A 230,686-nucleotide genomic window follows, 5' to 3' on the forward strand; every position below is an offset into this window, starting at 1 on the left:
TCACCATCTCCTCCAGACCCGGCTCGTAGATGGGCAGCACGCCCTGCTTCAGGTTCTCGATCTTCTTCTCGTCGATGTCGATGCACGTCACGTCGATGCCAACCTCGGCAAAGCACGTGCCCGTCACCAAACCGACGTAGCCCGTGCCAACTACTGCTATTCTCATAGAATCTCTTTCGTTATGGATACAAATTTAGTAATTCTGATGGCAACAGAGGCCTAATGGCATTGCCACATCATATTATATGGTAAAGTATAACAATCTTAGTTTGAAGATCACAGGCAGATAAATCCACTTCAGCATCTGTTTGCCCTGCAAATTTTAGATAAGCTTTCTTTATTAACCATCTTGTAAGCAACAGAAAATTACGATGCTTAGCTACTTATACATCAGTAACAAAATCGGGCTTTGATGTAAGCACCATAGCGGGCAAAGCAAAAGTATCATGAAAACAGGTGTACTCGCTTAGCTGCACCTTATTGAATTGTTAACTTCACTACTCTATAATCTTAGTTCAGTTCTGAAAGGCAACTTTAGTCAAGCATCTTCTTCAGCCTGAAAAAAGTTACGAGACACTAAGTATAATTGTTCGCTAATACTTTACAAGTTTTAGCATTTTAGTAAGTACGTTTACCTGCTAACATAGTTAAGCATTTTATTCTCAAATACTACAAAGCTTTAACTTGTCCGCTTCAGGAAAGTTATTAACCTTAAAATTAGCGCCTTTTGCTTCCCTTAATCCTCTTTTTACCTGTGTTAGCAGTCTGGAATATTTTATACTATTCCTACACCAACTTCTGCTGAACGAATTCAGATATATAATTTATTCTGAAGGGTCCTCTTTTTTGAGTTAAAAAACAACCTCCCTCCTATTTAAAAGTATAGTTAAATAACAATCACCCTAAGCTATGAAACCAGATTGGCTGGATAAAAAGGAGTACCCTTTTAAGTCTAAATATATAGAACTAGAGGCAGGTAAGATGCACTACATAGACGAGGGGGAAGGGCCACCTATCGTCATGATTCATGGGACGCCCTCCTGGTCGTTTATGTACCGCAACCTGATTAAAAAGCTACGCAAGAAGCATCGTTGTATAGCCCTAGATATGATAGGCTTTGGTCTATCAGACAAACCTACAGATTGGAGTTACAAGCCCCGTGCCCATGCTTCAAACTTTGAGCAATTGATGGAGCACTTGCAGCTTAAGGACATTACACTTGTTGTCCACGACTTTGGGGCACCGATTGGATTAGCCTATGCCATAAAGTATCCTGAAAATGTCAGGGGTGTTGTCATGCTAAATTCCTGGACTTGGTCACTGTCAAAGCACCAGACATTCTCTAAGGCCAGCAAATATCTTGTGGGTCCACTAGGCAAATTTCTGCACTCCAAGCTCAACGTATCTACTAATACACTTATACATGAGTTGTTTAAAGAGGAGGACGACCTACCTGAGTCAATAAAGGAGCATTATATAAAAGCCCTTGGCAACCCAGATGAGCGCGTACGTAACCTTGCCTGTGCCCGTGAGCTTATAGGAGCCAGTAAATGGTATGATGAGCTTTGGAAGGAACGCAGGAAGATTCAGGATATACCAACGCTAATACTTTGGGGTGAGCGTGATAAGCTGATTAAGATAGAGGCGCTGCAGCGCTGGAAGAAGTTCTTCCACGAATGCTATGTTATTCCGTTTGAAGACGGCGGACACTTCCTACAGGAAGAAAATGCTGAGGAGATAGCCCAATACATCAGCAACTTTATCAAAGAAGAACAGAAGAAAAATGAACTAGTAAATAGCTAACCTTTTAAAACCTAAAACACTAAAATAATTAGAATGAGAACAGATATGCCAGAGAACGAAACTGATTTTGGAGCAAACGCAACAAACAGAGATAACTCATCACAAGATGAATTACACGCTATGAGAACCCCACAAAAGAACAACCAAACAGGAAACACCCAAGGAGAGGCTCCATTAAATGAGTCGCACATGAACTTGATGCAGTCGTGGCACAACCTGCGCGGCTTGGATAATAAGCTGGCACAGACCAAATATTCAGACTTGGCGGAAGGTCAAAAGACAATTAAAGGGCGCCGCAATATATGAAACCACATACTCGCTTTCTTAGGCATCACTTTCTTAAGTATATAAAACAGGCGCAGCTTTTATAAACTGCGCCTGTTGTTTTTAGAAGATCTTCCCCGGATTTAATATACCGCGAGGATCAAATAATTCCTTGATACCCCTCATCAAGCGCAGCTGAACCTCATTTAAGGCGATATTGATGTATTGTCGTTGCACCAAGCCAATACCATGCTCCCCAGAGATGGTGCCGCCTAACTCTACGCACAATTTAAATATCTCTTTTATACCTTCAGGCAACTTGTTCTGCCAGTCCTCATCACTCATATCACCTTTTATGATATTAACATGAAGGTTGCCGTCACCAGCGTGTCCATAGCATACTGACTTAAAGTTATACCTCGCACCTATTTCCTTCACACCTTTTAGTAGCCTTGGCAGCTCTGCGCGCGGCACTACAGTGTCCTCCTCTTTATAAACAGAGTTACCTTTAACAGCATGGGCCACATTACGGCGCAGTAACCAGAGGTCGTTTTTCTGCTTTTCGGTATCCGCTACTAATATGTCGCCTACATCAAATGTTTCGAGCACTTCATACACGCGCTCAGCATCCTTAAACAGAAGATCCATATCATTGCCATCCAGCTCTATCAGCAGATGAGCCTTGATGTCTTCTGGCAAGCTCAGGTCCAGGCTCAGGTAGCGGGTAGCCCATACAATGGCCTCACGCTCCATAAACTCCAGAGCTGACGGTACAATACCAGCCACAAATATTCTTGAAACAGCGGCGCAGGCCTCTTCCTCGCTGCGGAAAGGTACCAGCATTACCAGGTTCTGCGGAGGATAAGGTATAAGCTTAAATACAATCTTAGTGATAACGCCTAGTGTACCCTCACTGCCAACCATTAGCTGCGTAAGGTTGTAGCCTGTAGCATTTTTAAGAACGTTCGCCCCCGTCCAGGTAATTTCACCGGTTGGCAGCACTACCTCCAGGTTTAGAACATAGTCTTTAGTTACACCATACTTCACTGCCCTCGGTCCACCACTACTCTCGCTTAGGTTCCCTCCCAAAAAGCAGCTACCACGGCTGGATGGATCTGGTGGATAAAACAAACCTCGTTCAATTACAGCCTCCTGAAATACCTGTGTAATTACACCTGGCTCAACTGTAGCCTGCAGGTTACGCTCATCGATTTCAATGATCTGGTTCAGGCGCTCAGTAGAAAGTATAACGCCTTTGTGTATAGCCAGTGCGCCACCACTTAATCCCGTTCCAGCACCGCGAGGTGTTATCGGTATAAAATTTTCGTGGCAGTACTGCATAATACGACTGATTTCGGCAGCGTTAGCAGGTTTGAGCACTACTTCCGGCTCGTAGCGCAAATCCTCTGTTTCGTCGTGGGTATAACGCAGCATTTCTTCTGCAGCTGCAGGCAGCACCACATACTCAGGGCCAACTATAGCCGATAGTGCTGTGATAGCTTCAGGTGTGATTGGGTTAAATTTCATTTTAAAAAAGCTGGACTTATCCTTAAATTAGCCAGTGATTATATATTCTAATACTAGCATCGCTAAAATACACTTTGAAAACACTTTTTACTACTTCTGCCCTTTTTATCTTTTTTTTGCTGGTGATGGTTTCGTGTCAGTCATCTCAGCCAGTGTTCAGCAAACGTGGTGAAGAGTATCAGTCTGCCCGAGAGATTGCAGCCGCTAAACGTGCTGCTAAAAAGTCTGGGCGACGAGGCGAAACGAACAGAGGCATTGCCGGCACCTCCAAAGACCGCACCAGCCGTACCCGTGTATCCAACCGCAGTCGTAACCTAGATAAAGATGTAGCCACAGTTATTCAGGCTGCACGTTCTTATACAGGTGTACCTTACCGCTGGGGCGGCACCACCCGTGTTGGTATGGATTGCTCCGGATTACTTTGCACCTCTTTTCAAAGTATAGATGTAGCACTGCCCCGTACTTCGGAGGAACAAAGCCGCTACGGTTCTGAAGTTAAACCTAAAGACCTGCGTGAAGGTGACCTGGTGTTTTTTGGGGAGAGTAAGCGGAATATTACACACGTAGGTATGGTAACAGAAGTGATAGGCCCTAACGAAGTGCGCTTTATACATGCCTCCACCTCCCTGGGTGTTATTGAGAATAACCTCTATGCTGAGCATTATCAGAAGATCTTTATCAAAGCAGTCCGCCCACCTGTTTTCTAAGGAAATTATGAAGTTATATCCCCCTATAAGTATATAACTATTATAATTTTATACAATAAATTAACGCTAAACAATACAAAAGACACGTACTTAATAGCTAAACGAAATAATTGTTGTTCAATTAGTTATTAAGTATTATGAGATCTTTTTACAGGTTACTTTTCCTGTGCCTATGCTGTGTACTTCCAATACAACTTTTATGGGCGCAGGGTACTACTACAGCTGCTATGAATGGGGTGGTGCAAGATCAAAGCGGTGTGGCACTACCAGGGGCAACCGTTATTGCAACACATACCCCCACCAACACAGAATACATAGCCAATACAAATACCGAAGGCCGCTATAATTTCCAGAACATGCGCGTGGGCGGGCCTTATACTGTCAGGACTTCCTACATTGGATATCAGGACCAGCTAGTTCAGAATATAAACCTTGCCCTCGGGCAAAATTACCGCCTAGACCTGACGCTTGCAGAAAGCACCACAACACTCGGAGAGGTACAGGTTACTGCAAACCAGGATAAGGTTATCAATTCCGACAGAACAGGTGCTTCCACCAACGTATCGACAGAGCAGATACAGTCCTTGCCAACTATTTCCAGAAGCCTGAACGACTTTACCCGCATTACGCCACAGGCTTCAACTGCGGGCCAAGGTATCTCCTTTGCAGGTCAGAATAACCGCTTCAATAACTTCTCTATTGATGGTACAGTTAATAATGACGTGTTTGGGCTATCAGCTTCCGGCACAAACGGAGGGCAAACCGGCGTACAACCTATCTCGCTGGATGCCATCGAAGCCATACAAGTAGTTATTGCTCCTTTCGATGTTCGCCAAAGTGGATTCACAGGTGGGGGCATTAATGCTATTACCAGAAGTGGCTCTAACAGATTTACTGGGTCGGCTTATTACTTCTGGAACAATGAGCGACTGGTAGGTAAAAGCCCGGATGAAGAAAGAACACGTTTACCGGAGTACACCGACTATCAGGCAGGTTTCAGAGTTGGTGGCCCCATACTTAAAGATAAGCTTTTCTTTTTCGTGAATGGCGAAAGAACCAACAGGACAGCTCCCCTTCTATTCGAGCCGGGTACACCTGGCTCGAACATTACAGTGGAAGAAGCCAACAGAGTGCTAACAGTAGCTAACCGCCTTGGCTATGACCCTGGCAATTTTAGAAGCATAGAGGACGAAACCAAAAGTAATAAGATCTTCGCCCGACTGGACTGGAACATTACCAACAACCACCAACTTACACTGCGCCACAGTTACGTTCACGCAGAAAACAGAGACAACAGCCGAAGCCCTAATGCCCTCCGGTTCTCCAACAACGCAGAGTATTTTCCAAGCACCACCAATTCTAGTGTGCTGCAACTCAGAAGCCAGTTTGGCAGCAAGTATGCAAACGAAGCCATTATTGGTTATACCCGCGTACGTGACGATAGGGACATTATAGGCGATCCTTTTCCTAACGTGACACTGAGACTGTCTGGTGGCAGAACGATTACTTTGGGTAGTGAGCCTTTCTCAGGACAAAACCAGCTTGACCAGGATGTACTCACCATCACGGATAACTTTAACATCTTTGCCGGTAAGCACACTTTCACACTTGGTACGCATAACGAGTTCTATAAGACATTCAACTTGTTTATCCGCCAGGAGTTCGGTGCATACGAGTATAACTCAATTGAGGCGTTTGAGGCAGTTGGAACACCTAACGAGGAGGCTCCTTCTGCTTTCTTCAGAAACTACTCCAGAACCGATGTTCGTGAGCAAGGTGCGGAGTTCTCCGCCTTTCAGTTAGGCTTTTATGCCCAAGACGAGTATGCCGCTCTTAATAACCTCAAGATCACACTGGGCCTGAGACTCGACATCCCAACGTTTAATGACGACCCAGTTCCCAACCAAGAGTTTAACCAGGCTTTTGCAGATCGTGGCTTAGCTACCAATAAAACACCTGGTGCGCAGTTTATGCTGTCGCCAAGGCTTGGTGTTAACTGGGATGTGTTTGACAACGGCAATACGCAGGTTCGCGGTGGTGTTGGCGTGTTTACTGGCCGTGCTCCATTTGTATGGATATCTAACCAGTACACCAACACGGGCCAACTATTAGGCGGACTTTCTCTCACACCGGGTAACCCAGCGCTAGAGGATATCAGGTTCAGTCCTGATCCAGCATCCCAGCCTACAGCCACCAGTGTTGGTTTATCGGACGGAACTGCAGAGATAAACATCACAGATCCTGACTTCAAATTCCCTCAGCTGTTTCGTGTAAACGCTGCTGTTGACCAACGCCTTCCGGGCAATGTTATCGCCACACTGGAAGGTTTGTACTCTAAGAACCTGAACAATATCTTTTACCAGAACCTGAACCTGGAGCAAAGCGGCACCTTAACAGGAGCCGATAACCGTCCTGTATTCAGAAGGATACCTGGCAATAACTTTCAGGATATTATATACCTTACCAACACCAGCGAGGGATACGCATATAGCATAACCGGACAACTTCAGAAAACATATGAAATGGGTCTGTCTGGCTCTGTGGCCTATACTTACGCTCGTGCTAAAGACGTTAACCCTGGTAATTCCAGCCAGGCTCGCTCCAACTGGATTAACGTTAACCAGGTAAACGGCCTCAATAATGTGGAGGCGGCATTTGCTGATAACGATATCCGCTCCAGGGTGGTGGCTGGTGTAACATATGAGATAAGCTACCTCAACTTTGCATCTACAACCATCTCGGCTTTTTATAACGGCCAGTCAGGTTTGCCGCTCTCCTACATCTACAACGGCGACGTTAATAGTGATGCAGGCAGAACCAATGACCTGATCTATATTCCTCGGGATGCATCTGAAATTAACCTCGTACCTATTACTGACCGTACCGGTGCGGTAGTGCCTGGTTCTCTAACACCAGAAGAGCAGTGGGAGGCGCTAGATGCTTTCATTTCTAGTAATGATTACCTGAGCGACAGAAGAGGACAGTATGCAGAACGCAACGGTGACCGCTTGCCTTGGACAAACCAAATAGACCTTCGCATCATCCAGGAGTTTAAGCTTGACCAAGCAGACAACGCTCATCGACTGCAGCTCACTTTTGACGTCTTTAACTTCACAAACCTGCTCAATAAAGATTGGGGAAGGCAGTACCAGGCAAATTTTAATGCCTTTCAACTTATAGACTTTGTTGGGTACGAGTCAGGCACCAACACTCCTCGCTTTAACTACACCGGCAGAGGATTAACCGATGGCAACCCATACTTTGTAGACGACTTCCAATCCAGATGGAGAGGCCAGCTAGGCGTGAGGTACATATTTAACTAAATAGCAAACCTGTAAAAACAAAAGAGCCTCCCGGGTTACCGGGAGGCTCTTTTGTTTTTACAGGTTTGCTATTGTTACTCAGCAAGCTGATAGTTACCAGACTCGTTCAGCTCCAATGTAATACTTGTTGTACCAGTTGCACCAGAGTAGAAAACATAAGTAACGTTAAACTTCTGACCTACCTCTGCATCTGGGAATTTAGCTTTTAGAAGAGTACCAAGTGCTTTAACAATAGCCTCAGAGCTCCACATAGAAGTATCGAAGTTGCGGTATCTTTTTAAGCTAGCTACTGCAGCCGCGTCAGCAACATTCGGATGCTCATCAGCAATCCAGGTATAATCAGCAGAAAGCAGAGTATACTGAATTCTCAAGTCTGGAACCCAAGTATTGCCTTCTTTAGCAAACTGCACAGTAGCCTCTTCTGTCGCAACCTGTGCCCAGCCGTTTCCATTATAGCGCATTGCCATAACTCTCTGCACTAATCCAGTGCTGCTGCTGTAGTACTTGTAAAGTACATAGTGAATGTCTCCTACCTGATCAGCACCTTTAGCATTTTCACCAAGGAACCGGTTAAAGTAATAAGGCAGGTTATCAGTATCATAAGAACTGAAGTTTCTTCTTGTGTTACCGTCAGGGTTCATACCTACAGTAGCATAATCCTCCTCAGTCACTTCATACACTTTGTTCCACTCACCGTTCACGTAAATGAACGGGCTTGTTACTGTTTGTCTAGATGAGTATGCGCTAGAGTTATACCAAGTATAAGTCAGATACATCACCTCGTTCTCCTCACGTTTCGGGAACGTAGTGTTCAAAAACGTGATCATGTCATCTGTTGTGTCGAAGTTTTTGTAGGTAAAACCAGCCGCTACGTACTCATCTTCAGTTACTGTATGCTCTGATACCTCAGTTACAGTAAAATTATTTGAAGGAAAGTGAGAATAGTTAAATGTTACCGTTACTGCAGTTCCTACCTCCAGATGGGGATACTTTGAATTTAGGATAGTTGGCACAGTTTCATATGCCTCCTCCTGAGATGCAAATTGCTGGTTGTTGATCTTAGCAATCTTGTAATCTGCATCGGTCAGGGTTATAGCAAATGCTCTGTCAGATGGCTTTACCTGCGCATCCAGCTCCTCGTAAACATCTTCCATCGGATCACAGGCAGTAAACGTGAGAGCCAATGAGCAGATTATATAAAAAACCTTTTTCATCTATCTAGATAAGTTATTTCTTAGAAGTTAATTTTTAGACCTGTTGTCCAAGTTCTGCCAACACCGTAGAATACATAAGAGTTAGCAGCAGTGCTCAAGCCAGTTTCCATATCGAAAGTAGCAGAGGCATCAGAGATGTACTCAGTGTCGAACACATTGTTCACATTAGCATACAATGAAGTATTGATACCGGCAATTTTGAACTTGAACGAAGCGTTCAGGTCAAGCAGCGAGTAGCTAGGTACTTCCCACACTTTTCTATCTGGTGTAGTAAGTGTAGTTGGGTCGAAGTATGCGTACAGGTCAGTGTAGTAGTTGTAGTCAGCACCAATCTTGAACTCATCGGTCAGGTTGTAGCTCAGGCCGAAAGCAGCTGTTGTCTGTGCAGCGTCACCCACTTTAACATCTTTCATGTAGATAGGTCCGATAGTACGAGATGCAGTGCGGTCTTCGCTGAATACTGTGATAGCATCCAGGTTGCTCTGCCATGTCCAGTCACCTACAGACACCATACCTGTCAGGTTCAACTTGTTAGTTGGACGGTAAGTGAAGTCTAACTCAACACCTTGGTGAAGAGCATCTACACCCAAAAGGTTAGCAAAATATACTTCGCCAGTTGCAGGCACATTGTAAGCTCTTGTGAAAGATCTGTCATTCCAAGCTGTTCTGTACAGGTTGATGTTAGCAGAAAGCACTGAGCTTCTGTAACCGTAACCAAGCTCGTAGCTCAGGATCTTCTCGTTATTAGCGTCTTTGTTGATTACGTTCTGGTTGTTCAGGAAAACTGAGTTGAAGAACGGAGCTTTCTCGAAGTAACCAATGTTCGCGAACACGTTGTGGTTGTCTGTCAGGTTGTAGTTAGCACCACCTTTAGTTTGGTAACCGAAGAAGTGCTGGAAGTCAGTCTCCTGGTTTCCTTCTTCATACAGGAAGTAATCGATACGCTTGTAAGAAGTGTTAGAAGCAGCAAGGGAAACGAAAGCAGAAAGCGGACCATCAGTGTATTCACCTTGCAGGAAGCCACCCTCCCAAAGAACAACACCATCGTTATTGTAGCTGATTTTGTCACCTACACGAGCTTTGTTATTTGGATTGTTAACATTTGAGTTATCCAACACATAGTCAGCGCCAAGCAGGTCAGTTACCTCTGTAAAGTGTCTGCCCTCATAGTGACGCAGGTCAATACCACCTAACAAGTTAACTTTATCGTTCAGGCTCTTCTGGTAAGTAGAAAGAATACCATACCAAGTGTGGTCGTTTCTAGAAGCCCTCAGGTAAGAAAGCGCACGGCCATCTGGAGAGTTTACGTTAGCATCAACAGCTGCATCAAGGTCATATGGAGAGTATTTGTCACCTGTTCTTGTGAAAGTACCTGTATAAGCACCACCACCACCTGAACCGATAGAAGCGTAAACAGCAGTAGAAAGGAATGAAGTCTCGTCAATTGTCCAGTAGTGGTTCAAAGAGAACTGTGGTTTGTGGTAGAAGTTGTCTTCTACGTTTACTACTTTGCCATCTCTCACGCCCCAGTCAGCATTCCATCTTCTACCTTGAGGAGCATTTCTGTACTCTTCAATAGAAGCGCGGTTCTGACGCTGACCGTGCCACTGTGGAGCACCAAAGCCAGTTAAAGAGATAGTGTGCTTCTCGTTGATCAGTTTAGAAGCATTGAAGAAGTAGTTGTAAGCCTCAAACTCCAGCCCTTCAGCCCAGCCGTTACCTTCTGTTTTAGAAGCAGCTACCGAGAAAGCCCAGCCGTTTTCGTCCAGACCAGTTGAGTAAGAGATACCAGTCTTCAGGTAACCATTGTTACCAAATCCCTGGAAAAGGCTTCCACCTTTTACAGCATCAGTAGTTCTTGTGATAATGTTGATAGTACCACCGATAGAAGGTACAGCCACTTTAGAAGCACCAAGACCACGCTGAACCTGCATAGACTTAGTTACATCAGTTAAGCCAGCCCAGTTAGACCAGTACACGTTACCATTTTCCATGTCGTTCACCGGAACACCGTTGATCATTACGGCAACGTTAACAGAGTTAAAACCACGCAGGTTGATTCTAGAGTCACCGAAACCACCACCTTGCTTAGTAGCGTACACACCTGGTGTAGACTTCAGGAGCTCAGGGAATTCCTGGTTAGAAGCTTTCTCTGTGATGATCTCGCTCGTGATAGTTGACATTGCAACCGGAGTCTCTCTGTCAATCGCGTAGCTGTTTGCAGTAATAAGAACTTCGTTGATAGAAGTTGTATTAGACTCCATCAGGATAGTACCCAGGTTCTTGGTACCATTCAGGCTTCCGATAGAAACCTCTTTCTGAATGTAGCCAACGTAGTTCACTAAGATAGCGTTAGCATTTGCATCCTCTACCTTAAGAGAAAAGGTACCATCCAAAGCAGTAGGCGCTGCTTTCTCGGTACCTTTCAACAAGACTGTTGCTCCTGGCAGAGGCTCTTTTGTGGTGGCGTCCACCACCTTACCTGTAACGGTGCCTTGCGCAAACAAGTCTTTGGGTGTCAAGCTGGTTAAAAAAACCAGAATAACAAGACTTAGTAAATTGTACTTCATCTTTAGATTGTTAAGAATTGGTTGGTTGATTAATTCGGGTGCGAAATTACAACCGCAATTGTGTTATTTTCAACTAAAAAGATTAAAAAAATGTAAAAACCTTTTCATAAATTTTACCTTGGCATAATATTGGAATAAAGGAGCAACTTTGCTTATAAATAATTTCTAATTATTTGCAAACGTGAATTTTAGGAGAGCAAGCACTCACTCTAGCATCTACTGTTATCAAGGTTATACAATATTCCACGATCTCCCAAGTCATCCTATGTTAGCATATTTAAATTGTATGCTCCTACTATAGTTGCAGAGCAAATATTTGATATTCATTTTCAGGATTTTTTTAGGTGATATTTTGCATCTTAAATTTTTCTCCTATTTTTGTGACCACAATACGGGGGATTAGCTCAGCTGGCTAGAGCGCTTGCATGGCATGCAAGAGGTCATCGGTTCGACTCCGATATTCTCCACTAAAGGCAACCACTACGGTTGCCTTTATTTTTTGCCCTGACCGGGAGTATTTCAATTCATCCCACCCTTCTCACAAAGAAACAGGGCCAAATTAGCTACTCAGCAAAATTATCATCACCCGCTTCCTAAGTATAGGCTATGTTTCACGGTCTTCCACCTGCACTTGCAGAACCGCCCTATTTTAGTGCCGTACCTTTTAAGGTTGTTTCATCTAAAAAGAAGGTAGCTATGGCTTTTAATTTTGAGGATAAGCAGAAGGATGCGATTAACCTGCTAAAAAAAGTCGCAGAGGAAATGGGCACAGACGATCTTAACAAAGCAGGACGTGTGTTCAGGGCAGTGTTGCAGGCTATTCGCGATAGGTTGCCTGTAAACGATGCAGTACACTTTGCTGCACAGCTGCCTACTATTTGGAAAGGCATTTACTACGACCAGTACGACCCAGCTAAAGTACCTGTAAAAATACGCAGCCAGCAGGAGTGGATAAACTTTATCCGGAGCAAGAATGCTTTTGCTGCCAATAACGACTTTATAAGAGACTGTGATATTGTAGAGTCGTTTCAGGCGGTGTTCAAGGCACTACACCATTGTATATCTGCGGGAGAACTACAGAAGGTAAAAGATGCCATGCACCATGAAATACAAGAGTTGCTAGAAGTATAAAGCCAGAGGAAAAACATATAAAAGGCGCAGTTTCCGTAGTATAGCGGAAATTGTGCCTTTTACTTTTACATCACTATGAAAAAACTCACAGTCACCCTTTTTACCTTACTTAGCCTTAGTGCCTGCAGGCAACAGGATTCAGAGCTTACTTCTGCTTCCACCACCAAAACACCTATAGTACAAGCCTCAGCAGACAGCACAGCAACGCCACAAGTAGCCACTTGCCAGGTAAATGCTCCCTTACTTCCTGCTCCGGATCAACCCAATGCCGATTCTGAGCTGGCAGCTTACCTTCAGAAACTACAGCAGGCAGTAAAAGCACACAGCACAGGAGAGCTAAAGGAGCTCCTATCTCCAGACATTAGAACAGGTTTTGATGGAAGTGGAGGCTGGAGCAGCTTTACGAAGCAATGGAACCCCGAGGATGCGCACTCCGAAGTATGGCTATTACTCGAGCATATGACTCGTCTCGGTGGTGACTATCCTGTAGAGAATAACCAGGACTTATATGCTCTACCTTATGTATATAGCAGCTGGCCAGACTCACTCGATGCCTTTACGCATATAGCCGTTACAAACCCAAGCACTATACTGCGTCAGGAGCCTGCGGCCAACGCTCCAGCAGCCTGTACCTTAAGCCAGGTTATACTTAAGGCGGATCCCAACAAGTCTTACCCTTTAGACAAACAGCAGAAAGAGTGGTGGCATGTGCAGACAGCAGATGGTGAACTACAAGGCTACCTCTATCACACTGATGTGTACAGTCCAGTAGGTTACCGCGCCATCTTCAGTAAAAATAAGCAGGGCCAGTGGCAAATGACTGCTCTTGTAGCTGGCGATTAAACAAAACAGGCTCCTGCCATACTTTGGCAGGAGCCTGTTTATACTTGTTCCAGACGTAAGCTTACACGAACAGTCCTTCTACAGACAGGTAGCGCTCGCCAGTATCGTAGCAGAAAGTCAATACTTTTGATCCTTCCGGTATTTCTTCTTCAATTTTTTTGCCTACAGCCGCCAAAGATGCGCCTGATGATACACCTATGAATATTCCTTCTTCGCGGGCAGCACGACGTGCGTAATCAAACGCTTCATCCTGCTGTACCTGTACTACACCATCAAGCAGAGACGTATCTAATATCTTAGGAACGAAACCGGCACCGATACCCTGCAATGGGTGTGGCCCTGGTTCGCCACCGCTCAATACTGGTGAGGCGGCAGGCTCCACAGCGTATACTTTCAGGTTAGGGAATTTATCTTTCAACACTTTGGCAACACCTGTAATGTGTCCACCTGTACCAACACCTGTAATCAGGTAATCAATTCCGTCAGGAAAATCCTCCAGAATCTCCTGGGCAGTAGTATCTATGTGGATCTGCGTGTTAGCCTCGTTATCAAACTGCATAGGCATCCAGGCACTGTCGTTCTCCTGCACAATTTCCTGTGCACGCTCAATAGCGCCTTTCATACCTTTCTCGCGCGGTGTCAGCTCCAACTTGGCACCATACGCTGCCATCAGGCGGCGGCGCTCAACCGACATAGACTCAGGCATGACCAGTATCAGCTGGTAACCTTTAACAGCAGCTACCATAGCCAATCCGACACCTGTATTACCAGAAGTTGGCTCCACAATTACACTATCTTCCTTCAGTAAGCCCTTACGCTCAGCATCCTCGATCATAGCCAGTGCTATGCGGTCTTTTATACTTCCGCCAGGGTTGCTTCGCTCCTGCTTCATCCATACTTCCACATTTTTTTTATAAAGTCTGTTGATGCGCACGTGCGGTGTGCCCCCAATGGATTCGAGTATTGTGTTGGCTTTCATTCTTTATTTATGATTTATCAGATGGAAAAATTTATAACACTAGCTGGGTCTGCTGCGCGGCGAACATCTATCTGCGGACGATGGTACACCCGTGAGTATGGTGGTACGCTCTCGGTTAGCCACACATTGCCCCCAATTATACTGTGTGCACCCACCACCGTGTTGCCTCCAAGTATGGTGGCACCGGCATATATAACCACATGGTGTTCAATAGTTGGATGGCGCTTTATGTTAGCCATGGCTTTGTCTACACTTAGTGCTCCAAGCGTAACGCCTTGATAAACTTTTACATAGTTACCTATCACGCAGGTCTCCCCTATCACTATACCAGTGCCGTGGTCTATGCAGAAATGGGTGCCGATCTGAGCCCCCGGGTGTATGTCAATGCCGGTACGGGCATGCGCATACTCTGTTAGTACGCGTGGTAACAAGGGCACACGCAACTGGTAAAAGACATGAGCCATACGGTAAATTGCCACCGCCTTAAAGCCAGGATAGGTACGGACTACCTCCTCACTCCCTTGGGCAGCAGGATCTCCGGCGGCTATTGCCTCAGCGTCCATCAACAATAGCTCATGTATGTGTGGCAGCTCCTGCATTACTCGCTCTGCAACCTCCTCTGCAGGCATAGGCAACTCATGCTCTATACTTGTCAGGATGCGCATCATGTTTACCTTTAAGCCTTTGGCATACTCCTCTAACTCCTGCACCGATTCAAAGCGTACATCAGCAAGCGGCGGAAAGAGCAGCTGCAGTACGCCCTCCACCAATTGGCACATAGCCGAAGCCGGTACCAGGTGCATCGCCTTTTGATGGCTTACAAATAAGTTGTTTAAAAACTGCCTGTTCATGTTGTCTCTAAAAACGTATGCCGCAAGATGGTGTTTTAACCTCAACAAAAAAAGGGGCTGTTTGTTAACAAAAATCTAATTATAGTAAGTATACAATAAAAAAAGGAGCCTTATATAGCTCCTCTTTAATTTTGTTTCTGCAGGTTAGTTTATTCACGGCAAAATTCGATCACATCTATAGCACCACCACCACTGCGAGCACTTTCTTTGCCAAACACTACGCGCAGCTTCACCACGCCAGGGGTATCTACACGAAGTCTGGTTGCGCCATAGGCACCTGTTACTGGCAGCTGCATGGTTTTGATCACGTTATCGTCTGCATCAAGCAATTCCAGTTTAGAGTCACTCTCCTCTTCTGTAATATCTAATACATGGATGCCTTTCAGATTAATGCTACCCATAGCCGAAAAGTCCATTTCAATGCGGCATCCTTTGTTATAAAGGCTGGCAAACTGGTTATTGCCACGGCCTACTGTTAAGACCTTACCCATAGGGCGGATAGCAGCCGGGCTTGGCGTTCTGAAATGTTGGTTTTTCCGGTCTGGAGCACCTGTATCAAACAGCAATGCAGTATTTTGCCTGAAATACTTGCCTTTTGCCATACGCTGCTGCGCCGAAATGCGCACAGGTGTGTTATCGCTGTAAACAGTTGTTACAGCTCCAAAACTAGATTCTGTTGGATTATACTCATCAAATTCTATTATTTCACAGCTTGTAGGGTCCGTTCCAAAGTTCTTGCTCTGGGAGGCTGCAAAAGGATCTACTCCCACTTCTTCAGTTTTGTCACAGCCCATTAACACAACACCAAATACACAGTAAACTAAGGCTTTAAAAGTAAATTTTTTCATACTACACAATACTAATGATAAGAAATACTAAAAACAGTCCTATTCCACTGCCCTTACAGAGCTGGCTAAACAGTAACCAACAAAAGCTGATTGAGTAGAAATATACTAGAACTGGGATTTTGAGTATGTACGACCCTTATTCGGAAACAGATGAAAAATTGTGCAATTTTTTACAGTTTGAACATTAAATAAAAATTGAGTTTATTCTATATTAAGAGATTCAACCGCAAGTGACGTTGAATAAAGGTGAGGCAAACAGGAAAGTGTAACTTTAGGCATAACTTAAAGATAGACGGTAGCCTCAATAAAAAAGGGACGCCTGTCAGGCGTCCCTTTTTTATTGAGGCTATTTTTCACTACTCATCGCAGTGGCCAGGGCCTATAATGCCGTTGTTGTACTTGTCTAGAACTGTACCAAGAGATGTAAATTTCTCATGCAGTTCTTTGTTCTTAGTCAGCTGATCCGGACCGTACTGGCCAAAAAGCTCAGTTGCTTCATTGTATGCATCCAGCGCTTCTCCGCTCATACCTGCACCGGCAGCCATATTAAGTGTAGCGGCAACATACTGATGCGCAAGAATGAAATAAGCATTGCCTCTAGGCTGCTCCGTTAGGATGCTATAGAAGGTATAGCCAGAAGAGAAGAACGATTCGTTATAGTAGTTATTCCAAGTGTTGTCGTACTTCTTCTGATTTTTGCTGTTGGCATGTGTTTTCCAGTATCCTTGTGTGCGTGTGCAGCCACCAGTAGCTGGCGGTGTGGTAGGAGTTACTTCTGTACAGAACACAATATTATCAATAGCTCCTGAACCTACATTACCCTCACCATCTAACACCAAAATCAATTTCTCAACATTTTTGGTGCCTTTAAGATCTACTGTTTGGATGCTTCCTTCCTCTTCGTAAGGTGTTAGCGGAAAATCAACTGTACCACCGCCTGCTAATACCAAACGCACAAATGATTTATCCTCTAGCGGAGTCGCATCTACGTCTACCACATCAATAGATTGCAAGGTAACAACACCTTCAATGCCTCTAAAGTCCAGTTCCATTGTTGCACCCCATGCATTGTCATTAGGTCCGGCAATTCTGATAGAAGATCCTGTACCGGTAGGGTCATAAGTACCATCTGGGTTATCTGCAATATCCTGTGCCGTGAACTCATTTGCAATCAGCATTTTACCTAGTGCTTTTGCTTTGCCCAGGTCATGACCGTCATCGCCTGTTGGGTTGTTGGCGTCATAAATTCTAGCAACGTTTACATCTGAGTAAACTCCGTCTATACTTCTCTTGGTGTTTTTAACACGCACAGTACCAAAAGGAGTTGTTAAGTGGTCGATAAAAGGAAGGTCTTCAGGGTTTGCAGCAGAATACTCTTCAAAGTTGATAGAGTAGCAGTTGTCGGCTAGCAGGTTTTTACTTAATTCTGAAGAAAAGTCAGGGTTTACTTCTTCGGCTTTTTCACAGCCCATCATCATAGCAGCAGCCAGGCCACAGCCTAGCACATTCCAATAAAAGTTCTTTTTCATAGCAAACTTTAGGGTTTAAAAAATTTCACACATTGCCCCACAGCCCTTATATCAGCGGCCTGATCAGCAATAAACACCCATACTTGATTTGTGCAAAAAAAGATACCCTCAAATAGGCTAGCCTATATAGACGCAACTATAATAGAAAAAACAAGTACAATAACGTTTATAGCAAAAAGGAAGCATCCCGCTACCACTATTGCACTCTTTTGCTTTAACTGCACTATAAAGCAAAAAGACTAAGGCTTTTAGGCACCACTATTGTGCTATTAAACACTTACAGATCCGGAGTAAAAAAATTATTTTTTTCAGCTTTACGGACCACAAAAATCAGGTAGAGAAAAGCCAGTAAAGACAGCACTGCCGCTGACCAGAATACCATTGTAAAATTTCTATTTTGATTTCCGTAAAGCCAGCCAGACCCTAGGGCACCCAAGCCGATACCAACCTCCAAAGCAATATACATCGTAGCCATGGCCCTACCCCGATGCTCGTGGTGGCTAAGATCTATTGTCCAGGCGTAGATAGTAGGCGAATTCATGCCTGTGGCAATTCCAAACAGCACCCCGGCAAGCAGCAGCCCCGTAACCGATGATACCGCCCCTATCACCAACATTGACAAAGTCAGCAAACCGGTGCTCACGTAAAGCACCGCTACACGGCCATACTTGTCTGATGCACGACCTGCCAAAAACCGGATTGCCAACGAGGAAAGTGTGAATGAGGTAAAGAAAAGTCCTTTGTTTTCTATGCCTAGGTATTCGCTAAAGTCCGGGATAATGGTGAGAATAGTGCCGAAGCTAAAGGATGTCAGCAGCATGACAAGCGAAGGAGCCAGTACTCGCGGTTCCAACACCTCCCTACGTGATATACGCAGCAGGCCAAGCCGAAACTTCTCCGGATTTTGAACCGTCTCCTGCATATGCCAGATCACAGCCACCGAGAGAAATGCAGCAGCTGACGAGGTGTAAAACATTACATCCACAGGGAGCTCGCTGGCAATCAAGCCACCTAGTGCCGGCCCTGCAGCCATTCCTAAACTTCCGGAAAGCCCAAGCAAGCCCATAGCCTCTCCCCGCCGCTCCACTGGTACCAGGTCGGCTACGTAGGCCGATTTTCCTGTTGGCGTAAAGCCGGTAGAAAAGCCATGTATAAAACGAAGCAGCAGAAACGCTGCCACTGTACCTACCAAGGGATAAAGAAAGCCCGCCACCACACATACCAAACTTCCTATTACCATTACCGGCACACGGCCCACCTTATCGGCCAGCTTGCCGCTAAATGGTCTTGAGAGCCCTGCCGTTAATGTAAAAAGTGAGATGATAAGGCCTTTGTATTCCTCTCCGCCCAGGCTGGTCAGGTAATTGGGCAGCTCCGGAATAATCATATTGAAGCTGGAGAAGAAAAGGAAAGAACTCAGGCAAAGCAACCCAAACTGCAATCCGTATACCCGCTCTTTCTGTTCTGCCATAGTCTTTACTTAAGACCGCAATTTGGCAAAGGATTCTTTTTTATGCTAACTGCAAGATCAGGAAGTACTTGTGATGGCATAGCTGTGGCTTTTACAGCACATAAACATAACGGTGGTAATTAAAGGACCACCTTCAGCTATTTACCAGGTTTATACTTGCAGCGCGGGCTCTGTTGGGGAAGGCTTTACACCATTAATCATGATCCCTTTTTCAAAGGCAGCCAAGTGTATACTTCGCGATACATGGCGGGCAATAGCAGGTTGTTGTATGTGGCCGAGGCGCAATTTCAAAGTGTCCCCTTCTCTTAATTCAAAGCTGATGAGATGCTCTGTTACGTGCAGCTCCTTTACTGCCTGCCAGTACACTACTGTTTCGGCTCCGAATAAAGTTAGCCTGTAAGCTATACGTTCAGGCGTCATGGAGAAAAAAGCATCTTTAAAACGCAATACATCTGTTCCGAAGGCGATACAAACTATCCCCAGCAGCAGCATTACTCCACTAGCCACAGCCCAGCTTTCTCTAAAAATTTCCAGCCACAGAAACTCCCTCAGTAAAGAATAACCGCCTCCGAAGAATAAGAACAAGCCAATAAATAGCACAGACCTTTTGGTAGACCGTAGTTGCTTGCTCGGGTACAGATTTACATACATATGTTTTGCCTTCGGATTTTAGTGTAGTTCGAGGTTTTTAAGCTGCGCCATTTGCTGTACCTGCTCCTTTACCTGTTGCAGCACCACATCATTCTGTATGTGCTCCAGGCTTACCTCATATACTTCTTCGTTCTTAAGCACAAAGATAATCTTAAACAGTTCAAGTTTTACAGTATCCACTTCTTCCCAATCAAACTCGTGCTCGGGTTGCATAAAGCGGGTGCGGTACCGAACCCCAGTAGGGCTAAGCGTAAGGTGGCGGCGATACTGCGGCCTGTGGTCCAGCCAAAGAGTGAAGAAAAAGTATACCGGGCCCAGAAGACTTAACAGGAAAACAACCACAAGCTCTGTAGCAAAAACTTTGAAGGTAACCAGGTACAAGAGCAGGCTTAGCTGTAGCAACATGGCAATGCCAGCCAGCATCATCATCCGCCGGTCTGCTTTTGGCTTTAGGGCATAAGCTCCTTCAAAAAGTCTGATGCTGATCTCCTCCATTTAGAGCCTGAATATGATTTACATCTAAAAATATAAAACTCAAATCATATTTCAAAGCACCCCGGCCTGCTGCTTTTCAGTGCATTTTAGTAACTTGAGGCTTCTTTACAACAGTACTCATGAAACTACACTACACTTGGTTGCTAGCCCTTGGCACGCTTGCCTCCTGCCAATACCTGCCCCTGCAGCGCAGCACTAACGCTGTAGAGCCTTCTAACAATAAGTTTGGAGATGTTACGCTGCAGAAGATCTATACTTTGCAAGACGAGCGTAACACCAGTGCACTGCTACCTTACCTGAGTAACCCACATACCCCTTACCGCCAGCAGGCTGCACTTGCCTTTGCCTCTGTACAGGACACGACAGCACTACCTGTGTTACAAACACTGCTTGCAGACTCTGTAGCAGCTGTGCGCGAGGCTAGTGCCTACGCCTTAGGGCAGATTGGGCACAGCCGCGCCGAAGCAGGGATGATCCAACGTCTGGCCAATGAGCAGAACCCTGAAGTGCAGGCACAGCTACTGGAAGCCCTGGGTAAAACAGGAACGGCCAGAGCTGCCGATTACCTGGCCAGCTACACGACAACAAATCCAACTGCACAGGCTGGGCAGGCTTGGGGTCTGTACCGCTTGGGCCTGAGGCAACAGCAAAACCAGCAGGTAGTACAGAAAGCTGTAAACTTTTTGGCAGCCAACAATATCTATGAAGTACGCCTGGCGGCTTCAAACTTTTTGGCCAGAACACCAAAGCTTGACCTGACACAGTACCGACAGCAGTTGTTAAACGCTGCTACTTCTGATAAGGCACCCGAAGTACGTATGGCCACAGCACAGGCTTTGGCTAAAGTACGCGCTATAGATAAAGCATCATTTCTGTCTAACATTGCCCAGAGCGACCCTGATTACCGGGTGCGTCTGAGTGCAGTGCGCTCCATGGGAGGCTTAGAGTTTCAGGAGATAAAAACTGCTGTCCTAGCCGCTTTGCAGGACCAAAACATCAACACGGCTGTGGCTACCTCAGAGTTTCTTCTCAGTAATAATGCCGGTGTACCAGCCCAAACGCTGCTGGGTGTGCTTCCGAACCTGCTCGATGCGCGCGTGCGAAGCAATGTTATCTGGGTTATCCTGAAAAACAGCCAGGTGCAGAACCGTCTTTACCTCAACCCGCGATACAAACAACAATACCACAACGCCAGAACGCCTTACGATAAGGCGCACCTGTTAAAAGCGCTTTCAGGCGACTTTAACAACCATGAGTTTATTGCAGAACAGGTGTTCCTGGCAGAGGAGCCCATTATTGCTACCACCGGCATGGAGGCCCTGATCCTGATGCGCCAGCAGCCAGATTTCCCAAGAAGGCTGGAGGCGTCTTTTGCCGATATCTTTAAGCATGCCGTTGGCTCCGGCGATGTAGCTCTGGTAGGCATGGCAGCTGCTGCTATACGTGATCCGAAGCTCAACCTGCGAAGCCAGTACAGCAACTTTGAGTTTCTAACCCAGGCACAGCAGAAATTGCAACTGCCCCGCGATATGGAAACCAACATTGAGCTACAGAAAACAATTGACTACCTGAACGGCAGGCGGGAGAGCGAAGGGCCGAAGAACCCGTATACCCACCCGATAGATTGGGAACTGGTAAAAACCATACATACCAACCAGCAGGTATTGCTACGAACTGAAAAAGGAAGTATAACCCTGCAGCTGTTTGTAGAAGATGCTCCAGGCTCTGTTGCCAACTTTGTGGAGCTGACTAAACAGGGATTCTTTAACAACCTGTACTTCCATAGAGTTGTACCTAACTTTGTGGCCCAGGGTGGCGACAAGCGTGGCGATGGCTGGGGCAGCTCAGACTATTCCATCCGCTCCGAATTTGCTCCGCTACACTACTACGAGGGCTATGTGGGCATGGCCTCTGCCGGAAAAGACACAGAAAGCAACCAGTGGTTTATTACCCACTCGCCTACTCCACACCTAGATGGCCGCTATACTATCTTTGCTAAAGTAATAGACGGCATGGACGTGGTACATCGCTTGGAGGTAGGTGATAAAATTGTGGATGTTGAAGTACTGGGATTACTGCCAACTGTAACCAGCGCCACCAAGTAACATTGACCCAATGAAAGAACAATGGCCTGATGAGCTGCCTGTAGCACAGGTGCGGATAGCCCGACCTACTGATAAATTACAGGAAGTGGAGCGGTTTTATTGCGAAGGTGTTGGCTTGAGAAAGCTCGGCAGCTTTGAAGATCACAACGGCTACGATGGTATCATGATAGGCTTGCCTGGTTTTCCGTACCACCTGGAGTTTACACAGCATGAACAAGGTAGCCCCTGCCCTGCTCCATCAAAAGACAACCTGCTGGTGCTTTACATACAAGACAAGCAACGCATCAGCCAAGTGGTGCAACGTCTGGCTCAGATGGGTTTTCCGAAGGTAGAACCCGAAAACCCTTACTGGAAAGCAAAAGCAGCGGTAACAGTTGCAGACCCAGACGGCTGGCGACTTGTGCTGATGCCAACAGCAGGTATAAGCTAAAAAGAAAGGCTGCTCTGTTAGAGCAGCCTTGTATATTTGATGGCAATCGTTCTCTTTTCAATGAGAACTACATACAGCTACAGATTAAGAGCAACGTGCAATATTTAAGTCTGCAGGAGCTGTCAATTGAGACCACTTGCAGATTAGCTCTTTAAACTCATTTTGTAGTGTACGGCTGCGGTCTTTTGCATACCAGCCATGTAGCTTCTCTACAAACTCTGTGTAAGGTACATTAGCATCCTTCATTTCCTGGAACAATTGCTGAGCAGGCTCTGGTCTTGGCCCCCAGGTACCAAGTACTTCCAACGTGTTTGCATCCAGCGCAATAAGCTTAGGTATAGAACGTCCACCATTGGTCAGGTATGCATCCATAACATCAGGGTTCTCATCACGAAGCAGCAGTTTTACATCAATAAGAGGTGAGGCGTCGGCAATTTTTACAATTGCTGGCAAACTTTGGGCTGCATCACCACACCAGGCTTCTGTCAGTACTACCCAAATCATTTTTGTCTGCACGCTTAAAAGCACCTTAATGAGGTCGTCTTCCAGCACAGTTTTCTCTACTCGACGCATACGGTGCATGTTCATTCGGGTATACTCCACCATTGCATCAGAGTGGTTAGTGCCAGTGGTCTTGTTCTCGGCCAATAGCTTGTCTATCATGTCGCGGTACTGAACGTACGAGATAGCTTGCGAAAGATGCTCGGGAGTTATAACTGAGGTTGCCATTGCTGTATCTACCATATTATTCGGGTCTATCATAAATATTTTATTAACTATATATTTTACAAATCTCTAGCTGATATAGTTCCGCTGAAACGATGATGTGCTGTATTCTGCGCCAAGCCAAGAGATAGTTTTGCGCAATATGTCAAGCGGTTTGCAGCATCTGTCAAGAACGAAACATACTCTGTACCATACCTTTGCCGTATAACAATAAAATTAGGCAAGCATGGCTACGAACACCTTCAGATTTTTAGTACTCGGCGGAACAGGCAGCATCGGGTACGCCTTTACCCAAGAACTATTGCAGCACCAGGAGCAGGCAACGCTACTGGTACGTAACAAGCAGAAGGCACAAAAGTTATTTGGGCAGCAGCCAACGTTACAGCTAATAGAAGGAGATGCACAAGACGGTGAACTGCTGAAGCGCTTAGGAGCAGAAGCAACGCACATCTTCCATGGGGTTAATTACCCTTACGAGAAGTGGCAAAATAATATGGAGCGTGTAACGCAAAACGTTATTGAGGCCGCAGCCATAAACAAATCTACCATTTTTTTCCCAGGAAACATATACAATTTTGGATTAATTGATGTCATCACAGAACTAACACCCCCTAAACCTAGCACGAAGAAAGGAGCCATACGGGTAAGACTGGAGCAAATGCTACGGCAGGCTGCAGAGCAGGGCAAGTGCCGTGTGATAAACCTGCGCATGCCTGATTTTTGGGGTCCAAATGTAATGAATGAAGGTATAGCGCCTGTTTTTAAAGGAGCCTTAGAGGGCAAAGCTATGCCTTGGCTCTATAGAAACGATATTCCCCACCAGTTGGTGTACACACCTGATGCCGCCAAAGCCTTCTATGAGCTGGCAAAGCTACAGCCCCAGGAGCCTTATGTAGAATATAACTATGCCGGGGAGGTAGTCCCGAGTATAAAACAATGGCAGGCACAAGTTGCCGAGGTAGCAGGTACCGAGGCCAAGTATAAGCTCTATCCGGGATGGCTTTTTAAGGCAATGGGACTGTTCTCTCCGGGCATGCGCGAAATCAGTGAGATGGGATATCTGTGGAAGAATACGATCCTGCTGAACGATGATAAACTCCGCCAGGCCCTGCCCAACTTAGAGCACACGCCAATGCAGCAGGCGATAGCAGAAACGCTGGAATGGCATAGGAGAAGTTGGAGAGTTGGAGAGTTACGAAGTGAAGTATAAAGCGAAGCTATAGCCTCATGACATAAGCCCCTGCTTACTTCTCAAAATATTCTAATTTCCTAGCCTTTTAACTTCAACACTTTCTAGTGTGCTTTTTTCGCCTGCAGTAACGGCTATTGGCAAGAAGTTTTGCTTAGGTGGCAGTGGGCAGGTAGCATAGCCGGTAAAGGCGCAAGGCGGGGTGTAAGCCTTATTAAAGTCTATCACTGTTTTGCCACTGGCATCGGGCTTAGGCATGTATAAGTAACGGCCAGAACCGTAAGTTTCGGTGCCATTGGTTTGGTCGGCGAAGATGATGAACAGCTCCTTGCCCTCTTCCAGAGCATCTAAACGGTATTGCTGCCCATTGAGCGTAAACACCACAGCTCCCGGCGAAGGCTCCTGCGAAGTTTGCCCCAGCACATTTATAATAGCGATCTGCTTTGGCAGCGGATTTTGCTCTAGCCTTGCTTCCAACCGCCACTCAGCCTGTACTGGGTATCGTTCGATGCCCTCAAACGTCTTACGTGCTTCGCTCTCTGCATCCCACAGCCTTACAGCATACTTATCTCCGCGCTTGATCACAACCCACTTCAAAGCTCCATGGCGCATCTCAGGAGCGTGCTCCATAGCAGAAGTATGTACTACAACCTCCTTTTGCACTTGCTTACCATCCAGCGTAATATCAGCACCTGTGTTTACCTGCAACTTCACTTCGCCTCCATCAAGAACAAAACGACCAGCCTGTGCAGTAACTTTCCCCTCAGGAAACACGATGCTGTTACCTGCTGCACTACCGAACGTGTTCTCGCCCGGCTCCAGCCAATACAACCCTACCAGAGCAAGCCAGCTATCTTCTTTCTGCAGGTTTTCTAATCGCTCTGCATGCCATTGGCTTATACTTGCCACATATGCTGAATCGACCTCAAAGGCTGAGGTTACAGCCTGGGTTTCTGCTTCATCCTTAGTCTGGGTTTGAGAGCAGGAAGTAAGTATGATTCCGGTTAGTGCGGCAGTGATAAAAAGAGATTTCATTATGAGATATGGAAATACAGAAGGCAAAGGTACGTTCAATTTACCAGCAAAGTATACAATCGCAATTTTGATAGGGAGGAGTCATTTTTCAAAGCTCCTGGTTTAGGCCACTGCCATACGCTGCCGGTAAGCAGCCGGAGGCATGCCGGTCCACCTCTTAAAGGAGCGTGAAAATACGCTTGGTTCTGCAAAGCCTAGCAGGTAAGCAATATCTGTTATTGTTTGCTGGTTATCTTGCAGGTGCTTTATGGCTATTTCTTTCCGAACCTCATCCAGCAGTGCCTGGTAAGTAACGCCTTCTTCTTTTAATCTGCTTTGCAGACTGCGCACGCTCATAGCCAAGCTCCTCGACACCAGGTTTATACTTGGCTCCTCTCCTTTTAGCAGTTGGGCAATCTCGCGCTGTACCCGCTCCCGTACCGTCTTTGGTTCCCGCAGCCGTTGCAGATACTCTTCAGCATACTTCTCAAACAACTGGTTTAGCTCTGGGTTAGCTGTTACTATGGGCAACTCCAGGTAAGAAGCATCAAACACTAAGCCACTGCTTTTAGCATCAAAAATCAGCTCAGCTCCTGAAAACACCCGCTCATGCTCCTTTATACTGGCGGGGCGTGGATAAGCGAATAGCACCTGATTAAACAAAACTGGCTGCCCCACGAGTGCCGAAAAGGCATTTTTATAAATAACCAGCTCCGAATCCAGTGCATTTCGCGGGTTCTCCAGCACCGGACTTACCACTTGCAGCTTTATAAAAGCCTGCTGCCCCTGTACCTCCAGGCTCGTCTGGATAGCTCCGCATACAATATCCTGATACTTGCACAGCTTCAGCAGCGACTCGTGCAGCGTAGCAGCATTCATCATCACGTATGCGATTGTACCCATGGAAGTGGGATTAATGATTTCGGCCACATGCAACGCCAGATCAGGATCACTTGTGGCGGCTATAGCGGCATCCCAAAGGTCCTGCACCATTGCTACCGAGATACGGGCATTTACATCCTGCACCACCTGCATATCGAGCCCCACCTGCTGGCAAATAGCCCCCACATCCTGCCCTTGTTGGCGCAGCACATGCAAAAGCAGCCCCACCGACGGTGCACTAAGAGAATGAGCTTCCTGTGTCATCAGATACAAGTATGGTTTCTGTATTTTTGACATTCCCACCGCTAAAGCAGGTTGGATTCCTGGGCTACCTGGCTACTGCGACCCTATATCTCCCAAGCTGAAACGGTCTGCCCGACCGCCTTCTTTCTTATATTTCTAGCTGCTGACGCATCCCGGTGCAGGGCATGTTTGCTGCAGCAAAGGTAACAGCCGGCAAGTGCAGGCGGTAGAACATAGGGTAAGACCGAACCCAGCAAAAGTGAAGGGATGCTGCACCACATCCAGAGCGTCTTTGCCCACATCGGCGCCCAGGTTCTGACAGAGTAAATTCTTCATAGCTGAAAGGGGCTTAAGTGGACAAAAAACATTCATCTTCCGGGCCTACACTCACTCATGCCTGCGGATGGGGCAGCCGCTAGGTACTGTCCAGGCTTTTAAGAAGAAGAGAAAGGGAAGGGCTTGCTTGGGGGCGACATCATCAAAGTGTCTAGTGCAAGGGCTTTCTCCTTCCCTTTCTGTTAGCTTACGTTTAAGAGCCTGATAAAATTGCACATACGCTTATACTGCCAAAGATATGAGTGCCAGGGCTTTCTTTGGCATTTAATCGTAAATGTAAGAAAGAGCTTAAACAGATGCAGCTATAGTTTGGTAAAGTATAATTTTATATTTTAGAAATCAGATGGATAACACAGCAGATTTTGAGCTTTTAGTTGGCAAGGAAGTAACGCAGGCTTTTGCGCTGCATGACCTGGAGTATGGTTGGCTACAAAGGGTAATATTCCAGGTAGACGGCATGCAACTGCTTGTTTCGGTAAACCCAGACACCGACGAAATAGCCGCTTTTATACTTCCTGAGATAGATTTTTTAGCACTAGAGCAACAGTTCAGCTTTACACAGATCTCAAACCAGCGCAAAAGGATCAGCCGGATTTGGCGCATGACCAACCAGCTTGGCTACGAAGACGGACTGCAACTGGAGTTCGATGATATGGAGGGAACAAATGTGCAGCTGCTCGCGGAGGCCTCGCAGTTAAAGTTTACGATTTTTCGAAGATATACATGGTAGTCAGTCTAAAAGCTAACGCTACTCATTAGAACAAACAACACTCCCCTTATGATAAAATCTTCTGTAAAGACGGCACTTCTGTGCCTTCTGCTCCTGGTTAGCGGCGTATCGCTAGCTCAAAAAGCTTCTAAACTAAGCCTGGTAAGCGTAAAAGGAAACCAATTTGTAACGGAAGACGGAAAAGTGATCGTGTTCCGGGGACTAGACACAAGCGACCCTGATAAACTGCACCGCGAGGGGCGCTGGAACAAAGCATATTTTGAGGCCATGAAAAGTTGGGGAGCTAACCTTGTAAGGTTTCCGGTGCACCCGGATGCCTGGCGCAGACAAGGCAAGGACAACTACATGAAGCTGCTGGACCAGGGCGTGCAGTGGGCCAATGAGTTGGGAATGTATGTTAACATAGACTGGCACAGTATCGGCAACCTATGTTCGGAAATGTACCAGAGCGAGGGCTACGAAACTACACGAAAAGAGACTTTCGAGTTCTGGCGCACCATGTCCAGCCACTACAAAGACAACACTACTGTAGCCTTCTTTGAGCTTTTTAACGAGCCTACGGTGATGGGTGGCCAGATAGGCACTTGCAGCTGGGAAGACTGGAAGAAGCTGAATGAAGAGATGATCACAATTGTAAGGGCTAACGGCTCAAAAGCAATACCGCTGGTAGCTGGCTTTAACTGGGCCTACGACCTTACTCCTATAGCCACTGCCCCCATAAATGCTGAAGGCATAGCGTACGTAAGCCACCCTTACCCTATGAAGCGGGAAAAGCCGTGGGAGCCAAAATGGACCGCAGATTGGGGCTTTGCAGCTAAGAAGTACCCCATCATGCTATCAGAGATCGGTTTCTGTGGCCCTGACGAAAAGGGAGCCCACGTACCGGTAATCAGCGACGAGTCTTATGGTGAGGCTATAACCAAGTATGCAGATGACAATGGTATTTCCTACTCTGTTTGGGTATTTGACCCGCAGTGGTCGCCTATGCTGATAAGTGACTGGAATTTTACGCCTACCCGCCAAGGCCGGTTCTTTAAAAAGGCTCTGCAGAAGTATAAGCACTAAGTGAAGTAAAAAGGCCCCTCCACAAAAATATGGCGGGGCCTTTCTTTTAAAACATTCTGCCTGCCTAAATAGGAGGCTTCTTTACCAGTACTTATGTCGATTGCTGTAAGCTTGCAACAGCACAAGTTCCTAACATCATAACTTGGAAAAGCAATTATACTGTAAAATAAGTCTCTAGCTCGCGTAGCGTGTTCTCGTTTGTTTGCATGTCCTGCACCAGTTGGCCTTTCTCCAGGATCATGATGCGCTCGCACACTTCAATCACATGGCTCAGGTCGTGGCTGGAAATGAGCATAGTCATGCGTTTCTGCTCTCGCAGGTGACGCAGCAGGTTCTTCAAACGGATTTGCGAGCTAGGGTCCAGGTTGGCGAAAGGCTCGTCCAGAATCAGCAGCTCAGGGTTAGAGAGTGCGGCAGCGGCAACCCCGATCTTCTTCTGGTTACCCTTGGAGAAGTCGCGGATGTACTTGCGCTGTTTCAGGATCTCATCATTGAACAAGTCCATGAAAGGCAGCAAGCGCTCTGTTAAGTCACCGTCAGACAAACCGTGCAGATCACCTATAAACTTAAAGTACTCCTCAGCGGTCAGGTAATCGATCAGGAAACCTTCATCCAGATGTGATCCTGTATATTCTTTCCACTCCTCGGTTTGCGCCACATTAACGCCTTTAGAGTATACTTCACCTTTGCTCGGGCGTATCAGGTCCAGGATCATTCGGAAGAGCGTCGTTTTGCCCGCACCGTTGTTGCCTACCAGTCCTACCGCCTCACCTGCCGCAATTGTCAGCTCCGGTATATTTACCACAACTTTGCCGCTGTACGCTTTCTCAATGTTTTTTACCTCTATCATATGTTTCTTGCTCAATGATGATGCTTATTTTATACTTCTAATCATGCCGGAATCCGCTAGCTAACTTATACTTGTGCTGTACAAACCGATTCGCAGTCCACTGCAGTAGCTGCCTTTGAAAAGAGAAGCCTATCAAGCCAATGAGGCCTATGGCTGCAACACCCATGTACGGTACATCCAGTAACCCAAAGGGTAGGTAAATCAGAATAGGCAAAATCATGACTGGCAGCATCATAATGTATACAGATGCACCTACGCCCTGCCAGTTAAAGGCCGAGCTTTTACTTAAGTCGAGGCGGCTGGTGTTGTAAACTGAGAAAAAGAAAAGTATAAACACGTTCACCCCAATATTGAACAGGAAAGCGGCTGTGTTGATGAGGATAATTTTATACCCGAAGAACCCGTAAGGAAGTGTAACCAGGTATGCCAGTGTAGCAACCGGCACAAAAATCCAGAACTTAGCAGCGTAAAACTGGTAAGGTGAAATACGCCGTGTAAGTATGGCATCGAAGTGGCCGCTCTGCCAGCTCGGTATAAACTGACCGTAGCTGAACATGGACATGCCCGTCATCATGATGCCCACAAAGATAAGTCCGACAAAGCCTTCCATGTACCTCTCGCCCCTGTAAAACAAGAAGCCATAAAGCAGGAAAATAACGGACATAGTAACAAGCGATTTTGAGCGCTTGTGTCGCCAGATAAGCTTCAGCTCCAGTTCTACCAGCTTCCCAAGCTCCCCAAAGCGACTCAGGAAGACAATTCCTTTACCCTCTACTTGTATGTTTTGCCGCACTGTCAGCTCCTCTGGGTACGTGTGTGCCTTCAGGTAATAGTAGTTTAGCAGGTAAGCTGCTGCTAGCAGCAGCATTGGCACTACTACCAGCCAGGGCTGTTGCAGTATGGTACCAAACACAGCTTTTGATACAGCAACCAGCGAAAAGACACCAAAGTAATCCAGCCCCACCAGACCAGCCACAATTATTCCGAACAGTAAAGTAAGTACAGGCTTGGTGCTAAGCTGCCGCTTAAAATAAATCAGCAGAAAGTTGTTGAAGCATGTGAGTCCCATCAGAGATATCAACCAGGCAGTAGCCGCCCCTGGGTTATAAAAAGGTATCACCGCCGTCACCATAAAAGGCACAAAAACCAGCAGACAGATAAAGTTAAACATACTCGGCACTGACTTTAGCAGCACAAAGTGTATTAGCTTAGCCTTTCTGACAGGCAAATGCAGGTATGGCTGTACTGACAATACGGGTAACTCCTGCATCAGGAAGCGTAAGAACAGGTCGATGAGGAAGTAGAACAACAACGCTCCATTAAAAACAGCAACAGGCGATTGCCCTGGAAACAACTCAGCCAGTACTTTATGCAAGGTAAATCCTAAAATCAGGAAAATGCCGCCGAAATAGAGAATCAGCAAGCCCATGATAATGTTAAGCGCCAGGCTCTTTTGAAAGACCGAGGAGCGGTACCTTGATTTCCACTGGTGGTTGAGTAGGGTCAGAAGCATAAGGATGGGGTCAGAATATATCGTTTTCTAAATATGCTTAGAAATATCCAATAGTTCAACTATTTCCCTGATGCTTTAGACAAACCTAATAGAATTTTATACTTGCTATAATATGCTCTCGATGAACATTATTTAAGGTTAGACTCACCCCTGCTCCGCTTGACTTTCCACTCCTTCCCCTACCTCCAAAAGCAGGGGAAGGAGTTTTACTGTAGCTGCTTCTTCTACAGTATAAGCCCTGTGCTTAGAGCTATTCAGGCGAACCCAGCCCTACCCCTCCGAGGAGGGGAATTTTCGTGAACGATAAACATCCCCCTGCCTTCAAAGGGGGAGTAATTTCAAGCTCCGTCAGCAGTGGCTACTTGACCTGATCCCAGTCCTTGGATTGTGAGCGCCTTGTGAAATCCGGTGCCGCGTGAGCAGCAGCGCCCTGGCGCAGGAGGGAACGCAGCGCGATGCCCTTATCGACGGCCCCTACCCCCAGGACGAGGCCCCGCGGCCTTGAGCGCAGAAAGTGTACAATGGAATGAGCTGGTTGTGAAGCTTGAGGATGAGCAGAGACTATATAGGATAGCTTTTATCGAATGGCGGCAAGCAGCGGCTAAAGTATAAGCACGAGCTGCAAGCTCACGCCCAATGTCATTCAGTTAAGGAATTTAATCTTATGTGCATTGCTTTTTCTTTCATGAGAAAGAGCAGATTATTTGTCGCGTAAGGGGGTTTTAATGGTAAATGCGGTGGAGCCAAGTATAAAAGCAGGTCGCAAGACTTCACCAGGAAGCGTGTACTACCTTTTAAGCTATTGGCGGTTTTGATGGCTCTACAAAAGCCGGGCTCTGGAGATAGGAGAGTTCTTCAAGGAGCCTGCCCAACCGAAGGTGAGCTTAAGCCTGGGTGCTTGCACGCAGGCCAGGCAGAAGCCTTCACCGACCTTACTCCACACCTTCAACCTGGCGTTTTACACAGATAATGATGAAAGGGCAGGGCTGTTAAAGTGTATGCGCATCCTGGCCGCAGACGGCTCCACGCTGGACCTGCCCTTTAGCTCGGGGTTGGCAGCAGCCTACGGCACCCACAGCAACCACCTGTTACATCACGGTGATGCATGATCTGCCTAACGGTATGGTCATAGACGGGGTGCTGCAACCTTTTGCCCAGGGAGAGCCTTCTGCCGCCTTAAAGCACCTGAGCTGGGCGGGTGATTTGTTGGTCTATGACCGCAACTATGCTTCATTTGAGGTGGTCTGTGAGCACCAACAGTGTAACATGCATGTGCTCATGCGCCTGAGGTCGTCTTTCAGCCAGCAGGTAAAGACCTTTGCCCAATCAGCCGAAGATGATGCAGTGGTAGCCATCAGGCCGGGGGAGAATATGCCCGTCAAAGATAAAGCCTATGGCAGGAACACCGCCGTACAGGTTCGGCTGGTGAAGTCTGGGCTGGATAACGGGCAGGTGGCCCTGCTGCTTACCACACCTCCGGGTAAAGAGGAGTTTCCTGTAGAATGCTTAAAGCAGGTCTATGCGCTGCGCCGGGGAGTAGAGACCGCTTACGATGTGTGCTCAGGGGGGAGTGCTTCTCTGGCTTTAGCCAGGCAGCCACTGCGCAGGCCTTCTACATAAGTTTGTTTTTGATGAACATGCAGGCCTTGCTGGCAGATGAGCTGCAACAAGAGCCGAAAGACCGCTACAGCCACAGCAAGCTGGCCTACAGGATCAACCCGGCAACTGCCGTAGGGCATCTGAAGAAAAATGTAGTAGCCTTACGCACTTCGGATTCGCCGCAGCAAATACTGCCAGAACTCAAGGAAAGTTTTCTACAGCATGTAGAGCCAGTAAGGCCAGGCAGAAAATACCCACGCCAGAAAGATAAGTACCGCCACCGAAAGACCCCGGTCTTGATGAAAAACAGAAAGAACGTACTATAAAACCCTTAACTTAATGACATTGAGCGCGCACTAGCGAAGGTTGGTTACGGAAGCTTGGCTCTGTGGGCCAGCCGAGTTACAAACTCAACATCATAAAAGAACACAAACCTGAAAACTAACGCTAGCAACAGGTCATTATCAGCAATCAAGATTACTTCACCGGGTCATACCCACTCCCGCCCCAAGGGTGGCAACGGCCGATCCGTTTCAACGCCATCCAGCCCCCTTTGAAAGGCCCATACTTATTCACGGCATCTACGGCGTATTGTGAGCAGGTGGGGGTATAGCGGCAGGCGGCAGGCGTTAGTGGTGAAATCATGTGTTGATACACCCACACCAGTGCCAGTACCAGCTTTTTAAGTATCCAGATCATGGTCTAGTTTTTGCGGCAGTAGCCACGTTTTAACGGCAAAAGGCGGCAACTTTTGCTAAATTTGCCTCAGTTTAACTAATCTAAACAAATTTCCATGTTAAAAAGAATCCTTTCACTCTTACTTTTAGTCTCGCTGAGCGTGCCGTTCGCGGCCAAGGCGGATGAAGGTATGTGGCTGCCGATGCTTATAAAGCGTCTGAATTATACAGACATGCAGAAGCAGGGACTCCAGCTTACAGCTGAAGAAATTTACTCTGTTAACAACTCAAGCCTGAAGGATGCCATCGTACAGTTTGGTGGTTTCTGTACAGGTGAATTCATCTCACCTGAAGGCCTGCTTTTAACCAATCATCACTGCGGTTACGGGCAGATTCAGTCGCATTCTACGACTGAGCATGACTACCTGACCGACGGCTTCTGGGCTACATCTAAAGACCAGGAGTTGCCAAACGAAGGCCTCTTTGTAGATATCCTGCACTACATGGACGACGTGACCGGCAAAGTGCTGGAAGGCATAGACAACAACATGCCGGAAGAGCAGCGTGCCCAACTGATTGCGCAGCGTACACAGGCATTGGCTAAAGAAGCCTCTGAGAACGGCAAGTACGTAACCTATGTACGCGACTTCTTCAATGGCAATGAGTTCTACCTGTTTGTGTACAACCGCTACAGCGACGTGCGCCTTGTAGGTGCTCCGCCTTCATCTATCGGTAAGTTTGGTGGCGACACCGACAACTGGATGTGGCCTCGCCACACTGGTGACTTCTCTATGTTCCGTGTGTACATGGCTCCAGACGGTTCACCAGCTAGCTACAGCAAAGAGAACGTACCTTACAAGCCTGCACACCACCTGCCAATCAACATCGGCGATAAAGAACCTGGCGATTTCGCCATGGTATTTGGTTTCCCGGGCCGTACGAAGCGTTTCATGACATCGCATGGCCTGAAACTGGAAGTTAACCAGCTGAACAAGTCACGTATTAAACTGCGCGAGAAGAAGCTAAACCTTTGGAAAGAAGACATGGATAAAGATCCGGCTACGCGCATTAAGTATGCCTCTAAGTATGCCTCTACTTCCAACTACTACAAGTACTCTATCGGCCAGAACGAAGGTATTAAGCGTATGCGTACCATCGAGGGCAAGATTGTGGACGAGGATAAATTCCAAGCTTGGGCTAATGCCGACGCTCAGCGTAAAGCTACTTATGGCAATGTGCTAAGCGATATTGCAGACGCCTATGCTACTATAGAGAAATATAATCTGGGTGCTGTATACCTGAACGAGGCTGTACTGGGTACTGAGTCGCTGCTGATGGCTTACCGCCTGACGCCAGTGTACAACGCGCTGAAGTCTGGCAACAAAGCTGCCGCTCAGAAAGCAGCTGAAGATGTACAGCCACGCGTGGACGCCTTCTTTAAGGACTACTACATGCCAGCTGATAAGAAAGTGTTTGCTGCGCTGATGAAGTACTACTACGAAGACATCGCCAAAGACCAGCAGCCAGAAGCTTTCAAGAACATGGTGAGGAAATTCAACGGCAACTTTGAAAAGCTTGCTGACCATGTTTACAGCAACTCAATTGTAGTAAACGAGCAAAAACTGAATAGCTTCCTGAAGAACCCAACTCAGAAGGCACTGGACAATGACCCGGCTTTCCAGATCGTGAATTCCATCATTGATAACTACAGAAACAACATTGCTCCAAAACTTGCTGAAAGCGAGGCGAAATTGGCAAAAGCTAACCGTCTGTATGTAGCTGGTCTGCGCTTGATGAACCCAGACAAAGTATACTATCCTGATGCAAATTCAACTATCCGCCTGAGCTACGGTAGTGTTAAGGACTATAGCCCACAGGATGGTGTGCTGTATAACTACTACACTACTTTGGATGGTGTGATGGCCAAAGAAGACCCAAACAATGAGGAGTTTGTGGTCCCAGCAAAACTGAAGCAACTGTATGAGACCAAAGATTATGGCCGTTATGCAAACTCTAAAGGTGAACTGGTTACTGACTTTATTACCGACAACGATATTACAGGTGGTAACTCTGGCTCTCCGGTAATCAACGGTAAAGGTGAGTTGATCGGTCTGGCCTTTGATGGTAACTGGGAAGCCATGACAGGTGACTTAGTATATGACCCGGACTACAAGCGTTGCATCAACATGGACTCTCGTTACCTGCTGTTCCTTATCGACAAGTTTGCAGGTGCCACAAACCTGATCCATGAAATGACCATTGTGGATGGCAATAGCCCAGGCGCTGGCGATGCTGCCAAAGCCGAAGCAAGCACACCACAGGCAGAACTTCTGAATGCCGCCGTAGAAGAAGCACAACAGAACCTAAAGCAAGGCAAAAACGAGTTCAAGATCAATAAAAAGAAAGGTGACGTGAAGCTAAAACTTCAGATAAAAGACTAAGCATCTGTTTCCTTAAAGTATAAAAACGGCGCTGGGGTATCCTCAGCGCCGTTTTTATTAAATGAATGACAGAAGCACTGACTGCCAACCTGCCTAGACTGGAAGCTCCCTCGGCATTGCTACGGGTTAAATAGAAGAAACAGACCCTCCATCCACACGCAGGTTAGTGCCTGTAATAAATGAAGCCTGATCTGAAGCTAAAAATGCTACCGCTGCACCTACCTCCTCGATAGTACCAGCACGTTTCAGCACCAGGTCAGGGCGCTTCTGCTCCAGAAAATCTTTCTCGGCTTGTTCTTTAGTAATACCGGCTTTCTCAGCCTGCCCCTGTAGCATCTGGTCTACCAGCGGTGTGGTAATAAATGCCGGCGACACCGTGTTTACCAATATTCCATGCTCCCCCAGCTCCTTCGATAATCCTTTGCTGAAGTTGATGATAGCAGCTTTGGTCATGTCGTAAGGCAGCATGTCGGGGTAAGGTTGCAGGCCATTCTCAGAGGAGATATTGATAATGCGTCCCCACTTCTTACTTCTCATAGCTGGCAATACCGCCTTAGTTAAACGCACCATCGACACAACATTCAGGTCATAAAGCTGCTCGTACACTTCAACTTCTACCTCGTCGAAAGTGCCGGTTTTACCTATACCGCCAGCATTGTTAACCAAAATGTTTACCTCGCCAACCTGCTCCAGGGTCTGCTGTACAAGCCGCTCTACATCCTGCTGGTTTGTTACATCAGCGGTTATCGCTACTACCCTGGCACCAGTTTTATCAGCTATTTCTGAGGCAGTCTGCTCCAGCTCCTGCTGGTTTCTGGCACAGATAACCACATTGGCTCCGGCAGCTGCCAACGCTTCTGCTATACCTTTGCCTATACCTTTACTGCCGCCAGTTACCAGCGCCACTTTCTCATTCAAATCGATTTCCATAGTCTGTTTTTACCTTTTGTTTTTCTTCCTATACAAAGTATTTTAGAAGCAAAAGGTTATAACAGAAGCAGGGTAAGTTACCAGAAGTCAGGCTGCTCTGTTGTACTGTTCGTTAAAACCCGGCAGTCATCCGGAAAGATGTACATCCCTACTCTTACCCCAAGATCTTCCCGGTTGATGAACAGACTACCTTTCACCACAGCAGATGCCCCGAAAAAACCTAGCACCCTCTCATCCGGGTTGTTTACATTTGTAATGTTACCAACAATAGTAGCTGGTGGCGGATCCTGTATACTTCCACCGTTCTCTATCTGTGCTTTTAGAATGCGCCAGTAATCATAAGCAGCCTCTGAAATGGAGGTTTGCCTTACCTCTATATGATATTTGGTACCAAAAGCCTGCTCCGTTACCGGAATCTGCGTCACCACATGCCTGTTGATCTTGCCACCGTTAATAAGCCGGTCGTCCTGCACATTTACCCTGTTGGTGGAATTGGTAACCCAGCATACCTCGCAACAGTCCTTTGGCATCGGCACCCGTATTCCTCTAACTTTTTCTGAATAATCCCAAGGCTGTGTACTTACCCTGAAAGTGCCTTGCCACTGCCACAGGTAATAGTTCTTCTCCTGGGCCGGGTCCTGTGCATCTGCCAAAACATCTACCATGTATATCGTTTCCTCCACGTCTTCCTCATTTAAAACCTGCTGTGGCCGCACTGCAAAGTATAAGCTGTCTATCTGGGGCACCGGCAGCAGCGTTTCCGGTGACGAAGTATACTGCTTTCCGTCTCTTGTCTGGATGCTCAAAGTATAAGTGTGTCCAACCTGCCCCTGCATACCACCTGCACTCGTCTGGTATACTCCGGGTGCTGTTTCGGTAAAAGTTTCCTGGTTCCCCTGGTTATCCGATATCACGACTGTAGCGCCAGGCTCTGCAGCACTCCAGCTATCTGCAAAGGAATCGTAGGGTTTGCTTCTGCTTAGCAGCACGGTGTAAGGTCCGGGTTCATTTGTAATCACTCCATCAACCACCAGTTGTTCTGCACTGGCACCTATATTTAGATCCAGAGGGTCTATACAGCTGCTTATCAAAAGCAATACTGCCATTAAAGCGATGTGGAGAAGCTTCTTCATAGTGGCTTAGCGGAATCTAAAGTCATAGGAAATAGAAGGCAGTGGTATGCCGACTACAGCTAACTGATAAGCTCTTGGCGGAGCCCCGTGTACTTGTTTAAAGAATACCGAGTAAGGATTTTTGCGCCCGTACACATTGTAGATAGAGAAGTTCCAGGTGCTCTCCCACCTCCTATTCTTAGACTTATTTGGCAGCAGGGACAAGGACAGGTCCAGGCGATGATAATCCGGGATGCGGTATTGATTGCGGTCTCCGAAGTTTGGCACAATGTAGTCGCCAATTACATAGTGCGATACTGGTGCCGTAACAGGCCTGCCGGTGCTGTAAGTAAAGTTGGATGAAAGTATCCAACGTTTGCTCAGCTCATAGCTGCTGACAAGGTTAAATGTGTGTGGCTTATCGTAACTGGCGGGGTAATATTCGCCTCTATTTACAGTTTCTTCTTCAGTGGCTCCCTGTATAGAGATTTCTGTTCGGGCGTAGGTGTAATTTAGCCAGCCCGTTAGTTTTCCTTCTGTTTTGCTTACACTCGTTTCCACTCCATAAGCCCTGCCTTTACCTGATAATAAGTCGGCTTCAATGGTCTTGTTTAAGTATAAGTTGGCGCCGTTTTTATAGTCCAGTATGTTTTCTATCTGCTTATAATATGCTTCCACGGAGGTTTCAATCAAGCTTTGCCTAAAGTTGCGGAAGTAGCCTATGCTGAGTTGGTCGCCAATTTGGGGTCTGACGTAGGTGTTACTGCTTTTCCAGAAGTCTGTAGGCGATACAGCTGTAGTGTTAGAGATAAGGTGAACGTATTGCCTGTGGCGGTTGTAGCCCAGCTTTACAGCACTTCGCTCGTTAAGCATGTAGTTGATTGAGACACGCGGCTCCGCCCCATGATAACTCTCTATTATCTCCCCACCACTATAGCTTAGTGTATCGGTTATAGTACGCTCTTTTTTGGGTATACCCGCCTGATACTGGAATACACGCCCTGCACCATAGTTAGCGTAATAGGAGTACCGAAGACCATACATAAACGATAGCCTGGGCGAGAGTTTTACTTCATCATTCCAGTAAACGGCACCTTCCAAAGCATACTCCTGCTGCAACTGTACTGGCAAGGCCTCCGAATCGGTTGACGTAGGTTTTAGTTCGCCTTGTTGAAAAGCATAGTTCATCGCCATGGCACCAAAGTTTATCTGATGCTTGCCAGCGGCTAGTGAAAAAGCAGCATCTATACTTTTTAGGCTGATACCATTGCTGTACTCAGAGGCATTGCCTAACTCCTCCGACTCTACCTTGAAAGTATAACCTGTTACTACGCCTGTGATATCTAAAAAGAAGCTGCTGTTGAAGAGGTGCGTGTACTTAAGAGTAGCAGCATTAGTGGTCCAGTTGTAGAGCGTGTCTCCAGAGAACCCGAATCTGTCACTGCTTCTGTACCCGGAGAGCGTTAGTTTGTCTTTTTCGCTGAATGTGTGGCTTATCTTTGCTGAGAGGTCATAAAAAGAAGCCTGGCTATTGCGTATGTTTGCATCCGGCATTTTGCGCAGTAGCCAATCAGAATAAGAGCTTCTGCCAGCAACCAGGAAAGAAGTCTTGCCTTTTACGATTGGTCCTTCCACTGCTAACCTGGCAGATATAAGGCCAAACCCACCACTTAGCGCAAAGTCCTCTACACTTCCCTCCCGCTGCCTCACATCCAGCACAGATGAAATGCGCCCGCCATACTGTGCCGGTATCCCACCACGGTAAAGTGTCACATCCTCTACTGCATCCGGGTTAAACACAGAGAAGAATCCAAACAAGTGAGAGGTGTTGAAGATGGGCGCATTATCCAGTAGCACCAGGTTCTGATCTATACTTCCGCCCCGTACATTGAAGCCCGTGGCTGCTTCACCCACAGAACTAACACCAGGAAGCAGCTTAATACTTTTCACCACATCCACCTCCCCTAAAAAGGCAGGTACTGTTTTGATTGTATTTATACTTAGGCTTGCCATGCCGCTTTGCACACTTCTGATGTTATCGTGCGCAGGCTTTTGCCCCACTACGCCCACCTCCGATAGCTGGTACGCAGCACGCACGAGTTGCACATTCAGCGTAACATTCCCACTCCCGCTAAACCTGATAGTTGCCTTCTCAAAACCTAAAGAAGTTATTGTGAGTGTGTTGTCTCCGGCTGGCACAGATAGCTTGAAGAAACCGTTTTGGTCTGTAGAGGTGCCTGTGTTGCCTCTTGCTGCTTGCACAGCGGCTCCAACAACAGCTTCTCCCGTCTGGCTATCGCGCACAGTGCCACTTACAGTAGCTTCTCTACTTTGAGCAGGCAAAGCCACTACTAACTCAGGCATATTTGCTGCAGTAGTGGCAGCGTCACTAGCATAGGACGACAAGGGCTCACAAAGCACAGTGAAAGCAAGTGTAAGTTTGAGCACAAGCAGCCCCATATAGGTCGTTTTTACCTGTTAAACTTCGTGTTCTGAAATAGAAAAAAGGTAAGAGGTATTCTGGAACTAGTTCAAAAGGACTTTATAGTAAGAGAGACAGTTGCACTGTCTCTCTTACTAATAGATATCACATGCCTAAGATGCTGCTTATTCAAATCCGGTACTTCTGTGGCCGTACACGTGGTAGATTGTGCCAAAAGGTTCTTCGTCATCACTAAATGATACCCTGAAGTAGATACTGTCTCGCATGATGTTATTTACCTCCACAGCATTTAGAAATACTTGCCCATCCGTAACGGTAACCTGTGAGTTGTAGGACATATTCTCCAGGTTCTCTCCTCCAAATGTCAGGTTGTTGATGTTGATAGGAGTTCTAACCTTAAAATCCCAGAAGTGGCCTTCGTCGTCTATCCATACTTCGGTAGGCACATTCGCAGCCGTGTTATAAATCAACACTTCTGTATGCTCCACCAAAGGCTCAAACTGACCAGGGGCTGTTTCTATGCTGAAGGTTACAGACCAGTCGCCTGAGATGGGGTACGTGGCAGTATATGCAATCTCCTCTTCATCATCGTCATCGCAGGAGGTTAAAAATCCAAGAGACAAGAACAAGGTCAGTAGTAAAGTATATTTCAGTTTCATATGCTTCTTATATTAGAATTGAATTGAACATTTTGACTATTGCCGTTCCCATTGTCTGCGATTGTCTACTATACCATAGTTTGGCAATGTAACCAGTAGTACTAATACTCCTCCATCGAGAGTACCAGTACCTTCTACCGGCCCAAAACCACTCAGTGCTGAACCAGGCAACGTGATGTCAGTACCATTGGTCGTGATAAGGTAAGAAGGTATAAGGCTAGGACCCCAAACATTTGACATGCGGTAGAAACCTGGTGCTAGTTTGGTAACAGTTGCTGTTACACCACTTCTAACATAGGAGCCAGAAATATTTACCCCTTCCTGCTCAGGCTCAGGCAGCACAGCCACTGTACGGGTAACAGATCCTGAGAAATTGTCAGAGTTAGTGGCACTGTAGGTGATATCATACACACCTGGCGTGCTGGTATCTACCTCCCCTGAGGTTGTAACAGGTATTTCCTGGCCTCCTTCTGTAGCTATTACACCGGGCTCGTTATATGTTTCTCCCTGTACTACAGACATGTACCTGTCTCCAGTCATTTCAAACTCAGGATAGGTGGTTACAAAGGAAATGTTAGCCGTTTCATCATCTTTCTCGCAACCAAGCAAAAAGATCGAAGCTAAGGACAGCAAGACTGTAATGAAGGTTCTATTTTCAGTTTTCATCTTTCAATAATTAAAAGTTTTACATTAGTCCTTCACATCCCACCATACAGGCACACTGATTTCTACTAACCCCGGATAGTTCTGATTTCGGATGGCCTCAGTGTTAGGATACACCAGGCGTTTTGGAATAAGGTCAGTACCAAGAGTAGAAGCAGCTGAGGGCTCAATAAAGCTCGGATAGCCTGTTCGTCTCACCTCAGTCCAGGCTTCAAAGCCTTGCACACCGTTAAAGGACAACCATTTTTGGGTAATGATTTGTTCTACCTGCTCTTCTACAGAACCACCTGTAGGATAAGCAACTGCTTCTTGTTGTAGCAGTTGGTCTACCTGCGACACATCTTCCCCTAGGTAGTCAAAAGAGGCTCTAATACCCTGTGCATAGAGCTCGCTGGCATCGCCGCCTGCGGCACCTGTCCAACCTCTTGCTACTGCCTCGGCCTGTAAGAAGTAGCTTTCGGCTGCTGAAATAAAAGGCACTGCTGTGGCAGGACTTGCAACTGCAGGACCTGGCTTCGATACGGTGTTTGATTGGTTACCGGTTCTTTCAGGGGTACATTCTACCCCTTGATCTACACCTACAAAGCTACCTGCGTTGGGGCCTGTTTGTGCCGGAGCATAAAATTGATCTATGCGTGGATCACCAGTCTCTTGCAGATAATTCAGAGCTGTGTTGCTCGCTACCACGTCTACCCCACCTCTAAACACCACCTGTGTCTGGTAGAATGGGTTACGGTTCTGTGTCTGGTCTGCAAACTCCACATCGCCTGTTTCACCCATTTGCAGGAACTGGGCACCACTTGCATACATCTCCTGAATGCCACTCTGAGCTACCTCTGGCCTAACATATGCCTGGCGAAGGTAAATCCTGAGCTTAAGTGTATTGGCAAACCTGCGCCACAGATCCAAGTCTCCTCCATAAACCAGGTCAGAAGCTCCAATATCGGTACTGCCGCCTTCATCTATTAAAGCCAGCGCTGTATTCAATTGATCTATCAGGCCATCATAAATTTCCTCCTGCGGTTGGTATTCTGGATTGGCGTTTTCCAGGCCGGCCAGAGAAGCAGTATAAGGCACATCACCCCAGGCATCTGTAATCACCTGCATCGTGTATACCTGCATTATTTCACCAATTGCCTGAGCTCCAAGATCTCCTTCTTCCGCTGCCTGCTGAGATACAAACAGGAAGTCGTTTAACGCGCCAGCATATAACTCGCCCCAAACCCGTGCATCATAGTCGGATGAGGTAATTTGGTAGAGTTCCAGGTCGCAGTATTGGTTAGCGGCTCCAGCTTGGGTCCAGTGTTGGGCAAAGAAGTTACCCATAAACTGGAACTGGTTTCCCAGCACGTAAGCTAGTTCCCCCTGCCCCGCCGGAAGTGTCAGCTCAGGCGTGGAGGTTGGAGGGTTGTTGGGGTCAACGTTAATATCGAGGTAGTCTTCGCAAGCTGTAGAGCCGAGAGAGAAGGCAAGTAGTACAGCAAGAGCTTTTATATATGTTCTTTTCATGGTTTTCTCGTCTTCGGTTTCTAGAAAGTAACTCTTAGGTTGGCACCCCAGGAGCGGGTGCTAGGGTAGCTGCTGAACTCATAGCCCTGAAGGTTGCCATTACCGAAACTATTCACTTCCGGATCTATATAAGTATTCTCATCCGGCGTCCACAGTATCAGGTTTCGACCAGAGAGGCCAACCTCAATGTTGCCAAAGAAGGTTCGCTCTACTAAAGAGGCTGGCAGCCTGTAAGAAACACTAACTTCTCTCAGCTTGGTAAAAGAGGCATCTATTATGTTGGTACCCTCAGGCAAGTTGCCCCAGTATTCGTACAGGTTAGTATTGGTAAGAGGAGTAGTATTTTCTACATACTCATCGCTTGTACCTACCTGCACTACAGAGTTCGGAATAATGTAGGGCTGGCGATCGTTGAAGAGCGTTTCAGGGGCAGTACCGGCAAAACGCTGTGTACCCCTTGTTCTGGAGTAGAGTTTGCCACCCTGCCTTGTATCAAACACAATTGACATACGTAGCCCTTTGTACCGGAAGGTATTCACTAAGCCGCCCTGCCAGTCTGGCTGTATACTACCCTGGTAAGTCTGTTCAGTAGAAAGGCGTGGACGACCAGTAGAAGCGTTCACCACGATACGACCTTGTGGGTCGCGCAGGTAATCTTCTGCCAGGAAGGTTCCATATGGCCTACCTTCTGAGATGACCAATGCCGCTGATGACAAACCACCTAATGAAATCTCATTATCACCAGCCACATCCTCTACCATGTTCTCATTCTTAGTAAAGTTCACACTAATGTCCCAGCTGAAGTCGTTTGTTTCTATTGGCACACCGCCTACCAATAGCTCAATACCTTCGTTTCTGATGGTGGCTGCATTCAGGAAGGCAGACCCGAAGCCAGTCGCAAAAGAGAGCGGCACGTTGATAATCTGGTCTGTTGACTTAGAGTTGTAATAAGCTGCGTCCAGGCGCAAACGCTCATTAAAGAATCGCATATCAGCACCTACCTCCCAGGAGCTAGTATTTTCTGGCGCCAGGTTAGCGTTGCCAATTACGTTGCTTACCTCAAAGCCTGGCAAACCTGCAAAAGGGAAGTTCAAATCCGTACCCGCAAAGCCATCGCTAATGTTACCTGACACAAACACAGAACGTGTGCTGTATGGCAATGCATCGTTACCTACGTTAGCGTAGTTAGCTCTGAATTTGGCGAAGTTGATAGGAGTGTTTTCTGCCAAGCCAAAAGCCTCTGCGGCATCAAAGGCAACGTTAACAGATGGGTAAAAGAAGCTGTTATCCCCTATAGGCAGCGTAGATGACCAGTCGTTACGTCCAGTGACCTCTAACCATAGAAAGTTTCTAAAGCCAACCTTAGCCGAACCGTATACACCTACCAGCCTTCTCTTATCGCGGAAGCTTGTAGTAAGCGGTGTACCAATGATGTTGCTTAGTGAGCGGAACTCATTATTAGCTAAGGCGTCGGCGGTGGCAGTAAGGTCGTCGTTTTCTCTTTGGTTGATGTTGTTACCAAGTAACACATCCAGCGTCAGCACTTCAGACAGGTCTCTGTTATAAGAGACAATGAGGTCTGAATTTATTTCCCTGTAGTAGATCTGCCGCTCAGAATACATACCATTGTCGTTGTTAGAGGCATTTTGTCCTTCCACATTCCGAATAGCCATAAACTGTTTGCGCCGATCTGTGTAAAAGTCTGTACCGATGCGGTAAGTTACATTGAGCCCCTCCATAATGTCATAGCCCAGGGTAATGTTACCAAACAGACGGTCAACATCATTCTCGTACGTCTGATTTCGGAGTGACCAATAAGGATTTATAGTATAAGGTGAGTAGAAGCCAGCCTCATCGTTGAAAGGGTTATCCAAATCCTCTAGCTCTCGCACCGGAATATCACGCGGCGTTTGGATGATCTGGTTGAATACAGAGTTACCTTGTCCTGTTAAGGCAAAGTCGCCGCCCGACTTAGTATAAGTCATGGACACTGTAGAATTAAACTTGTTCACCAGCTTGGTTGTACCCTTTATAGCAAGCGAATTGCGGCTGTACTCAGTGGTAGGCACAACGCCTTCCTGCTGCGTATTGGAGTAAGACGCGTAATAGGTAGCATTTTCGGCCGCACCAGACAGCGATACAGTATTTGTCCAGTTATAACCATAGTCGAAGAACTCCTTAATATTGTCTTCCAGGGCAACATAAGGCTTCACGCGCTGCTGATTGTCTATTATCTGGCCCCATGGCAACACTTCACCAGTAAATATTGGTCCCCAGCTAGTGTTCTCCAGCAAGTCTGGTTCTCCAAAAAAACCCTGGCCGTAGCGGTTCTGCAGCTCTGGGTAGCGCAGAATGTCTTCAACCGTATAAGAGGTTAGATAAGTAATTTCAGCCTTCTTGGTAGCTCCTTTACCTGACTTAGTGGTGATCATGATAACCCCGTTGGCAGCACGAGCACCATAAAGAGCTGCCGCCGCTGGGCCTTTCAAGATGTTGATAGACTCTATATCGTCAGGGTTGATGTCGTTGGCACGGTTACCCACGTCCACCCCGGCGTTCAGGTTATCCCCGGTTCCGCTGCTGCTGTTGTCTACCGGAATACCATCTATCACAAATAATGCTTGGTTGCTTTGCGAGATGGACTTTGCACCCCGGATAACCACACGGGTTGAGGAACCTGGACCACCACCCTGGCTTTGGATGTTTACGCCGGCAACTTTACCTTGAAGCGCATTGGCAACGCTACGCTCGCGACCCTGTGTAATCTGTTCTGATCCCACCTGCTGAGTGGCATAGCCGAGGGTTCTTTCTTCCTCCTCACGGCCCAATGCGGTTACTACTACTTCCTGTAGTTGCTCTGCATCAAAGCCCAAGGCCACATCTATAGTTGAGGCGTTTCCTACTGCTCTCTGCACCTCGGCATAACCAAGGAACCGAAACACCAGTGTGTTTGAGTTTGCGGGCACATTGATAGTATACTCACCATTAGCACCAGTTGTAGTGCCAACGGTAGTTCCCCGTACAATTACTGCCACACCAGGTAAAGGCTGTCCAGTCTCCTGGTCTGTTACCCGGCCCGATACTGTTCTGGCTCCTTGTGAATAACCTAACACTGGCAAGAGCAGCGCCAGCATCAGGCTAAGTAGTAGAACCTTTTTCATAAGCACGTTATTAGCTGTTAAACAAAATGTTATAGCTTAATATTACGTGCTTAAACCCCTGTCACTCTATGCAAATAATACAATTTTACAATAAATCACTACCAACACGCAGAAAACCGATGTTAACACACAGAATTCTTTAGCCAACAGAAAATCGTAATATTCATAATGTTTATATTATACACCTATCACTTCAGGAACACCTCCCGTAAACATAACTATCAATTCAATAGCTATATAGTTCAATATTTCAGCGTTTAAACATATCGTAATCGCTTAAAACCTAGTGTGAGGAGCGAAGTTATGAGGCACAATTTTACTCTTATACTTTTGGTAACATTAGCTGTGTGGCGGCAGCCAGTACAAGCTCAACAACTGTGCAACTTTGGAGTACGTGCCGCAGGTATAGCAAATACTTCTGTTACACTGCCGGATGTGTGGGCTTTGGGTAACAGCACAGCGGGCATAGCCAGGCTAGAGCACCCTACTGCGGGAGTGTATGCGGAGAACAGATTCGGAGAGGCTGCCTTTACTACTGTAGCTTTAAAGTTTGTGTACCCAACACAGAATTATGGCACCTATGGTCTGAGCCTGAGCAGGTTCGGGGATGCCCTTTTTAGCCAGCAGCACGCAGGACTAGGAGTAGCTCCTAAGCTAGGGCAGTTTAGCTTAGGAGCCAAGGCAGATGTATGGCAAGTTTCTGTGCAGGAGTATGGGAGCCAGAAGGCTGTGGCACTTTCAGCAGGAGTACAGGGCGAGGTTATTCCTGACTTATACTTTGGCGCGTTTGCATTTAACCTTAATCAGGCCCAGCTAGCCTCCTTCGAAGATGAAAGCAGGTTTGTCTCCCCCCTTCAAAGCTATTGATAGCTGCCGAAACAGAGAAAAACATAGATTATGATGCCGACTTTAAGGCTGGAGCCGAATATGCATTGTTAGCTAACAAATTTATACTTCGCTCAGGCTTTAGCACCTTAACCAGCAGCCTTACATTTGGGGCAGGCTTTAGGGAAGTGGATTATGCCTTCGGGTCTACTACACCCACAGGCAACAGCCATCACCTCTCCCTAGCTTATGCCTTTGGGAATTTACAGCCGCGGAAGTAAAAGCTCTGCTGTTGCCCTGCCAGAGACGCGCTTGATGAATGGCTCAACACGTAAGCCCCTGCACCACCAGCGACAACAACAGACCAGCCAAAAGAAAGCCAACGGCCTCCGGTTGTTTTACTGATGTAGGCAAAGAACGTAGTGGTAACAAGTATAGCCGAAAGGGCTCCATATGATAGGTTTTGTTCAACCTTGAAGTGTGATTTAAGTATGAAAATATCTACAAGAAGATATCTTACCTGATTGTGTGGTACGAAGGTTTCTCCTGACTTGGTGCGTATTACTATGTGTGCTGCCCTTGCAGGCGCAGGACTATCCCCGCCAGAATATTGACCTTGATCTACTTGTGCAGGAGCTTTTTGCTGAGCAGGATGATGAGAGCATTAGCTATGAAGATTTTTACGAAACAGGCGACACTTCCTGTGAAAGCGGCATCCAGCAAGATAACATTACTTTTCACAGCATTGGGTTGGTTCTTGCAAAGGAGCGCATGAGGCTTTCACTTCAGCTCCCAACAGCTGCCCATCATGGCCCAGCTCCAGATGACAGCACTCCAGGAACAGCTGCTTTAGTTTTTCCCGCCCTCGCTGTACCCTTGATTTGGCCCCTGAGTAAGAGATATTCAGCCTCTCAGCTATTTCCTTCTGACTTACCCCTTCTAGCTCACTCAATCGTAAAGCTTCGGCATACTCTGCAGGCAACAGGTTAATCAGTGGTTCTACCAGTGCCTCTACCTCCTGCCTGTTTCGCTCTGTTAGTTCATCAGCCTCGGCCAGGTCGGCTTCAGGACTTAAGCTTTCTCTACGGGCACTTTCCCTGAAAAAGTCATACACTGTGTTGCGCGTGATCTGATACAGCCAAGCCTTTAGGTTGTGCACTCCTTGTAGTTGCTCACAATTTTTGTAGAGCTTCAGGTAAAGCTGTTGCAATATGTCATCCGCTGTTTCTTTATCCTGCACCCGCTTCATTATAAAGCCTCGAAGCTGTGCTTCATAATCCAGAAAAGCAGGTGCCACAGCAGCACAGCTGTCTTTAACTAAACCGTTGTCTTTATTAATGCAGCAATTATCCATAGCGCGTTTTTTTAGAAGTAAATATAGGTCAGCAGCAGGTAAGTTGTATACCTGCTGCTGACACCTTTCTTTCACTGGTTCTATTCTGTACTAAATGGCACTGGCGGTTTACAGACAGCATGCTGTGGCTGGCTCTCCATATACTGTAGACTCCCCGAAAGTATAAAATGCCTCCCAGTCTACTCCCTGTGGGTCTGTTATCCAGGACTTCTCTGACTTTGCATAGCAACAGGTACATTTACCTTCCTCCCGGATAGTACCTTTGGCTTCTTTCAGACGGCCGTATACTTCCTTCAACTCTTCTTCGCTTTCGCTCTGTATCCCTAAGTGCTCTATACCGGCATTTTCGGGGTGCAGCGAAATAGCAAAGTTAACCCGCGGATCCTCGAGCATCCACTTGGCATAATCATCCTTAAGTACGGTTGGCTCTGCACCAAACAGTGCTGTATAAAAAGCAGTAGATTCCTGCAGGTTTGTTACTCTTACATTTACGTGAAATCTTTTCATGGCTCTATCTTTTAAGTGTTTTTAGTTCTGATTACACCTTGATGACGGAGCGACTATTAAAAAGACGCAGCTCTTTGAAAAAATTTACAAAGAGCTGCGTTACAGTAAATCTAGCTGTTTACCCAGACATAGCCAGGCAGCAACCTTACTGCACATTCTTCACAAACACGATTTGCTCTGAATCTGATTTAATGATGCTGTTGTAGAATTCTATTAGTTGCGCGTACGTCTCTGGAGCAAAACGGCCTTTGTTCATTTTCATGCGCCGCATGTACGTTACATGCTGGCCATCTACTTTTACAGAGGCTGAGTATTCGCCAAAAACAGACTTGTGCTGCACCGCACCCGGCAAATACTCTACTGAGTATCCGGCCGGCATTTCTATCTCTACTGTGTCCACATCCAGGTAAGCCATCACGCGCACCACCTCAGTCAGGCGTTTCTCACTTTGGTTAGGTACATGACTCCATCTGCTCATCAGGTTTGGAGTAAGGAACATGCGCTTGCCACTTAGTGTAGCACATTGCCGCAGGCTTAGTTCCAGGCTTTCTGTTACGCTTGGCAGACGGTCTTTTTGTTGTGTAAAGCTATACTTGCTGATCTCAAAAGGAGGAGCCGTTGTATTCTCATAGAGCCACTTGCGCTGGTCTTCTGGCTTTTTGCTGTTCATAACCTGGTCGCGTGTTTCCTGCTGAATGCCTGTGTAGCGGGTGCTAACTGTGGCCAGTCCACTGCCTTTTTCATCCAGCTTTACTTTTATACTTCTGTTCTGCTGGTTATCAGTTGCTTCGTAGGAAGTTGTTTTTACCAGCTTGCCTCCTTCTGGGGTAATAAGCAAAGCATGACGATCTCCCGTAAAGCTGCCATTGTAACCTGCCGCCTCAGTTTGGCTGGTGCACTCCAGCCACAGGGTATCCTGAGGCATCGGCACGCAAAGTATAACATGGTTAAACTGGCTGCTCGGGAATTCAGTCTTAATGTCTGGTGTACCTTCTCCGGCATTTATCAGGGCGTAGTAAGACTCAACTCCTACGGCCTCCAACATGGCCTGCGTATAGTTGGACAAGGCTTTACAGTCGCCATAGCCCTTGCTGTCTACAAAGCTCGCCTCAAAAGGCTGCCAGCTACCAATGCCCAACTGGATAGACACATAACGTGTCTTACCCTGCATGTAGTCATATACCAATCGTACCTTCTCTTCTGTGGTTTTGGCATTAGCAGTTAGCTGTTTTAGCTTAGCCACAGTTTCTGCAGGCAGCTTGTTACGGTCTTTATTCAGTTTGTTAATCCAGAGGCCAAAGTCTTTCCATGTTTCCATGCTACCCTTGTAGCCATCCACCTCAAACTCGTTAGGAGCAGTTAGTACCATTGGCACCAGCTCTCTAAAGCTCGGGCCGTATGGCTCGCGTGTTACCGGCTTTAGATTACTCACCTCCCACTGGTACACCTCGTGTGTGGCGTTGCTACTGATTTGCGCCTTCCTGGGCACGTTACTTTCAAGATACCGAAGCTTTGAGCCTAACGGCACCTGCACCTGCAGGCTTGCCTTCTCCACCGAAAGGCTTTCCTCGCTCTGCGGGTACCAGCGCGGATAGAACATCGTATTCGACTGTGTTACCTCGTACTCAAACTCTACTGTGTAAGGGTAAACATTGTAGTCTAGGCTGGCAATCTTAACGCGGCTGTCCTCATACACGGAGATGCTGCTGATTGCACTCACGTCCTTAATATCGCTGCTCTTGAGCTTCTTTATTTTTTTACCAAACCGGTCATAGGAGGTGCCGTTGATGCTGGTTACCTTACTCATCTTATTGTTGTAAGGCACATAGAGCGTGGCATGGTCATCCCCGTTTTCATTTAGGATGGTGATGGTAGTCTTAAAACGCGTGGTACCGCTGTTGATGGAGTTGACGATAAATGTCGTTTCCTCGCTGCGAATAACTGCATTAGCTCCTTTGCTTAGTTCCCCTAAAGAGACCTCACCTGCAGCAACCAGCTGCGGAGCCAGCAATAGCCAGCTCAACAGTCCACAGAGCCATTTATACTTCCTGTTTATACTTAGCATAACCGATCATCAATAAAACTTGTGAGAAAGCTGACAGACAAACTGCTGATGTAGCACAATGCCACAGCTGCGCTTACCTGCCAGCTATACTTTTACTTAATTAGCTGCTACTTTTTTTAACACTATCTGCTCGGCATGCTTTGCTATGATCTGGTTGTAAAACTCCTTCAGGAAAGCATACTCAGGTGCGTAGAAAACGGGCTTGTTAATGTTCACCTTGCTCATGACCTGTAGTGTATTGCCTTGCTGTTGTACCATGTACATAAAGCGGCCACCGTTTTCAGGAAGGTTTACAGCCACACTTTTCGGAGCCTCCTCAATTTCGTAGCCTTCCGGTATGGTAAAGTTGCAGATGTAGGTTTCATCTATCGGAGTGCCAAAGTCTACTGGGTACAGACGCTCAGTTAGCTTAAATGGATTCTCCTTTTCACCACGACCTAGCATTGGGTTCAGGTAAATGATATCATTGGAACGACCGCTGCCACTCACGCTGATGTTGTAAGTTATATCTAAAGGAGTATTAAGGTCGTTCAGGTTCTTTACCTCAGGCTTAGTGAGCCTAAAGTCTCCTACCTCCTTTGCCAAACGCTCTGTATACTTGCTCTCGCCTTCTTCCAGAATAGTTCTGCGCAGGCTAATAGCTCCGTATCCTCCAGCTGACTCACGACCTGTACCTACAATTTCGCCTTGGCTATTCATTGTAAGGTTAGCGCTGAAAAGCTTTGTGTAGTTTACTTTTGGTGCCAGACTTACCCAACGATATTCTCCTTTCTTGATCAGGCGGCCCTCTCCGTTCAGGCAGCGACCTGGCAACGTTCCTATAGGAACCAACGGGTCAGTGGCATCCAAGAGGTATTCACTATCACCAAGTTTTACCGAGGCAATCACATAGTTAAACTTCGTTACCATAGGTGCCATGGATGTATTGATACGACCATTGTCGCGCGTACTTACTATTACAGGTGCGGCATCGAAACCTGCTTCTAAAAGCATAGATGTTAACAGCAGGTTGATGTCTCCTGCGTTGCCGGCACGCTGCTCCCATGCCTTACGGATGGTGCTGCTCGCATACATCCCGTTCTTGCCGTTCCACTTCATGCGATTTTTAACCAAATTAAAAATGGCGGCTAACTGCTCCTGCTGGTCTTTATGCTTGCCCTGAATTGCAGCCAATTCGTTCTTAAAGAAGTTACTGCGGTTCAGCTGTACTCCAAACTTGTCTTCTGTCAGCAGGTCGCTTGTTACCTTCTCCCAATCGCCAGTCATGGTGCGGGGAGCTTGACCTGGAAACTGCACGCGCTGCAGCTCAAACTCTATTTTAGACTGATAATCGCGTAGGCTAGTGATATACTTTTCCTCTTTCAGAGCTGGCACGTCCTTCATGACCCAAACATAGGAGTTGTTCTGCATGTCTGGAGAGGCAGAGGCAGAACCGGAGGCTGCCTCTTTTTGGTTCTCGCTTTTATACAGTGCCTGGTAGCCCTGCATCTGAAACTTATAGTCGAAATATTCAGGTATGCGGGCACGGTACTCACTCCATACTACTGGAATGCTGTGCTGAAACTCCCAATCGCGAAGGGTGTAAATAAAGTCAGATGTAACAGTGTAGCTTATGTCTATTACAGAGCCCTCCTTTACGTTAGGCATTGTAAACTTTTTGGCAAACCAATACTCAGACGTTTGCTCCTCAAAAACACTATTATTTTCCAGCTTGTCTCGCTGCACCTTGTTGTCATCCAGATTAAAAGTATAACCTTTGATTGATGACACACGCTCTTTGCCTGACCCTCGCTGGTAAAACGGTACTACCACATCAGCCCAATCGTAACCTGATTTTTTAAAGATCTTGATGCGTATCTGTCGCTCAAATACAACCTTTAGCTCTCCCATATACTCAAACCGGGAAAAGCCATAGTCGGATAGTATAACGGCGGCGGCAGAGGTGTCTTTATCATACACGCTCATTCTAAGTTCTTCGTCGGACACTTTCCCGAACTTGACAGCCTGCGCCTTTGCATACTGTGTAAACCCTGCCAGCATTACAGCCAGCACGAATAGTTTGGTAAAATTTGCTTTCATAGGCAATTGTTGAGATTGAATAACTGTTTTGTCTATTGTAATTATAACAAGCTTACTTGCACTTATAAAGTAAACTATATTTCACTATATAGATCAAATATTATTCAATAAATAACAACAATTTCCACCTAGGTTCTTATAGTGATAACATATGCAGTACTACACTTATTTAGCTAACATCATTGATTATATACTGTATTGTGCTATTTAACCTACAAATGCATTACCTATAAATAAACCTATCTTTCTTTTAGCTGGGACTCATTTTTGCACTGCCTCTGCGGGCATCAGCTGTTTTGAACTTGAGAAAGGTGCAGAAATCAGCAAGTTTTGTGGTAGATGCTTGGAAGAAGCTAATGATGCTGTTGAAGAAGCTGCCTTTATGCTTCAACTCTATGTTTAGTAGAAGTAGTATTCGAAACAGCTGTCAGGGAAATGCTGCTATGGAAGGAGGGAACTGAAAGGAGAAGAAGCGTTAGTGTAACAAAAAAGCAGAGCGGCAGCCAGGGTGAATGGAAGCTGCCGCTCTGCCTTGTGTTACAGATACTGTGTGAAGTTCTTTTTGTCTGACCAAAATTCCCGGCAGGCTTCACGCTGCTCTTCTATAAATTTGGAATTCTTTTTCAGGTCTTTCCAGTTGCCATAGCCTAGGCGTTCGCACATTCTAAAGAAGCTGTCGCCTTGGTTCTTTTGCCCTTTTACCTGAACGAGCGAGCTCAAGAGCGGGCGACCTTCTCGGTATTCTCTCTCCGAGATCTCGTCAATCACCTCTGCTAGCATAGACTTTTCGTGTGGGTTTTCCAGATTGAGTCCTAGCTCGGCTTCGTAGATGAGGTTCTGAAAAGACATCAGATGTGCTCTACCGCGAGCTACTTGAATGAGTTTCTTTCGTACGCGTGAATTCATGTGTGCAAAATATAGGGGTTATACAGCCCATACGCTGAACTGGGGAAATGGCTCAGAGTTTGCCGCTGCACTACTTGTAAAATGATATATATACCTATAAACGTATAGAAACGAAAAAAGGTTGCATATCAAGTACAATTCGCGCCTTGACTAAATCCAATAATAGACTAACGCCGCTGGCAACTAATTATTTTAATTGCCGGGGCTGTTTTTCAGAAAGATACTTCCAATAACGTTTGGGAATGTGCCGCAGGTGCAGCTTGGGATTTTTGCGCTCGGGAATGTTGACGTTGTCAAAGTAAACTTGCCATAGTTGCTGGTACTTATCTTCCTCCTCGTGCATTGTCTCCGCTGCAGGTGAAACCCGGCGCTGGTTTACTGGCAATTCCAGATGTACCAGGGATACCTGATGTAGGTCATAAAATGCGCCATAGCGGCGCAAGGTATCATAAATTGCCCAACGTTGATCGGCATAACGCTTTTCGAAGTGGTGCACAATGAGCGGCAGCACATTAAAGTCTGGAGAAATGGTAGCAAAGTATAGCTCATCGGCCGTTTTCTGAAACCGAACAAATGCCTCCATACGATGTTTCTCACGGTGAACCTGCTTTGCTGCCTGCGTTACCTGTAACACACAGGGTGCAGCGTAATTTCCTTCTACATTCTCTGCAGAACTGAAAACGAGCTTAATGTAATCGAAAATAACTTGCTCAAACCCCGGCTGCTCCCATAAATAGGTATGATAGAGCGCCTGTTGCGCCCCTACACTTAGTTTCTTCTGAAGCCCTTGCCACACACGGTTCGCTTTTTCCTCATCTGTTAAAACAGGTATAGTCTGGCCAAACATACTTGGCTGTGCCAGGTGCTCCTGCTCTATACTGGTGGGCCAGGCTTTACGTTCGAAGGCCTCAAAAACCACCGTCAGAAGTCCTTCGAAAGAGCCGTCATAGGTATAGAGATGCATACTATATCAGAGAGTATAAGCTGTGTTACTTGCTCCCCTTGCGGTTCTTCTCTGCTGCTTCGGCTTTCATGCGCGCCGACAGGTTTTGCAGCTGCGGCACCAGCATGTTTAGTTTGCAGTATAAAGACACGCGGGCTACTTTCTGGTTGTTTCTCATTACTAATACTTTTTTAGGTTGGATTAATTTGGAAGTATAACTTGGTTTAGATGATTTCCTTTTTCTTTCTATCATGCTTCTTCCTCCCCTTCTTTCCTTATCCCACCTGCCGAAACAGGTCAAGCTGCTGTGTGAGCAAAGCACTGCGAACAGAGCCCTCACCAAATAATATTTTCCTGCGAATTAACTCCGAATCAAAATCCTGCCGCTGCAGGCTCTTTGTTTGGCAGGTGATAAAATACTTTGCACGTTTTAGTACTACACCCATCTGGCGCAAGTGCTCAAAGTTCAAAGACGTAAATCTTCTGGCCGATACAATTTTCTGAGCACTTTTTACCCCAATGCCTGGCACGCGCAGTATCATTTCATAATCGGCAGTATTTAGCTCTACCGGAAATATGTGCCTGTTGCGCAAGGCCCAGCCAAGCTTGGGGTCTATCTCCAGATCAAGGTGCGGGTGCTGCTCGTCTACTATCTCTTTTGCATCGAAGCCATAAAAGCGCATCAGCCAATCGGCCTGATAAATGCGGTTTTCACGGATAATAGGTGGTGCAGCAATAATAGGCAGACGCTCATCGCTGCTGATCGGCACATATCCTGAATAATACACTCGCTTAAGGCTATAGTCCTGATAAAGCTGGTTGGAGAGTTGCAAAATCTGGTGATCGTTCTCAGCTGAGGCACCTACTATCAGTTGCGTGCTCTGCCCTGCCGGTGCAAAGTCTGGAGCAGACTTAAAGAGTTTCTTCTCTTCCTTAGCCTGCACTAACTGCCGCTTAATACTACTCATTGGGTCCAGTACCTCTTTGTAGTTCTTCTCAGGTGCCAGCTGTTGCAGGCTCATCTCTGATGGCAGCTCAATATTAACACTTAACCTATCGGCATACAGGCCTGCTTCTTTTATCAGCTCCTCGCTGGCTCCCGGTATAGCCTTAAGATGGATATACCCATTAAACTTATGCTCCTGGCGCAGTTTCTTTGCTACTCGTACCAACCGCTCCATAGTATAGTCAGCGTTCTTGAAAATACCTGAACTCAGGAAAAGCCCTTCGATGTAATTGCGCCGGTAGAAGTTGATCGTGAGGTCTACCACCTCCTGCACAGTAAAGGCTGCACGCTTTACATCATTGCTCCTTCTGGTTACACAATAGGCACAGTCATAAATGCAGTGGTTAGTCAACAGAATCTTCAACAGCGAAACGCAGCGGCCGTCTTCTGTGTAGCTGTGGCAGATGCCCATCCCCTCAGCGTTACCCAATCCTTTGTTCTCGTTTTTGCGTTTTCCACCGCTTGAAGAGCATGAAACATCGTATTTGGCAGCATCTGCTAAAATACTTAGTTTATCTATCAACTTGCTTTCCATTATGCTGGCCCCCTGTACGTTTAATGCCTTAAAGATACAACCTCAATTTTAGCAAAGCCAACATATTTAGCATTTTTTTATCCACATGTTTGTCTATAGCTGTTAATAAACTAATGAAATTAGCAACAGCCATAATCATCAGCTTTGGCTTAGCCTTTACAGGCTCTATTGCTATTTTTATGGTTTGAACTAGCCATAACTGCTTGTAGAAGCGTTATATTAGGAGGCTAAACAGAAGCCTGTTTTCTGCGCTATTATACCTATGCCTTACTTGCACCCTAAAAGAACACGACTGCCGCTGGCATGCCTGCTGTGCATGCTGCTGCTTTGCGTGGGTGTTTGCCAGGCACAGGTACAGCAGCCTGATTCCGTTCAGGCCGACACTGTACGCCAATCCCTCAACGACCGACTCATTCAGAACTTGAAGCAGATGTCGGAACGGAAAACCATTATGGGCAAACTGCTGAGAGCCCTGCTGGACTTTGACAGAAACGAAGAGGAAGTATATGGCATGGATGCGGAGCTGATCCGGAAGGAGTATGAGCAGCACAACTTTAAAGTTGTACGGCGTATCGATATACTGACCCTGGATCCTTTTGGCTACTCCATTAACGACACGTCCCGGGTACCAAGTAACTTCTTTGAGAAAGCAGGAAATTCGCTGCACGTGAGAACAGGAAGAGGACAGGTTCGAAACAAACTGCTCTTCCGAAAAATGGAGCCTCTCGAGCCTCTTGCCCTGATTGAATCCGAGCGTCTCTTGCGCCAGACCAGGTACATAATCGACGCGCGCATCATTGTGAATGAGGAAACCACAACCAATGATAGCGTGGATGTCTTTGTAATTACCAGAGACATCTTCAGTTTAGGCGGTTCTGGCTCTTACTCCCCCTCGTCTGGCAGAGGGCGTGTAACACTGCGCGAACTAAATTTTCTGGGGCAGGGCCATCAGATAGAAGGAAGCTACAGATTTAACCTAAACCGGCCACGCCCATGGGAAGTGGCCGGCTATTATACCGTTGAAAACATTGGCCGAAGCTACATCTCAGCCGATGTGGCTTATGTAGACAAGAATTATTATAAGGAGAAGAGTGTATTCCTGAGCCGCGACTTCTTCTCCTTGAACACCAAGTATGCTGGTGCTGTGGGTGCCAGTTGGATTGATGAACGCATCCTCTTACCTTCCGCTCCTGAAGATACTGCCGCCCGCTTTGGTAATGTAGGCTATGCCCAACAGGATGTTTGGCTGGGCCGTGCCATCAAGTTCAAAAGTTACAACCTGGGCTACGAAACACGCGGTAGAGTTATACTTGGCGCCCGCGTTATAAATACCAACTACACCACCATCCCTACTGAAAACTTCCAGAGCAATGCGCTTATACTGGGCAGCATGGGTTATAGCACACGAAAGTACTACAAAGACCGCTACATCTTCGGTTTCGGCAGAACTGAAGACATTCCGGTAGGAACGCTGTTCTCAGTAACGGGCGGCTACCAGGACGGCACAAAATGGGACCGACGGTACTTTGGCACTTCTCTCGCTTTTGCCAGGTACGGCACCAACTTCGGCTATCTGTATAGCAGGGTGGGTTATGGCAGCTTTCTCAGAGACGACCGCTGGGAACAGGGTGTGCTGGATGTAGAAGCTATGTACTTCACCAAACTCGCGGAATGGGGCAACTGGAAACTCCGTCACTACCTGCTTGGGCGCAGTACCTTGGGTATAAACCGTTACCCGGAAGAGCTGCTTTCCATCAACAATGAAAGTGGCGTAAGGGGCTTCCGCTCTGACCTGGTACGTGGCACGCGTCGCGCCTCTTTTAACTACGAGGCCAACCTTTATACCCCGCTTTCGCTATTGGGCTTTAGGTTAGCCACTTTCCTGTATGCAGACTTAGCTTGGCTCTCCACCGGAAATCAGAGTTCGCCCTTCAAAGAAAAGCCATACCGCAGCTACGGTATTGGGTTTAGGCTACGCAATGAGTTTTTATCATTCAGCACCATACAGGTTACCCTGGGCTATTACCCACAGTTGCCACCAAATAGCAGCATGCAGGGCTTCAGACTTTACGAGTCTTCAGCACCTTTCTATAACTTCCGACACTTCCAGTTCGACCGCCCTGGTGTAGCGGAATTCTACTAGCTCAGGCTCTGATAACAGCTATAATATCATTCCAGGCTCAGCACCACCGGACTTACCTCCTAGTAAGCACTGCAGCTGCTAAAGCACAAATGCGCAGCTCCTCACGTACGTTAATAACAAAAGCTTTTGCCCCTGTTCAGGCACCTCTAACTGCTTAATTACTATACTTATGGCAAAATATATAGGCGTTCCCTTTTTATCTATTGTTATAACTTTCAGGCTCGGTCGCTTTTTAGTAGATTTGTAAAGGGAGTGCTATCTCTGCACTTTTTTACTTCTAAGCATAATACATTCATGGTTGATTTAGGCAATTACAACGAGCTGGAAATAGCTCGTGAAGTGGACTTTGGCGTTTACCTTACTTCTGATGACGGAGATATTCTGTTACCTGGCAAGTACTTGCCAGAAGGCGCAAAAGTAGGTGACAAACTACGCGTTTTTGTGTACCGTGACTCTGAAGACCGCATCATTGCCACTACCCTGGAGCCATATGCTACTGTGGGTGAATTTGCCTGCCTTACCTGTACCGATGTAACTCCTTTTGGCGCTTTCCTGGACTGGGGGCTTGAGAAAGATCTACTGGTGCCACTTAACAACCAGAAGGACAAAATGCAGGTAGGGCGCAAGTACTGCGTATACATATACCTGGACGACTCCTCAGACCGTGTAGTGGCTACTACCAAACTGGGCAAGTACCTGTACAACCAAGACATCAAGCTGAACGAAGGCGACGAGGTACAACTGCTCGTGGCCGGTTTCACCGACATCGGGGTTAAGGTCATCATCAACAGCGAATACATGGGTATCCTCTACAAAAACGAGGTATTCCAGGACCTTCGCATCGGTGACAAGGCTACCGGTTATATTAAGCTCATCCGCCCGGACAACAAGATAGATGTAACGCTACGAAAGCCAGGTGTAAATCAGAAAGAGGAAAAGGACGAGGCAGCCGATAAGATTATGCGCCTGCTGCAGCAAGGCAGCGGTTGGCTTCCCCTCTCCGATGGCAGCACCCCTGAAGATATTTACCAGACGCTGGGCATGAGTAAAAAAACGTTTAAACGCGCCATTGGCGGCTTATATAAAGCTGGTAAGATAACTATTGAGCCAGACAGCATCAGGCTGAGGAAAAGCTAATACCTGCCCCTCCGCCGCACCCTTATTACACGCTACTATACAACACTGACGATCTCACTTTAAAACACCTCTCGCCCTGACAAGGCGAGGCTTTGACGTATGCTTACTAGACTTATACCTTTTGCGCTTGCATTTGGTCTGTGCATTGGAGGAGCACAGGCCAGCGGCCACAACGAAGACACCGAATCAGAGAAAAACAAACGCAGCAAAACCATGAAGGTGATGCGTACCCAGGCTGCGCCCGTACTAGACGGGCACCTGGAGCCGGAGGTATGGGAACAGGTTCAGCCTGCCCGCAACTTCTATCGCTACGATCCTCTCAATGGCAAGCCTTCTTCGCAACAAACGGAGGTGTATATGCTCTATGATGACGATGCTGTGTACATAGGGGCCATGCTACATGATACAGCACCTGACTCTGTGCTTACCCAATTGGGGCAGCGCGACTCCGGTGAAAATAACTCCGATATGTTTGGTGTGTACCTCGACACCTATAACGACAAGCAAAACGCTTTTGCTTTTCTTATATCTGCTGCTGGGGTGCAAACTGATATCAAGTATTCCCAGGGGAGTGAAGACTGGAACTGGGATGCTGTATGGGAAAGCAGCGTGCGCACCCATGAGGGCGGCTGGACTGTGGAGTTGCGCATTCCTTACGGAGCCATTCGTTTTCCAAAAGCAGAGGTGCAAACCTGGGGCGTTAACTACATGCGCGTCATCCGCCGCTCCCGCGAAAAATCATACTGGAGCCACGTCGACAACTCTGTAAGCGGCCTGATAAACCAGGCCGGCCGTGCAATAGGTATTGAAGGTGTACAATCGCCGGTTAGGCTGCAGTTTATGCCTTATGTATCAGGCTATGTGAACCACTTCGCGAACAAAAACGGTGAGTCTGATGCCAAAGACCTAACCCACTCCATTAATGGTGGCATGGATGTGAAGTATGGCATCAACGATGCATTTACCCTGGATGTAACACTGATACCTGATTTTGGCCAGACGCAGTCAGACAACCAGATATTGAACCTGGGGCCTTTTGAAGTAAAGTATAGCGAGAACCGCCAGTTCTTCACCGAAGGCACGGAGCTATTTAATAAAGCAGGACTTTTTTATTCACGCCGAATAGGAGCAAGACCTGTGGGCTATGGCAAAGTGAAAGAGCAGCTAGTTGAGGGTGAAGACATCATCAGCAACCCGGTGGAAACACAACTGCTTAACGCAGCTAAAGTATCCGGCAGAACGCGCCGTGGCTTAGGAATAGGTCTTTTCAACGCTTTCACCGGCAACACTTACGCCACTGTGCAGGACTCTACCACGGGCACGACCCGGGAGGTGCTTTCCGACCCATTTACGAACTATAACGTGTTTGTGCTGGATCAAACCCTGCCGCGCAACTCTTATGTTACCTTCACCAACACGAACGTTACCCGCGCCAGTGGCTTCTATGATGCCAACGTGACGGGCTTGCGCATGCGCTTTGCTGATAAGTATAACATGTTTGCCCTAACCAGTGGCGGCAACCTAAGCCAGCTCTACGGCAAAGAAGATGATGGCAGTACCACACTTGGGCATCAGTATTTTGTAAACCTGAGCAAAATCAGTGGCAACTTTCGGTTTGGCTTAAACCACAATGTGGAGTCTAACACATATGATATTAACGACCTAGGCTTTATCAGCAACAACAACGAGATTAGCAGTAGCGCCAGTGTAAGTTATAATTTTTACCAGCCAGTCTGGAAGTTCCTGTCGTGGAACAATAGCTTCAGCGTAAGCCACAGTATGCTGTATGAGCCAAATAAATTCATTGCCATGGATTTTAACGCCAGCACCAGCGTACGTTTCCGCAACTTCACCAGCGTCTGGCTAAATGCCAGCTTGCGCCCCTCCGACAGGCACGATTACTTTGAGGCACGCACATTCCCGCAGGTGTTTGTACGCCCACCAGCTTTTAGCTCAAACCTTGGCGTTAGTACAGATTACCGTAAGCGCCTTGCCTTAGATGCCTCTTCAAGTTACTGGCGCTCCCGCCGCTACGACCAGGACAGCTGGGGATTCAACTTCACTCCCCGTTTCCGGGTTAATGATAAATTCTCCATCGCAAACGGCAACAGCTTAAACCTGGAGAAGCGCAATATTGGGTACGCCAATAAGTACACAGATGCTCAGCAGCAAACACGCATCCTTTTCGGCGATCGCACCCTAACCACGGTTAGTACCACCGTAAGCAGTGCCTATATATTTAACGAGCGCTCAGGGCTTACTCTTAACATGCGTCATTACTGGTCCAGAGCGGCTTACCAGGAGTTCTATGAACTAACGAAAAAGGGGCTGCTGCAACCAACCACTGCAGAGCAGGAAACATATACATCTGAAATTAATGACATCAACTACAACACCTTTACACTTGACTTGGTGTATAGCTGGCGTTTTGCACCGGGTAGCGAGCTGCGTGTGGTGTGGAAGAATTTTATTGAAGATCAGGGCGGTAAGATCGAAAACCGATACTTCGATAATATGTCTAACACATTTGCAGTGCCGCAAAACAATAATTTCTCTGTTAAACTGCTATACTTCATAGACTATATATCGCTCAGGAACGTATTTTCTGCATAAGAAGAAAACTTATGCAGAAAGTAAGAACCGCATTGATAGCTGGAGCTAGTGGGCTAGTGGGTGGTCACCTGATCAGCCTGCTGCTAAAGAGCGAACGCTATAGCCAGATTATTTCCGTTGGCCGCCACGAATTACCTCTGATACACCCTAAACTGGACCAACAAATAGTCAACTTTGATAAGATAAAGGATTACGCAGCTGATATGGTGGCAGATGATGTTTTCTGTTGCCTAGGCACCACCATAAAAAAAGCTGGCTCTAAGGAAAACTTCTATAAAGTAGATCATACTTATGTAACCCAACTGGCCGAAACCACTGCCCGCAAAGGAGCTATACAGTTCCTGGTGGTTTCAGCTATGGGTGCAGACCCTGCCTCATTTGTTTTCTATAATAAGGTGAAAGGCGAGATGGAGCGTGACGTGCAGCAGCAGCCGTTCAACTCGATCCATATATTCAGGCCCTCCCTGTTGCTGGGAGAACGCGATGAAAAGCGCACAGGAGAAGACTTGGCGGGTAAGCTAATGAAGCCCTTGAGCGGACTGATGGTTGGACCGTTGGAGAAGTATAAACCTGTAGAAGCAGAAGCAGTGGCAAAAGCCATGCTTGCCGCTGCAAAGCAAGAAACACCAGGCAAACACATACATCCCTCAGATGAAATAGCCCGCACAGCTACTCAACTATAGCTCCTGCAGCCGCGTAAGGTGCTTTTCAGGCAATAAAACAAATATGGCTCCACAACCACTCAAACAAATTTTCCCGAAAGCTTTGCATTATGACCCTGAATGGGTGCGCCGACACTCTATGGGCGAGAATGTGCTTTTCAATCTTGAGAGCCTAACAAAATCCCTTGACCTGAAGCCAGGGATGCGTGTGTTGGATCTTGGTTGTGGTAAAGCAATCAGTTCTATCTTTCTGGCAAAGGAGTTTGGTGTAACGGTATATGCTGTAGACGAGGCTGTATCTGCCAGCGATAATTACCAGCGCATTTGCAAGGAAGGCTGTGAAGAAAAAGTGATACCGCTTGAAGCCGATGCCCGCGCATTGCCTTTTGCCGAGGAATACTTTGATGCCGTGGTGGTAGTGGATTCTTATACTTACTTTGGCACCGACGAAAAGTACCTGCCTTACATTGCCCGGTTCATCAAACCAGAGGGTCACATTGCTATAGTAGATGTGTGCTTTACCCAAGAGGTGGAGTCGCTGGATCAAGTACCCGATTTTCTTCAGGAGGATTACCAGAGGTACTGGTACTTTATACATACAATAGACTGGTGGCGCAAGCTATGGGAGAAAACTGGGCTGTTAGAAATTGAGGCTGCCACAGAGCTTGCAGAGGCTGCCCTGGTACGGAAACACTATGTAAAGGACTTCGAAAAGTCTGGCGATGCTGATCCGTTTGCCAAAGCACTACAGCTTGATGAGCAGAACTTTATCTCTTTCTTTAAGTTGATCGGCCGCCGAACCAAGAAAACGGCTTACCTACAGGACTACAAAGAGGAGAGTAAAAAATAGCCCCCTCCTATACAAAAACAGTTTCACACTCCGTTAGAAGTTGTAATTTCGCAATAGCTATGGCACTTGTCTTTGCTACATCATCTAAAAATAATTCAACTCTTAGCAAACAATGAGAATTTTAACTAAACTGACTTTTGCGCTGGCACTACTGTTTTTTGCTGCCGTTGGTGCACAGGCTCAAAGTGGTTACTCCACCGGAATAGGTCTGAGAGGAGGTGCCGCATCTGGTTTAACTGTAAAGCACTTCATCAAGAGTGATGCTGCCATCGAGGGTATCCTGAGCACTAGCTTCAAGTACAGAGGTACTGTTATTACGGTGCTTTATGAGAAACATGCGCAGGCATTCAACACCAGCGGACTGCAGTGGTACTACGGTTTAGGTGGCCACATTGGCTTCTGGAACGGCCACGACTACTACGACCGCGGCCATAAGCACTACCACGATGATGTAATAGGCGTAGGTATTGACGGTATACTCGGCCTGGAGTACTACATCCGCGATATTCCGTTCACCATCGGTGCTGATATCAAGCCATACCTGAACATCCCGCGCGGAGGTGGTTTCTGGGATACTGCCCTGCACGTACGCTACGTGTTTTAGTAGATAGAGACATAAAAAAGAGGCCCTGCTATACTTTAGCAGGGCCTCTTTTTTATGTCTCTACAAGATTCATCAGCTAGAACGCTATATGCAGCAACGCATCGCCTTGATTTACAACCGGCATATTGTTTAATCCTACCACAAAACCAGTCGCTGGGGCATTCAGGCGTACTTCCATTTCCCCATACGGATCTGTAATGCTGCCAACTTGCTGGTTCTTTTTCACCTGCTCTCCTATTTTAATGGAGGTGCGCCAAAGACCAGCATTTTTGGCACGCAGCCATATATCCTTCATACAAACTTCTGTAGGCTCAGACGGATCGGTAAAATTCGTCATCATCCCCAGGTGGTGCAGCACACGGCAAGTACCTTCTATGCCTATCTTTATTCCCTTTTCATCAAAACGCAGGCTCTCCCCTGTTTCATAAACAAGTATAGGCTTGCCCAATTTGCCCGCTTCTTTGCGCAACGAGCCCTGGCGGTAAGGAGCATTCATGATGAAAGGCGGGGCAAAGGCTTTGGCTAGCTCTTCATTTTTGTGCTCGCTCAACACACAACGAATTTGTGGATAATTGGCGCGGCTGGATCCACCGGTATGAAAGTCCAGGCCGTAGTCTACGTATGGCATTACTTCCTTCATGAAGCGATGTGCCACACGGCTGGCAAGTGAACCATCGCGGTTGCCCGGGAAGCTGCGGTTTACGTCTTTGCCATCCGGCACTTCCCGCGAAAAGTTCAGGAAACCATAGATATTAAGTACAGGCACTGCAATGATGGTACCCTTCAGCGGGTAGAGCATCTTTTTAGACAGCATGCGCCGGATGATCTCTGTTCCGTTCACTTCGTCGCCATGCATGCCGGCCATCAGCAATACCACTGGGCCATCATGCACAGAGCGGAAAACATAAACGGGTATCTCAATCACGGTACCGCTTGGCAGCTTGCTTATTACAAGCTTGGTGAGCACCTTCTCGCCACGGTCTATACTTCTACCGTTGATTACTATAGTCTCTGGCATGCTATTCCTTTACGCTTTTTTTGCTGCGCTTTATAGCCAGCCCCTCTACATACTCTATAATTTTACTGGCAATATCTTTTTGGGTGGCCTTCTCAATGCCCTCCAGTCCCGGAGAGGAGTTTACCTCCAGAATGAGTGGTCCACGCTTCGACTGTAGCATGTCTACGCCAGCTACTCCCAGCCCCAACGATTTAGCCGCCAGCAGAGCGGCAGCTTTCTCTTGGCGGCTAAGCTTGATCAACATAGCCTTACCTCCACGGTGCAGGTTTGAGCGGAACTCGCCCTCTTTACCTTGCCGTTTCATGGCACCTACTACCTCTCCGTTCACAACAAATGCACGAATATCGGCACCTCCTGCCTCTGAAATAAACTCCTGCACAATAATACGCGCCTTCAGGTTATGGAAGGCTTCTATTACCGACTCAGCAGCTTTGCGTGTTTCGGCTAACACCACACCAAGTCCCTGTGTGCCTTCTAACAGCTTAATCACAAGCGGTGCGCCGCCTACTTCTTTTACTAGTTCTGACGTTTCCTTAGAGTAGTTTGTGAAGGCAGTCTTCGGCATACCCAGTCCGGCACGGCCCAGTATCTGCAGAGACCGCAGCTTATCTCGTGAACGTACAATAGCCTGCGAGTCTACGGCACTCTTTACCTTCATCATCTCGAACTGCCGTACCACTGCCGTACCATAGAAGGTAACCGAAGCTCCGATGCGCGGAATAACGGCATCAATATCAGTCAGGCGCTCCCCTTTGTACAGAATGTGTGGGTCTCCCTGTTCAATCACCAGGTCGCAACGCAAGTGATCGAGCACAACGGCCTCATGCCCCCGCTGTTCTGCTGCCTCCACCAAGCGGCGGGTAGAGTACAATTTAGGGTTGCGGGAGAGAATGGCTATTTTCATACGTAATCTTATTTCTGTTTTTGTTTGATCTTATACTTGTGCGCCAGGTTCTTTTTGGCTACATCCACTATAAAACGTCCTTTTAGAAGCGTTCGCCCGATAAGTACAGGGTACTTCATATCAGAGCGGTCAGATAGGGAGAACTCTGCCTCAATCTCCTCATCAAAAATCTTAATCCTGGTACGGATAACATAGCGCTCCTGCTTCTCTCCTATCGAACTTTTAATCTCGCGGAGGTTGTATTCGGCAAAAGTCAGCTTTTTGTGGTTGTATTGTAGGTGCGATGGGTCCAGCAGGTCCAGGCAAATCACCTTGGTGCCATCTGGCCGTACCTCCTCGTGTATATCGGAGCAATGAATGGCCGAGGTATAGGCACCAGTGTCTACTTTGGCTTCGATCTCCTCTATATCCAGCTCAGGAAAGGACACCAATTCACGCCGCCCGATCAGCAGCTTTTCAGGCTTAGGTTTATGAAGTTTTTCTTCTCTCATCTGCGGCTAAAGATAGTGCGTCAACCAGGATTTCCGCACTTCCCATCATGGATTTGAAAAAGTACAAAACAGCCGGTTTGGTTTACTCCTGCTCAGCTGTTTTATACTTTGATTTTGTGCCAGAGCAGGTGTCAAAAAGCCCTCTTCCAGCAATGCGATATGTTAATCAATGAAATCACATCTAATCAGGCTCCCTTCTCTTGCTCAGCTTAACTGTTATTTACTTTACATAAGTAATACGGTAGATGGCGTTGTTCTTATCATCCGATACCAACAGAGAACCGTCGCGCATTACCAGCACATCAACAGGGCGCCCCCAGTCATCCTGCCCTTCTAGCCAGCCTTCGGCGAACGGCTTATAATCGGTTACGTTGCCGCTGCCGTCTGTAGAAGCCAGCATCAGGCGGTAACCGATTTTCTGAGAGCGGTTCCAGGAGCCATGCTCCGCTATGAAAATCTGGTTCTTGTATTCCTGAGGGAACATGTTACCTGTATAAAACTTCATACCCAAGGAAGCACCGTGCGGGCTGAGCTTTCGCACTGGAGCCACAAAGTCGTTGCAGTTACCTTGGTTGCCAAACTCAGGATCTGAGATTTCTCCGGCATGGCAAAACGGATACCCAAAGTGCTGTCCCTTTTCAGTAGCGCGGTTCAGTTCATCTGGCGGCATGTTATCACCTAGCATGTCGCGGCCGTTATCGGTAAAGTATAGGTTCTTAGACTCAGGATGCCAGTCGAAACCTACGGTGTTTCTAACCCCTTCCGCATAAATCTCAAGACCAGAGCCGTCTGCATTCATACGCGTGATGGTAGCGTAAATTGGCTTTTCTGATTTACAGATATTACAAGGTGCACCAACCGGCACGTAAAGCTTATCATCCGGACCGAAGGCAATATACTTCCAGCCATGGTGCGCGTCGCTCGGGAACTGGTCGTTTACTACCTCGAACTTAGCCTTGTCGCGGAAAGTCTGTAAAATGTTCGGGAACTTGAGTACACGGTTGATCTCTGCCACATACAGGTCGCCGTTGTGGTAAGCTACACCATTTGGTGAGTTTAGCCCTGAGGCAATTTCTACAACTTCGTCTGCCTTGCCATCTCTGTTCTCATCCACAACTGCAAAAACCTTATCGTTGCTGCGCGTACCCACAAACAACACGCCTGTCTCGCTCATGGCCATAGAACGGGCATTCTCTACATCCTGCGCATAATAGTCTATGCGGAAGCCCTCTGGCAGTTTAATGCGCTGCAGACTTTCGTCAATAGGGCCGGAAGGTAGACCTATACTGAAATCTTCATCTGTGGCTTGTTCTGTTTCGGTAGGTCCTGTTTTAGCAGTGTCGTTTGTAGAGTTGTCGGAGCTGCATCCCACGCTGATAGTAGTCAGGGCAAATCCCAGACACAGCAGGCGTAGTGTTCTTTTCATATGGTGTTAGTTTGGTTTGAAGAAACAAATTAAACAGATACTGAGCTTATCTGTACTATAAAGTCGGCAATTCATACGTAACGTATACTCCTGCAGAGGCACAAAGTTCAGGCTCCTTGCACTGCAAGTCGTGCGTCTACAAGTTCTCCCTAAACAGAAGAGGAATAAAAATGTTACCTCTGCGATATTGCCTCACAGAATTGAAAGGTGTTGAATCAGTAGTGACCTGTAGAGCGCTTTCTGTGTAGCAGATTTGCTACTTCCTGCAACAAGTATGAGTGACCGGTTTTTAGTAGCACCAGCTTTCCTTTCTCCAGAGCATCCACAAATACGGCTACCCGCTTAGGAGAAATCACCTCGTCATACTCACCCAAGAACATGGTAACCGAAACATGATGCTGGTTCAGTTGCTTTACGATTTTACGGATGTCAAAATTCAGATCACGAAAACCTACCCAACTGCGGTATACCCGCAGGCGTTTCGGCATGCTGTCCATCTGGTAGTGTGCAAAGCGGAGCAGGCTCTTGTGCACCAGGTTATACTTATGTAACATGCGGAGCATTCTGAAGAACGGCTCAGGCCTTAACACTGTGTGCTTGAAGAGCTGCTGCAGCCAGCCGGGGTATGTGGCAATGTTGTACCAAAAGCTTGTCTTGATACCGTCCGGAGCAATAAGGAACAACTCCTGAATACGCTGTGGCATATACTCCACCAGCGTAAGTGCAAACTTTCCGCCCATGCTAAAAGCCATCAGCGAAAATTGGCTTATGCCCTGCTTCTCCAAGAAGTGTTCTATAAAAGCTGAGAGAAACTCTTTGGTGAGCGGCATATTGCGCTTGTGCAGCTCGCTGCGCCCATGGAAGAACAAATCGAAAGCGTATATCGTGTAATCTGCCCCTAAAGCCCTCTCCATCGATAAATAGTAGCTACTGCTCTGCCCATATCCATGGAAGGCGAGCATAACACGGCTCCCGTGCCCAATAACGCGGTAGTGCAGCTTCGACTTATCCTGGATAATGTAAGGCACAGAAGTTAGAGAGTTAAAAGGTTAGAAAGTTGTGAAGTAATGAGCAAGTAATGATTAGAACAAGGCTTCCGTTGCACCTTCTAACTTTTCAAATCTCTAACTTCCAAATTTTTCACAGTTTCGACACACCGCCAGACACAACAAATTTCATGACCTCAGAGCTTGGCAGGTTAATGTAGGTAACATTGCGCTTGGGCACTAAAAACAGCTCTCCGGAAAAATTGTAGGAGTGCGGGAAGTATACTGCCACCTTATCCTCCACGTTTAGTTGAAGTAGCGTTTCCTGCGTTACAAAACCCAGTTTATGGTTTTCTGAGTCTTCCGTCATCTTCACCATCACGGGCTTGTTAAACTTTTGATTGTCGCCCACAAAGGCATCAAAAAGATCTTTAATGCTTGAGTAGATAATGCTGATGAGCGGCACCTTGTGTAACAGACTTTCCATGACCACCAAAAATGGCCTTACGAAGAACGATGATCCTATAAAACCGACTACTGTTAAAAGAATCACCATCAGCAGGATACCTAGCCCAGGTATACCCAGATCAAAAATACTGTTCAACCAGTCAATGATTCCTACCACTATAAACACAGTGATAGCAATAGGGGCGATGATAAGAAGGCCGTTTAAAAAGTAACGAAACAGGGTTTTCATGATGTTATAAGCAATAAAAAAGGCTTTGCCGAAGCAAAGCCTAAATTAGCAAAATGCTTTATAGTATATAGCTAATATTTACACTTGCTCTGCCTCGAAGGCGGTTATACTTGCAGCTACCTGCTCCATCAGCCACATAGGCGTAGAGGTAGCTCCACAAATACCCACGCTACCTACTTCAGCAAACCACTCGCGCTGCAGTTCCTCCTCGTTTTCTACAAAGTAGCTGTTGGGGTTGTGCTGCTTACATACGCTATAAAGCGCTTTTCCGTTGGAGCTTTTCTTACCGCTCACGAAAACAATTACATCATGTTCTGTTGAGAACTTTGCCAGCTGCGGCTCCCGGTTCGATACCTGGCGGCAAATGCTATCATTGGCATCAAAATCAGGCACTGCTTTGCTATCCTGATTTGCCTGCTGCAGGCGCTCCTCTATCAATGCTTTGATGTGGTAGAAGCCCTTGGTGCTTTTGGTTGTCTGGCTAAAGAGTGTCACCGGTCGCGTGAAATCAATCTTCTCCAGGTCTTCCTCCGTGGTAACAATAATTGCCTCATCGCGTGTTTGGCCGGCCAGACCAATAACTTCGGCATGTCCCACCTGGCCATAAATTACCACCTGTGCCCCACCGGCTTTACCTGCATCAAACGCATGCTTTACACGGTTTTGCAGCTTTAACACTACCGGGCAGGAAGCATCGATCAGCTCAATATTATTTTCGAGTGCAAGCTTATAGGTTTCTGGCGGCTCGCCGTGCGCACGAATAAGCACCTTGCAATCGCGTAGTTCTTTAAGTTGTTCCCTGTCAATAATGCGAAGTCCTTTCTCATAAAGGCGCTTCACCTCCATACTGTTGTGCACAATGTCACCGAGGCAGTAAAGCTCCTCGCATGTTTCCATTTCGTCCTCGGCCATTTGTATGGCGAACTCTACACCAAAACAGTAGCCGGAGTTTTTATCTATGGTTACGTTCATTTCTTTCGCGTCAGTTCTGTTGTTGCGCTGCGTATTCGTTTCTGAGCAGTTCGGCCGTTACACGTTCAATAACAAACTCAACTTGCTCGTCTATAGTCATGTGCGATGTATCCAGAAGATGAGCGTCCTCTGCCTGGCGCAATGGGCTTTCAGCTCTTGTTGAGTCTATCAGGTCACGCTTTAGCAGGTTCTTCTTTATCTCATCATAATTAACCAACTGCTGCTTCTCCAACAGCTCATCCTGGCGGCGCTTTGTACGGGTATCTACATCGGCAGTCATGAATATCTTTACCTCTGCATCAGGAAAAACGGCTGTACCAATATCGCGTCCATCCATTACAACACCGCGCTTGCGGCCCATCTTCTGCTGCTGGGAAACCATGGCCCGCCTTACCTCTGCAATTACACTTACCTCGCTAACCTTATCCGAGATGTACATCTTACGGATTTCATCTTCAACATTCAGGCCATTCAGGTAAATTTCGTTACGCTTTTTCTTCGGGTTGTAGTGAAACTCAATATCGATATTATGAAGCGCCTCCTTTATCTCCTTTGGGTTAGTAAGCGATATGTGGTGTTCCAGAAAATATAATGTAACCGCCCGGTACATAGCTCCAGTATCAATATAAGCATAGCCTAATTCTGCGGCTACAAGTTTAGCCGTGGTGCTTTTACCGCATGAGGAATAACCATCGAGTGCGATCACTATTTTTTTCATAACAGGGAGATTAAAAACAGGAAATTAATTGGAGTCGCAAGGGCAAGGAAGATTGCCGCTCTTGCTTTTCTTCAGGTATTTAGCCGTCTTTTTCTGCTGGGGAGTTTTACCAGAGCAGCCGGATAATGTACCGGTGGCCAGGAAGCCTGCCAATATGAAGTATGAAATTAACTTTCTCAAAGCGACTGAATTTAATGCAAATATAAGGTAATTTGCTGGTTTAAGCCCACCAATAGCGGGCGATTTTATGTACTAACATTTATAGACAATGCATACAGATCATACTGTTTCCGGGCATATCATTGATATACATAACCAGGAGATTTACCAGGGCACTGTTCATGTGACAAACGGCCGCATTTCTAAAATAGTTCGTGAAGCCACAGACAGCACCAACTACATTTTACCGGGTTTTGTAGATGCCCATGTGCACGTAGAAAGCTCTATGCTCGTACCTTGCGAGTTTGCCCGCCTTGCTGTTCCACATGGCACTGTAGCCACTGTGTCGGACCCCCACGAGATAGGCAACGTACTAGGAATCAAAGGAGTGGAGTACATGGTAGATAACGGCAAAAAGGTGCCTTTCAAGTTTTACTTTGGAGCTCCCTCCTGCGTTCCGGCCACACCTTTCGAAACGGCTGGCGCTGAGATAACGGCTGCAGATATTGAGAAATTATTTCAGAGGGACGAGATAAAATACCTTGCTGAGATGATGAACTGGCCTGGCGTACTCAATCGTGATCCTGAGGTAATGGAAAAGGTAGAGCTGGCCCAAAAGTATGACAAAGCTGTAGATGGCCATGCTCCGGGCTTGATGGGCGAACAGGCGAAGCTGTACGCTTCTGCCGGTATCACCACCGACCACGAGTGCTTTACCGCCGAAGAGGCGCTGGATAAGCTGGCAGTGGGAATGAAGATCCTGATACGAGAGGGCAGTGCAGCCAAGAACTTCGAGGCGCTAATTCCGCTGCTGCCTGAATACTACCAGCACATCATGTTCTGCTCTGACGATAAACACCCGGATAACCTGGTGGAGGGGCATATTAACCTGTTAGTCAAAAGGGCACTAGCCAAAGGTCATGATTTGTTCCACGTGCTACAGGCAGCTTGTGTTAACCCGGTAGAGCATTATAAGCTGGAAGTAGGCCTACTGCGCGAAGGCGATGCCGCAGACTTTATACTTATCGATAACCCCGAAGCATTTAATGTGCTGGCAACTTACATTGATGGGGAGCTGGTGGCAGAGAAAGGGCATTCTAACATTGCCTTCACTCCGAGCGAAGAGATCAACAACTTCGACACGGATGTAAAGGAGGCCGAGCAGTTCAAAGTACCTGCTGCGGATGCCAATAAAATACGCGTAATCGAGACGTACGACGGGCAGCTCATCACCAAAGAGGTATGGGCTACGCCCCGTGTGGGGAACGGTTTTATACTTTCGGATGTGGCGCAGGACGTGCTGAAGATAACTGTAGTAAATCGCTACCAAAATACTCCTCCGGCCGTAGCCTTTATCAAAAATGTAGGTTTAAAAGAAGGCGCGATTGCTTCTTCGGTAGGCCATGACTCGCACAACATTATTGCCGTGGGCGTGGATGATGAAAGTATAGCACGCGCTGTGAACCTGATCATCGGGGCCAAGGGCGGTGTGGCTGCCGTAGGAGTGGGTAAAGAGCAGTTGCTTCCGTTGCCAGTGGCAGGCATTATGTCTGCAGAGGATGGTTATAAGGTAGCAGAGGCATACAAAGCCATAGACCGTATGAGTAAAGAAATGGGCAGTAAGCTAGAGTCGCCGTTCATGACACTCTCCTTTATGGCACTGCTTGTTATCCCATCGCTTAAGCTCAGCGATAAAGGATTGTTTAATGGAGATACTTTCCAGTTTGTGCCTGTGGCAGAAAAAGTATAATAAGGTCACTGGTGCTGTGCTGACTCTTTTCAAAGCCTCTTCACCCTCAGTATAAAAAGAGAGCGGGCGCTACTTAGGTAGCGCCCGCTCTCTTTTTATACTTTATACTTTGCTAAGCTTCTTTCTGGTCTTCCTGAAAATGCTTTTCCAGGAGCGCATTCATTTTCTCAGCCGTTAGCGGCTTGGTAATGTAGTCCGCATTATATCTTTTGGAGTTAGCTGTATCCTGTGGGTGCGTTGAGGTTGTAAGCACCACCATCACAATGTTCTTGCGGAAATCATTGTTCAGGCGCTCATACAGGTCCAGCATCTCAAAGCCATCCATTACAGGCATGTTGATGTCCAAAAAGATCAGCTCTGGCTGGAAATAGTCGCTACTCTCTGTTTCGTAGTTCTTATTACTAACATTATACAGGTAGTCGAAGGCCTGTTTCCCATTTACAAAAGTACGGATGTGATTTGTAACCTCCATTCTCTCCAGCAAGCGCTGGTTCAGAAAGTTAGTTGTATCATCATCATCAATAAGCAGAATACCTGAAAGTTTTCTCATCATTATACACGTCACTCGTAAGCTAAGAGGCGAAACGTCTGCTTTAGCTGTTCTGCAAAAGTATGCAAACTTCTGATAATCTGAATAACTAATGCAATTCAATTTACCAGAAAGCTTCCCACACCTCCCCCTTCTCCTCTCTTTAGGCACTCGATGGGGCGGCTCAGGCAGCGTTAGCCCTGTCAACCGGCAAGCTTATACCTCATGCTTTATACTAATTTAAATCTCTGATGTTACTTGCAGCACAAAAAAGAAAAGCCCGATACTATACCGGGCTTTCTATATGCCTTGTTACAACATTAGTCTATGTAGCCTTGTTGGCGCATCCACTCATCATTATAGATCTTGCCAAGGTAGCGGGTGCCATGGTCTGGAAGTAGCACTACCATCACATCACCTTCCTTTAGGTGCTCTTTGGCGTACTCTAAGGCACCGTATACTGCCGATCCGCTCGACCAGCCTACAAACAGGCCTTCCTCGCGTGCCAGTCGGCGTGTCATCACAGCGCCATCCTTATCTGTTACTTTGATGAAAGTATCAATCGTATCGAAGTTTACATTCTTTGGCAGAATATCTTCACCTATACCTTCTGTAGCGTAGGCATAGATTTCATTTTCGTCGAACTCGCCAGTTTCTTTGTACTTCTTAAACACAGAGCCATAGGTATCGATACCTACTGTTACGATGTTTGAGTTCTGCTCTTTCAGATACTTTGAGGTACCTGAAATAGTACCGCCAGTACCCACACCTGCTGCCCAGTGCGTAATTGTACCATTTGTCTGATCCCAGATCTCAGGGCCTGTGGTCTCGTAATGGGCTGCCGTGTTCGACGTGTTATCGTACTGGTTCGGATAGAAGGAATTTGGAATTTCCTCATTCAGTCGCTTTGCTACAGAGTAGTAAGAATCTGGATGATCAGGAGCCACGTTGGTAGGGCAAACCACCACTTCAGCACCCATCGCACGCAATACATCTATCTTCTCTTTGCTCTGCTTATCTGCAAGCGTAAAGATACATTTGTAACCTTTGGCTATAGCCGCCAGTGCAAGTCCCATACCTGTATTGCCTGATGTACCTTCTATGATGGTTCCACCTGGCTTCAGAAGGCCTGCTTTCTCAGCATCTTCTACCATTTTGATGGCCATACGGTCTTTTACAGAGTTGCCTGGGTTAGCATACTCCACCTTGGCTAACACGGTGCCTTTTATGCCCTCCGTTACTTTGTTGAGTTTTACTAAAGGTGTGTTACCGATTGCCTCGGTAATATGGTTCAGATACGTCATCTGTTCTGTGTTTTTAATTCCGGTACAAATGTAAAAAAAATAAGTCATACCAATGCCCTTACAGGAACATTGGTGGGCAGCGGGAAACAGTATTGAGAAGTGTGCGTTTATGTAACCTGCCCCGCCTCCGTGCCCCCTTACTAACCATAGCAAACGGTCTCAGGTTCCGGCGCGTAGGCAAATATTAGCGGCAACTATTTTTTGCACAGGCCACAAAAAAGCCTATTTTTGCACAACCTTATAGTAGTACCGTCTATACACAACCTAAATAAGATACACATGAGTGTTTTAGTAAATAAAGATTCGAAAGTGATTGTGCAGGGCTTCACAGGCTCGGAAGGTTCTTTCCACGCATCACAGATGATTGAGTACGGCACAAACGTAGTTGGTGGTGTTACTCCAGGCAAAGGTGGCTCTAACCACCTGGAGCTTCCGGTTTTCAACACAGTTGAGGATGCTGTTAAAAGAACTGGAGCCGATGTATCTATCATTTTCGTTCCGCCAGCTTTCGCCGCTGACGCTATTATGGAGGCTGCAGCAGCTGGTATCAAAGTTATTGTGTGCATTACAGAGGGTATCCCTGTAAAAGACATGGTGGCTGCTAAAAACTACCTGCAAGGTAAAGATGTAACCCTGATCGGCCCTAACTGCCCAGGTGTTATCACGCCAGGTGAGGCAAAAGTTGGTATCATGCCAGGTTTCGTGTTCAAGCCAGGTCGTATCGGTATCGTGTCTAAGTCTGGTACCCTAACGTATGAGGCTGCTGACCAAATCGTGAAGGCTGGTCTTGGTATCTCTACCGCTATCGGTATCGGTGGTGACCCAATCATTGGTACACCTACCAAAGATGCTGTTGAGCTTCTGATGAACGACCCAGAAACTGACGCGATCGTGATGATCGGTGAGATTGGCGGTAACTATGAGGCAATGGCTTCTAAGTATATTCGTGAGACAGGCAACAAGAAGCCTGTTGTTGGTTTCATCGCAGGCCAGACAGCCCCTCCAGGTCGCCGCATGGGCCACGCTGGTGCTATTGTTGGTGGCGCAGAGGATACTGCAGCTGCTAAAATGAAGATCATGCGCGAGAACGGCATCCACGTAGTAGAATCTCCTGCTGAGATTGGTGATGCTATGGTAAAAGCTTTGCAAGAGGCTGGTATCAACGCCTAAGTCACATAAGCTTATAAAAAAGAAAAGGCTGCTCTTAAAAGAGCAGCCTTTTCTTTTTTATATATACTGGATTTTATACTTCCATCCCACTATTGCCTGTTCACAAGCTGATCCATCACCCAGGCTGTACGAGCAGCAGAAATCCCTGTGCCCGGGCATTCGCCTACTCCTCTTAACTCATCGACTATAGTTTGAATAAAAGGCTGCTGCACATGCATCGGTGGCGATAGTAAAAACTCCTGTACTCCCGCTGCAGTCTCTAGCCGTACAGGCACATCTTTGGCAAAGGTCGCGAAGGTTATGCGCCCGGCACTTCCAACAATTTCTATGGTATCCGTATGCTGCTGCTTGGCAACGCTAAAGCACCAGATTCCACTACCCATCACTCCTCTTTCAAAGGTAAACTGCCCTGTTACAAGGTCCTCCGCCTCATACAGGCCTGCCTGATTAGCTCCCTGCCCCGAGGCAGACGATATAGGCCCTAATATGTAATCCAGGATATCGAGTTGGTGTGGAGCCAGATCATGAAACAGGCCACCACCAGAGATTTCAGGCCTGACACGCCAAGGCAATCCATTTTCGTACAAGTGTGGCTGCAGCGCCTGGTATAGCCTAATGTTCACCAAACGAACCTCACCTATAGCGCCGCTCTCTACCAACTCTTTAACTTTCAGGAATGCTGGTTGGCTCCTGCGGTAGTAGGCAACATACAGTGGCACGTTAGCCTTCCCACATGCTGTTATCATCTCCTGGCACTGCGCATAATTTAGCGCCATCGGCTTCTCCACGTACACCGGCTTACCTGCAGCAGCTACCTGTAAAGTATAAGCAGCATGAGAGTCTGGAGGAGTAGCGATATAGACAACATCCACTTCAGGGTCATGAATAAGTGCCTCTGCATCGTCATACCATTTTGGCACTCCATGTCTCCGGGCATAGTCTTGTGCCTTGGCTCCATCACGACGCATTACAGCCACTAACTCTGAATGGTCGATTTTACTGAACGCAGGACCACTTTTCACTTCGGTTACGTCTCCGCAGCCAATTATCCCCCAACGTACTTTTTGCATATGTACAGGTGTTAAAGACTCTATGATTTATTCTTGAGCAGCCTTCCTAGCAAGAGCTGAGATCCCTTCATCAGAAGGTCTTCACCTCTACTACCTTCTCTCTTTTCCTTTCTCGGATGGCTGCCGGTATGCAGGCTACAATCTCTTCTTTCAGTGCCTCGATAAGCTTTTTCTTTAGGAAGCTTCGGTGTACCACCAGGCTCACTTCACGTAGGGGCTGAGGTTCTTCAAAAGGATGCACCAGTTTCTGCTTTTCCTCTGGTATCTCTAACACCGATAGCTCTGGTAGCAGAGTCAGGCCATGCTGCGTTTCCACAATGCGCTTCAGGGTTTCCAGGGAGCCGCTTCTGTAATCAAGGTGTCCACCACTGTCGGAGCTACCACCGCGGTTACAGATATTCAGCACCTGGCTTCTAAAGCAATGCCCTTCATTTAATACCCACAAGTCATCCAGGTCCAGCTGATTTGCTGCAATAAAAGGCTGCTGCGCCAGGGCATGCTTCGGATTGATGTATGCAACGAAAGCCTCATAGAAGAGCGGAACCTCCTTTATGCTTTTATTTGCCAAGGGTGTCACCAGCAGACCAACGTCCAGTAATTCGTGGTTTAACTTCTCTACAATCTCGTCGGTTAACAGCTCCTGCACCACCACCCGTACTTGTGGGTGCTTCTCCAGAAAGCTCGTGATGAACAGTGGCATCAGGTAAGGAGCCAAAGTAGGTATAACACCAATGCGAAGCTCTCCGCTCAACTCCTGCTTCTGGTTTTGAATCAACTCCTGAATCTTCTTGCTTTCGGCCAGCACTACTCGTGCCTGTGCAATGATTTCCTTTCCTAGCTCAGTTGGCCGCACTGGTACGCGGCTTCGATCAAAAACCTGTACTCCCAGTTCTTCTTCCAGCTTTTGCAGCTGCATACTTAGAGTTGGCTGCGTTACAAAGCAATGTTCTGCTGCGGTAGCAAAATGACGATAAGTGTCAACTGCTACCAAGTATTCTAACTGTACAAGAGTCATCGAAATAATGGCAAAGTGTTAATATAATTACTGCACCTAGAGAGGCTGCTTGTTAACCAAAGATACATTATAAACCACACTTATCAAACCATAGATACAATCGATTTGATATATATAGCTTTTATCTGGACATTTGTATCAACAACAAAGCACAACAACAAGATAAAACTACAAATGGAAAAACTATCAAATATAGGTTTACAGAAAGAAGACAGTAGAAAAGTGGCAGATAAACTCAACGAACTGCTGGCAAATTATCACCTGTATTATCAAAACTTACGTGGGTTTCACTGGAATATTAAAGGTGTATACTTCTTCCAGCTCCACGACAAATATGAAGAGCTGTATGATGTAGCGCTTACACGCATAGACGCGATTGCGGAACGCATCCTTACTATTGGGCAACAGCCACTGCATACGTTTTCAGACTACCTGCGCGTGTCAAGTATAAAAGAGGCCGCTAACCTGAGCGATGGGAAAGAAACAGTAGCAGCAACGCATCAGAACCTAAGCACGCTGCTAGACCTGGAGCGCGAGATATTAAAACTTGCAGCCGAAACAGGCGACGAGGGCACAGTAAGCCTCATCAGTGAGGACATCCATGAAAATGAGAAGACTCTTTGGATGCTGAATGCTTTCTTGAGTTAATTATTTGCTAAAGGCAGTGAGTATCTGCTTGAAAGTATAGCTCTGCCTTTACAGCCGGTAAAACATACTTGAAGTCAAATCTTCACGCGCTTTTGCGCACTGTACATATATATTTTTATTTAGACTGAGTATGGCGCGGCAGCTAAAATTATCTCCTGTTGTTTAGCTGCCCGCTGCCATACTTAGCTTTTAGTTTTGAATCCAACTAAACTTAAAAGATACCTTCTAAAACTGGCTTCTGCTTTGCAGCAGCCAGATATCTATAAAAGCCGACTGTCACTTTAGTAGGCTTTCAAGATCACAAACAAGTAATTATATAGCTAAGTGTTTTAAAGCACCTGCAGTTTCTGTAGGTGTTTTTTCTTTTACGGGCACCTGCATCACTCCTGAGCTATAGCTGCCAAACGGGTAAAACAAAACCGCCTGCCACAAATGCAGCAGGCGGTTCAACCTTATTTAATATCAAATACTAAAACTTACTTAGCGTAGCTGATGGCGCGCATCTCGCGGATAACCGTGATCTTGATCTGGCCAGGATACTGCATCTCTTTCTCGATCTTCTGAGAGATGTCGAAAGACAGCTGTGCAGCCTTTTCATCAGTTACATTGTCGGCATCTACCATTACGCGTAGCTCGCGGCCAGCTTGAATAGCGTAGCACTGATTTACACCTTCAAAAGAAACGGCAGCTTCCTCCAGTTCTTTCAGACGCTTGATGTACGACTCCATGATCTCACGACGAGCACCTGGTCTTGAACCAGAGATGGCGTCACAGGCTTGCACTAGTGGAGAGACCATCGCGGTCATTTCAATCTCATCGTGGTGCGCACCTATGGCGTTACAAACGTCTGGATGCTCTTTATACTTCTTGGCCAGTTCCATACCGATAATAGCGTGTGGTAGCTCTGGCTCATCTGGCGTTACTTTACCAATATCGTGCAACAGACCGGCACGTTTCGCATGCTTCACATTAAGGCCAAGCTCGGCAGCCATGGTAGCGCAAAGGTTTGCCACTTCACGTGAGTGCTGCAGTAAGTTCTGACCATAAGACGAACGGAAGCGCATACGGCCTACCATCTTGATCAGCTCTGGGTGCAAACCGTGGATTCCAAGGTCGATGGCAGTACGCTCACCGATCTCCACAATCTCCTCTTCAATGTTCTTGCGGGTTTTAGTAACCACCTCCTCAATACGGGCAGGGTGGATACGACCGTCGGCCACTAGGCGGTGCAGCGACAGACGTGCAATTTCACGACGAACCGGATCGAATCCAGAAATGATGATTGCTTCAGGGGTGTCGTCTACGATAATCTCAACTCCTGTTGCTGCCTCCAGTGCACGGATATTACGTCCTTCACGGCCAATGATCTTACCTTTGATATCGTCGCTCTCGATGTTGAATACCGATACGCAGTTCTCAATGGCATGCTCAGCGGCAGTACGCTGAATGGTTTCGATAACGATTTTCTTGGCTTCTTTAGTAGCAGTAAGCTTAGCCTGTGCCACTATATCTTTGATGTGCGAAGAAGCGTGTGACTGTGCCTCATTTTTCAGGGCCTCTACCAGTTGCTCACGGGCTTCAGAAGCAGTAAGGCCAGCAATCTTCTCAAGTTGGCTCACTACCTCCTCGTGCTGCTGCTCTACCTCCTCCTTGCGCTTTTTCAGCTGCTCATGCTGTGCATGCAGGTGATTTTTCTCCTTCTCCAGTTCTGCGTGCAGCTGCTCTTTCTCTTTGTGCAGGTCAGCCTCCAGGCGCTTAGCCTGTTCCATCTGCTTAGACACATGCTGCTCACGCTGCTTTACTTTGTTCTCGTTCTGGATGATGATGTTCTTCTTTTTGCTCATCTCCTCCTCGAACTCGGCTTTCATTTTAAGGTATTTTTCCTTTGCCTCCAGAATGCGGTCTTTCTTTATGGCTTCGGCATTGATTTCTGCCTCACGAATGATGCTCTTGGCCTTCTGGCGAGCCTCTTCTTCCTGCTGCTTATAAAGTTTCTGCAGCAGGGAGCGCCCTATGTATACGCCCACTCCGAGCGCCACAAGAGCTGTTAATACAATGTAAAGGATATCGGGCATAACTATAAGCGTTTATGGTTTTAAACACATATAGCAAGTGCCTGCAAAGAGAACAGGGTATGGCTTCTAGCCCAAAACGAAGTATAAAAAGAGGCCTGAAAGGGCCTCCGCTTTACTTATTCACTGATGATAAGAGATCATCCAGAAGGTTGAGTTGCTGGTCTACCTGGGATACATGCGAGGAATGCTCATCCTCCAGCTTCATCTTCTCTGCCATGGTCTCAAATGCTACCATTGCCAACAGATCCTGCTTATCCTGTATGCCAAATTGATCCTTGTAAAAGCGCAGGCGCTCGTTGAGAATCTTTCCGACTGCTCTTATTCTTTCCTCTTCCTCTTCCTTCACCCGCATCGGATACTCGCGTTCCGCGATGCGAATCTTTATCGATAATTCACTCATCCGTTGCGTAGGTTATAGTCTGGCTTACCTGCCTTTCTGAGCCCCTTAGGATCTCATACTTAGTCTTGTAGGTAAGCAATACACTTATCAATTTCTCTAATGTATTCGTTTAGCTTGAGCTTTAACTCTGTCGAATTTGCAGTGTTTCCTGCTATCGTGTCTACAATTTTAACAATATTCTCCTGATTTTGAAAATTTTTTATCTGCTGTTCTTTTTCTTCCAGCAGCCCCTCCAGATGCTTAGCTTGCTCCTGTGCACGCACGAGCCGTTGCTGCACCTCTGTATGGCGCTGGATCAGTTTTCGCAGCTTATCTTCAATATGCTGGAGTTGTTGTACTTGCTTTTCCTTGGGCATAACACTATTTGCGGATAAAAGCTCCCAGTTGCTTCTCAAATTGTTGCATCAGGCGGTTCATGGTGCTGTCGATCACCTTATCAGTCAGGGTTTGCTGCTTGTCCTGCAGGGTAAAGCTAAGAGCATAGGCTTTCTTGCCTGCCTCAATCTTATCTCCCTCATACACGTCAAACACGTTAACATCCTGCAACAGCTTACGCTCCACCTTAAAGGCTACCTTCTTCACTTCATCGAAGGTCACATGCTTGTCCAGCACCAGCGACAGGTCGCGGCGCACCTCAGGGAACTTAGGCAGTTCCTCTGCTACCAGTTTGTCTTTATACTTCTTCAGCAGGTAATCCCAGTTAAGCTCTGCGTACCATACCTGCTCCTTTACTTCCATAAAGCGGGTAACGCCTGCATCCAGCACACCTAACTCTGCCACCACGGTACCGTTTTTCACATAAGCAATGCCCTGGCGCATGTATGGGTTTTCAGCCAATTTCTGCACCTCAAAGTCTCCGGCATTCAGCTTACGGAGCACATTCTGCACCACACCAGCCAAATCGTGGAAGGCAGTTTTTACATTTGGCTGTTTCCAGCTTTCTGCTGTCACGTTGCCTGTCATGTATAGCGACAGGCGGCGGCTTTCTTGGTAATCACCCTCCTGCTGCTCGTATACTTTGCCCAGCTCAAACAGCTTCAGGTCGCGCTGACGACGGTTTATGTTGCGGCGCAGCACCTCCAAGCCTGAAAAAACCATGCTCTTACGCATTACATCCAGATCTTCGGAGTTGTAGTTTACCACCTTCACCAGATTTGCTGCCTCTGCCTCACCGGCATACTGGTAATAGTTGGAGTTTGTGATAGAGTTGGTGATGATCTCGTGGAATCCGTTAGCTGCAATGTAGCTCGTGATTGTCTCGGTCACATCCTCTGCGTATGGGTTCGGGAACTTAGCCAAGTATGTTGTAGCTAGGTTCTCGCTCATTTCGATGTTGTTGAAGCCGTAGATGCGCAGAATTTCCTCTACCACATCGGCTTCGCGTGTTACGTCTACCTTGAACGGCGGTACCGACAGCGAAAGGTGTGTCTCCGTTTCACCAGTCACCTCAATACCCAGGTCGGTAAGTATGGTTTTAATTCGCTCGGCACCAATGTGCTGCCCAATTAAAGTATGAGCACGTTCTACGCTCAGTTCAATCTGTCGATTTTCTATTGGTTTCGGATAAACATCTACAATCTCAGAACTTACCACGCCGCCTGCTACCTCCTGCATCAGCAGGGCAGCACGCTTCAGAGCCGTAATCACTATATCCGGATCCGTACCGCGCTCGAAGCGGAAAGAAGCATCGGTTTTTAGGCCATGCGCCATCCCTGTGCGGCGTATAGAGTCTGGTGAGAAGTATGCACTCTCTATGAAGATGCTGGTTGTCTCGTCTGTAACGCCAGACTCCTCTCCACCAAATACACCACCAATGGCCATCGGCTCATCAGCATTACAGATCATCAGGTCTGTGGCATTTAATTTGCGCTCCACACCATCCAGAGTCTTGAAAGTAGTACCTGCTTCAACAGTTTTCACCACAATCTTATCGCCTGCAATTTTATCTGCATCGAAAGCATGCAGTGGCTGACCTAACTCGTGCAGCACGTAGTTGGTAACATCCACCACGTTATTTATCGGCGAGAGGCCAATAGCGCGCAGACGCTTCTGTAACCATTCCGGCGATGGGCCTACTTTCAGGCCTGTAACGGTAAGGCCAGCATAGCGAGGGCAAGCGTCTGTATCTTCTACCTCCACTGCAATAGGGCGGGAAGTGTTATCTACTTTGAAAGCCGCTATGGCAGGCAACTCTACTTTTGTATCCAACAGCGCCTGCAGATCGCGGGCTACACCGTAATGCGAAGCAGCATCGGCACGGTTTGGTGTCAGACCTATCTCGAATACCTTATCGGAGCCCAAGCCGAAGAACTCGGCTGCAGGCGTCCCATTTGGCAGCTCAGTGTCCAGCACCATAATGCCCGCATGCGACTGACCAATACCGATTTCATCCTCGGCACAGATCATACCTTCTGAAACAGCACCGCGTATTTTAGACTTCTTGATCTTGAATGGCTCTCCTTCAGCTGGGTATAGCGTGCTATTTACAGTAGCTACCACTACTTTCTGGCCAGCTGCCACATTTGGCGCACCGCACACAATTTGGCTCGGTTCTCCGTTACCAATATCCACAGTCGTAATGCGCAGGCGATCAGCGTCAGGGTGTGACTCGCAGGTAAGTACCTCGCCAATCACAATGCCTTCCAAGCCTCCTTGTACCACATCAAAAGTATGAATACCCTCTACTTCTAATCCGGCACCAGTAAGCAGTGCACCTATTTCTTCAGCAGTTTTATCTGTATGTATGAGTTGTTTCAGCCAGTCGAATGAAATCAGCATGTTATTTTCTGTTGGGGTTAATCTCAAATCCCGTTTCGGGAGTCAATCTTCTTCAAAATTAAGGATAATTCTGTTATGGGGAGAAATCAGACAAAAGATAAAAGGGCTGCCGAAAAGCGTATAGTCTTTTTATCCTTTAATCATAAAACTCCTTTGCCAAGCTTCTAGTGTGCTCCCTCATAATTTTTCTCCCCTGCCGGGATTGCTATGCTCAAGCGGTTATTTTTTGGGGGCACAGGGCACACATAATCTGGATTATAGGCACAAAAGGGGCTATAGGCACGGTTAAAGTCCAGCACTACCTTTTTGTCCCCCTCCTCAAAAGGAACGTCCAGAAAGCGCCCACCACCGTAGGTCTCAAAGCCATTGGTTTTGTCGGTAAACGGAACAAATAGCTGGTCTTTCTCTCCAGTCAGCTTTTTGTACAGCATCAGCTTAAGCTGCTCACCTTCCAGTTCGAAACTTGCTGTGCCGTAGCGCAGGTAAGGTTCATAGCTGCCATTTGTCAGGGGCATAAGCAGGGTATCCTGCTGCGCTAGCTTCTCAACGCTTGCATTCACACGGTAATCCAGGTTAGGCTCGTAGTATACCAGGTTTTTGAAGGCACGGCGCCCGGCATCATCAAAAGGACTGTTGGCACGGCTCCTGAACGAAAGGTCTTTTTCCTCACGCTCCTTCAGCAAGGGCTGTATGTAGTTATCGTCGTTAAAAAGGGCGTCCTGCATAAAGTAGAAAACTACCAAGGCCAGGCCCGCCAGTATAACAAGTCTCAGCGGTCGTTGCATAACACTCTATGGCTAGTATTTTGTGCAAAGGTCGTAAATTTTGGGCAGGAAAGTAGCAGCACTGCTATGTACTTTGGCAGAAGTATACCTCAGGTGTTGCACTTTAGGCGTAGATTGTATAACTAGTACACATGTTCCTTGTTTCCTGCTGCCATGGAAACTTTTATAAGATAAGTCCATGTTAGTACATCTAATTTAAACACTCATCCCTCATGAAGATTGCCTCATATACTTTAGTTATAGCTTCGGCGCTGCTATTTGCCGCATGTTCTGAAGACCAGAAGAACGAAACCACAACTACATCCGCTACTGTACCTGCAGCTAATGTAAACCAGGCACAGCCTGCACAAACTCCAGGTAAAGCAGTTGCGCTTAACCCGCCACATGGTGAACCAGGACATAACTGCGCTATTCCGGTAGGTGCACCTTTGGATGGTCCGCCTCTGCCAAGACTGGTTAAACCTAACCTTTCACCTGTGCCATCGCAAACACCTCCCGGCATGAACCCTCCTCACGGACAGCCAGGTCATGATTGCGCTATTCCGGTAGGTGCTCCACTGGGTAAAAAATAATTGTTAAGAAATACAGCAAGAGCATGCTTTTTAACGAGGCATGCTCTTGCTGTATTTCTCATACCCTTTCACAGGCTGCAGCATCTGTGGCTCGTGTGACTGTAGAATTACCTTCACACCTCTCCCCCTTCACTTTTAAGAGGGATCTATTCATACACACCTTCCAAGCTCCTCACCTGCTAGACACTGAAATCTTCAGCTAGGCAGTAAGCCTAAAATCACCTCACGCAATTAAGTCGTTAACTAATTAAATACTAACGTTTTACTACCTCACCTATCACTTTACCCATTTTTCGATCCTTGCTAAAGGGATCTCACTGATGCGCAAAGTAGAGCGTGTAGTAAATATTTAACTTTGCAAAGATATTTTAGAATCATCTGCATTTTTTTATTAGTCGTATGCTCCTATACATATTCAACGAGCTATGGCACAATCTCAGGAACTTTATCAGGAGCTGATTTCACAACTAGATCAGCTGCACCAGGATGCTATAACGCTGGAAGAAAAGTTTGCTCCAGCTATACAGGCAGTACACCCTAAATTCAGGAAGAGCGCAAAGAACCTGCTTCATTACCTGGCCCTACGCCAACACGACATACGGGACTTACAAGAGCAGTTAGCACATTTGGGACTTTCCTCCCTAGGCCGTTCAGAAGGCCACGTGCTGGCAAGCCTGCAGGCAGTACGCAGACAGCTTTGCCATATGGCTGAGTGCCCAATCTCCCCTAAACAACTGGCGGTGTCCTTCTTCGAAAACCGGGAACTACTGGCATCGCACACAGAAGAACTGCTCGGCTCTAAGCCAGAACACCGCACTACCCGCATTATGGTTACTTTGCCTTCAGAGGCTGCTGACCAGTATGAGCTGCTGCCACGCCTACTCAAAGCTGGGATGAACTGTGCCCGTATCAATTGTGCACATGATGATGAGAAAGCATGGCTGAAGATGATTGACAACATCCACAGGGCAGAAAAAGAAACAGGCATTCCGTGCAAAATACTTATGGACCTGATGGGGCCCAAGCTGCGTACAGGCCCGCTCAAAGAAGGGCCAAAACTAGTGGTGATACATCCGTCTCAGGACAGCTTGGGCCAGACTACTGAGGCTGCTAAAGTATGGTTGGCTCCGTCTGACGTTCCTCCCCCCAAAGATGCAGATGCCTGGTTACCCTTACAAGAAGTATGGCTAGCCCAGTTGCAAGAGGGAGACATGCTATACTTTACCGACACCCGCCGCCGCAAACGCTCCCTTACTGTTGTTAGAAAAGAACAAGGAGGCCTGTTGGCACACCTGCTCAAAACCTCCTACATCACCACTGGCACTGAACTGCGCCTAAAGGGCAAGCACACTACTGAGAAAACAACCAAAGTTGGAGAGCTGAAAGCACTTGAACTGCCCATAACATTAAAAAAGAACAGCTTTCTGGTTCTAACGCGGGAGCCTATTCCTGGGGAGCCTGCCATTTATGATGATCACGGGCATGTGATAGAGCATGCACATATTTCCTGCACTCTCCCTGAGGCTTTTACTCAAACTAAGGTTGGGCAACCTATACTTTTTAACGATGGCAAAATTGAGGGGGTACTGGAAGAGGTAACACCAGACAGGCTTCTTGTAAAAATTACCTATGCCAGCGACACTGGAAGCAGATTGCGGGCAGACCAAGGCATCAACCTTCCGGAAAGTAAAATCCATATAACGGGGCTAACAGAGAAAGACCGTCAGGACCTGAAATTCATAGCCAAGCATGCCGATATAGTAAACCTGTCTTTCGTGAACCATGCCGATACTGTAGAGGCACTGCACCAGGAGCTAAAAGAGCTGCATGCTACAGACCTAGGCATCATGCTGAAGATAGAGACACAGGAAGGTTTCCGTAACCTGCCGCACCTTCTCCTGACAGTTATGAAAAGCTACCCCGCTAGTATCATGATTGCCCGTGGCGACCTGGCCGTGGAGTGTGGCTGGCAACGGCTGGCCGAAGTACAGGAGGAAATACTGTGGCTTTGTGAGGCGGCGCATATACCTGTAGTATGGGCTACGCAGGTACTTGAAACACTGGCTAAGAAAGGACGACCATCAAGGGCCGAGATAACCGACGCAGCCATGGCGCAGCGTGCCGATTGTGTGATGCTCAATAAGGGGCCTCATGTGGTGCAGGCTATCGAAATGCTACACGACATCCTGGTACGTATGCAGGCGCATCAGCATAAAAAAACTTCCATGCTGCGTAGCCTTCATATATCAGACCTCGCAAACCTTATACAAGCTTAACAGCATCAACTTCAACATTTTACAATATTCTTTTCTCAAGACAAAAGTCAACTTATTACTGTACTTTATAATTTCTTTTTTATACCTTTCTCCTGATTAAGTACCAAACCCTCTATGCGGGATGCTATAGATCGCATACATAAAACGTAACATACTATGGAAAACACTAAGAAAATCCTTTTCCTGACAGGCGACTTTGCCGAGGATTATGAAACCATGGTTCCCTTTCAGATGCTTCTGATGGTAGGCTATGAGGTACATGCTGTGTGCCCCGATAAAAAGAGAGGCGAAACCATCAAAACAGCTATTCATGACTTTGAGGGTGACCAGACTTATAGCGAAAAGCCGGGCCACAACTTTACATTGAACTACACTTTTTCAGAGGTGAACCCTGAAGAATATGCCGGTTTGGTAATTGCCGGAGGCCGTGCCCCTGAATACCTCCGCCTGCACCAGGGTGTAATAGACCTTACCCGCCACTTTGCCGAGACTAACAAGCCTATAGCCGCAGTTTGCCACGGTATTCAGATTCTTACAGCTGCACGCGTGGTAGAAGGCCGGCGCCTAACTGCTTACCCTGCCGTAGCGCCTGAAGTAGAATTAGCAGGAGGTACTTATGTTTCTGTAGAGCCTACCGAGGCGGTGGTAGACGGTAATTTAGTTACCTCGCCAGCATGGCCTGGGCACCCTAAATTCATCAGAGCCTTTCTGGATGTGATGGGGGTGAAAATAGACCTTAACGCAACATCTGCTGTAGCCTCTGCGGTTTGAGACCAGTAGTAACCATACTTTAACGCTATACAAGCTGCAGTGTAAAAACAGCAGCTTGTATAGCGCTTTTGTTTTACTAAAACTGTTGCCTGATGATAGATAGAACCATCGAAAAGATGCTTTACAAAATTGCCGCACTCCTGGCGATAGTAGGCATTGTACTTCGTATGCTACAACCGTCAGATAACTACCAGGGCCTTTACCTTATATTGGCAGGCCATATATTGGGTGTGATTGGTATATTGATATACATGAAGCGGACCAATGACATGGAGCAGGAGCAGAGAAATGCACAGGAGCCTGTGCAGCAACTAGAGAAAAAATAACCCATGAAAACATACTTAGTGGTGGCTCTTCTTAGCCTGACTTTCAGTGCACAGGCACAGCAGTTAAACGAGCAAAAGAAAGTAACAGTCCGGCTAAACTGTGCGCCACCTACAGCTAAATCTCAAGCTTTGGTACTGGTTAACGAGCAAGAGGCATCCCCGAACGCTATAATCCTGAACCCAAACGATATCGAAAGTATAAATGTGCTGAAAGGTTCGGAAGTACCAGAGCAATTGGCGGATAAAGGGAAACACGGCGTGATCATGATGGAGTTGAAGCAGGAACTGCCACTAGCCCGGCTGGAGGAAGTATACAAAGCTTTCAACATATCTAAAGAGGAGCAAAACCTAACCCTTGCCATCAACGGCACACATGTTAAAGACACATCGTTGCTGCTGGCCGACCTGCGCCAAATAGAAAAAGTAGAGGTTGCGGATTTTGACACCTCCCGTTCTCAGTGGAGCTTTAAGGAGCAGTACTTAAACATCATCACGAAGCCCCAGCACTAACACCCTCGGTTATCCTGCGTATCTTGCAGCCTGAACTATACTTTATACTTCTATCATGGACGGCAGAAAACGCGCTAACATCAAACCCGGCACTCACGTTAACATCGTACAGAAGCAAGACCAACGCACCGGTGAGCTTACCGAAGGCTACGTGCAGGACATTCTCACCAACTCTCCCACACACCCTCACGGTATTAAAGTAAGGCTAGAAACTGGTGAGGTTGGACGAGTTCAAGAGATTCTGCCGGAAGACTGATGCTTGATTAGAGAGTTGTAAGGTTAAAAATTTAGAAAATTACTTTTTTGCCATAGATGACTTTCTAATACTGGTTAGCAATGCCGTAAGCGATGCAGCCTCCTGTTTCAAGCTTACGAGTAGTTCTGCTTTTACAATTCCTGATTCTTCCAGCATTTCCAGCCAATATTGCGACTCATCAGCTTCCTCCAATACGGTTCCGATTTTGGCAGAAAATTCTGCAGCAGATCTTGCACGGCAAGCAGCTCTTTAATTAGCTGCAACAGAGGTAGCGGATCCCAGCAACTGCTTTCCTAAAATTTGAGCATCCGGCCTATTAGGCAACGCCCGAAACAGCCTCACTACTCTGACACTGAATGCTTTTGTTCGCATCTTAAACTCTTCTGCAAAAGCATAATTACTCTTCCTCTCCTCACCCATCAGACTAACTTTTTTAATTTCTAACTTCCCAACTTTATAACTCTACAAGATTCCTTCATCTGCAAAGCTATAGTAGTCGTTGTCGGTAAAGATGATGTGATAGAGGACGGGCAGGTCTAAAAATTGGCCAGCTTCCTTCATTTTCTTCGTGAGGGCAATGTCGGCGGCACTGGGTTTGATATTGCCGCTTGGATGGTTGTGCACCACGATGACAGAACTTGCCAACTGCTCCAGTGCTTTTTTGAAGATGATCTTTGGGTCGGCCACCGTACCGGCCACGCCTCCAGAACTGATATTCTCCTTCTTCATCACCACGTTAGCCTGGTTTAGCAGTATAACCCAGAATTCTTCATGCGGCAAATCCAGCAGCTGTGGCTTAGTGTAGTTGTATATATCAGAGGAACAGGTAATGCGGGTTTTAGCGGCTACTGTAGTCTCTTTACGGCGGCGGCCTAACTTGAGAGCACTAACAATAGTAATAGCCTTAGCCTCTGCTATGCCTTTGTGTTTTATCAGGTCTTTTACCGTAAGCTTAGCCAACTCATTCAGGTGATTCCCAATGGCGGCAAGTATCCGTTTCGCTACGTCTACGGCGGTTAACTTGGGGGTGCCAGACCCTATCAGAATAGCGATAAGCTCAGCGTCTGACAAAGCGGCTTTACCTTTTAGCAAAAGCTTTTCGCGCGGACGATTTTCCTCTGCCCATGTTTTGCTGTTGAGCGGCTGCATGTATGGCAGTGTGGCAGGAGCTTCTTCTTCTTTCACTTACGGTACAAAATTTGATAATAAAGAGAATGCATGTGGATTCTCTTTCGACTTGAAATAGTTCAACCTGCAGATGCTTTTTTTTGCACATTTTATACTCTGAATGAAATAGCCGCGGCAGTATAAAACAATACTGAAACCGGACGGTTTAACACCAATATGCAACGTATGTTATCTTTTGGAATCATCCTCCTACTGCTGTTTATAGTAGACCTGTACGTTTTTCAGGCTATCAAAACAGTAACTCAGAACCTGAATACTACAGCTCAAAAAGTCATTTACTTTATACATTGGGCTATTTTTGCCATAACAGCTAGCACCTTTACGCTTGCCTCTGCCACACGTGGAACTCCGCCAGATGCTTTTAAGACATACCTGGTTAGTACATTATTCATCATTTTTGCCTCCAAGCTAATAATAGTGGTTTTCCTGCTGCTGGACGATGTGCTGCGGTTAAGTAAAATTGTGCTAAACTCAGCTAACGGCGATGAGAAATTTGACCCTTCGCGGCACAAGTTTTTGAACCAAATGGGGCTTGTAGTAGCTGCTATTCCGTTCTCAGCCTTTATTTATGGTATGGTAAAGGGTGCTTACGATTACCGTGTAAAACGTGTAACGCTGCGTTTCCCGAACCTTCCTAGCGCCTTTGATGGCTATAAGATGCTCCAGATATCGGATCTGCACACGGGCAGCTTTAATTCTACTGAGCCATTGCAGGAAGCTGTGCGCATCATCAATAAGCAGGAAGCTGATCTGGTATTCTTTACCGGCGACCTGGTGAATAATGTGGCAACTGAACTAAGGGAGCACCTCGACACGCTTGGTGGCATCCGTGCCAAAAAGGCGGTGTACTCCGTGCTAGGCAATCATGATTATGGTGACTATGTGAATTGGCCAAGCCAGGAGGCGAAGCGTGAAAACCTGCAGACCCTGATCGATAGCCACCGCCAAATGGGTTGGGACATCCTCCTAAATGAGAACCGTATCATTGAAAAAGATGGCGAACAGATTGCTGTACTTGGTGTCGAGAACTGGGGCAATAAGAGAGGTTTTCCTCAGTACGGTCGCCTTAACCAAGCCTACCAGGGTACAGAGAAGATACCGTTTAAAGTACTCCTCTCTCACGACCCATCGCACTGGGATGGTGAGATCAACAAGAAGTATGAAGATATTGACCTGACACTTTCAGGCCATACCCACGGCATGCAGTTTGGGGTAAACATACCTGGCTGGAAATGGAGTCCAGTTCAGTACGTATACGAGCAGTGGGCTGGACTTTACAAGAAAGGTCGCCAGCACTTGTATGTGAACACTGGCCTCGGCTTTCTAGGCTATCCTGGCCGCGTAGGCTTTTTGCCAGAAATTACCGTTTTTGAGTTGAAGAAAGCTTAAGCAATAAGCGTAAGTTAAGAGAAAGCGCCGGCCTGAAAAGCCGGCGCTTTTTGCTTCAGCAATGCCTACAGCTCCCCTTCCTGAACATTACATCCTATGGCAGCGTACTAAGTCCTAGCAGATTTGCACCTTCGCAGCTTCCCAATAGGGCAGCTTAAAACTAACATATCGAGAAACTATGAGTAAAAAGTTTTTTCCAGTAGCCGCCATCGCCCTTCTGTTTTTTGCCACCTCCTGCGGTGAGGATTCAAAGGGAACCTCTACAGAGGTAGTAAACTCAAATCAGGACGAATTGGTAAACCCTAGGCACATTCGTGGCTACGGCAACAGAGAACCAGGCACACGTGGCCCGGCAGATCCGCCACCATATCAATATTACGCTTTCAGCACAAGATCGCTGCCAGCAAGTGCGCGCCAGGAACTTGAAGGTAGAGTGGCGGTGGAAATGGTGACAACCTACTACCTTGAAGGTAGCCAGCTAAGCGACTTGGCAAGACAGTATAATGCTACTTCTAACAGTGCTACAGAAAAACCAGAAGATACTGATGTAGGCACTGACGGCAGCGGTACTGGCAACAGCAGCGGCGGTAGTGGATCGGCCAACGGCCGAGAGAGCGGAGCTGACCAAAACTAGATGATCCATTCAAACAAAATTATACTTCACAGAAGCCTGCAGCACGTACAGCTGCAGGCTTCTGTCTTTTAGACATATAGTAATTATTTAGTAGTTTTACTTAATCTGCCCCAATGCCTGAGGCTGGCATACTATTTGGCAGGTTTTGGCGTATTAGAGTTGATTGCCGCAGTACGATAACAATCTAGATGTACAAACACCCACTGTTTTATTTACTAACACTGATACTTTTGGTATACAGTATGCCCTCTCTAGCTCAGAGGAATATCCGGATTAGCGGTACTGTGCTTCAGCCTGACCGTACAACCCCCATACCCGGTGCTACCATTGTAAAAGTTAATACCAACATGGGTGTTGTGTCAGATGAGCAGGGTAAATTCCTGATCGACGTAGCGCAAACTGATACTCTGATGATACGGGCACTTGGCTTTAAGCCGCTCCTCTACCTGCCCAAAGCCTTACCAGTGTCTGAGTTACGGGTAAATATAGTGCTGCAGGAAGACAGCGTGATGTTGGGTGAGGTAGAAGTTACCAGCCGACCGTCCAAAGAAATGATTGACCGTGCTTTGCGCAACATGAAGCGGGAGCAAACCAGCCAGACCAAGAATCCTAATTATTTACCTGGCTTCGAACCTGAACCGCCTGCTCCAGCAGCTCCGCCAACCATACTCAATCCTTTTGGCTTAATGTATGACCTCTTCTCAAGCGAAGGCAAACAGAAACGCCAGCTACAAGAGTACCTGGAAAAGCAAGAGGCTGAGCGAAGAAGAAAGGAACAAGATGATTACAACCGTTTCTTCAAAGACAATACCGGCTATCAGTAAAGCAGCCAAATATTGTCCTGCTGCGTAGGTTAAGGTATAACAAGACCTGAAACTATGAAAATTGGATACCCGTGTGTAAACGTAGCGCTAGATTGTAGTTCTTCCCGTACTTTTCGATTGGCTTCCTATTCCGAAGAGCGGCTTATTGAGACGGTAGAGCAGAACCTTATTTGTTTGCGTCGCATACTGGAGTACAATGTGCAGCACGGCTTGATGTTCTTCCGCCTCACCTCCGATCTTGTACCTTTTGCCTCACATGAGATTAATAAGTATAACTGGCAAGAGCACTTTAAAATGACCCTGCGACGGCTAGGTAGCTACATCAAGAACAATAACATGCGTATTTCGATGCACCCCGACCAATTTGTGGTGCTAAACTCACCCAACGAGCAGACGGTGCGCAACAGCATTGCCGAGCTTGTCTACCAATGCAGCATACTGGACCTTATGGGTTTGGACACTACTGCTAAGCTGCAAATTCATGGTGGTGGAGCCTATGGAGACAAACCTGCGGCCATACAGCGCTTTGCCGAAGTATACCATACGATGTTACCTGACGCCGTAAAGGCACGCCTCTGTGTAGAAAACGACGACCGCACCTATACTTTGCAGGACTGCCTGCAACTGCATGAGCTGACCGGCATGCCCATTATATTCGATAACCTGCACCATGAATGCGTAAATAACGGCGAGCCTATGCGCGAGGCAGTACAAATGGCCGCCACCACCTGGGACCTGGAGAAAGATGGAATCCTGATGATGGATTACAGCGCACAGGCACCGAATGAACGCCGCGGCAAGCACATTCAAAGTATAGAGGAACAGCTCTTCCACGACTTCCTGGTAGAAACAGAAGGGCTCGACATGGACATCATGCTGGAGATTAAGGACAAGGAAGAGAGTGCGCTAAAGGCACTCGAGGTAGCTAAAAGCTTAGGTCGCCTGCAACTGGTTTAGCGTTCCAGAGAAATACTCCTAGAAAGTTATTTTGTAAAGCTGTTGCAGGCTTAAAAGTACGAAGCCACAAAGTGATATAACCACTCTCCGATCTGCCACAGCAGCCACACTAAGAACACCAGCATCAGCACCAAGCCTATCAATACCCCCACAATAAGTCCTTTTCCGCTGCCCTGATATTTACCTTCTTCATAATGGCGACGCAGCAGGCGCACATTGCGCTCATTGGCCTTGAAAGCAAAGTCGAAGATGTTACCTAAGATAGGAATACTGCCAATAATCACATCCAAACCTACGTTCAGCATCATCAGAGCTACCAGTTTACCACTCGCTCCGTGCCGTACCATTGTCAGGATGAGAACGGCCGATACACCAAACGAGGCAAGGTCGCCGGCAAAAGGAAGCAGGCCCAGGATTGGGTCCAAGCCAAAGCGATAATTTGTTCCAGGCAACCGGAACTGGTTGTCCATCAGGTAAGCAATATGATCTACCCACTTAAGCTTTTCAGAGGTAGGGGTACGAGTGTAGCGGGTATTTTCTGTTGCCATAAGCGCTTATACGCAGAGCATGTGGCAAAGGTACAGCTCTGCTATGGCACCATTGGGTAACGCTGCTGCCACTTAGCTCTGCGCTGTTTTTTGGCTGCGGCAATATGGTATTTTTTGGTTCGCTTGCTCTTTTTAAACGCCTTCTTGCTAACTCCCTTCTTTGAAAAAAGAGACTTCAGTCCTGGACCACCTAGTGCGGCGGCTTCGGCTGGTACACTGTACATGGCACTACCAATTAGTATGGATAGCGCAACAGCAAATATTCTTACCATACGGTTATAATCTTTAGGCCCTCCTTCGCCCGGGCAGCCTTTCGCTTTATAACGTTGTGTCGTGTAAGAATAGTTTAAATATTTAGCGCAAAAGGAGTTATAAGAAAGCCTCTGCTATTCTTATAACTCCTTTTGCGCTAAGTAAAAGCAATGGGGTTAGTGTTTTCCCTTTTTGCCTTTACCATGTTGCCCTTTTGCCACCACTGTGCCTTTGCCCTTGTGTTTAGTGTGGCCCGGGTTAGTAGTGCGCGGATGGTGAGGATTGTTTGGATTTTTGTACCATCCTTTGTGCAATCCGTTATCTTTTCGGCTACCGTTAGTGATAACAATCACTTTACCATTCTTATCTGTTTTCTTTCTGGAGATAACGCAGGAAGATAACATTACCACAGCCATTAGCACCCACAGTGCCTTTACCAAAGTATACTTCATTGGATTTGGATATTATAATGATGAAAGCCATAGCCTGTATGGCGGATGCGAATATACAGCTATACTTTTAGGAAACCACACACCAGAATACAATCATCCTCTAGACAGCTTCATAGCTCACTGTAGTACTAGCACTTATCTTATCCTGAGTTCAAGAGACATACAGAAGAGCTACTACCTTTTTAAATATCTATTATCTGCTGTAACCTCAATTGAAGAATTTACAGAGGACTTGCCTTTGTACACCACCAAGTCGAATACTGCATCAAAAAAGCTCTTATATAAGAATATTACAAATCACTCTTTATGTCTACAACAACTTAAGCAGGTTGTTTACGAACACAGGTATAGTTAAAAATAGAAGTCGAAACAATAAAAGATAAATAATATGGTGCAAAATGCTGCCTATAATATACCCGGACATTTCAACCCTGACAATTTGCAGGTAACATTCCGCAACAAAAGTGATTATGAAATGAGGCTGGCTTACTGGCTGTTTAGCATGATGGGCAAACCGGCCCTTGTGAAGGCTGGAGGTTTAGCTACTACCTGGGCCTTACGAATAGGACTACCGGTAAAAGGTCTTATCCGAAACACAGTGTACAGGCATTTTTGCGGTGGCGAAACAGTACACGAAGCAAAAGAAGTAGTGCAAAAGCTCTCCAGTGCATGCGTGCAAACAGTGCTGGACTATGCGGCCGAGGCTCAGGACACGGAAGATGGCTTTGATGCTGTGCACGATGAGGTGCTTCGCAACATACAACTTGCCCGCAGTACAGAAGGCCTCTCCTGCATTAGCGTGAAATTAACCGGTATCGGGCACAACGCCATTTTAGAGAAGCTGCACCAAGGGCAAAAGTTAAGTTCTGATGAGAGGAAAGCCTTTACACAAACAGCGGTTCGCTTAGATAACATTTGCAAGGCTGCGGCTGAAGCAGGTGTTACTGTATACATTGATGCTGAAGAAAGCTGGCTGCAGCGCCCTATAGATGAGCTGGCCGAAGAAATGATGCGTAGGTACAACAAGCAACGCGCAGTAGTTTTTAACACCCTCCAGATGTACCGCACTGACCGTGTTGCCTACTTGAAAAGTTGCCTAAAGCATTTTAAAAAAGAACCCGTGACACTAGGCATCAAGATAGTGCGAGGCGCCTACATAGAAAAAGAGCAACAGCGAGCCAGAGAGCAAGGCTACCCTAGTCCTGTTTTCACAAAAAAAGAAGATACTGATAGGAGCTTTAACAAAGCCATAGACCTATGCCTGGAGAACCTGCACCGCTTAGAGCTTTGTGCTGCTACCCACAACGAGAAAAGCATCAAATACCTTACAGAGCGAATACAGCAAGATTCGATTAGTGACCACAAGCAGCGTATACACTTCTCGCAACTATATGGGATGAGCGACAACCTGACATTCAACTTGGCAGATGCGGGCTATAACACTTCGAAATACCTGCCTTACGGAGAAGTGGCTACGGCCATGCCTTACCTGCTTCGTCGAGCAGAAGAGAATACCTCCATTGCTGGTCAGATGGGCCGAGAGTTGGCACTATTGCAAATGGAGATGCACAGACGTAACTTATGATCATACTTAAGTAAAAAGAGCCGGAGCTGTACAGCTCCGGCTCTTTTTGTGTTCTACTCTTAATTTGCGTCATGCTCATAAGGCAGGTTCGATGAATGTGTCTTTGAAAAAGGAACCGTCTGTGGAATATAGTCTTCCGGTGATCCTGGTTTGCTGTAGTCGTAAGGCCATCTGTACACTACAGGCAGCGGACCTGGCCAGTTGCCATGTCCTGGCAGCACCGGTGTAGTCCACTCCAGCGTATTAGAATGCCATGGATTTGGTGAAGACCTGCGACCAAAGAAGATGCTGTAAATAAAGTTGAACAGGAAGATAAATTGAGCGGAGAATCCCAGAACAGCGGCAATACTGATAAAACTGTTCAGGTCTGCAAATATATTGAACGTCTCATAGCCTGTCCAGGCATAATATCTTCTTGGGAAACCAGCAATACCAATGTAGTGCATTGGCATGAAAATCAAGTATACAGATAGGAAAGTCAGCCAGAAGTGAACATAACCTAATTTTTCATCCATCATACGTCCGAACATCTTCGGGAACCAGTGGTACACACCAGCAAACATGCCGAAGAACGCTGCAGCCCCCATCACCAGGTGGAAGTGCGCCACCACGAAGTAAGTATCGTGTAACTGGATGTCTAGAGAAGAGTTACCAAGTATAATACCTGTCAGACCTCCAGAGATAAATAGCGACACGAAGCCGATGGCAAACATCATGGCAGATGTAAACCGGATGTTCCCGCGCCAGAGCGTGGCCAGCCAGTTAAACACTTTCACTGCCGATGGCACCGCAATAATCAGCGTCAGGAACATGAATACAGACCCCAGGAACGGGTTCATACCCGTTACGAACATGTGGTGTGCCCATACTACAAATGACAGCACCGAGATACCTATCAACGAGCCGATCATGGCGCGGTAACCGAAGATAGGCTTCCTGGCATTAGTAGAAATTACCTCCGAAGTTATACCGAAAGATGGCATGATCACGATGTATACCTCTGGGTGACCCAGGAACCAGAACAAGTGCTGGAACAGAATTGGGCTACCACCAGTATTGGCCAGTGCCTGTCCGGCAATATAGATGTCAGACAGGAAGAAGCTTGTACCAAAGCTACGGTCAAAGATCAGCAACAACGCTGCCGAGAAAAGTACAGGAAAAGCCAGTAGGCCCAGGATTGCTGTCAGGAAGAAGGCCCAGATCGTAAGCGGCAGCTTAGACATGGACATGCCATGTGTGCGCAGGTTAATTACAGTTGTTATATAATTTACCCCTCCCAGCAACTGCGAAACGATGAACAGGGCCATCGAGATCAACCACATAGTCATACCAGCTGCTGAGCCTTGTATCGCCTCAGGAAGGGCACTCAGTGGCGGATATACCGTCCAGCCACCTGCGGCAGGGCCTGTCTCCAGAAAGAGGGAGGTGAACATTACAACACTTGCCAGGAAGAACACCCAGAAAGAAAGCATGTTCATAAAACCGGAAGCCATATCACGGGCACCAATCTGCAGCGGAATCAGGAAGTTACTGAAGGTACCGCTTAGCCCTGCCGTCAACACAAAGAAAATCATGATGGTACCATGCATGGTAACCAGCGCAAGGTAGAACTCAGGGTTAAGCTTTCCATTCTCTATCCAATCACCTAAAATAGGCTCCAGAAAAGTAAAGGTAGCCTCAGGCCAGCCTAACTGCATCCGGAAAAGGATAGACAATAAGCCTCCCACAAAAGCCCAAAAAATACCCATGAACAGGTACTGCTTGGCAATTACCTTGTGGTCCTGACTGAAGATGTACTTTTCGATAAAATTCTGATCGTGATGATGATCATGCTCGTCATGAACATGATGCACCCCGGTGGTGATATCAGTACTGGCCATAGGCTGATAATATTATATAATACAAAAGTTTTCCACCTACTATAGCGTAGCACGGTGCGGGTTTGCTACTAAACCATACATACTCCGAAACCGGCACAAAAGATGTAATTTTCGATGTTAAAATTTCAGTACCAGGTGATTACAACCTTACATAGCCTGAGCTCATAAGTATACTCAAGCACTTTTTACGCCTGCAAATAAATCTTACCAGTCTTAGGTAAGTAATGAGGGTAAAGCAGCTCTTTAGCCCCTGTAAATAACAAATCCGCACGCCCAACTCTAAGGTCAGGCATGCGGATTTAAAGTTTATAAGTTTAGTAGTTGTGGATAGGTGAGGTAAAATCTACTCCTAGCTGCAACCCTAATGCTCTACCAGAAAATAATGTACATAGCTGCCAGCACAAACACAATGGCTGTTGCCGCAACGTTGAAGATACCATCCGTTCTGAAAAGCCCCTTCTCTATCTGTACAGTGCTATCAGGATATTTACCCTTGCTGTTTTCCCACAACGTGTAGCCAACTACCAGTGTAGACAGCAGCAGGAACACAAGTCCCATTTGGTCCAGGAACGGCATTTCCGGGAAAGAAAGGTCGATGATGATACTAAATGGCACAGACGCGATAGCGGCAGCAAGAGCGGCGTTAGAGGTAGTTCTCTTCCAGAACAGACCGAACAGGAACAGTACCACAATACCCGGGCTTACATAGCCAGTGTACTTCTGAATAAACTGGAACACCTGCTCCTCTCCACCCAGTAGTGGCTCAGCCACCAGCACAGCAACGATGATAGCAAACAAGCTCACCAGTCGGCCAGTTAGTACCATCTGATTTTCTGTAGCATCTTTCTTCAGGTGTGCTTTGTAGATGTCCATCGTGAAGATGGTAGCTGTAGAGTTCATCATAGAGCTCAGCGAGGACAAGGCAGCAGCAATCAGAGCAGCAAAAGCCAGACCTTTCATACCTGTAGGCACCAGGTTACCAAGCAACCAAGGATAAGCCTCGTCATATCTGCTGATGTCTGCATTAAGTGCAAAGGCTGCTATACCAGGTATAACTACTACTAACGGAATCAACAGTTTCAGGAAGGCTGCAAACACAAGACCCCACTGCACCTCTTTTACACTTTTAGCAGCCAGCGCACGCTGTACAATGTACTGGTTAAAGCCCCAGTAGCTGATGTTGGCTATCCAAAGACCACCTACCAGTACGCTTATGCCCGGCAAATCTTTGTAGAATGGATTGTCTTCAGACAGAATCATGTCGAATTTCTCCGGCGCCTGCTCAAACAACATTCCCATACCTTGGACAGGACCAGCCCCGCCACTCACAGCATCCAGCGCAAGGTAAGTCGTTACCAAGCCACCCATGATCAGGAATATTACCTGGATAACGTCTGTCCAGGCAACAGCCTTAAGACCACCGTAAATGGAGTAAGATACCGCTACCACTGCAAGGCCAATAGTGGCATAAGTAGTGCTAATGCCCAGCACCACGCTCAGTGCCAGTGCAGACAAGTATAGCACCGACGTCAGGTTTACGAAGATGTACAGCATGATCCAGAAAATGGCCAAACTGGTACGAATACGGTCATCGTAACGCAGCTTCAGGAACTGAGGCATCGTGAAGATCCCCTCCTTGATATAGATCGGGAGAAAATACTTGGCCACTAAAATAAGCGTGGCTGCCGCCATAAACTCGTAGCTCGCAATACCAAGGCCTATTGCGAAGCCGGAGCCCGACATACCGATAAACTGCTCTGCCGAAATGTTGGAGGCAATAAGCGATGCACCAATAGCCCACCACGGCAATGATTTACTGGCAAGGAAGTAATCGGTGGAGTTCTTAGTATGTCCCTTTTTCTCGCGGGATACCCAGATACCAACAACGATTATGAGTAGGCAGTAGCCTATAAAGACAATAAAGTCGAGTGTAGAAAAATTCATCGAATCTTAGTTTTAGCTAACTAATATATGAGATTAGATCTAAATATTTAAAATATGATATTGATTTTATCAAACTTATCATTTACTTAACCGGCATAATAAGCCAGAAGCCTCCTTACTAGCTTTTGTTGGCAGTAAAGAGGCTTTCATTGGCATATCTAGCCTATCAGGTTTTTGAGCATAGTAGCGGCAGATTCCGGCGTTATGTCGCGCTGCGGATTTGCCATCATTTCATACCCTACCATAAATTTCTTAACAGAAGCGGAACGCAACAGTGGTGGGTAGAAGTGCATATGAAAGTGCCAGCCCGGGTAGTCCTGTCCGTCTGTCGGGCTTTGGTGTATACCTGAAGAGTACGGGAACGACACTCCAAACACACGGTCATAAGCTGCAGTCACATTTTTAATGATCTGGCTGAAGGCAGTTTTCTCCTCATCGCCCATCTGACCGATATGCTGATAATGACGCTTGCTGATAAGGATGGTTTCGAAAGGCCAGACAGCCCAGAAAGGCACCACTGCCGCAAAATGCTCGTTTTCCACTACTACCCGCTCACGCTCCTTAAGCTCCAGGTCCAGGTAATCCTGCAGAAGGCTACGCTGGTATTTCTCAAAGTATAAGCTTTGTTGCGTTGTTTCCTTGGCAGGTTCAACAGGTACAGTGCTCTGTGCCCAAATCTGTCCGTGCGGGTGCGGGTTGCTGCAGCCCATTACACTTCCCTTGTTCTCGAAAATCTGCACGTAGTTGATAAAGTCACGGCGGCCCAGTTCCTCATACTCCCGCTGCCATAGGTCTACCACCTTGCGAATATCGCCCACTTCCATGTCTGCCAACGTGAGGTCGTGGCGGGGAGAGAAGCAGATTACCCTGCAAATGCCGCGCTCACTTTCAGCCCTGATCAGTTCGCCTTTAACAAAGGCTCCTTCTGGTGCTCCTTCCTGCAGGGCTCCAAAGTCGTTATCAAACACATAGGTGGATTCGTATGCCGGGTTCTGCTCACCGTTAGCCCTGGTATTTGTAGGACACAGGTAGCAGCCAGGATCGTAGTCAGGACGGTTGTCACGGCTTACTTCCTCCTGCTGCCCCTGCCATGGGCGCTTGGCTCGGTGCGGTGACACTAACACCCACTCTCCTGTTAAGGGATTGTACCTTCTGTGCGGATGTTCAGCTAAATCAAAATTTGACATTCGTATTCGTTATTCTTTAAGTTTTGCCTGTGCAGGCACTTATGCATTAATTGTATGGCCGCTCTCTGCCAGACTGCTTCCGTTTACGATTTCAGCAATATAGGTTTTGAGGGAAATACCGAACTGCTGCTGATAAGCCTCCTCCATCTGCTTTATAAACGTATCCAGCGCATCCAGTTTAACGATGTTGATAGTACAGCCACCGAAGCCCCCTCCCATCATGCGTGCACCTAATACAGCATCCATCTCCCTGGCCTGGTCAACCAGGAAGTCCAGTTCTGGGCAGCTTACCTCGTAGTTGTGTTGCAAGCCACGGTGCGATGCGTACATCTTCTCGCCAAAGGTCTGCATGTCACCTTTTTCCAGTGCCCGACAAGCTTCCTCCACGCGGTTATTCTCATTCACCACGTAAATACAGCGCTTGTATACTATAGGGTCAAACTCCTCCTGGTGCTGCTCCAGCATCGCCACTTTCACATCGCGAAGGCTTTTCACCTCAGGGTAATGTTTCTGCAACAGGGCTACACCTGCCTCGCACTCCTGGCGGCGGGTATTGTACTCCGACGAGGCCAGGTTATGCTTTACCTGCGTGTCGCACAGCACAATGCGGTAGTCGGCCATATCGAGGTGGTAATAGGCATAGTCAAGCGTGCGACAGTCCAGTTTGACAGCATGGTTCTGCTTACCAAACATACTTGCAAACTGGTCCATGATGCCACACTTTACACCAGCATACTCGTGCTCGGCTATCTGCGCCATCTTCACCATATCAAATTTAGCTATATCGTATCCGAAGATGTGATTCAGCGCATAAGCCAGGCCACACTCCACCGCAGCCGACGAAGATAAACCTGCCCCGATCGGAATATTGCCACCGTATACTAAGTCAAACCCTTTTACTTCGTAATTAGCTTTTTGCAGTTGCGCTATTACACCCAACAGGTAGTTGGCCCAGCTTTTGTCGGAGCGCTGTACCTGGCTCAGTTCAAACTCTGCCTCCTGCTGTAGATCATAAGCATAGGCTCTAAAGGTGTTGGTGTTATTCGGCGCCACAGCAAAGTATATTTCTTTGTTAATGGCGGCTGGAAGCACAAAGCCATCGTTGTAGTCTGTATGCTCACCTATCAGGTTTACCCTTCCCGGAGATCTTACCACCACTGGTTTCTGTTGGTAGCGGGTCTCGAATGTATTTATAATCTCTTGTAACATTTTATGTATTTGTTCCTCCCTCTGTAGTGGAGTGTATGGCTATTATTATCTGTTAATTTTGATCTTATTTATTCACTCCAACAGCCTCTAAAGTATAAATTCCGGCCTCCAGTCCCTTGGCTTTTGCTTGTATTCTGATGGTTCCTGCTTGTTTACCTGCTTTTACAAGTATGGCTGCTATACCTGCTTCTGCTTTCACCGTTTTGGCTCCTACAATCTCAGCATCACCTTCAACAGTGAAAGTTACAGGTGTAGTAGCATCAGGCACAAGAGTACCGCTTGCATCGGTAACGTTAGCATACACAAACACCACATCGTTTACACCAGCCTGCAATTTCTTGCCGCTGTAGTCTGCCCATAGCTCTAGCTTCGCCTGCTTCTCAGGCGTCCGCCGCTCTGCCTGTGCCACTTTCTTGTTGTCTACATAAGCGATGGCTATTAGGCTACCAGGTGAGTATTGAGGAACATTGAAAGTAAAAGGAGGATGGTTCAGATGTGTAGAATTAGCATCCTTACCCGGCCTTTGACGGGCAATTACCTTTCCGTTTAGCTGTAGTTCTACTTCCTGGGCATTGCTGTACACTTTCACGGTGGTGGCAGCAGGGTCGTTCCAGTAGTCGGCAATAAATACCATAGGCTTGTGGAAAGTAGCCTGCGCATCTAAATCTGGACCTGCCTGGCTTCGGTAGAAGTAGTATGCAAATTTCGGAAGTCGCACGATATCCATAATGCCAGATGCCTCAATATCGTCTGCATAACCACGTTTGTAGTCAAACATCAGCCAATTGGCGTCTCCTACCGCTGGCCCTTGTAGGTTGCTGTTGTGTGCCTCCTGATAGTTCAGCGCCTGCTGTAGTAGTCGCTTCTGTCCAAAGCCACGCAGCTGCCTGGAGGTTCTCTCCTCCTCCTTCAGGTTGGCAAACTCTTTTTGGTTGAAGCCGGCGTTCTGCGCATAATATTCCCAATCGCCATATTCTGCTATAAACAGCGGCTTGTCTTTGCTGTACTTGTTCCAGTAATCAGGAGCCTTTCCATGTTGGCGGGCAGGTATGAACACATCATACACCTCGTCTAGCCAGCCGCAAGTGTACACGTTGTTAAATGGCAGCTCCTCATGCACAGCCTTATGCGCACGCTGCATAAATTCTGCCGTCATGCCTGACTCATTCAGCGAGGCTTCCCACAGCACTACAGAAGTATAGTTTCTGTCGCGGCGCACCATATCGCGCACATCCTGTATTACGTTATCCTGAAACTCCTCATCCCCAAAAAACTGCCAGCCCGGTATGGCATCCATTACCAACAGGCCCAGCTCGTCGCAAGCCCTCATGAAAGCAGGCGACTGTGGGTAGTGCGATAAGCGCACAAAGTTGAAGCCTGCTTCTTTTATTTTCCAGGCATCGCGGTAGTTGGCGTTGTCAGAGAGGGCATAGCCGATGTAAGGATACTCCTGATGGCGGTTAGTGCCGCGCAAAAACAGCTTTTGGCCGTTCAGGTAAAAGCCGTCTTTAGCAAAGCGGAAGGTTTTCACACCGGTTCTGATGCTTTGCTTATCAATCACCTGCCCGTCCTGCAGTAGCTCTACAACCAACGTATAAAGGTATGGCTCATCTGGTGACCACAGCTTTGGGTTGGAGATATTTATATTTTGCTTGAATGTCCCATACTCTCCCGGTTGCACAGTAACAGCCTCAGAAAGGGCCTCCCCTACTTTGTTTCCGCTGCTGTCTGCCAGAGAAACTCTTACCTGCGCCTCACGCTGTTTAGCATGGTCATTCTTTACTTCTGTCTGCACCTGTAGCGTAGCGGCTTGCTTGCTCACATTCTCGTAACGCAGCAGCACACCTCCACCTGCCACACGGTTAGCCGCTACAGCATCAGAAATATGCAGCTTATCCTTTGTAATGAGGAATACATTACGGTAGATGCCGCTGTAGTAGTTAAAGTCGAGGTCGGCGAGTGGTTTGCCTGGGGCTATCTTGGGGTTATCCTCATTATTCAGCTTCACCAGCACCTCGTTCTGCTCGCCATACTTTGCCTGGTCTGAGATATTCACATAGAAAGGCAGATAACCTCCCAGGTGCCGGAAAATGTGCTTGCCGTTCAGGTACACATCTGCCACTTGCATAGCCGCCTCAACTTTAAGGGCGATGTGCTTTCCCTTATCAGCTGCCGGTACGCCGAATGACTTGCGGTAAAAGGCTGTTCCCTGCCACTGTTGCTCTGTCTTTTCGATAGGCTCTAAACGTGCTGTGTGTGGCAGCGACACTTGCTCCCAAGCAAGTCCTTGTGGCTGGCTAGAAAAAACAGCGACGGAATCCACATCCCGCACAAATTCCCAGCCCTCGTTAAAGTTTTGAACTGATTCGGTACTAGTGGCACGCTCTCCTGAGTTGCCCTCCATTGTAGTTGTACAGCTTGTGCTAAGTAAGATGCAGCACAAAGGCAAAAGAATAAATTGTAAGAAGCTTTGATTGTATTTATTGCGTATCACAGTGTTAGTTTTTATCTGTAACCTTTGATATACAGCTAGAGCCCACGGTAGCCATTCGTACTGCCGTACTTTTAAACTCTAGAGAAATCCTAATAACAGTAAATGTAGCAAATATTTTACTTAGCTAGCTGTACGACAACTTTTGTGAATAAAGACCTTTGCGATATACTTTATCTGCTAAATTAATTGCTACCATACGAATATAAAGTAGCTCTGGCCGGAAGATGTTTAGGCTTGATATTCGACAAGAGTTGCAACATCATGTTAATAAGCCTGTTGTGAAGAATTAGCTATTTTAAAGAAAGATGCATCGTGCCAATGTAGCTAAGAAGCATCCAGATTATTACTTCAAGGTCTCTTCATACTGAACACTGTTCTCAGCAAAAGTAAAAGCCCCGGCCAAGTATACTTGGCCGGGGCTTTTACTTTTGCGTTTGTCGCTTAAGCTTCTGATGGCTCAACCATCGCATCGATAGTCTCGATAGAGCCGTCTGGGTTATGCTTTAGCTCTGTTACCTTCACGCTTCTAAGGTGTGTCTTGCCTCCGGAAAGGGAGCTGTCGTGGTAGAACAAGTACCATTTACCGTTATGCTCCACAATGGAGTGGTGGTTTGTCCAGCCAAGCACCGGCTTCAGGATTACACCCTGGTAAGTGAACGGTCCCAGTGGGTTATCGCCGGTGGCGTACGCAATGTTATGGGTATCACCGGTAGAATAAGAGAAGTAATACTTGCCGTTATACTTGTGCACCCAGGCTGCTTCAAAGAATCTTCTGTCGTTGTCTTTGGCTAATAGAGGCTGGCCGTTTTTGTCCAGTATCTGCACGTCTTTTACTTCGCCTTCGAAGCTCTTCATGTCAGCACTCAGTTTCGCCACCTTAGGCATAAGGGCTGGCTGATCATCAGCCGGATATTCATCGTTCGGGTTATACTTGCCCGTGCTCCAGCGCTGCAACTGGCCACCCCATATACCGCCGAAGTACATGTAGTAATCTCCACTGTCATCCTTGAAAACGGCTGGGTCTATACTATAGCTGCCTGCAATTGGCTCCGGCTCCGCCTTGAAAGGACCGGTAGGCGAAGTGCTGGTGGCTACACCAATGCGGAATATATCCTGCTTATCCTTGGCCGGGAAGTAAAAGTAGTACGTGCCATCTTTGTAGGCAGCATCGGGTGCCCACATTTGTCTGCTAGCCCATGGCACATCCTTCACGTGCAGCGCCACATCGTGCACCGTCACTTTACCACCTACACTGTCCATCGACAGCACGTGGTAGTCTTCCATGGCAAAGTGAGAGCCATCGTCTTTCTCAGGCACGCCTGCATCAATGTCGTGCGACGGGTAAACATAGATCTTACCGTTGAACACATGTGCAGAAGGGTCTGCCGTGTACATGTCTGTTACCAATGGCTCCGATGAAACAGAAGCCTGTTGTGCCACGGGTGCCTCAGTGTCTGCCTGATTCTCGGTGCTGGTGCTCTGGCAACCACTTGCTAAGACTGACGCAGCAAGAAAGGCCATTGCTGAATGCTTAAGGTGAGTTTTTGCAATCATGTTTGGTTTAGTTGTTTATCTTATTGTTTATACCCGATGTTAGACTATTTCATTGTGGTAGATGTGCTTTTGTAGATATCATCGTTCCCCTCGTAGTCGAACCACTCAAACTCAGCTTTAGAGGCAGACGGCTTACCCTGTGAGGTAGCGTACATACCAAGCGTGACACCCACAAAACCACCGGCCACACGTGTGCTCAGGTACGTGCCATCCACATCAGCCTTTAACAGCTTCCAGTCCCCTTCATTTGTGGTGTAGTAAAAGCTATACTTCCCACCGTCAAATGCAATCTTTAACTGCAAAGGCTTTTTGCTTTCCTTTCTGCTTAGTGTTTCCTCAGCAAGTACAGCGTTATCTGCCTTCCTTAACTGCACAACCTGTTTCCCTTTCGAAATCGTTTTTCCTAAAGTATAATAGTTCTTCTCTCCCTGAAAAGCAACAATTCCGGCAATTTCATTTTTGGAGGCTGGGTTAAATTTCATTCGGGTACTGGCACTACCTTCTAAGTGTTGTTGCCTTCTGGCTATGTAAGAAGGATTGCCTTTACCTGAAAGTTCTTCCGGGCGCACCTCCATACTGAGGCTTCCGGTTGGCTGACTTAGGCTATACCAGTTACTTCGCGGGGTGCGCAGCATCATCCAGTACATCGGCAATTCGCTTGCTGTAAAGTCTTCCCTATACCTGAAGTTGCCGTTCAACGGAAAATCGCTCAGTTTTGCTTCAGGCAGGTTTGGGCGGGTATAGCTGTACTGTACTTCCTCGTGTTTGGCATTAATGATGGGCCAGCCGTCTTTCCAGGTAACTGGTGCCAGAAAGGTTTCGCGGCCAATGTTGTAATGATCCTCCGTGTCGTACGGGCGCGTAGCCAGGAAGATAGACCACCACTCGCCGTTTTGTGTCTGTACCAGGTCGGCGTGGCCGGTGGCAGACACAGGATTAGGACGGTCGTTTGGCAAATGGCGTTGCGTAAGTATAGGGTTGTTCTCGTAAGGGATGTATGGCCCGGTTACGTTCTGGCTGCGCAAAATTACCTCCGAGTGGTTCACGCTTGTTCCACCCTCAGCTGCCATCAGGTAATAATAGCCGTTTACTTTGTAGATGTGGGGGCCTTCTATCCAGACAGGCTTTTTGGAGATATCCACGCCTCCGTTCACCAGTATTGTAGGTTCGCTTACCGTCCTCAGGTTTTTGTAGTCAAACTCCTGTATTCGGATTGTGCGGTGGCCGTCGTAAAGCGGCTTGTTGTCCGGTGCATCGCTGTTGTAGAGGATATAGGCTTTGCCGCCCTCATCAAAGAACAAGGAGGGGTCGATGCCGCTTACCTCCGGCAGCCACACCGGGTCAGACCAGGGGCCAGCCGGGTTAGTGGCCGTTACCACAAAATTACCGCCTTTGTCTACCAGCGTGGTGACCATGTAAAAGGTGCCATCGTGGTAGGCAATAGCCGGGGCGAAGATACCCCTGGAGACGCCTAAGCCTTCTACATCTAACTGTTCCGGCCGGTTTAGTATGTTACCGATCTGCTGCCAGTTTACCAGGTCTTTGCTGTGGAAGATCGGCACGCCCGGGTAGTAAGAGAAGGTGGAGGTGATCAGGTAATAATCGTCTCCTGCCCTGCAGATACTTGGGTCGGGGTAAAAGCCTGGCAGAACGGGGTTTATAATTTTCTCCTGCGCCTGCACAGCCAGTGTACTAAACAACAATCCGGCTGCCAGGCAGCATTTTTTCAGAATGCTTTTATACTTGCTTATACTTGTCATACCTTTATTGATGGGTGATCAATTCACTGCCGTTGCCGATTCCTTACGATAGCTTTGTGGCGGGCCAAGGTAGCTTGGTTTAGCGCCCTCTGTCTCCACTATGATCTTCTGAATCACTACACCTGGGTCCACCATCCATACTTTCAGCACATGGTTACCAGGCTTCTCTACCTTGTGCTTCGACTGCGTTACGATGATGTTGTTGGCCACCCACTCGTCCCAGGATTGGGTGGTGTTATCTTTATGGATGTTCACGATCTGCGGCTCGGCATCGTCGATGGAAAAGGCATAACGCAGGCCTTCCGAGTCGTTATAATTGAGGGTTGGTGACACAAGCACCTGCACATTCACTTCTCCGCTATTGATCAGGTGCATGTCGTACTCCAGGCGTGGGCTGTTGGCGCCTGGCTTCTGGCTTGGTGCCGTAACCGGGAAAGATGTTACAGCCGAAGCAGTACGACCTAAGTCTGGTATCACGCTCCATACTTTGCCATCTGCCTCCTCGGAGCGGCTATAGTTGTGCGCCTCCATAGACACATAGCCATTACTTTCTACAAAGCCTTTCAAGTTTTCTGCCTGAAGTGAGGCTGGGTTATTCACCACAGCTTGTACCACTACGCGTTTGCCATTCGGCCCGGTGATGGTAACAGGCACACGCTGTTTGCCTGTTGGTGCGCTTTTCCAGTCCACGCTCACCCACAGGCGCTGCTGGTCTTCTACTTTGCCCTCTTTTTTATCTACCTGCAGCCAAGGCGCACCAGTTTGTATCTGGTAGCTGAACGGAGTTTGTCCACGGTTGAATATCTCGATATAAAATGCTTTCTCTCCGTAAGGTGTCAACTCTGGTAGCACAGCCTCTTCTTTTGCTGCAGGCCACCATTTTTCAGAACCCTCAACGGCTACTCCCATATCGGCACCGGCAGGCAGTTTGATTTCATTTACCTCCGGCATCACGTCTTTCTCCGGCTGCTGCCAATACGTATAACTGATGTGCGTCTGGTCCATCATGTGGCTCCACTTGCCGCCAGCAATGTCCTCGTTATAGATTCTGGACAGCTCCTGGTCCGTAGCAAAAAGTTCTCTGCCTTTCTCTGCCATTGCGTTTGTCAGGGCTCGACCTTGTTTGGCGTAGAGGTGGTTTTTGGCAACTGTAAAGTATAGCTCATTCAGGTTGGCAGAGGCTTTAACCGGGTGCAGTACCAGCTGGAAGAAAGCATCTTTATACTTTGCTGGAATAGTTTTATACAGCTGCTCCGCCTTCTCGGCAAGTTGGTTATAATCTGCCACCACTCTTTCAAACTCACGGTAATTGCTCAGGCTGTAGGTCTCCGGTGACAAAAGTTCTGGTTTACGACGCGAGTTATACTTAGCATACTTGGCCAGCATCTCGGCAATAGCAGGTGCATACTCTTCAGTAAACTGCTGCGCCGCCCACAGCTGTGTATACTCGTCCAGTCGCTCGGCTGGCCATTTCTCCGGGTTCCAGGCATAGGCCAGAAAGAACTCTGTCGGAAACTCCATTGGCTTGATGTCGCCCACGTTCACGATCCAGATTCTGGTGGCATTGTGCTCATAGGCCAGGTGCATCTGCTCCCAGATGCGTGGCAGCGGGTTAGTATTTATCCATTTGTAGTTTCTTGGACCACCCACATAATCGTAATGGTAGTAGATACCGTAGCCACCGCTATGCTGCTTCTCTCCCACCTTTGGCAGCTTACGAATGTTGCCCCAGTTGTCATCAGCCAGCAAGAGTGTTACATCATCTGGCACGCGCATGCCTTTGTCGTAGTAATCCTGCACTTCCTTGTATAGCGCCCAAATCTGCGGTGTTTCAGAAGCTGGCTTGCCCGTTACATCTGCAATAATCTTGCGCTGATCATCCACGATCCGCTCCAAAAGGGCAATGTTACTTTCCTCGCTCATCGGCTCATCGCCATCGCCACGCATACCTATCGTCACGATGCTTTCGTTGTCGCCCATACGTTCTATGCCTTTGCGCCAGAACTCCTGCAGGTTCTCTTTATTGGTCTGGTAGTTCCAGGGGCCTTTGCCGTAACGGCTCCACTCCACGTGGGCACGCATCAGTGGCTCGTGGTGTGATGTCCCGATCACCACGCCGTACTCATCTGCTAACCCCGGACTCTTCGGGTCATCATCGTAAATAGATCTGCCCCACATGGCTGGCCACAGGTAATTGCCTTTCATGCGCAGGATCAGCTCAAACACATGTACATAGAACTTGGAGTTAAAGCCACCAAACTTCTCTGTAGCCCAACCTGCCAGCGCTGGTGCTTCATCATTAATAAAGATGCCTCTATACTTTACCGCTGGCTCTCCGGCTGTGTGGCGGCCGGGTTGCACATACAGGTTTTGTTTTTGCTTCACCGGCACATCAGCCCACCAATACCATGGCGTCACGCCAATCTGCGCCGACACATCGTAAATACCGTAGATAGTGCCGCGCTTGTCGCTGCCAACAATTACCAGTGCCTCATCTACGCCGCGTATAGGCTTCTCTACCACCTGCACCAGGTAGGTTTCCCATTTACCAGCCACACCCGACACATCCAGCTTCTTGTCTTTCACCAGCTTGTCTATCACCGGACTTTTACCGAGCGTACCGATCAGTACCAACTGCTTTGCCTTCGGAGCTTTCTTGTTTACCGTAAGCTGCGGCTCTGTATTGGTTACGCGGTTAATATCTGCCTGCAAGTCCTTTGCTGCCCGTATCACGCCGGCAAAGTCTTCCCTACTCACATACAAGGGAGCCGACTTACCTGCCGCCGATAAGGCAAAGCTTCCGTTTGTTCTGGAGGAGGTGATGTAGGCCGTATCTACTACCGTGGCCCAGGCAGGTTGGCCCGCAAGTATAAGCAGTGCTGCCAAAGCATAAGCTACCTGAGGTAACAGGCGCAGGCCAGGTATTTGCAACGTGAAGTTTAGAAAGAAATGCTTCATGGTGTTTTAAGTTAAGGCAGCACTAGCTGCCATTTACATACTTTCAGACTTGTTTTACTGTACTTGTACCTGCTCTTCTTTCGGAGCGAGGAAATGCATCAGCACCCACGCCAGCACATAGGCCAAACCACATATCGTAAAGATGATGTTGTAGCCTGCCGTTAGATTACCGAGGTTGGTATAGTAATCCAGAACAGCACCGATAAACAGCGGGAACAAAGCACCACCCACCGAGCCAGCCAAACCACCAATGCCTACCACTGAGCTCACAGCGCGTTTCGGGAACATATCAGACACAGTCGTAAAGATGTTAGCGCTCCAGGCCTGGTGCGCAGCAGCAGCCAGGCTGATCAGGCCAACAGCTACCCACATATCGGAAGTATAGCGTGCCAGCATAATCGGCACTACCAGCAGCGCAATGATGAGCATGGCTGTCTTGCGCGCCTTGAAAACTGGCATTCCTTGGCGAATCAAGTAGGAAGACAGGTAACCGCCACCAATGCTACCCACCGTGGTGGCGGTGTAGACAATAGTTAGTGGCAGGCCTAGGCTGCTCAGGTTCAGCTCGAAGGTGGAACTGAAGTAAGAAGGCAGCCAGAACAGGAAAAAATACCAGATAGGGTCGGTAAAGAATTTACCGACGATGAACACCCAGGTTTGGCGGATAAACAGAAGTCTACCCCACTTTATAGGCTTTTCGCTTCCTGCGGCCAAAACCTCTTCGTTGTCGCTATGGATGTAATCATACTCCCCTTTACCCAGCCGCTTTTGCTTCGAGGGGATTTCATAAAAGATAAGCCAGAGCACCAGCCACACAAATCCTACTGCTCCTGTTATGATAAAAGCCTCTTCCCAGCCATAGGCAGCCACAATTAAAGGCACCAGCAAAGGAGCTGCAATAGCACCTACGTTTGCGCCACTGTTAAACAGACCGGTTGCCAGTGCTCTTTCTTTTTTAGGAAACCACTCTGCCACAGTTTTTATCGCCGCAGGAAAGTTACCAGACTCTCCTACACCAAGAGCCACACGTGCCACGCCGAAGCCGAAAGTTGACTTTGCTATGGCATGTGCCATGGCGCCCAGGCTCCATACTACAATGGAGACCGAATAGCCCATTTTAGTCCCTATTCTGTCTATGATCCGCCCGAAAACAACCATACCCAATGCATAGGAAGCTGTAAAGGCCGTAACAATGGCGGCATAGTCGCTTTCCGTCCAGCTGAACTGTTGCTCCAGCACAGGCTTTAAAATACCCATCACCTGCCGGTCGAGGTAGTTAATGGTAGTGGCAGCAAACACAAGGGCGCAGACGGTCCAGCGGTAAGAACCGATCTTTACCTTTTCTGTGACGGGCTGTTTTGTAAGCGGTGAGTTCATAGCGGGTGGGATTACGTTGGATTAAATTCTAGTTAAGAGGGAAGTAGCTCTTGGCGTTATAATAGCAGATATCCTGTACCATTTTGCCTATCCAAGGAATGTCGGCAGGCAGTAGACCCTGCTCCACGTCATTGCCAAACATGTTGCACACCAGCCTTCTGAAATACTCGTGGCGGGAGTATGAAAGGAAGCTGCGCGAGTCTGTAAGCATGCCGATAAAGCAGCTGATAAGCCCCATGTTTGAGAGTGCATCCATCTGCGCCTTCATGCCGTCCAGCTGATCAAGGAACCACCAGGCTGAGCCGAACTGCATCTTGCCCTTGATGCCGCTTTGCTGAAAGTTTCCTATCATGGTGGCGAAGGCAGCGTTATCAGCCGGGTTCAGGTTGTAGATGACTGTTTTGGCCAGCTTTTTTTCGCCCTCCAGTTGGTTGAAGAAGGCCGACATGGCGGCTATCTGGGTATAATCGCCGATAGAATCATAGCCGGTGTCGGGCCCGTTTACTTTTAACATGCGGGCGTTATTATTGCGAATAGCCCCCAAGTGAAATTGCTGTACCCAACCTTTCTCGTTGTACATTCTGCACAGCTCCAGAAGTATAAATCCTGCGAACTCCTCCTGATAAGCATCTGCCTCTGTGTCATTCCCAGCTAGTACAGCTGCAAAAGCCTTCTCCAGGTTCCCGCTGTACACGCCTACCCATGGCAGGTTAGACAAACCATGATCGGAAATGCGGCAGCCGTTGCTATGGAAATAATCTATCCGCTGCTGCAACGCCTCCAGCAGAGAGTCTATACGTGTAATCTCCACCTGGCTCACCTCTGCAAGCTGCTGCAAGTAGGTTCTAAAGCTATCCCCACCACTCAGTTTCAAGGCCTTATCCGGGCGGAAAGAAGGCAGCACTTTGATTTTGAAAGACGAGTTAGCTAGCTGCTGGTGGAAGTATAAATTATCCGTCGGGTCATCCGTAGTGCCTACCATTTCCACATTAAAATGCTCCAGTAGCCCCTGCGGCGTATACTCCGGCTGCTGCAGTAAAGAACTGCAGTGTTCGTAAACTTCCAGCGCGTTTTCTCCTGTCAGCAGTTCGGTAACACCAAACGGATTCTTCAACTCCATCTGCGCCCAGTGGTAGAGCGGATTGCGCATAGTATATGGCACAGCCTCTGCCCACTTCAAGAACTTCTCCTCGTCTGTTGCATCGCCGGTAATATACTTCTCGTCGATACCCAGGGTGCGGAGCGCGCGCCACTTGTAATGGTCGCCGGCCAACCAGATGCTGGTCATGTTTTCAAAATTCCTGTTCTCTGCCATCTGCTGCGGTGACAAATGGCAGTGGTAATCTATAATCGGGAGCCCCTTTGCATAATCGTGGTACAGCTGCCGGGCAGTATCCGTCTGTAGCAGAAAGTCCTCGTTCAGGAAACTATTACCCGTTTGCGGCTTCAACTCCCTTTTAGAGGTTTGTAACATTGTATCGTGGGTCATGTACTTCTTCGTTAAAAATTGATCTCGCTACGCCCATTTCCAGCCCCCTTAACTCTGCCAGACCGCGCAACCTGCCAATGGCCGAGTAGCCTGGGTTGGTTGTTTTCACTAAGTCGTCGAGCATCTGGTGCCCGTGGTCCGGACGGAATGGGATTGACTGTTCACGCTTCTGATTGATGGCGATCAGCTCGCGCATCACACCATACATGTCCACATCACCGGCCAGATGGTCAGACTCATAGAAGTTGCCTTGTTCGTCTTTCAGCACGTTGCGCAGGTGCGCGAAGTATACCCTGTGCCCCACCTCTTTTAATATTTCAACTGGGTTGTTGTGACTTCCTGCGCCCAAAGAGCCTGTGCAGAAACAGATACCATTGGCCGGACGGTCTACTCTGTTAATGATATAAAGCAGGTCCTCTTTGGAGCTGGCAATGCGGGGCAGGCCAAGAATAGGGAATGGCGGGTCGTCAGGATGAATAGTCATATTGATGCCCGTTTCCTCGCACACATCCATGATAGACTCAAGAAAATATGCCAAGTTCTCACGCAAACCTGCATGCCCGATGTTTTTGTAGATGTCTATACTTTGCAGCAACTGCTCGATCGTCACACTGCCCTCGGTAGGCACACCCATCAGGATGATTTCGTTTAGTGCCTGCAACTGCTCTTCAGAGAAGCTGTTGTATCGCTTTTCGGCCTCGCTAACTACACTTTGTCCATAGTCCTGCGCAGCGCCTTCACGTTTAAGTATGAATATGTCGAACACAGCCAGGTCGGCCCAGTTGAAGTACAGTGCCTTGGCACCATTCCATAACTCGTAGGCTACATTGGTGCGCGTCCAGTCGAGTACAGGCATAAAGTTATAGCATACTATGTCAATGCCGCAGGCAGCCAGGTTGCGCAGTGTTTGCCGGTAATTTTCCAGGTACTTTTCGCAGTCGGCACTACGGGTTTTGATGGCCTCGTGTACCGGCACACTCTCCACTACCACCCACTTCAGGCCAGCGGCTTCAATAATATCTTTGCGCTCCTGTATTTCTTCCAGGGGCCATACTTCTCCGTGCGGTATGTGGTGCAAGGCACTTACTACTCCGGTGGCTCCGGCCTGTTTCACATCCTGTAACGACACCGGGTCATTCGGACCGTACCATCTCCAGCTCTGTATCAATGACATATATCTTCTGTTGTTTCGTCTAAACTTTATTAAACAGCCCTATTATGTACAATAGTGCTTATAACTCTCGTGTAACTGTTGCTTCAAACGGGGAGGCCGGCAAGCCTTCTTTGTTATAGAGGTTGGCTCCCTCAGGATTATCTGCCCAGGCGTATCTTATAAATACAGGGTCTGCTACTCTGTCGCTCCATACCACTACCCTGTCCCCTTGTATGTCGGCATTTGCCCAAACAAACTTTTTATCCTTTCCGGCAATAGCAAAATGTTTCAGGGGCCTGTTGTCTGAGGTAGCGAGGCCGCTGCCTGTATTGGCAAAGGTTAGCACCAGCTTATTACCCTGCGCCTGTACAGACTGTAGAAGAGGCCCGGAGGCAACTACTTTTTTATCATTGTAAGCCAGCTTTCTTGCCTGCAGCGCAAGGCGCTCTCCTACTGTTTTTTTATCCAGGGGATGGATGTCGTTCCACTCTCCCGCGTCTATCGTTACTGCCATACCTGTGCTTGGCACCGCCAAAGTCTCTAGTTGTGCCTGCCTTAGCGCAGCCCAATTGCTTTTTTCAGGAGTGCTTTTAGGCTCCATAAAGTTGGCCAGCTGCACAAAAATGAAAGGGAAATCCCCCTGCTTCCACTGTTTTCTCCAGTCAGAGATCAACTTGCTCATCAAAGCAGTGTATTCCGCCGGGTTCTTGATATTGGATTCACCCTGATACCAGATCACACCTTTTATGCGGTAATCTGTAAGAGGTGCAACCATGGCATTATAAAGGCCAACCGGCTTCCACCTGACAAAGGTCTGCCCAGGCGTTGGCTCCATTTGTGCGCCCAATTTGTACTTCCACTCCCCTTTCAGGTCGATGGACTGGTCGCCGACAAGCAGCTCGTAAGGCTTATCCAGTACAAAGCCGCCTCTGCCTCCATTACTGGTCACCCTCACGGCAATCGTGTTTTTACCTTCTTTCAGGACATCCTCAGAAAACATGTAGCGCCGCGGAGGGTACTGGTAAGTTGTGTTCCCTACTTTTTTACCGTTGATGTATACCTCGTCCGCATCCACAATCCTGCCCAGCAGCAGCTTTGCAGGCTTTCCTGCCATGGACTTGGGCACGTTGATTTCTTTCCTGAACCACACTACCCCATTCACATTTCCTAGTGCCTCATCAGCCCAGTAGCCTGGCAAGGTCATTTGGCTCCAGTCTTCATCATCAAAGTCAGCTTCTGCCCATCCTTGCTTCAGCCCAACGTCATTCTGGTTCAGTTTGCTGTACCATTGATTGCTTAAAGCCTTGTCTTTGGTTTCAATGCTGTCGATCAGAGCATCATTTTTGAACTGCTGCGCTTGCTTATAGTAGCCAGGAAACTCTTTAAGTGCCTCTTCGCTTATCCATGCCTCAGCGGGTGACCCTCCAAGGGCTGAGTTGATCAGACCGACAGGAACCTTGTACTGTGCGTACAGGTCTTTTGCAAAGAAGTAAGCGACTGCCGAAAACTTAAGGATGTTCTCCGGTGTGGCTGGCTGCCAGCTCCCACTCTCCACATCAGCGTTTGGCTTCTTGAAGTTATACTTGTCCGGAACCTCAAAATGCCTGATGTTTGGGTTGTTGGTTTGGGCAATAATATCTGCATATTTATCCTGCACCCGCTCCATGGTAAGTTCCATGTTCGATTGGCCAGAGCATACCCAGACGTCACCAAACAGGATATCTTTTACCACTACCTCGTTGCTTGCCTTAAAAGCCATTTGGTAAGGCCCGCCGGCTTTTTGAGGGGGAAGGGTAATGTGCCATTTTCCATCTTTGCCTGCAGTTGCGTTGTACTTCTTTTTTTGGAAGGTTAAGGAGACTTTTTCTCCAGGAGAGGCCCAGCCCCACACCTTGGCTTCTGCATCTCTTTGCAACACCATACCATCGCTTATCAGGCGCGGCAACTTCACCTGGCTGTAGGTGGCTACACTTATACACAGTAACAGGTGAAGAAGTAAAGCTCTTTTCAATAAAGCTGATATCATAAAGGGTATTGTTTACTAGCTCATGTAAAAGCATATGATCGACCGGCAAGGCCCCGGCCGACCACATACATACCTATTCACTCACTTTACATTCTTGTTGTTTCGCGGGCAAGGCTTCTCTTTGAAGCCGTCACCATCATAGTAATTTACTAATATTGTTCTAAAGCTCCAGCACTATTTTAGCAAGTGCACTCAAGAATACCTCTCGCTCCGTCTGGCTTCAGGTATTTGAGGCACTTGCTCTTCATTTTGATTTTTCTAATCACGGATTTGCTCAGGTAAGCTTTCTTTTTTGAAGAATTAAAGACCGGCTGCCCAATAGGAGCAACCAATCCTTTAATCTGCATTCTTTAGTTATATCCTGGATTTTGGTAGTTACTAACATCACCCTCCATCGCATCAAGCTGACCTATCGGAATAGGGCGCAGGTAGTGGTGTGGCTCAATAGTGCGCTGCACCGTTTGAGGCGTGTGGTCTCCGTAAGCCATACCCGCGATTTCGTAAGTAGAAGCAAGTTCTGCCCACTTCTGCGTGCGCACCAGGTCAAACCAGCGGTAACCCTCGCCATAATACTCACGTGAGCGCTCTGCCAAAATATAGTTGATGTCTATCGTTGCCGGAGTGGCTGCAACCATCTCCTCGCTACGGTCTTCCACTTTGGCAGTGTTCCCGTTGTTATCCCAGCGCCACTTACCAGCGCGTTCCCGGATAACATTGATCAATTCTCTGGCACTCTGCCCACCTTGTGTATTTGCACCCTTCACTGCTGCTTCGGCCGCTATAAAGTATAGCTCCGAGAACTTAGCAATATTGAATGGCCGGGTGCTGGCGGCGTTTGGCTGCCCCAGGCCATCTCCATTATCGGTGCGGTGCGGGCCAAGTTTCCAAAGACCCGGGTATACAATTCTGCTTATGCCGCGAGGGGCTATCACAAAGTCAGATCTGCCAGGCAACTCTCCTGCTCCGATATTGCTTTTACCTGGTCCGTTAGGGTAATTAACAGGTGTAGCTGGCTGCTCATCCAGGAAAGTAAGTATAGGTTCGCCAGGTCTAACTGGTAAGCTGTTTGCGTTATAAACAACATCAGCATTAACACCTCCCTTAGGCCAGTTGCCACGGTAAACGGTTGTAAAGGTGCCATCGTAGCGGGAGTCATTAGTTTTGTCGGCAAAGGTGTTGGTGATAACGCCTATTGTTGGGGCCATACGTGTCCATGGGCGACCCAGGTGCTGTTCTGCTTCACGTTGTACAGAGCTTATCACGTTAGACCAGTTTGGATCCGTGGCGCTTCTGATGTTTGTGTAGTTCCATGTCATCATCCAACCGGCAAAGTTTTCAGGCGCGTTTCCATTGCTCCAGGTAAGGCTGGCTCCGTTGTAAAACTCGCTTGTCTCGGTATGGTCGGCGTACAGCAGAATTTCGCTGTTGCGGTCGTTTGAACCCAGGTTTACATCATAGAAAGTCTCCTGTAAACCGAAAGGTCCCGGATTATTAATCGCTGTAGTAGCCACATCATAAGCCTGCTGGAAGTACCACTGAGCCTCATGACCATCAGGGTCAACTCGAGGCGTTTCCGGGTATGTAGGAATGTTGTTTGGGTTCTCAAGCCACCAACCATAAGTCAAATAAGCTTTTGCCAGGTAAAGGCGCGCCAGCGTTTTAGTTGCACCGCCGGTTACACGAGGGTTATCAGGCAGTTGCTCGACCGCTGTCAGCAGGTCTGGGAAAATGGCTTTGGTATAGACCTCAGGCACCGTGTTGCGAACTGAAAACCTCACAGGGTTCGTGTTGAACTTCAGCTCACCTGCTCCCAGATCCAGAGGTACTCCACCGAACGTCTGAACCAGCAGAAAATAATCAAACGCACGGAAGAACCTGGCCTCGGCAATGAGCGCGTCCGGAATAGTGCCTACTTCGGCAGCATTTTCTATGATACCGCTAGCAGTATTGATGTTAGGGAAGGCCGCTCCCCACAGTACGTCTGCACGGCTGCTGGACGAGTTGATTTCCCCCTGCCCCGATAGGTCCATGACAAGAAAGTTCTGGTCTGCACTCTGAGCATATGTTACCTCATCAGTACCGGTTTGTGTGGCATTATAGTAATAGGCTTGCCCATATATGTAGCGCAGGTGGGCGTACATGGATGTCAACCCGCCATATACACCTTTCTCGGTTCTGAAAAAGCCAGGTTCATAAATACTACGCGGCTGCTCTTCCAGAATATCTTCGCAGGACCCCAGGAACAGCGACATAACCAGAGCTGCTCCCATGAAGTATTTTCTATTATTACGTTTCATTGTTTTCTCCTTATTAGAATGTGACATTGAGACCAACCAAGTAGTTGCGTGTTGCAGGCGCGTTAGTACCAAGCGTCAGAAGTCGCCTCTGGTAAGCAGTGGTTACTGCCGCGTTTTCGTCGCCATAGGAGTTGGTTTCAGGGTCCATACCTGATTCTTTGTGGTAAGGCGAGAACATCACGAATGGATTCTGCGCCGTAACGTAAAGTCTTAGATTGCCTATACCGGCGTTCTTCAGCCAATTGCTGCTGTCAAAGTTATAGCCAAGCGTGATCGTGCGTACTTTCAGGTATGAAGCATCGAAGTAGCCCAGCGTGCTGCCATACTTCGGGTTGTCGCCACTGGCCATGCCGCCAGGTTTTGGATACTTGGCGTCGGTGTTCTCCGGTGTCCAATAGTCCACCTTCACGTTGTTGCGGCGTCCGCTCAACATGTTAAGGTAGCCTGACGCTGAATAGAGAGTACTGATAAGGATACCGCCGCTCTGGAAGGCTCCTACAGCTGTCAGGTCAAATCCTTTATAAGCTACACGGGTGTTAAAGCCTCCCTGGAAATCAGGATTCACATTCATGATCTGACGGTCTTCAGGCCCAATTGCCCTTACAGGTGTTCCATCAGCATTGTAGTCACCAGTATATCTTACTTTGATCATACCTGGGTTTCCGCCTGGCTCCAGGATATCCAGGAACGGATCTTCCTCTTGCCATAGTCCTACCTTTTCATAGTCGTAGATAACATTGATTGGTTGGCCTACAAACCACCAGTTAGATTCATCCCTTTCCTGTCCCGAGGCAAGTGCCACCAGTTTGTTGCGGTTACCATACAGGTTTACACCGGCTTCCCATGTCCAGCCATTGAGGTTGTCCAGAATCACCCCGTTTAGCGAAAGCTCCAGGCCCTTGTTCTGGGTCTCCCCAATATTGGCCACATAGCTGCCCACACCCGCTGTAGGAGGCAGACCAACTCTAAGTAGAATATTGTTTGTGTTGGTTACATAATACTCGATGGTACCTGACAGACGGTTATTCAGGATGGCGAAGTCCAGACCGTAGTTCCATGTCTCAGAAAACTCCCAGCCTAAACCGGAGTTAGGCAGCTCGGTTACATACACCCCTGTTTCATACGTGTCAGGGCCAAAGTTGTAAGGTCTGGTGCCAAGGCGCCCAAGGGTAGCGTAAGGATTGATTGCTTGGTTAGAAGTTTGACCGTAGCCAGCACGAAGTTTCAGCATGTCTACAAGGCCCACATTCTCCATAAAGGACTCTCTTGCTATGTTCCAACCAGCCGATATAGCAGGATAAGTATGCCATTTGTGTCCCGGCGCCAGTCTTGAGGAACCATCCGAACGCACAGTAGCGCTTAGCATATAGCGGTCGTCATAAGCGTACATCACGCGCCCCATCCACGACATCAGGCCGCTCTGCCAATAGTCTTGCTCATTTGGATTAATTGTGATTTCTCCGGCAGCCTGCCCCAGGTTATAGAACTGGAAGGCATCAGCAGGAATATTTCTTGCTGAAATGCGCGAACTGTTGAATCGTGATTGTGAGGCAGAGTATAACGCTACGGCATTTATATTGTGCTTGTCAGCAAAAGTGCGGTCGTAGGTCAGCAGGTTCTCAATTGTCCAGTCGGTAGTGTGTGCGTTGCTGATAGAGGCAGTTGAAGGAGTTGTTGGGTTGGCGTTGTTTATCCCCTCTCCTGTGTAGCTACCACCGTGGCTCTGGCGATAATTAAGGCCGAGGTTAGCACGATATTTCAGTCCCTCCACTCCTGGAATTTTCACTTCGCCATACAGGGTATTGTAAGTTCCAAACGCTCTGGTTTCACTGAGCCATCTATCGCTAATATCCTTTAATATGTCTCTTGAGTAGAGCCACTGTTCATCTAACGGCATTCTGATGGTTCTCTTCCAGGTGCCATCCTCGTTATACGGACTCGCAATAGGCGACATGCTGAGAATATTATACAGCCCCACATTCGAGCCCTCTGTAACGTTGTAGTTGTTGTAGGTGGTAAAGCCAAGACGAACATACTTTCCTACCCCTTGGTCTAGACCGCCACGCATGGAGTATCGCTTGTACTGCTGTGTAGGAATCACGCCTTCATCTTCGAAGTAACCTGCACTGAAGTTGTAGCGGCCATCCTCAGTACCACCTGAAACGCCTACGTCATGGCTCGTTACCATGCCGGTTCTGTACAATAGGTCTTGCCAGTCAGTGTTTATATCATCAGATTCATCCAGTGCGTTTGTGTACTGACCAGCTGCCTGACGCAGTGCAACAAACTCAGGACCGCTCATCATAGGGTATTTCGCAAAAATGTCTTTTACGCCATAAAAACTGTTATAGCTCACCTGTGCCTTTTGCCCTACTTGTCCTGTTTTGGTTGTCACCAATATAACGCCGTTAGCACCGCGCGAGCCGTAAATGGCAGTTGCAGAGGCATCTTTCAGGATATCAATACTCTTGATGTCGTTAGGGTTGATATCGGAGATAGATCCGGCAAAGGGAATACCATCCAGCACCACCAGCGGATCGTTGCTGGCATTCAGAGAGCGCGTACCGCGTATACGGATTTGTGTTGCCGCACCGGGCTGTGATGAAGTTTGCGCAAACTCCACCCCTGGCAGACGTCCTTGCAAAGCCTGAGTTATGTTACCCGCTGGCACCTCACGCAACGCGTCACCACCGATGGAAGCTACCGAGCCCGTCACAGCTTCTTCCCGCTGCACCCCATAACCTACTACTACTACTTCTTCAAGGGCTTTGGCATCTGCCCCCATCTGCACATTAATAGTAGAACGGTTATTTACCGGTACTTCCTGCGCAGTGTAACCAATGTAGGTAAACACAAGCGTGCCGTTTCCATTAGGCAGGTTAATCGTGTAGTTTCCCTGTGCGTCTGTAGGCGCGGCAGTGTTTGTTCCTTTCAAGAGCACGGTTACACCAGGTAGCCCTACTCCGGCCTTCGCGTCTGTAACGCGCCCTGAAACACTAAAGGAACCAGTTTGAGCAACAGCCGATATACTTGCCGCCAGATAGGCTATAAGCACAGCTGTCAGTATGATGACCCGCGGTACCCGTATCCGCCAAGCCAGCATCTTAAGATTGTGTGTGAGATCACTTTTCATAAGTGCTAAGGTTTTAGGTTTTATATGCTTTAAGGGGTGTATTAATTTTAATTCCAGATTCAGTTTTGTTCAGCAACTTACATGCTCTCAACTTCTTGCTACCACCTACCTCAGCCACACCAGAAGTGCCGCTCAGCTTTAAAACACTTTTTCTTATCACCCTATTTATCAGGTAGCTAAGCTAGTATAGAAGTGAGTAATTCCTCATTCATAAAGTAAACTTGAGACTTATTTACGTAAATTGCAACCGATTGCAGAAACAAATCAGAAAAAATTTTTTCCTGCGCCTTCTCCTTAGTACTAAAAATGAGGCACACTATACCGTTAAAACACAATCCATTCTATTAAATAATAAAAAAAGAGCAGCCCTAACGCTATATTGAGGAGTGAAATCTAACTAGAAATAACAAAAATAGGTGATTGAGTACTCAGGATATATTTAAACCAAAATCAAATAAAGCAGTAAATACACTTTTAAAATTGCAACCGATTTCATTACTTTGTTTTAGACAGGTTTGCAAGATATTGTGCTATGGACAAGGAAATCACCATATATGACATAGCTAGGAAGCTTTCTATCTCACCTACCACGGTAAGTAGAGGATTGAATAATCACCCGGCAGTTAACAAGAATACAAAGCAGAAAATATTTGATGCTGCAAATCAGATGGGCTACCGCTCTAACACTTTCGCGAGCAAACTCAGGAAGCAGCGCACCAATACGATAGGAGTAATTGTGCCGCGCCTGGACAGCAGCTTCCAGTCTTCTGTGATGGCCGGCATGGAGAAAGTGGCCAACGAGGCCGGCTACAACCTGATCATCAGTCAATCTCTGGAAACAGCAGATAAAGAGGTGGCCAATGCCAGAACTATGTTTGAAAACAGAGTAGATGGGCTTTTGGTGTCGTTGGCGTACGACACTGAGAACATAGACCACTTCGAGCCATTCTTTAGCAAGGGCATTCCGCTACTGTTCTATGACAGGGTACCGGAAAACAAGAAGTGCACCAGCATTGTGATCAACAACATACAGGCAGCGCACAACGCAACATCTCACCTGATAGAACAAGGCTGTAAGAGGATAGTCCACATCAGTGGCAACCTGAAGATAAATGTTTACAAAGACAGGCTAAAAGGGTATAAGTACGCTTTAATGGATGCCAATATTCCCATTAAAGAAGACTATATCATAGAAACAAGCCTGAGTGAACAAGCAGGTATAGATGCGGCAAAACAAATACTGCAGATGAACCCACGCCCTGACGGCATTTTTGTGGCTAACGACAATTGCGCGGTAACCTGCATTAAAACGCTTAAGCAGGAAGGTGTGCGCATACCAGACGACATAGCTATAGTGGGCTTCAACAACGACTCCATTACCAGAGTAATCGACCCTAACCTCACCTCTATCGACTATCCTGGCTATGAAATGGGTGAAATAGCTGTAAGAAGCCTGATCAATTATTTGGATGGTGTATCTGATGTAAGTATAACGAATACAATTACCCTCGACTCTGAACTGGTAGTAAGAGAGTCTTCACTAAGAAAGGTAAACCAGCCAACCGTGCTTAGCAAGGGTTAAAAAGTATAAGTGGCCTGCACCACACGAGCAGCCTTCGATAATCTTCAAAACTGTAATTATGCGTCTTATGAAAAAGATATGCACTGTTTTTGTGCTTCTGATGATTCTTTTGGGTAGTCATGCATTTGCTGAAGATGGTTACAGGCTATGGCAGCGGTATGAGCAGGTGCAGGATGCATCTAAACTGCAGGCATACAGGAAAGCAGCTGGTGAAATAATTATACAAGGCAACTCCCCTACCCTCAAGGTTGCTCAACAGGAGCTGGAAATGGGACTCAACGGCCTGCTAGGCCAGGCTGTACCGACAACGCAGCAACCAACACAGCAAAACATACTGGTAGCGGGCACACCTTCCACCTCTGCTCTTATAAAGGAGTTAAACCTATCAGATAAATTAAAAGCTGCTGGGGATGAAGGTTACCTGCTCCTGACTACTACAAAAAACGGCAGGAACTATACCGTAATAGCCGCCAACACAGATATTGGCGTGCTGTATGGCAGCTTTCATCTTCTGAGACTCCTGCAAACGGAACAGGACATCGCTAAGCTTTCGCTAACAAGCACTCCTAAAATCAAGCACCGCGTACTAAACCATTGGGACAACCTCGACAGAACAGTAGAGCGCGGATATTCTGGCTTTTCGCTTTGGAACTGGCACCTCCTGCCAGATTATATAGACCAGCGCTACATCGACTATGCCCGCGCAAATGCCTCCATCGGTATAAACGGCACGGTACTAACCAATGTAAATGCCAATGCACTTGTACTAACCCCGGACTACCTGAAAAAAGTAGCAGCACTGGCCGACGCTTTCCGACCTTACGGTTTGAAAGTATACCTGACTGCACGCTTCAGCGCTCCAATAGAAATAGGTGGATTAAAAACAGCTGACCCCTTGGATCCGCAGGTACAGGCCTGGTGGAAGCAAAAATCAGATGAAATCTACGGCTACGTACCTGACTTTGGAGGCTTTCTGGTAAAGGCAAACTCTGAGGGACAGCCAGGGCCACAGAACTACGGCCGCAACCATGCTGATGGGGCCAACATGCTGGCTGACGCTGTGGCTGCACATGGCGGCATCGTAATGTGGCGCGCCTTTGTGTACGACGACAAGGAACCAGATGACCGCGCCAAGCAGGCTTACAATGAGTTTAAACCACTAGATGGGCAGTTCCGAGACAATGTGCTGGTACAGGTAAAGAACGGCCCAATCGATTTTCAGCCACGCGAGCCTTTCCACCCGATGTTTGGAGCCATGCCTAAAACACCACTGATGATGGAGTTCCAGATTACGCAGGAGTATCTGGGCCAGGGCACTACCTTGGCTTACCTCTCTCCTATGTACAAAGAAACACTGGAGTCAGACACATACGCCAAGGGCAAAGGCTCTACGGTAGCTAAAGACATAGATGGCACCTTGTACAAACACACACTAACAGGTATAGCCGGGGTGGCGAACATAGGCACCGACCGCAACTGGACCGGCCATCAGTTTGGTCAGGCAAACTGGTACACGTTTGGGCGCCTTGCCTGGGACCATACGCTGTCATCAGAAGAGATTGCAGAGGAATGGCTAAGAATGACTTTTACCAACAACAGCCAATTTATAGCCCCAGTGAAAAGTATGATGTTAGGCTCCCATGAGACCATCGTCAACTACATGACTCCGCTTGGGCTGCACCATATCATGGGCTGGAGCCACCACTATGGTCCGGGTCCCTGGATCAAGGACAAGCACCGCGCCGACTGGACCTCCGTTTACTACCACCGTGCCGATGAGAAAGGCATAGGCTTCGACCGCACCAAAACCGGAAGTAATGCCGTGAGCCAGTACTTCCCTCCTGTTGCCAAGCAGTTCGCAAACCTGAAGACAGTGCCGGAGAAATACCTGCTATGGTTCCACCACGTGGATTGGGACTACAAGGTAAATTCTGGCAGAACCCTTTGGAATGAGCTATGCTACAGGTACAGCAGCGGCGTAGACGGAGTACGCCAGATGCAGCAGACTTGGGACAAGGTTCAGGGGCAGGTTGATGAGGAGCGTTTTCAGCATGTGAAAACCTTCCTGGCCATACAGGAAAAGGAAGCAAAATGGTGGCGCGATGCGTGTCTGCTATACTTCCAGACATTCTCCAAACGACCAATACCGCAGGATTTAGAAAAGCCAGCACATACGTTAGAGCACTACATGAGCCTGGACCCAAAGTTTGTTCCCGGCATATAGATACTTAATGCACTCATATGAACTCAGATTCCAACACAGCAACTAAGACGGCCATTGTAACTGGTGGAGCATCAGGACTTGGCTATGCCATAGCTCAGAAATTTGTTGAAGAAAACATCCGCACCATCATTATCGCCAGGAACGAGCAAAAACTGCAGGAGGCCAAAGGAAAATTTGGCAACCTGTGCTCCTACATTGTTTTCGACCTGACAAACCTTCCACAAATACCAGAATTAGTGACTGGAATTGTAGAAGAGTATGGCAAAATTGATATCTTAGTGAATAACGCAGGCATTAATTTAAAGAAGCCTTTCACAGAAGTAACAGACGAAGACTTTCAAAAAATCATGCTTACGAACGTTACTGCTGTATTTGCTCTAAGCCGCGAAGTAGTGAAAACAATGCTACCACACGGGAACGGGGCCATTGTAAATATTAGCTCCATGGCTGCCCAGTATGGTATCCCGAAGGTTATTGCCTATTCAGCGTCCAAAACAGCGATAGAAGGCATGACAAGAGCCATGGCTGTAGAACTATCGCCACTTGGCATCAGGGTAAACTGTATAGCACCGGGCTTCATCGCTACCGATATGTCTGCCAAAGCATTGGATAATGACCCGGAGCGCAAGAACAAGGTGTTATCCCGCACTCCAATGGGTAAACTAGGAACTCCGGCCGATATAGCTGAGGCAGTATACTATTATGCCTCTGAAGGGGCTAAGTATGTTACAGGTACAGTACTGCCTGTAGACGGAGGAAATTCAATCGGCTTTTAATCACTTATGCAGCTCCAGCGCTGATAAGCGGGGGCAAGTGAATTAAGCAAGTTAAAATGTAGCGTAATAAATGAATAATCATGTAGTGCAGGCATCTCACCATTGATTAACTCCTGCCCAGTCATTACATTTAGTAACTGAAAAATGAAATCATATAAGGTATTACTCGCTTCCTTTCTTGCACTTGCTTCTGTGCTAGCCTCTTGCACAGATTCACAGCAAGGCACCTCAGAAACTGCAACGGCAGAGCAGACTGCTGCAGACTCGTCTACAGCCCTGAAAGATGTCTTTCAGCAGGATTTCTATGTTGGGGCCGCACTTAACTTTCAGCAGGCTAGCGGCAAAGACAGTGGCGCTACTGCTGTCATCGCAAAGCACTTCAATACCATCAGCCCGGAGAACCTTCTGAAATGGGGTCCGGTACACCCTGAGCCCGACAAGTATAACTTTGGCCCTGCTGATGACTACGTTAAGCTGGGGCAGCAGCACGATATGTTTGTGGTAGGCCATACACTGGTTTGGCACAACCAGACGCCCGACTGGGTTTTTGAAGTCGGGAAAGACAATCCAGCCAGCAAAGAAGTACTGCTACAGCGCATGGAGGACCACATCAGTACAGTAGCCGGCCGGTACAAAGGCAAGATACATGGCTGGGATGTGGTAAACGAGGCCCTGAACGACGACGGCACATTACGGGAGTCTAAATGGCTAAAGATAGCTGGCGAGGAGTACCTGGAACGGGCTTACAGATTGGCTCAGCAAGTAGACCCGGAAGCTGAGCTATACTATAATGACTACAACATGTGGAAGCCAGCCAAGCGCGACGGTGCTATCCGATTGGTGCGCAATCTGCAGGAAAAAGGTGTGAAAGTGGATGGCATAGGTATGCAGGGCCACTGGGGCTTAGAGAACCCAAGCATTGAGCAGATAGAGGAAAGTATAGTGGCCTTTTCTAAGTTGGGTAAAGTCATGATTACAGAACTGGACATTGACGTATTGCCAAACCCAAGCAACCGCAACGGAGCCGACATCGACGCTACCTTCGACTTCGACGAGAAGTATAACGTGTACACCGAGGGGCTTCCAGACTCAGTACAGCAGAAACTGACGAAGCGTTATGCCGATATTTTTGCCTTATTCTACAAGCATCGCGACAAAATCAGCCGTGTTACCTTCTGGGGTGTTACAGATGCTAATTCCTGGCTAAACGACTGGCCGATTAAAGGCCGCACCAGCTATCCGCTTTTGTTCGATCGCAATTACCAGCCTAAGCCTGCGCTTGAAGCGGTGCTTAATTCTAAACCGAAAACTTCATCTACCCAATAATATTATATGCTCTTATTAGGTATAGACGTAGGAACGTCTTCCATTAAAGTATCCGTAGTTGATGCCCAAACACAGGAGTGTCTTGCCTCAGCTCAATATCCTGACGAGGAGTCTGACATCATCTCTCCTAAACCAGGTTGGGCAGAGCAATCGCCTGAGATGTGGTGGGAACATGCCAAGGCAGCTATAGTTAAGGCCAACGCCACCGGTAAGTATAACCCAAAAGACATTGGTGCCATAGGTATTGCTTACCAGATGCACGGACTTGTGGTGGTGGATAAAGTACAGCAGACACTCCGCAACTCCATTATCTGGTGCGATAGCCGTGCTGTGGAAATCGGCAACAAGGCTTTTAAAACCATTGGCGAAGAGAAAAGCCTGTCACGCCTGCTCAATTCACCAGGCAACTTCACAGCTTCTAAGCTCTCGTGGGTAAAGGCTAATGAGCCAGAGCTATACTACAACATCGATAAAATCATGCTGCCTGGCGATTTTGTGGCCATGAAGCTAACCGGCAGTATCACGACTAGTGTTTCCGCACTGTCAGAGGGTGTGTTCTGGGATTTCCAGGACGACCAATTGTCGCAGGATGTACTGCAGTATTATAAGTTCGAGAAGTCGCTCTTCCCGGAGATCAACCCGGTGTTCTCAGAACATGGCACCGTTAAGAAAGACGTAGCCGATGAATTGAGCCTGAAAGAAGGCATTCCGGTTACCTATAAATCTGGCGACCAGCCAAACAACGCGCTCTCGCTAAACGTGCTGAAGCCTGGTGAGGTGGCTGCCACAGCTGGCACATCCGGAGTGATTTATGGCGTAAGCGATAAGCTGATCTATGACCCACAGTCGCGCGTGAACACGTTTGCCCACGTAAATTATGGTGAGCAGCAAAAACGATTAGGTGTACTCCTTTGCATCAACGGCACCGGCAGTCTTAACCGCTGGATCAAAACCATTGCTGGCACTGGCATCGGCTACTCCGAAATGAACGACATGGCCGCTAAGGTTAGTATAGGTAGCAATGGTCTGCGTGTGATTCCTTTTGGCAACGGCGCTGAGCGCATGTTAAATAACAAGATCGTTGGAACGCACTTCCACAACATCGACCTGAACCTGCACAGCAAAGCTCATATGTTTAGAGCAACACAGGAGGGTATTGCATTTGCCTTCCGTTACGGCCTGGACATTATGCGCGAGAGCGGCATGAACCCAAGCATTATCCGGGCTGGCAAGGCAAACCTGTTCCTAAGCAACACCTTTACAGAAGCCTTTGTAAACGCTACGCATGTACCTGTAGAGCTCTACCAGAACGATGGTAGCGTGGGTGCTGCCATTGGCGCAGGTATAGGTGTAAAGGCCTTTAAATCCGAGGAAGAAGCCTTCACGAACAGCAAAAAGCTACAGGTAATAGAGCCTAAATCCATCGACAAGTATGAGCCGGTTTACCAGGAATGGAAAGAACTGCTTGAACAACACTTACAACAAAAATAACCTTAACCAAAATAGATAAACTGTTTAACCTTATGGCAAATAACACACTAACACAAACCGAGTATTTTAAAGGTATCGATCAAATTAAGTATGAAGGGCCGGAGTCAGACAACCCACTAGCGTACCGTTGGTATGATGAAAACCGCGTGGTTGCTGGCAAAACCCTGAAAGACCACCTGCGCTTTGCAGTAGCTTACTGGCACTCTTTTAATGCTGATGGCTCTGATCCATTTGGTGGCCCAACGCTTAAATTCGCCTGGAATGAGAAAGCTGATCCTATCGAAAGAGCTAAAGATAAAATGGATGCGGCTTTCGAATTCATTACTAAAATCGGCATGCCATACTACTGCTTCCACGATGTGGACGTGGTTGACTTTACCAACGATGTAGCTGAAAACGAAAGACGTATGCAGACCATGGTGGAGTATGCCCAGCAGAAGCAGAAAGAAACAGGCGTTAAGCTGCTTTGGGGTACTGCCAACGTGTTCTCGCACAGCCGCTACATGAACGGCGCCTCTACTAACCCAGACTTCCATGTGCTGACACATGCTGCTGCTCAGGTAAAAGGCGCTTTGGATGCTACTATTGCTCTAAACGGTGAGAACTACGTATTCTGGGGTGGCCGTGAGGGTTATATGACCCTGCTGAACACGAACATGAAGCGCGAGCAGGAGCACTTCGCTAAGTTCCTGCACACTGCAAAAGACTACGCCCGCAAGCAAGGCTTCAAAGGCACCTTCTTTATCGAGCCAAAGCCAATGGAGCCTACTAAGCACCAGTACGATTACGATGCAGCTACTGTAATCGGCTTCCTGCGTCAGTATGACCTGCTGGATGACTTCAAGCTGAACATTGAGGTAAACCATGCTACCCTGGCTGGCCATACTTTCCAGCACGAACTACAGGTAGCTGCCGATGCTGGTTTATTAGGATCTATCGATGCGAACCGTGGTGACTACCAGAACGGCTGGGATACTGACCAGTTCCCGAACAACATCAACGAGCTGACAGAAGCAATGCTGGTGTTCCTGGAGGCTGGCGGTGTACAAGGCGGCGGAATTAACTTCGACGCTAAGATCAGAAGAAACTCTACCGACCCTGCCGACCTGTTCTACGCACACATCGGTGGTGCCGACATCTTTGCCAGAGCCCTGATCACAGCAGACAACATCCTACAAAACTCTGACTACAGAAAGATCCGCGAAGAGCGTTACGCCTCTTTCGACAGTGGTAAAGGCAAAGACTTTGAGGAAGGCAAACTGAGCCTGGAAGACCTGCGCAACTATGCCGCAGAAAACGGTGAGCCAGAAGTAAGAAGCGGACGCCAGGAGTACCTGGAGAACCTGATTAACCGCTATATCTAATAGCGAACAATACCTTTAACCCTTTATCCTGTAAATCATGATTAAGAACGAACAAGCAACGGCGGGGCAAAACCTTCCCTACATCGCCGGGATCACGTTGATTGCCACATTGGGAGGGTTACTTTTCGGGTACGACACGGCCGTTATATCTGGCGCAGAAAGATCTGTACAGAATTATCTGATAGACAGCCAGGGTCTTAGTACCTGGGTACACGGAGCCACCATCTCCAGCGCCTTGATCGGGTGTATTATAGGTGGTGCTATTTCAGGAATGTTTGCATCAGGAATTGGCCGTAAGAAAACTCTTATCGTTGCCGCGACACTGTTTTTCCTGTCCGCCTTGGGTTCTGGTTACCCTGAGTTCTTGTTCTTTGACGGAGAAGAGCCTAGCATGGGCTTGCTCTACATGTTCAACTTTTACAGGGTAATAGGTGGTATAGGGGTAGGTTTGGCATCCGCCGTTTGCCCGGTATACATCGGAGAGATTGCCCCGGCAAACCTGCGTGGCCGACTGGTATCACTTAACCAGTTTGCCATCATCTTTGGTATGCTGGTGGTATACTTCGTTAACTGGGGTATTGCCAGTGGGCAACCGATTGAGTGGATAAACGAAGTGGGCTGGAGAAGAATGTTCCTCTCGGAGGCCATCCCAGCAGGCTTGTTCGGTATTCTGTTGTTCTTCGTACCTGAAACGCCACGCTACTTAAGTATGGCTGGCAGAGACGAAGAAGCGATGAAGATTCTGACGAAGGTAAACGGACCTGAAACTGCCAGAAAGATACTCGCTGACATCAAGAATACTGTTGAGCACCACTCAGGCAAGCTATTCTCTTATGGTGCCACTGTAATTGTAATCGGTATCCTGCTGTCTGTTTTCCAGCAGTTTGTGGGTATTAACGTGGCACTTTACTATGCACCAAGAATTTTTGAAAGTATGGGTGCCGGTAAAGACGCCTCTATGCTGCAGACAGTGGTGATGGGTATAGTGAACGTGATCTTTACAGTAGTTGCTATACTTACAGTAGATAAGTGGGGAAGAAAGCCACTGTTGATGGTTGGCTCTATTGGTATGGCCATTGGTATGTTTGCCATCGCAGGTCTCTCCTACTACGAAGTTATTGGCATCAGCACACTGGTGTTCATCATCATCTACACTGCCTCTTTCATGATGTCATGGGGTCCTATCTGCTGGGTACTGATCTCAGAGATATTCCCTAACAAGATTAGAGGTAAGGCCGTAGCCGTAGCCGTAGCAGCGCAGTGGGCAGCCAACTACTTCATCTCTTCTACTTACCCATCTATGATGGAGTTCAGCGGTGCCTTTACTTATGGCTTCTATGGTGTGATGAGTGCACTATCGTTCCTGTTTGTATGGAAAATGGTGCCTGAAACCAAAGGTAAGTCACTCGAGGAAATGGAAGCCCTTTGGACAGGAAAGTCAGGAGTTGTGGCAGAAGATAAGGCCATGCTTGCCGGCAGGTCCAAAGTATAAAATAGACGGTTTCTGAATTTAGAAGTAAGTTCAGAAGCCGTCTTGCATTTCTTAAGTCAGTGGGAGTTTGTAAGTAATTCGAAGCAACTCAGCTTCGCAGCTTACAGGCTCCCACTGTTTTTGTTTTACCTATACGGAGCCGGCTTATACAGCTTTTCATAAAGAGCATGCTCGGGCAAAAAGAAAAAGCCCTGAAGAGCAGAAACTTTTCAGGGCTTTTAGCTAACCTATAAATAGAGAAACACTAACAATTCTTTCAAGGCAAAGAGCTTGTACTTTAGATTAGACGCTCTTTGCTGATTTTGCCCTACAGGTTTCCTTTCTTCATCTCGCTCACGGCGTAATCTACAGCGCGTGCGGTAAGCGCCATATATGTCAGGGAAGGGTTCTGTGTGGCTGTAGAAGTCATACACGCTCCGTCTGTTACGAAAACATTCTTGCAGGCGTGCAGCTGGTTATACTTGTTGAGCAGCGAAGTCTTAGGATCATGTCCCATTCTTACGCCTCCCATCTCATGTATGTCCAGGCCTGGAGCCTGCTTCGAGTCTGTCGTTCGGATATTGGTAAAGCCTGCCTTAGTGAACATCTCTGTCATCTGCTCCAGGTAATCTTTCACCATCTTCTCATCATTGTCGTCGTAGCCTATCGAGATGTTGAGCAGTGGCATTCCCCAGGCATCTTTCTGGTCCTTGCTCAGGCTTACCTGGCTCTCTTCCTTCGGTATGGTTTCACCCATCATGTGAGAGCCTACCCTCCAGTTTGTCAGGCCTGGATTAAGAAGCTGCTGCTTCAGATCAGCCCCAAACCCAGAACGGTCTTCTGTGTTATACCTGCCAGCACTAAAACCAGCCGCATATCCACGCAGGAAGTCTGTTTCCTGCTTGTGTAGGTTCCTGAAACGAGGAATATAACCTCCTCCGGCTGGGTTGCGGCCATCGGTGGCATACTCCATCAGCCCATCGTATTCTGCCGATATACGCGCCCTGTAGTTATGGAAAGCGACATACTTGCCTAGCAGTCCATTGTCGTTGCCCAGCCCGTTCGGGAACCTGGAGGAAGTGGAGTTAAGCAGGATGTGGTTTGTATTAAGGGCAGCCGCATTCACGAATATGATGTTGGCATAGTACTCAGTCACCTCTTTGGTGTTTGCATCGATCACGCGCACGCCGCTTGCCTTGCCCGCCTTCTCGTCATAGATAACCGACTCCACTACGGAGAACGGCAGCAGTGTCAGGTTGCCTGTGCGTTCCGCCCACGGAAGCGTAGACGAGTTGCTGCTGAAGTACCCTCCAAACGGGCAGCCTCGCTGGCAAAGGGTACGGTTCTGGCACTGCGCCCTGCCTTGGTCCAGGTGTATCTGGTTAGGCTTGGAAAGATGTGCGCAGCGCGCACTGATCACGTGCCTGTTGCCGTACTGCTTTTGCAGTTGCTGTTTAAAGTAGTCTTCCACGCTGTTAAGCGGGAAAGCCGGCAGGAAGTCTCCATCAGGCAGTTCAGCAAGGCCGTCGCTGTTGCCGGAGATGCCTGCAAACCTCTCTACATACGTATACCAGGGCGCAAGGTCTTTATAACGTATAGGCCAGTCTACAGCAAAACCATCCCGGGCAGGCCCTTCAAAGTCAAGCTCGCTCCAGCGCTGCGTCTGCCGCGCCCACAACAGCGATTTGCCTCCTACTTGATAGCCGCGTATCCAGTCAAAAGGCTTCTCCTGCACGTAAGGGTGCTCTGAGTCCTTTACAAAGAAGTGCATGGCATCTTCACGGAAAGCATAGCAACGGCTCACCACCGGCTCCTTCTTCCTGATCTCCAGCGGCACCTCTCCCCTGTGCTCAAACTCGTAGGGCATTTTGTTAGTGGTAGGATAGTCACGGTTGTGCTTCACATCCCGCCCCCTCTCCAGCACCAGGGTCTTCAGGCCTTTTTCGGTTAGCTCTTTGGCTGCCCAGCCTCCGCTAATGCCAGAGCCAATAACAATAGCGTCGTAAGTACGCTGCTTTACACTGTCTATGTTTAGGTTCGCCATGGCTTAGCTGATTTGTGCTTTGTTAACAGGGAAATAAGCGTTGTACCTTCCTGGTACCAACTCGTAAATCCGTAGCTTGGTCATTACAAGCTCGGAGTTAAGGTATCCTTTTATTGTCTGGTTTTTAAGGATTTCATAAAAAGCAAGCACCTCTTCAGGAGCATTTTTGGCGTTAACGGCCGCAATCACCTCATTCTTTTGTTTTGAACTTAAGTCAACAAAAGAATTGCCCGTTTGCTTTTTAGTCAACTCCTCAAACGCATCCATACCTTTCATAAAAGACTGCTGCTCTTCTGCCTCATAGCAGTCGTCCAGCATCTTGAGCGCAAACAGGTGCAGTCCCATCTCCTTGGCCCCTGGAGTATCGGTGGCAGGTATAATGGTGTCCACCACCTCTGCCAATAGCTTCTCCTGCTCTTCTGAAACACTCAGGTGCTGCAGGCTGATGGAGGCCTTTGCCTCTTCCATCATGCACGAGGGAAGCAACATGGCTCCACCCGTAAACAGCAGCAAGCCTTTAACAACGGAACGCCTATTCATATATCTCATTTTTTGATTATACTTTGTCTGTAACACAGCATGCTTCTGGAGACGTCAGCACCTCTTTATACTTAGGAGCTCTGTACCCTACTCCTAATACTATTAGCTATGTTAAGGGAACGTGAAAGCAATCTACAAAATCACACACAACTCCTCAACACATCATGATATAAATATAAGCAGATTTATCAAATATCATACTTGCGATCAATACTTACAGTGATTACTTACTGCAATTTATCTTTGATGACCACTCCCTAAGGCACCTCAAAACAAGCTCCTCATTATCAAAACTATACCCTCGCCTAATTACAATAGCGCATAAACCCCAGTCTCTCTCCTGGGCTAGTAACCTGTTGTCATCTGATCCTAAACAAAAAGCTTAGAGACGAGTAGCAGCAACAGCATAGCTTGCTCTTCTACATATTCACCTCCAACAACTTTAATCTATTTAATTGTTCAAACATTAAATATAATTTTTTAATAACACAAATTATTTTGCGAAAAGCTTGCTTGTATTTTTATATTTGATAATATTTATGTGATTGAGCACTCAGTTTAAACGCCTATGTAGCATCTATACTTCAGAATCCAAATCTCTTTCCTGCAAGCAATATTCTGGCGTTCAGAAACATACCACTCTTTTCATGCCTGGCAAGAGCAGAGTGTGCCTGCACTTTAAGCAGAGTATTTAAAACATCTCACCTTAACCAATTTTATATGAAACAGAGATACACAAGTACATGGAGACTCCCTCAGGATAACCATGCTAAAACTCCGTTCCGGAAAAAGCAATTGGCTGCAATACTTGCAGCAGCATGCTTTTTTCATGGTTCTGCCGAAGCTACTACCATTGTTGATGCTACTTCATTCACCCTAAATAATGCATGGGTGCAGGGCACAGAAGTAAGAGGAAGGGTAATAGGAGATGCAGGGGAAGCTATACCTGGTGCAACCGTTGTTGTAAAAGGTACTACTGTGGGTACTGCCACTGATGCTAATGGTAATTTCACTATCAATGTGCCTGCTGGTGGCAGCACACTTGTTGTATCCTTTATAGGCTATAAGACACAAGAGGTGCCCATCAACGGCCGCGCAACAATAGATGTATCCTTAGCCACTGATGCACAAGCCCTGCAAGAAGTTGTGGTAACAGGTTATGCAACACAAGAGAAAAAGGACTTAACCGGTGCTGTGGCTGTTGTAGATGTGTCTGAAATGACCAAACAGCCGGAAGCACAGGTTTCAAGCATGCTACAAGGTAGAGCGGCTGGTGTTACGGTGTTAGGTTCAGGACAGCCGGGCCAGGCACAGCAGGTAAGAATCCGAGGTTTCAACACCTTCGGTAATAACAGCCCTCTTTATGTAGTTGATGGAGTTCCTACGCAGAACATTAACGACCTGAACCCTAACGACGTGGAGTCGATGCAGGTACTGAAAGATGCAGGCTCTGCTTCGATTTACGGTTCTCGTGCAGCTAATGGTGTGGTCATCATTACAACCAGAAGAGGTAAAGACAAAGTAACAGTGCAGTACGACGGTTACTATGGTACACAGCGCCCTCAGAATGACAATCCATGGAACCTGGCCAATCCGCAGGAGATGGCTCAACTGAACTGGATGGTGGCAAAGAACAGTAACCCGAACGAGCCTATCTCACATCCATTGTACGGATCAGGCGCAACTCCAACGCTGCCAGATTACCTGGTGGCAGGCAATAGCACAGGCCTGATGGAGGGAGACCCAAGAGTAGACCCAAGCCTTTACAACGTGAACCCATTCTATACAGGAGGTAGCGGGGAGCTTGGTTCTTTCTACAGAATAGTTAGAGCCAATAAAGAAGGTACAGATTGGTTTAATGAGATCTTTCAGCCTGCCCCTATCACCAGCCATAACCTGGCTGTAAGTGGCGGCGGCGACATGGGTAACTTCTACTTCTCAGCTAACTATTTTGACCAGCAAGGCGCGCTGATGAATACTTACTTCAAGAGATTTACAGTACGTGCTAACAGCACCTACAACATCTCCAAAAATGTAAGAATCGGCGAAAACCTGGCTTACTCCGTTATCGACAACCCGCGCATCAACGGCAACGAGTCTGCTATCAACATGGCGTACCGCCAGCAGACCATCATTCCCGTGTATGATATTATGGGCAACTTCGCCGGATCTTATGGTAGCGGCCTGGGAAACGCCAGAAATCCTGTGGCACAGCTCGACAGGATCAGGAATAACAATGTGCTCAATAACCGCCTTTTTGGTAATGTGTTCGCCGAAGTAGACTTCCTGGACAGCTTTACAGCCCGCACCATTTTTGGTGGCGAGATGTATAATAACACCTTCAGGTCTTTTACTTTCCCGGAATACGAAAACGCGGAAAACAACACCTTCAACCAGTTTAACCAGTCTGCCAGCAATGGCTACAACTGGACTTGGACCAATACCCTTACTTTCAAAAGAAGCTTCAACGATGTGCATGACCTGACGGTAGTGGCCGGATCAGAAGCTTACAATAACTTCTGGAATGAAGTAGGTGGTACAACGCAAGGGTATTTCTCTTTTGATCCGAACTTCACTACGCTAGGAACAGGTTCCGGTACCCGAACTAACTTCAGCAACAGAAGCGAAGATGCCTTGTTCTCCCTAATCGGTAGAATTGACTATAACCTGTTAGATAAGTACCTGCTGGGCTTTGTAATTCGTCGTGACGGTTCTTCCCGTTTCGGAGCAAACAACCGCTATGGTACCTTCCCTGCGGTAAGTGCTGGCTGGAGAATTTCTCAGGAGCCCTTCATGCAGAACTTCACATGGATTGCTGACATGAAAATTCGTGGTGGCTACGGTGTGATGGGTAACCAGCTGAACGTGTCTCCGGCTAACGCCTTTACTACCTTTGGTGCAGACAGGGTTCTATCTTACTATGATATTGCCGGCACCAACAACTCAACTGTAGAAGGTTTCAGACAGTCGCGCATTGGTAATCCTGATGCTAAATGGGAAACCATCATCAACAGCAATATAGGTTTTGATGCAACCCTACTGAACGGTAGAATTGATGTAACCTTAGACTATTATAGCAAAGAAATCAAAGACCTGCTGTTCGACCCAGAGCTTCCTGGTACTGCCGGTGGTGCAACTCGCCCATTCGTAAACATTGCCAGAATGCAGAACAAAGGCTTTGATGCCGCTGTAACAGGCCACATAGATGTTTCATCAGACCTGAGATTTGACATTACAGGTACCCTGACAACCTATAACAACAAGATTCTGAAGATCTCTAACGGCGCTCAGAACTTTGATCTGGAGTCACGCCGCTTTAACGGTAGCAACATTATCCGTAACCAGGTGGGTTCTGCTATGAGCTCCTTTTTCGGATACCAGATAGCTGGATTCTGGGATGACGAGTCAGAGATTAACGACGCCAACGAATTGGCCAGAACCTCTACAGGTGACCCTAACGCTGTTTACCAAGCCGACGTTGCTATAGGTCGTTTCCGTTATGCCGACGTTAATGGCGACGGCATCATCACGCCTGATGACAGAACAGTTTTAGGTAGCCCGAACCCAGACTTTACCTACGGTCTGAACATTGCCGCGACTTACAAGAACTTCGACTTTACCATGTTCTTGTATGGCTCACAAGGCAATGAGATTTGGAACCAGGTAAAATGGTGGACAGACTTCTACCCTAACTTCCTAGGAGCGAAGAGTAAAACAGCCGTACATGATTCATGGACACCAGAGAACCGCAATGCAACTGCGCCTATCCAGGAAGCTGACGGCTCCTTCAGCACAACCAACGTACCAAACTCTTATTACGTGGAGAACGGCTCTTACTTGAGAGCTAAAAACGTGCAGCTAGGTTACACCTTGCCTAAGAGCCTGCTAAACAATTATGGTATAGGTAGTCTGAGAGTGTATGTGCAGGCGGCTAACCTGTTCACTATCACTAAATACTCTGGCATCGACCCTGAGATTACTGGTTACGATGCAAACGGTAACGTGACAACCACGGCTTTCGGTATCGACGAGGGTAACTACCCTAACATGCGCCAGTACCTGCTTGGTCTAAATGTTTCTTTCTAATCAATTAAATTTAACTACCTGAGATATGAAAAGCTCTAAGATAATATTGATGGCTGCAGCAATAGCTGGTTCTATGCAGCTACTCAGTTCCTGCGGCGATGACTTTCTTGAAAAACCAGCCATAGGTGCTTTAAGTGAAGACATTATTGCCAACGAGGCCGGTGTGGAGAAAATGCTAATTGGTGCCTATGCGGCTCTAGACGGGCAGGGTAACGGTCAGGCAATTGTAGGCGGCGGCCAATGGGAAGCAGCCCCAACCAACTGGATCTATGGCAGTGTGGCCGGAGGCGAAGCACATAAAGGTAGCTCTGGTGCAGACCAACCGGCTATCAACTCCATTGCAAACTTCATCTCCGACCCAAGCAACGGTTTCTTTAACACCAAGTGGAAAGCCTTGTACGAGGGTGTTTCCCGCACAAATGCTGTACTAAGGCTGCTGGAGCAGGCAAAGGATATATCTGATGCCAACAGACAGCGCATAGAGGGTGAGGCACGTTTCCTGCGCGGGCACTACTACTTTGAGTTAAAGAAGATGTTTAACATGGTGCCTTGGATTGATGAAACAACAACTGACTTCAACCAGCCAAACAACCAGGACATTTGGCCAAAGATAGAGGCTGACCTGCAGTTTGCCATGGACAACCTGCCAAACACGCAAGCACAGGTAGGCCGCGCAAACAAGTGGGCTGCAGCAGCATATTTGGGTAAGGCTTATCTGTACCAGCACAAGTATTCTGAGGCTAAGAACATCTTTGACCAGGTGATCAATTCAGGAGTTACTTCCAATGGTCTGAAGTATGGCCTGATGGATAAGTTTAAAGATAACTTCGATGCAGCCACAGAGAACAACAAGGAATCTGTGTTTGCGATACAGATGGTGGCTAACGATGGTACAGGTACTATTGCCAATGGTAACCAGGGCGAGATGCTGAACTACCCGTACAACAGCCCTTTTCGTTGCTGCGGCTTTTTCCAGCCAACTATAGACCTGGCAAACTCCTTCCGTACCAACGCCCAAGGTTTGCCGTACCTGGACAACTACAACGCCACACCATTGAAGCATGACCAAGGCGTTTCATCTAGCGAAGCTTTTACACCAGACACACAGCCTGTAGATCCTCGCTTGGATTGGACTGTAGGTCGCCGTGGCATACCTTTCCTGGATTGGGGCGCACACCCTGGTCAGGCTTGGATTCGTGAGCAAACCACTGCCGGACCATACTCTTCTAAGAAGCATATTTACTGGCAGGAAACACAGGATACTTATGCTGACCAAAGCTCTTGGGCTCCAGGCTCTGCCATAAACGTTGTTCTTATCCGCTACGCAGATGTTCTGCTGATGGCAGCCGAGGCCGAAGCACAGCTAGGAAACCTGTCGCAAGCACAGGAATACGTTAACATGGTACGCGCCAGAGCTGCCCTACCAGAGAACAAAGTGTACCAGTACGCTAACCCGAATGACCCACTGGCTGGCTTCTCGAGTAATCCGGCGGCAAACTACAATGTGTCTGTTTACCCAGACGGTTACTTTGCAGGCTTAGGAAAAGAAGGTACTTTAGAGGCTATCTACTTTGAGCGTAAGCTGGAGTTGGCTCTGGAAGGCCATCGCTTCTTTGACTTAGTTCGCTGGGGCAAAGCTGCTGAAGAGTTGAATGCATATTTTAACTATGAGGGAGCCATTCTGCCAGATGTGAGAGGAGCAAACTTTGTGACTGGAACACACGAGTACTATCCTATTCCGCAAAGACAAATTGACCTTCAGACTTCAGGTGGTGTATCAACCCTTACACAAAACCCAGGTTACTAGAACCTAATTACCCCACTATAAAGCAGGCCCAATGGGCCTGCTTTATAGTTTTATAGTGCACTGCTTCCGCTAAAGTATATCCTTTTGGCTGTCACTTTATACTGTCTTCCCCTTCAGTTCTTGATTAATAAAACGGGAACAAGCAAAGGAGCTGAAAGAATAAAATCCACCCTGCATGAAGACAGGATGGCTTTTTCATATGAAAACTCACAGAAGTTGTGATGAGCTGTGCCTTTAACTAAGTGCTCTATCCAAGTGTACATAACCACCATCTACATACACTAGCTGCCCGGTAGTATGGCTGGATTTGTTGGATAGTAGAAAGGCCACCGTGTTAGCAATCTCCCTGGTAGTAGTCATACGTTGCTCCAGCGGAATTTTCTCAGTGATGGCCTTAAGCTTTTGCTCCGGATCGTTAAAGGTGCTTATCCACGATTCATATAGCGACGTCCAGGCTTCAGCTACGATAACGGCATTTACCCTGATGCTGTAAGGCAGCAACTCTACAGCCCACTCTCGCGTGAGGGCGTTGCGTGCACCGTTGGAGGCGGCATAAGCCGAGGTTCCTCCCTGCCCTGTATCGGCTGTTTTGGAGCCTATGTTTACAATAGCTCCCTTCGATTTCTTAAGTGCCGGCAGGGCATGGTGTGCCATCAGGTAATAATGCACCACATTTTTATGAAGCGAGGCCATAAATGCTTCGTAGCTGCCATTTTCTAAGCCTACTCCATCATTAACGCCGGCGTTATTAACCAGTCCATCTACTCTGCCATACTTTTGCAGCACTGCCTGCACAGCCCGCTCACAAGCAGCAGGATCCGTCAGCTCAGCTACCACCTCAAAAGCCTGCCCTCCGGCAGACTCCAGTTTTGCCACTACTTTTTGGTTGTCTTCCTTGTTTCTGCCAATAATCACAGGTATGGCGCCTTCGGCAGAGAGAACACTTACAATGCCTTCTCCAATGCCTTTGGCGCCACCTGTAACTACAATCACCTTATCTTTCAGTTCTAAATCCATTTATACTGTGCCTTATTTCAGGTTGTAAAATTTGGCTGCATTGCCTCCAAAGAAAGCGGCCTGTTCCTCCTTCGAAAAGTCGGAAAAGTAATCCTCCACAATACCCAGCATCTCTGTATAGCTTGCTGCCACAAGGCATACCGGCCAATCTGAACCATAGAGGATGCGGCTGGTGCCAAAGGTTTCCACAATCGTGTCGAGGTAAGGCTTGAAATCTTCTTTCTTCCAGTTCTGCCAATTAGCTTCGGTTACCATGCCAGACACTTTGCAGTACACGTTTTCGTGCGCAGCAAAACTCCTCATACTTTCCCGCCATTCGGCTATACTTTGGTTCTTTATGTCCGGCTTTGCCAGGTGGTCGATCACAAAAGGCTGGTCCGGAAAAGCAGCCGCAAGTTCCTTTGAGTAATCTAGTTGTTCAGGGTAAATGAGCACATCATACGTATAACCGTACTTGGCAAGTTTGCTTACACCCCGCATAAACTCCGGACGCAACATAATGGCTTTATCTGGATTCCCCTGAAGCACATAACGAAATCCTTTCAGCTTTTCAAACTGCTTGTAATAAGCGAGCCTTTCCTCAATATCCTCTGCCAGGAAGTCCACCCAGCCAACTACACCCTTTACAAACTCATGCTCTTGCGCCTGCTCCAGCAGAAAAATATTTTCCTCTTCTGGCTGAGCCGATTGCACTAATACACAGCCATCAAATCGGTGCTGCCGAAGCAGGGGCTCCAAATCCTGTGGCATGAAATCCCGCTGGATAACCGCCATTTCATCGGTTATCCAGCTATCGCGCCAAGGGTTATACTTCCAGAAGTGCTGGTGTGCATCAATTCTGAGCATAGGCCCTCACCGTTTGTTTTGATGAACCCAAGCCCTCGATGCCTAGCTCCACTACATCGCCCTCTTTCAGGTACACCTGTGGGTTCATACCCAGGCCAACACCGGCAGGTGTGCCTGTGGTGATCATATCACCCGGTAAAAGTGTCATAAACTGGCTTAGGTAAGAGATCAGGAATGGGATCTTGAAGATAAGATTGGCTGTTGTGCCATCCTGCATCGATTTTCCGTTCACTGTAAGCCACAGGCGCAGGTTATTCACATCTCCCAGTTCATCCGAAGTAGCCAGGAAAGGGCCTACCGGGGCAAACGTATCGTTGCTTTTGCCTTTTACCCATTGTCCTCCGCGCTCCAGCTGAAAGGCTCGCTCACTGTAGTCGTTGTGCAGGGTATACCCAGCTACGTAATCCAGCGCATCCTCCTCAGACACATAACTTGCCTTCTTGCCAATCACCACAGCTAGCTCCACTTCCCAATCCAGCTTTTCTGAATTTCTCGGGATGATTACATCATCGTTAGGGCCACAAAGCGCTGAGGTGGCCTTGAAGAAAATGATCGGCTCCTGCGGTACAGCAGCATTTGTTTCTTTGGCGTGATCGGCGTAGTTCAAACCTATGCAGACAATCTTGGACGGACGCGCAATAGGAGATCCAAGACGTACACCGTCAGATACCTGTGGCATACTGCCCTCGTTCTGCTGCACATATGCCTTTAGCCGCTCAAGGCCATTGTTCTGGAAGAACTGTTCATTGTAGTCCTCCCCGAAGGCAGACACATCGTACTTTACATTATTTAAAATTACGCCGGCTTTCTCCTGGCCCGGCTCACCAAATCTGAATAATTTCATTTTAAAGTATAGCTTGTAAGTATGTAGCTGCACCGAAAGATGCTTGTTCTACTTGTTATTCCGTACATCTTTTTCCAAGAAGAGAAACTAACAGAGTTCCTTAAGACCAGATTATACTAGTTGTTAAGCCTGATAAACCCACCATCTATTGGATAGTCACAACCGGTAATAAAGCCTGCCTCATCAGAACACAGAAAGAGAGCCAGGGCCGCTACTTCCTCTGGTTTAGCCATGCGCCCGATGGGCTGCGTTTTGGAAAGCTTTTCGAACATTTCCTCCTCCTTTCCCGGATAATTTTTAGCGATAAAACCATCCACAAAAGGCGTATGTACACGCGCTGGCGACACACTGTTGCAACGGATGTTAGCTCCCAGGTAATCTTTAGCCACCGACATGGTCATGGCATGTATGGCTCCTTTGCTCATAGTATAAGCAAATCTGTCTGGAATCCCCACATGCGATGCGATAGACGCCAGGTTAAGTATAGCCCCACTTCCATTTTGCTTCATACCTGCTACCGCAGCCTGCAGACAGTTATAGGCTCCCTTCACGTTTACCTGGTAGATTCTATCCATGTCCTCCTCTGAAGTCTTCTCCAGGTTTCCCACATGTGCTATGCCTGCATTGTTGATCAATATATCTAATGCTCCTATAGCTTCAAAAACTTCTTTTACCTGCCCCTGCTTGCTCACATCGCAGGTGTGGCTATAGGCGCGGCCTCCTTCAGCCTCTATCTCGGTGAGTGTCTGTGCTGCCGCATCTTTTTGCAGCTCTATTATATGCACCTCGGCCCCCTGCCGGGCAAAAACAATGGAAATAGCCTTGCCGATGCCGCTTCCGCCGCCAGTAACTACAGCTTTTTTTCCGGTTAGCTTAAACATGTTCTTTGGTTATGATTTGATCGTTATTTATTGCAGTTGATTTGAGTAAGCTCAGGGCATGCCTTATTAAAATAAATAAAGTCACTGTGCCAGCTACAGGGAAACGCCTCTTTTCCAGAAGATGAAATCATCCTGTCCCAGCTCCATTGCTTTGGTGTCATACTCTCCGCTGGCTAGCCCTATTATATATTCCAGGTATTCCTCGCCCAGCTCTTCAATGGTCTTGTCACCGCTGATAACAGCACCGGCGTTAAGGTCTATAATGTCCGGCAGGCGATTAGCTAGAGAAGTGTTAGTGGCAACTTTCACAACCGGGGAGACAGGGTTACCTGTAGGGGTGCCCAGGCCGGTTGTAAACAGCTGCACATTACAGCCTGCCCCGGCCATGGCGGTAGTGCTTTCCACATCATTACCAGGTGTGCAAAGCAGGGTTAAACCACGCTTACGCACATATTGTCCATAGCCCAGTACGTCGGTTACAGGAGAGGTGCCTCCTTTTTTAGCTGCACCCGCAGACTTAATGGCATCCGTTATTAGGCCGTCCCGGATGTTACCCGGGGAAGGATTCATATCAAAGCCAGAACCCACTGCTTCTGCACGAGCGGCATACTCCCGCATCAATCTTACAAAACGGTCGGCGGTTTCCTCGTCAACGCAGCGGTTAATCAGCTCCTGCTCTACACCACAAAGCTCTGGAAACTCACTTAGTACCACTTTGCCGCCTAAAGCCGCTACTAAATCGGCTGTGTAGCCCACCGCAGGGTTTGCTGAGATGCCCGAGAAACCATCAGAGCCTCCGCACTCCACTCCTATTACCAATTTATCCAGCGTGGCGGGTTTTCTCTCGCAGTGGTTAGCCTCGGCTATACCTATAAAAGTCTGCAAAATCGCCTCCGACAGCATCAGGGATTCAGAGGCAGCTTGCTGCTGTTCAAAAATCAAAAGTGGCTTTGAGAAATCAGGATCCCGTTCCTTTATTTTTTCCTGCAGTATGGCTACCTGCGCATGCTGGCACCCAAGGCTTAGCACAGTGATGCCAGCCACGTTAGGATTAACGCAATAGCCAGCCAGTAGCGCACAAAGGTTATCTGCATCTTCGCGGGTGCCTCCGCAACCGCCATCATGCACAATAAACTTAACCCCATCTACATTTGGAAAGAGGCGATGCTGTGCAGCAGACTCAGAGGGTTTGTTTGGTTTATACTCCCGCAGGTCTTTGCCCTGCCGGTATAAGTCAGCCAGCTCTCGCACCTGCGCCTGGTACTTGTCTGGTGAAGCATAGCCTAGCTCCTTCAGGAAAGCATTCTTAAGCGTTTCAATGTTTCTGTTTTCGCAGAATACCAGGGGCAGAACCAACCAATAGTTGCGTGTTCCTACCTGCCCATCTGCCCGGTGGTAGCCCATAAAGGTGCGATCCTTCCATTTGCTTACCTCCGGCGCCTGCCACTCATACTGTCCTGTCCGCTGGGCAAAATCCTGCGCTGCGTGTTTCAGGTTTTCGGTAGTTAGAAGGCTACCGGCAGGCAAGGCACAGGTGGTTTTACCCACTAACACCCCATACATATACACCTCCGCCCCGGGCGCAAAGTCTGCCGCCGTAAATTTGTGTTTGGCCTGTACGGTCTCCCGCAAAGGAAACTCCTGTCCGTTAAAGTATATGCCTGTACCCGCTTCCTGATCCTGAAGGGCAACCAGTACATTATCTTTCGGGTGAATCTGCAGGTAGGATTGTTTGGTTGTTATCATGGGTGTTGATTGTCTAGGATAAATACGTGCATTCTTTTTGGGCCATGAGCTCCTATTACCAGCGATTGCTCTATATCGGCTGTTCTGGATGGCCCCGCAATAAAGGTCCCATAGCCTGTGGCCGCTATGTTCAGCCTGTCATATGCCTCATGCATAGTGCCTACAATATCCTGTTGCCGCACTACCAAGGCCAGATGTTCACAAATGAAGGGCAGAACACGTGCCGGCACAGACTCCTCTGTTACCCAGATTGCACCGTTCTCTGCTACGCCCATTTGCCCCTCTACTACCGCTAGCTCTAAATTGGCTAAGTGATGTCCTTCCGCAATTGCTTCCCTTACCTCTAAACCGAAACCGACACCATCAACTGTGTTCAGTATTCGCTCAGGAGAAACAAAGTTGTCTTTCAAATAAGCTCCTATGCCAGCCATATCCGGCACTCCAACTACTATACTTCCTGCCGCCTCAGCACTCTGCCTAAACAAGGCAGCCCATTGCTCTGAAGGCGGAGTAAAAAAGGCTACAGCTTCTGGAAGAGGCACCTGAGGCGGCTTGTTGGCTTTTACTCGTGATAATATTTTTTCCCGGCTGCTCATTTTTCACTTCTGTTCTTTAGGTACCAGTCCCTGAAACTCTCTTTAGGCGGCTGTGGCATTTCCCGCTGCTTAGCCCAAGGGTTCAAGGCCTTGTTATTCGCTAGTCCAGGCATCATGCGCATCATCAGGCGGCCAGACTTTCCAGCTACTCTATACAGCCTCGGGTTAGAGAGCACATTCGCCATAACCTTCATACCCTGTGCTTTTGATTTCGGCACGTGCCCCTCCTGCACCAGCACCTGCCGCCACTGGTACAGTTGGTTGTGTATATCAATTTTTACAGGGCATACATTGGTACAGGAACCGCAAAGAGTGGAGGCAAAAGGCAGGTCTGCGTTCTTCCTCATATCTGCATTAGGAGCTAATATGGCTCCGATAGGCCCGGCAATTGTGTTATGGTAGCTGTGCCCTCCGCTTCTGCGGTACACAGGGCAGGTGTTAATGCAGGCACCGCAGCGGATACACTTTAGGGAGTTGTAAAAGTGTGGCCTCCCAAGTTGGGTGCTGCGCCCATTGTCCACTAACACGAGGTGCATTTCCTGCCCAGCACGCGGCTTGTGAAAATGGCTGGAATATGTAGTGATAGGCTGGCCGGTGGCACTACGGGCCAGCAAGCGCAGGAACACACCGAGGTGCTCTGCCTTTGGAATTATCTTTTCGATACCCATACAGGCAATATGTACCTTTGCCAGGTGCACGCCCATGTCGGCATTGCCTTCGTTAGTGCATACTACCAATCCACCGGTTTCAGCGATGGCAAAGTTCACACCTGTTATAGCAAGATCGGCTGTAAGAAACTTCTCGCGTAGGTGCTGCCGTGCCGACTCTGTAAGGTAGGCTGGATCAGAGGCTCCTTTTTCTGTACCCAGGTGCTGGTGAAAGATCTCTCCTACTTCTTCTTTTCTCTTATGGATGCTTGGCAGCACAATGTGGCTTGGCGGTTCTTTAGCTAGCTGCACAATACGCTCCCCAAGATCTGTGTCTACTACATCTATGCCATTCGAGGTTAAGAAGTCGTTCAAGTGGCATTCCTCAGTCAGCATAGATTTGCTCTTGACCAGCTTCTGAACGCCATGCTTTTGAATGATATCTAGAACAATTCGGTTATGCTCTGCCCCATCAGCCGCCCAATGCACTTTTATGCCGTTTTCCAGTGCTTTCTTTTCAAACTGAATTAAATAGTCATCTAAGTTGGCCAGCACATTCTGCTTTATTTGGGAGGCGGCATTACGGAGCTGCTCCCAATCTGGTATTTGCCTGGCGGTTACATCGCGTTTTTGCCGAATAAACCACAAAGCCTGATCATGCCAGTTGGCACGCTCCTGGTCCAGGAGAAACTTTGCAGAGGCTGCTGCATGGTCGGGGGTGGTAGTGTTACGGTTACTCATAGCTACTGTTTAATATCTCGGCCATGTGTATCACTTTTACCGGGCTATTCTTCCGACGCAGAATTCCCTCCAGGTGCATCAGGCAAGACACATCGCCACCGGTTATATACTCGGCTCCGTTCAGCTGATGATCTGCCACACGGTCTTGTCCCATCTTAACCGAAACAGCCTCTTCTGACACACAGAAGGTGCCACCGAAGCCGCAGCATTCATCCTTCCTGTTTAGCTCCACCAATTCAATATCCTTTACCAAACGCAGGAGATAACCGGGCTTTGAAAAATCTTCAGCTACGAGCTCGGACATCTGCGCTAGATGAAGCCCTCGCTGGCCGTGGCAGCTAATATGAAAACCTACTTTATGAGGAAAGCGAGCCTCTAGCTCCGTTACCTGTAACACATCGGTCAGGAACTCGCTAAGCTCAAATATGTTGTTGCGGATATGTGTGGCAGCAGCCTCATTTCCCGCTGCGTATAAGTGCTCCTTCACGTGCAGCACACAGCTACCAGAGGGCGAAACAATATAATCGTAACCAGAGAAGTTCCTTGTAAACAAGGCATCACACCCTTTAGCAAGCGATGCAAACCCAGAATTGGCCATAGGCTGGCCGCAGCAAGTCTGCTGTAGCGGATACGCCACTTCTACACCCAACTTCTCTAACAGCTGCAAAGTTGCTATTGCCACCTGTGGGTAAAACTGATCGATGTAACAGGGAATAAACAGTCCTACTTTCATAAAGCAAATATCTTCTTCATTTGTTGCCACTTTTCTCCTTCCTTAGTACCTGGCAGGGCCTTTTGGTATTTCCACATAAGGTTTTCCCACTCCTGTACCTTAGGATTAGCGGCATCCATACTTTCTTTTTGCTCAAAGCTGAACTCCTCACTTACCTCCATCACCATAAACAAGCGATTCTCCCACCTGTAGATTTCCATCTGTTCCACGCCAGCTTCTTGTATACTTTTCTTTATTTCTGGCCAGACCTCTTTATGGTACTCCTCATACTCCGCTATCAGAGTGGGGTCATCTTTTAAATCTAGCGCAAAACAGAACTTGGGCATACTATGACTTATGTAAAAGTTATGAATGAACAATTTGGGCAGGCTCCTCCGGCAACGCTTCAACTCCTCCTCTTGGCCTATCGCCTCCCAGCTTTTCTGCCGCAAGCGCATAGCAGGCTACCACCACAAAGCATATCATCGGCACGTAAAATGCCATGCCTATGTCCTGCGTCAGGTCAGAAAAATAGCCTTGCACTGATGTCAGCACGGCTCCTCCCAGTATCGCCATTATCAGTCCTGATCCACCAATTTTTGTGTCTTCGCCCAAGCCCTTTATTCCCAGGCCATAGATAGTAGGGAACATCAACGACATACAACCAGATATACCTATTAAAGCATACACTCCTATTAAGCCGCTTCCGTAAATGGCTACAAGTGTTAGGCCTGCGGCTGCTACGGCAGTAAAGAATAGCAGCGTTGCCGGTTTGATGTATTTCATCAGGGCTGTGAACGCAAACCTGCTCACCATAAACAGTATCAGAGAAGCCATGTAGTAGTTGGAAGCTTCGTCCTCATTAACCTGTAGCTCTAGCATAACATAGCGGATCGTAAAAGACCACACGCCAATTTGTGCCCCCACATAAAAGAACTGAGCCACCACCGCCCAAACGTAATGCGGCGTCTTGGCCAGCCTCCTGAAAGTAGGGAGCAAGTCGAGCTTAGATCCGGCATCTGAGGCTTTGGGCATTTTAGTAAAGGCTATCACTCCCCAGAGAAGCACAAGGAAAAGAGCCACCCCTACGTAAGGTCCCATTACGGCCGTAAGCTCCTCTGACTGCACAGCGGTAAGTTCTGCAGGCGTCATTTGGGATCGTTCCTGGGCAGTTAACTGGCTTAGTTGGGATAGGATAAACACCTTACTCAACAACACGCCTGAGATGGAGCCTATGGGATTGAATGACTGCGCAAGGTTTAACCGCCGGGTGCCAGACTCTTCCGGTCCCATGGCTACTATATAAGGGTTCGCTGCCGTTTCTAATATGGAAAGACCACCTGCCAGCACATACAACGCCACCAGGAAATAACCATAAGACAGTGTAAGGCTGGCTGGGTAAAACAGAAATGCTCCCAGTATAAACAACCCTAACCCCACAAGTATGCCCGTTTTGTAGGTGTACTTCTTTATAAGTATAGCTGCAGGCAGCGCAAGGCAAAAGTACGCTCCGTAAAAAGCCATCTGAATCCAGGATGTCTGAAAATCAGACATACTCATTATTCTTTTGAAGGCAGCCAGTAAGGTATCGGTCATGTTGTTGGCCAGCCCCCACAGAAAGAAGAGACTTGTGACTAGGACGAAGGGCCAAACGTTGCCCGATCTAAGAAGGGAGGCTTTTCTTGTGGCTTTATCCATGGCCGTGATTATCTATAGGGTTGGCTGTTTATATATAGAGTCCTGATCAAGCAAAGAAGAGCTCCACCTGTCTAGGAACAGCAAGGAGAGCCCCATCAATGAATGGCAGGATACTTATACAAAGAAAGAAAAATAAAGTCTGCTAAATTTCAAGTGATTGCCCAATTATTAAGCTATTTTAGCATAAGCAAGAAATGAGACGATATATCAATGCCAAAAAAGCACTAATTAGCCCAGTATGTTGCATATTTATTGTCTGAAGTGTAAGCAACCACCTATCTCCCCTGAAGCAACTCTTGAAGCTGTATGAAGCCACTGCTGCTAAAAATATCGACAAACCCGCTGCAATCCTTCAGCATCAGGCAGGATAAGGTTCCTTACATAAACAACAGGTGGCATTATCACCCTGAGGTAGAGCTGATCCATATCGAAAAAGGAGAAGGTATGCAGTTTGTAGGCGACAGTGTGAAGCGGTTCACCTCCGGTGACGTGCTACTTATCGGATCAAACCTGTCCCACTACTGGCGTTTTGACGATGCATATTTCGAAGATGATCCTAAAGTGAGGGCTGATGTAAGGGTAGCACACTTTTGTGAGGAGTTTTGGGGCAGTACCTTTCTCAGCTTACCTGAAAACAAGCTTATCAAGAGTACTCTGGAAAAGGCCCGGCTGGGAATGCAGATAACAGGAAAGACTCGCCAGGCCGTGAGCCTGTTGCTTGAGCAAAGCCTGCATGTTGAAGGAGCCAAAAGAATTATCCTGCTCCTCGAGACACTTGATCTTATTTCCCAAAGCCCTGATACACATATCCTGTCGTCTATAGGCTTCAAACAAAACCATGAGAAAGTGGAAGAGGAACGGATCAACAAAATCTATGATTACTCCTTAGCCAACTTTAAAAATAAGATAGAGCTCCACGAAATCTCTGCGGTAGCGCACCTAAGCCCCAACTCTTTCTGCCGTTATTTCAAGTCAAAGACCAGAAAGACGTACACTCAATTTCTTACAGAAATCAAGATAGGGCATGCATGTAAGTTGATCATGGACAACAGACTCGACATGAAGCAAATATGTTTTGAAAGCGGCTTTAACAACTTGACCAGCTTTCACAAATCTTTCAAGGGTATCACGGGTAAAACGCCCCTGCTGTATCAGAAAGAATTCTTTAACAGGAAATAACAGAGGTTGAAGGGCAACGAAGCAATCAACTTTGAAATAAATGCAGGTTTGCAGTCATACGTGGGCTTGGGTAACATTAGAAGAAGGAACGTCTTCAAGCACTGTTCCTGCAGGACTTAGACTGCTAGGTAAGGCTTCATTGATATGATGAAGGCAAGTATAAAAGAGAGTTAATCAGGTACAAGAAGTGCCTGTATACATATTCAGTCACCATAAAACAATATGATATGCGTCTAAAAACTAAGATTGCAGCCCTTGCCTCCTCAGCACTTGTGGCATCAGGGCTACTGCTTAGCACAGCAGCCCCCGCCCTTGCACAGGCTGGCAACTCTCAGCAGCAAGCTGTTTCCATCATCCCCAAGCCCGTAAAGCTAACACAGCAAAACGGCAGCTTCGCTCTCGGCAAGGAAACCCGCATTTTTGTTGATCCTAAGAACGATGAGCTTAGACAAATCGGGGAGTACCTGGCCAGGAACATCAAGGATATGACTGGTGTGCAGCCGACAGTGGAACAGAAAGCGCCCGAGAAAAACAGCAGCAACTATCTGCATCTGACACTTAGTGCACCAACTGACACACTGGGTACAGAGGGCTATACTTTAGATGTTAACTCAGACAAAATCGTACTTGCCGCCAACCAGCCGAACGGCGTTTTCCTGGGCACACAGACCATTCGCCAGTTGTTGCCAGCGCAACCAACCACAGCACCTGTTACTATTCCAGCGGTAAGTATAGCAGACAAGCCTCGTTACGAATGGCGCGGCATGCACCTGGATGTAGCCCGTCACTTCTTCCCTGTGGAGTTCGTGAAGCAGTACATCGACTACCTGGCCATGCACAAGATGAATACCTTCCACTGGCACCTGACCGAAGACCAAGGCTGGCGCATCGAGATCAAGAAATACCCGGAGCTGACAAAAGTTGGCGCCTGGCGCGACGGTACACTAATAGGACATAACAACGATAAGCCGCATAAATTCACCAACGAGCGCTACGGCGGTTACTATACGCAGGAGGAGATTAAGGAAGTTGTAAAGTATGCGCAGGAACGTTACATCAATGTGGTTCCGGAAATAGAGATGCCGGGACATGCTGTGGCGGCACTCACTACATACCCTGCGCTTTCGTGCACGGGTGGTCCTTTTTCTGTAGAGAAAAGGTGGGGCGTTTTTGACGATATCTTCTGCGCCGGCAATGAGCAGACCTTCACCTTCCTGGAGGACGTGATGACTGAGGTACTGGCCCTGTTCCCGAGCAAGATCGTACACATTGGAGGAGACGAAGCCCCTAAAACCCGTTGGAAAGAGTGCCCTAAGTGCCAGAAGCGCATTGCCGACGAAGGACTGAAAGATGAGCACGAACTGCAGAGCTACTTTATACAGCGCATGGAGAAATTCCTGAACGCCAAAGGCAGAACCATCATTGGCTGGGATGAAATTCTAGAAGGTGGCCTGGCTCCAAATGCATACGTAATGTCGTGGAGAGGCACCGAAGGAGGTATAGCCGCCGCTAAGCAGCACCACTACGTGGTAATGTCGCCCGGATCTCATGTATACTTCGACCACTACCAAGGAGACCCAAGTCTGGAGCCTATTGCCATTGGAGGTCTAACTACACTGGAGAGAGTATATTCCTTTGAGCCAACTCCGGCAGAGCTGTCTGCAGAAGAAAAGAAGTATATACTTGGTGCCCAAGCCAACGTGTGGACAGAGTATATCCCTACCACTGAGCACGTGGAGTATATGATCATGCCGCGTATGTCTGCCTTATCAGAAGTTCTTTGGACGCCAGCCGCCAAGAAAGACTGGGATGATTTCCAGACACGCATGCAGCAGCAATATAAGCGCTTCGACCACATGGGCGTGAACTACGCGCGCAGTACCTATAATGTGAATCAGGATATCGCAGTAGACCCGACGCAGAGCGTAGCCACTGTAACGCTGGCTACAGCAGCCAAGGGGCCAAAAGTATTCTATACGCTGGATGGTTCTGAGCCAACAACATCATCACAGGCTTATACTTCGCCATTCCAACTGTCACAATCAGCCACCATCAAAGCTGCTTCTTTTGATGAGAACGGGAATCAGTTAGGCAAAGTGACCTCGAAAGAACTTAAGCTGCATAAAGCCTTTGCACACACCATAGAGCTTAAAAATGCTCCTCATAAGCAGTATACAGCAGCTGGGCCATTAACGTTGGTAGATGGCCAATTGGCCAGCAATAGCTTCACTAACGGACAGTGGCTGGGCTTCCTGGGCACTGACATGGAGGCTGTGATAGACTTAAAAGAGAAAAGGCCAATCAGCAGCATCACCAGCTCTTACCTGCAAACCAAGAACAGTGGTATACACCTGCCAACCCAAGTAGAGTTTGCAATTTCTAAGAATGGTAAAAAGTATAAAACAGTGAAAGTAGTAACTGAGCTTCCTGACAAGCCTGGTGTTTACAAGGAGGTGCTAACAGCGGAGGTACCAAACAAAAAAGCCCGCTACATTAAAGTTACTGCTAAGAATTCTAAACCGGGTACTGAGCAGGAAAAGAACAGAGCCTGGCTTTTTGCTGACGAGATCATTGTTGAGTAACAGTTAATACTTGTGGGCAGGCCTCAACTTTTGTAGTTTGGGGCCTGCTTACTTTAGTCCCGAAAATAATAAATCGCACTATCAGAATCTTACCCTTTATTTAAAGACACTAAGCTTATGCACCTGAAAGCTTTATCTAAGCTCAAAGCAACTCTTGCGGTACTGGCATGCTTCACTGCTGCCTGCACCACAACCAATCAGCAGGATAGCAACCCTGCCACAACCTCTCTTACCAAGTATGTTGACCCTTACATTGGATCCAGTTTTCACGGCCACGTTTTTGTAGGCGCTAACGTTCCTTTCGGGGCTGTACAATTGGGGCCAACCAACATGAGCCAGGGATGGGACTGGTGCTCCGGCTACCATTACTCCGACTCCACCATTATTGGTTTCTCCCACACCCACCTGAGCGGCACTGGTATCGGCGACCTGGGTGATATCTCCGTGATGCCTGTTACGGGGCAGGTACAGTTGGTAAAAGGAAGTGTAAAAAACCCGGAAAGCGGCTATTACTCGCTATTCTCGCATGATGATGAGACAGTGAAACCTGGTTATTATGCTGTTAAGCTAAAACGTTATAGCATAGGTGCAGAGCTTACTGCTACAGAGCGTGTGGGCTTCCATCAGTATACTTTCCCAAAGTCTGAAGAGGCCAGTATTATCATCGACTTAAAAGAAGGCATTGGTTGGGACTCACCTGTAGAAACGTTTATTGAGCAGCTGAATGACAGCACCCTTGCCGGCTATCGCTTCTCCAAGGGCTGGGCCAACGATCAACGGGTATATTTTACTGCAGTGTTCTCTAAACCGATTGATAAGTTTGAAAGCTTTCAGGTAGCTGATACAGCTGCCTCCTCCCCTGTTCCTGCTTCAAAAGGAAGAATGATAAAAGGTGTGGCGCATTTCAAAACTCAGGAAGGTGAAAAGGTAAAACTGAAGGTAGGTATCTCACCGGTGAGTGCGGAGAATGCTTTGGCTAACATTCAGGCAGAGGTCCCAGATTGGAACTTCGAAAAAGTAGTAGCCGATGCAGATGCAGCCTGGAACCGGGAGCTACAAAAAGTACGCATTCAACCATTAGATTCCGTACAGCTTCGTACTTTCTACACTGCACTGTATCATACACTTATTGCGCCATCCATCTTTAACGACCACAACGGCGACTACCGCGGAACAGACAAGAAAGTGTATAGAAATGCTGACTTCACGAACCTTACCACCTTCTCGCTCTGGGACACTTACCGTGCAGCGCACCCGCTCTTTACTATTACACAGGCTGATCGCGTGAACGACATGATCAACTCCATGCTAGCTATCTATCAACAGCAGGGTAAACTACCTGTGTGGCACCTGATGGGTAACGAGACCAACACCATGCCTGGCTACAGCGGCGTAACGGTGGTAGCTGATGCCGTTCTGAAAGGGTTTGACGGCTTTGATCATGAATTGGCTTTTGAGGCCATGAAAGCGACTGCTATGGGTAATGAGTTTGGTCTGAACTATGTTAAAGAGTTGGGCTTTATTCCTGCCGAAGAGGAAGTAGAGAGTGTAGCCAAGGGTCTAGAGTACGCCATTGCCGATTGGGGCATTGCACAGGTGGCCAAGAAGCTGGGCAAGGAGGAAGACTACCAGTACTTCAGCAAGCGTGCCAAATACTATGAGAACTACTTCGACAAGCAAACCCACTTTATGCGTGGAAGAGTGTCTAAAACCGAATGGCGCACACCTTTTGATCCGTTTAAATCTGCGCACCGTAAGGATGATTATGCAGAAGGCAACTCCTGGCAGTATACTTGGCTGGTGCCGCAAGATGTAGAAGGACTGATCAGCCTGATGGGAGGCGAAGAAGCCTTCGTGCAGAAACTGGACTCTCTGTTTACGGTGAAAGGTGACATGGGCGAGGAGGCCTCAAATGACATCACAGGCTTAATTGGCCAGTACGCGCACGGCAACGAGCCAAGCCACCACATCTCATACATGTATGCTTACGCCGGACAGCCTTGGAAAACGGCAGACAAAGTGCGCTTCATCGTAAAAAACATGTACACTGATAAACCAGATGGATTGATCGGCAACGAAGATGTTGGTCAGATGTCAGCCTGGTATATTTTCTCTACACTTGGCTTCTACCCACAGAACCCTGCTAATGGCGCCTATGTTTTTGGAAGCCCTGCTGTAAAGCAAGCTACACTTTCCCTGCCAAACGGAAATGTGCTAGAAGTAGAAGCTCAAGGTAACAGCTCCGAGAACAGGTATATCCAGAGTATTACACTTAATGGTGAGCCTTATACTAAATCATACATCCTGCACAAAGATTTGATTAAGGGTGGTAAGCTTGTTTTCAAGATGGGCAATACCCCTAGCCCAACATGGGGTGTAGCCAAAGAAGACAGACCACGCTCAGAGCCAATGCACTAAACATACTTTGAAATAACAAAAAAGCTCCCTGACCTACTGTCAGGGAGCTTTTTTGTTTCCGGTTTTCCACCTTATCGTCTTACCTACCGCAGCTATTTTATACAGAGACTGTGTTGAGGGTGCAACGATATACTCTCTTGATATAAACTGCAGTTATGACAGCATGGAGGAATCTTATTATTGCTGCAAGACAACATGCTTTATATTTTTCCTGTCATAGGTATACGTAATGTGCACAAGGCCATCTCTTGTTTGCAAGACAGCCGGGTAGCTGAATTCTTCTTTATCACCATTCTCCAGCACAGCTACATCTCTCCATTTTTTTCCATTAGTAGAGACTGCCACATGTAGTTTGCTGCGCCCGTTAAACCAGTCCTGTCCGGGAACATCCGGGTTGTAGACGATCAACTGAGTACCGTCTTTTAATGTAACCGCATCAGTACCAGAATTGGGATTCAATAACTTTGTTTTGGTAAGCTTCCCCCAACTATTCCCTCCATCTGATGACCAGGCCTGAATAACATTCCCCTGCTTGCTTCTGCACAGAATCTGCAGGCGGTTTTTGGGGTAAAATAAAATACTAGGCTGTATAACATCAAACTCTGAATTTGTGTCAACAGGAATATACTGCCAGGTCTGACCTCCATCGCTGGACTTTTCTATGTGTACTTTCCAGCGCTCTGTGCTTTCTTCCACACTTGAGGGAGATAAAATAGTACCGTCTGCTAGTTGTACAGGCTTATTTTTTATCGGGCCAAGTATACCATCGGGTAGCTTTTGGGCTTCTGACCATGTCATACCCTCATCATCCGAGGTTTTCACCATTCCCCACCACTCTCTGGGATTAGGGCCAACCTTGTAGAACAGAAATACTTTGCCCTCCTTTTCCTGAAACAAAACAGGATTCCAGGTTGGGTATCGCAGCGAGTCATTGATGATGCCGTTAGCCACATTTACAGGTTCTGACACACCATTATCATCTATCGTACTTAGCCATATGTCTACATCTGGATTACTTTCAGCTGAACCTCCAAAACAGGACACTAAAAGCCTTCCCCCTGAGATCTCCACCATTGTGGAGGCATGGCATTGCTTGAAGGGCGCATTATTAAAGACAAGCTCCTCCTTTACCTTTGTCCAGCCTGACTGAGCCTGTGAGCTATAGGCAAGGAAAAGGAAGGAAATAAGCGCCATAAAATGTTTGTTCATCATACCCTATGGTTATCGTAATGTTCAATCTGTATCTAACGCTACACAGTAGCTGAAGCCCGTTTTAAAGCAATCAGCACCTTGTCAGTCACCTCTCCGAACAAGGATATGCCTCCAGCTCCGTTTTGTAGGGCATACTCCATACCTTGCTGCAATTCCTCGTTGCTTTTAAAGTCAGGCAGAAACAGGCCTGCATAAAGCGGGAATTTGCCGTTCAGAAAGTGTATACCCTCCGCTACGGCATCACCAATCCACTCTACATTCTCCTTATAAAAGCCGTGGTAGATCATAGGGCAGACACTGTTAAGGTTCCAGTTGGTCCAGTCCTGCCGCACAATACGGCGCGCAACTTCCGGGGTAGGGAAAACAGCGGCAGTGATAGGCTTCCTCTTCTCTTTGGCCACCTCCGCCAAATGGTTTACGATGTTGTTTACCGCATGATAACGATACAGTCGCCACGATAGGCTGGCCTCCGGGTACTCCAGTTCCTTAATGTCTTTACCTCGCCAGGCTCTGAACTTAGAGCGGCAAACTTCACAGTAACAGTAGTCATACTCCGGCAGCTCTTTGGTTTGCTCTATGTTATAGTTCTCCCAAAGGTTTACGGGTAGTATTACATCGCAAAAGCGCACATAGTCCAGGTGGATGCCGTCGATGTAGTCTTTGCTTAGGATGTTGCGCACATCATCGGCCAAATACTGCTTTACTTCGTCGCGAGACGGACAGAGCCAGCGGTAATAATTTACATAGGGCGGCTTATCGGCGCATGACTCGCCCTTACGGTTTTGGGCATACCACTCAGGGTGCTTTTGCAGGAGCTCCTGTTCTCCCCGGTTCATGGTCCACATCCAACGGTGCGCCTCCAGCTTATTGGCCTTGGCGGTTCTGTAGTGTTTCTCACTGTCGGCTTCGAAGAAGATCCCACGGATACCTGCCTCGTAGAAGCGCTTATACTGCTGCTGCAGGTCAGCTTCTTTGTCGGCTACGTTCGGTCTTATCCATACCCAATGCTTAAGCTGTTTCTTTTTTGCTGCTGGTACTGCAAGATCAGCAAACGCAGGCGCTGGAATGCTTGCTGCCAGACCAGCCAAGGCACCAGCCTTAAGAAAGGTTCTTCTTGATTTCATTTTAAGCCTTTTATTGTGTGTACAAAACCATTTTCGTTGATGCTCCATACTTTGCCATCCGGCCCCTGTATAGCCGCCAGAAATTGCAGTGTGCCTGCCTCCAAACTCAGCTGGTTTTCCTGCCCTTCTACCGTTACTTTGCTGCCTTTTAACCCCAGCTCCTTTAGCGATTTGCTGTACTTGCCATACTTGTTAAAGTGCTCCTTCTGCCGATAGTAAATCAGCCACAAGTACTGCTTCTGCTTTTCAGCGTAGGGCATGGCAAACGTAACTGTTGACTCGGAGGTTGGTTTGCGGCTAAAGTATAAATAGCCCCACCTCTCCGGGTAGTGCATGTTGATCACACCCTGCGGAGACCACACCCAGTTGTGCTCCGGCAACGGTTTTCCGTCTGCGCCTTTGCGCTTCACGTACTTGCCGTCCACAATATCCACATCCCACTGCACCCTCGAGAAGTTGATTCGCCACAAGGTTCCCTCATCTGGCACCAAAGCATTATTACCAACAGTCACAGACCTGAAAGGAATAGCCATTTCCACTGTCCAACCCTTATCGGTATCGCCAGGGTTGTTTAGCGTACCTTGCACCTGCACAGCCGACTTAAGCCCATGCAGATCCCAGGCTATCAGAGCGCCGCTGTTGTTGCGATAGGGCTTTGTCAAGAACAGGTCAAAAATTGTGTTGAGTGCGTTTACCTCTACCTCAAAGTACTGGTGCGTATCATTATCCGGGTCGATAAACACCTCAAAGTCGTTGTCGAAGAAGATCACCTCATCGTGATTGGTAAGCGTAGCCCACACGTGCGGCTCTTTCAGTTCGGCAGCTATGTAGAGGTACTCATTGTCCCAAGCCATTTTTACTTGCGTAGGATAAGCAGGCTTTGGTTTCTTATCGCCTTCAATATCAACAAACAGGTCTGTCCAAAGCGCCTGCTGCCAGACCTCTTCATCAAGATTCCCGTCTATGTCTGGAGCCTGCTCTGCGAAATAGGTTACGTAATGTTTCGGTTCCGAAAACAGGTGCTCCAACCCTGCAAAGGGGTCCGACTGACTGCTGCCTTTCTGGCGAGGATAGGTTGGCCCGTCACCTTGTATGTTAATTGCGTGCGCATTAACCGACAAAAGGTAAGCTAAGCATAGGGCTGTACAAAAACGGATCATGATCAGATATCACAGCTGCCCTACATCTCCTTTGAACCGGAAAAGGCAGCTTGTTAACAGGATGATTTATATAGCTTTCACCTCTATATTGAGGCTAGCCATGAACTTATAAACTGAGAATTTGCGCCTTTCAAGCAGGAAAATTCAACCTCCAGATTTTTAGTAACTGCTATGGTACTGCCTGCTCATGCTTCAGCCAACTAGCTGGCACTTCCTGTGGCTGCCTGCCGTCTTTGCTATACATAAGTTTTAGCGTATAACCACCGCCACCTTCTATAAAATCCAGCTCGATTGGCTGCAATCCTTTTGCAAGGGCTACCTGCCCGCTCTTCTCAATGGCTGAGTGAAGTCCGTCGTTATCTACCACCAAGCGGTCAGCAATGCGCAATACACCACCATCATCACAGATAAAAAAGAAACTGTAAATACCTGTTTCCGGAACATCTAGAAAACCTCTGAACTGTACACCAAAGCTTGGCGCTTCTGCCTCCTGCGGCACTTGCACACTTTCTACCACTGTACTACCAGTTGGCTTAGCCTTTGCCATACCAGCTGTACTCTTGAAGTATTCTTTGTAATAGATGCTTTGCAGGCCAGGTTTCGTAACTGAAGATTCCACAGGCTTGGCGTACTCCTGCCTTTTGTACAAGAGCGTATAGGTTTCGCCTTTCAGACCCTCCTTTGTGAAGGCAGCTAATTTAACAGTAATCGGCTCTGTGATAGTGAGCGGCTTGTCTAGCACTGAAGAAGACACATCCGGTTGGCTGCCGTCTGTCGTGTAACGGATAATAAGATTGTCCAGCGGTTTCAGAGGGTCCAATGTGGTTTTATCTGTGAAAACGTTGATATCCACAAAGCCTTCCAGGTCAGGCAGACGATAGTGCACACCCAGTGCGTCGAGGCGTTTGTAGTGGCTCTTCAGGCGCTGCAGGTAGGATTCATAGTTACGCTGCTTTGACCACACTACCTCGGCCAACGCTGTCATGCGGGGCATGTACATGTATTCGGCTCTGTTCTCAGAAGGGATATACTCGGTCCAGATGTTGGCCTGCGCCCCAAGTATGGCCTTGGCCTCTTTGGCACTCAGTCCCTCTGGTACCACGTCTAAATGGTAAACATTGTAAATCGAGTTCTTATCTGGCAGCGCATCAAAGTAAAGTGTAGCGTTGGGAGTCATGATCACCTGATTACCATTTCTGGCTGCTTTTAAAGGTGCATCAGGCACCCAGCTGCGCCAGAACATTACGGTTGCATTTGAATTGATACCGCCATCCAGCATTTCATCCCACCCGATCAGCTTCTTGCCCTTAGACTGGAAGAAATCTTGCATCCGGTGAATAAAATAACTTTGCAACTCTTCCACATCCTTCAGCCCTTCACGCTTCATCAGCTCCTGGCAGCCGGTAGAGTTGGCCCAGGTTGTCTTTTCCACCTCATCAGCGCCCAGGTGTATGTATTGGCTCGGGAACAAATCAATAATCTCGCTGAACACATTCTCAGCAAACTCATAGGTACTCTCGTTACAAGGGCAGATAGGTACAGAGAAGGTTTTACCCCAGCCAGCCTCTCCACAAGTAAGAAACGGGTAAGCATCGATTGCAGCCTTCATGTGCCCTGGCATATCTATCTCCGGGATAATCTCTACATGGCGAGCAGAGGCATAGGCGATGATGTCCCGCATCTCTTCCTGCGTATAAAAACCGCCGTACATAGTTTGCCCGTTTCTCTGCACAATGTGTCGCTCATCCAGCGCAAAATCAGGATTTTCTTTTGATTTGGCTATCGCTACAGAATCGTGGTTGTTGAAGGTACGCCATGCCCCCTCTTCGGTCAGCTTCGGGTACTTTTTTATTTCGATACGCCAGCCCTGGTCATCGGTCAGGTGCAGGTGAAGCTTGTTAAACTTGTAAAGCGCCAGTAGATCGATGAACTTCTTTAGATAATCTGTCGTGAAGAAGTGTCGCGATACATCCAGGTGCATGCCACGCCAGCTATAGGTCGGCTCATCCTGAATCTGTACGGCTGGGAGTACAAGCTGTGACTGAGCAGTGCTTTGTTCTATACTTGCAGGCAATAACTGCCGTAGCGTTTGCACCGCCCGGAACATCCCGGCAGGCTCCTTTGCAGCTAATATTACCTGCTTTGGTGTTATGCTCAGGTGGTATCCTTCAGCAGCATCAATGTTTGCATCATACTTCAAAAGTATAGTATTGGCAGCACCTTTCTTTGCCTGCTTCAGAGGCTTACCCAGGCTGCCGGAAAGAAGATACTGTAGCTGCTCCGCCTCATTTTTGAAAAGGCCGCTCTCTTTAGGTAGTACAATCCTTGTTTTCTGATCGATCAAGAAGCTTCCCTCCTGCGGTTTCAGAGAACTTGGATAAGGGACCAGGGCATATTTCTGGTCAGCTGACTGAGCATGTGACAAAGCTGGTGTCGCTAGAAATACAATGGCAACAAGTATAGCGTAGAGGTAGGATTTAAGCATTGTTATCATGTTTGTTAGAAATTACCTCCTGATGAGGTAGCACTCTTCAATTCTTTTTACTGATGACAGCCTTGATGTTTAGCATTGGAAGTAGCCACAGGCTAAGCGCTTGCTCCAGCCTGTGCCTCCCGGAAGTCTGATTCTTAAGAATATTCATTTGTTAATTCTTCCAGCATTGCCCTCACCTGCGACTCATCTGCCAGAAGCTGCTCAAACTCAGAAAGAACTCTGGTGCTAGACATAGGAGGATAATCTTTACGGAAAATCATGTCGCTCTCCACTGACTTACGCACTGAGGCGTGCACCTCACTAACTCCGGTTTTGGCAACCAGCTCCTGCACATTGGCAGGGGTAACACCACCACCAGGCATGATGATCAATTTACCTGCAGCTCTTTCGTTTAACTTCCGGATCAGCTCTGCCCCCTGCAATGCTGTTTCCTGCTGGCCAGAAGTAAGCAAACGGTGTACTCCTATCTGCATAAGATCATCCAGAGCCTTGATAGGGTCAGCACACAGGTCAAAAGCTCTGTGAAAGGTTATGCTCATCGTTCCCGCATGCGCTATCAGCTCCTCCGTTCTGGCTGTATCTATACCTCCATACTTAGTCAGCATACCCATCACCACACCATCCACACCCAACTCACGGCACCTCTCAACGTCCCGGATCATTACCTCAAACTCAGCATCGGAATATAGAAAGTCTCCCCTGCGTGGGCGAATAAGTACGTGCAGTCCTATACTTATACTTTTGCGGACTACCTCAATCATGCCAGCACTTGGCGTGGTGCCGCCGCCAGCCAGGTAATCGCACAACTCCACCCGTTGTGCTCCTCCCTGTTCGGCAGCGATAGCAGAGGCTACAGAGTCTATACAGATTTCAAGCGCTGGCTCAAACTTAAAACTTGCTCTTTCCATCTATCAGATTTGTACCCGACTTATCCTGCACGGCATAGTTAAAGCCCTTATGGATGCAATAGCCGCCATATTCCCCGTTTTTGTTCAATGCAATAAAACCTACCTGCAAATCTTTTACATCTTTCTGCTTTGAAATAATACGCTCTACAGCCAGGCGACAAGCATCTTCAGGAGAGTTACCCTGGCGCATGAGCTCTACTACCAGGTGGCTACCCACCATGCGGATAACAGCTTCGCCCAGACCAGTGGCAGTGGCAGCACCAACTTCGTTGTCTACAAACAAACCTGCCCCGATAATAGGAGAATCACCCACACGACCGTGCATCTTGTAGGAAGCACCGCTTGTTGTGCAGGCACCGGCCAGATCTCCGTTAGCGTCCAGCGCCAGCATGCCGATAGTATCGTGGTTTTCGATGTTGATGACTGGTTTATACTTTGACTCTTTAAGCCAGTTCTTCCAATCTTTCTCTGAGGCAGGCGTAAGCAGGTTTTCTTTCTTGAAGCCTTTTGATAAAGCAAATTTCAAGGCTCCATCCCCAACCAGCATCACATGCGGCGTGTCTTCCATTACCTTACGGGCTACCGATATCGGGTGCTTGATATGCTGTAAAAAGGCAACAGCACCACAGTTACTGTCCTTGTCCATGATACAGGCATCCAATGTTACTTTACCCTCTCTGTCGGGGTAGCCACCGTAACCTACAGTGCGCACATTGGGATCTCCCTCCGGCACTCTAACACCAGCCTCTACCGCATCCAAGGCAGTACCTTTGTTAGAAAGTACTTTCCAGGCCGCCTCGTTGGCAGCAATGCCGTGGTCCCAAGTGGAGATTACAACAGGCTTATTGTCCTTTGCCGTTTTCAGAGATCCACCAAAGGCACTTGCGAACTGAAACCCTCCGCTTAAAAAGGTCGCGCTTAGGGCAGATATTTTTATGAATTTACGTCTTGTACTCATTATGAATGATTGGAGTGTACTTGGTGATTATGTGAACAGATGGACGTTAGAAGGGCCTGCTTCATCCTGACTTTACAGAGAAGAAGCAGGCCATCAATAAAATTATACTTGTGCTTTTAGCAGGTGCGGACGCTCAGCGTGGAGCTTGAGGATAAGTTCTCCAAACAAAGTGTTTACCCAAGCAAACCATTTCCTGGTGAAGTTGGTCGGGTCATCCTTATGGAAAGATTCGTGCATGAAACCTGTGCCGCCATGCGTATTTTTAAGCATATGCAGGCACTCTTTGATTTCTTCGTCAGACTGGCTCGTCATAGCCTGCATAATGATACTCATAGGCCAGATCAGATCACGACCAGTATGAGGACCGCCTATACCTTGCGCGGCTGAGCCCTTAAAGAACCATGGGTTGTCCTGGCTCAACACAAAGCTGCGGGTGTTTTGATAAATAGGATCATCTACCGGGCAGCAATCCAGGTATGGCAAAGACAACAAGCTTGGAATATTGGCATCATCCATAAATAGCTTGTTACCAAAACCGTCTACCTCAAATGGATTGATTTTGCCGTAGTTTAGATGTTCGGCTACGGCATACTCTTGCAATGCCTTTTCTACCTCATCGGCCAGGGCAGTACACTCGGCAGCAAAAGTTTTATTCTTTTTGATCTGCTGGCTCATCTCGGCCAGTTGGCGGAGCGAAGTAACAGCAAAGAAGTTTGAAGGAACCAGGAACAGGAAGATGGTAGCATCATCGGATGGGCGGAAGGTGGAGCAGATAAGCCCTACCGGTTTAACCGGGTTACCATATCCAGAGCCAGCTACTGTATCTGTTTGCCAACCAGTTACGCGCTGAAACTTATAAGGTCCTAAACCATCCTTGCGCTGCTGCTCTTTAAATGTTTTCACCACCAGCCTCATGGCTTTCTCCCAGTCTGCATTGAAAGGGTCCGTATCGCCGGAAACCTTCCAGTAGTGATACCCCAACCTGATTGCGTAGCAGAGCGAATCTATTTCCCACTTGCGCTCGTGTATGCCGGGCTGCATTTGTGTAAGGTCTTTTGCCCATTCCCCTTCCTTTGTAGGGTCATCATAGAAAGCGTTGGCATAAGGATCTTTGATGATGTAACTCGTCTGCCTGTTAACTACACCCGCCACTAAGCGCTGCAGCGGCTTATCCTTGTCCATCAGCGCCAGGTATGGCCACACCTGCGCGGAGCTATCGCGCAACCACATAGCATCTATATCGCCAGTGATTACATAGGTATCTGGACGGCCATTTTTTTCCTGGTAGGCAACAGTGGTATCAAGCGTGCTAGGCAGGCAGTTCTCGAAAATCCAGGCCAGTTCTTTGTCGGCAATGTCTTTCTTTACCTCCTTAATCTTTTTTTCTACCGCTTTGCTGGTAAAGTTGCGCTCCGATATAGCCGGGCGCTGGCTCGCAAACTTTTCTTTCTGAGCAAAGGACATAAACGAAAAGCCAGTAGCGGCAATACCGGCTGTCGCAATGGCACCGGTCTTAACAAAATCTCTTCTTGTAGGCATATGCTTTTAAATCTGTAGATCAGGGTATGATCTATAAATATAGTAATCCATTTATACTAAGCCCAGGCAAGCTCCTTTTAAAAGCCTACCAAATAGTTTTCCCTCTGCTCTTGCTATAGGGTTCTGCTGGCTACTTATACTTCGTTCACCGCAGTTCACAAGCAAGAGGAGTTACCTGCTGCAAGATCAGTACTTCTTATTTTGATGTTTTCAAAGACAGGGGCTGAACGGCTTTGTTGATTTTGAACTTCTCTTCTAATCTGATATCATCAGATGATGCGCCCACCATCACATCAAAATCTCCAGGCTCGACTATCCATTGCATTTTGGTGTCCAGCAGCATCATGTCTTCTGCATTAAGCTCAAATGCCACTGTTTTCTGCTCACCCGCTTTCAAATGGACTCGCTGGAATTTCTTCAGCTGTTTTGCTGGTGTAACCGTAGCGCTCACCTTGTCGCGCAGGTATAGCTGCACCACTTCATCACCATCACGGGAACTAGTATTCTTTATCTGCAGCTGCACCTTCACCTGAACATCTCCCTGATTCTCCGACGGGCTCACCTGTAGGTTGCTGTACGCAAACTTTGAATAGCTTAAGCCATAACCAAAGCTGTAGAGAGGTTGAGCATCTGTTTCCACATAATCGTGCTTTGCAGGTCGTTTAGCGTTATAATATACAGGCAACTGCCCCACGTGCTTAGGCACTGAGATAGGCAAGCGTCCGGCAGGGTTATAATCACCGAACAGCACATCCGCAACGGCATTACCACCTTCCTGGCCCGGGTACCAGGCATCCAGTATGGCAGGCACATTTTCCGACATCCAGTTCAGGTTAAGCGGACGGCCTTTGATCAGCACAACTACCACAGGTGTTCCTGTTTTAACCACTTCCTGCAGTAACTCCATTTGCTTACCAAGCAGATCAAGCGTAGCACGGTCGAAGCCCTCACCGCTTTCCATATCGCTTATCTCCTGCCCTCCTTCGTTAGCTGATACTGTGGCAGCACCTGTGCTCTGGTATTCCGTTTTGAAGTCACGTGCACTAGAGCCACCGAGCACTACAACTGCAACCTCAGCCTTGCGGGCTGCCTCTACGGCCTCAGCTATGTTGGCAGTAGTGGTATCACGAATGGCGCTCCCTTTTACATAGGTAACTTTTGTCTTTCCAGAGACCTTTGCTTTGATGCCTTCCAGCACTGTTACAATGTTACTTTCTGGCTGAGGCGCTGTGTAATCGCCAAGTTGGTTATAGATGTTATCTGCATTGGGCCCTATAACGGCAATGCTCTTCAGGCTTTTATTCAGCGGAAGCAAATCCTTCTCATTCTTCAGCAGCACAATCGACTCTTTCGCTACCTGGCGTGCCAGCTGCACATGGGCATCATTTTTCACAACTTTTGCTGCCTTTTTAGGATCTACATAAGGGTTTTCAAACAAGCCCATCTCAAACTTCAGGCGCAGCACCCGGCTCACGGCCCTGTCGAGTACATCTGTAGATACCAAACCAGCTTTTACTGCCTCCAGTAAATTTTTATCATACCCATAGCCACTTAAATCGGCATCCAGACCTGCATTAATGGCTAATGCAGCAGCATCGGCTGGTGTAGCAGCCACATGATGGCTACCTACCAGGCCTGAGATACTACCCAGGTCAGAAACGGTAAAACCATTGAAGCCCCATTCATTCCGAAGCAGGTCTGTTAACAGGTACTCATTCGAGGAACAGGGTACGCCATCAATAGAATTGTAAGCAGTCATCACAGAGAGAGCACCAGCCTTAACAGCAGCACGGAAAGGAGGCAGGTAACTCTGATGCAGCTCACGGTAACCTGTGCTGATGCTGCCACCATTATGGCCACCCTCCGGCACACCATAGGCTGTGAAATGTTTCAGAGTAGATATGATGTTGGCGCCGCTCTTCAGGTTATCCCCCTGAAAGCCCTTCACCATGGCTACCCCCATTTGGCTGTTGAGCACAGGGTCCTCGCCATATGTTTCCTCTACCCTCGACCAACGCGGCTCCCGCGCCAGGTCTAATACTGGTCCATATCCTATATGCGCCCCTTGCGCACGAGCCTCTGTGGCAATGGCCGATGCCATGCGTTGTACCAGGGCAGGGTTCCAGGTGCTGCCTTGTCCAATGGAGGTAGGGAAAACGGTGGTTCCTATTGCCATGTGTCCGTGCGGGCATTCCTCCGCCAATAGCAAGGGTATACCTAACCTGGTATTCTCCACCACATACTTTTGAAGCGCATTGGTAGCCTCAGCGGCTAGGGCAGGATTCAAACCTGTCGTCAGTGTCTTTTTCGTCCAAGGGTCCGCCCGAAGGGTTGCCCAAAGCAAACCGATATGCCGCTCATCAACCGCTTTCTTAAATGCTTCACTGGCTGTTACTTTCTTGCCCTGCTTTTCATACATCTCCCATCCTAGCAGCTTAGACAACTGCCCCACTTTCTCTTCCAATGTCATGCGCCCCAGTAAGTCTTTTACCCGGTCTTCTGTAGGCGCTTTGCTGTTTTTGTAAAGGGGTTTTTCCTTTTGCGCAAAAGCTGAAGTGGCACAAATCAGGCTTAACCCAATAATAAAATACTTGATCATGTTCTGTTATTATAAAAGTTCTGCAGAGCAACTACCTCTTCAGATTCGTATTATCTTCTCAACTTGTCTCCTGTTCTTTCTTCCATTTCAGGCATTGAGACTGAGACGGTAGCTTACAGCAGCTCCTCCAGTATAGGCTTATCTGTGGTCTTGAGCTCTTTTTGCTGTACCTCATTGAGCTGCTCCAGCACTACTACCTCATTTTTGCCTTTTCTGAGCCAGCAACCAGGTAGGTAAAGCGTTTGCTGCGGACCAACTTTCCAGTAGCGGCCTAAGTTGTGCCCGTTTACAAACACAATCCCTTTGCCCCACCCACGCATATCCAGAAACACATCCCCTGTTTGCTTCAGGTCAAATGAGCCTGAGTATAGTGTTGGCTTCCCTTCTTTATACTTCGCTGTATACTTGGCCAGGTCTGGCACTTTGTCGAAGGGCAGCTTATACATGCTCCAGCTACCAGTTATTTCAAAGTCATTGATCATTACAGGAGAGATGATGCCTTTTGTGTTATGCACAATCTCTGCCCCGTAATTGATACGCCCCATGTTCTCCACCAGGAGCTCCAGCGTGCCATTGAACGGAATCTGGATATCCATCTCGTATTTATTTTCCTGGCGGTTGAGCTCGCCTACCTTCCTGCCGTTCACATAAACAGTGGCAAAGTCGCGGAGGCCTTTTACCTGCAGCTTTCCTTGTACCGGCTGGTTAAAGCGCTTGCTGTACAGCACATAGCCGTAACCTTGGTTCAGGTCTTCGAAGGAGAGAGGAGTATCGTTAGTGACGGGTTTTATATCCTTTTTAAGATCGAACAAATCTACTGCTTTGCCTAACTGAATGGCGGGAATAGTGATCACCGGCACCTGCTCCGGCACTTCCGGAATTCTATACTTCACATGCTTTTTCATCAGCTCCCGGATGGCCATATACTTTGGAGTTGCCCAACCGGCCTCGCTTATAGGTGCATCGTAGTCGTAGCTGGTAATATCCGGCTGGATATCATGCTCCTCATTATAGTTGGCCCCGGATGTAAACCCAAAATTGGTACCGCCATGTACCATGTAGAAGTTAAAATGGACGTTGTTTTTCAGGTATGTTTCTGTCTGCTTTTCTATCTGATCGGCCCCGATCCGGGTGAAGGGCTCAGCCCAATGGTCCAGCCAGCCAGGGTAAAATTCAGCCACCATGTAAGGCCCTTTGCCTCCGTTGTAGCTATCTACGGCTTTCTTAAGGTTAGTTATGTTGCCTTCCCCGTTAGCTGTTGGCAAAGCTCCTGCTATAGCCCCTCCCTCAAACAGCCAAGTACCGTCTGAGGTAAAGAATGGGCCTTCGAAACCTGCCTCTACCAGCATCTTTTTGATAGCGGCATTATACTTCCGGTGCTCTTCCAGTGGAATATCCTCTCGTTGCGACACATAGGACCCAAACTCATTCTCCACCTGTGTCATGATAATTGGACCTCCTTTACTTACCTGCAGGTCTTTTACCTGCTCAGCAAGTTTGTTGATGTACACCTTACAAGAGTCCAGAAAAGGCTGGTTATTGGCACGGATTACCAGTTCCTTGTTCTTCTGCAACCACCACGGGTAGCCTCCAAAGTCCCACTCAGCACAGGCATAAGGCCCTGGACGAAGAATAACGAAAAGGCCTTCCTCTTGAGCTGTTTTGATATACTCCGCTAAGTTTTTGTTTCCGGTCTTGAAGTCCCACACACCAGGGGCTGTATTATGATAGTTCCAGAACACATAGGTGGCTACAGTATTGAGTCCCATAGCCTTCATCATCTTCAGGCGATGGCGCCAATATTCCTTCGGAATACGGGCATAGTGCATCTCGCCGGAGTGGATCTGCGTTGCTTTGCCATTGTAAAAAAACTGCCCGTCTTTTATTTCAAACGTGTGCTTCTTCTGGGCATCTGCTGGCATTGTAAATAGTAACAAAGCAAATGTAACTGCCAGCAAGAATCTTGATCTAAGTTGTAGCATAAGTGCGCTAATTCTGATATGTACCTAGGCTGTTGATGAGGTAAAACGTCTGAGAATTTGTTTCTTACCTGCCTATAGGTTTATCAATAGACTTCAACATTTGAAATTACCGGGCTCGCCTTTGCATCAGTAATATTGATGCGGACTCTATCGGTGCTTACAGGTCTGTCGAACTTCACAATGCGCTTATAACCAATAGTTGTCGCATCAGCCATAGGTTTCCAGCCGTTGTCCTGCCACACATCAACCGAAAACGCCTTAACCCGCTGCCCCAGTTTTATATACTCCTGCAAGAGCACATACTTTACAGGCTGTACTTTGCCTAAATCAACCTCGAGAGTACCTGAGGTTGTTTCGTCGTTAGTAGCCCAGTATGTCTCCTTGTCACCATCCGTTACATTAGCTGCAGCATAGGCTTTTGCATTTCCACGGAAGGAGTCGGATTTAGCTTTTGCGTTTGCAGCCAGATTTGTCTTAAACTCCTCGTCCAAGAGTTTCTTCCACCCCTGCAGTGCTTTTACATCATGCTCATGAATCAAGCCACGCTTGTCTGGTGGCACGTTCAGGAGTAGCGTTGAGCCACGTCCAACGGAAGTGAGGTAAATTTCAAAAAGCTTTTCAGGAGATTTTACAAGTGAGTCTTCTTTGGCATGATAGAACCAGCCTGGACGGATGGAAACATCCACCTCAGCCGGAATCCATTTATCACCGTCTTCAGCACCAGTGTTCAGCAGCTCTTCGATTCCGGCTTTGCCAGCATAGAGCGTATCATTGCTGATGGTGTTCCAGTTCGTTTTGCTTACAAAGCCTTTCTCATTTCCAACCCAGCGGATATCAGGGCCGGCATCACTGAAGAACAGAACTTTCGGGCTTGGCTGTAGCTGCTCTACCATGCGTAACGTAGTAGGCCAGTCGTAGTAAGTGGCACGATCTATTTTTCGCGTTTCACGTGCTCCACCATAATAACCGTCTCCACCGTTTGCCCCGTCGAACCACATCTCGAAAACTGGCCCATAGGTTGTAAAGATCTCTTTCAACTGATTCCTGTAGTATTCCACATAAGATGGCTGCCCATAATCGGCGCGGTTCCTGTCCCAAGGAGAGAGGTAGACGCCAAACTTTAACCCATACTTTCTGCAGGCATCCGCCACCTCTTTCACCACATCGCCTTGCCCGTTTTTGTAGGGACTGTTTTCAACAGAGTGGTCCGTATACTTGCTAGGCCATAAGGCAAAGCCATCATGATGCTTGCAGGTAAGGATCACCCCTTTAAAGCCGGCATCTTTTAGCGTACGCACCCACTGCTCTGCATCCAGGTGGGTAGGGTTAAAAATGGCTGGGCTTTCGTCGCCATAGCCCCACTCCAGATCTGTAAAAGTGTTAGTCGTGAAATGAATAAAAGCATTCATCTCCATTTCGTGCCAAGCCAACTGTGCCTCTGTAGGAATTGGCAGCACAGGTTTTGGAGGGGCAACTTGTGCCTCTGATGTGGTAGTCTGGCTAGTTGAACAGGAAAAAAAGACACTGGCAAGTGCGGCTGTCACTAGTAAGCTGTATTTCTTCATCGTTAGCTCTTCTGAGATTTAAGAAATGATACAGTAGTGCTTTGCTCTATTGTGCTGCAGTAAAAGAGAAAGCCAAAGCTGGATAGGCACCAGGTGATTTAGACAGGGACCTCGGCAAGTATACTTTTACCTTGTCTCCTTCCTTTACCCACTTTACAGTTTTGCCATCTTGTACAAGCTTTATTTTGCTTCCTTTCTTCGGAGCATTGCCAGTCCACTCCAGAACGGCAGGCACAGGCTTATCTTCCGGTAGGCAGGTAATGGCATAGCGCGTTCCTTTTTTTCCTTGTGTAAAGAAAGTACTGCCATCCTGATACTGCTTTGTTGTGCGGGTGTTATAAATAGCTTCTCCATTTTTATCCAACCATTTTCCTATCTCAGCCAAGCGCACAGTCGCCTCCTCAGGCAAAGTGCCATCTGGCTTAGGCCCTACACCCAACAGCAGGTTACCTCCTTTTGCCACTACCTCAACTAATGTATGGATGACTGCAGTAGGAGTTTTGTAGTTATCGTTCGGCACATACCCCCAGTTATTAGCCAGCGTTAAGCAGCTTTCCCATGGGTTTTCCAGCTTGGTCTCTGGAACGCGTCGCTCCGGCGTCTGGTAATTTTCATAAGGTCCATGCACTGTGCGGTCTACTATCAATAACCCCGGCTGCGCCTTACGTGCCATAGAGGCAATGGCTGGCATGTCTACTTCCTGGCTAAACTCAGGTATGGGCGCTCCCCACGAGCGCACCTCATCATTAACCGTCTCCAGTGGTCTTACCCAGCCTCCGTCAAGCCACAGGATATCCATGGCTCCGTAGTTGTTCATCAACTCACCAATTTGGTTATAGGTAAACTGCTTGTACTGGTTCCACCTCCAAGGGTGTTTGCGGATGTCATAGTTTACGTTTCGGTTTGGCGTGGCGTACTTGGGCCACCAGAAGTACTCAGAGTGCCAGTCTGGCTTGGAGAAGTATGCCCCGATCATGAGCCCTTCGTTACGGAAGGCATTAAACACATGCTTGGCCACGTCCGCACGCGGGTTGCTCCCGAAAGGCCCGTTGGTTATTTTAAAGTCCGTCTCCTGCGTATCGAACATGTTAAAGCCATCATGGTGCTTAGTAGTAAACACCAGGTAGCGCATACCGGCTTTCTTAGCCACGCTTGCCCACTGCTCCGGGTTAAAGTTTACAGGATTAAAGTCTTTGCTCAGCCCCCAATACCACTTTTTGTAGTCTTCGTAGGCAATGGTACTGTCTCGCTCAATCCAATCCTCTGAACACAGCTGCCAGGACTCAATGATGCCCGGTACAGCATATAGTCCCCAGTGGATAATGATACCGAATTTCTGGTCGCGCCACTTCTCCAGCTTCTGCTGTACTAAAGGGTCGCTGGGAGCTTCATACTCAGATGACTGATGGTGCACCCCTTGTTCTTGGGCTACGGCTGGCACAGCTAAACCAGAGCATAGGAGCGATGCAACAAGAAAACCTTTAGCTGAGGTACGCTTTAAGAAACTGTTAAACATGTGGTAAAAGACGTTATGTAATAGCGTATTATGATTGTTATGATCTATAGCCCTGAAGGCTACAATAAGCACTTGCACTTCTCATGAATCTGGAATAAGCAACCCTGTTACTGCTTAACCTGCTGCCCTTTTTCTAGGCTCCAGTCGTTTCCGTAGAATCCAGCTGCTTTTACTCCTCCTAATCCTTTTTTCAGCATATCCAGTGTAAACACCATGTAATCTGGGAAACCGCTGCCTCCCGCAAAATACTGGTTTGCATCAGCTGCCTGCATACCTTTCAGTCCTGTTCCGGTAATTACCGCTACAGAGGCTACTTCGCTGTCAGGACGTGGCCACATGAAGTATGCTCCAAGATCATCTCCTTTGTATACTTTGTCACCAACTTTTAAACTTCCACGCTGTGCCTGTATAGGGCTTTTACCCAACAGTCCTTTCCAGGCCCTGTTGGAGGTGGCGTTCCCGTAAAGTATAACACCTCTGTCTGCGAAGGCAGCTGGCTTAAAATCTTTATCCGCAACTATGTCTACAGCACCATTTCCTCTGTAGTACCATACCTCGGCATCATAACGTGCCTTGTTATAAGACCACTCGTTTTCTTCTTTGCTTCCCGCTGTGCTGTACACAAACACCATCCGGTGGTTGAAGGGCTCTTTGAAAGTACCATTGCGACCTGCCCCCTTTTGGGTATCCAGTGCCGGCTTTTTACCGAGCTTCCAGCTGCTATCGCCCTTGTACAAGTATACTGTTTCTCCTTCTGCCTTTACCTCATAAGAAAGAGGAGCTTGATTATCAAGCGAGATAGAGATCTTGTCACCTTTCTGAAAATCATTCAAGGCTATACTTAGAATCCCGATGTTTTCTGTTTTACCAGCAATGGCCTTTGATTTTTTATTCCGATCAAGCTGTACCCTGCTATACTTTAGCGCCTCTTGCTGCTGCATCACCGATACCCAGTGATAGGTCGACGAGATGGCAGGGTTCGCAGTGCTAAAGTTGATTTTGTTTACAGCACTATCCTCCGGTATGGTGTGCCATCTAAAGTAGTCAAAAATTGGTTTCCAATCCACACTTTCATTACCAAACCAATGAGAGCCACCCGGATACTCATAATAACTGAAGTCTTTATGAAACGAGGCCAGCACCGCTCTCATCTGCCTGGCATAATCTACAGACACTACTTTGTCGCTATCACCGTGGTGAATGTAAACGCCGCCGGCTCCGTAATTCTGCGCTAGTTCAAGTACATTACTAGGGTTACTTGCCTGTAGCAACAGGCTCTCCATTGCTGTTTTACCAGCTTCCGGAATCTTCCCATCCGCTGAGCCATAGGCAGACAAGGTAGGGTAACCAGCGCACGGCGCTATGGCCGCCCACTTACCCGGGTATGTAGCTCCTAAGTACCAGGTACCATGCCCGCCCATGGAGTGGCCAGTCAGGTAAATGTGCTTCGGGTCAGGGTTGAATTTCTTTTTGGCAAGCTCAAACACCTCCAGGGCATCTAGTCGCCCCCAGTCCTCCCAGTTAAAGCCGCGCGGACGGCGGTTTGTAGGGGTTACCACCACTCCCCAATCTTTAGGTTGATAGGCTCTGGCCTGGCCGATGGCTTCCACACCGGCACCATGTACCGACAGGAACAAGGCGGGAGATGTATTGCTTTTCGTTTGGCTTTGTGGCGCCACCCCAAAATACTGAACGCTTCCGTCTATATCACTTACAAAGGTGCTACTATAATGCTCATGCGGCTCTACGGCCCCTATCTTTACCTCTTGGGCATCGAGCACTTTGCCTTTTTGCAGCAAACTGATGTGAGCTGTGTACTCCCCTTTTGCCTGCACACTACCTGGATCGATCCGGAAGCCAACTTTACGAATAGTCATTGCCGGAACGGTCGGCACAGCAGTTATAAGCTCTTTGCCCCGCAACTGACTCTTAAACTGAAGGTTTGTTAAAGGCTTATTTGATGTGTTTATCACGACTACAGCTCCCCAAAGCGGTTGCTGTTGAGTGCCTACTATAATGCTAGGCAAAGTAGGATCTTCTTTGTTGATCAGTACGGGTTTAGCTGGAACATCCAGTTTTGCTGAAATGCCAGCCCAGGCCGAAAACCTGGACCCTCTTATAATTAGTTCGTTTGTTCCTTTTTTTAGTTGTACAGGCAGTTGCAGCCATCCATCGCTATAGATGTCGCCCGTACGAGGCTGACCATTGAAGTACAGCATACTGTGCCCTGAGACATGTAGTAGGGCTGCTTGCTCCCGGTCTGATTGATAGGTAAGGTATAAATATCCATTAGCCAGTGCTCTGCCTTTGAATTCATTGGCACTATCTGCACTAATGGCACGCCAGGCGGCACTACGACCATCTTCGCCTGTAAAAACCACCTGCCCTTCCACAGGCCTTTTCAAGCTATTGTTGTAAAGTTGATACGCCAGTTGGTCTGTATAAAGAGCCTCCCTTCCGTACTGATGACAATCCTCCACCAACAGGCCCTTAGTAAACTGATAAGCATTTTGCCCCTTGGCATGCGCACAAAAGACTAAAAGTAGTAAGGCTAATAAGTACTTGCTGTTTCTCATTGTGTTCCGTTTAGCTATGCTGAATTGACACCCTTCCAGGTAAAAGAGGAGAAGAAGCCATGGTAAAATGAAAGAGGTTGCTAGGCGTCTTGTCTAACAACCTCTTTCCATAAGTTCACTTTATCTTACATCCCAGAAAATCTTTCCGGTACGTACATCTTTGCCCTGCACAGCTTGATAGTTTTCTTTGTTGTAAGCCATTTCGCTGCTAGGGTAAACCAGTCGTGTAGGTGGCGCTTCGTAACCAGCTAAAGTTGCCGGAACAAAAGTAAGTTGCGGATATCCGGTTCTTCTGTATTCTGACCAGCTCTGCACAGACTGCAGGAAACCGAAGTGCACCCACTTCTGAGTCCAGATCTTCGCTAACTTCTCCTCTTGAGAACCTGCGTAGGCTACAGCAGGGTTTTCAATGAAAGCATTTACTTCTTCACTAGTAGGAGGAGTTTCTTTCTGTCTTGAGCTAGAGCTTGTGTTGTGGAGGTTATAGTAAAAATCCACCGACTGCTTCAGAGCTGTTTCATAGGCTTGCTCCGGATCTCCTCCACCCCAACGCTCAAATGCTTCTGCCTTCAGGAAGTTAACTTCAGCGGCTGTTATAACTATGCCTGGCAGGTTGCCATTGAAAAGGAAAGTAGCTGAATCAAGAATAGCATACTCTTCTCTCCTCTGGGTTTGCTCCTCAGCACCGAAGCTCATTGGCATTGCTCTGAACTCTGCATTCTGCTGGAACGTACCTGACACGTTTCTTCCGTACTTGTCAAAAAGGACTTCTATACGAGGGTCGTTAGCTGGCTTTAGAACGTTCTCCAGCATATACTCAGGAGCAGAGTGGCTATTGATTTCCGTTAAAGCATTGTTTAGGTTATCAATGTAGTTCGTGAGTGGTGCAAGCAGAATGTTATACTGCGACTCGTCTACCAGTGGGTATTGCCCAGGATTACCCAGCATTTCGGTAACTTCTTCTCTAGCAGCCGCCTCATTTACAAAAGAGGTACGCATAAGCAGGCGCAGGCGCAAAGAGTTAGCATAGCGCTCCCACTTATCAATATTACCGCTTAGCAGGATATCCTGCTTTTGGAAGGATGCTGTTGACTGTGCGTTTGCAAAGAAGGCTGATGCTTCCTCCAGGCCAGTTAAAATGGCACTGTACACCTCTTCCGCACTATCAAACTTAGGTCGTGTTACGGCACCCGTTAAGTTCAGGCTACCTGCTTCACTAAAAGGGATGTCGCCCCACATGTCTACCATTTTAGACGCCTCATCCAGCATCACAACCTTGGCAGCCTGTACAAACACCTCAGCAGATGCTTTCTCATTCTCAGGCAGGGCAGCATACGCCGCCTCTATGGCTCTGTAGTGCGCCATGGCTCCACCTCCATCTCCTCCGGGTCTGTAAAAGTCATCCCAGCGGTTCTGGATGTATCCAGGGTTTTGCTGATACATGGTGCTAGAGTTCTGGAAAGACAGAGACTGTGTGTAAACACCTGGCTGCATGGCAATAAAGGTACGAACGTCCCAGTAGGAAGGGCGCACACGGTTATTGTCCAGCATTTCAGTAAAGAAACCTCCTATAGATGCCTGAGTAGTTTCCTCCGGGTTGTAAAAGTTATCCTCCAACTCATCTTTACATGCAGTTAAGCTTGTGAAGGCAGTTGTAATACTAACTATATAAATAAATATCCTTTTCATGATTCTGTTTATTAAGTGTTAAGTCGCCTACCAGTAATTAAAAGCTAGCATTGATTTGGATACCGTAGCTTCGGGTGGCAGCGCTAGACCCTTCGTCTATACCTTGTCTGTACCACTGTGTACCAATCGGCGCCTCAGGGTCAAGGTTTTCAAGAGTTCTCCAGAAGTAGAAGAGGTTTCTACCAACAAGAGATACACGAAGGTTCTGCAGCTTAAACTTCTGGGCGAAAGCCTTCGGAATGTTGTAGCCTAACACGAGTTCTCGCATCTTAACATAGCTGTTATCATACACAGAACCTTTAGCGTTCCAGGCATCAGCTCCCCAGTAGAAGGTATTAATGTAATAAGTAGCGGCATCTACAACTGTGGTGTTTGGAGCACCCTCAGGTGTTACGCCATCCAGTAAAACACCGTCGTGGTATACAGTGCCACCATTTGGTGCGGTAGCATCGTGGCTTGGCAGGAGCACCTTGTTATTATCTGCATCTATGTAGTATGGCAGACCTCCGTTTTCTGCATCGCGGTACTGCATCGTGTTTTCAAACATACCTGCACCGTAAGCATACTTCAGAGGCGTAGATACAATTTGTCCACCTAAGCGGTAATCCACCAGGAAATCAAGGGAGAAGTTTTTGTAGGATAAAGTATTAGAGATACCTCCAACTACTTTTGGAAGTATGTTACCGGCTTTCTCATAACGTGTTTTGTCGATAACGTACAAACCATTCGAGCCTATGATATGGTTACCATTCGCATCTGTTGCACGAGGGAATACAAAAATATCACCTATTGTCTCGCCAACTTTAGCAACTACACGCACAGCACTCTGCTCTGCATCATAGAACACAAGCTCCTCAAGCCCTTCATTCAGGCTATGTACTTTACTTCTGTTCAAGGCAAAGTTAAAGCGGGTAACCCAGTTGATAGCGCCAGATACAGGATTAGCATCCAAAGCAAGCTCCCAACCGTAGCTACGAATCTCTCCGATGTTCGAGATTCTTGAGCTGGCGCCAGTACTTGTAGGCAATGATAAAGGAAGAATCTGGTTCTCTACTCTGTTATTATAGTATGAAAGGTCTAAACCAATCTTGCCATCCAGAATTCTTGTTTCCAAACCGAACTCCGCCTCATACTTGTTCTCTGCTTTAAGGCTCTCGTTACCATAAAACGATTTAGCACTTAAAGATGGAACCGGACCATTTATCGTCTGTAGCGGGGTCTGGCTATAGGTAATATTTGCCTGGTAGTATGGCGGCGCATTACCTACCACACCATAAGAGGCCCTTATTTTACCATAGCTTAGGAATGTTGGTAGCGTAAATGCATCTGTAAATACAAAGCCTGCATTTACAGAAGGATAGAAGTAATTGTTATTTGCTGCAGGCAGTGTAGAAGTATACTCTTGTCTTCCTGTTCCTTCCACATACAAGAAGTCTTTGTAGTTAAGGCTCAAGGTACCTAGGTAGGCATACTTAGTAACTTCAGCACGAGAGGCAGATGTAGTTGGTAAGTTGAATGAGTTATTCAAGCTGAACCAGTTGGCTGTGGTTAATCCATCTCTGGTACCAGAAGACTGGTCGCGGTAATTCTCCCTTCTACCCTGGAAACCACCGTTCACGGTAAACTCTAAGCTTTCACTTAAGTTGTTAGTGTAAGAAAGCAAGGCATCTCCATAAAAAGTAGAATAGCGTCCTTTAGATGTTCCAAAATATCCTGTGCTGTTGTTTTGGTTAAACGCAATTGGATACTCGTTAAACTGTCTGCTTTCTATAGCTCTACTAGTAAAGTCATTTCCTACACGACCTCTAAAATTGAGTCCCTTACCGATATCATAGTTAAGCGTTGCACTTGTAATCAGGCGGTCCTCATATTCCTCTTCCCTGTTTCTCAGCTGATTCCATAAGAAGTTTAGCACCTCTGGTCTGATGTTGTAAGCAAGCGCCTCTTCTGGGTTACGATCACGCTGATTTGGTAACACGTACTTATATCCATCAGAAGTCTGGTATTTGTTTAACCAAACAGACATGTCTTCGGAGCGACCAAGAAAGCCATCATAAGAAGCTGTCAGACGGTTAATCTGCATCGGGCGATTTTTGATGTAGTTGTTTACATAGTTTGCAACAACGTCAGCTGTCACACGATCATTTATCTTGAGTGTGCTGTTCAGGTTAAAAGTATTACGGTTCATCTTGCCGCCTCTCTGCACACCTTCATAATCGTTACGGGTGTAAGACAGTCGGTAAGATATTTTATCAGTTTGGTTAGAGAGTGCAGCATTTATAATAGAGCTATACCCTGTCTGGTAAAAGTCTTTGTAGTTATCTGGCTGTGCAGAGTATGCTCTTGTAGTTCCATCCCACCAAGGGACCATTTGTCCTTCCATTTTAGGGCCGAATTGTGCCCAGGAACGGAAGTTAGGTCGTACGCTCTCTGCTACTCCGTCACCATCAGTATCTACTGGAATCCAGCCTTCTTCTGTAGCTCCAACTGAGAGGTTGGTGGCTCTGTCGTAGCCAGGCCCATAGGTGTTCTGGTATTTAGGAGTGAAGGCTACGTTCTCAAGGCTATAGGTGTAGTTTACATCAACTCCTAAACCTTCTCTCTGAGAACCCTTTTTAGTTGTGATTACGATTACTCCGCTAGCTGCATCAGAACCATAAAGCGCTGTAGCACTGGCTCCTTTCAACACTGTTAATGTCTCAATATCAGCAGGGTTAATATCTAAAATACCATTGCCTCTAATTCTCTGATCATCCCAGTAACCTCCATTATTAGCACCCGATGCACCTCTTTCATTATTGTTTCGGATAAGCACACCATCCACTACGTAAAGTGGCTGATTATTAAACGAAAGAGAGTTTATGCCACGAATCTGCACATTAACCCCACTTGTAGCACCACCTGGCGCAGTCGTGATTTTAACACCTGCTGCTTTACCATACAGTGCAGAAGCGAAGTTGGTGTTACCTGCCTGCGTAATTTCCTGTGCACTTACTGTACTGGTAGCATATCCCAATGCTCTTTGTTCTTTTGCTATACCTAAGGCGGTCACTACAACTTCGCCCAAGGCTTTTGCATCTTCGGCCAAAGTAACATTTACTGTTTCACGCCCTCCAATAGGTACCTCTTTTGTTGCGTAGCCGATAAAGGAAAAAACAAGTGTGCCATCGCTGGATGGAACCTGGAGTGAATAACTGCCATCGACACTAGTGGCAGTACCGGTTGAAGAGCCCTTCAGTAGCACAGTCACACCCGGTAGGGGCTGCTGGCTTCCATCGGTTACCCTTCCTTTAATTAACTGCTGTGCCCATGCCGTATGGCCACAGAGGGCAAGCATGACACCAAGTAAAATAGAACTGTACTTGTTCCTCATTGTTTTAGTAGAGTTAGGTGAAACGAAGTAAGATGTAAGCTATTATATATAAACTACTTGTAAGAAATACTCAAAGTAACACCCACACTCATTACACATGCTAAAAGCCAAGCAAGGCAATTGTCCGGTTGGGCAATAATCTTCCCCACAACAGTATCCTTTAGAACTCTAACCCCTCTATCAATGCAGCCTCTGGCATCACAGCAGATTAGTAATCAGATAGTAAGCGTGCAGCAACGGTCACTCACACGGCCTAACTTCGCAATAACCTGTACTTGTATTAATATGCTCTTGACAATAAGACGATCAATACAAGCTTTAATCAACTGTTAAGCAGTTATTAAGGATGTGTAAACTCTCCACCAAGATAGGAGCATTACAAAACAAAAACAAGTGAAATAAAGAAATGTGTGCGCACACACTTATGTTGCTTAAGCCACAAACTTCCTTTATATTAGTCTAACAAGCAGCAAGCAGACTTAAACCAAGGTTTTCTACCTTCTCTTTGAATGGATAAAAAGAAAATAAGAATAAAAGACATTGCACAGCTAGCCGGCGTCTCGGTAGGCACAGTAGATAGAGTGCTCCACAGGCGGGGAAAAGTATCAGATGAGGCACTACAAAAGGTCTTGGCTACTCTCCATGAAATAGACTATAAACCCAACCTGATTGCCCGAACACTAGGATCCAGAAAGGCCAATCGAATTGCAGTACTTACACCAGATCCGACACTAGACGAGTACTGGCATCAATCTTTTTTAGGAACGAACCTGGCGCTAGAAGAATGGGCACAGTATGATTTCGAGATTAAGACGTTCCCTTTTGACCTTTATGATAAAAGTTCCTTCAGGAGTGCGGCACAGGCCGCCTGTGATGCAGAACCAGACGGAGTCATCATTGCTCCTATCTTCTATCAGGAAGCCCTTCCTTTTTTCAAACATCTTGATACAAATGATATCCCGTACATCCTTATCAATACTAACATACCAGAGGCACAGCCTCTAAGCTTTATTGGTCAGAACCTGTATGAAAGCGGGAAAGTGGGAGCAGAACTTTTGCATTTGCGCCAAAAATGTACAGGTACGTTTGCGCTACTTCATATTAGCGAAGACAGCAATAACTCCCTTCACCTTCTGGAAAAGGAAAAAGGCTTTATTGACTACTTCCGTGAAGCAGACCTTGATGTTAGTATTAAGGTAATGAACCTTATCAACAAGGAGGAAGCTTCTGTGAAAAAGGAACTCTTAGATTTGATTTACACCCCACAGCTCAATGGGATTTTTGTGTCTACCTCAAAAGCTTGCTCTTATGTAGCTTCGTTACTTGTAGAGCACGGAAAGCAACATGTAAGGCTTGTTGGGTATGACTTGCTGGAGGAGAACATAAACTACATAAAATCTGGGGCTATAGACTTTCTTATCAATCAAAATCCCAAGCGTCAAACGTTTCTAGGCATAAGCCATTTAGCAAATTACCTGCTATTAAAGAAAGAGCCACCACAAAAAGACCTCTTCCCGCTAGAGATCATCACAAAGCACAACCTAAAGTCGTACTTAGAATCTGGAATCCGTTAAACGGTAATGATGCTTGTACTAAGCTTTTGCCATCACGATTAAGTTAAGAGGAAGGAATAAAGAAGTATAGAAAACAAAACCCGAAACAATATTGCTTCGGGCTTTCGTGTGATCTAAATCAAAATGAAGGTAATCTTTTCTTATGCGCGTTATGCATCTGAACAGAGAAACTGTTTCAGCTAACGCTCATGCTATTTTCTAATACATCTGGATTAACACAACAGGCTACAGCTCTCTTATCCAAATATTACGGAAGCTGATAGGCTCACTTGGGTCGCCATGTGACTGTAGCTTGATCGGGGCAGGGCCGTGCTTTTTATAAGACGGTTTACCAATGTACTGTGTAGGCCCCAACAGCTCCACGTTATTCTGCACAAGTACACCATTGAACAGAACCGTTACCCGCGCAGGAGTTTTTACTGTACCATCAGCCTCGAAAGTAGGAGCCTTCCAGAAAATATCGTAGCTCTGCCATTCACCCGGCTTTTTGGCAGGGTTTGCCAGCGGAACAAACTGCTTGTATATACTTCCCGCCATCCCGTTCACATAAGTTTTGTTGTTGTAGGAATCCAGCACCTGCAGCTCATACCCTGCATCGCCTTTTCCTGTAGAGGCCAGAAACACACCACTGTTACCTCTGGACTGTCCTTCAAGGTTAATGTTTGCAGGGATGCGCCATTCTATGTGTAACTGGTAATCTGTAAAAGCTTTCTTGGTTTCGATGTTTCCGGTTTTCTTGTTTACCGTCAGCACGCCGTCAGCCACCGTCCACTGTGCTGGTTTTGTCCTGTCATCGGCCATCACCCATTGGTCAAGGTTTTTTCCGTCAAACAGAACGATAGCATCTGCCGGTGCCTCTATGCGCACCTCCCCTGGCTTTACAAGCTTAGGTACTGGCTCCCAAACCTCTGTATCTTCTGGCTTAGCTTTCTGCTGTGCCTGCACCGCAAAGAAACTACCGGCTAACAGGGTGGTAAGTAAGGCTTTCTTTATCATGTTAGTGTTTATCAGCTTTATGTTTTGTGATGGAGAGTATACTAGGGCTATGTCAATTCAATCTCTTATGCACTGACATTATACCGTATGCATTCTTTCAGCTCTTTTTCTGTGTAAGCCAGGTTATGTTGCTTCAGTACTTCCTCAGGAACTCCGTTCCACTGGTTCGGACGATTTCCTTGGTAGCCCAGGTCCTTAACGCCCATTTCGGAAGTGAAGAAGCCAGTTGCTGTAAGGTTGCGCATCAGGTTAAAGAAGGCAACACCCTTCTTCATTTCAGGCTTTGCCTTTTCAGGATAAGCAATGGCATCCACCATTTCTAGCTGCTGCTTTTCGCTGGCCTCTCTGAACGGCTTGTTGTACCGGTTCATGCACTGTATATCCAACCACTTTAATCCGCTGCGCATAGGAGTTTGATGCTCTGGCTTGTCCTTCACAATAAACTCGATAAAGTCAGGCACACCGGCATCGGATGCATTGCCACTCACTTCATCTTCCGGGATTATGATGTTTGCCAAAAGTGTTACAGTAGCCATCTCCTCCTTGGAAAAAAAGGTTTTGGATTTAACCTCCTCCAGGCGCGCGATCTCCTCAGGCATCATCCCTTTAGGGGATTCTGGCGACTCTATAACTTCAACAAGCTGTTCATCTGTTTTGCTATTGCAAGAGTCTAAGAGCAGTACTGAGGAAACTGTACCTAACACAATAGCTTTAAAGGATTCTCTTCTGTCCATTTTGTATGACTTTAACTAAAGAGTGAGACTAGAGATTTTGCTTCTTCATTTCATCAACTATGTACTCAGACGCTCGCATAGACAGCGCCATGATAGTCCAGGTGATGTTCTTGTCGCCTTGCGATACGAACTGGCCACCGTCCACGCAGAATACATTTTTGCAATCGTGCGCCTGGCTCCACTTGTTCAGAGCTGATTTCTTAGGGTCATTCCCCATTCGTACGGTACCAGCTTCATGGATAATTTTACCAGGAGCTAACAGCCCCCAGTTATTGTGCGGCCCCGCATCACCACCCGAGGTAATAATGGCTCCCATTTCATGCATGATCTCTTTGAAAGTCTCATTCATGTGCTTGGCCTGGTTTATCTCATAATCCGAGTATTTTACATTGAACCGCAGCACAGGTATACCATACTTATCAACCACATTAGGGTCTATCTCGCAGTAGTTGCTTTCAAAAGCGATGGCTTCTCCGCGCCCAGCCATACCTATACTGGCACCATACATAAATCGGTAGTCTTCTTTCAGAGACTTACCATAGCCACCTGCCTCCTGAGTCTTACCATGCATTTGCAGTTTGCCGTTCACGTTTTCTATACCCCAACCAAAGCCATAAGCCGGTTGTTGCATACCTCCCCAGTACTCTATATGATAACCTCTTGGGAAGTCAAGTTTCTTGTTGTCCAGCCACCAAGGAGTGTACACGTGCATTCCTCCAACGCCATCTTCATTGTAGCGCTTGCGGCCCATAAGTTGTGGCAGTACACCACTAACAGAAGCACCAGTTGAGTCGTGCAGGTATTTACCAACTACATCACTTGAGTTTGCCAAACCATTCGGGTGGCGCTGAGACACTGAGTTAAGTAAAAGACGGGCACTTTCGCAGGCACTTGCTGCCAGTATAACTACACGTCCATCAATCTGATAGTCTAGCATGTCCAATGTATCCACATAAGATACACCTGTTGCCAACCCCTCAGAGTTTGTTATCACTTCACGCGCCATTGCGTGTGGAATTACATCCAGGTTGCCGGTAGCAATGGCTGGTTTTATAAGGCAGGATGATGAGGAGAAGTCTGCATAGGCTTTACAGCTACGCCCGCACTGAGCGCAGTAAAAACACTGCCCTCTCTCATCGTTGATTTTTTGTGTAAGTACAGAAAGCCGTGAGGGTATAACAGGAACACCAATACCCGTAGCCGCTTTCTTGATCATGAGTTCATGCAGACGGGGCAATGGCGGCGGCAGGAAAATTCCATCCGGTTCATCTTCCAAGCCTTCGTTGGTACCAAAGATACCTATCAGCCTGTCTACCTTATCATAGAATGGTTTTACGTCTTCATAGCCGATAGGCCAATCTTCGCCCAATCCATCTATACTTTTATGCTTAAAGTCTTTGGGCCCAAAACGGAGCGATATTCTACCCCAATGGTTTGTTCTTCCTCCCAACATGCGGGCTCTGAACCAATCCCACTCCGTTCCTTCGGCCTTTGTGTAAGGTTCGCCATCTATGTCCCATCCCCAATAGCAACCATCAAAGTCGCCGAATGGCCTGAATTTGGTACCAGCTCCTCTTCTTGGAGAGTCCCATGGGTTCTTTAATTGTGCTGAGTCAGTAGCAGGGTCATACATGGGACCTGCCTCAAGCATGCATACTTTTAAGCCGGCATTAGCTAAAACATAAGCCGCCATGCCACCTCCGGCTCCAGAGCCGACTATTACAGCATCATATTTTTTTGCTTGTTTTTTAACTTGGAAATCATCCATAGGAAGAAGGTTTGTACTAAGGGTGAAGAAGCATAAAGAGGCAGTTCTTACCTTCAGGGGCTCTGCTAAGATTTTATAACCTTAGAGGATGTTCTGTATCTCCGAACACCCCCTAAGGTTAATAGAGTTAAAAGGTGGCTTTTAAAGCCTGTTCAATTCTGGATTACATTTGTCTCAGTCATAATTTGACTGATTTGGAAGAATTAATAGCCTGGGTTCTGTGCTCCTAAGCTTGGGTTTCTCTGTCTTTCAGCCTCAGGGATTGGGAACAGCAGGTGCTTCTCCTCAAACACTTTGCCCCAGTTATTAGCGTGGCCAACCAGGTCTACAAAGTCTATTTCTCCTCGGTTGTTAGCTGATGTCTCAGGATACTTTCTGGTTCTGATCATATCAAACCACAGTCTGAACTCAAACACCAGTTCTCTGTATCGCTCCTCCCATACTTCCTCTACAAACTCATCTGGAGACATAGCGGCTAGTTCATTTCTGATCTGCTCTGGGTCCTGCTTCCAATAGGCTCTGCTTTTAACCTGTGCCAAGTAGTTTACCGCATCGGCAGTAACACCCTGAGATCTTGCTTTTGCCTCAGCCGCAATCAACAGAACATCTGAATAGCTATACATAACCACATCTTTTCCAGAGCTGGCAGTTTCAAACATCGCCTCGTCATCGTGCCAAAAGTATGGAGAAGGCTCAAACGTTTCTACTTCTCCGTTCTCTAAGGTCAGGGTAGTATGGTAATACTGCTTCTCCTGAACTCTCAGGTCATTCTCAGGATCGTAGCCCCACAAAAACTGATTAACAGGCTGGTAAGCACCATTTGTCAAAGCGTAGGCTACATGCTGCGCCATTGAAACAGGGTATGACCACTGCGGATAAGAGTTATCAGCTATACCTACTGCGTACTCATGGAAGAAAACATACTCATTAGCTGATGCATCTCCCTGGCGAAGCTTATTGTAGGCACTGTTTTGTGGCACCACGTTTCCGCTAGCATCTCTGCCGTGCGTTGTAAGGCTATAGGCACCACTGTTTATAACTAGTTCCGCCATAGCTGCAGCATCAGCATATCTGTCTTCCTGCAGAGGATATCCGCTCATGGTCAGGTATACATCAGCCAGTAAAGTGGCTGCAGCACCTCTTGTTACACGGTTTCCATTGTTTGCCATAGAGACCTCAGCAAGACCTCCTTCGTTAACTGCAAACTTCAGATCCTCTTCGATCAAGTTGTAAACCTCTTTAACTGAGTTTTTTTCGACATAGAGGTTGTCAAGCGACTCGTAAGGTTCTGTTACAACAGGCACTTCGCCGAACATGCGTACCAAATAGAAGTAAGCATAACCTCTGAAGAACCTGGCCTCGGCAGAAAGACGGTTCTTTTCTGCATCAGTTAAGCCCGGCGTTGTCGGGATGTTCTTGATAGCATTGTTTGCTCTGGAGATGCCTCTGTAAAGGTCATCCCAAATACCTCCCAGATAACCATTCAGGTTGTTGCCGTTTAGAGTTAACTGCTGAGCGTGCTGTACGTGCACCTCCTGCCCTTTATACTCGTTGTCGAAGAAGCCTGACATGTAGTTGCCTATGATGGCTTCCGCACCACCGTATACACCTCCATCGAATAGCTGAGGCACCCCGTTTCTATACAAAGAGTTTACAGCGTTATAGGCGTGAGCTGGCAATGTAAAATTCTGGTTGGCACTCAATTCGTCCCTAGGTACCTCCTCCAGGAAGTCTTCGCAGGAAAAGCAAGTGAGTCCTGCTAACAATATGAATATTCTAAACCTTTTCATTTCTCTATCTCTTTAAATCATTTAGAATTTTACATTCAATCCTAATGTGTAAGTTCTTGGTCTAGGATACTGGAAGAAGAAGATATTCTGCCCCCACTGGTCTCCACCCCAAGAGGTAGCTTCCGGATCATATCCCTGGAAATCATCTGAATGAATAACAAAGGCATTCTGAACACTAGCATACACACGCAGCGCCTTTAGATTCAGCGATGGCAGGAATGTGTTGTCAAAGTTGTACCCAAGTGAAATCAGGTTACCTCTGATATAAGAACCATCTGCTACCCAACGGCTGTCGATCTCACTGTTCTGTCCAGCATAAGCCTGGTTTCTGATTTCCTGAACCATAGTGTTTTGGTTTTCAGGCGTCCAACCTTCTGTCAGGATAGTGCGCAGACCGTTCGCGATACCAGACCTGTCTTCAGTAGAGTGGTAGAACTGCTGTAAGATGTCAACCCCGGACACAAACTGCAGGTCAACTGCCAAGTCAAAGCTCTTATAGCGGAAGTTGTTAATAAAGCTACCTGACCAGTCAGGAAGGCCTTTACCCAGGATGGACTTCTCAGTTGCACGCTTTGCTTCGCCTGGTACTGCACCAACTCTTGCTGCTTCTTCGGCTTCATCAGTTCCCCAAACACCAAGGCGCTCATAACCCCAGAAGGAGGCAACTGACTCACCTACACGCAGAATTGTCTGGCTACCGGATACCCACCATGGTCCTGGCTCGATGTCCTCGTCATTCTCTCCTAGCTTCTCAATTCTGTTCTTGTTGTAGTTGAAGTTAAGGGTAGAGGTCCAGCTGAAGTTATTGTTCTCAATATTGGTTGTAGTAATGAGTGCCTCTATACCTCTGTTAGACACCGAACCGATATTGTCTCTCACAGACGCAAAGCCTGTTGTATGCGGAATAGGTCTGTCTAGCAACAGGTCAGTTGTCAGCTTGTAGTAGTAGTCAAACTCTACTCCTACTCTGTGGTTGAACAGACGCGTGTTGAAACCTATGTCGAACTGCTTTGTTCTTTCCCATTTCAGGTTAGGGTTTGGCATTCTGTTCTGGAAACTCGCTGTTTGCCTGTTTCCGCCAATCAGTACTGTACCAGAAGACACTGTAGCTAAAGACTGATAGGTAGGAATTTCTGTGTTACCTGTCACACCATAGCTTGTTCTTAGTTTGAACTCATTAAGAGCGCCAACATTCTGCAGGAAAGGTTCATTAGAAATTACCCAACCTAAGCCAACAGATGGGAAGAAGCCGTACTTATTATTCTCTCCAAAACGGGATGAACCATCAACCCTACCTGTTAAAGTAAGCAGGTATTTGTCTTTGTAAGTATAGCCTCCGCGTACGAAGTAAGAGTTCATAGACCATTTATCGTAGTCAGACTGAGGTGCTCCTGGCTGGCTGGCAGATTGAATTTGGTTATACTTAAAGAAGTCGTCAGCAAATCCTCTGGCTTCTACAGAAGTAGATTGATAAGTACGTTCCTGCCAGCTTAAACCTAGCACAGAGTTTATTCTATGATCCCCTATCTCTTTATTGTAAGACAAGAAAGTTTCTTCCTGCCAATAGTTAACCTTCTGGTCTGCCAAGTATGCTCTGCCCAGCGGAGAAGAAATGTTCAGCAGGTCAGTTGGGTAATATTCCCTGAAGTTACGGTCATGTCTGTCAAAACCGAATTGCGTTCTAAGGTCAAGTCCAGGCAGCAGGTGGAACGTCAGGTAAGTATTACCAAAGAGCTGTGTTCTGTCTCTCAGGCGCTCCTGCGTTTCCAGTACATGCACTGGGTTAGCCATACCTTCTAGGTTGTAGGCATCACTTATCAAGCTGCTATTGCTCCAGGTACCATCCGGGAATTTTACCGGGAAGATCGGAGGCATCTCAATCATAGTTCGTCGCGGCATTTGATGTCCGCCACCTTCTTCAGCTTCGTTTTCCTTTGTATGGTTAACCAACAGGTTTACACCAAAAGAGAACCACTTTTTAGGATTTGCATCATAGGCAATTTTGCCGTTTACTCTTTCTAACCAGCTGTTCAGCATGATACCTTCCATTTTAGAATAATTCAGGAAAGTACCGAAAGAGGATTTATCAGCTCTTGTTTGGAAAGAAAGCTGGTGGTTATGCGATACAGCGGTGCGGGTTGCTTCGTCCTGCCAATCAGTGTCGTATAACGGGTTACCGCTAGCATCAAAAAGTCGTGGATCGTTTTTAGTGAACACAGGATTAGCGTCCGGTCTATACTTCGGCGTGTTTGCCATACCTGTTTCCACCACCTGTAACCACTCTTCAGCATTCAGCAGGTCCATTTTCTTTCGAATCTGCCCAACGCTTACAAAGCCATCGTAGCCTACCACTACACCATCTGTCAGAGCTCCTCTGCGTGTTGTAACCAGGATAACCCCGTTAGCGCCGCGTGCTCCATAGATAGCAGTGGAGGAAGCATCCTTTAGCACTTCCATGCTTTCGATGTCATTAGGGTTCAGGAACTGTATGTCTTCCATCACCACACCATCAACAACATATAGCGGGCTGGAAGAAGCATTCAAGGTTCCGACACCTCTGATAACTACGCGTGGGCTGCTGGTAGGGGAACCAGAGTTCAGTTTTACGTTTACACCCGCTACTCTACCCTGTAAGCCTTGAAGCGCGTTATTAACCGGGGCTTTTAAGAGTTCCTCAGAACTAACCACCCCCACAGAGCCAGTTACATCTGATTTTCTTTGTGTACCATATCCTACCACTACAACCTCATCAAGTGCTTTGGTATCGGCAGCCATGGTTACGTTAATTTCGCTCTGCCCATTAATAGCAACTTCTTTCGTGGTAAAACCTATGTAAGAAAATACCAGGGTACCATTTCGATGCTCATCAGGTACATTCAAGTTAAAGTTACCGTCTGCGTTAGTGGAGGCACCGATACTTGTTCCTTTTACAATAACGGTTACACCTGGTAAAGGCGTACCGTTCTCGTCTCTTACAGTACCTCTTACCGCAATGTCGAACTTTGAAACAAAGTCTGCGCCTGCCCCTTTTTCTGAGACGAGGGCCGAAGGGAATACATTCAACTGAGTCTTCTCAGCTGCATAGCCTTGTGTGACGGAGATACCTGCACACATTGTAACGGAGAGGATGCCAGCGCAGAGCCTTTGCCCCTTTCCTCTTACATAGCTACCATTAAACAAACCTGTAAAGTGGTGTTTCATAGGAATCAATTTTCTTTAAAAGACAAAAACTTACGTTTACTAAATCGTTTTAGCAACACTATGAAGTCATATATTCGCTTTCACCTCAATGCTAAATTCAAAATTGCTGTGGTGTCGGCTTATAGTTACTCAAATGCTCATCCCTGATACTAAATTCCAAGGGAACACAGAAGTGATTAATCAGATAAAAAAATTAAATATACCTATCAAACACCTTGCTGAAAGGTTTTAGCCTATCATTTTATGATGTTTCTAAGCTTTGTTTGGTTTAAATTACCAAATTTAATTTTGAATTCAAATATAAGGAGGACTTTTTTATAAAAAAAGTAAGTAGTCAATCATGTATTAAATCTTCTATATACGAAAAGCCAGAACTTAGGTTTAATAGTCTAGGAAGATTTATCAGGAAAAGTGTTAGCAGGCTGTGTTATAGACGTAAACAGGAAACAAAACCTAGCATGAAGCTGGTATCAGCCATATTGACTGCTACAATATTGATTGTAGCTCTCCTTTTACAACTATAGTTTAGGAATGACCAATAGGAAAAGCTTATTTAACTCTAAGTTTAGGAACTCCCTCCTTTGTTATCTTAACAGGCTTGATCCGACCTTCTGAGTCAAACTCCATTTTATCAATGCAGGTGACTCTATGGTTCGCATCCGTTTCTTCCAATGGTCTTCTGTGGTACACGATAAACCACTGATCTTTTTCAGTGTTATGAATAACAGAGTGATGCCCGGCCCCTGTTGCGACCTCAGGGTCTTGCTTCAGTATGGTGTCTACTCGTTTGAACGGCCCAAGAGGTGAGTCACTGATAGCATAAGCTACACGATAATGCGGGCCTCCCCACCCGCCTTCAGACCACATGAAATAATACTTGCCGTCTTTACGGAACATGAATGGCCCTTCGACATATCCTTCTGGAGTGATTTCCTTAAAAGTAGTCCCATCCTCAAAAGGTATGAAACCTGTAAAACCGCTGTTTAGCTTTGCAATGTTACAGTGCTTCCACCCTCCATAAATTAGATAATATTGGCCGTCTTTATCTTTGAAAACAAATTGATCAATGGGTTGCGCACCATTATGAAACTGCCCAATAAGTGGCTTCCCAATGTGGTCTTTGAAAGGTCCGGCAGGATTATCGGCCACAGCCACTCCTATACCACCCAACTCGTTATTACTCTGTATGTCGTTGGCTCCGAAGAACAAGTAGTACTTCTTGTCCTTCTCAATTATAGATGGGGCCCACATGGCTTTATGCGCCCACTTTACACTAGCAGTATCTACAATTCTGCTATGCTTGATCCAGTTCACCAGGTCCGGTGAAGAGAATGCATCCATAAAAACCTGCTCCTCATATGGCGCAGAGTAAGTAGGATACACCCAATATTTATCTCCAAAAATAATTCCCTCCGGGTCGGCGTACCACCCCGGGAAGATCGGATTACCTGAAGTCTTGCGGCTAGCTTCTTTTACAGAAGCCGCTGCACTTCGTTCTTTCTTATTCTGCGCATAAACCTGCAGATAAGTGCTAAACAATAGGCAAAGGACAAACAGTAATCTCATATTTTCTAAAGTTATAGTGGCCGTATCTTTATGTTCTTGAACCACACCTTGTCGCCATGATCCTGCAGGGCAATGTGCCCGCTCTTATAGCGCCCGTAGTCTGGCATGCTGATGAATTTGCTCTCCTGCACCATGCGCTCCCACTCAGGCGACCAAAGCGTGTAGGCTACTACCTTTTTACCATTCAGGTACTGCTCCACGTTCCCATCCTTCACCACCAAACGCACCGTGTTATACTCTCCTGCAGGTTTTACAGCAGGCTCTGATAGTGGGTGCAGGTCATAATTTGATCCGGCTTTGCGATTCCCATTTTTGCCTTGCTTGGCATCCGGGTGCCTTTCATCGTCGATAATCTGCATCTCCGGCCCTGTCTGAAAAGTGTAGTTAAACTTAGGATCTTCCGATACATTGAAGAAGATACCACTGTTGCCACCTTCTGATATCTTCCAGTCCAGCATCAGCTCGAAGTTCTGGTACTCATTTTTCGTCACAATGTCTCCGCCGCCCTTACCAACAAGTGCGATCGCTCCATCTTCTATTTGCCACGCAGCCGGCACATCGTCCTTTTTGAACCCACGCCAGTGCTCCATACTTTCCCCATCAAACAGCAGTACCCAGCCCTCTGACTTCTCATTTCTTGTTAGAGAATTATCAACTTTAGCAGCTTTGCCACCTGTTGCAGTAGCACATGCATAGGTACAAAACGCTACCGCAGCAACTAGTAGCAATGTGTATGTTTTTCTCATAGATATCATGACTTAGAAGAAGGTTAAAGACAAACGGTTGTAAAGGTTGAAGAAACAAATGGCAGGTCATATAAATCGATCCTTCCACAAAAAGTATAGCGTATGCAGCTCTTCCATTGGAGAGCTGCATACGCTATTGATGTTAGCTAAATCGCATTACAGGCAATTATTTAGAAGAGGCACTGCCATTAGGCGCCAGCGAGTTGATCCATCTGGCAATTTTCAGGGCATCTTCTTTAGAAACCTGTGGCATAGGTGGCATTTCCGTCGCATAATCAGGCCAGTTCTTTGGCTCTGGTTTATGGATTAGCTCCACAATTCTTTCCGGAGTATAGCCGCGCTTGGCGATATCTACATAAGCCGGTCCTACCTGCCGCTTTTCAGTATTGTGGCAGGCCAGACAGGTATGTTTTGCAAGCAGTCCTTTAACCTCATCAAAGGTTGGGGCAGCAGCCTTGGCTGTAGCTTTAGCAGGTGCTTTTTTAGCAGCAGCGGTTGTTTTAGAAGGTGCCGCTTTCTTGGTCGTTTTACCCGCAGTAGCTTTTGCTCTGGTTGCAGCAGACCCTTTAGTGCTTAGTTCGCTAAGTGCCAGCTTCTGCCCATCTGGTATACTATTTAAAGTATAGTAAGCAGTTGGATGAACCAGCGAATGGTAGTTCTCACGCTCTCTTACACCGGTTAGGGTGATATTGTGGATATAATAGCGGCGCAGATTATCTACCACAAGGCGAGCTTTCATGCCATCTTCTGACACTTTTACTCCTTTTATCACATTCTCCTCTGTGTTTACAGGAGGGCTACCATATACTGGATGGTATTTATAGATGAAGCTTGACACGGAGTAAGAAGAAACATCTTCCGCTGACTTCTTATCTACAGGCTTGGTGAATTCTATCTCAAAGCCATCAGGCATGGCACGTACCGCTCTCATCTCGAAAGGTACCTTATTGTTCCAAACCAGGCGCTGCAGGCCTTGGTTTGCATCACCTGCCGAACCCCAGCCGCGGTTTGTCTCCCCTACAAACAGGGATCCGTCTTTAGCCCAGGCTAAGCGAAGCACGCCCGACTGAAATCCTGTTTTGAAAAGGAAAGAGGCTCCTTGGTACTCACCATTTACTTTCTCCAGAAACACCCTCGAGATAAGGCTCATACCCTGGTCTCCAACCAGTATCTGGCCGCCAAAGGGACCAAAATTATCTTCCGGTATTTTGATTGGCTCAGAGTTCGAAACACCCAGGATGCCGTGTGGAAGCCAAACTGCAGGTGTACGTAAGCCTGGCAATTCGTCTTTTACTTCAAATACAGTTTTGAACTCCTCATCTACCACGTTTTCTGGTTTGATGTAGCGCCCGTTCTCATCCTTAACCCGGCGCTGGTCAACGTGCGCATAGAGTTGCTCCGCCTTGAGCTTTACAGGTGAGTTTGGCATATCTGCCCAGCGAAGGCCGGCAGGATGGCCTGTAAATGCACCTTTCGGCACATGCCACAGACCACCTGAACCTATCCAATCACCTTGATTGTCTGTATAAAACAGTTCTCCGTCTATAATGCCTAGTCCAGCTGGTGAACGCATACCTGTAGCCCATGGCTCCAGCTTGCCGTCTTCGCTGATCTTGATTGTCCAGCCGCGCCAAGGTACACGGCTTTCACCACGCCACCATTCCTCATCACCGAAGGCTACGTTACCTGTTACAAAGAAATCGCCTTCTGCTGTTAGCTTAGGACCAAAGCTATATTCATGGTAGTGTCCTGAAAGAGGCCATGCAAACACAGTCTGGAACTTGTCAGCCTTACCATCCTGGTCGGTATCAACTAGCTTAGTTAGTTCTCCACGTTGCGCTGCGTAAAGCGCTCCGTCCTTATAGGCCAGGCCAAGAATCTCGTGGAGCCCGGAAGCAAACTTGCGGAAGTAAGGCCGCTGGCTTGTGGGGTTCTCTACAATGTATACATCCCCACGGCGAGTTGAGATACCCAAGTCGCCTGAAGGAAGTACTGTCAAGCCTCCCACCTCTAACAAGGCACCCTCCGGTGAGCTTACTCCCATTATCCTGAAGTAATCTTCTTCCCGGGGCGACTCCTGTGCCAGAACCGAAGTACTTATCCCCGTAAAAGTTGCAGCGGCCAGCAGGAAATTTAGCGCAGCATGCTTATATGATTTTCTATTTGTATGTTTCATGAGAAGAATAATCTGATGTTAGAAAATGATAGAATAGCTTAGCTTACCACGCATCGGCACAATCAGCTCTTTCTGACCGTTGGAGTCCCGCACAACAGGCTTCTGCCCACCGGCATCGTCTAATCTAATGTAATATGACTTTCCATCCACCACATACATGTCTTTCGATACAGCTTCAATGCTCTTACCTTCTGCCAAACGGGCATATAGGTTATCTCCAGGGTTTTGCACCGTCAGTTCACGACGAATTCCTTTGCCCTCATCCGCAACTCTGATGGCATCCTGTACGGTTGAGCCGTAAACACGGTAGCTGAAGGTTGGCTGATCTGCCTTATCTAAATCATATCCTACCGGGCGGAAACCGGTACCTGCCGTATCTGCCACCCAAGCTGCCTGCGGAGAGGCAAGTTTAGCTAAAGTGAAGGCTGGCTGCCCCAGGTGCTGCACAGCTCCAACCGGGCGTGATGATCCGTCGCCCCTGCTGTACCACATTGGTGTGGCATCCAGAAAACCTCCTCGCCACACCTGTACCATGTTACCGTTGTCCATGTCATAAGTATAGTGTACCTGCTCAGGGCTTCCCACATTTACGGCGTGTACTACTCGGGTATTCCTTTTCCCATCTTTGTTAGGGAAAGGCAGGTCCATAAAGCTGCGGAGAATAGTATTTACAGGTGCATCTACCAGGATAGGTCCTTGTGAATCATTATTACCTCCACTAGCAGGATCTCCAATCAGGTACTCACGAATACCAGGACCTACTACGGCGATACCAATTGCTGGCCTTCCCCATTCCACAATCTTCGAGTAAACCAATTCGAATGGCATGTCACCTGCAGGAAGGTTAACAGTACCTTTTCTGTCTCTCCCTTCTATAGGCACCACTACCTTATTGTTGATTCGCATCAAACCATTGCCACCGCTGGCATTCAGGTTAAAGGTATACTCACCTGGCTCTTTTACCCGAAGCGTGCCCGTATAGCGAACCAGGAAATCGTTTCGGAGAGGGCTAATATCTGAAGTAAGCGCTACTGATGTTCCTTCAGCCTCTGGCGGAATGTTGTCGTACTGCGGCTCGGCTTCAAACTTTCCTTTGTATACCTGGTATTTCAGGTTAACCAGCTCTGGGCGTGGCTTACCATAATTAGTTATCTTGATGTCGCGGAATGCTACGGCACCGTGGTCTCCCTGCAGGCGCAGTGGGCCTGCAGCCACTTCATTGCTTCCCATAGCGCCACGCGTCGGTCCGAAAAGCTCTACGTTCTCGTGTATCGTTACACCATTTAGCTCCGCACGCAGGATTTTGGCGTTCTCTATTTTCTTGCCGCTGGCGTCAAAACGAGGTGCCTGGAAAGAGATTTTCAGGTGCTGCCATAGGCCAGGAGCACGGCTTACATTTTGGCGGGGAGCATAGCCCTGGTAGCCCTTTTGCCCGTTCGGGCGGCTCTCGTCCCAACGCTCATACACGGCTCCGTTATTAGCTGAGGTAGGTTTCTTAACGCCCCAGCTATCCTCTAGCTGTATCTCATAACGCCCCTGCAAGTATATGCCAGAGTTTGAACCCTTGGCCATCATGTAGTACAGCTCCAGGTCAATATCCCCATGCTCAAAGTTGGTAATCAGGTCGATTCCCTTCTTCTTTTTGCTGGGTGCATTTACCAGTATACCAGTTCCTTCCTCCACGTTTAACACGTTGTCTTTGTCTAGTCTGGCTGTTACATCACCGGCAACCTGCCAGCTCTTTCCCGGATTCTGGAAAGAGGATAAGTTGTCGAGGGGTATTGCTGCGGTCTGAGGTGCTGCAGACTGCGCCAGGGATATGCCAGTGCTGTACATCAGCGCGATACCCGCCAGCAATACACCACGCATCGGTGTGGTTTTACATTTAATCATATACCTGTTTTTAATTGGGATAACCCTAATTCTACAATATGTAAACTATCTCTATTTCTCATTCGACAGCGAGTATGGGAAGGCCTCTGCCTTTGTACCGCGGTCCTTATTTGGAGTGGATGCCATTTCGAAGTCAACATTAGCTCCTTTCATGAGTTCTGTGTGACTTAACCAGTTCTTGTCGTAGGTTTTTCCGTTAAAGCGCATGCTTTGGATGTACCTGTTATCTCCATTGTTTTCCGGAGCGTTTATCACAAGCTGTTTACCATTCTCAAACTTCAGGGTAGCTTTTTTAAACAGCGGTGCTCCCAACACATACTGGTCTGTGGCAGGTGTTACCGGGTAGAAACCCAGTGCAGAGAATACATACCAAGCCGAGGTCTGGCCATTGTCTTCGTCGCCACAGTATCCATCCGGAGCCGAAGTATACATACGGTTCATCGTTTCGCGTACCCAGTGCTGCGCCTTCCATGGTTCGCCGGCGTAGTTGTACAGGTAGATCATGTGCTGTATTGGCTGATTACCATGCGCATACTGTCCCATGTTGGCTATCTGCATTTCCCGAATTTCGTGGATTACAATACCGTAGTAGCTTTCGTCATATGTTGGAGGCAATGTAAATACAGAATCTAGCTTGGCTGTGAAGTTAGCTTTGCCGCCCATCAGGTCAATCAGGCCCTGCACATCATGGAAAACTGACCAGCTGTAATGCCAGCTGTTGCCCTCTGTAAAGGCATCACCCCACTTAAAAGGGTTGAATGGCGACTGGAATGTACCATCCTGGTTTTTGCCACGCATCAACCCGGTGGACGGGTCGTACAGTTTGCGGTAGTTAAGTGCGCGCTTGGCGTACAGGTTTATTTCTTTTTTAGGTCTCTTCAATGCTTTTGCCAGCTGATAGATAGCAAAGTCATCATAGGCATACTCTAGTGTTCGTGCTGCGTTTTCGTTGATCTTCACATCGTAAGGCACATATCCTAGCTTGTTATAGTAAGCAGCTCCGGCACGGCCTACAGCTGTTAATGGTCCTTCGTTATTGGCACCTTTTAGCAATGCCTCGTACAGTGCTTTCATGTCCTGCCCACGTATTCCTTTCAGGTAAGCGTCTGCCACTACCGAAGCAGAGTTGTTGCCCACCATCACGTTACGGTAGCCAGGACTAGCCCACTCGGGTAACCAGCCTCCTTCCTTGTAAGTATTTGACAAGCCTTCCTGTATCTCGGCATTTATGGATGGGTACATCAGGTTCAGGAAAGGAAAAAGTGCACGAAAAGTATCCCAGAAACCTGTATCTGTGTACATGAAGCCAGGTAGTACTTTTCCATTGTAAGGGCTGTAGTGCACTACTTTACCAGCTGCATCTACCTCATAAAATTTTCTAGGGAAGAGTAAGGTACGGTAAAGGCAGGAGTAAAAGGTTCGCATCTGTTCCGGAGTACCGCCTTCTACGGCTACACGGTTAAGCTGCTCATTCCAGGCTTGCTTGCCCTTTGCTTTAACCGTTTCAAAGTCATCGTTTCCGATCTCCTTCAGATTTAGCTCAGCCTGTTCCAGGCTAATAAAGGAAGAGGCCACACGTGCATTCACCTGCTCCCCTTTTTTCGTTTTGAAACCAACAACAGCTCCTACGTGGTTAGCTTGCAGTTCTTGCTTTGTGCTCAGCAGGCTGTCGCTCCAAGTGTGGGTGTTGGCAAAAGGCTTATCAAAAACAATAACGAAGTAGTTCTTAAAATTATCAGGCACTCCGCCGCTGTTCTTAGTGGTATAACCTACAATCTTGTTTTCGCTTGGTATAACCTTAACATAAGATCCCTTATCAAAGGCATCAATCACGACAAAGGCACTGTCTGTTTGCGGGAAAGTAAACCTGAAATTAGCGGCACGCTCTGTAGGTGCAATCTCAGTGGTTACATCATGGTCAGCCAGGTAAACACTGTAGTAGTATGGCTTTACTACTTCTGCTTTATGCGAGAACCAGCTGGCACGGCTATCCTGGTCGAAACGTAGCCTTCCTGTTACAGGCATGATGGCAAACTGACCGTAGTCGTTCATCCATGGAGAAGGCTGATGCGTTTGCTTAAAGCCTCTGATTTTATCAGCGCTATACATGTACCCCCAGCCGTCGCCCATCTTACCTGTCTGCGGCATCCAGAAGTTCATACCCCAAGGCATGGCAATAGCCGGATAAGTATTGCCATTGGAGAGACTATACTTAGAATCAGTTCCCATCAGCGGATTTACCCACTCTACCGGGTCTGTAACCTTATCTACCAAAACTGTCTGCGCCAGGACAGTTGTACATATAAAGCTACTCAGCAGGGCGATAACTGTTTTCTTTATACTTATTTTCATTGTTTGACTTGAAAACTTTAAGGCTTGTAGAGGACTTTAATCTTCGTGAACTTCTAGTTTGCTGAACCTTCAGGCTTTGTGCTCCACATCTTGCAGAGCATCATCATACCAGTAACTAGCTGCTCCAATCAGTGCTGCTTCCTCGGCCAGCACTGCTTTATGTATAGGTACAGTAAGCCCCATAGAGGCTAACTTTTGAGTTGTAGTATCAATGAACAGGTTCCAGGCATTCGCGATGTTACCACCTATAATCACTACTTCGGGCTTAATTTCCTGAAGGTAAGGCGCCAGGAATAAGGCGAGGTTTTCTGCAAACTCTTGAAAAACCTCTTGGGCAGCAGTATTGTGAGGGTATAGGTTGGCCAAATGCTTTACATTCTTTGCTTTTTCACCTGTTAGTCGCTCGTAAGCACGTAAGAAAGCCCGGGTAGACAAATATTCTTCGGCTATGCCATCTTTGAAAGGAGCATGCCACAAGTCTGCATCCGCTGCAACGCCATTAAGTAATGTGGCGGATCCTAAGCCGGTACCAAGGGTCAGACCAATGGCAGAAGAGGCGTTTTTGGCAGCACCTCCAAAAACCTCACCCCTTAAAAAGCAGCCGGCATCGTTTACCAGTTTAATGTTTTCAGCTTTTGTGTTAAGGTGTTCTGTTAGTAGCTCCTTTACATTCAGCCCATAGAGGCAGTCATACTTGTTCTGGTTCTGAAACTGGCAAATACCCTTTTCATAATCGAAAGGCCCAGGTATAGCTATTCCTAGCCTTACATCAGTGGCGTTCTGCGATCCTAAAGTCTGTCTTATAACAGCGCTCCAGGCACTTAGCACCTCCTGTACTGTACCCTGCGCGTTAACGTGTGCTCTGGCTCTTGTATCTGGAAGTATCGTTTTTGTTTCCATGTCTACTAGGGCCGCCGTAATATGCGTTCCTCCTATGTCTACCCCTAGAACAGTTTTACAAGACATATTTTATATTTTGCTGTTTTGCCAGCGTTACTGGCTATATATTTTCTATTAAAATTGCATATGCAGCGACATAATTGGTAATCGATACCGTCATTAAGCTTCGCTTCTTTTGGCTGCAAAGCTTTATTGCAGCACGAACGCCCTATCTAGCTTAACCACACAACAACATTCGCTTCGTCTCGCGTCCTCAGCTTATTTTTTCTACTTTACCCTTAGTTAAAAACTCCCTAAACATTTCTCAACCCACCTACTCCTGCTAAAAGGATTTAGCAGAAAGTCAAAAAAATATGCCCCCGATGCGGTGTTCTTTTCAAGGGTTTGCTAATTCCTCTGAAGGCTACTCCTAAAATGTTTTAAAATATGATAAAAGCTCTGTCTGATTAAGAGCTACTTATGTAAGTGATTGATCATATAAATCGTAAGATAGGAATACACCTATTACGCAGATCCTATAAATTATATTCAAATTTAGGAGTTAAATTTAGAAATAAAAGTTTAGACTCAAAAAAACACATGTAAGTACTTAATCACCTCATTTAAAAAACCAAGCAAGCCTGAACAAAAAGTGTCCCCAGTTTCACAACAGGGTTATTTATCCTTCCTTTTCTTAATATACTTTAGAAGGAATTCTTTTTTCCTCAGTGGCAGTTTACTGCACCACTTTTTTTAAAGGGGTAGAACTTCTTGTTATAAGGCGGGTTGGAAGCACCAGAGTCTCAGCTTGTGTACTTTTAGTTCTAATATTTAGAAGGTTCAGCATGATGTCAATTACATGGTTTGCTATTGCCTCCGTTGGCTGTGCAACAGCTGTAATGGTCGGTCTTACTAACGTAAAGACATCATGATCGTCATAAGATACGACTCCAAAGTTGGGAGCTAAACTTATCAGGTCGAGTTGGTTGATTGCCTCCAGTCCTCTAACAGCGATATAGTTAGTTGCAAAAAGTACAGCATCTATTTCCTTTCGTTCGCCAAGGAAAGACGCTATGTGCTGTATCATTTGGCTGGCACTCTGGTGATACAGCACTTCCAGAATGTTGGTGTTCAGCTGGTTTTCTTCTATAGCCTTCGTATACCCCTCTAGCCGCTGAACCATTTGGCTCTGCTTTGAATCTATGGTGATAAAGGCTATATTTTTGTACCCTTGCCGAATCAGGTGACTAGTAGCGCTGTAAGTGCCTGAATAATTGTCCACAACTACGCTATGCGTATCAACTCCCCTAATTTGCCTATCCACTAGCACAACAGGAAACCCATCGGAAATCAACTTTTTTAAGTCCTCTTTAACACCCTCTGGTGGCGTAATGATATAGCCGTCAACATGCATGTCTCTGAACATGCTGATTAGCTCCTGTGTTTTGGCGGTATCGTCTTCGGTACTACAGTAAATAATTTTATACCCTTCTTTATAGGCTCTTTCTTCTATAAGACGGGCAATGCTTGCAAAGAAAGGGTTTGAAATATCCTCCACCATAAGGCCTATGGTTTTCGTCTTCCCGGTACGTAAGCTCTGAGCCAGCTGGTTGGGCTTGAAGCCTACCTCTTCTACAAACTTTAACACCCGTGCTGTCAACTCATCGCTGATGCGCTTTTCTTTGGCTTTACCATTTAAGATAAACGATACAGTTGTGATAGATACATTTAACTGTTTGGCTATATCACTTATAAGTATCTTCTTTTTCATTACCGGAAGGAAGAATGTTCTAGTTAGACAGCAAGTAGGTTTACTAGCCACCCTTGCTGTTGCGTGGACGTCCAATATAACTATAATTTAAACGACTTCAGGCACATGTTAGGATTAATGAAGATAACCCAACAGATGCCAGTATACCTCACAGGCAGATTCAGGGGGTGACTGCTACCACGCTACGTAAAAACAAAAAGGGGCCTCACGATATCGTGAAGCCCCTTTAAAAGAGTAATTGTGGAGATGCAGGGATTTTCTTTATCCGCACTACCAACTGATTATCATCACTTTAAAACTTTAAATTTGAGTAACTCACCGAATCACTCACCGCCTGATATGCTGCAAACTAACTGCAAATACTATGGCTTAAAAATACTCAGAAGTTTAAGAAATAGCAATTAGGTTCTCGGCCCTATTAAAGGCACTGTGGTTCCTGATCTCACTGTTTATAATCCATATAGTAAGCTTTTGCCGAAACATAAAAAAGCGTCGCCTCTAGTGCAGTAAACATTCTCGAACTGCTATCTTTATCTACAAAACCAGCAGAGGTTTTTAGACAAACTGCCGTTACCAGCAAGGCTAAACAACCGAAAAGCCGGGTTATTGGGGTACTGTTGTCCAACGGTTCGCTCTCCGGCTGACACAACCGCATTTCAGCAGTGCTACGCTACTCAACAACCATTCCTGCGACAGTCCTTCGCTGACTTTGGAAAATTATCGCGAACCGACAATCTTTTAGACAGACAGGTAACAAGAGTTTATTGCTCAATAATTTTTTTGCGGTGTTCTATTCCCCATTCCGTAAGGTTGTTGATTATGGTTTTTAGCGTAATGCCGTGTTGTGTAAGCTCATACTGAACTGTTATAGGTTGCGTATCTAAAATGGTTCGTTTTATTAATTTGTTTATTTCCAAATCCTTTAATTCCTTGCTTAACATTCTGTTAGAAATTCCCTCTATATCATTCAAAATGTCGGAGAATCTTCTTTTGTTGTAATAACATAGTGATGAGATAATAGGAATTTTCCATTTCCCACTCAGCACATCCATAGAATCCTGGACTGCCCTCATTTCTTTCTTGTGTTCCTGTTGAAAATCTTTTGCCTGACACACCATAATGTTACATGGTTACCTTAATGTTACTGTTATTTTTAAATACAAAGTTATTAAAAATAACTTAACCAGCTAACTTTGCAGCTCAAACATTAAATAATTTTAAAATGAATTTTACAAACAAAAATGTAGTCATTACCGGTGGAAGCACCGGAATTGGGTTAGCAACTGCAGAAGCATTTATCTATGCAGGAGCAAACGTTTGGATTACAGGTAGAAGTGCCGACAATCTGCAGAAAGCAGCCTGTAGGCTTCCCTGAAATTCAGCCATTGTAAAGTTACAAAAACCTATAACTTTATAATGGAATGAAAAAGACACGCTTCACAGAATCACAGATCATCAAGGCCATCAAGGAGCACGAGAACGGCCGCAACGCACAGGAGCTCTGCCGGGAGCTAGGGATCACCACCGCCGCCTTCTACAAGTGGCGCCAGCGCTACTCAGGCCTGGAAGTAAAGGAGCTAAAGCGGATGAAGGAACTGGAGGAGGAGAATGCCCGCCTCAAGAAGATGTTCGCAGAGCTTTCGCTGGTGCACCACGCCCTAAAGGACGCTGTGGAAAAAAAGGTACTGTCTTGAAAGTCAAGAATTTTAGTTGCATTTTTCTTATCTGTTCCTTATCTTTAGTCTACCTGAAAGAGAGCTCCCGGGCCGACTGGTAGGGGAAGTTCATCTTGTGTAGCCCTGGCCTGAGCCGGGGCTATTTCTTTTTCCCCTGTCCCTGGCTCCGTTTCTTCTGTTATTGCGTCTTTGTCAGCTTCGCTGACACCTGAAAGAGAGGCTCCGGCCTCCTGGATGAGGTTGTTGTTTTCAGTTTCCTCCTGCTTTTGCCCATACTGCGGGTCAAAGGCCTGGTTCCTTTTCCAGAGGGTGTAGATGAGCACGAGCAGCTTCTTTTGCACGGCCACGTAAGCCACCATCTTCCTCTTTCCCTTGCCTGTCAGGCGCTCATACAGGGCCCGGCAGACGGGCACCTTGCGGCTCACGGCATTGAGTGCCGGCATATGCAGTATGCGCCTGATATGGCTATTGCCCTGCTTAGAGATCTTCTCTCGGCCCACCCTGTTGCCCGACTGGTTCTCCACCACGTCATAGCCGGCGTAGCTGACCAGCTGCTTGTGGCTGGTGAACAGGGCAAAGCCGTTGGTCTCGGCCACCAACGTGGCCGCTGTCAGCAGGCCTACTCCCGGAATAGTAGTGATTTTCTGTATCCGCTCCTCCAGCTGCGCATCGGCCTGCAGGGTGGCCTTGATCTCCCGGGCGATCTGCTGCAGCTGCGCCTCGTAGAGCTGCAGGGTTTTGTTAAGCCTTCGCTGCGTGCCCTTGCCGGGCAGCATGGCGTGGGACTCGGCGTGGAGGCGATTGATAGCCTCTGTTCGCATCAGCTGCACCTGCTCATGCTCCCTGGTAAGCTTGCGCAACAGGTAGAGCTGGGGGCTCATCGGCTGCCAGGGCGCCAGGTGCCGTTCCGCGCCCATGTGGGCCAGGGCCTTGGCGTCGATCCGGTCGTTCTTGGACTTGTGGCCCAGGCTCTGGGCAAACTTCCTGGCCCGGTTGGGCAGCATCACTACTACCTGGCGACCCTGCTGGTGCAGCCGCCAGGCCAGGTTCTCGTAGTACACCCCGGTGGCCTCCATGATAAAGACGAGCTGCGCTTGCGGGTTTTCCCATTTGCCCGCCCAGCGGCTGAACTCAGCAAAGCCTGTGGGGGTGTTGGCAAATTGGCGTGTGGCTTTCACCACCACCCGGTGCTCTGCTGTGAGCACCGAGAAGCAGGCGTCGAACTTGTCCTTGGCGATGTCGGCGCTCACTGATTGCTTGAGGATCATCATGGCCTAGAAATTAAAAGGTGTAACAAAGACTTGAAACCCGTTGCCCTCCCCACTGCTTTTCTCATGGTCTTATGCCAGATCATCTCCTGTGACCAGATGTCCGTAAGTACTGTTCCGCCTCAAGGGAAGAAGCAGGCAGGGTGGAACTTCCTTTTTTTCTGTATCACCCAAGGTGTACTTGCTTTAGGGCATTCTTGCCATCCTGCCTGTGGTTCCTTTTGTTCTTACTTGTATTTTCCCTACTGGATTCAAAGATATGAGCTGTAGGGCTCGGGCGAGAAGAAGGCGCTTGTGGGGTTTATGGTGGAGGAGCACGGGGTGAGCGTACGTCAGGCCTGCAAGGCGGCGGGTGTAGCCAGAAGCACCTTTGAGTACAAACCGGTAGAGAAAGACGACAGCCAAATAGAAGAGCAGCTACAGTTATTGGTGGAGAAGCACCCGGCCATTGGCTTCTGGCAGTGCTTCCACCGAATCAGGAGAAAGGGCCACGAGTGGAACCACAAGCGGGTGTACAGGGTCTACAGCCAGCTCAGGCTCAACATTCGCAGGAGGCACAAAAAGCGGCTGCCGGCCCGCGTGAAGCAGGCGCTGTTCCAGCCTGATAGGATCAATCAGGTCTGGTCGGTGGATTTTATGAGTGACAGCCTCTGGGACGGGAGAAAGTTCAGGCTGCTCAACATCGTGGACGACTACAACCGGGAGATCCTCACCATGGAGGCGGACCTGTCGATCCCGGCCCTGCGCCTGGTCCGGGTGCTCCGAGTACCTCAAAGAGTTCAGGGGGCTGCCGGAGATGATCCGGGTGGACAACGGGCCGGAGTTTATCTCCCAGAAACTGGAGGACTGGTGCAGGGAGAACAAGGTGAGGCTGGTGTTCATCCAGCCTGGCAAGCCCATGCAGAACGCCTACGTTGAGCGCTGTAACGGCAGTATCAGGAGAGAACTGCTGAACGCTTACGTGTTCAGGACTCTTGACGAGGTGCGGCAGAAGACCGAGGAATGGATGGAGGATTACAACCACCACCGTCCCCACCAGGCGCTGAACTTCAGAACACCGGTGGAATTATTGGAGGAAATGTAACTTGAAAAACCAACTTTACGATGGCGCAAAATCCGGGGAAGCTTACACATAACACCTTTTATGTTTAGTAGGGCCACCTTTCGCTGTCCTGCAAAACAGTCAGGGAAATGGGTAAATTGCGTTTTCGTAGATCACCAATCCCATGACACAGGATAAAAAACACCTACCACAAAACCAAGAAGAAAGAGAGCTGCTACATCACGTTGTTGCACTCATCGAGGAGAGTAAAAAGCAGGTTGCCCTGACGGTTAACCGTGAAGTCACCCTCTTATATTGGCGTGTCGGAAGGGTTATCAATCAGGAGCTCCTACAGGAACAACGAGGGGGTTATGGAGAGCAAATAGTTTCTTCCCTGGCCTCTCACCTGACCAAGTCCTACGGCAGAGGTTGGTCAAAGCGCCACCTGTGGCATTGTGTACGCGTTGCGGACACTTTTCCGGAAGACCAGATTGTGAACGCACTGAGTACACAATTGAGTTGGACGCACCTGCGCATACTGGCAGCGATGGAAGATGAACTCAAAAGGGTGTTTTACACTGAGCTTACCATTCAGGAGCGGTGGAGCACGCGTGTCTTGCAGAAACGAATGGATAGTATGCTGTTTGAGCGTTCTGCCCTATCCAGAAAGCCAGAGGACTTGCTCAGGCAAGAACTCACTCAGCACGTAGAAGTCAGCTGGAGCCGTGACGCCAGATTTAGTCTTCCGGGATCCCTATGTGCTGGACTTCCTGGACTTAAGCGATGCGTACAGCGAGCGGGACCTGAAGTCTGCAATCCTGACGCAACTGCAGCAATTCATTATTGAATTAGGAAGCGACTTTGCCTTTCTGGCGCGTCAGAAAAGAATCATCATAGACAATGAGGACTTCAAGATTGACCTGCTGTTTTACCACCGTGGGCTCAGGCGCCTGGTGGCCATTGACCTGAAGCTGGGCAGATTTAAGGCAGCCTACAAAGGGCAGATGGAGCTGTACCTGAAATGGCTGGACAAGTACGAACGCAAAGAGGGAGAGGAAAGCCCTATCGGCCTGATTCTGTGTGCCGAAAAGAGCCAGGAACAAATCGAGCTATTGGAGCTGGACAAAGGGCATATAAGAGTATCAGAGTACCTCACACAGCTGCCCCCCAAAGAGGTATTTGCCAGCAGGCTGCACAAGGCCATAGAGTTGGCACAGGTACAAAAGGATGAGTAACAATCCATCATGCCTATTTCAAAGCTTATTCATAAAAACAGATCAAATAGAGCTTACCGCCTCCTGCTTAACATATCGCAAATTATAAGGCAATTACTATATAGCATTTCCAGAATGTCAGTCATATCCCCACAAAGAAAGCCTTAAACAGGTTTTGGCAAGTCAGTTCAGTTTATTAACCAGTTGGCCGAAGTGAGAGTGCAGGATAAAACGATATAGCAAATTTTTAAAATTTAATGCATGCTGCAATTTTGTGCCACCATTCTGCGCGAGTGCGATGCCGCAACAGTTACCGGAAGGTAAAGTTCTGGGATAAAGCTATAAATTTATCCCAGAACTTTACATTGATAAAATAAATGTAAGCGAATTCTAGGCAGCTTAGAATTCTTCGTTTAGCGAAAATACATTTTTGCCCCTGTCTGCCATCACCCCCGCCTTTTGGTAATCACCCACACGCTTCTCAAAGAAGTTCGTTTTACCCTGCAGCGAGATCATCTCCATAAAGTCGAATGGGTTAGTTGAGTTGTAAACTTTGCTATAACCTAGTTCTACCAACAGGCGATCGGCCACAAACTCGATGTACTGGCTCATCAGTTTTGCGTTCATGCCGATCAGGTCCACCGGAAGCGAGTCTGTCACAAACTCCTGCTCTATACTTACCGCATCACGAATAATCTCGTGCACGCGCTCCTCTGGCAACTTGTTCTCCAGCATGCTGTATAGCAGACAGGCAAAGTCGCAGTGAACACCCTCGTCGCGGGAGATAAGCTCATTGGAGAAGGTTAAGCCCGGCATCAGGCCGCGCTTCTTCAGCCAGAAGATAGAGCAGAACGAGCCGGAGAAGAAGATGCCCTCCACAGCCGCAAAAGCAATAAGGCGCTCTGTAAAGTTCTCGCTCTCGATCCAGCGCAGCGCCCACTCTCCTTTCTTTTTAACAGCCGGCACTGTTTCCAAGGCACGGAACATACGGTCTTTTTCCTGCTGATCCTTGATATATGTGTCAATCAGCAGGGAGTATGTCTCTGCATGGATATTCTCCATCATGATCTGGAAACCATAGAAGCAACGGGCCTCCGGTATCTGCACCTCATTCATAAAGTTCACGGCCAGGTTCTCGTTCACGATGCCGTCGGAGGCTGCAAAGAAAGCCAGCACATGGCTGATGAAGTGGCGCTCACCGTCGTTCAGGTTCTCCCAATCTTTCATGTCCTGCCCTAGGTCTATTTCCTCTGATACCCAAAAGCTAGCCTCTGCCTTCTTGTACATCTGCCATACTTCTTCGTGCTGGATGGGAAACAGGACAAAGCGGTTGGGATTTTCTTTTAATATCGGTTCCATATATTTTTAGATTTACTTGTGATTCTTCACAACATCATTTGACCAAGGCTACTAGCCGTTGATCCAGGAGAACTGGTACTCCAGCGAGGGGGCCTTTATCCTGTCAGCTACTTTTGTCAGGCGGTCAGCCAGGTTAAATAGGTAGTCTCTGGACCTTTCCGCCTCGTCGCTAAGATGTTTCAGGCTTTCCAGCCGCCACTCTTTCAGCAAATCCTTAAAAATAGCTACATAATCTGCAGCCGTATACACGCCAAGACGCTGTGCAGCATCTGAAAAATGCACGAAAGCCTTACCGGTTTTGCCCCCAAGTTCCCTCAAGAAGTGGGCAGGCATTACAATTTTCTTCCGCATCATGTCTTCCAAAGCCACCAAGGCACCGTTCGGGTCTATTTCTATTATTTTTGAGAAGAAGTATTTGTATGCTTTTGCATGGCGCATCTCGTCTGATGCTATCATCCCGCACATTCTCGACAATCTCATTTCGCCGTGCTTTTTTGCGAGCGAGCCTACGCGGCGGTGTGAGACATTGGTAGCCAGCTCCTGGAAGGAGGTGTAAATAAAATTGCGGTAAGGGTCATGGTCAGTCTGCAGGTCAAAGCCGTCTGCAATCAGGTACTGAGTTGAAACCTCCACCATGCGCGTGTTTATCCTACCGCACAGGTACAGGTACTTGTTTAACAGATCTCCATGCCTGTTTTCCTCAGCGCTCCAGTGCCTGACCCACTTCATCCAGCCGCCTTCGCGATAGCTACCAACACCGCGCACCAAGCTTAGCCATGAAGAGTAGGTGGGAAGCGCCTCTTCGGTGATTGTATCTCCTATCAGCACCACAAGCAAATCGTATGGCAGCCCTTCAGCCCCCTGCTGCAGCTCTTTCAGGTCACTATGGAAAGTATCGTGGCTGGTATCCGGAAGCAAGTCCGATGGTTGCCAAATGGTATCGATGGGCGTTAGAAAGGTGTCTATTTTTTCCCGGATGATGGGCTCTACATATGCCATCACCTCTTTTCTCTCTTCTTCTTTAAACATTTTTAGTAGTATTGATAATACAGAGCATTCAGATGATATGCATAGAACTCTGCTTATGCATAGTCCCATACGAACCTGTTATCGCTAGGTAAGTTACCAGCCAAACTGTTGCAGCTGTACCCTGTCTCCTGAAGGCAAAGCTCTACCTTTATAAGAAAAACATACTTGTAAAAATTTACTAAATTCAGGTACTTGCAGAGCATGAAGCGACACAAGCAGTTTACGCCGCTGGTTATTATAGACCGTTTGGCAGAGAAGTGGCCACCCTACGAGCACGGCCATAACTACTATGAGCTTATCTATATCAAGGAAGGATCGGGCTTCCATCACTTGAATGATTCTAAGTTGGAGTATGGCAAGGGTGACGTTTTCGTACTTACCCCCTCAGACAGCCACTACTTTATGATAGATGTGCCAACAAAGTTTATCTCGGTAAGGTTTACCGACTTCAAAGTGCAAAGAGGCCTGAACGCGTCCTATAACTGGAGCCGGGAGATAAACTTGTTAAACAGCCGTGTGGTTCGAAACTCGAAGGTGCTGCTTACGGAGCTGGATAAGGCGCTTACAACGCATATTTTCAGTATACTGTACTCCGTTCGGGAAAATATCATGGAAAACGAGTCGCTGATCTACCTTCAGGTACAATCACTGCTGGCAATCATCAAAAGAAGCCTCCCTGCGGCAATGGAAGCAAAGGCAATCGCTTCGAAAGCAGGGCAGCAAAGCAGACTGGAGCAACTTATATCTTATATTCATGAACATATCACGCAACCGCACCTGCTTCAGACTGCACAGCTGGCGAATAGCTTTTGTATGCCCCAAACATATATAGGTGCTTATTTCAAAAGAAAAATGGATATAACCCTGAAGGATTACATCAACCAGTGCAGGCAAACGTTGATTGAAAGAAGGTTACGGAGTGGGGAGTATACAATGAAAGAGATTGTGTCTGAATTCGGTTTTACCGACGAGAGCCATTTGAATAAGTTCTTTAAAAGGCACAGGGGTGTCAGTCCTAGTGAATTTAGGAAACAGTGACTATTTCTAATATGGTGTCTATAGCAACCGGTGATTTTTATAACCTCTCTTTTACCACTGGCATTACAGGAATTCACCTTATTTCCCCTATACTTAGCATATAGTTATTGTGCATCAGCTTATTATGGTGTTTTATTTCCTTAGTTAACAATTTGACTGCATACGTATCAAATAGCATTTTACGGAACAGTTAAAGTATGTTTTATCCAGCCAGCCCGGGGACAATCAATACTGTTCCTGCTCATTCGGAAATCTACTGCCTTTGACATCAGATACGTATGCTGCGGTAGCATTAGAGATTTGGACATACAAGTCGAGGTACCTGCGGAGAAAACGAGGTGCGAAATCCTTGGAAATACCCAGCATGTCATGCATAACAAGCACCTGTCCATCCACATACTTGCCTGCGCCAATGCCTATTACCGGAATATGAAGTGCTGTAGCCACCTTTTTACCTAAAGTGGCTGGAATTTTTTCTAAAACTACTGCGAAACATCCTGCTTCCTCTAAGGCGAGTGCGTTTTGCACAAGAAGAGTAGCTTCAGCCTCTTCTTTGGCCCGTACTGTGTAGCTGCCAAATTTGTAAATGGACTGAGGCGTTAGCCCCAGATGGCCCATGACAGGTATACCAGCATCAATGATCCTTTTCACTGAGTCAATGATTTCCTGTCCACCTTCCAATTTCAAGGCATGGGCACCAGCCTCTTTCATTAACCGAACCGCTGAGGTAAGTGCCTCTCTGCTGTTACCTTGGTAGGACCCGAAAGGCAGATCAGTGACTACCATAGCCCTTTTAGTAGCCCTTATAACGCTTTGTGTATGATAAATCATATGCTCTAAGGTGATAGGAAGAGTTGTTTCATAACCAGCCATTACATTAGCTGCTGAATCACCAACCAACAGGACATCCACACCGGCATCATCAAAAATGCGTGCCATCGAAAAATCATAGGCAGTGAGCATACTGATCTTTTCTCCTTTGTCCTTCATATTCTGAAGGACCTTGCTTGTTATTTTCTTTATTTCTGAATGAACTGACATGTTTCTGGTCTTCATTGTTTGTAATCTATTCTCTTTGGGTAAACGCCCAGCGCGCGCCTAATAAACCAGGGCAATTATAGAACTATTGAAAATCATTTCATTCGTCGGAATAGCGTTAAGATTGGTATATTTAGCTGAAAATACACAGTATACACAGCAGACAATGGTAAAATACACCTCTTCTGCTCTTGAAACTTTTTATCTAAGTTCAGTTGGAAGATATAAAGACCTTTTCCCTGTCCAGGCATAGTCGGCTCTTTTCAGTACCGGATTATAACCGGGAGTATCTCTTTGTGCAAGCCGCAGATCATCCTTACCTAGAGGAACCTTATCGGGCAGAGAGCTATGCAATAGCCTTTCTAAAAGAAGGTAGCATCCACCTGCAGGCAGGCCTAAACAAATATGATATAGAGGCACCCTCCATTATTACCCTTGGTCCATCTGTCATCCGAAGCTTCCGCAAAAGCAGCGACCTAATGAAGATGGACATTATGTTCTTCAAGGATACATTTCTACTGGAAAAATATGCCGATATATCCTTTTTAGTCAAGTACAACTTCTTTGAAAATACTGACTTGCATGTAATGAGTCTGAAACACCCTTATAATACCAGGTTTAAAAGAATTTTTGAGCTGATAGAGTTGACGCAGTCTGCTGTCAACTATCACCAGGCTGAGATTATCCGGAACTATATCTTTGCTTTGATATATGAAATAGATGCCTCTTACCGGCATACTTCAGGAACACAAACCCAGCTCAATACCTACCCCCTATTCGCTAAATTCAAACATTTGCTAGCGCGCAATTACACTCGAGAGCGGAAGCTAGACTTTTATGCCCGGCAACTTCATGTAACCCCCAAACACCTATCGGCAGCAATTAAAAAGCAAACTGGCAAATCAGCTGGTGAATGGATAAACGAAACTGTCACCCTGGAGGCAAAGGTGCTCCTGCAGAATAGAACTCTTACTGTCTCTCAGGTAAGCGACCTGTTAAATTTTTCAGATCAGTCAGTGTTTGGTAAGTTTTTTAAGGCTAATACAGGTATTTCGCCTGTTGAATACCGAAAGAAGTTTTAATTCTTCACAGTCATAAAATGCTCACCGTCCTAGTCTTCTTGCCTTTCTATAAAAACTTACTCAAAAGGAATTCTTATGCTTTACATTACAGGTGTTATCAAAGTAAAACCTGAGGCCATTGAGACACTAATATTTTTTTTTGAACCACTGGTCGCCGCTACTCGCCACTCAGTTAGAACCAAGTTGCAATTGTTACAAGGTGCATCGTCCTAACTCGGATTCTGCTACTATTATTATGCTGGAAAAGCAGCAATTAGAGGAAAGCATACAGGAACATAACCAATCAAAACATTCTCAGCTGTTTGTAACTAAGATTGAACCAGTGCTTGCATAGCTGTTACAAATTTATACTACGCATAGATTTTTGCGAAATCTAAAAATCCAACTGTAACAGGAAACTAGCAGCTGGCTTATTAGATTAGTGGGAATGAATCGGTACCCACATGGTATCCCAGCCAGTCAAAACTATTAGAACAATTTTATCTTTTCACTTAAACGTACTTTACCACGCGGTTAGTCTTGAAAGGTGCGCATATCTGTTTCCTCTCCATTGTAAGGTAATCAAAGGAGGCTTTCACAATAAGCCATTACGACGAACAATCAGGCCTTTTCGCCGACTATAATTGCTTTATCAAGCGCAATTTTGCCTTATCAAACTTCGCAAGATTTTAGGCATGACAAGCTTAACCAACCAAATTCAGCAAGACAAAAAAGAGGCGCTGCTCAAATATTACTTCGGCTCCAAGGAGACCCTTTATTGCGCCATCTTTGCAACTAGATTAAAACAGTTCAGTGATGAAGTGAGGAAATTTGAAAACCTTGACCTGAATCCTTACCAGAAGCTGGAAGCCTATCTGAATACTTTTATTTCCCAGATAGCAGCAAATAAAGACATACACCGGCTGCTCTGTAACCAGCTTGCTTAAACTTTTATGATTCTCAGCTCAATAATCTGTGGTATAGGCAGATATCCTCTGAACAAACGGCTAGTGTTATTATCTTTTACCGTTTTGCTTACACTGGTTTTCATGCTGATAGCAAGTTCATCAGGTGCTCAAGATATGCGAATCGACTCATACAGAGTTTCACTGGTAGAAGCTATACAATTTGCCAAAACTCAGAACAAATGGGTACAAGCAGCGAAAATAGCGGAAAGCGCCGCCGTTGAAGATAGAAAAGATGCTTATAAGGCCGCTTTGCCAGCTGTAAACACCAACGCTTCCTATCAACGATTTTCTGATCTAACGCTATTCACTGATAGGCTTAACCATGCCGCAACCGGGCCTAGAAAGCCAACTCCTCATACGGCAGCGTTGGGCATTGATGCTCTCTTTAATATCTATAGCGGCGGAAGGCAACAAGCACTGCAAAGCGAACAAGAGGCCCGCTTCAGAATAGCGGAAGTGAATACGCAGGACCAGACGGGTAATATCGCTTTGCAAACGGCGTCTCAGTACTTAGAATTGGTTCGGCTGAATGATTTGAACAAACTCATCCAAGATCAGCTGGGTAGGGCACAAACCCGCTTAAATAACATAAACTCCCTTTTCAGAAATCAGAAAGTAACCAGAAGTGATGTGTTAAGGGCAGAAGTAATGCTATCAAACGTTGAACTCTCCTTACAGCAAAACGAAAATGATGTCATCATAGCCAATCAGAAACTGAATGTTTTGATGAACATCCCAGATTCTGTCCGCATTCTGCCTTCTGATTCTGCAGGGATACCAAAACCAGAGATCACATCTCTATTGCCGTTAATGGAAGAAGCGGGAACTACCTCCTTTGTCGTGCAAAGAGCAGGTCATTACGTTGAGGCACAAAGAGCCAAAGTCAAAGGCGTACAAAGTAACACTTTGCCCTCTCTCAGCTTCTATACGGCCTATGGCCTGAACTATCCTAATTACCTGTTTTTCCCTCCCGTAGATCAGACATATGCCATTGGTTTCGTTGGTCTGAAAGCACAGTACAGTATCTCTTCGCTTTACCACAGCAAGAGCAAAATAGCTGCAAGCAAGCTGAGAGTCAAGGAACTTGAACTACATCAGCAAGCAGCGGTTGATAATGTCCGCATCCAGGCAAACTCCTACTACATCAAATACAAGGAAGCCCTTAACCGTATTTCGGTGAACGAACGATCTGTGGAACAGGCAAGAGTAAACTACCGGATTGTCAGCACAAAATACTTTAACCAACTGGCCCTGTTAACGGACCTGCTTGACGCCGACAACCTGTATCAGGAATCCAGATTCAACCTAATTAAGGCACAAACAGATGCCCTTGCCATCTATTACAACCTACTTTATACCAGCGGTAGATTATAAACCACCATATCGTGGAATATGAAAAAAGAACATCATAAAACACATCCAGGAAACATTGTTATTACAGTCTTTGCAGTAATGCTGGCTCTGACGGGTGCTGGGTATTTCATAAACTATTGGCAATATTCCAAGCATCATGAAGAGACGAATGATGCTCAGGTAGAAGCCCACATCAATCCTGTCTCGGCCAGAGTAGGTGGTTATATCCAAAGGGTTTACTTTGAAGAGCATCAACAGGTGATGCAGGGTGACATCCTGATTGAGTTGGACGACAGGGAATACCGTGCGCAACTGCAGTCGGCCGAGGCCGCCGTGGAAGATGCACATGCTCAACTGGATGTACTTACTGCCAGTATCCGCGCGGCAGAACTTGGTACCCGGGTAAACCAGGACCAAATAAAAGGTGCAGAGGCCAGGTACTGGCAACAGCAGCAGGATATCAAGCGTTACCGCAATCTGCTGCAAGAGGAAGCAGTAACAGGGGCTGAATTTGAGCAGGTAAAAGCCCGGTATGAAGTGGCTGCAAGTGATTACAGTGCCGCAAAAAATAATCTGGCAGCCAATTTAGCTAAGATTCAGGAACTCAAAGCACGATTTGCCTTACTTAAAGCTGATGTAAAAAAGAAGGATGCCGCCCTGGAACTGGCTAAGCTAAATCTATCCTATACTGTTATCCGGGCCCCCTATTCCGGTCGGCTGGGCCGAAAGAACATTCTGCAGGGGCAGCAAATCCAGCCCGGTCAACCACTGGTTAGTATCATCAACGAGAAAGAGAAATGGGTTACGGCTAACTTTATGGAAACGCAGGTGGATGAAATGTATATTGGCCAACCGGTAGAGATTCGCGTGGATGCGATTGAGGACAGAGTATTTCAAGGCAGAATTGTGGCCATTGCGGGGTCAACCGGCTCCAAGTTCTCCTTATTGCCTCCAGACAATTCTACCGGAAACTTTGTCAAAATTGTGCAGCGAGTTCCTGTAAAGATAGAATTTGCAGATCCAGAAATGTCCGCAGTGGTTCCCGGTATGAACGTTACCGTTGCTGTGAAGAAAAGACAAGGATGAAAAAGCCAGAGTACTTCAAACCATGGATCACAGGATGGGAGTGGGGTGTACGGCTAGCACTTTTTCTCATCCTGCTATCTGCCTTAATGCAGTTCGGCACGTTTGCCCTTACGCAAAATTACATGATCGGCTACCTAGGCGCGCAACCAGAAGATATCTCCTATGCATTGTTGCTAACCAATGCCGGTATCATTTCCATTCTGCCGGTTCAGTTTCGCTTCTTGCGCTACTTTGAAACGCGCAGTTATCTATTGACCAACGTAATGCTGGCCATTGGCCTGAACTTACTATGTTTATTTTGTGAGGACATCTATTTCTTTTTCATCCTGCGGTTTTTGCAAGGCATTCTGGTTGCCAATACAGCCGCATGTATTCTGATCGTGATTTTTTCGCGTATATCGAAAGAAAGATCATTAGCGGTCGGTTCAGCTGTTTTTTATGGATCGATATTGAGTAATACCGTGATAATTGGCATGGTGGCGGCGTTCGTGGTAACCACGTGGGATTGGAAAGTTACCTATTATTTTCTGATCCTTTTTCAGTTATTTATCCTGATTATTATACTGCTGATATTCAAACCGGTAAATAGAATTAAGAGGTACCCATTATACCAGATTGATTGGGCGGGCTTTATCATTTTTAGCTTTGCGGCATCGGCATTCGGCTACCTGATGATTTATGGATCGAAATATTACTGGTTCTTAGACCAACGTATACAAATAGCTGGTTTTATTTCCATTACTGGTACTGCTCTTTTTCTGTACCGGCAACTTACTGTCAAAAGGCCATTGATCCAACTTGCAGTTTTCAGGTCTACTAACGTGGTGATCGGGCTTTGTTTACTCGCCATCTATTATGGGGGCAAAGACACGATCAACCTTATTTACAATTATGCTGGCAACACCTTAAAATGGAGTACGGTTCAGGTGATGACATTGAGTTGCTTTAACGTGGCAGGAGTTGTAATGTTCATGATAATCTCTACCCAAATCATGGTCCGAAACAGAAATTCTATAAGACCACTCCTGTGTGCCGGATTTTCCCTCATGGTCTTCTACAACCTTTGGATGTATTTTATGATGACTCCTGACCTGGCTTTTACAGATCTTATTCTTCCTGTATTTCTGCAGGGAGCAGCATCTGGATTATTGTTTTTACCCATTGTCATTTTTGTGCTATCCTCAGCACCACCTAATACTGGTACATCTGGTTTGGTAGTAGCCGCTTACGCCCGGTTTATAGCTGCCTTGAACTCTTTTGCGGGATTTTATAACCTTCAGTTATATTTTAATCAGTATTTCAAAGAAGGTTTTATGGGTTATTTAACCGGTGAAACGCAGCAAACTGTCACGCGGATAGCTACATATCGGCAGTTATATGCAGCTAAAGGGTTTACCGCTGAGCAAGCCTCAGCCCTGGCTATAAAAGCAATAAGCCAAAACATGGCTCAGCAAACCCAAATGTTAACGAACAGGGCAGTCTTTATGGCCTTGGCTATTTTTCTCGCTATCGTCGCTCTGCTGGTTTTAACGGCTCCCTCAATTAGCAAAACTTATTTTCACTGGAATAAATGGATGTTTATGCCTCCACGGAAATAATAAGGTAATGAAGACTTGGTACTTTATATATCCAAATTGGCCCCACCAAACTATATTTTTATTTTTTATCGATAAGATTATTAACCACAAAACCTTAATGATTAACCTTTTCAGACTAAACATATGGAAATCTTGGTAACAAAAGGCTTTCAGGTATGTTTTCTTCCGCAACCTCTCCCCGGTTTAGTGGGAAGGATTGCAAAAGAAAATGTAGTATGGGAATGTCACGTAACCTATTGTTCAATGCTAGAGAATGTCAGCTTATATGCTAACTATTGCACTTGTTAATAGCCACACTCTTGCTTATTCCCATTAGATTTCATGTATCGTCGGATAAAATTCTTGGCAGATGAGAATAACCTTTTTGATCAGGCAACTTCAAAAACTAACCACTTGAAAAACGATGCCCTTTGGTACTGTTTTTAATTGCTGATTGTTTGTTGCCGCTTTGATCAAATCTTTTAGCCAATGTTAAGTATTATCTTGATCAAGAGTTATAGATTAATCTTCCACATATAAATAGCCTTCCTGGACAAAGACATCTTAGGTTGGAAAAGACGGCAATGATCAGCATGGCAAAGCTGCTGCTGCAACTTCCATCACAGCCCTATGGGAAAAGATTAATGTTTCCCCACCACTTTATAACTGCTTTGCCTTGCTGTTAGCTCCCATTCCTTGCTAATAATAAATGTAAAATCTTCAATTACTTTAAATTTATTTACCATATATTTTACACTAAAGCTTATTATTTAAATAATTTTCATCAAAACATATAGTAAATTAACACATTAACAATTTAATAAGACTTACGTAAATAGGAAACCCAATTGCCCTAAGCTTCCCTATGGACATATACTTCATTGTATATGCGACGTGCTCCATGCAATTTAACAGGTGACTATGCAGTATTTACAAGTTTCAAAATGCTAAAGACGAAAAAAGACGCGATTTTAGAGGCAGCCTTACTTCTTTTCGCAGACAAAGGTTATGAAGCTACCCCAACCACTCTGATCGCCAAGGCGGCTGGCGTGTCGGAAGGACTGATATTCAAGCACTACGTCAGTAAGGGAAACCTGCTGGAGTCCGTTGTGAAGGCGGGGTATAGACGCATCACAGACAAGAACAAAAGCCTATTTGAGGAAAAAGACCCTGCAAGATTCATATGCAAGGTGCTGGACATGCCCCTGAAGCTGGTGGAGGAAGAGCGAAGCTTCTGGCGGATGCAGTTCCGGCTGGCAGACGAGGAGATTGCGCAGAGGCATCACCTCCGTTACTCCCACTCTGTCACACAGAGGCTGGTGGAGGCGTTTCGTCGACTTAGCTACAAAGAGCCGGAGCTGGAAACAGAGGTACTGATGCTGTTGGTGGAGGGCCTATGGAGAGCGTACCTGACCAATGAGGACAGGAGCCGCTTTGTAAAGATGTTGGACCTGATCAAGGAAAACTACGTCGGCAAACTGATAGCCTAGGGATAGTCTCAGCGTTTCTGGGCCTGTCTTATTTTCTGCCGGTAACAAGGCTATAGCTATTGGATGGCAACATAACCGGTAGTATTTCTTTTTACTGAGGATCAGCAGTGCACAGCCCGTACCTGAACTTTTGTACCAACACTCATCCACAAAAAAACTGATAACTAATGGTAAGACCAATCGACACCTCTCTTGACAGATCCCTGCCTTTCCGTTCTGACCCGGAACTCAGGCGGCGGTATATGGCTGCCAACGAGCCAATCATAGGAAACCTGCGGTGGGGGTTGGTGCTGGAGGTGCTTGACAAAATGGCCGAGGATGTGGCCTTAGCCTACGTTCGCAGGTCCAGCTCCGAGGCAAAGGTCGTCACGGCTGCCATCGATGACATTGTCCTGCACACCCCTGCCGATATCACGCAGGACCTGCACCTTCATGCCCGAATCAACTACGTGGGGCGCAGCTCTATGGAAGTTGGCATACGCATCGACCAGGATACCCCTGCAAAACAGCCCCTGGCTTCCTCATATTTTACGATGGTAGCCAGGTCAGGGGAAGGCAGCGCTGTGCAGCGCCTGCCACTGAAGCCGCTCGAATGCGTGGACGCCCAGGAAAAGCTCAGGCATGCCGCTGCCATCCAGCGGAGAGAGGCTTACCGGAGCCGGATAGACGGGGCGGGGGAGCCTCCTTCCCCGCTGGAATACCAGTTGCTGGCTGAGCTGCACGCGGCCCAGGAACACCCCGCCTTCGATGGCTTACTGGCTGGCAACCTGGTGCGCAGCAGCCTGGAGCGCATGTACCCCGAGCAGGAAAACGTGCCCCAGAAAATATTTGGGGGTTACTTGGTTCGGCGCGCCTTTGAACTGGCGCTGATGCATGCTGAGGAGGTCGCCCCGCACCGCCCCGTCATCGTGCGCATCAACCGCATTAACTTTCTCCAGCCCGTGCGCATCGGGGACAAGCTCCACTTCACCAGCCGCATCGTCTACTCTGGGCGTACCTCTCTCTGTGTCGAGGTGAACATTGAGCGCACCAGCCTGGACAAAGTCACCAAGGCTCTTTCCAACACTTGTGTATTCACCTTTGTCAACGTGAACAGTATGATGCAGCCTCAACCAGTTCCCAAGGTGTACCCGACCACCTATGCTGAAGACGCGCGCTACCTGGAAGCTTACCGTCGACGGCTACAAACTGTTGAGCCTGCTGAAGTGGGTGCTGTCCGGAGCTAGAATGATGCAAAGTTGACCGGAACAAGAATCGGTGAAGGAAAAATAGCGCTGCGGGTGCCACTTATCCCACTCAATACCGGCAACTGTGGGCGTGATTATGTATAAGGTGTAAACTGATGAAGGACATAGCAACAAATACCATTAACCTGCTTAAGGACGGTGCATAGGTTTAATCTTGGTTTGGAGAGCATTAGACCTTCAGGTGCTAGAGGTTTAAAATCAGTTGGTCACGGCGGCCAGTAAGACAGAAGCCTGAAGCAACAGAGGGCAACATTTGGTTACTCTCCAAGACCTGTAGCAGAAAAGTGGATGTTCTATGGAATAGTGGTGAATAGTGAAGCCGTTTAGAACTTGACTTAAATTTCTTCTGATCCTCGTTTGATTCAGCCAAACCTTTATCGTTTCTACAGAAATGCGTCGAAAAAGGGTTTAAATAATTCATGTATTGTAATATCATTAGGCGTTAAATCCCCCCTCCTAAAGCCACGTGATAGAAAATTTGAGTGAGACATGAAAATCTCATGAGAAAAGTCTTTATTGCCCCTTCCTTTACTATATGTCGCTCTCTGCAGCTTTGCAAAAGAAGCACTGGTCCCTTTCAAACTGTGGTATGAGAGCCTACTGTCAGCTGAAACGTGGAGCTATCTATAGGTAATGGGTGTATCGGGGCTATGGTGCTTGGGATTCCGGCCCAAGAGCAACTGCAGCTGAATGAGGAGACTGTCTAGGCAAGCGAGCCCGGGATTAGCATAAATGAAGACCAAGAAAGCGCCTTGCTTAAAAACCGCAGGTTGATCTTCGAAAGCAACCATTAGGAGGCGCTGGCGCTTGCACTCGAAAAGGTGCCACGGCAGGCTTTGGCTAACCTGAACAAGTATGTCTTGCCAGCCGATAGGCGATCTGTTGATCTCTTTCCAGAGTACGATATCGCAGCAGCCTACTAAAGAGATTTGGATATTGAGCAGGCCATCATCTCTGTCATCAACAAGGTGGGTTGGGTAATCTACAAGCGGGAGATGTTCTTGTCAATCCCTGATGATGTCATCATGAATAGGCCAACTGATAAACCTAAGAGCATCACCTGTGCATTACGTATGAGTAGTTCGCACCAAAAGTATGAGGAAACGGCAATGCAAAACCAGATGGTTCTTAGTGTGTGGTATAAGGCATTTTTCCGCTTAGCAGCCTTTCGCTTTGGGGATTAAATGCTACTAGGGCGCCTTAAAAATTCATGGCTAACTCTCCATGGGTTTTTCTTTTTTATAAAACTTTCTATTACGGAACAAGAACGACCTTGGGTAACGCAGATTAACCGAGGGCAATTTAGGCTGCCCTCGGTTGTAGTGAACGACAATACATCGGCTAATCCCTAACCAACGTAATTAAAACGGACGTTTTATGGCGGGAAATTTAAGGATATGACAGAGGCTTCATAAATCAATCTTGCACATACGGATAGTCTTCCTGCACATAAACGTCTTCATAAAGCTCTTCAGGAGCCGGATAAGGGGAATTCTCAGCAAATTCAACCGCCTCGGCTACCTGACCTTTGATCTTTGCATCGATAGCATCTAAGTCAGCTTCCGTTGCATATTTATTCTCCAAAAGGGTGTAACGTACCATTCCAATCGGGTCTTGATCCCGATAGGTTGCTAACTCCTCTTTTGTTCTGTACTTGGCAGGGTCGGACATGGAGTGGCCTTTGTAGCGGTAAGTTCTGAACTCCAGCAGGGTTGGCCCTTCGCCGGCACGCGCACGCTCAGCAGCTCTTGCTACCGCCTCATGCACATCCTCCACGCTCATGCCATTTACAGGCTCAGATGGCATGTCATACGCCTCACCTAAGGTATAAAGATCCGTTACGTTAGACGTACGCTGCACAGAGGTACCCATAGCATAGCCGTTGTTCTCGATCACGAAGATCACCGGCAGCTTCCAGGTCATGGCCATATTAAACGTTTCGTGCAAGGCACCCTGGCGTACGGCACCATCACCCATGTAGCAAATGCATAGATTTTTGGTTTTGTTGTATTTCTCGGCAAATGCTAAACCTGCGCCCATTGGAATCTGTGCACCCACAATACCATGACCACCAGCAAAGTTTACACTTTTATCGAAGATGTGCATGGAACCACCCTTACCTTTAGAGCATCCGGTAGCTTTGGCGAACATCTCAGCCATAACCGCCCCGGGCGAAGTACCTAACCCAAGTGGATGTGCGTGGCAACGATAAGCAGTTATCCATTTGTCATCTTTGCTCAAAGCAGTGATAGCACCTGCTGCACAAGCCTCCTGGCCAATATACAAATGGCAAAAACCCTTTATTTTTTGCTGTCCGTACAACTGCCCGGTCTTCTCTTCGAACCTACGCATTAACTGCATCATCTCATACCAGCGCAGGTAAGTCTCCTTTGAGAACTTTGTCGCTGAACCTTCCTTTTTATGTTTTTTTTCCTTTGTATTTGCCATTATAGTTTTGCTTCTAACTCTGTTTAATGTGAGAAAATTGGCTACCGTAGCGCCTTTGAAGGAAGGAAACTCTTCAGGAAGAGCTGGCTACCCACTGCGGATGAAGGTCAAATACCCTACTGTAAGATCACCCTCCGCCGGGGTAGGAAGCTGTCCCTTCGAAGCATCCGTCCAGACATAATACAGTCAGTGCATAACAAACTGACTGCTAACCTACTATCAATACTCTTCTAAACCTTCCACTTCGATATTCCAGAACTTCCCGCTTTCAGTGTTTTCGGTAAGAGCCTGATAAATACCAGTGACAGACTGTTCAACTGTAACCGGAGCATTCTCGCCACCCATTCTGGTCTGTACCCATCCCGGGTGCAGCGGGGTTACCCTGATACCTCTTACCGCTAATCTTTGAGCAAGTATAACTGCATACATGTTAATGGCAGCTTTGGACATTCTGTATGCCGTGCCGTTAGGGCCCGCATTGCGGAGAAGTGCCATAGCGGTAGAAAGAAACACAACATGAGCGCCATCTTTAAGGTAGTTCAGCACACCTTCGGTAAATAACACGGTGCCAGTCGTATTAACAGAAAATGATGTCTTAAGATGGTCTGCTGTTGGTACATCGTCCCCCAGATCGGGACCTACACCTGCATTGTTTATTAAATAATCTATTTGGTTGGATGTTTGGCCAATTTGCTCGATAGCCTTGTTGATGCTTGCCTCATCACTAATGTCTCCCTGTACAACTGTAAGATTAGGATGGCTGTAATTTTCAATTTCCCCGGAGCGAGTTACGGCGATAACATGGATGCCTTCGTTAAGCAGCTTTTCAGTAAGGAATCGTCCGATGCCGTTGCTTGCGCCGGTAATAAGTGCTTTTTGAACTTCATTTGTCATAAATAAAATATGTTATTTATTGTTGGGCCTACACTACATCCTTAAAAGCAGGAGTAGATTTAGGATGTTTATATTGAAATCGTGTTGGATATTGAATTAAGAGCGGATATTGATTATGGCAAGGATCAGTAGCTCTCTTGTATGTTAGGGAAGTCTGAGGTTTTCACATCGTCAACATATTGTCTGACGGCACTGTTTATGACAGTGTGCAGGTCTGCATATTGCCTTACGAACCTTGGGTTAAAGCCTTTGTTCATCCCCAGCATATCATGGACAACAAGCACTTGCCCATCAGCACCAGCACCTGCCCCAATTCCGATGACAGGAACGTGTAAGGTTGTGGCCACCTCCTGCGCAAGGGATGCAGGAATCTTTTCCAAAGTTATGGAATAGCATCCTAGTTCCTGTAAAAGAAGCGCGTCTTTCTTCAGCTTTTCTGCTTCTGCATCAGCTTTTGCGCGAACGCCATACCCCCCATATTTGTTGATGGACTGCGGCATCAGGCCCAGGTGCCCCATCACAGGAATGCCGGCATTGATAATCTTTTGCATATCCGCTGCGATTTCCTCCCCTCCTTCAATCTTCAGGCTATCAGCGCCTGTCTCCTTCATGATCCTTATGGCTGATTTCAAGGATTTATTCGGATTTCCGCTGCACGTGCCGAATGGCATGTCTACAACGACTAATGCCCTTTTTACCCCATTGACAACGGATTTGCCATAAAATATTATCTCGTCTAAGGTGAGAGGCAGCGTAGTTTTGTTTCCTGCCATGACGTTCGATGCTGAATCTCCCACTAAAATAGCATCCAACCCAGCCTGGTCTAGGATGCTCGCCATCGTGTAATCGTACGCGGTCAGCATTGAGATCTTCTCACCACGCTCCTTCATTTTCTGAAATGTCTGTACAGTTACTTTCCTTTTATCACTCTCAGTGCTAGCGGACATGTTATTTTGTATGAAGTGATCTTTTATTTTAAACCCTTTCCCTTTCTTAGCAACTACTCACCCTTAAGCCACGCATCCAAGTCCATCAATACCTCACTGTTAATCTGATGTCCCATGTTATATTCATGATAAGTTAACGGCACACCCAGGTTCTGAAGGAGTGCTTTTGCTTGTCTTGCGTAGTGAATAGGCAATGTCCCATCCTGAACCCCGTGGGCAACAAATACCCTCAAGCGGTGCAGTTCTTCGTTCTTGATAATTGTGGATTGAATGTTCTCCAGAATCCTTCCGCTAAAGGCTATCACTCCATCCACCTCCTTCGGGTGGGTCAATCCAATACTGTAACTCATGATGGCCCCCTGACTGAATCCACCGAGATAAACTTCCTGAAGACTGTACTTTTGTTTAACCTGCGCTAAAAACTCGCTGATTACTTTTCTGCTGGATAGTTCCTGCTCTGCATCAATGACTGGTTTACCTGTTGAAAAATCCACGTTGTACCAGGCAAATCTTACAGGGCCCAGGGGAAATGTGCCACGGGCTGAAATAATGTAGAACTCATCAGATAAGTGGTCTGCAAGGTTAAACAGATCCTGCTCATTGCTACCTACACCGTGTAACAGAACAATAGCCCTGCTCTTTGAAGATTTAATTTTTGGTTCCCGCACAAGATAGTGCAGGGTAAAGTTGTCAGATGTTATGACGCTTTCTTTCTCGGGTGTATGATTCATTTGAGTATGGTCTAATAGATAAGAGTAGATGAAAAGAAGGAGTAAGAACAGCTGCATTCTTATCCAATTTTTACAGATGTCATGGTTAGCGAACCTCCCACCACTCTGTCGTTGAAGAAAGAGACGTCATCTTTGCTATCCTTCAAACCCAGTGTATACATCAATGGCCAGTAGTGTTCAGGTGTAGGGATGGCAAGCTGCGCCTCACGGCCCAACTGTTCATACTTAATCAGTTTATCATGTTGTCCTTTACTGATCAAGTCTTTAAAAGTGCTGTTTATCTGCACTGCCCAGTCAAAGCCGTATTCCGGTTCGTTGATTTTACTCCAGTCTACCATGCGCAGGTTGTGCACCATGTTGCCGCTGCCCACAATTAGCACTCCTTTCTTGCGTAGGCCTGCCAGTTCTTTCGACAGGTCATAGTGGTATTGCGGCCCTTTGGTATAGTCAATGCTAAGCTGCAGTACAGGGATGTTGGCTTCAGGGTACATGTGTCGGATAATCGTCCAGGCACCGTGATCAAGGCCCCAGTCATGGTCCAGTTCTACTGCAGTAGACTTGATAATGGATGCCGTTTCCTTGGCTAGTTCAGGGCTACCCGGTGCCTTGTACTGCACATCGAACAACTCCTGCGGAAAGCCACCGAAGTCATGGATGGTCTTTGGGAAATCCATTGCTGTAATACGGGTACCTTTGCTGAGCCAATGGGCAGATACCACCAGCACTGCTTTAGGTGTTGGGATCTCTCTTGCCAGTTTTGTCCAGTACTGACTGAACTCGTTATCCAAAATGCCATTCATGGGTGAGCCATGGCCTATAAATAGAACCGGCATCAACTGCTCCTGCTCACCCAGGCTGTCTGTAAATCTATTGAAAGCGGTTAATGTAGTCATACCTGCTACTCCAGTTAAAAGTGTTTTAATGAACTGTTTCCGTTGCATAACAGCTTGCTTCGTTAAATTGAAATGTGCAGAAACGCCTGCCGGTTTTTACCTATAGGCCGCTGGGGTTAAGCACTACCGCTTATACCTGGCTGTTGCCCAATAGCTCTGTATTATAGCTTTCTTGTTGCAGAGGAGCTCCCAGAATTAATTCATTCTGGAAGCTCTTGCTTCAATCTTAGCCTACTGTATTGAGAGGGTTCTGACGTAAGTCGACCGCAGTACCTTTTGCAGGAGCAGATAATCTAATGAATACTTTCCGCTTCCTGTGAGGAGTAGCACAGTGTAAGGCAACAGGTATAGAAGTCCCGGCTCTTGCTTCGCAAAAGGATCTGCGCCATGCACCAGGAAAACTGCCACCAGCATGGTGATAATCAAAGGAATGGCTGCCAGCCTTGTACCAAGCCCCACCAGAATCAGCAGTGAACAAACCACCTCGGCGAATACGGCTAACAGCAGTGCGCCAGTAGCACTTAGGCCGAACAGGGCAGGAAACTGAACCGGCGCGTCAGATAATAGCATTTCCAGCTTCGGCCAACCGTGTGTAAGCATCAGGGTGGCAATACCAACCCGAGCTATCAGAAGCGCCACGTCAATATTGTTGGCACTCTGGTACACATTTATAAGCTTTTTCATCGCTGATTCTTCGTTTATTATTACTGGATAAACTCGCCGTCCGCTTTGATGCGTACCTCGTCGCTGATCATAGGGGCTGGGAAGCTACTGCCTAGGTTAAAGTCGGAGCGCTTGATAGTACCCGTTACCTGGAAACCTGCCGTTTGCTTCTTGCTCATCGGGTTTTCTACCGAGCCATTGTAGATCATATCTAAGGTTACAGGCTTAGTTACACCAGCTAGGGTTAGGTTGCCGTTAAGCTTAAAGTTATTCTTGCCTGCCTTCTTTACAGAAGTG

At 47.2% G+C, this 230,686-nt stretch carries 181 protein-coding genes, 1 tRNA gene and 3 pseudogenes (2 of these 185 running past the window's edge); 66 read left to right on the plus strand and 119 right to left on the minus strand.

The features are described from left to right. On the minus strand, positions 1–166 hold the start of the coding sequence (locus PKOR_RS02355) for a UDP-glucose dehydrogenase family protein (protein ID WP_046308924.1). It extends 1,190 nt beyond the left edge of the window; 166 of the gene's 1,356 nt are visible here — the first part of the coding sequence; its start codon is at positions 164–166; its stop codon lies off the left edge, out of view. 743 nt (positions 167–909) lie between these two features. Between PKOR_RS02355 and PKOR_RS02360 the strand changes: the two genes are divergently transcribed. Both PKOR_RS02360 and PKOR_RS02365 read left to right on the plus strand, forming a co-directional pair. Next, entirely contained in the window at positions 910–1,803 is an 894-nt protein-coding gene (locus PKOR_RS02360; protein WP_046308926.1) for an alpha/beta fold hydrolase, read from the plus strand. A gap of 33 nt (positions 1,804–1,836) precedes the next feature. After that, positions 1,837–2,109 (plus strand): hypothetical protein, encoded by a 273-nt coding sequence (locus PKOR_RS02365; RefSeq protein ID WP_046308927.1) that lies wholly within the window; start codon positions 1,837–1,839, stop codon positions 2,107–2,109. Between the two features lie 81 nt (positions 2,110–2,190). Here the strand turns inward: PKOR_RS02365 and PKOR_RS02370 are convergent, their stop codons facing one another. Continuing rightward, positions 2,191–3,594 (minus strand): FAD-binding oxidoreductase, encoded by a 1,404-nt coding sequence (locus PKOR_RS02370; RefSeq protein WP_046308929.1) that lies wholly within the window; start codon positions 3,592–3,594, stop codon positions 2,191–2,193. A 74-nt stretch (positions 3,595–3,668) separates the two neighbouring features. On the opposite strand from PKOR_RS02370, the gene PKOR_RS02375 reads away from it, so the two are divergent. Further along, positions 3,669–4,301, plus strand: coding sequence for a C40 family peptidase (locus PKOR_RS02375; protein ID WP_235337148.1), 633 nt, complete (start codon positions 3,669–3,671; stop codon positions 4,299–4,301). Between the two features lie 227 nt (positions 4,302–4,528). Then, positions 4,529–7,624: a TonB-dependent receptor gene (locus PKOR_RS02380; RefSeq protein WP_235337158.1), complete on the plus strand. Its 3,096-nt coding sequence runs from the start codon at positions 4,529–4,531 to the stop codon at positions 7,622–7,624. A 74-nt stretch (positions 7,625–7,698) separates the two neighbouring features. Here the strand turns inward: PKOR_RS02380 and PKOR_RS02385 are convergent, their stop codons facing one another. Both PKOR_RS02385 and PKOR_RS02390 read right to left on the minus strand, forming a co-directional pair. Continuing rightward, positions 7,699–8,838 (minus strand): hypothetical protein, encoded by a 1,140-nt coding sequence (locus tag PKOR_RS02385; protein ID WP_148561616.1) that lies wholly within the window; start codon positions 8,836–8,838, stop codon positions 7,699–7,701. A 20-nt stretch (positions 8,839–8,858) separates the two neighbouring features. Then, positions 8,859–11,408: a TonB-dependent receptor gene (locus PKOR_RS02390; RefSeq protein WP_046308935.1), complete on the minus strand. Its 2,550-nt coding sequence runs from the start codon at positions 11,406–11,408 to the stop codon at positions 8,859–8,861. Positions 11,409–11,801: 393 nt separating this feature from the next. Between PKOR_RS02390 and PKOR_RS02395 the strand changes: the two genes are divergently transcribed. The 3 genes from PKOR_RS02395 to PKOR_RS02405 all read left to right on the plus strand — a co-directional run bounded on the left by PKOR_RS02395 (position 11,802) and on the right by PKOR_RS02405 (position 13,382). Beyond that, a tRNA-Ala gene (locus PKOR_RS02395) sits at positions 11,802–11,875 on the plus strand. Positions 11,876–12,104: 229 nt separating this feature from the next. Beyond that, a complete protein-coding gene (locus PKOR_RS02400) occupies positions 12,105–12,539 on the plus strand; it encodes a DUF2267 domain-containing protein (RefSeq protein WP_046313967.1) in 435 nt (144 codons plus the stop codon). A 75-nt stretch (positions 12,540–12,614) separates the two neighbouring features. Then, positions 12,615–13,382 carry a hypothetical protein gene (locus PKOR_RS02405; RefSeq protein WP_046308937.1) on the plus strand — a complete coding sequence of 256 codons (768 nt, stop codon included), beginning with the start codon at positions 12,615–12,617 and terminating at the stop codon, positions 13,380–13,382. 61 nt (positions 13,383–13,443) lie between these two features. Here PKOR_RS02405 and cysK read toward each other — a convergent pair whose 3' ends face one another. The 7 genes from cysK to PKOR_RS02440 all read right to left on the minus strand — a co-directional run bounded on the left by cysK (position 13,444) and on the right by PKOR_RS02440 (position 20,206). Further along, a complete protein-coding gene (cysK, locus tag PKOR_RS02410; RefSeq protein ID WP_046308938.1) occupies positions 13,444–14,361 on the minus strand; it encodes a cysteine synthase A in 918 nt (305 codons plus the stop codon). 17 nt (positions 14,362–14,378) lie between these two features. Continuing rightward, complete coding sequence (epsC, locus tag PKOR_RS02415) at positions 14,379–15,212, minus strand: serine O-acetyltransferase EpsC (RefSeq protein ID WP_046308939.1); 834 nt, start codon at positions 15,210–15,212, stop codon at positions 14,379–14,381. Positions 15,213–15,361: 149 nt separating this feature from the next. Beyond that, complete coding sequence (locus PKOR_RS02420) at positions 15,362–16,060, minus strand: hypothetical protein (protein WP_046308940.1); 699 nt, start codon at positions 16,058–16,060, stop codon at positions 15,362–15,364. Between the two features lie 356 nt (positions 16,061–16,416). Then, complete coding sequence (locus tag PKOR_RS23315; RefSeq protein WP_052738686.1) at positions 16,417–17,589, minus strand: hypothetical protein; 1,173 nt, start codon at positions 17,587–17,589, stop codon at positions 16,417–16,419. Between the two features lie 277 nt (positions 17,590–17,866). Next, the gene (locus tag PKOR_RS02430; RefSeq protein ID WP_046308942.1) at positions 17,867–19,060 is read right to left on the minus strand and encodes an MFS transporter; all 1,194 of its coding nucleotides are present in this window, start codon (positions 19,058–19,060) and stop codon (positions 17,867–17,869) included. Between the two features lie 150 nt (positions 19,061–19,210). Beyond that, the gene (locus tag PKOR_RS02435) at positions 19,211–19,711 is read right to left on the minus strand and encodes a hypothetical protein (protein ID WP_046308944.1); all 501 of its coding nucleotides are present in this window, start codon (positions 19,709–19,711) and stop codon (positions 19,211–19,213) included. A gap of 18 nt (positions 19,712–19,729) precedes the next feature. Next, positions 19,730–20,206 (minus strand): hypothetical protein, encoded by a 477-nt coding sequence (locus PKOR_RS02440; RefSeq protein ID WP_046308946.1) that lies wholly within the window; start codon positions 20,204–20,206, stop codon positions 19,730–19,732. A 119-nt stretch (positions 20,207–20,325) separates the two neighbouring features. Here PKOR_RS02440 and PKOR_RS24325 point away from each other — a divergent pair, with 119 nt between their 5' ends. Further along, the gene (locus tag PKOR_RS24325; RefSeq protein WP_084694698.1) at positions 20,326–22,311 is read left to right on the plus strand and encodes a peptidylprolyl isomerase; all 1,986 of its coding nucleotides are present in this window, start codon (positions 20,326–20,328) and stop codon (positions 22,309–22,311) included. A gap of 10 nt (positions 22,312–22,321) precedes the next feature. Further along, positions 22,322–22,741, plus strand: a complete 420-nt coding sequence (locus PKOR_RS02450; RefSeq protein ID WP_046308948.1) for a VOC family protein — start codon at positions 22,322–22,324, stop codon at positions 22,739–22,741. 84 nt (positions 22,742–22,825) lie between these two features. Here PKOR_RS02450 and PKOR_RS02455 read toward each other — a convergent pair whose 3' ends face one another. Then, on the minus strand, positions 22,826–23,503 hold the full coding sequence (locus tag PKOR_RS02455; RefSeq protein WP_235337160.1) for a thioredoxin family protein: 678 nt from the start codon (positions 23,501–23,503) through the stop codon (positions 22,826–22,828). A gap of 190 nt (positions 23,504–23,693) precedes the next feature. Between PKOR_RS02455 and PKOR_RS02460 the strand changes: the two genes are divergently transcribed. Beyond that, positions 23,694–24,677, plus strand: coding sequence for an NAD-dependent epimerase/dehydratase family protein (locus PKOR_RS02460; RefSeq protein WP_046308949.1), 984 nt, complete (start codon positions 23,694–23,696; stop codon positions 24,675–24,677). Positions 24,678–24,728: 51 nt separating this feature from the next. Here PKOR_RS02460 and PKOR_RS02465 read toward each other — a convergent pair whose 3' ends face one another. From PKOR_RS02465 to PKOR_RS24675, 3 genes are all read right to left on the minus strand, one after another. After that, the gene (locus tag PKOR_RS02465; RefSeq protein ID WP_084694699.1) at positions 24,729–25,691 is read right to left on the minus strand and encodes a DUF1684 domain-containing protein; all 963 of its coding nucleotides are present in this window, start codon (positions 25,689–25,691) and stop codon (positions 24,729–24,731) included. 102 nt (positions 25,692–25,793) lie between these two features. Next, positions 25,794–26,849 (minus strand): AraC family transcriptional regulator, encoded by a 1,056-nt coding sequence (locus PKOR_RS02470; RefSeq protein WP_084694700.1) that lies wholly within the window; start codon positions 26,847–26,849, stop codon positions 25,794–25,796. A gap of 102 nt (positions 26,850–26,951) precedes the next feature. Next, positions 26,952–27,131 carry a hypothetical protein gene (locus PKOR_RS24675; protein ID WP_148561617.1) on the minus strand — a complete coding sequence of 60 codons (180 nt, stop codon included), beginning with the start codon at positions 27,129–27,131 and terminating at the stop codon, positions 26,952–26,954. A 343-nt stretch (positions 27,132–27,474) separates the two neighbouring features. Here PKOR_RS24675 and PKOR_RS02475 point away from each other — a divergent pair, with 343 nt between their 5' ends. Together PKOR_RS02475 and PKOR_RS02480 are read left to right on the plus strand one after the other, a co-directional pair. After that, positions 27,475–27,861 (plus strand): DUF6334 family protein, encoded by a 387-nt coding sequence (locus PKOR_RS02475; RefSeq protein WP_046308952.1) that lies wholly within the window; start codon positions 27,475–27,477, stop codon positions 27,859–27,861. A gap of 48 nt (positions 27,862–27,909) precedes the next feature. Continuing rightward, positions 27,910–28,926, plus strand: coding sequence for a glycoside hydrolase family 5 protein (locus PKOR_RS02480; protein ID WP_046308954.1), 1,017 nt, complete (start codon positions 27,910–27,912; stop codon positions 28,924–28,926). 154 nt (positions 28,927–29,080) lie between these two features. Here PKOR_RS02480 and PKOR_RS02485 read toward each other — a convergent pair whose 3' ends face one another. Together PKOR_RS02485 and PKOR_RS02490 are read right to left on the minus strand one after the other, a co-directional pair. Further along, the gene (locus tag PKOR_RS02485; RefSeq protein ID WP_046308955.1) at positions 29,081–29,776 is read right to left on the minus strand and encodes an ABC transporter ATP-binding protein; all 696 of its coding nucleotides are present in this window, start codon (positions 29,774–29,776) and stop codon (positions 29,081–29,083) included. Positions 29,777–29,813: 37 nt separating this feature from the next. Next, positions 29,814–31,289 carry a DUF5687 family protein gene (locus PKOR_RS02490; protein ID WP_046308957.1) on the minus strand — a complete coding sequence of 492 codons (1,476 nt, stop codon included), beginning with the start codon at positions 31,287–31,289 and terminating at the stop codon, positions 29,814–29,816. A 1,101-nt stretch (positions 31,290–32,390) separates the two neighbouring features. Between PKOR_RS02490 and PKOR_RS02500 the strand changes: the two genes are divergently transcribed. Together PKOR_RS02500 and PKOR_RS02505 are read left to right on the plus strand one after the other, a co-directional pair. Beyond that, the gene (locus tag PKOR_RS02500) at positions 32,391–32,909 is read left to right on the plus strand and encodes a hypothetical protein (protein ID WP_046308960.1); all 519 of its coding nucleotides are present in this window, start codon (positions 32,391–32,393) and stop codon (positions 32,907–32,909) included. Positions 32,910–32,920: 11 nt separating this feature from the next. Then, positions 32,921–33,214 (plus strand): hypothetical protein, encoded by a 294-nt coding sequence (locus PKOR_RS02505; protein WP_148561618.1) that lies wholly within the window; start codon positions 32,921–32,923, stop codon positions 33,212–33,214. Between the two features lie 151 nt (positions 33,215–33,365). Here the strand turns inward: PKOR_RS02505 and yidD are convergent, their stop codons facing one another. Further along, on the minus strand, positions 33,366–33,587 hold the full coding sequence (gene yidD / locus PKOR_RS02510; RefSeq protein ID WP_046308963.1) for a membrane protein insertion efficiency factor YidD: 222 nt from the start codon (positions 33,585–33,587) through the stop codon (positions 33,366–33,368). Between the two features lie 94 nt (positions 33,588–33,681). Here yidD and PKOR_RS02515 point away from each other — a divergent pair, with 94 nt between their 5' ends. Further along, a complete protein-coding gene (locus PKOR_RS02515) occupies positions 33,682–36,006 on the plus strand; it encodes a S46 family peptidase (RefSeq protein WP_046308964.1) in 2,325 nt (774 codons plus the stop codon). A gap of 126 nt (positions 36,007–36,132) precedes the next feature. On the opposite strand, the gene PKOR_RS02520 is transcribed toward PKOR_RS02515, so the two are convergent. The 7 genes from PKOR_RS02520 to PKOR_RS02550 form a co-directional block, all read right to left on the minus strand. Further along, positions 36,133–36,936, minus strand: coding sequence for an SDR family NAD(P)-dependent oxidoreductase (locus PKOR_RS02520; protein ID WP_046308967.1), 804 nt, complete (start codon positions 36,934–36,936; stop codon positions 36,133–36,135). Between the two features lie 77 nt (positions 36,937–37,013). After that, the gene (locus PKOR_RS02525; RefSeq protein WP_084694701.1) at positions 37,014–38,069 is read right to left on the minus strand and encodes a DUF4249 domain-containing protein; all 1,056 of its coding nucleotides are present in this window, start codon (positions 38,067–38,069) and stop codon (positions 37,014–37,016) included. A 6-nt stretch (positions 38,070–38,075) separates the two neighbouring features. Then, on the minus strand, positions 38,076–40,412 hold the full coding sequence (locus tag PKOR_RS02530; protein WP_158453732.1) for a TonB-dependent receptor: 2,337 nt from the start codon (positions 40,410–40,412) through the stop codon (positions 38,076–38,078). 243 nt (positions 40,413–40,655) lie between these two features. Further along, the gene (locus tag PKOR_RS02535) at positions 40,656–41,150 is read right to left on the minus strand and encodes a lipid-binding protein (protein ID WP_046308970.1); all 495 of its coding nucleotides are present in this window, start codon (positions 41,148–41,150) and stop codon (positions 40,656–40,658) included. A 36-nt stretch (positions 41,151–41,186) separates the two neighbouring features. Then, positions 41,187–41,816 (minus strand): DUF5011 domain-containing protein, encoded by a 630-nt coding sequence (locus PKOR_RS23320; RefSeq protein ID WP_052738688.1) that lies wholly within the window; start codon positions 41,814–41,816, stop codon positions 41,187–41,189. Between the two features lie 24 nt (positions 41,817–41,840). Then, complete coding sequence (locus tag PKOR_RS02545; protein ID WP_046308971.1) at positions 41,841–43,322, minus strand: SusD/RagB family nutrient-binding outer membrane lipoprotein; 1,482 nt, start codon at positions 43,320–43,322, stop codon at positions 41,841–41,843. Positions 43,323–43,342: 20 nt separating this feature from the next. Then, on the minus strand, positions 43,343–46,483 hold the full coding sequence (locus PKOR_RS02550; protein ID WP_046308972.1) for a SusC/RagA family TonB-linked outer membrane protein: 3,141 nt from the start codon (positions 46,481–46,483) through the stop codon (positions 43,343–43,345). Positions 46,484–46,786: 303 nt separating this feature from the next. On the opposite strand from PKOR_RS02550, the gene PKOR_RS02555 reads away from it, so the two are divergent. Continuing rightward, entirely contained in the window at positions 46,787–47,350 is a 564-nt protein-coding gene (locus PKOR_RS02555; RefSeq protein ID WP_046308973.1) for a hypothetical protein, read from the plus strand. Further along, positions 47,347–47,589, plus strand: a complete 243-nt coding sequence (locus tag PKOR_RS02560; protein ID WP_046308974.1) for a hypothetical protein — start codon at positions 47,347–47,349, stop codon at positions 47,587–47,589. Before PKOR_RS02555 ends, PKOR_RS02560 begins: the two co-directional genes overlap by 4 nt. 449 nt (positions 47,590–48,038) lie before the next feature. Here the strand turns inward: PKOR_RS02560 and sigZ are convergent, their stop codons facing one another. The 8 genes from sigZ to PKOR_RS02595 all read right to left on the minus strand — a co-directional run bounded on the left by sigZ (position 48,039) and on the right by PKOR_RS02595 (position 56,703). Further along, the gene (gene sigZ / locus PKOR_RS02565; RefSeq protein WP_052739083.1) at positions 48,039–48,662 is read right to left on the minus strand and encodes an RNA polymerase sigma factor SigZ; all 624 of its coding nucleotides are present in this window, start codon (positions 48,660–48,662) and stop codon (positions 48,039–48,041) included. Positions 48,663–48,770: 108 nt separating this feature from the next. Continuing rightward, positions 48,771–49,169, minus strand: coding sequence for an ArsI/CadI family heavy metal resistance metalloenzyme (locus PKOR_RS02570; RefSeq protein WP_046308975.1), 399 nt, complete (start codon positions 49,167–49,169; stop codon positions 48,771–48,773). Between the two features lie 145 nt (positions 49,170–49,314). Next, complete coding sequence (locus tag PKOR_RS02575; RefSeq protein ID WP_071843106.1) at positions 49,315–51,234, minus strand: DUF3857 domain-containing protein; 1,920 nt, start codon at positions 51,232–51,234, stop codon at positions 49,315–49,317. A 96-nt stretch (positions 51,235–51,330) separates the two neighbouring features. Further along, positions 51,331–53,313: a DUF3857 domain-containing protein gene (locus tag PKOR_RS02580; RefSeq protein WP_046308976.1), complete on the minus strand. Its 1,983-nt coding sequence runs from the start codon at positions 53,311–53,313 to the stop codon at positions 51,331–51,333. Positions 53,314–53,850: 537 nt separating this feature from the next. Further along, a complete protein-coding gene (locus tag PKOR_RS02585; protein ID WP_046308977.1) occupies positions 53,851–54,219 on the minus strand; it encodes a hypothetical protein in 369 nt (122 codons plus the stop codon). 187 nt (positions 54,220–54,406) lie between these two features. Then, positions 54,407–55,183, minus strand: coding sequence for a TIGR03915 family putative DNA repair protein (locus tag PKOR_RS02590; protein ID WP_046308978.1), 777 nt, complete (start codon positions 55,181–55,183; stop codon positions 54,407–54,409). 25 nt (positions 55,184–55,208) lie between these two features. Continuing rightward, the gene (locus PKOR_RS24680) at positions 55,209–55,415 is read right to left on the minus strand and encodes a hypothetical protein (protein WP_148561619.1); all 207 of its coding nucleotides are present in this window, start codon (positions 55,413–55,415) and stop codon (positions 55,209–55,211) included. A gap of 22 nt (positions 55,416–55,437) precedes the next feature. Continuing rightward, positions 55,438–56,703 carry a putative DNA modification/repair radical SAM protein gene (locus PKOR_RS02595; RefSeq protein ID WP_046308979.1) on the minus strand — a complete coding sequence of 422 codons (1,266 nt, stop codon included), beginning with the start codon at positions 56,701–56,703 and terminating at the stop codon, positions 55,438–55,440. A gap of 262 nt (positions 56,704–56,965) precedes the next feature. On the opposite strand from PKOR_RS02595, the gene PKOR_RS02600 reads away from it, so the two are divergent. The 6 genes from PKOR_RS02600 to PKOR_RS02625 all read left to right on the plus strand — a co-directional run bounded on the left by PKOR_RS02600 (position 56,966) and on the right by PKOR_RS02625 (position 64,712). Then, positions 56,966–58,846: a BamA/TamA family outer membrane protein gene (locus tag PKOR_RS02600; RefSeq protein WP_046308980.1), complete on the plus strand. Its 1,881-nt coding sequence runs from the start codon at positions 56,966–56,968 to the stop codon at positions 58,844–58,846. 294 nt (positions 58,847–59,140) lie between these two features. Beyond that, positions 59,141–59,983, plus strand: a complete 843-nt coding sequence (locus tag PKOR_RS02605; RefSeq protein ID WP_046308981.1) for a CvfB family protein — start codon at positions 59,141–59,143, stop codon at positions 59,981–59,983. 99 nt (positions 59,984–60,082) lie between these two features. Further along, positions 60,083–62,596, plus strand: a complete 2,514-nt coding sequence (locus PKOR_RS02610) for a DUF5916 domain-containing protein (RefSeq protein WP_052738690.1) — start codon at positions 60,083–60,085, stop codon at positions 62,594–62,596. A gap of 11 nt (positions 62,597–62,607) precedes the next feature. Continuing rightward, on the plus strand, positions 62,608–63,279 hold the full coding sequence (locus PKOR_RS02615; protein WP_046308982.1) for an oxidoreductase: 672 nt from the start codon (positions 62,608–62,610) through the stop codon (positions 63,277–63,279). Positions 63,280–63,322: 43 nt separating this feature from the next. Next, positions 63,323–64,108, plus strand: coding sequence for an SAM-dependent methyltransferase (locus PKOR_RS02620; RefSeq protein WP_052738691.1), 786 nt, complete (start codon positions 63,323–63,325; stop codon positions 64,106–64,108). A 112-nt stretch (positions 64,109–64,220) separates the two neighbouring features. Then, positions 64,221–64,712: a hypothetical protein gene (locus tag PKOR_RS02625; protein ID WP_046308983.1), complete on the plus strand. Its 492-nt coding sequence runs from the start codon at positions 64,221–64,223 to the stop codon at positions 64,710–64,712. Between the two features lie 76 nt (positions 64,713–64,788). On the opposite strand, the gene PKOR_RS02630 is transcribed toward PKOR_RS02625, so the two are convergent. The 8 genes from PKOR_RS02630 to cmk form a co-directional block, all read right to left on the minus strand. Then, a complete protein-coding gene (locus tag PKOR_RS02630; protein WP_046308984.1) occupies positions 64,789–65,730 on the minus strand; it encodes a succinylglutamate desuccinylase/aspartoacylase family protein in 942 nt (313 codons plus the stop codon). A 1-nt stretch (position 65,731) separates the two neighbouring features. Next, complete coding sequence (rimK, locus tag PKOR_RS02635) at positions 65,732–66,634, minus strand: 30S ribosomal protein S6--L-glutamate ligase (protein ID WP_046308985.1); 903 nt, start codon at positions 66,632–66,634, stop codon at positions 65,732–65,734. Positions 66,635–66,642: 8 nt separating this feature from the next. Further along, positions 66,643–67,125, minus strand: a complete 483-nt coding sequence (locus tag PKOR_RS02640; protein WP_046308986.1) for an ATP-dependent zinc protease family protein — start codon at positions 67,123–67,125, stop codon at positions 66,643–66,645. A 220-nt stretch (positions 67,126–67,345) separates the two neighbouring features. Continuing rightward, a complete protein-coding gene (locus PKOR_RS02645) occupies positions 67,346–68,551 on the minus strand; it encodes a PQQ-dependent sugar dehydrogenase (protein ID WP_052738692.1) in 1,206 nt (401 codons plus the stop codon). A 215-nt stretch (positions 68,552–68,766) separates the two neighbouring features. Next, entirely contained in the window at positions 68,767–69,579 is an 813-nt protein-coding gene (locus PKOR_RS02650) for an alpha/beta fold hydrolase (protein ID WP_046308987.1), read from the minus strand. 112 nt (positions 69,580–69,691) lie between these two features. Continuing rightward, complete coding sequence (locus PKOR_RS02655; RefSeq protein WP_046308988.1) at positions 69,692–70,234, minus strand: DUF502 domain-containing protein; 543 nt, start codon at positions 70,232–70,234, stop codon at positions 69,692–69,694. 78 nt (positions 70,235–70,312) lie between these two features. Then, the gene (locus PKOR_RS02660; RefSeq protein ID WP_046308989.1) at positions 70,313–71,206 is read right to left on the minus strand and encodes a 4-hydroxy-3-methylbut-2-enyl diphosphate reductase; all 894 of its coding nucleotides are present in this window, start codon (positions 71,204–71,206) and stop codon (positions 70,313–70,315) included. A 10-nt stretch (positions 71,207–71,216) separates the two neighbouring features. Next, positions 71,217–71,924 (minus strand): (d)CMP kinase, encoded by a 708-nt coding sequence (gene cmk / locus PKOR_RS02665; RefSeq protein ID WP_046308990.1) that lies wholly within the window; start codon positions 71,922–71,924, stop codon positions 71,217–71,219. Between the two features lie 268 nt (positions 71,925–72,192). Here cmk and ade point away from each other — a divergent pair, with 268 nt between their 5' ends. Beyond that, positions 72,193–73,833 carry an adenine deaminase gene (gene ade / locus PKOR_RS02675; protein WP_046308992.1) on the plus strand — a complete coding sequence of 547 codons (1,641 nt, stop codon included), beginning with the start codon at positions 72,193–72,195 and terminating at the stop codon, positions 73,831–73,833. A gap of 112 nt (positions 73,834–73,945) precedes the next feature. Here the strand turns inward: ade and PKOR_RS02680 are convergent, their stop codons facing one another. Together PKOR_RS02680 and PKOR_RS02685 are read right to left on the minus strand one after the other, a co-directional pair. Next, entirely contained in the window at positions 73,946–74,386 is a 441-nt protein-coding gene (locus PKOR_RS02680; RefSeq protein WP_046308993.1) for a response regulator, read from the minus strand. 299 nt (positions 74,387–74,685) lie between these two features. Next, positions 74,686–75,666: pseudogene (locus PKOR_RS02685) on the minus strand (PLP-dependent cysteine synthase family protein); the annotation flags it as partial. 279 nt (positions 75,667–75,945) lie between these two features. Between PKOR_RS02685 and sucD the strand changes: the two are divergent. Next, positions 75,946–76,836 carry a succinate--CoA ligase subunit alpha gene (sucD, locus tag PKOR_RS02690; protein ID WP_046308995.1) on the plus strand — a complete coding sequence of 297 codons (891 nt, stop codon included), beginning with the start codon at positions 75,946–75,948 and terminating at the stop codon, positions 76,834–76,836. 89 nt (positions 76,837–76,925) lie between these two features. Here sucD and PKOR_RS02695 read toward each other — a convergent pair whose 3' ends face one another. Both PKOR_RS02695 and PKOR_RS02700 read right to left on the minus strand, forming a co-directional pair. Further along, entirely contained in the window at positions 76,926–77,906 is a 981-nt protein-coding gene (locus PKOR_RS02695) for a Gfo/Idh/MocA family protein (protein ID WP_046308996.1), read from the minus strand. 70 nt (positions 77,907–77,976) lie between these two features. Continuing rightward, entirely contained in the window at positions 77,977–78,921 is a 945-nt protein-coding gene (locus PKOR_RS02700) for a hydrogen peroxide-inducible genes activator (protein WP_046308997.1), read from the minus strand. A 174-nt stretch (positions 78,922–79,095) separates the two neighbouring features. Between PKOR_RS02700 and PKOR_RS02705 the strand changes: the two genes are divergently transcribed. Beyond that, positions 79,096–79,569 carry a Dps family protein gene (locus PKOR_RS02705; RefSeq protein WP_046313992.1) on the plus strand — a complete coding sequence of 158 codons (474 nt, stop codon included), beginning with the start codon at positions 79,096–79,098 and terminating at the stop codon, positions 79,567–79,569. A gap of 476 nt (positions 79,570–80,045) precedes the next feature. On the opposite strand, the gene rny is transcribed toward PKOR_RS02705, so the two are convergent. The 5 genes from rny to PKOR_RS02730 all read right to left on the minus strand — a co-directional run bounded on the left by rny (position 80,046) and on the right by PKOR_RS02730 (position 85,607). Continuing rightward, positions 80,046–81,644, minus strand: a complete 1,599-nt coding sequence (gene rny, locus PKOR_RS02710; protein WP_046308998.1) for a ribonuclease Y — start codon at positions 81,642–81,644, stop codon at positions 80,046–80,048. Positions 81,645–81,756: 112 nt separating this feature from the next. Then, positions 81,757–82,044: a cell division protein ZapA gene (locus PKOR_RS02715; RefSeq protein ID WP_046308999.1), complete on the minus strand. Its 288-nt coding sequence runs from the start codon at positions 82,042–82,044 to the stop codon at positions 81,757–81,759. A 59-nt stretch (positions 82,045–82,103) separates the two neighbouring features. Then, positions 82,104–82,400 carry a hypothetical protein gene (locus PKOR_RS02720; protein WP_046309000.1) on the minus strand — a complete coding sequence of 99 codons (297 nt, stop codon included), beginning with the start codon at positions 82,398–82,400 and terminating at the stop codon, positions 82,104–82,106. Between the two features lie 4 nt (positions 82,401–82,404). Further along, positions 82,405–84,822 carry a phenylalanine--tRNA ligase subunit beta gene (gene pheT / locus PKOR_RS02725; RefSeq protein ID WP_046309001.1) on the minus strand — a complete coding sequence of 806 codons (2,418 nt, stop codon included), beginning with the start codon at positions 84,820–84,822 and terminating at the stop codon, positions 82,405–82,407. Positions 84,823–84,986: 164 nt separating this feature from the next. Then, positions 84,987–85,607, minus strand: a complete 621-nt coding sequence (locus tag PKOR_RS02730) for a DUF1684 domain-containing protein (protein ID WP_052738693.1) — start codon at positions 85,605–85,607, stop codon at positions 84,987–84,989. Between the two features lie 212 nt (positions 85,608–85,819). Here PKOR_RS02730 and PKOR_RS02735 point away from each other — a divergent pair, with 212 nt between their 5' ends. From PKOR_RS02735 to PKOR_RS02760, 6 genes are all read left to right on the plus strand, one after another. Further along, a complete protein-coding gene (locus tag PKOR_RS02735; protein ID WP_046309002.1) occupies positions 85,820–86,179 on the plus strand; it encodes a hypothetical protein in 360 nt (119 codons plus the stop codon). A 425-nt stretch (positions 86,180–86,604) separates the two neighbouring features. Beyond that, positions 86,605–88,455, plus strand: a complete 1,851-nt coding sequence (locus PKOR_RS02740; protein WP_046309003.1) for a pyruvate kinase — start codon at positions 86,605–86,607, stop codon at positions 88,453–88,455. 156 nt (positions 88,456–88,611) lie between these two features. Beyond that, complete coding sequence (locus PKOR_RS02745) at positions 88,612–89,226, plus strand: DJ-1/PfpI family protein (protein ID WP_046309004.1); 615 nt, start codon at positions 88,612–88,614, stop codon at positions 89,224–89,226. A 92-nt stretch (positions 89,227–89,318) separates the two neighbouring features. Further along, on the plus strand, positions 89,319–89,552 hold the full coding sequence (locus tag PKOR_RS02750) for a hypothetical protein (RefSeq protein ID WP_046309005.1): 234 nt from the start codon (positions 89,319–89,321) through the stop codon (positions 89,550–89,552). 3 nt (positions 89,553–89,555) lie between these two features. Beyond that, positions 89,556–90,062: a hypothetical protein gene (locus PKOR_RS02755; protein WP_046309006.1), complete on the plus strand. Its 507-nt coding sequence runs from the start codon at positions 89,556–89,558 to the stop codon at positions 90,060–90,062. Between the two features lie 55 nt (positions 90,063–90,117). Further along, positions 90,118–90,318 (plus strand): YwbE family protein, encoded by a 201-nt coding sequence (locus tag PKOR_RS02760; protein WP_046309007.1) that lies wholly within the window; start codon positions 90,118–90,120, stop codon positions 90,316–90,318. Between the two features lie 39 nt (positions 90,319–90,357). On the opposite strand, the pseudogene PKOR_RS25460 reads toward PKOR_RS02760, so the two are convergent. Together PKOR_RS25460 and radC are read right to left on the minus strand one after the other, a co-directional pair. Then, positions 90,358–90,738, minus strand: a pseudogene (locus tag PKOR_RS25460) (four helix bundle protein). A gap of 42 nt (positions 90,739–90,780) precedes the next feature. Beyond that, the gene (gene radC / locus PKOR_RS02770; protein WP_046313996.1) at positions 90,781–91,467 is read right to left on the minus strand and encodes a RadC family protein; all 687 of its coding nucleotides are present in this window, start codon (positions 91,465–91,467) and stop codon (positions 90,781–90,783) included. A 204-nt stretch (positions 91,468–91,671) separates the two neighbouring features. On the opposite strand from radC, the gene PKOR_RS02775 reads away from it, so the two are divergent. The 4 genes from PKOR_RS02775 to uvsE all read left to right on the plus strand — a co-directional run bounded on the left by PKOR_RS02775 (position 91,672) and on the right by uvsE (position 95,310). Continuing rightward, positions 91,672–92,895: a metallophosphoesterase gene (locus PKOR_RS02775; protein WP_235337163.1), complete on the plus strand. Its 1,224-nt coding sequence runs from the start codon at positions 91,672–91,674 to the stop codon at positions 92,893–92,895. Positions 92,896–93,073: 178 nt separating this feature from the next. Next, the gene (locus PKOR_RS02780; RefSeq protein WP_046309009.1) at positions 93,074–93,529 is read left to right on the plus strand and encodes a hypothetical protein; all 456 of its coding nucleotides are present in this window, start codon (positions 93,074–93,076) and stop codon (positions 93,527–93,529) included. A gap of 242 nt (positions 93,530–93,771) precedes the next feature. Then, a complete protein-coding gene (locus tag PKOR_RS02785) occupies positions 93,772–94,353 on the plus strand; it encodes a carboxypeptidase-like regulatory domain-containing protein (RefSeq protein WP_235337166.1) in 582 nt (193 codons plus the stop codon). 54 nt (positions 94,354–94,407) lie between these two features. Further along, the gene (gene uvsE, locus PKOR_RS02790; RefSeq protein WP_046309011.1) at positions 94,408–95,310 is read left to right on the plus strand and encodes a UV DNA damage repair endonuclease UvsE; all 903 of its coding nucleotides are present in this window, start codon (positions 94,408–94,410) and stop codon (positions 95,308–95,310) included. Positions 95,311–95,360: 50 nt separating this feature from the next. Here the strand turns inward: uvsE and PKOR_RS02795 are convergent, their stop codons facing one another. The 3 genes from PKOR_RS02795 to PKOR_RS02805 all read right to left on the minus strand — a co-directional run bounded on the left by PKOR_RS02795 (position 95,361) and on the right by PKOR_RS02805 (position 96,562). Continuing rightward, entirely contained in the window at positions 95,361–95,858 is a 498-nt protein-coding gene (locus tag PKOR_RS02795) for a DUF4112 domain-containing protein (RefSeq protein ID WP_046309012.1), read from the minus strand. 41 nt (positions 95,859–95,899) lie between these two features. Further along, a complete protein-coding gene (locus PKOR_RS02800) occupies positions 95,900–96,130 on the minus strand; it encodes a hypothetical protein (RefSeq protein WP_046309013.1) in 231 nt (76 codons plus the stop codon). Positions 96,131–96,286: 156 nt separating this feature from the next. After that, positions 96,287–96,562: a hypothetical protein gene (locus PKOR_RS02805; RefSeq protein ID WP_052738694.1), complete on the minus strand. Its 276-nt coding sequence runs from the start codon at positions 96,560–96,562 to the stop codon at positions 96,287–96,289. 388 nt (positions 96,563–96,950) lie between these two features. Between PKOR_RS02805 and PKOR_RS02810 the strand changes: the two genes are divergently transcribed. After that, positions 96,951–98,147: a proline dehydrogenase family protein gene (locus PKOR_RS02810; RefSeq protein ID WP_046309014.1), complete on the plus strand. Its 1,197-nt coding sequence runs from the start codon at positions 96,951–96,953 to the stop codon at positions 98,145–98,147. Positions 98,148–98,206: 59 nt separating this feature from the next. Here PKOR_RS02810 and PKOR_RS02815 read toward each other — a convergent pair whose 3' ends face one another. The 14 genes from PKOR_RS02815 to PKOR_RS02880 form a co-directional block, all read right to left on the minus strand. Next, positions 98,207–100,027, minus strand: coding sequence for a cytochrome c oxidase subunit I (locus PKOR_RS02815; RefSeq protein ID WP_046309015.1), 1,821 nt, complete (start codon positions 100,025–100,027; stop codon positions 98,207–98,209). Between the two features lie 369 nt (positions 100,028–100,396). After that, entirely contained in the window at positions 100,397–101,971 is a 1,575-nt protein-coding gene (locus PKOR_RS02820) for a sodium/sugar symporter (protein ID WP_046309016.1), read from the minus strand. Between the two features lie 158 nt (positions 101,972–102,129). Beyond that, positions 102,130–103,158, minus strand: coding sequence for a UDP-glucose--hexose-1-phosphate uridylyltransferase (locus tag PKOR_RS02825; protein ID WP_046309017.1), 1,029 nt, complete (start codon positions 103,156–103,158; stop codon positions 102,130–102,132). 39 nt (positions 103,159–103,197) lie between these two features. Then, entirely contained in the window at positions 103,198–104,367 is a 1,170-nt protein-coding gene (locus PKOR_RS02830; RefSeq protein WP_046309018.1) for a galactokinase, read from the minus strand. Positions 104,368–104,431: 64 nt separating this feature from the next. Then, on the minus strand, positions 104,432–106,771 hold the full coding sequence (locus tag PKOR_RS02835) for a glycoside hydrolase family 2 protein (protein ID WP_046309019.1): 2,340 nt from the start codon (positions 106,769–106,771) through the stop codon (positions 104,432–104,434). A gap of 531 nt (positions 106,772–107,302) precedes the next feature. Further along, positions 107,303–108,415: a glycoside hydrolase family 43 protein gene (locus PKOR_RS02840; RefSeq protein ID WP_046309020.1), complete on the minus strand. Its 1,113-nt coding sequence runs from the start codon at positions 108,413–108,415 to the stop codon at positions 107,303–107,305. A 44-nt stretch (positions 108,416–108,459) separates the two neighbouring features. After that, positions 108,460–110,175, minus strand: coding sequence for a glycoside hydrolase family 43 protein (locus tag PKOR_RS02845; RefSeq protein ID WP_200897416.1), 1,716 nt, complete (start codon positions 110,173–110,175; stop codon positions 108,460–108,462). Positions 110,176–110,193: 18 nt separating this feature from the next. Then, the gene (locus PKOR_RS02850; protein ID WP_052738696.1) at positions 110,194–113,133 is read right to left on the minus strand and encodes a glycosyl hydrolase 115 family protein; all 2,940 of its coding nucleotides are present in this window, start codon (positions 113,131–113,133) and stop codon (positions 110,194–110,196) included. A 54-nt stretch (positions 113,134–113,187) separates the two neighbouring features. Continuing rightward, positions 113,188–114,510 carry an MFS transporter gene (locus PKOR_RS02855; RefSeq protein WP_046309021.1) on the minus strand — a complete coding sequence of 441 codons (1,323 nt, stop codon included), beginning with the start codon at positions 114,508–114,510 and terminating at the stop codon, positions 113,188–113,190. A gap of 28 nt (positions 114,511–114,538) precedes the next feature. After that, the gene (gene uxaC / locus PKOR_RS02860; protein WP_084694703.1) at positions 114,539–115,999 is read right to left on the minus strand and encodes a glucuronate isomerase; all 1,461 of its coding nucleotides are present in this window, start codon (positions 115,997–115,999) and stop codon (positions 114,539–114,541) included. Beyond that, the gene (gene uxuA, locus PKOR_RS02865) at positions 115,968–117,173 is read right to left on the minus strand and encodes a mannonate dehydratase (RefSeq protein ID WP_046309024.1); all 1,206 of its coding nucleotides are present in this window, start codon (positions 117,171–117,173) and stop codon (positions 115,968–115,970) included. Before uxuA ends, uxaC begins: the two co-directional genes overlap by 32 nt. 58 nt (positions 117,174–117,231) lie before the next feature. After that, a complete protein-coding gene (locus PKOR_RS02870) occupies positions 117,232–119,178 on the minus strand; it encodes a sialate O-acetylesterase (protein WP_084694704.1) in 1,947 nt (648 codons plus the stop codon). Positions 119,179–119,528: 350 nt separating this feature from the next. After that, complete coding sequence (locus PKOR_RS02875; RefSeq protein WP_046309025.1) at positions 119,529–121,475, minus strand: RagB/SusD family nutrient uptake outer membrane protein; 1,947 nt, start codon at positions 121,473–121,475, stop codon at positions 119,529–119,531. 13 nt (positions 121,476–121,488) lie between these two features. Beyond that, positions 121,489–124,608, minus strand: a complete 3,120-nt coding sequence (locus PKOR_RS02880; RefSeq protein ID WP_046309026.1) for a SusC/RagA family TonB-linked outer membrane protein — start codon at positions 124,606–124,608, stop codon at positions 121,489–121,491. A gap of 532 nt (positions 124,609–125,140) precedes the next feature. On the opposite strand from PKOR_RS02880, the gene PKOR_RS02885 reads away from it, so the two are divergent. From PKOR_RS02885 to xylE, 7 genes are all read left to right on the plus strand, one after another. Then, the gene (locus PKOR_RS02885; RefSeq protein ID WP_046309028.1) at positions 125,141–126,190 is read left to right on the plus strand and encodes a LacI family DNA-binding transcriptional regulator; all 1,050 of its coding nucleotides are present in this window, start codon (positions 125,141–125,143) and stop codon (positions 126,188–126,190) included. A 67-nt stretch (positions 126,191–126,257) separates the two neighbouring features. Further along, entirely contained in the window at positions 126,258–128,414 is a 2,157-nt protein-coding gene (locus PKOR_RS02890) for an alpha-glucuronidase family glycosyl hydrolase (protein WP_046309029.1), read from the plus strand. 17 nt (positions 128,415–128,431) lie between these two features. Then, positions 128,432–129,190 (plus strand): SDR family NAD(P)-dependent oxidoreductase, encoded by a 759-nt coding sequence (locus tag PKOR_RS02895; RefSeq protein WP_046309031.1) that lies wholly within the window; start codon positions 128,432–128,434, stop codon positions 129,188–129,190. A 144-nt stretch (positions 129,191–129,334) separates the two neighbouring features. Then, complete coding sequence (locus PKOR_RS02900; protein ID WP_052738697.1) at positions 129,335–130,516, plus strand: endo-1,4-beta-xylanase; 1,182 nt, start codon at positions 129,335–129,337, stop codon at positions 130,514–130,516. Between the two features lie 6 nt (positions 130,517–130,522). Beyond that, complete coding sequence (locus PKOR_RS02905) at positions 130,523–132,007, plus strand: xylulokinase (RefSeq protein ID WP_046309032.1); 1,485 nt, start codon at positions 130,523–130,525, stop codon at positions 132,005–132,007. Between the two features lie 32 nt (positions 132,008–132,039). Next, the gene (gene xylA / locus PKOR_RS02910; RefSeq protein ID WP_046309034.1) at positions 132,040–133,371 is read left to right on the plus strand and encodes a xylose isomerase; all 1,332 of its coding nucleotides are present in this window, start codon (positions 132,040–132,042) and stop codon (positions 133,369–133,371) included. 37 nt (positions 133,372–133,408) lie between these two features. Further along, positions 133,409–134,863: a D-xylose transporter XylE gene (xylE, locus tag PKOR_RS02915; protein ID WP_046309035.1), complete on the plus strand. Its 1,455-nt coding sequence runs from the start codon at positions 133,409–133,411 to the stop codon at positions 134,861–134,863. 307 nt (positions 134,864–135,170) lie between these two features. On the opposite strand, the gene PKOR_RS02920 is transcribed toward xylE, so the two are convergent. Further along, positions 135,171–136,886, minus strand: coding sequence for a GMC oxidoreductase (locus PKOR_RS02920; protein WP_046309037.1), 1,716 nt, complete (start codon positions 136,884–136,886; stop codon positions 135,171–135,173). Between the two features lie 3 nt (positions 136,887–136,889). After that, positions 136,890–137,426: a gluconate 2-dehydrogenase subunit 3 family protein gene (locus PKOR_RS02925; RefSeq protein WP_046309038.1), complete on the minus strand. Its 537-nt coding sequence runs from the start codon at positions 137,424–137,426 to the stop codon at positions 136,890–136,892. 720 nt (positions 137,427–138,146) lie between these two features. On the opposite strand from PKOR_RS02925, the gene PKOR_RS02930 reads away from it, so the two are divergent. Together PKOR_RS02930 and PKOR_RS02935 are read left to right on the plus strand one after the other, a co-directional pair. Further along, positions 138,147–141,512: a SusC/RagA family TonB-linked outer membrane protein gene (locus PKOR_RS02930; RefSeq protein ID WP_084694706.1), complete on the plus strand. Its 3,366-nt coding sequence runs from the start codon at positions 138,147–138,149 to the stop codon at positions 141,510–141,512. Positions 141,513–141,537: 25 nt separating this feature from the next. After that, positions 141,538–143,319: a RagB/SusD family nutrient uptake outer membrane protein gene (locus PKOR_RS02935; protein ID WP_046309040.1), complete on the plus strand. Its 1,782-nt coding sequence runs from the start codon at positions 141,538–141,540 to the stop codon at positions 143,317–143,319. A 234-nt stretch (positions 143,320–143,553) separates the two neighbouring features. Here the strand turns inward: PKOR_RS02935 and PKOR_RS02940 are convergent, their stop codons facing one another. From PKOR_RS02940 to fucP, 10 genes are all read right to left on the minus strand, one after another. Beyond that, the gene (locus tag PKOR_RS02940; RefSeq protein ID WP_046309042.1) at positions 143,554–144,336 is read right to left on the minus strand and encodes an L-fucose dehydrogenase; all 783 of its coding nucleotides are present in this window, start codon (positions 144,334–144,336) and stop codon (positions 143,554–143,556) included. Positions 144,337–144,348: 12 nt separating this feature from the next. Next, positions 144,349–145,182, minus strand: a complete 834-nt coding sequence (locus PKOR_RS02945) for an amidohydrolase family protein (RefSeq protein WP_046309043.1) — start codon at positions 145,180–145,182, stop codon at positions 144,349–144,351. Beyond that, positions 145,169–146,026 (minus strand): fumarylacetoacetate hydrolase family protein, encoded by an 858-nt coding sequence (locus tag PKOR_RS02950; protein ID WP_046309045.1) that lies wholly within the window; start codon positions 146,024–146,026, stop codon positions 145,169–145,171. Before PKOR_RS02950 ends, PKOR_RS02945 begins: the two co-directional genes overlap by 14 nt. A gap of 116 nt (positions 146,027–146,142) precedes the next feature. After that, positions 146,143–146,907, minus strand: a complete 765-nt coding sequence (locus PKOR_RS02955; RefSeq protein ID WP_046309046.1) for an SDR family NAD(P)-dependent oxidoreductase — start codon at positions 146,905–146,907, stop codon at positions 146,143–146,145. A 93-nt stretch (positions 146,908–147,000) separates the two neighbouring features. After that, complete coding sequence (locus tag PKOR_RS02960; RefSeq protein WP_046309047.1) at positions 147,001–148,653, minus strand: UxaA family hydrolase; 1,653 nt, start codon at positions 148,651–148,653, stop codon at positions 147,001–147,003. Then, entirely contained in the window at positions 148,650–149,249 is a 600-nt protein-coding gene (locus tag PKOR_RS02965; RefSeq protein WP_046309048.1) for a LutC/YkgG family protein, read from the minus strand. Before PKOR_RS02965 ends, PKOR_RS02960 begins: the two co-directional genes overlap by 4 nt. Further along, positions 149,246–150,637, minus strand: coding sequence for a LutB/LldF family L-lactate oxidation iron-sulfur protein (locus PKOR_RS02970; protein ID WP_046309049.1), 1,392 nt, complete (start codon positions 150,635–150,637; stop codon positions 149,246–149,248). The genes PKOR_RS02965 and PKOR_RS02970 overlap by 4 nt, the downstream gene beginning before the upstream one ends. Further along, positions 150,630–151,370, minus strand: a complete 741-nt coding sequence (locus PKOR_RS02975; protein ID WP_046309050.1) for a (Fe-S)-binding protein — start codon at positions 151,368–151,370, stop codon at positions 150,630–150,632. Before PKOR_RS02975 ends, PKOR_RS02970 begins: the two co-directional genes overlap by 8 nt. Beyond that, positions 151,367–151,696: an L-rhamnose mutarotase gene (locus PKOR_RS02980; RefSeq protein WP_046309051.1), complete on the minus strand. Its 330-nt coding sequence runs from the start codon at positions 151,694–151,696 to the stop codon at positions 151,367–151,369. Before PKOR_RS02980 ends, PKOR_RS02975 begins: the two co-directional genes overlap by 4 nt. Before the next feature lie 19 nt (positions 151,697–151,715). Further along, on the minus strand, positions 151,716–153,047 hold the full coding sequence (gene fucP / locus PKOR_RS02985) for an L-fucose:H+ symporter permease (protein ID WP_071843107.1): 1,332 nt from the start codon (positions 153,045–153,047) through the stop codon (positions 151,716–151,718). Between the two features lie 306 nt (positions 153,048–153,353). On the opposite strand from fucP, the gene PKOR_RS02990 reads away from it, so the two are divergent. From PKOR_RS02990 to PKOR_RS03000, 3 genes are all read left to right on the plus strand, one after another. Next, entirely contained in the window at positions 153,354–154,226 is an 873-nt protein-coding gene (locus tag PKOR_RS02990; protein ID WP_046309053.1) for an AraC family transcriptional regulator, read from the plus strand. Positions 154,227–154,453: 227 nt separating this feature from the next. Then, entirely contained in the window at positions 154,454–156,808 is a 2,355-nt protein-coding gene (locus PKOR_RS02995; RefSeq protein WP_046309055.1) for a glycoside hydrolase family 20 protein, read from the plus strand. 117 nt (positions 156,809–156,925) lie between these two features. Then, positions 156,926–159,226, plus strand: a complete 2,301-nt coding sequence (locus PKOR_RS03000) for a GH92 family glycosyl hydrolase (RefSeq protein WP_052738698.1) — start codon at positions 156,926–156,928, stop codon at positions 159,224–159,226. A gap of 177 nt (positions 159,227–159,403) precedes the next feature. Here PKOR_RS03000 and PKOR_RS03005 read toward each other — a convergent pair whose 3' ends face one another. The 14 genes from PKOR_RS03005 to PKOR_RS03070 all read right to left on the minus strand — a co-directional run bounded on the left by PKOR_RS03005 (position 159,404) and on the right by PKOR_RS03070 (position 183,921). Continuing rightward, positions 159,404–160,438: a sialidase family protein gene (locus tag PKOR_RS03005; protein ID WP_084694707.1), complete on the minus strand. Its 1,035-nt coding sequence runs from the start codon at positions 160,436–160,438 to the stop codon at positions 159,404–159,406. 38 nt (positions 160,439–160,476) lie between these two features. Continuing rightward, entirely contained in the window at positions 160,477–161,562 is a 1,086-nt protein-coding gene (locus tag PKOR_RS03010; RefSeq protein ID WP_046309057.1) for a family 10 glycosylhydrolase, read from the minus strand. Next, positions 161,559–162,722: a carbohydrate-binding family 9-like protein gene (locus tag PKOR_RS03015; RefSeq protein WP_084694708.1), complete on the minus strand. Its 1,164-nt coding sequence runs from the start codon at positions 162,720–162,722 to the stop codon at positions 161,559–161,561. Before PKOR_RS03015 ends, PKOR_RS03010 begins: the two co-directional genes overlap by 4 nt. 169 nt (positions 162,723–162,891) lie before the next feature. Next, positions 162,892–165,216, minus strand: coding sequence for a family 20 glycosylhydrolase (locus PKOR_RS03020; RefSeq protein WP_052738700.1), 2,325 nt, complete (start codon positions 165,214–165,216; stop codon positions 162,892–162,894). A gap of 134 nt (positions 165,217–165,350) precedes the next feature. Further along, complete coding sequence (locus PKOR_RS03025; RefSeq protein ID WP_046309060.1) at positions 165,351–166,124, minus strand: copper homeostasis protein CutC; 774 nt, start codon at positions 166,122–166,124, stop codon at positions 165,351–165,353. Beyond that, positions 166,105–167,082, minus strand: coding sequence for an isoaspartyl peptidase/L-asparaginase family protein (locus PKOR_RS03030; RefSeq protein ID WP_046309062.1), 978 nt, complete (start codon positions 167,080–167,082; stop codon positions 166,105–166,107). Before PKOR_RS03030 ends, PKOR_RS03025 begins: the two co-directional genes overlap by 20 nt. 102 nt (positions 167,083–167,184) lie before the next feature. After that, positions 167,185–168,621, minus strand: a complete 1,437-nt coding sequence (locus tag PKOR_RS03035; protein ID WP_046309063.1) for a glycoside hydrolase family 125 protein — start codon at positions 168,619–168,621, stop codon at positions 167,185–167,187. Positions 168,622–168,817: 196 nt separating this feature from the next. Further along, on the minus strand, positions 168,818–171,220 hold the full coding sequence (locus PKOR_RS03040) for a glycoside hydrolase family 3 N-terminal domain-containing protein (protein ID WP_046309065.1): 2,403 nt from the start codon (positions 171,218–171,220) through the stop codon (positions 168,818–168,820). Positions 171,221–171,333: 113 nt separating this feature from the next. After that, on the minus strand, positions 171,334–173,202 hold the full coding sequence (locus PKOR_RS03045; protein WP_046309066.1) for a beta-galactosidase: 1,869 nt from the start codon (positions 173,200–173,202) through the stop codon (positions 171,334–171,336). A gap of 83 nt (positions 173,203–173,285) precedes the next feature. Then, positions 173,286–174,767, minus strand: coding sequence for an alpha-L-fucosidase (locus PKOR_RS03050; RefSeq protein ID WP_046309067.1), 1,482 nt, complete (start codon positions 174,765–174,767; stop codon positions 173,286–173,288). 46 nt (positions 174,768–174,813) lie between these two features. Further along, positions 174,814–176,283: an alpha-L-fucosidase gene (locus tag PKOR_RS03055; protein ID WP_046309068.1), complete on the minus strand. Its 1,470-nt coding sequence runs from the start codon at positions 176,281–176,283 to the stop codon at positions 174,814–174,816. 107 nt (positions 176,284–176,390) lie between these two features. Continuing rightward, entirely contained in the window at positions 176,391–178,688 is a 2,298-nt protein-coding gene (locus PKOR_RS03060; protein ID WP_235337194.1) for an alpha/beta hydrolase-fold protein, read from the minus strand. 291 nt (positions 178,689–178,979) lie between these two features. Then, positions 178,980–180,548, minus strand: a complete 1,569-nt coding sequence (locus PKOR_RS03065) for a SusD/RagB family nutrient-binding outer membrane lipoprotein (RefSeq protein ID WP_046309071.1) — start codon at positions 180,546–180,548, stop codon at positions 178,980–178,982. Positions 180,549–180,585: 37 nt separating this feature from the next. Further along, on the minus strand, positions 180,586–183,921 hold the full coding sequence (locus tag PKOR_RS03070) for a SusC/RagA family TonB-linked outer membrane protein (RefSeq protein ID WP_046309072.1): 3,336 nt from the start codon (positions 183,919–183,921) through the stop codon (positions 180,586–180,588). A gap of 509 nt (positions 183,922–184,430) precedes the next feature. On the opposite strand from PKOR_RS03070, the gene PKOR_RS03075 reads away from it, so the two are divergent. Then, on the plus strand, positions 184,431–185,495 hold the full coding sequence (locus PKOR_RS03075; RefSeq protein ID WP_046309073.1) for a substrate-binding domain-containing protein: 1,065 nt from the start codon (positions 184,431–184,433) through the stop codon (positions 185,493–185,495). A gap of 225 nt (positions 185,496–185,720) precedes the next feature. On the opposite strand, the gene PKOR_RS03080 is transcribed toward PKOR_RS03075, so the two are convergent. From PKOR_RS03080 to PKOR_RS03140, 13 genes are all read right to left on the minus strand, one after another. Next, positions 185,721–186,491 (minus strand): 3-keto-disaccharide hydrolase, encoded by a 771-nt coding sequence (locus PKOR_RS03080; RefSeq protein ID WP_046309074.1) that lies wholly within the window; start codon positions 186,489–186,491, stop codon positions 185,721–185,723. A 65-nt stretch (positions 186,492–186,556) separates the two neighbouring features. After that, the gene (locus tag PKOR_RS03085) at positions 186,557–187,225 is read right to left on the minus strand and encodes a gluconate 2-dehydrogenase subunit 3 family protein (RefSeq protein WP_046309075.1); all 669 of its coding nucleotides are present in this window, start codon (positions 187,223–187,225) and stop codon (positions 186,557–186,559) included. Positions 187,226–187,253: 28 nt separating this feature from the next. Then, positions 187,254–188,993, minus strand: coding sequence for a GMC oxidoreductase (locus PKOR_RS03090; protein WP_046309076.1), 1,740 nt, complete (start codon positions 188,991–188,993; stop codon positions 187,254–187,256). 203 nt (positions 188,994–189,196) lie between these two features. Beyond that, positions 189,197–190,783, minus strand: coding sequence for a RagB/SusD family nutrient uptake outer membrane protein (locus tag PKOR_RS03095; protein ID WP_046309077.1), 1,587 nt, complete (start codon positions 190,781–190,783; stop codon positions 189,197–189,199). Between the two features lie 21 nt (positions 190,784–190,804). Next, complete coding sequence (locus PKOR_RS03100) at positions 190,805–193,984, minus strand: SusC/RagA family TonB-linked outer membrane protein (RefSeq protein ID WP_200897417.1); 3,180 nt, start codon at positions 193,982–193,984, stop codon at positions 190,805–190,807. A gap of 549 nt (positions 193,985–194,533) precedes the next feature. Further along, positions 194,534–195,550, minus strand: a complete 1,017-nt coding sequence (locus PKOR_RS03105) for a glycoside hydrolase family 43 protein (RefSeq protein WP_046309079.1) — start codon at positions 195,548–195,550, stop codon at positions 194,534–194,536. 11 nt (positions 195,551–195,561) lie between these two features. After that, positions 195,562–196,296, minus strand: a complete 735-nt coding sequence (locus PKOR_RS03110) for a 3-keto-disaccharide hydrolase (RefSeq protein WP_046309080.1) — start codon at positions 196,294–196,296, stop codon at positions 195,562–195,564. 166 nt (positions 196,297–196,462) lie between these two features. Next, on the minus strand, positions 196,463–198,472 hold the full coding sequence (locus PKOR_RS03115; protein WP_046309081.1) for a membrane protein: 2,010 nt from the start codon (positions 198,470–198,472) through the stop codon (positions 196,463–196,465). 18 nt (positions 198,473–198,490) lie between these two features. Next, entirely contained in the window at positions 198,491–200,365 is a 1,875-nt protein-coding gene (locus PKOR_RS03120; RefSeq protein WP_052738701.1) for a 3-keto-alpha-glucoside-1,2-lyase-like domain-containing protein, read from the minus strand. Between the two features lie 51 nt (positions 200,366–200,416). Then, positions 200,417–202,717, minus strand: coding sequence for a GH92 family glycosyl hydrolase (locus PKOR_RS03125; protein WP_046309084.1), 2,301 nt, complete (start codon positions 202,715–202,717; stop codon positions 200,417–200,419). Positions 202,718–202,786: 69 nt separating this feature from the next. Further along, the gene (locus PKOR_RS03130) at positions 202,787–203,683 is read right to left on the minus strand and encodes an ROK family protein (protein WP_046309085.1); all 897 of its coding nucleotides are present in this window, start codon (positions 203,681–203,683) and stop codon (positions 202,787–202,789) included. A gap of 649 nt (positions 203,684–204,332) precedes the next feature. Beyond that, a complete protein-coding gene (locus PKOR_RS03135; protein ID WP_046309086.1) occupies positions 204,333–205,367 on the minus strand; it encodes a LacI family DNA-binding transcriptional regulator in 1,035 nt (344 codons plus the stop codon). 761 nt (positions 205,368–206,128) lie between these two features. After that, the gene (locus PKOR_RS03140) at positions 206,129–206,485 is read right to left on the minus strand and encodes a winged helix-turn-helix transcriptional regulator (RefSeq protein WP_046309088.1); all 357 of its coding nucleotides are present in this window, start codon (positions 206,483–206,485) and stop codon (positions 206,129–206,131) included. A gap of 104 nt (positions 206,486–206,589) precedes the next feature. On the opposite strand from PKOR_RS03140, the gene PKOR_RS23980 reads away from it, so the two are divergent. Both PKOR_RS23980 and PKOR_RS03145 read left to right on the plus strand, forming a co-directional pair. Further along, entirely contained in the window at positions 206,590–206,742 is a 153-nt protein-coding gene (locus tag PKOR_RS23980; protein WP_200897418.1) for an SDR family NAD(P)-dependent oxidoreductase, read from the plus strand. A 46-nt stretch (positions 206,743–206,788) separates the two neighbouring features. Continuing rightward, positions 206,789–207,061: a transposase gene (locus PKOR_RS03145; RefSeq protein ID WP_046309089.1), complete on the plus strand. Its 273-nt coding sequence runs from the start codon at positions 206,789–206,791 to the stop codon at positions 207,059–207,061. 44 nt (positions 207,062–207,105) lie between these two features. Here the strand turns inward: PKOR_RS03145 and PKOR_RS03150 are convergent, their stop codons facing one another. After that, positions 207,106–208,314: an IS110 family RNA-guided transposase gene (locus PKOR_RS03150; RefSeq protein ID WP_052738663.1), complete on the minus strand. Its 1,209-nt coding sequence runs from the start codon at positions 208,312–208,314 to the stop codon at positions 207,106–207,108. Positions 208,315–208,605: 291 nt separating this feature from the next. Here PKOR_RS03150 and PKOR_RS24955 point away from each other — a divergent pair, with 291 nt between their 5' ends. From PKOR_RS24955 to PKOR_RS25470, 4 genes and pseudogenes are all read left to right on the plus strand, one after another. Then, a complete protein-coding gene (locus PKOR_RS24955; protein WP_158453733.1) occupies positions 208,606–209,229 on the plus strand; it encodes an IS3 family transposase in 624 nt (207 codons plus the stop codon). After that, entirely contained in the window at positions 209,117–209,395 is a 279-nt protein-coding gene (locus PKOR_RS24960; protein ID WP_420806330.1) for an integrase core domain-containing protein, read from the plus strand. Before PKOR_RS24955 ends, PKOR_RS24960 begins: the two co-directional genes overlap by 113 nt. A 142-nt stretch (positions 209,396–209,537) precedes the next feature. Then, a pseudogene (locus PKOR_RS25465) lies at positions 209,538–209,945 on the plus strand (DUF1016 N-terminal domain-containing protein); the annotation flags it as partial. 133 nt (positions 209,946–210,078) lie between these two features. Beyond that, complete coding sequence (locus tag PKOR_RS25470; RefSeq protein WP_235337199.1) at positions 210,079–210,588, plus strand: PDDEXK nuclease domain-containing protein; 510 nt, start codon at positions 210,079–210,081, stop codon at positions 210,586–210,588. A 378-nt stretch (positions 210,589–210,966) separates the two neighbouring features. Here PKOR_RS25470 and PKOR_RS03165 read toward each other — a convergent pair whose 3' ends face one another. Together PKOR_RS03165 and PKOR_RS03170 are read right to left on the minus strand one after the other, a co-directional pair. Further along, positions 210,967–211,926 (minus strand): ribonucleoside-diphosphate reductase small subunit, encoded by a 960-nt coding sequence (locus tag PKOR_RS03165; RefSeq protein ID WP_071843108.1) that lies wholly within the window; start codon positions 211,924–211,926, stop codon positions 210,967–210,969. A 51-nt stretch (positions 211,927–211,977) separates the two neighbouring features. Continuing rightward, positions 211,978–212,955, minus strand: a complete 978-nt coding sequence (locus PKOR_RS03170) for an acyl-ACP desaturase (RefSeq protein ID WP_046309091.1) — start codon at positions 212,953–212,955, stop codon at positions 211,978–211,980. Positions 212,956–213,156: 201 nt separating this feature from the next. Between PKOR_RS03170 and PKOR_RS03175 the strand changes: the two genes are divergently transcribed. Next, positions 213,157–213,993 carry an AraC family transcriptional regulator gene (locus tag PKOR_RS03175; protein WP_046309092.1) on the plus strand — a complete coding sequence of 279 codons (837 nt, stop codon included), beginning with the start codon at positions 213,157–213,159 and terminating at the stop codon, positions 213,991–213,993. Between the two features lie 225 nt (positions 213,994–214,218). Here the strand turns inward: PKOR_RS03175 and panB (PKOR_RS03180) are convergent, their stop codons facing one another. After that, on the minus strand, positions 214,219–215,034 hold the full coding sequence (gene panB / locus PKOR_RS03180) for a 3-methyl-2-oxobutanoate hydroxymethyltransferase (RefSeq protein WP_046314020.1): 816 nt from the start codon (positions 215,032–215,034) through the stop codon (positions 214,219–214,221). Between the two features lie 293 nt (positions 215,035–215,327). On the opposite strand from panB (PKOR_RS03180), the gene PKOR_RS03185 reads away from it, so the two are divergent. The 9 genes from PKOR_RS03185 to PKOR_RS03220 all read left to right on the plus strand — a co-directional run bounded on the left by PKOR_RS03185 (position 215,328) and on the right by PKOR_RS03220 (position 224,997). Beyond that, entirely contained in the window at positions 215,328–216,113 is a 786-nt protein-coding gene (locus tag PKOR_RS03185; RefSeq protein ID WP_200897419.1) for a helix-turn-helix domain-containing protein, read from the plus strand. A gap of 674 nt (positions 216,114–216,787) precedes the next feature. Beyond that, positions 216,788–217,039 (plus strand): TetR/AcrR family transcriptional regulator, encoded by a 252-nt coding sequence (locus PKOR_RS03190; protein ID WP_046309094.1) that lies wholly within the window; start codon positions 216,788–216,790, stop codon positions 217,037–217,039. A 135-nt stretch (positions 217,040–217,174) separates the two neighbouring features. After that, positions 217,175–218,434 carry a TolC family protein gene (locus PKOR_RS03195; protein WP_200897420.1) on the plus strand — a complete coding sequence of 420 codons (1,260 nt, stop codon included), beginning with the start codon at positions 217,175–217,177 and terminating at the stop codon, positions 218,432–218,434. Between the two features lie 18 nt (positions 218,435–218,452). Then, a complete protein-coding gene (locus PKOR_RS03200) occupies positions 218,453–219,499 on the plus strand; it encodes an HlyD family secretion protein (RefSeq protein WP_046309097.1) in 1,047 nt (348 codons plus the stop codon). Then, complete coding sequence (locus PKOR_RS03205) at positions 219,496–221,097, plus strand: MFS transporter (protein WP_046309098.1); 1,602 nt, start codon at positions 219,496–219,498, stop codon at positions 221,095–221,097. The genes PKOR_RS03200 and PKOR_RS03205 overlap by 4 nt, the downstream gene beginning before the upstream one ends. A gap of 923 nt (positions 221,098–222,020) precedes the next feature. Then, positions 222,021–222,566: a TetR/AcrR family transcriptional regulator gene (locus PKOR_RS03210; RefSeq protein WP_052738702.1), complete on the plus strand. Its 546-nt coding sequence runs from the start codon at positions 222,021–222,023 to the stop codon at positions 222,564–222,566. 167 nt (positions 222,567–222,733) lie between these two features. Continuing rightward, positions 222,734–223,792, plus strand: a complete 1,059-nt coding sequence (locus tag PKOR_RS03215; RefSeq protein WP_046309100.1) for a hotdog domain-containing protein — start codon at positions 222,734–222,736, stop codon at positions 223,790–223,792. 635 nt (positions 223,793–224,427) lie between these two features. Beyond that, the gene (locus PKOR_RS24340; RefSeq protein ID WP_084694712.1) at positions 224,428–224,520 is read left to right on the plus strand and encodes a glycoside hydrolase N-terminal domain-containing protein; all 93 of its coding nucleotides are present in this window, start codon (positions 224,428–224,430) and stop codon (positions 224,518–224,520) included. Between the two features lie 222 nt (positions 224,521–224,742). After that, positions 224,743–224,997, plus strand: coding sequence for a glycoside hydrolase N-terminal domain-containing protein (locus PKOR_RS03220; RefSeq protein ID WP_046309102.1), 255 nt, complete (start codon positions 224,743–224,745; stop codon positions 224,995–224,997). 232 nt (positions 224,998–225,229) lie between these two features. On the opposite strand, the gene pdhA is transcribed toward PKOR_RS03220, so the two are convergent. The 7 genes from pdhA to PKOR_RS03255 all read right to left on the minus strand — a co-directional run. After that, positions 225,230–226,261 (minus strand): pyruvate dehydrogenase (acetyl-transferring) E1 component subunit alpha, encoded by a 1,032-nt coding sequence (gene pdhA, locus PKOR_RS03225; protein WP_046309103.1) that lies wholly within the window; start codon positions 226,259–226,261, stop codon positions 225,230–225,232. A 219-nt stretch (positions 226,262–226,480) separates the two neighbouring features. Further along, positions 226,481–227,155, minus strand: a complete 675-nt coding sequence (locus PKOR_RS03230) for an SDR family NAD(P)-dependent oxidoreductase (RefSeq protein ID WP_046309104.1) — start codon at positions 227,153–227,155, stop codon at positions 226,481–226,483. Between the two features lie 125 nt (positions 227,156–227,280). Beyond that, on the minus strand, positions 227,281–228,102 hold the full coding sequence (panB, locus tag PKOR_RS03235; RefSeq protein WP_046309105.1) for a 3-methyl-2-oxobutanoate hydroxymethyltransferase: 822 nt from the start codon (positions 228,100–228,102) through the stop codon (positions 227,281–227,283). Between the two features lie 53 nt (positions 228,103–228,155). Next, positions 228,156–228,833 carry an alpha/beta hydrolase gene (locus PKOR_RS03240; protein ID WP_046314024.1) on the minus strand — a complete coding sequence of 226 codons (678 nt, stop codon included), beginning with the start codon at positions 228,831–228,833 and terminating at the stop codon, positions 228,156–228,158. A gap of 59 nt (positions 228,834–228,892) precedes the next feature. Then, entirely contained in the window at positions 228,893–229,726 is an 834-nt protein-coding gene (gene ygiD / locus PKOR_RS03245; RefSeq protein WP_046314026.1) for a 4,5-DOPA-extradiol-dioxygenase, read from the minus strand. A 231-nt stretch (positions 229,727–229,957) separates the two neighbouring features. After that, positions 229,958–230,410 carry a DoxX family protein gene (locus PKOR_RS03250; protein ID WP_046309107.1) on the minus strand — a complete coding sequence of 151 codons (453 nt, stop codon included), beginning with the start codon at positions 230,408–230,410 and terminating at the stop codon, positions 229,958–229,960. 20 nt (positions 230,411–230,430) lie between these two features. Next, positions 230,431–230,686, minus strand: partial view of a YceI family protein gene (locus tag PKOR_RS03255; protein WP_046309108.1) — the 3' end only. The gene runs 317 nt beyond the window's last position; the window shows 256 of its 573 coding nt (coding positions 318–573); its start codon lies off the right edge, out of view; it ends in the stop codon at positions 230,431–230,433.

This window comes from Pontibacter korlensis, assembly GCF_000973725.1.
Lineage (GTDB): Bacteria > Bacteroidota > Bacteroidia > Cytophagales > Hymenobacteraceae > Pontibacter > Pontibacter korlensis.

Bases quoted from the DNA above. Each gene is read 5' to 3' on its own strand.
- PKOR_RS03065 (WP_046309071.1), bottom strand. From the start codon at position 180,548: ATGAAAAGGATATTTATTTATATAGTTAGTATTACAACTGCCTTCACA.
- PKOR_RS02600 (WP_046308980.1), top strand. From the start codon at position 56,966: ATGCCTTACTTGCACCCTAAAAGAACACGACTGCCGCTGGCATGCCTG.
- pheT (WP_046309001.1), bottom strand. From the start codon at position 84,822: ATGCTGATTTCATTCGACTGGCTGAAACAACTCATACATACAGATAAA.
- PKOR_RS02760 (WP_046309007.1), top strand. From the start codon at position 90,118: ATGGACGGCAGAAAACGCGCTAACATCAAACCCGGCACTCACGTTAAC.
- PKOR_RS02820 (WP_046309016.1), bottom strand. From the start codon at position 101,971: ATGAATTTTTCTACACTCGACTTTATTGTCTTTATAGGCTACTGCCTA.
- PKOR_RS02835 (WP_046309019.1), bottom strand. From the start codon at position 106,771: ATGGAGGGCAACTCAGGAGAGCGTGCCACTAGTACCGAATCAGTTCAA.
- PKOR_RS03010 (WP_046309057.1), bottom strand. From the start codon at position 161,562: ATGAAATCAAGAAGAACCTTTCTTAAGGCTGGTGCCTTGGCTGGTCTG.
- PKOR_RS02935 (WP_046309040.1), top strand. From the start codon at position 141,538: ATGAAAAGCTCTAAGATAATATTGATGGCTGCAGCAATAGCTGGTTCT.
- PKOR_RS02855 (WP_046309021.1), bottom strand. From the start codon at position 114,510: ATGAACTCACCGCTTACAAAACAGCCCGTCACAGAAAAGGTAAAGATC.
- fucP (WP_071843107.1), bottom strand. From the start codon at position 153,047: ATGGATAAAGCCACAAGAAAAGCCTCCCTTCTTAGATCGGGCAACGTT.
- PKOR_RS02370 (WP_046308929.1), bottom strand. From the start codon at position 3,594: ATGAAATTTAACCCAATCACACCTGAAGCTATCACAGCACTATCGGCT.
- PKOR_RS03090 (WP_046309076.1), bottom strand. From the start codon at position 188,993: ATGGATGATTTCCAAGTTAAAAAACAAGCAAAAAAATATGATGCTGTA.
- PKOR_RS02735 (WP_046309002.1), top strand. From the start codon at position 85,820: ATGAAGATTGCCTCATATACTTTAGTTATAGCTTCGGCGCTGCTATTT.
- PKOR_RS03110 (WP_046309080.1), bottom strand. From the start codon at position 196,296: ATGAGAAAAACATACACATTGCTACTAGTTGCTGCGGTAGCGTTTTGT.
- PKOR_RS03115 (WP_046309081.1), bottom strand. From the start codon at position 198,472: ATGAAACATACAAATAGAAAATCATATAAGCATGCTGCGCTAAATTTC.
- PKOR_RS02620 (WP_052738691.1), top strand. From the start codon at position 63,323: ATGGCTCCACAACCACTCAAACAAATTTTCCCGAAAGCTTTGCATTAT.
- PKOR_RS03070 (WP_046309072.1), bottom strand. From the start codon at position 183,921: ATGAGGAACAAGTACAGTTCTATTTTACTTGGTGTCATGCTTGCCCTC.
- PKOR_RS03045 (WP_046309066.1), bottom strand. From the start codon at position 173,202: ATGCTACAACTTAGATCAAGATTCTTGCTGGCAGTTACATTTGCTTTG.
- PKOR_RS03095 (WP_046309077.1), bottom strand. From the start codon at position 190,783: ATGAAAAGGTTTAGAATATTCATATTGTTAGCAGGACTCACTTGCTTT.
- xylA (WP_046309034.1), top strand. From the start codon at position 132,040: ATGGCAAATAACACACTAACACAAACCGAGTATTTTAAAGGTATCGAT.
- PKOR_RS03165 (WP_071843108.1), bottom strand. From the start codon at position 211,926: ATGGAACCGATATTAAAAGAAAATCCCAACCGCTTTGTCCTGTTTCCC.
- PKOR_RS02440 (WP_046308946.1), bottom strand. From the start codon at position 20,206: ATGGAGGAGATCAGCATCAGACTTTTTGAAGGAGCTTATGCCCTAAAG.
- PKOR_RS02830 (WP_046309018.1), bottom strand. From the start codon at position 104,367: ATGTTACAAGAGATTATAAATACATTCGAGACCCGCTACCAACAGAAA.
- PKOR_RS02945 (WP_046309043.1), bottom strand. From the start codon at position 145,182: ATGCTCAGAATTGATGCACACCAGCACTTCTGGAAGTATAACCCTTGG.
- PKOR_RS02885 (WP_046309028.1), top strand. From the start codon at position 125,141: ATGGACAAGGAAATCACCATATATGACATAGCTAGGAAGCTTTCTATC.
- PKOR_RS23980 (WP_200897418.1), top strand. From the start codon at position 206,590: ATGAATTTTACAAACAAAAATGTAGTCATTACCGGTGGAAGCACCGGA.
- PKOR_RS02480 (WP_046308954.1), top strand. From the start codon at position 27,910: ATGATAAAATCTTCTGTAAAGACGGCACTTCTGTGCCTTCTGCTCCTG.
- PKOR_RS02590 (WP_046308978.1), bottom strand. From the start codon at position 55,183: ATGCATCTCTATACCTATGACGGCTCTTTCGAAGGACTTCTGACGGTG.
- ade (WP_046308992.1), top strand. From the start codon at position 72,193: ATGCATACAGATCATACTGTTTCCGGGCATATCATTGATATACATAAC.
- PKOR_RS02360 (WP_046308926.1), top strand. From the start codon at position 910: ATGAAACCAGATTGGCTGGATAAAAAGGAGTACCCTTTTAAGTCTAAA.
- PKOR_RS02785 (WP_235337166.1), top strand. From the start codon at position 93,772: ATGCCCTCTCTAGCTCAGAGGAATATCCGGATTAGCGGTACTGTGCTT.
- PKOR_RS02940 (WP_046309042.1), bottom strand. From the start codon at position 144,336: ATGGATTTAGAACTGAAAGATAAGGTGATTGTAGTTACAGGTGGCGCC.
- PKOR_RS02680 (WP_046308993.1), bottom strand. From the start codon at position 74,386: ATGATGAGAAAACTTTCAGGTATTCTGCTTATTGATGATGATGATACA.
- radC (WP_046313996.1), bottom strand. From the start codon at position 91,467: ATGCAGCCGCTCAACAGCAAAACATGGGCAGAGGAAAATCGTCCGCGC.
- ygiD (WP_046314026.1), bottom strand. From the start codon at position 229,726: ATGACTACATTAACCGCTTTCAATAGATTTACAGACAGCCTGGGTGAG.
- uxuA (WP_046309024.1), bottom strand. From the start codon at position 117,173: ATGTCATTGATACAGAGCTGGAGATGGTACGGTCCGAATGACCCGGTG.
- sigZ (WP_052739083.1), bottom strand. From the start codon at position 48,662: ATGGATAATTGCTGCATTAATAAAGACAACGGTTTAGTTAAAGACAGC.
- PKOR_RS02845 (WP_200897416.1), bottom strand. From the start codon at position 110,175: ATGACAAGTATAAGCAAGTATAAAAGCATTCTGAAAAAATGCTGCCTG.
- PKOR_RS23320 (WP_052738688.1), bottom strand. From the start codon at position 41,816: ATGAAAACTGAAAATAGAACCTTCATTACAGTCTTGCTGTCCTTAGCT.
- PKOR_RS03125 (WP_046309084.1), bottom strand. From the start codon at position 202,717: ATGAAAATAAGTATAAAGAAAACAGTTATCGCCCTGCTGAGTAGCTTT.
- PKOR_RS23315 (WP_052738686.1), bottom strand. From the start codon at position 17,589: ATGAAAAAGAACTTTTATTGGAATGTGCTAGGCTGTGGCCTGGCTGCT.
- PKOR_RS02960 (WP_046309047.1), bottom strand. From the start codon at position 148,653: ATGATAACAACCAAACAATCCTACCTGCAGATTCACCCGAAAGATAAT.
- PKOR_RS02870 (WP_084694704.1), bottom strand. From the start codon at position 119,178: ATGATATCAGCTTTATTGAAAAGAGCTTTACTTCTTCACCTGTTACTG.
- epsC (WP_046308939.1), bottom strand. From the start codon at position 15,212: ATGAACAGGCAGTTTTTAAACAACTTATTTGTAAGCCATCAAAAGGCG.
- uxaC (WP_084694703.1), bottom strand. From the start codon at position 115,999: ATGACCCACGATACAATGTTACAAACCTCTAAAAGGGAGTTGAAGCCG.
- PKOR_RS02555 (WP_046308973.1), top strand. From the start codon at position 46,787: ATGAGGCACAATTTTACTCTTATACTTTTGGTAACATTAGCTGTGTGG.
- PKOR_RS03210 (WP_052738702.1), top strand. From the start codon at position 222,021: ATGCTAAAGACGAAAAAAGACGCGATTTTAGAGGCAGCCTTACTTCTT.
- PKOR_RS02365 (WP_046308927.1), top strand. From the start codon at position 1,837: ATGAGAACAGATATGCCAGAGAACGAAACTGATTTTGGAGCAAACGCA.
- PKOR_RS02535 (WP_046308970.1), bottom strand. From the start codon at position 41,150: ATGAAACTGAAATATACTTTACTACTGACCTTGTTCTTGTCTCTTGGA.
- PKOR_RS02470 (WP_084694700.1), bottom strand. From the start codon at position 26,849: ATGTCAAAAATACAGAAACCATACTTGTATCTGATGACACAGGAAGCT.
- PKOR_RS02605 (WP_046308981.1), top strand. From the start codon at position 59,141: ATGGTTGATTTAGGCAATTACAACGAGCTGGAAATAGCTCGTGAAGTG.
- cysK (WP_046308938.1), bottom strand. From the start codon at position 14,361: ATGAAAGCCAACACAATACTCGAATCCATTGGGGGCACACCGCACGTG.
- PKOR_RS02930 (WP_084694706.1), top strand. From the start codon at position 138,147: ATGAAACAGAGATACACAAGTACATGGAGACTCCCTCAGGATAACCAT.
- PKOR_RS02755 (WP_046309006.1), top strand. From the start codon at position 89,556: ATGAAAACATACTTAGTGGTGGCTCTTCTTAGCCTGACTTTCAGTGCA.
- PKOR_RS03135 (WP_046309086.1), bottom strand. From the start codon at position 205,367: ATGAAAAAGAAGATACTTATAAGTGATATAGCCAAACAGTTAAATGTA.
- PKOR_RS03205 (WP_046309098.1), top strand. From the start codon at position 219,496: ATGAAAAAGCCAGAGTACTTCAAACCATGGATCACAGGATGGGAGTGG.
- PKOR_RS02475 (WP_046308952.1), top strand. From the start codon at position 27,475: ATGGATAACACAGCAGATTTTGAGCTTTTAGTTGGCAAGGAAGTAACG.
- PKOR_RS02645 (WP_052738692.1), bottom strand. From the start codon at position 68,551: ATGAAAAGAACACTACGCCTGCTGTGTCTGGGATTTGCCCTGACTACT.
- PKOR_RS03170 (WP_046309091.1), bottom strand. From the start codon at position 212,955: ATGTTTAAAGAAGAAGAGAGAAAAGAGGTGATGGCATATGTAGAGCCC.
- PKOR_RS02950 (WP_046309045.1), bottom strand. From the start codon at position 146,026: ATGAAATTATTCAGATTTGGTGAGCCGGGCCAGGAGAAAGCCGGCGTA.
- rimK (WP_046308985.1), bottom strand. From the start codon at position 66,634: ATGAAAATAGCCATTCTCTCCCGCAACCCTAAATTGTACTCTACCCGC.
- PKOR_RS02550 (WP_046308972.1), bottom strand. From the start codon at position 46,483: ATGAAAAAGGTTCTACTACTTAGCCTGATGCTGGCGCTGCTCTTGCCA.
- PKOR_RS02810 (WP_046309014.1), top strand. From the start codon at position 96,951: ATGGTGCAAAATGCTGCCTATAATATACCCGGACATTTCAACCCTGAC.
- PKOR_RS02880 (WP_046309026.1), bottom strand. From the start codon at position 124,608: ATGAAAAGTGATCTCACACACAATCTTAAGATGCTGGCTTGGCGGATA.
- PKOR_RS24675 (WP_148561617.1), bottom strand. From the start codon at position 27,131: ATGAAGAATTTACTCTGTCAGAACCTGGGCGCCGATGTGGGCAAAGAC.
- PKOR_RS02500 (WP_046308960.1), top strand. From the start codon at position 32,391: ATGCATGATCTGCCTAACGGTATGGTCATAGACGGGGTGCTGCAACCT.
- PKOR_RS03240 (WP_046314024.1), bottom strand. From the start codon at position 228,833: ATGAATCATACACCCGAGAAAGAAAGCGTCATAACATCTGACAACTTT.
- PKOR_RS03000 (WP_052738698.1), top strand. From the start codon at position 156,926: ATGCACCTGAAAGCTTTATCTAAGCTCAAAGCAACTCTTGCGGTACTG.
- PKOR_RS03025 (WP_046309060.1), bottom strand. From the start codon at position 166,124: ATGGAAAGAGCAAGTTTTAAGTTTGAGCCAGCGCTTGAAATCTGTATA.
- PKOR_RS03120 (WP_052738701.1), bottom strand. From the start codon at position 200,365: ATGATTAAATGTAAAACCACACCGATGCGTGGTGTATTGCTGGCGGGT.
- PKOR_RS02850 (WP_052738696.1), bottom strand. From the start codon at position 113,133: ATGAAGCATTTCTTTCTAAACTTCACGTTGCAAATACCTGGCCTGCGC.
- PKOR_RS02630 (WP_046308984.1), bottom strand. From the start codon at position 65,730: ATGCCAGAGACTATAGTAATCAACGGTAGAAGTATAGACCGTGGCGAG.
- PKOR_RS02570 (WP_046308975.1), bottom strand. From the start codon at position 49,169: ATGAAAAGATTTCACGTAAATGTAAGAGTAACAAACCTGCAGGAATCT.
- PKOR_RS02515 (WP_046308964.1), top strand. From the start codon at position 33,682: ATGTTAAAAAGAATCCTTTCACTCTTACTTTTAGTCTCGCTGAGCGTG.
- PKOR_RS03005 (WP_084694707.1), bottom strand. From the start codon at position 160,438: ATGATGAACAAACATTTTATGGCGCTTATTTCCTTCCTTTTCCTTGCC.
- PKOR_RS02970 (WP_046309049.1), bottom strand. From the start codon at position 150,637: ATGAGTAACCGTAACACTACCACCCCCGACCATGCAGCAGCCTCTGCA.
- PKOR_RS03015 (WP_084694708.1), bottom strand. From the start codon at position 162,722: ATGATCCGTTTTTGTACAGCCCTATGCTTAGCTTACCTTTTGTCGGTT.
- PKOR_RS03035 (WP_046309063.1), bottom strand. From the start codon at position 168,621: ATGCCTACAAGAAGAGATTTTGTTAAGACCGGTGCCATTGCGACAGCC.
- panB (WP_046309105.1), bottom strand. From the start codon at position 228,102: ATGTCCGCTAGCACTGAGAGTGATAAAAGGAAAGTAACTGTACAGACA.
- PKOR_RS02990 (WP_046309053.1), top strand. From the start codon at position 153,354: ATGAAGCCACTGCTGCTAAAAATATCGACAAACCCGCTGCAATCCTTC.
- PKOR_RS02390 (WP_046308935.1), bottom strand. From the start codon at position 11,408: ATGAAGTACAATTTACTAAGTCTTGTTATTCTGGTTTTTTTAACCAGC.
- PKOR_RS02530 (WP_158453732.1), bottom strand. From the start codon at position 40,412: ATGCCTGAGTTAGTAGTGGCTTTGCCTGCTCAAAGTAGAGAAGCTACT.
- PKOR_RS03250 (WP_046309107.1), bottom strand. From the start codon at position 230,410: ATGAAAAAGCTTATAAATGTGTACCAGAGTGCCAACAATATTGACGTG.
- PKOR_RS02625 (WP_046308983.1), top strand. From the start codon at position 64,221: ATGAGAATTTTAACTAAACTGACTTTTGCGCTGGCACTACTGTTTTTT.
- PKOR_RS02800 (WP_046309013.1), bottom strand. From the start codon at position 96,130: ATGGTAAGAATATTTGCTGTTGCGCTATCCATACTAATTGGTAGTGCC.
- PKOR_RS02615 (WP_046308982.1), top strand. From the start codon at position 62,608: ATGCAGAAAGTAAGAACCGCATTGATAGCTGGAGCTAGTGGGCTAGTG.
- PKOR_RS02840 (WP_046309020.1), bottom strand. From the start codon at position 108,415: ATGATTGCAAAAACTCACCTTAAGCATTCAGCAATGGCCTTTCTTGCT.
- PKOR_RS24680 (WP_148561619.1), bottom strand. From the start codon at position 55,415: ATGATAGAAAGAAAAAGGAAATCATCTAAACCAAGTTATACTTCCAAA.
- panB (WP_046314020.1), bottom strand. From the start codon at position 215,034: ATGTCAGTTCATTCAGAAATAAAGAAAATAACAAGCAAGGTCCTTCAG.
- PKOR_RS02465 (WP_084694699.1), bottom strand. From the start codon at position 25,691: ATGAAATCTCTTTTTATCACTGCCGCACTAACCGGAATCATACTTACT.
- PKOR_RS02925 (WP_046309038.1), bottom strand. From the start codon at position 137,426: ATGAATAGGCGTTCCGTTGTTAAAGGCTTGCTGCTGTTTACGGGTGGA.
- PKOR_RS02745 (WP_046309004.1), top strand. From the start codon at position 88,612: ATGGAAAACACTAAGAAAATCCTTTTCCTGACAGGCGACTTTGCCGAG.
- yidD (WP_046308963.1), bottom strand. From the start codon at position 33,587: ATGATCTGGATACTTAAAAAGCTGGTACTGGCACTGGTGTGGGTGTAT.
- PKOR_RS02715 (WP_046308999.1), bottom strand. From the start codon at position 82,044: ATGAGTGAATTATCGATAAAGATTCGCATCGCGGAACGCGAGTATCCG.
- PKOR_RS03030 (WP_046309062.1), bottom strand. From the start codon at position 167,082: ATGAGTACAAGACGTAAATTCATAAAAATATCTGCCCTAAGCGCGACC.
- PKOR_RS02455 (WP_235337160.1), bottom strand. From the start codon at position 23,503: ATGATAGACCCGAATAATATGGTAGATACAGCAATGGCAACCTCAGTT.
- PKOR_RS03050 (WP_046309067.1), bottom strand. From the start codon at position 174,767: ATGAAGAAATACAGCTTACTAGTGACAGCCGCACTTGCCAGTGTCTTT.
- PKOR_RS02575 (WP_071843106.1), bottom strand. From the start codon at position 51,234: ATGCTAAGTATAAACAGGAAGTATAAATGGCTCTGTGGACTGTTGAGC.
- PKOR_RS02825 (WP_046309017.1), bottom strand. From the start codon at position 103,158: ATGTCAAATTTTGATTTAGCTGAACATCCGCACAGAAGGTACAATCCC.
- PKOR_RS24325 (WP_084694698.1), top strand. From the start codon at position 20,326: ATGAAACTACACTACACTTGGTTGCTAGCCCTTGGCACGCTTGCCTCC.
- PKOR_RS03140 (WP_046309088.1), bottom strand. From the start codon at position 206,485: ATGGTGTGTCAGGCAAAAGATTTTCAACAGGAACACAAGAAAGAAATG.
- PKOR_RS02460 (WP_046308949.1), top strand. From the start codon at position 23,694: ATGGCTACGAACACCTTCAGATTTTTAGTACTCGGCGGAACAGGCAGC.
- PKOR_RS03195 (WP_200897420.1), top strand. From the start codon at position 217,175: ATGCGAATCGACTCATACAGAGTTTCACTGGTAGAAGCTATACAATTT.
- sucD (WP_046308995.1), top strand. From the start codon at position 75,946: ATGAGTGTTTTAGTAAATAAAGATTCGAAAGTGATTGTGCAGGGCTTC.
- PKOR_RS03040 (WP_046309065.1), bottom strand. From the start codon at position 171,220: ATGATCAAGTATTTTATTATTGGGTTAAGCCTGATTTGTGCCACTTCA.
- PKOR_RS03230 (WP_046309104.1), bottom strand. From the start codon at position 227,155: ATGACAAATGAAGTTCAAAAAGCACTTATTACCGGCGCAAGCAACGGC.
- PKOR_RS03190 (WP_046309094.1), top strand. From the start codon at position 216,788: ATGACAAGCTTAACCAACCAAATTCAGCAAGACAAAAAAGAGGCGCTG.
- PKOR_RS03085 (WP_046309075.1), bottom strand. From the start codon at position 187,225: ATGGACAGAAGAGAATCCTTTAAAGCTATTGTGTTAGGTACAGTTTCC.
- PKOR_RS02405 (WP_046308937.1), top strand. From the start codon at position 12,615: ATGAAAAAACTCACAGTCACCCTTTTTACCTTACTTAGCCTTAGTGCC.
- PKOR_RS02640 (WP_046308986.1), bottom strand. From the start codon at position 67,125: ATGAGAGAAGAAAAACTTCATAAACCTAAGCCTGAAAAGCTGCTGATC.
- PKOR_RS02525 (WP_084694701.1), bottom strand. From the start codon at position 38,069: ATGAAGAAGCTTCTCCACATCGCTTTAATGGCAGTATTGCTTTTGATA.
- PKOR_RS02660 (WP_046308989.1), bottom strand. From the start codon at position 71,206: ATGAACGTAACCATAGATAAAAACTCCGGCTACTGTTTTGGTGTAGAG.
- PKOR_RS02400 (WP_046313967.1), top strand. From the start codon at position 12,105: ATGGCTTTTAATTTTGAGGATAAGCAGAAGGATGCGATTAACCTGCTA.
- PKOR_RS02705 (WP_046313992.1), top strand. From the start codon at position 79,096: ATGGAAAAACTATCAAATATAGGTTTACAGAAAGAAGACAGTAGAAAA.
- PKOR_RS02965 (WP_046309048.1), bottom strand. From the start codon at position 149,249: ATGAGCAGCCGGGAAAAAATATTATCACGAGTAAAAGCCAACAAGCCG.
- PKOR_RS02450 (WP_046308948.1), top strand. From the start codon at position 22,322: ATGAAAGAACAATGGCCTGATGAGCTGCCTGTAGCACAGGTGCGGATA.
- PKOR_RS02775 (WP_235337163.1), top strand. From the start codon at position 91,672: ATGTTATCTTTTGGAATCATCCTCCTACTGCTGTTTATAGTAGACCTG.
- PKOR_RS02875 (WP_046309025.1), bottom strand. From the start codon at position 121,475: ATGAAACGTAATAATAGAAAATACTTCATGGGAGCAGCTCTGGTTATG.
- PKOR_RS03055 (WP_046309068.1), bottom strand. From the start codon at position 176,283: ATGTTTAACAGTTTCTTAAAGCGTACCTCAGCTAAAGGTTTTCTTGTT.
- PKOR_RS02435 (WP_046308944.1), bottom strand. From the start codon at position 19,711: ATGTATGTAAATCTGTACCCGAGCAAGCAACTACGGTCTACCAAAAGG.
- xylE (WP_046309035.1), top strand. From the start codon at position 133,409: ATGATTAAGAACGAACAAGCAACGGCGGGGCAAAACCTTCCCTACATC.
- pdhA (WP_046309103.1), bottom strand. From the start codon at position 226,261: ATGGCAAATACAAAGGAAAAAAAACATAAAAAGGAAGGTTCAGCGACA.
- PKOR_RS02610 (WP_052738690.1), top strand. From the start codon at position 60,083: ATGCTTACTAGACTTATACCTTTTGCGCTTGCATTTGGTCTGTGCATT.
- PKOR_RS02895 (WP_046309031.1), top strand. From the start codon at position 128,432: ATGAACTCAGATTCCAACACAGCAACTAAGACGGCCATTGTAACTGGT.
- PKOR_RS03020 (WP_052738700.1), bottom strand. From the start codon at position 165,216: ATGATAACAATGCTTAAATCCTACCTCTACGCTATACTTGTTGCCATT.
- cmk (WP_046308990.1), bottom strand. From the start codon at position 71,924: ATGAAAAAAATAGTGATCGCACTCGATGGTTATTCCTCATGCGGTAAA.
- PKOR_RS02975 (WP_046309050.1), bottom strand. From the start codon at position 151,370: ATGAAAGTAGGACTGTTTATTCCCTGTTACATCGATCAGTTTTACCCA.
- PKOR_RS02730 (WP_052738693.1), bottom strand. From the start codon at position 85,607: ATGCAACGACCGCTGAGACTTGTTATACTGGCGGGCCTGGCCTTGGTA.
- PKOR_RS03100 (WP_200897417.1), bottom strand. From the start codon at position 193,984: ATGAAACACCACTTTACAGGTTTGTTTAATGGTAGCTATGTAAGAGGA.
- PKOR_RS02890 (WP_046309029.1), top strand. From the start codon at position 126,258: ATGAAAAAGATATGCACTGTTTTTGTGCTTCTGATGATTCTTTTGGGT.
- PKOR_RS02780 (WP_046309009.1), top strand. From the start codon at position 93,074: ATGAGTAAAAAGTTTTTTCCAGTAGCCGCCATCGCCCTTCTGTTTTTT.
- PKOR_RS03175 (WP_046309092.1), top strand. From the start codon at position 213,157: ATGAAGCGACACAAGCAGTTTACGCCGCTGGTTATTATAGACCGTTTG.
- PKOR_RS02900 (WP_052738697.1), top strand. From the start codon at position 129,335: ATGAAATCATATAAGGTATTACTCGCTTCCTTTCTTGCACTTGCTTCT.
- PKOR_RS03130 (WP_046309085.1), bottom strand. From the start codon at position 203,683: ATGTCTTGTAAAACTGTTCTAGGGGTAGACATAGGAGGAACGCATATT.
- PKOR_RS02740 (WP_046309003.1), top strand. From the start codon at position 86,605: ATGGCACAATCTCAGGAACTTTATCAGGAGCTGATTTCACAACTAGAT.
- PKOR_RS02485 (WP_046308955.1), bottom strand. From the start codon at position 29,776: ATGATAGAGGTAAAAAACATTGAGAAAGCGTACAGCGGCAAAGTTGTG.
- PKOR_RS02505 (WP_148561618.1), top strand. From the start codon at position 32,921: ATGAACATGCAGGCCTTGCTGGCAGATGAGCTGCAACAAGAGCCGAAA.
- PKOR_RS02430 (WP_046308942.1), bottom strand. From the start codon at position 19,060: ATGGCAGAACAGAAAGAGCGGGTATACGGATTGCAGTTTGGGTTGCTT.
- PKOR_RS03145 (WP_046309089.1), top strand. From the start codon at position 206,789: ATGAAAAAGACACGCTTCACAGAATCACAGATCATCAAGGCCATCAAG.
- PKOR_RS02750 (WP_046309005.1), top strand. From the start codon at position 89,319: ATGATAGATAGAACCATCGAAAAGATGCTTTACAAAATTGCCGCACTC.
- PKOR_RS03215 (WP_046309100.1), top strand. From the start codon at position 222,734: ATGGTAAGACCAATCGACACCTCTCTTGACAGATCCCTGCCTTTCCGT.
- PKOR_RS02795 (WP_046309012.1), bottom strand. From the start codon at position 95,858: ATGGCAACAGAAAATACCCGCTACACTCGTACCCCTACCTCTGAAAAG.
- PKOR_RS03200 (WP_046309097.1), top strand. From the start codon at position 218,453: ATGAAAAAAGAACATCATAAAACACATCCAGGAAACATTGTTATTACA.
- PKOR_RS02905 (WP_046309032.1), top strand. From the start codon at position 130,523: ATGCTCTTATTAGGTATAGACGTAGGAACGTCTTCCATTAAAGTATCC.
- PKOR_RS02545 (WP_046308971.1), bottom strand. From the start codon at position 43,322: ATGAAAAGAACATATATAAAAGCTCTTGCTGTACTACTTGCCTTCTCT.
- PKOR_RS03105 (WP_046309079.1), bottom strand. From the start codon at position 195,550: ATGAGATTACTGTTTGTCCTTTGCCTATTGTTTAGCACTTATCTGCAG.
- PKOR_RS02380 (WP_235337158.1), top strand. From the start codon at position 4,529: ATGAATGGGGTGGTGCAAGATCAAAGCGGTGTGGCACTACCAGGGGCA.
- PKOR_RS02490 (WP_046308957.1), bottom strand. From the start codon at position 31,289: ATGCTTCTGACCCTACTCAACCACCAGTGGAAATCAAGGTACCGCTCC.
- PKOR_RS02920 (WP_046309037.1), bottom strand. From the start codon at position 136,886: ATGGCGAACCTAAACATAGACAGTGTAAAGCAGCGTACTTACGACGCT.
- PKOR_RS03080 (WP_046309074.1), bottom strand. From the start codon at position 186,491: ATGATAAAGAAAGCCTTACTTACCACCCTGTTAGCCGGTAGTTTCTTT.
- PKOR_RS03150 (WP_052738663.1), bottom strand. From the start codon at position 208,314: ATGATGATCCTCAAGCAATCAGTGAGCGCCGACATCGCCAAGGACAAG.
- rny (WP_046308998.1), bottom strand. From the start codon at position 81,644: ATGCCCGATATCCTTTACATTGTATTAACAGCTCTTGTGGCGCTCGGA.
- PKOR_RS02955 (WP_046309046.1), bottom strand. From the start codon at position 146,907: ATGTTTAAGCTAACCGGAAAAAAAGCTGTAGTTACTGGCGGCGGAAGC.
- PKOR_RS02700 (WP_046308997.1), bottom strand. From the start codon at position 78,921: ATGACTCTTGTACAGTTAGAATACTTGGTAGCAGTTGACACTTATCGT.
- PKOR_RS02595 (WP_046308979.1), bottom strand. From the start codon at position 56,703: ATGGAAAGCAAGTTGATAGATAAACTAAGTATTTTAGCAGATGCTGCC.
- PKOR_RS02585 (WP_046308977.1), bottom strand. From the start codon at position 54,219: ATGAATTCACGCGTACGAAAGAAACTCATTCAAGTAGCTCGCGGTAGA.
- PKOR_RS02385 (WP_148561616.1), bottom strand. From the start codon at position 8,838: ATGAAAAAGGTTTTTTATATAATCTGCTCATTGGCTCTCACGTTTACT.
- PKOR_RS02580 (WP_046308976.1), bottom strand. From the start codon at position 53,313: ATGAAAGCAAATTTTACCAAACTATTCGTGCTGGCTGTAATGCTGGCA.
- uvsE (WP_046309011.1), top strand. From the start codon at position 94,408: ATGAAAATTGGATACCCGTGTGTAAACGTAGCGCTAGATTGTAGTTCT.
- PKOR_RS03075 (WP_046309073.1), top strand. From the start codon at position 184,431: ATGGATAAAAAGAAAATAAGAATAAAAGACATTGCACAGCTAGCCGGC.
- PKOR_RS02520 (WP_046308967.1), bottom strand. From the start codon at position 36,936: ATGGAAATCGATTTGAATGAGAAAGTGGCGCTGGTAACTGGCGGCAGT.
- PKOR_RS02815 (WP_046309015.1), bottom strand. From the start codon at position 100,027: ATGGCCAGTACTGATATCACCACCGGGGTGCATCATGTTCATGACGAG.
- PKOR_RS02805 (WP_052738694.1), bottom strand. From the start codon at position 96,562: ATGAAGTATACTTTGGTAAAGGCACTGTGGGTGCTAATGGCTGTGGTA.
- PKOR_RS02995 (WP_046309055.1), top strand. From the start codon at position 154,454: ATGCGTCTAAAAACTAAGATTGCAGCCCTTGCCTCCTCAGCACTTGTG.
- PKOR_RS02980 (WP_046309051.1), bottom strand. From the start codon at position 151,696: ATGCCCAAGTTCTGTTTTGCGCTAGATTTAAAAGATGACCCCACTCTG.
- PKOR_RS02655 (WP_046308988.1), bottom strand. From the start codon at position 70,234: ATGAAAACCCTGTTTCGTTACTTTTTAAACGGCCTTCTTATCATCGCC.
- PKOR_RS02695 (WP_046308996.1), bottom strand. From the start codon at position 77,906: ATGCAAAAAGTACGTTGGGGGATAATTGGCTGCGGAGACGTAACCGAA.
- PKOR_RS02420 (WP_046308940.1), bottom strand. From the start codon at position 16,060: ATGAAAAAATTTACTTTTAAAGCCTTAGTTTACTGTGTATTTGGTGTT.
- PKOR_RS02720 (WP_046309000.1), bottom strand. From the start codon at position 82,400: ATGCCCAAGGAAAAGCAAGTACAACAACTCCAGCATATTGAAGATAAG.